Genomic DNA, 228,367 nt, shown 5'->3' with positions numbered 1-228,367 from the left:
GAGACCAGCACCGGTGCCGAGGGAGCCCGCTCGGGCCTCGCCATCCAGCGGCGTACGGCGCTGAAGACCGCGCCGACGAGCCCGAAGACCAGGGGGTCGACCGCGTCGGCCTCGTCCTCGGACATCTCGACGCCCAGCAGCTCGACGGCGGTCGAGATCAGCTCGACGACCTGGTGCGCGATCTTCTCGATGCCCTGCTGGAGCGGACCGGTGCCGTCGACGGAGGAGTCCTGCTCGGCCAGCCGGTGCAGCGCGGGGTGGGCCACGGCCCAGGAGACGTAGGTGGAGACGATCCGCTCGATGATCTGCGGGATCGTGCCCTCGAGGGTGACCGCCGGCAGCAGCTCGCCGGAGAGGTCGTCGACGATCGCCGTCTGCACGGCCCGGTCGAGGTCGGAGCGGTCGGCGAAGTGCCGGTAGACCACCGTGCGGCTCAGGCCGGCCTGCTCGGCGATCTGCTGGACGTGCACCTCGGCGCCCGGCTCACCGCTCTCGACGACGGCGATGGCGGCGTCGAGGATGCGCTGGCGACGCTCCTGGTTGTGCCGGTCCCAGCGGGCCTGACGTCCGTCCGGCCGTGGCGGGCTGGTCGGCATCGGGCTCCCCTCGGGACGGTGGCGCGTGGCGGGCGCCTCAGCGTGGGCTGCGCACCCTCGGTCCCGAAGAGTACCGGGCGCGCCCCCGCTCGGGCCTCGCCGGGCCGCGCCGGGCGGCCACCGCGACCCGGAGCATCTCCTCGCGGTCGACGATCTTGGCCCGGACCCGTCCGCTGGCCGCGCCGCGACGGCGCTCCTCGGCGTCGATGGCGCGCCAGTCGGCGAGGTCGAGGACCGTGACGCCGCGGCTGGCGAGCAGCGCGGGCAGGTCGTCGGCATCGCGCGTCGGCGGGCTGGTGGTGCCGGCGTCGAGGTCGTCGAGCAGACGGTCCACCGTCTCCTGCGCGCAGGACTTGTTGGTGCCGATGAAGCCCGACGGACCGCGCTTGACCCAGCCGGCGACGTAGGTGCCGGGCTCGACCCGACCGTGGTCGCTCGGGACGGTGCCGGTGGCCGGGTCGTAGGGCAGGTCGGTGACCTCGCGTCCGTGGTAGCCGACCGCGCGCAGCACCAGTCCGCACTCCAGCAGCTCGGTCTCCCCTGTCCCCTCGGCGCGCACCGCACCGTCGGCACCCGCGACCAGCCGGGTGCGCTCGACCTCGACCGCCTCGACCCGGGTCTCGCCCAGGACGGCGACGGGCTGGGCCAGGAAGCGCAGCACGACCCGGCGTCGCGCGGGGTCGACCGGCACCCCGGCGTCGTACCCCGGGAGCAGGGCGAGCATCCGACCGACCGGCGTGTCCGCGGGCAGCGGCTCGCCGCCGAGGTCGACGACGACGTCGAGCAGACCCTGCTCGACCAGGCCGACCAGGCCCACGAGCTCGGGGAGGGTGAAGGCCGCCTGGGCGGGTCCGCGGCGGCCGAGCACGACCACCTCGCGCACGGCGCTCTGGGCGAGGACCGTCCAGGGAAGCCCGGCGACGTCGGTGCCGCGCAGCAGCTGGGGGTCCAGGGTCATCACGCGGGCCACGTCGAGGGCGACGTTGCCGTTGCCGACGACCACGACCCGGCCGGTGGCCGAGGACAGGTCGACGGCGAGGTCCTGGTGGTCGGGGTGGCCGTTGTACCACCCCACGACCTCGGTGGCCGAGAGCGAGCCGGGCAGGTCCTCGCCGGGCACGCGCAGCGGCTTGTCGGCCGAGGCGCCCACGGTCCACACGACCGCGTCGTAGCGCTCGTCGAGCTCGGCGCGGGTGACGTCGCGGCCCACCTCGACACCGAGCAGGTAGCGGAAGCCGGGCAGCTCCTCGACCTGGGCGAAGAGCCGCTGGGTCTGCTTCGTGTGCTGGTGGTCGGGCGCGACCCCCGCACGGACCAGCCCGTGCGGCGTGGGCAGCCGGTCGAGCACGTCCACGGAGACCTCGGGGTGCTTGAGCAGCTCGTCCGCGGCGTACAGACCGGCGGGCCCGGCGCCCACGACCGCCACCCGGACCGGTCGGTCCGAGCGCAGGCGGCGCTGCGGCGGCACGACCGCGACCGGGGTGCGGTCGGCGTGCGGGAACACCTGGTAGTACTCCGCGTTCAGCCCGAGGAAGGGCTGCTCGGCGGCGGTCAGCAGCGTGTGCGGCTTGATCGCGTCGACCGGGCAGGCCGTGGCGCAGGCGCCGCAGTCCACGCAGCCGGCCGGGTCGATGTAGAGCATCTCCGCGGTCGCGAAGTCCGGCTCGCCGGGCGCGGGGTGGATGCAGTTGACCGGGCAGGCCACGACGCACGAGGCGTCGGAGCAGCAGGACTGGGTGACGACGTAGGGCACGGCGCTCCCCCGGGGGCTCTCGGGCCGGGCCCGGTCAGGCGGCCGCGGAGGCGGGCTCGCTGCGGAACCGCGAGGGACGGCCGTCGATGCCCATCGCACGCCACACGCGCTTGGAGGCGGGGTTCATCATCCCGGTGCTCTCGGCGAGCATCCGCACGTCACCGAAGAGGTCGCGCAGGAACTTCTGCGACTCCGGGGAGTCCCAGTAGACCTCCTTCATCACGTGCTTGGGGATGCCCATGTCCTTGCGCGCCTTCTTGCTCGGCACGAGGATCTCGTTGCACAGCCACTTCATGATGACCGGCACGAGCAGGCTCAGCACGAGCCGCTCGACGCGCTTGAGCCGCGGCGCCTTGTGCTCGAGGTACTGGTGGGCGAAGCCGATGTGGCGCGCCTCCTCCGCGACGTGGATCTGCATGATCCGCTGCAGCAGGGGGTGCATGTCATTGCCCGCCCGCAGGATCGACTTCTGCACGTGGTCGATCGGCTCCTCGCCGGCGAGCACGCCGTAGAAGAAGCCGAACGGGACCCACTTGGCCGCCAGGGGCAGGAACGGCGCGACGGCACGGAACAGCAGCGAGCCGCCGTGGACGGGCTGGCCGGAGCGGTTCACGAACTCCTGGAACATCTGGGTGTGGTGGCACTCCTCGGTCGCCTCGTGCGTGGAGTAGCGGAACTCCGCGGAGCCGTTGGGCAGCGAGAAGGCGTAGTTCATCAGCCCGGCGATGAGGATCTGCTCGAACTGCAGGCCGACCTTGGTGACGTTGGCCTGGCGGTAGAGCCCGATCCGGATCTGCTCGGTCTGCGGCAGCGACTGGTACCACTCGGTGCGACCCAGCACGTCGACCTTGGGCAGGATCCAGCGCGGGTCCTGGGGGTCGATGGCGTACGCCGGGTCGTCCCAAGCGATGTCCTTGAAGGCGTCGAAGTGCTGGTGCACGGAGGCCTCGGACAGGGTCTGCAGGCGCTGCTCGTAGGTCGGCGCGGCGGTGGGCAGCTGGGTCGGGATCTGCATCGCGGTCATCGTCACTCCGTGGCTCGGGACGTCGTCGTCGGGGCTGGGGGGTGGTGCGTGACGACCACGTTACTGCGACACGGCGTCCGTGTACATAGGTACGCGCGACATCGTGTCGCATTTATCGTTACCCGTCGGTAACCGCCGTCGCCGCGAAGTACCGCCCCAGGTCCCGAGAGACCCCCGGGCAGGTCAGGTTGAAGTCGCGGTCGTCCTCGAGCCACTGCCCCATCACCGGCTCGCCACCCTGGATCGACCACTCCGGACCGCAGCGCGCCAGCGCCTCCTCCCGACCGCTCTCCCCCGCGGCCCGCCACTCCGGGACCCCGAGCGCGAGGTCGCCCACGATCTGCTCCCAGAGGTACGGCGTGGAGTAGACCCCCACGCGGTAGCCGGCGTCCTCGTAGCCGCGCCGGCTCCCCTCGACCACTGCCGCGTTCGCCACCGGGTCCGCGGACCACTCGAAGAGCGCCACCGGCTCGACGTCGAGCCACACGAAGGGCGTCTCCAGTCCGGCCGCGCGCATCGAGCGGATGTTGTAGAGCGCCTGCTGGTAGCCGATGTTGCGCAGCGCCCCCAGCGCGGTGGCCCCGTCGAAGGGCCCGTCGTCGCCGAAGCGCTCCAGTGCCGCGCGGTCGGGGTAGCTCAGGACGGCGTACGCCGAGATCAGCAGGCCGCGCTCGCGCACCCACGCGACCTGGTCGGCCAGGCAGGGGTTGGGGTAGAACCCGGGCCCGTTGGTGAGCCCGACGACGACGTACTCGGCGGAGGGAAGGGGCATGGGCAGGCCCAGCGTGCGCCGCTGCGGGATGCCGAGGCCGGGCGGGCACTGCGGCCACGACACGTCCCCACCGAGCACGGGGCTGCCGTCGCGCGCGGGGACGGCAGGCCGCTTCCCCGCGAGACCTTCGGCCAACGCGGCGAGGTCGCGCATGGCCTCGACGTCGGCCAGCGCGAGCCCGTCAGCCCCGACCCGGCCCTCGTCGGCGTCCTCCCCGATCGCGGGGAAGGGTGCGGGCGCGCCGGAGGGCCGCTCGGTCGCCGTCACCTCCGGGAGCGTCGCGTCCTCGGCTCCGCCGCCGCACGCCGAGAGCGCCAGCAGCAGGACCAGCAGCAGACCCACCCGCACGCTGGTCGAGGTGCGAGCGGAGCGAGCCACGAGACCCGCCCCGCCTCAGACCTGCTCGCGCGACGCGACCGCCGCGACGACGCGCTCGATGGCCTCCTCGACGGGCACGCCGTTGTCCTGGCGACCGTCGCGGTAGCGGAACGACACGGCACCGGCCGCGACGTCCTCGCCGCCGGCGATCATCATGAACGGCACCTTCTGCAGCTGGGCGTTGCGGATCTTCTTCTGGAAGCGGTCGTCGGACTCGTCGACCTCGACCCGGATCCCGCGCGCCCGTAGCTGGGCGGCCACCTGGTGGAGGTGGTCCCCGAAGGTGTCGGCGACGGGGATCCCGACGACCTGGACCGGGGCCAGCCACGGGGGGAAGGCACCGGCGTAGTGCTCGACGAGCACGCCCATGAACCGCTCGATCGAGCCGAACTTGGCCGAGTGGATCATCACCGGCTGCTGCCGGCTGCCGTCGGCGGCGACGTACTCGAGGTTGAAGCGGTCGGGCGAGGGCTGGTTGAAGTCGTACTGCACCGTGCCCATCTGCCAGGTGCGGCCGATGGCGTCCTTGGCCTGCACGGAGATCTTGGGGCCGTAGTAGGCCGCGCCACCCGGGTCGGGAACGAGGTCGAGGCCCGTCGCGAGGGCGACGTCCTCGAGCACCTTGGTCGCGACGGCCCAGTCCTCGTCGCTGCCGATGAACTTGTCCTTGGACTCGTCGCGTGTGGAGAGCTCGAGGTAGAAGTCGTCGATGCCGAAGTCGCGCAGCAGGCTGAGCATGAAGTTGAGCAGGTGCTCCACCTCGGCCGGCGCCTGCTCCGGGGTGACGTAGGAGTGCGAGTCGTCCTGGGCGAACCCGCGGACACGGGTGAGCCCGTGGATGACGCCGGACTTCTCGTGGCGGTACACCGAGCCGAACTCGAAGAGCCGCAGCGGCAGCTCGCGGTAGGAGCGCTGGCGCGAGCGGAAGATCAGGTTGTGCATCGGGCAGTTCATCGCCTTGAGGCGGTAGTCCATGCCGTCGACGTCGAACGCGGGGTACATCCCCTCGCCGTAGTACGGCAGGTGGCCCGAGGTGTAGAAGAGCCCCTCCTTGGCGATGTGCGGGGTGCCGACGTACTCGAAGCCCTCCTCGATGTGGCGCTCGCGGACGTAGTCCTCCATGGCCCGCTTGATCACGCCGCCCTTGGGGTGGAAGACCGGCAGCCCCGAGCCGATCTCGTCGGGGAAGCTGAACAGGTCGAGCTCGCGCCCCAGCTTGCGGTGGTCGCGGCGCTCGGCCTCCTCGATCCGGTGCAGGTGCGCCTCGAGCGCTTCCTTGGACTCCCAGGCGGTGCCGTAGATGCGCTGGAGCTGCTTGTTCTTCTCGTTGCCGCGCCAGTACGCCGCCGCGGACCGCATCAGCTTGAAGGCGGGAATCCGCTTGGTGGTCGGCAGGTGCGGGCCGCGGCACAGGTCGGACCAGGCCACCTCGCCGTTGCGGCGCACGTTGTCGTAGATCGTCAGCTCGCCGGCGCCGACCTCGGCGCTCGCACCCTCTGCGATCTCCTGGGCGGCGTCCTCGGCGTTGCCGGCGCCCTTGAGCCCGATCAGCTCGATCTTGTAGGGCTCGTCCTGCAGCTCGTCGATCGCGTCGGCATCGGTGGTGACCCGGCGCTCGAAGCGCTGGCCCTCCTTGATGATCTTGCGCATCGCGGTCTCGATCTTGGCGAGGTCCTCCGGCACGAAGGGGGTCTCGACGTCGAAGTCGTAGTAGAAGCCGTCGGTGATCGGCGGTCCGATGCCGAGCTTGGCCTCGGGGTAGAGCTGCTGGACGGCCTGGGCCATCACGTGCGCGCAGGAGTGGCGCAGGATGTCGTGGCCGTCCTTGCTGTCGATCGGCACGGACTCGACCTCGTCGCCCTCGGCCAGGACGTAGGAGAGGTCCTTCAGGCTCTTCTCCTGACCGGGGGCGCCGACGCGGGCCGCCACCACCTCGGTGTCCTCCGCGAACAGTTCCCACGCCTTCGTGCCCGTGGTGACCGTCCGGTCCTGACGCTCCCCGGCGTGGACGCGGACGATGCTCATCTCGGACACGGTGGTGCTCCTCTGCTGCTCGGTTCCCCGGTCGGGGGCGTCCGAGCAGGGTATCGAGCGGCCGCAGCGCCACCCCACCCGATATCGGGTCGGTCGCGCCGGGCCGCAGGAGCGGTGCGGGTCAGCCGCGCTCGACAGCCTCGGTCACGGCGTACGCCGACTGCTCGGTCGGGTAGCGGTCCTTCGGACCCAGCCCGGTCGCCGACACCTCGGCCCGGTCGCCGTTGAGCCGCTCGCGCAGCGTGATCGTCACGGTGCCGGCCTCGAGGTCCCAGTCGGCGCCGGCGTCCTTGACCTTGCCGCTCATCTCGGCGCTGCCGTCGCTCCACACCCCGCGCACGACCGGCTCGTCCCCGACGAGGGTGGTCTCGATCGCCACGCGCACGTCGCGGGTCTGCCAGCGGTAGAGCACCAGCAGCCGGTCGCTGGCGACCAGCTCCGGCACCTGCAGCGTCATCGTGAGCGCGTCGGCGTCGAAGGCCAGGTCCAGCCCCTCGACCACCGCAGGGTCCGGGTCCACGGACGGCTCGGCGCTGGGCTCGGACGTGGTCTCCGGCTGCTCGGTGGGCTCCCCGGACGCCGTGGGCGAGGCGCCGGCCGAGTCGGTCGCCACCTCGGTGCTGGGGACCGCGCTCTCGGAGCCGCACGCGGAGAGCACTGCCAGGAGGCTCACGGTGGCGACGGCGTACGGCAGTCGGGTGCGGCGCATGCGTCCACCATGGCAGCAAATGCACGGAGCCGCACGCCTCTCGGTGTGCGGCTCTTCTGTGGGCGATACTGGGTTCGAACCAGTGACCTCTTCGGTGCGACCGGCAGAGCCGCGCTACCACTCAGGTGCCAAGCAACGGTGGGCGATACTGGGTTCGAACCAGTGACCTCTTCGGTGTGAACGAAGCGCGCTACCACTGCGCCAATCGCCCGTGCGGTGGCCGACTGTAGCGCATGGCGCACCCCTGCTCCGCATCGGCGTCGAGCACCTGGAAAAACTCTGCAGGAATCCGCGTCATGGGCCGATCGGAAGGACGTCTCCCCTCCAGAGACGACTTCCAGGAGGACCCATGCCGAACTACCCCGACCCCACCCACGGCCACCTGACCGGCCCGGTGTCGGTGCTGGTCTCCGAGGTGCGCATGGTCTCCCTGGAGGTCCCCGGCGAGCGCGGCCGCGAGGTGCCGGTCTCGCTGACCTACGACCCCCAGGACCCGTACGCCGTCGCGCTGGTGTTCCACACCGCCGAGGGCGACGTGACCTGGATGGTCGCCCGCGAGCTGCTGGTCGTGGGGGCCGGCAGCCCGATCGGCGACGGCGACGTCATGGTCTGGCCGGCCCTCACCACCGAGCTGGAGGACGCGGTGGTCATCCGCCTCCAGGCCCCGGGCGGGCGGCTGGTGCTGCGGCTCGGCATGGCCGAGCTCGACGACTTCCTGGCCCGCACGCTCGCGCTGGTGCCGCTCGGCACCGAGTCCGACCACCTGGACCTGGACGCGCTGGTCGCCGACCTGCTCCAGGGCGCCTGAGCCCCGGCAGCCCTCACCCTCAGAAGCCCTCGGGCTCCCTGAGCGCCCACGTGCGTGCGGCCTCGAGGGTGACCGGCCCGGGCTGGCCCCACGTCCGGCCGTCCCACCGCAGCACGGGCTGCACGTCACGGGTGGTCGAGACCAGGAAGACCTCCGAGGCGCCGGCGGCCACCTCGGCCAGCGGCGCGTCGACCTCGACTCCCCCGCACCACTCGAGCACCAGCGCGCGGGTCACCCCGGCCAGGCAGCCGCTGGCCAGCGTGGGGGTCCGCAGCTCGCCGTCCACCACGTAGAAGACGTTGGAGCCGGTGCCCTCGCACAGGTCGCCGACCGTGTTGGCCAGCAGCGCCTCGTCGGCACCCTGCCGCTGGGCGTGGGCCAGGGCGATGACGTTCTCGGCGTACGACGTCGTCTTGAGCCCCGCGGTCGCGCCGCGCTCGTTGCGGGGCCAGGGCACCGTGACGACCGCCGCGGACGGTGCCGCCGGCGCCATCGGCACCGCGACCACCATGACGGTCTGGCCCTCGTCCCCGCGGCCCGAGCCCAGGGGCGCGGGCCCTCCGGTGACGGTGATCCGCAGCCGACCGAGCGGCAGGTGCTCGACGGCCAGCACGGCCCGCACGCCCTCCTCGACCAGCGGCCGGTCCGGCGCCTCGAGACCGAGGCCGAGGGCGCTGCGCTCGAGCCGGTCCAGGTGCGGGCCGAGGGCGAACGGACGACCGTCGACGACCTTGACCGACTCGAACACGCCGTCGCCGACGGTGAGGCCGTGGTCGGTGACGCGGACCGCCGCGGCGGTCGGGTCGAGGAGCAGGGAACCGTCCACCCAGGCGTGCATGGCGGTCACTGTAAGCCGCTGGTCAGGGGCCTGTTCCCGGTCCCGTCAGGGGGCCGAAACGCCGTGGTGACCCGGATTTGGCGCGGTCTGGGCCATGGGCTACTGTTTCCGTCGTTCGCCGGGGGCAACTCCGGGGAAGCAAGCGGACGTAGCTCAGTTGGTAGAGCGCAACCTTGCCAAGGTTGAGGTCGCGAGTTCGAGCCTCGTCGTCCGCTCGGAGAGGTCTCTCCATTGTTTGGCCTCCGCGGTGGGTTGGCCGAGAGGCGAGGCAACGGACTGCAAATCCGTGTACACGGGTTCAAATCCCGTACCCACCTCCAGCCCCACCACAACTCAAGACCCGGGCGATTGGCGCAGCGGTAGCGCGCTTCCTTGACACGGAAGAGGTCACTGGTTCAAACCCAGTATCGCCCACCAGCAGCAGGGCCTCGGTCGTTCCGACCGGGGCCCTGGTTCGTTCGTCGACGGTGCGACCCACCTGGCGACGCGTCCTGGCTCATGGGTGCGAGGGCGACAAACCACCGCTGACGTCGCCGGCACGCTGCCATCGGACAGGCCCAGTGCCGCGCGCCGCCAAGGAGTCGTCGGTGTTGTAGAGCGCGCACGCGCTCAGGGAGAGGCACCCGCACCCGATGCAAGTGTCGAGGGAGTCGCGGAGGCGCTCGAGCTGCAGGATCCGCTCGTCGAGCTGCGCGCGCCAGCGTTGCGAGAGCCGCGCCCAGTCCGCCTTCGTCGGCGTCCTCGACGCCGGCAGGGAGTCCAGGGCTGCGCGGATCTCGGACAGGGAGATGCCCACGCCCTGCGACGCCCGGACGAACGCGACCCGGCGCAGGACGTCCCGGTGGTAGCGGCGCTGGTTACCCGGGGTGCGCGTGCTCTCGACCAGCCCCTCGCGCTCGTAGAAGTGGAGGGTCGAGACGCTGACCCCCGTCCGCGCGGCGGCCTCGCCGGGCGTCAGGGGGCGACGTCGTGCCTCGACGTGGGTGCGCTCGGGCGGCATGCTTGACCTTAACCTCACTTGAGGTTGTTGCATGCTCGCATGACCCTCGACGCGATCGACGACGCCTATGCCCGACTGGCCACCACGGGACCGGAGTTCGACGGCTGGCTGAGCAACCATGGCCCGATGGCCGCCGAGGCCCTGGCGCGTCATGACACCGACGTCGACCTCTCCTCCTGGCTCGACCGCTACACGAGGAGGCTGGAGCCTACGCCCGGGCCCTCGGCCCGGATCGACGACTGGGCCGCAGCCCTTGGCGACCCGCGTCGGCTCGGGGACTGGCTGGGGTGGTTCGAGGAGGAGGCGGCCACGCGTCCATGGACCGACGTGCTGGGCGCCTGGTGGCCCCGGCTCGTCCCCGGCATCGCAGCCGGGGCGACGCACGGGGTGATCCGGGTCGGCCACGCGGTCCGCGTCCTGCGCGAGCTGGGCGAGACCCCGGAGCGGGTCGCCGAGCTCGGACGCGGACTCGCCTACTGGTCGGCCCGCTGGCAACCCGTGCCGGGGGCCACCGGGCCGAGGGGCCGCCTCGACGCGGCCACGGCGATCTCGGCGCTGCCCGCCATCACGCCGCAGACCGGAGGTATCCAGAAGCGGCTGCGCCGACTGGCGGTCCTGGACGGCTGGGCGGCGGCGCAGAGCGCGATCGCGCCCTCCGCCGATGCCGAGCAGTTCCTGCGTGACCTGGTCATCGCCGCGGTCCGTCGCTACGCGACCCACGCCCACGGCAACCCGGTCATGCTCGTCCACGCCGCCACGGCCCCCAACGCGGTCCTGCGCACCCTGCCGTCATTGGCGCCGGGCCTGTGGGCCGGCAGCGTGGAGGCGGCGTGGTCGGCGTCAGCCGCCATCGTGGCGGCCTATGCGCCGAGCAGCGGCCGTCAGGTACCTCCGTGGAGGAGCGAGCCGGCAGTGCTGTTCGACCGGGCGGCGCACCACGGCGACGAGCACGTCATCAAGCTCGCCGACACCGCGCTGGACGCCTATGCCTGGAGCGGCGACGTCGACACGCTGAGGGCGGTGGAGACCGCCATCGCGCTGATCGATCCCCTGTGATGCTGGCGAGCCGTCGGCTTGTGTCGGTACGCCGTGGGACGCTGCGCCGGTGACCCGACATGCCCGCGGAGCCCGGCGGAGCCTGGTGTGCCTGGCGCTCGCCGTTGGGCTGTCCGGCTGTGCCGTCCCGGCCACCGACGGTACGCCGCCGGCGGACCCGATCCCCGTGCGCGAGCTCTCCCCCGCCGACGCGCGCGACGCCCTGGCGGCCCTGAGACGCACCGACCGTGACCCGAGCGGACCGGCGTACGACCGCGAGGCGTTCGGACCGGCGTGGTCCGACGTGGACGGCAACGGGTGCAACCAGCGCGACGACGTGCTGCTGCGCGACGCCGTGCCGGGCAGCACGACCACGACGCGGCAGGGCGGCTGCGCCCACGACGTGCTCGCGGGGACCTGGGTCGACCCCTACACCGGGGCGCGGCTGGTGATGACCGACATGAAGGATCCTGCGCAGGCTCAGGCCGTGCAGATCGACCACGTCGTGCCGCTGGCCGAGGCGTGGCGCTCGGGCGCGAGCGGCTGGAGCGCCGGGCGGCGCGAGGCGTTCGCCAACGACCTGGGAGTGCTGGCCGCCTCCGACGGCGCGGTCAACGCCGCGAAGGGCGACGACGACCCTGCTGCATGGCTCCCCCGCGCCCGCTTCCAGTGCGCCTACGTGCTGCGCTGGGTGGCGGTGAAGCAGGCCTGGGACCTCGCGGTCGACGACTCCGAGGACGCCGCGCTCAGGCGGGTGCTGGCGCAGTGCCCCTGACCGGCTCGGGGACCGGGGACGAGGTGGCCGGGGCAGCCGTCGGCTGACCCACGCGCAGGAACGACCCGGTGCGCTGCCGCCCGACGATGTCGGTCGGCTCGCCGTCGCGGACGACCACCTGCCCGCCGACCATCACCAGCGGCACCGCGGCGTCGTTGCGGTTGACCATCCGGCGCAGCCCGCCGTAGATCTCCACCGGGGCCTCGTGGTACTCCTCCAGCGAGTTGTCGAGGTGGGCCGGGTCGACGACGAGCACGTCGGCGCGGTCGCCGACCCGCAGGTGCCCGGCGTCGATGCCGTAGAAGTCCGCGAGCTCGCCGGTGAGCCGGTGCACGGCCTGGGCCACGGTGAGGAAGGGCCGACCGGCGACCTCGGCGTCGTGGACGTGCTTGAGCAGCCGCAGCCCGAAGTTGTAGAAGGCCATGTTGCGCAGGTGGGCGCCGGCGTCGGAGAAGCCCATCTGCACGTGCGGGCTCTGCGCCATCCGCTGAAGGACCTTCGGCCGGTGGTTGGAGATGGTGGTGCGCCAGCGCACGGCCGTGCCGTGCTCGAGCACGAGGTCGAGGAAGGCGTCGACCGGGTGCAGGCCGCCGCGCTCGAGCCCGACCTGGCCGAAGGACTTGCCCACCACCGAGGCGTCGGGGCAAGAGACGATCTCGGCGTCGAAGAAGTCGCGGTGCCACACCCGCGGGCCGTACTTCGACTCGTAGTCCTTGCGGAAGGCGCGGCGGTACTCCTCGGAGCGGAACAGCTCCTCGCGCGCGGCCTGCTCCTGCAGGTGCAGCGCGGTGGCCCCGGAACCGAACTCCTCGAAGATCACCAGGTCGATGCCGTCGGCGTACACCTCGAACGGCACGGGCAGGTGCTGCCAGCGGAAGTCGGCACCGAGCCGGTTGACCACGCCGCCGAGCAGGTTCATCAGGTGGATGACGAACGGGATGGCCTTGATGTCGGCGGCCGAGAGCAGGCTCGTGCGCAGGGCGGGCTGCTTGCCCCAGCCGATCGAGCCGAGCGCTTGGGTGACGATCGTGTGCGGGTGGCTGGCGTCAGGCCCGGCCTGGAGCACCCGGCCGCGGCGGCGCAGCAGCGAGCGGAGCGGGCGCATCTCGCGGCGCTTGGCGTAGGTCGAGGGCAGCGTCCGCGAGCGGCACAGGTCGCCGTCGAGCTTGTCGAAGAGCAGCTGCTGGGCCGACATGCCCACGAAACCGGCGTCGAGGGCGTCGGCGAGCATCCGCTCCATCCGCTTGACCTCCGAGCGGCTGGGCCGCACCTCCTTGCGGGTCGCGCGGTCCAGGCCCATGACCGCGGCCCGGATGTCGGAGTGGCCGACGAACGCCGCGAGGTTGGGGCCGAGCGCGCGGCGCTCCAGCGCGGCGACGTACTCCCCCGGGCCGTCCCAGCCCTCGCCGGCGTCGCGCAGCCGCTGCAGCGCGCCGATGACGTGCTCGCGGGGGATCGCCTCGACCCTGCCGAAGAGGTCACCGGCGTCGACCGGGTCGACGTGGACGGTGGAGAGCGAGCAGGAGCCGAGCAGCAGCGTCGTGATGCCGTGCCGCAGCGACTCCGAGAGCCCCGGGCCCTCGAGCACCTCCACGTCGTAGTGGGTGTGGATGTCGACCATGCCCGGCATCACCCACCGACCTGTCGCGTCGACGACCTCGGTGCCGGGACCCGCCTCCAGCGGCTCCACGGAGACCTCGACCACGCGGCCGTCGCGGATGCCGAGGTCGCGGATCGAGGGTGCGGCGCCGGTCCCGTCGAACCAGAGGCCGCGGCGGATGACGGTGTCGTAGCTCACAAGAGAATTCAAGAGGTGTCCTAGGGGTCGGTCAAGAGCTCCGGCACAGATTCTGACAGGAGGGCCTGCCTGTCCTCGGGCAGCGCGAAGTCGGCAGCGACCATCGCGTCGGTCGCCGCCTCGTACGCCGCGACGTACTCGGCCCGGCTCGGCCACCGCTGCGCGAGCAGCTCGGGAGGCACCGGGGTGGTCGACCCGAAGAGCTGGCAGATGAGCGAGGCACCCGCGGGCGCCGAGCCGCTCAGCCGCTGGACCGCAGCGTCCACGGCCGGAGTGCGGACGCCACCGAGGGTGTTGCCGAGGGTGTCGACGACGTACGCCTCCTCGCCCGCACCCCCGCTGACCTGCAAGAACTCCGCGGACGGTGGCACGACTCCCTCGCGGGCCCACCGCTCGAGCGCCCGCAGCCCCGCGCGCAGGACGTAGACCTGCTGGCCGCGGTTGACCGGGGTCGGGCAGCCGAGGAAGTCCTCGAAGGCGTCGATCTGGAACTTGTCGGCGTGGGCGGTGCCGGCGACCTCCCAGGTGCGCAGCAGCGGCCCGTCCGGCTGACGGGCGGGGAGCGAGCGCATCCGCCCGAGCACGTCGGTCTCGGTCTGGACCACCAGGGTCGGGACCAGGTCGTCGGGCAGCGGTGCGGGCGCCTGGGACAGCACCTCGGCCATCGTGTGCTGCACCCCGGACGGCTCGACCGGCGGCAGCGCGCCGGCCCGCGAGTGCACGAGGTAGCCCCCGAAGGGCGAGCGCGGGCCGTGCACGGAGACCAGGTGCCGCGAGAGCAGGCAGGCCGACTGCGACTCCCCCACCGCCAACACGAGGTCGGCACCGACGAGCCCGGCGACCGCGCGGGCGACCTGCTCGTAGACGTCGTGGCACCAGGCGTCACCGGGGTGCGCGAGCCCGCCGTACCGCTCGGGGTCCGCCCCGACCAGTCCCGGGCTGCCTGCACCGCTGCCGTCGCCGACGGCGACCGAGGCCTGACCGCCCATCACCCCGACGTACTGCGCGGAGATCCCGGCCCAGGCGTGGCCCGAGCGCAGCAGCTCCTCGGCGAGGTAGGTCCAGTCCGGCGCCGCCTCGGCGCCGGAGGAGACGTTGAGCCACTCCGCGCACAGGGTGCCGCTCGCCTGCCCTGCGGGCGGGCGCCGGACCAGCACCCGGACGGCGTACGCCGCCTCGCGACCGCCCGGCGAGGTCGCGACGCCGGACGCGACGTGCTCGGTCTCGGTCCAGCCGCGCGCGGCGAGGTCGACCGGCGGTCGGGCCCCGTGCAGCCGGTGGTCGCCCGGCGGCAGAGGTGCCAGGGAGGCGGCGCTCACCCCGGCTCGTGCCCAGCCGCTGCGGCCCGGGCGCGCTCGGCCTTGCCGATGGCGTCCTCGACGACGGCGTTGAGCTTCGCGCCGTCGGGCCAGCCGGCGTAGTGGCAGACCATGATCACGACCTCCCGCAGGGCCGCGTCGTCGAGCTCGCCGTTGGCCAGGGCGGCCGGCACCTGGATGCCGAGCACGTCGGCGTACCCCTTGCCGGCGAGCAGGCCGATGAGCAGCAGCCGGCGGTCGCGGTCGGAGAGGCCGGGGCGCTGCCAGACGTCACCGAAGAGGTGGTCGGCGGTGTAGCGGAAGAAGTCGCCCTCGCCGTCGGACATGTCGAAGCCGTAGACCTGCTCCATCTTCTCCAGGCCGCGGCGGCGGGTCTCGGGCAGGTGGTCGAACTTGCCGGGCTGGTCGGTCACGGGTGCTCCTTCTCGGTGTCGTCGGCGGGGTGCTCGGCCGGGTGGTCGGAGAGCAGGGCCGAGTGCGGCATGCCCAGCCCGGGGGCCAGCCGCTCGAGCGCGAGCCGGGCCAGCGGGACGTCGACGCCGAGCTCGTCGGCCAGCGACGTGGCGAAGGTGAGGTCCTTCTCCCCCAGCGCGACGACGTGCTCGAAGACCCCGAACCAGAAGTCGTCCGCGGCGATGGGCGCGGTGGTCTCGCGGTGCATGATCGCGCCCGGCCCGCCAGTGATCGCGTCGGTGTGGCGGACGACGTCGCCGAGCGCGCGCAGGTCCAGGCCGGCGGCCTCGGCCAGCCGCTGGGCCTCGGTCGCGGCGGTGAAGGCCACGAAGTGCATGAGGTTGCGGGCGAGCTTGAAGCGGGTCCCGGCACCGATCGGTCCGGCGTGCACCACCTTGCTGCTCATCGCCGCGAGCACCGGGTGGGCGGCCGCGAAGGCGTCGTCGGTGCCCCCGACGAGGATCGCCAGGGTGCCGGCGGCCGCGCCCATGCCGCCACCCGAGACGGGCGCGTCCAGCACGCGCACCCCGTGCCGGGCCGCGGTGACCTCGAGCGCCCGCGGGGTGTCCGGTGCCACGGTGGAGTGCACCACGACGGTCAGCCGGTCGCCCGCGACGCCCAGGACCTGCCCCATGACGTCGCGCACCTGCTCGTCGTCGCGCACCATCACGCAGAGCACGTCGCAGTCGGCAGCCAGCCCGGCCACCGACCCGGCCACCCGCGCGCCAGCGGCAGCCAGCTCCTCCAGGGGCTCGGGCGCGACGTCGTACACCCCGAGGTCGAGGCCGTCGGCCGCGGCGAGCCGCAGCGCCATCGGCTTGCCGATGTTGCCCAGGCCGACGAAGCCGACCCGCAGACCCGCGCTCACAGCCGGAAGGTCTGGCCGCCGTCGACGGCCAGGATCTGCCCGGTCACCCACGAGGCCTCGTCGGAGAGCAGGTAGAGGCAGGCGCCGACCATGTCCTCGACCCGGCCCATCCGCTTGAGCGCGAGGCTGTTGCGCACGATGTCCTTGGCGGCGTCGCCGGCCTGCACCCGCGTGGCCTCGGTGTCGGTGGGCCCGGGAGCGATGGCGTTGACCCGGATGCGCATGCCGCCGAGCTCGTGGGCCAGCTGCTGGGTCAAGCCGTTCACGCCGACCTTGGCCAGGCCGTAGAACCCGGAGTAGAGGTAGGCCGCGGTCGACGACTGGTTGACGATCGCCCCGCCACCACGCTGCTGCATGGAGGGGTAGACCGCGCGGGTCATCACCAGCGCGCCGTCCATGTTCACGCTCATGAACTTCCGGTAGTAATCCCAGTCGACGCTGATCAGCAGGTCGAAGGCCATCTCGCCGTAGATCGCGGCGTTGTTGACCAGCAGGTCGATCCCGCCGTACGCCGCGGTGACGGCCTCGACCATGGCGGCCGCGGACTCGTGGCTGCTCACGTCGGTGCGCACGAACATCGCCGTGCCGCCGTCGGCCTCGACCTGCTTGGCCACCTGCTCGCCGGCCTCGGCGTTGAGGTCGGCGACGACCACCCTCGCGCCCTCGGCGGCGAGCGCCTTGGCGTAGGCCTCGCCGATGCCCTGGGCCGCGCCGGTGACGACGGCGACCTTGTCCTGGAATCTCATGCTCGTCTTCTCTCTCATCTGCCTGTTGTCGCCGTTCCTAGGTACGTCACGCGGTCTCGACACGCCGTCGCGACCTCGTGCCTCGGTCGCGGGCTTGCTCGACCCGCTCGCCTGTTTCCCGCTTGAGCAAGCTCAAGCGGGAAACGCGAGCGTCTTCGTCTCGAGGTACTCCTCGAAGCCGGCCACGCCCATCTCGCGGCCCAGGCCGGACTGCTTGTAGCCGCCGAAGGGGGCATCCGGGCTGAACCAGACCCCGCCGTTGACGGAGACGGTGCCGGTGCGGATGCGGCGGGCCACGGCTGCGGCCCGCTCGGGGTCTCCGGCGGTGACGGACCCGGAGAGGCCGAAGTCGGACTCGTTGGCGATCCGCACGGCGTCGTCGTCCCCGTCGTGCGGGATGACGACCAGGACCGGCCCGAAGATCTCCTCCTGGGCCAGCCGGCTGGTGTTGTCCAGGCCCGCGACGACGGTCGGCTCGATCCACCAGCCGCCGGCGAGCTCGCCGTCCTTCTCCTGCACGTGGCCACCGGTGGCGAACGTCCCGCCCTCCTCCTCGGCGAGGCGGAGGTAGGCCTCGACCCGGTCGCGCTGCACCCGGGAGATCACCGGACCGCAGATCGCTCCCTCGTCGGCCGGGTCGGCGGTGCCGATCGCGGCCATCGTGTCCGCGGCCGCCTGCACGGCGACGTCGTACTGCTCGCGCGGCACCACGAGCCGGGTCGTGAGCGCGCAGCCCTGGCCGGCGTGGATGCAGACGGTGAAGGCGGTGCCCGCAGCGGCCGAGGCCACGTCGGCGTCGTCGAGCACGATCGCCGCCGACTTGCCCCCGAGCTCGAGGAAGACCTTCTTCAGCGTCGGCGCGGCGGCGGCCATGATCGCCCGTCCGGTCGCGGTGGACCCGGTGAAGGAGACCATGTCGACGCGGGGGTCGGACGTCAGCCGGGCGGCGACCTCGTTGGACCGTGGGGTGACGACGTTGAGCACCCCGGCGGGTATGTCGGTGCGCTCGGCGACGAGGCGCCCCAGCTCCGCGGCCACCCACGGGGTGTCCGGCGCGGGCTTCAGCACGACCGTGCAGCCGGCGGCCAGGGCCGGGCCGATCTTGGCCAGGTTGATCTGGGTCGGGACGTTCCACGGCGAGATGGCAGCGACCACCCCGACCGGCTCGCGGCGCACGGTGCGACGCGTCGGGATGCCCATGGGGGCGGCCTCGCCCAGGTCGGTCTCGAACTCGTAGCCCTCGAGCAGGTCCGTGACCCACTTCAGCCCCTCCACCGGCACGTCGAAGCCGGCCGCCATCATCATGAAGCCGGGCATGCCGACCTCGGCGGTGGTGAGGGTCTTGAACTCCTCGGCCTCCTCCAGCAGCGCCGCGTGCAGCTGCCGCAGGCACCGCACGCGCAGGTCGCGGTCGGTGGCCCAGTCGGACTCGTCGAAGGCCCGCCGTGCGGCCGCGATCGCCGCGTCGACGTCCTCGGCGGTGCTGTCGGGGGCCACGCCGATCTGCAGCCCGGTGGCCGGGTCCGCGATGGGGTACGTCGCTGCGTCGGACGCACCGCTGAGCTTGCCGTCCACCAGCTGCTGCGGCGCGGGCAGCGTGATGGCCAGGCGCTCCGCGCGGCTCACGCGCCGGCCCCGGTCGTGGCCTCGGGCCCGGTGGGGACCTGGGTGACGTACTCCCCCGCCTCGACCGGCGGCGGCCAGACGGTGGAAGGGAGGTCGGCGAGGTGGTAGTGCCCGGGCACCTCGTGCCCGAACACCGACATCCGCTTCAGCAGCGGCTCCGGCGCCTTGCCCGACTCCAGGATCTGCATGAACGTGTGGGTGGTCGACGGCATGTCGAACCAGTCGCGCTGCCAGGCGATCATCAGCTTGCCCTCGTCGGGGCCGGGGCCCTGCCGCTCCACGCCGAACCAGGACCCGCCGATGCCGAGGATCTCGAACTCCTGGCCGGAGTCGTCGAGGATGCCCGAGCGCTGCTTCCAGAAGCCGACGACCATGCCCTTGGCCTCGTCCATCACGGCACAGACGTAGTCGTAGTGCCAGCCGTCGAAGCCGTCCATCTCGATGCCGATGGCCCAGTCGCGGATCTGGTCGCGGCCCACGGCCATGAAGTGCTCGTCGTGGCTGTACATCCAGCCGTAGTTGGCGTCCTCGGCGTAGGACTCCGCGAGCACCCGCCAGTCGCCGGTGCGCTCGGCCTCGCGGTTCACCGCGAGCCACCCCTCCCAGAACTCCTCGAGCTCGGCGCGGGTGATGGTGCTCATCGGTCCTCCTCGGACATGGGGTCAGGGGTGGGGTCGGGTGCGGGGTCGACGATCGTGAGGGCGAAGGCCGGGCAGTACCGCACGGCTGCCTCGACCTGGGGCCGCAACGACTCGTCGGGGTGGGGCTCGAGGACCTCGACGACATCGGCGGCCTCGTCGAAGCCGAAGACGGTCGGCGCCTCGGCCTGGCACATCTGGTGGCCCTGGCAGATGTCCAGGTCGGCCACCACGCGCATGGTCATCGCGCGGAGCCCGTCGCACGGCGCCGGTAGCGGGCGCGGCAGGGTCGCTGGAGCTGGATGACCATCTTGGAGTAGTCGTCGCGGTAGGTCTCGCTGGGCTGGACGAGCTCGAACTCGAAGTCACGCAGCAGCACCGAGAAGATCGCCTTGATCTGCATCATCGCGAACGCGTTGCCCACGCAGCGGTGCTTGCCGGCGCCGAAGGGGATCCAGGTCCAGCGGTTCTGCAGGTCCTCCTGCCTCCCATCGAGGTAGCGGCTCGGGTCGAACCGCTCGGGGTCGGGGAAGTCCTCGGCGAGCCGGTTCGACACCCGCGGCGAGGAGGCGACGATCGTCCCGGGCGGGATGGTGCGCCCGGCCAGCTCGATCTCCTCCTGGACCAGGCGCATGAGGATGATCAGCGGCGGGTGCAGGCGCAGGGTCTCCTTGATCACCGACTCGAGCCGCGGGATCGAGCGCAGCGCCTGGAAGGAGATCTCGACCTTCGTGTCGTCGCCCGGGTCGGCGTACAGCTCGTCGAGCTCGGCGACGACCTCGGCCATCTGGTCCGGGTGCCGCATCAGCTCGATCAGGGTCCACGCCGAGGTGCCGGACGAGGTGTGGTGGCCGGCGAAGAGCATGGAGATGAAGACGCCGGTGATGTAGTCGGCGCTCATGTCCAGCGAGATCAGCACGTCGAGCAGGTCCCGCTCCTCCCGGGCGACGGTGCCTCGCGCTCGGCGCCGGTCGATGATCCCCTGCACGAGCTCGACGAGCACCGCTCGGGAGCGGTCGCGGACCTCGAAGGACTCCACGCCCTCCATGTAGGCGTCGACGTAGGCCAGCGCGTCGGTGCCTCGCTCCAGGCCGTGGTAGGCCTCGGCGAACCGGGCGTCGATCTCCTCGCGGAACGGCAGACCCACCAGGCAGGCGGCGGTGTTGTAGATCGTGAGCTCGGCGAAGAAGTCGAGCAGGTCGACCTCGCCCTCGTCACCCCACCCCGCGACCATCCGGATGATCTCGTTCTCGATGGTGCGGGCGTGCCCGCGCATCTGGTCACCGCGCAGCGCCTGGTTCTTCAGCGCCTGCTGGCGCTCCTCGGGAGAGGCGTCGAAGACCACGCCCTCCCCGAAGATCGGCGTCATGAAGGGGTACGCCGCCGCCTGGTCCAGCGTGGTGTCCGGCGCCTTGAAGAACTGCTCGTTGACCTCGGCGCCGGTGACCAGCACGACGTCCTTGTCCGCCAGCCGGAACCGGCCGATCTCCCCGCACTCGGCGTGCACGCGCTCCAGCAGCGCGACCGGGTCGGTGCGCAGCTCGGCCAGGTGCCCCCAGCCGTCCTCGTCGGGGATCGCGAAGGAGACCTCCGGGATCGCCTCGATGGCGGCCGGCCGCTGGTGCGGCGGACGCTCGTGGGTGGTCGTCACATGTCCTCCACTGGGGCTTCGGGCGAGACCTCGACGAGGTTGAGGTGGACCCCGCGAGGGGCGTCGAGGATGGCGCGGATGGCATCGGCGTGCGGCTGGGGCTGCAGGAAGTGCGGGTGCCGGGCGTGGCCGAAACGGCCCCAGGCGTCGAGGACCTTGGCGGCCTCGGCGGGGTCCCAGTCCATGCCCATCTCGCTCCAGGTGGGGCCGGGCCGCACGATCGAGACGCGGACGCCGGTGCCCTCCAGCTCCATCTGCATGGCGTGGGCCAGGCCCTCGAGGCCCCACTTGCCGGCAGTGTAGGCACCCATGAAGGGGCGGGCGCGCACGGCGACGTCGCTGGAGAGGACCACGAGGTCCCCGCGGCGGCGCTCGACCATGCCGGGCACGAAGGCCCGGACCAGCCGGTGGGTGCCGACGACGTTGACCTCGAGCTCACGGGAGATCCGGTCGCTGTCGACCTCGTGGATCGTGCCCGGGGCCAGCTGCGCAGCGCCGGAGACGACCGCCTCGACCTCGCCGAGGTCGGCCACGACCTTGGCCGCGAACTCCTCCACCGAGTCGGTGGAGGCGACGTCGAGCCGGTGCCCGACCGCCTCGCCGCCGGCGTCGCGGACCTGCTGGACGAGCTCGGTGAGCTTCTCCTCGCGCCGGGCGCCCAGCGCCACGGGGTAGCCCGCGGCCGCCAGGGTGAGCGCCGTGGCGGCACCGATGCCCGAGGAGGCACCGGTCACGACGACGGGCCGCCGCTCGGGCCGTGCGTACTTCTCGCGACCCACCTCAGCGCGCCCCGGCTCGGGGGGTGACGGTGATCGGCAGCCGCGCGAAGCCGCGCACGTTGGCGGAGTAGAAGCGCACCGACCGGTCGTGGTGGACCTCGAGGTCGGACACGCGGTCGACCAGGGCCCGCAGGACCAGGCGCGCCTCGAGCCGGGCGAGGTTGGCACCGAGGCAGAAGTGCCGGCCGCCGCCGAAGCTGACGTGCTCGGCGAGCTCGGCCGGGCTGCGGTGCACGTCGAAGCGGTCGGGGTCGGTGAAGACCCGGTCGTCGTGGTTGGCCGCGCCCAGGGCCAGCAGGAGCTTGCTGCCGGCCGGCGCGGTCACCCCGTGAAGGGACAGGTCGCGGGTCACCAGCCGGGCGACGTACTGGGTCGAGGCGTCGTAGCGCAGCGTCTCCTCCACCCACGGGTCCACGAGCGGACCGGTCGGGTCGCAGAGCACCTCGCGCAGCTGCTCGGGCTCTCCGGAGAGGTGGTGGAGGGCGTTGCCCAGCAGCTTGGTCGTGGTCTCGTTGCCGGCCACGACCATGAGGAAGAGGAAGGCCGTGATCTCGGCGTCGGTCATGCGGCCCGACTCGTCCTCGGCGTTGAGCAGCGCGCTGGTGAGGTCGTCGGAGGGACGGCGGCGCCGCTCGGCGAGCATGTCGGCGTAGTAGGCGAAGAGGGTCATGCTGGCCTCGATGCCGGCGGGGGGCACGTCGCGCAGCCCGTCCTCGCGGTGGACCAGCAGGTCCGAGAGCCGCCGCACCTCGGCGCGGTCGGACTCCGGGACGCCCATCATGTCGCTGATGACGTCCATGGGGATCCGCCCGGCCACGTCGGTGATCCAGTCCAGGGAGGGACCGCGCTCCAGCGCCGCGTCGAGGTACGCCGCGGTGAGCCTCTCCACGGTCGGCGCGAGCTCCCGCACCCGTCGGGGGGTGAAGGCGCGCGAGACGAGCCGGCGCAGCCGGGTCGCCTCGGGGGCGTCCATCGCCAGGAAGGACATCACCAGGTGGGCGTGCTCGTTCCAGGCGCTCGCGTCGAGGGTGACGCCCATCCGGTTCGAGAAGCCCTCGTCGTCCCGGGTGGCGCGGTGCACGTCGGCGTGCCTGCTCAGGACCCAGTAGTCGTGCTCGACGTTGTGGAACAGCGGCGCCTCGTCGCGCAGCAGGCGGTACCACGGCAGCGGGTCGTCCTGCACCGCGTGCTCGTAGATGTCGAAGCCGGCGACGTCGCGCGCGGTCGGCTCGTGGGTCAGCGTCACAGGTGGCCCTCCATGATGGCGGCGACGACGGGGTCGAGGCGGTCGGCGAGGTCGGTGTAGGCGATCAGTCCCATCCCGCTCTGGAGCAGGGCTCCCGAGAAGGCCATGACGAGCGCCTCGAGCACCGGTCCGACCCGGTCCTCGGGGACGTCGTCACCGATGGCGGCGGCGAAGCGGGCGAGGAACTCACCGCCGATGCGCAGGCGGAGTCGCTCGACGTCGGGGTCGGAGCTCAGCAGCGCCGGGGTGACGGCCGCGGCGAGCTCGGGCGCCGCCGCCAGGCGCTCGCACAGCGACCGGGTGGTCGAGCGCAGGCGGGCCAGCGCGTCCGTGCCGGTCGGCTCGGGCCGCTCGGCGTCGAGGTAGCGCCAGAAGAGCTCGGCGAAGAGGTGGTTCTTGCTCGCGACGTAGGTGTACGCCGTCGCAGGCGAGACCCCCGCCCGGGCCGCCACCGTGCGCACGGTGAGGGCCTCGTGGCCGACCGCCCTCAGCTCCTCCCCACCGGCCTCGAGCAGACGCTCCAGGGTCTCGGCGCGGCGGCCGTCGACGACCTGCCGCGCGACGATGGACACTTGACTGGACACGTGTCCAAGTTAGAACCTGTTCCAGCACGAACGCAAGCACCCCGGGTCCACGCCGAGGACGTGACCCAGGTCTCACCGTCTCGTTGACCCACCGAACCCGTCCCCCTCGGAGGCCCCATGCACCGCCGCTCCCGTCGGCCCCTGACGCCACGTCTGGTGCTGGCCTCCTCGGCCGCGCTGCTCCTCGCCCTCACCGCCTGCGGGTCCCGGGTCGACGCCGACACGATGGCCCGGATGAACGGCCAGGGCGTGCTCGTCGGGACCGACGGCCAGCCGATCGCTGCCGGGGACGGCGCCGTCCCCGGTGCCGTCGGCGGAGCCCCCGGGTCCGGCGCGGCCGGCCCCGGCACGGGTGGTGAGGGCACGACGACAGGCGGCGCCACCGGCGGCGGACCGGGCGCAGGCCCCGCATCCGGCGGCGAGGCGCCGGTCGGCGAGGGCGCCACGGCTGCGGACGGCGGCGTGCGGGCCGGGTCCTGCGCCGGTTTCCGCAACAGCACCGGCATCACCGACTCCGAGATCACGATCGCCAACATCGCCGACATCTCCGGCCCGGTGCCCGGCCTGTTCCAGTCCGCGCAGGACGCCACGAAGGCGTTCGTCGCCTACTACAACGCCACCACGCCGGACGGCATCTGCGGGCGCTCGCTCGCGCTCTCCGCGCTCGACACCCGCTCGGACTCCGCCGGCGACCAGCAGGCCTACACCCGGGCCTGCTCGGAGGCCTTCGCCGCGGTCGGTTCGGTCTCGAGCCAGGACCAGGGCGGTGCCGCCGCGGCCCAGGGCTGCGGGCTGCCGGACCTGCGCGCGTTCACCGTGACGCCGCAGCGCTCCGCGTGCGAGACCTGCTTCTCGGCGTACTCCATCAAGCCGAACCTGCTCGCGGAGTCCTTCTACTCCTACTGGACCGACCGCGAGCCCCAGGCCTCGCAGAAGGTGGCGGTCTACTACGTCGACGTGCCGGCCGCGAAGGTCAACGCCGAGAGCTTCGCCGCCGGCTGGGACGCCCAGGGCGGGGAGACCGTGCGCGTGCAGGGCATCGCGACCTCGGAGTTCAACTACGCGCCGTACGCCCAGCAGATGAAGGACGACGGCGCGGGGCTGGTGATGTACTTCGGGCCCTTCCAGTTCACGATCCGGCTGCAGGAGGCCATGGCCCAGCAGGGCGTGGACGCGATCTTCCTCACCGACCCGACGGTCTACGACTCCCGCTACGTCCAGCAGGGCGGCGAGGCCGTCGACGGCACCTTCGTCTACTCCGTCATCCAGCGCTTCGACGACGCGAGGATCCCCGAGATGGTGCTCTACCGGCAGTGGCTGGAGCGGACCGCGCCCGGGTCGGTGCCCAACTACTACGGTCTCTTCGCCTGGTCCGCGGCCCGGCTCTTCGTCCAGAAGGCCACCGAGCTCGGCGGGAAGCTGACGCGCCCGGCGCTCGTGCAGGCCCTCCGGGGCGTGCGGGAGTGGGACTCCAACGGCATCCACGCGCCCATGCAGGTCGGCGCCAAGACGACCCCCGGTTGCGTCAAGATGCTGCAGCTCGACGGCAGCACGTGGAAGCAGGTCTCCCCCCGCGACTTCCTGTGCGGACGGGTCTTCGACACCGGGGTGGGTGGCTGATGACCACCGCACGGTCGCGCTACGCCGACCTCGACCGCGACCAGCTGGCGCGACTGGTCCCGGAGCTGCTGTTGATCGGTCAGCTCATCGACCGCTCCGGGATGGCCTGGTGCATCCAGGCCTTCGGCCGCGAGGCGATGACCGAGATCGCGATCGAGGAGTGGTCCGGCGCCTCGCCGATCTACACCCGGCGCATGCAGCACGCGCTCGGCTACGCCCCCGCCGTGGAGGGCGAGGGCGACGTCGTGGCCATCTTCAAGGGCCTCCAGCTCGACATCGGGGCTCCCCCGCAGTTCATGGACTTCCGCTACACCGTCCACGACCCCTGGCACGGCGAGTTCCGGCTCGACCACTGCGGCGCGCTCATGGACGTCGAGCCGATGGGTCCGGACTACGTCCGGGCGATGTGCCACGACATCGAGGACCCCACCTTCGACGCCACGGCCGTCGCCACCAACCCCCGGGCCCAGGTGCGGCCGGTCCACCGCCCGCCCCGGGTGCCGGCCGACCGCAGCCCGCACTGCGCCTGGACCGTGACCATCGACGCAGCGCACCCGCCGGTCGAGCCGCTGCCGGCGTACTTCGACGTCGCGCGGACGCGGGCGGCCTCGCTGGAGCTGGACCCGATCGACGCCAGCACCTCCGCGGACGAAGGCGCTACCGACTACGCCGGGCCGCTGCTCTCCGACCTGGACTTCTCCGCCTTCTCCCACTCGGCGCTGGTGCGGATCGCCGACGAGGTCTGCCTGCAGATGCACCTGCTCAACCTGTCCTTCGTGCGCGCGGTCCGGGCCCGCGCCGCGACCGAGGAGCAGGCGCGTGAGATCTGCCGCAAGCAACTGGTCGGCCTGGCCGGCATCGCCGCCGAGCGGTTGCACCGGGTGCTCGCCCTCCCCCGCGACCGCGCGGGAGCGCTGCGGCTGCTGGCGCTGCACCCGCTGCTCAACCCGGCGGCGTACGTCGAGGCGACGATGGACGGCGGGGCCCTGCACGTCCGACCCTCACCCGCCCACGACGACGGCGCCTGGATCGACCTGGTCGGACCCGGGGAGACCTCGGCGCTCCAGGCGGTGGTGCGCGCGGTCGACGACCGGTACGACGTCGACCTGGTCGGGTCCGCACAGGACTGGACCGCGACGCTGGTCGAGAGCGAGCCGTCCAAGGAGGCCGACGAGGTCGCGGTGACCCGCTTCAGCACCGGGTCCTCGTTCGTCTTCGAGCCGCGCCGCTCGCTGCCGATCACCCCGGTCTGAGCGGTCTCCCGGCCGCCCTCCTGCTCCCCGTCTAGGCTCCCGACGTGCTCTCCGACGCCCCTGTCCTCGTCACCGGCGCTTGTGGCCTGGTCGGTCGCGCGACCGTCGCGGCGCTGCGCTCGCGCGGGTACCCCGTGGTCGCGACCGACCTCGGGACCCGCGCCAACCGTGACCACGCCGCCTCGCTCCCGCGCGAGCGCGACCTCTACTGGCGCTGGGCCGACCTGACCTCCCCGGAGCAGGCGCGGGGCCTGGTGAAGGCGAGTGCCCCGCGGGCCGTCGTGCACCTCGCCGCCGTCATCCCGCCGGCCTGCTACGACGCCCCCGACCTGGCCGAGCGGGTCAACGTCGGCGGCACCCGCAACATCGTCGAGGCCATCGCCGCGCACGCCCCGTCGGCCCGGATCCTGCACGCCTCCAGCGTGGCGGTGCACGGCTCGCGCAACCCGCACCGCGACCTCGGGCTGCTCGGTGCCGACACGCCCCTGGCCCCCAGCGACCTCTACGGCCGGCACAAGGCCGCGGCCGAGGAGATCGTGCGCGCGGCCGCCACGCCCTGGGTCGTCCTGCGCCTGGGCGGGGTGATGACCACCGAGGTGTCGGCCGCCGGCAACGACCCGGCGACGGCGTACCTCTCCGCGGCGCTGCCGGACGACGGGCGGATCCAGACCGTCGACGTGCGTGACGTCGCGCGGGCCTTCGCGGCCGCGGTCGAGGCCGACGTCGAGGGCGAGGTGCTGATGATCGGCGGCGACGAGAGCCACCGGTTGCTCCAGCGGGAGATCGCCGTGGGCTACACCACCGCGCTCGGCATGGAGGGGGCGGTGCCGCCCGGGCTGCCCGGCGACCCCGACGACGACGCGACCTGGTTCGCCACGGACTGGATGGACACCACCCGCGCCCAGGAGGCCCTGGACTTCCAGCGGGTCAGCTGGCCGCGGCTGCTCGAGGAGATCCGCCAACAGGTCGGCTGGAAGCGCTACCTGCTCCGGTTGGCGGGACCGCCGCTGGCCGCGCTGGCACAGCGGCGCTCGCCGTACGCCGGCACGGGGCAGCGGTACGCCGACCCGTGGGGCGCCGTGGAACGGCGCTGGCCCGCCGCCGCCTCCTGAGGGAGACGCCGACGGGCCAGCGTGCGGTCCTGGCTGCGACTCAGCGCAGGTCGAACCGGTCGTTGTCCATGACCTTGACCCACGCGGCGACGAAGTCCCGGACGAACTTCTCCTGGGCGTCGTCGCTGGCGTAGACCTCGGCCAGCGCGCGCAGGCGCGAGTTGGAGCCGAAGATCAGGTCGACCTCAGTGGCGGTGAACTTCACCTCGTCGGTGGAGGCGTCCCGGATCTCGTAGACGTGCTCCTGGTCCTGCGAGGCCTTCCACACCGTGCCAGGCGAGAGCAGGTTGGTGAAGAAGTCGGTGCTCAGCACGCCGGGACGGTCGGTGAGCACGCCGTGGGCGGTGCCGCCGACGTTGTTGCCCAGCGCCCGCAGGCCGCCGACCAGGACGGTCATCTCCGGCGCGGTCAGGCCGAGCATGTACGCGCGGTCGACCATGAGCACCTCGGGCTGCTGCTTCTCGCCGGACCGCAGGTAGTTGCGGAACGCGTCGGCGCGCGGCTCGAGCACCGCGAAGGAGTCGACGTCGGTCATCTCCTGCGTGGCGTCGGTGCGACCGGGGTGGAAGGGCACGGTGACCTCGACGCCGGCGTCCTTGGCGGCCTTCTCGACCGCGGCCGAGCCGGCCAGGACGATCAGGTCGGCCAGGGAGATGCGGGTGCCCGCGGACTCGAGCTCGGCCTTGATCTCCTCGAGCTTCTCGACGACGGGCACGACCGGGGCGTTGACCTCCCAGCTGCGCTGGGGCTCCAGGCGGATGCGGGCACCGTTGGCGCCACCGCGCTTGTCGGTGGAGCGGAAGCTCGCGGCCGAGGCCCAGGCGGCCTGGACGAGCTCGGAGGTGCTGAGGCCCGAGTCGAGGACCTTGGCCTTGATCGCGGCCACGTCAGCGTCGGAGACCAGCTCGTGGTCCACGTCCGGCACCGGGTCCTGCCACAGCTGGACCGGCGCGACGTCGGGGCCGAGGAAGCGGCTGACCGGACCCATGTCACGGTGCAGCAGCTTGTACCAGGCCTTCGCGAACTCGAGGCGGAACTCCTCGGGGTTGTCGCGGAAGCGGCGGCTGATCTTGTCGTACTCCGGGTCCATCCGCAGCGCGAGGTCGGTGGTGAGCATCGTGGGCTTGCGCTTCGGGGAGTCCGGCGTGGGACCGGGGATGACCGCCTCGGCGTCCTTGGCCACCCACTGCCAGGCGCCGGCGGGGCTCTTCTCGAGCTCCCACTCGTACTGGTACATCAGCTCGAAGTAGTCGTTGCTCCACTGCACCGGGGTGCGGGTCCAGGTGACCTCGAGGCCGGAGGTGATGGTGTCCTCGCCCTTGCCGGAGCCGTGGGCGCTGAACCAGCCCAGGCCCTGCGCCTCGAGCTCGGCGCCCTCCGGCTCGGGGCCGACCAGGTCGGCGTTGCCGGCACCGTGGGTCTTGCCCACCGTGTGGCCACCGGCGATGAGGGCGACGGTCTCGACGTCGTTCATCGCCATCCGGGCGAAGGTCTCGCGGATGTCGTGGGCGGCCTTGAGCGGGTCGGGCTCGCCGTTGGGGCCCTCGGGGTTGACGTAGATCAGGCCCATCTGGACCGCGCCGAGACCCTCGGCCAGCTCCCGCTCGCCGCTGTAGCGCTCGTCACCGAGCCAGGTGTCCTCGGGACCCCAGAAGATCTCCTCGGGCTCCCAGACGTCCTCCCGGCCGAAGCCGAACCCGAAGGTCTCCAGGCCCATCGACTCGTAGGCCACGGTGCCGGCGAGGACGAGCAGGTCGGCCCAGGAGATCTTCTGGCCGTACTTCTGCTTGACCGGCCACAGCAGGCGGCGGGCCTTGTCGAGGTTGGCGTTGTCGGGCCAGGAGTTGAGCGGGGCGAAGCGCTGGTCGCCGTCGCCGGCGCCGCCGCGGCCGTCGTGGATGCGGTAGGTGCCCGCGGCGTGCCAGCTCAGGCGCACCATGAGGCCGCCGTAGTGACCGAAGTCGGCGGGCCACCAGTCCTGCGAGGTGGTGAGCACCTGCTCGACGTCACGCTTCAGCGCGGCGACGTCGAGCTTCTTGAACTCCTCGCGGTAGTCGAACGACGGGCCGAGAGGGTCGATCTTGTTGTTGTGGACCGCCAGCGGGGCGAGGTCCAGGGAGTTGGGCCACCAGTCCTTCAGGGTGCGGGGGCGTCCGCCGGTCTTCGGCGTGGGCGAGTCGATGGCCGGGTTCTCGCTCTCCGAACCCTCGGCGGTCACACCGCCCGCGCCGTGGTCGACCGGGCACCGCAGCTCGTTGTCGCTCAATTCTCTGCCTTTCGAAGGGGTGTGCAGGACGGTTCTGTTCAGGAGCAGGTGGGGCAGGTGCCCCAGTAGACGACCTCGGCCTCGTCGATGGCGTAGCCGTGGTCGTCGGACGCAGTGAGGCACGGGGCCGCGCCGGTGGCGCAGTCGACATCGGCGATCGAGCCGCAGCCGCGGCACACCACGTGATGGTGGTTGTCGCCGACGCGCGCCTCGTAGCGCGCGACCGAGCCGCTGGGCTGGATCCGGCGCAGGAGACCGGCCTCGGTGAGCGCGCGGAGCACGTCGTACACCGCCTGGTGGCTGACCGAGCCCACCTCGGCGCGCACCGCCGCGATCACCGACTCGGTGTCGAGGTGCGGTGCGCGCGCGACCGCCTCCAGCACCGCCACACGCTGCCGGGTGACGCGCAGCTGCGCGTCCCGGAGCATGCTCTCGGCGTCGAGGGGGTGCATGGTGGAGACCTTGCCACCTTTTCTTGAATGAATCAAGACTGCGGACGGTGTGTCCCGCGGTCCACGCTCGCGCCTCGCACGGACCGGCGCACCACCCGGACGGCGGGGGCCGTGCGAGCCTCGGACAGGTCTGTCGGTGGCCACTGCCACCATGGCCCGGTGATGACGGACAGTGGTGCGGGCGGCACTCCCCCGCCCGACCCTGTCGCGGCGCGCGCTGCCCTGGCCGAGGAGCGGGAGCGGGTCCTGCGACGCCTGGAGGGGCTGGCCGCCGACTTCGAGGAGACGGTCGCTGCCTCCCGCGACAGCAACGCCGACGACGAGCACGACCCGGAGGGCCACACCATCGCGTTCGAGCGCTCTCAGGTCACCTCGTTGTCGCGCCGGCTCGAGCAGCACCTGGCCGAGGTCGACGCGGCCCTCGCGCGCCTGGCGGTCGGGACGTACGGCGTGTGCCAGGGCTGCGGCGAGCCGATCGACCCCGCCCGGTTGGAGGCCCGGCCTGCGGCCCGCGAGTGCATCGCGTGCGCCTCACGCAGGCGGTGACGGCCCTCGCTGTCGTACGCCGTCGGTCGGTCAGGCCGAGGCGGTCCACCACAGCAGCGCGTTGGACACCGTCGTCCAGACCTTGCCCAGGCAGACGAGGAGCCCGACCGCGGCGGCCGTCCATGCATAGGTGCCGCGCGGGCGGCTCAGCGTCAGGGACGCGATCGCGACGCAGACCAGCGACGACAGCGCGACCCAGCCGGTCACCCCGAAGACCCTCATGAGGGAGGCGGCCGCGACGTTGGCCTCCTCGAAGCGACCGGTCCCCATCATCAGCATCGTCGTGGCGGCGTCGCCCAGGATCCCCACCGCCCACAGCACGAGCAGCAACAGCACGCCCGCACTCGGTCGCCGCAGTGCCTCCCCCGACGCCCGCGCCTGGTCCGCCACCTGGCGCGCCGCCAGCACGAGCTCGTCGACGAGGCGGCCGCCGGCGTCGAGGAGCGCGCCCGGGACCCCGGCGGTCTGCGCCGGCCGCGCGTCGCTGCTCGGGACTGGCATGGCACCCCCTCGGTGGGCGACCGGCACGACGGGCTCGTGCTGCCTCGGTCAACCCAGTAAGGCACGTCCCCCCAACCCGGGGGCCCGAACCCACCCCCGAGGGCTGGCCTCGGACCACCCCGCAGGGACTCCCGCTCCGGCCCCCGGGACGGCAGGCTGATCCCACGGAGCCCGGACAGGTGGTGGAGACGCTCATCCCGACGGCGGCGGTGAGCTCGCCGCTCTTCCTCGGGGTGCGCCTGGCCCTGGACCTGGCGTACGGGATCTTCCTGGTCGCCGGGCTGCGGCGGCGCTCCGCCGTACGCGGGACGAGGCCGAGGTACGCCTGGGCGACGATCCAGCGCGCCGCGTGCTGGCCGGCGCTGGTGTTCATCGTGATGACGACGATGCGCTCGATCTCGCTCACCCAACCGCTGGCGCTGCTGCTGGTGCCGCTCGCGCTGGCCGGGTGGGCCTACACCTTCCGGCAGATGCGCGCCGACGGCGACGACGACTGGTTCACGCGGGCAGGACGACGCGTGCGCCGGTGGGCCTCCTCGCTCGGCCGCTCCCCCGCGCCGGCCCCCGTCCTCCTGCAGGCTGGCTAGGGTCTCGTCATGGGCGACAGCACCGGTGACGCGGCAGACCTCGCACGCACGGCCCGGCTCGACGTGCTGGTCGAGGGGTACGCGCGGCTCCCCCACGTCGCCGGCACCGTCTGCCTCGTGCGCGACGGGGACAGGGTCATCGTCGTGGACCCCGGCATGGTCGCGGCCCGCGCGCAGATCCTCGACCCGCTGCGCGAGCTCGGCGTGGCGCCCGAGGACGTCACCGACATCGTGGTCAGCCACCACCACCTCGACCACACCGTCAACATCGCGCTCTTCCCCGAGGTGCCGGTGCACGACTTCCGCTGGCTGGTGCAGCGCGACACCGTCGAGATCCGTGAGGCCGACGGCCTCGCACTGACTCCTGGCGTGCGGCTGCTCGAGACGCCCGGCCACACGCCGCAGGACCTCACCACCCTCGTCGGCACGCCCGACGGCGTCGTCGCCCTGACCCACCTGTGGTGGACCGGCGACGGTCCCGCGGACGACCCCTACGCCCCCGACCGCGACCTGCTGCGCGCGCAGCGTGAGCGCGTGCTCGCCGTCGCCGACCTCGTCGTGCCCGGGCACGGCGCCGCGTTCGTGCCGTCGGCATCGACGCCGCGCTGATCCCGCTCGGCACGGCCGGTCGGCGAGCCGGGCTCGGTCACAGCGCCCGGAGCCCGGCGGTCACCAGCACCGCCACCGAGACACAGAGGATGAGCGAGCAGCGCCGCCAGAGCATCACGCCGGCCACGGCGACGCCGACCGTGTGCGCCCCCACCGACCAGGACCGCCCCTCTGCCAGGACCGCCGTGACGACCAGCGCGCTGAGCAGCGCTGGCGCCATGAGGACGATGACGCGCGAGGACCACGGCGGCAGCGTCCGCCCACCGAGGAGCACAGGCCCGGCAGCCTTGATCAGCGCGGTCAAGGCAGCGAGACCGAGGATCAGCCACCACACCTCTGCGTAGCTCAGCGTCACCCCGACCTCCGCACGACACCGACGAGGGCAACCGCGCTCGCCGCGAGGATCGGCACGCCGGGCGGGGTGACGGGCACCAGCGCCAGCGCGACCAGTGCCCCGGCGAGGGCGACGCGTCGCGAGGTGGGGCCCCGCAGCTCCGCGAACAGCAGCGACAGGAAGAAGACGGGGTAGATCGCGTCGAGGCCGAGCCGTTCGGTGTCACCCAGTGCGTCGCCGAAGACGGCACCGACCACCGAGCCGAAGGTCCACGCGGCGTACTGCGGGACCGTCGTCCCGAAGAGCAGCCACCGGTCGAAGGTCCCGTCGCCGCGGTTGGCCAGCGCCCACGAGGAGTCGACGACCGTCTGTCCCTGGGCAGCGCGCTTGAGGGGGCCTCCGGGCAGCGATGGCGCCAGGGCGATGCCCATCGCCAGGAACCGTGCGTTCATCAGGCTGCCCGCCGTCAGCGCGGCCGGGATGCCACCGCCGACGCCCACGACCGACAGCGCTGCGAACTGCGCCGACCCGCGAAGACGATCATCGCGGTCAGGCTCGCCTGCGCCACGCTGAACCCCGCCTGCCGCGCCAGCACCCCGAAGGAGACGCTGAGGAAGAACCCCACCACCGCGAACGGCACGCCCAGCCGCAGACCGCGGCGGAAGGAGCCGCGCGCTCCCTCGTCCGCCTCCCCCGTCACCGGCGCAGGCTAGCGCCGAGGCTGCGGATCGGCAGAACGCTCGCGCCGCCGGGCACGCCACGGCGGCAGGACGGAGGCCCGGGGAGCGGCGGACGACGCGAGGTGACTGCGCTGCGCTCCGTGGAGTGCTTCCTCGGGGTCTGGTGGCGTCAAGACGCCCGGACCTACCCTCCATGGATGGAGGGCACCCCCATCCCGGTGGGCACGCGACGCGTCACCGACGCGGAACGGGACTCCGTGGTGCGCGTCCTGGGTGAGGCCGTCAGCGACGGTCGCTTGTCGCACGACACGTTCCTGACGCGGTTGGACGCGGCCCTGCTGTCGAAGGACGAGGCCGCGCTGGCCTCCGTCGTCGAGGACCTCGTCCACCGCTCGGTGCAACGACCTCGACAGGTCCGAGCGAGGCGGAGGTGGCCTCACCGCTCGGCACCGAGCGGACGGATGCCGCTGCCGTCCTTGGTGCTGCCCGGGCCTTCGACGCCGTTCGTCAGCCTAGGCCGTTCTGCTGACTCGGACCTGCGCGTGGACGACCCGACCGTCTCGGGGACCCACGCGGGACTCCTGTTGTTCGCCGGTTCTTGGTTCGTCGTGGACCGCAGCTCGACGAACGGCACCTTCGTGAACGAGAGCCGCGTACCCGAGGTGGCGACAGTCCACCCGGGGGACATGCTGGGCTTGGGTTCCGTGACCTACAGGCTGACCGCGCCACGCCCCGACGTGGCACGTCGCATTCGGGTCACCAGAGCCCTGGGGATGTCGCGGTAGGCGGCAGGGTGCTGCGCGGGAGCGCTGTGGTCGCCATCTGGAGTGCCGATGACGCGTCTGGCGCGTCGGAGGGACTCCAGTCGCACCGTTCCGGGCGGAGGGTGCCGGCCCCTCCAGCAGGAACCCCGGCACCACGTCGTCGCCGTCGACTCCTGCGACCCGCCCTCCCGGCGCGAGCACGACGCCGCCTGAGAGAGCCGGGGGAACCCGTGATGACCGGACTGCGTCCCAGCAGCATGCGCACCCAGTTCCGCCGCGGCGCCGTGGCGTTCGTGGCCGTGTCCCTCCTCGCCGCTGCGGCCGGGTGCGGCGACTCCGACCCCGGCCTCGGCACGGACCCGGGCGGGGGCGGCGGCAGCGACCTGGCCCTGCTCGACGAGCGCGGACCCTGCCCGCGGCAGCTGCCCGAGCCCACCGAGGACCGGGGCTACGGCTTTGGCACCGACGCGCCGGCCTCGGACTCCCCCGAACTCCCGGAGATCGACCGCGCCTGGGTGTGCCGGTACGACGCCGTCGACCAACCCGAGCGCAACGAGAACGGGGCGTACTTCCTCTGGGAGCGAGCCACGCGTCCGGCGCCGATCGCCACCAGCAGGCTGTCCCGGCTCGTCGAGGGCGTCGAGGCCCTGACGCCGCCCGAGGGCGACCAGGCCTGCACCGCCGACCTCGGTCCGCGCTACCTGCTGGTCCTGGCGACACCCGAGGACCGGGTCCTGGCTGCCTCCGTGGACGACTACGGCTGCCGCGAGGTCCGACTCACGGCAGACCCGTGGGACGGCGCTCCGGGCGAGACGCCGGCTGCCGGCGTGCCCGAGGGCGTGCTCGTCGGCGGCGAGAACCTGCTGTCGCTGCTGCCGCGCCGCTGAGCGGAGCGCACCTCAGAGGTCGAGGGTCCCCACCCAGCGCTTGCCCTCGTCGCCACCCCACGCGTCCCAGGCCACCCGGCCCGGCGACGGGAAGCCCACCCCGCCGGATGGGCCGCACGCCGTGCCGCACCCCCGCCCGGCCCGTCCCCTCCGGGCGACGCTCGCGCGCCTCAGGCGGCCAGCAGCCGGCGCAGGTGGTCGACGAGCTCGGCGACCACCGCGGCCACCGGCCGGTCCCGGCCCGAGCGCCACCAGTCCGAGAGCCACACCTGCAGCGCGGAGACCACGAGACCGGCGGCCACCGACGAGCGCAGCGGGGTCGCCTCGCCGGCGGCCACCGCCGCGGCGTGGCCGGCAGCGATGCTCTCGAGCCCGTCGCTCCAGACGGTGCGCTGCACGCCGACGCCGTCCGCCGAGGCCCAGGCGGTGCCCACCCGCAGGCTCATGGCGAGGTAGTAGGGCCGCTCGGCGAGGTACTCCGCCGTCGCACCCACACCCACGAGCAACCGCTCCAGCCCGGCCGTGCCCGCCGTCGCGGCCGCCACCGCCTCGAGCAGCCCGGCCATCCGCGAGCCCTGCAGGTCGTCCCAGATCTCGGCCTTCCCGGTGCAGGTCTTGTAGACCGTCGCCAGCGAGAGCCCGGCCTCCCGGGCGACGTCGGGCATCCGCGCGTCGGCGTACCCCACCCGCGCGAACTCGCGCTCGGCCGCGTCGAGGACACGCTCGCGGTAGAGCAGCTGGCGCTCCTCGGCTGCCGTCGTCACGTCGCCCCTTGACCTGCTGTGCAGAACAGTGGTTCTGTTCCGCAGAACGATCATTCTACGCGAAGAGGGCGCACGTGAAGCCGACGCTGCCGATGAACCCCACCGGCTGGTTCCAGGTCGCCTGGTCCGACGAGGTCCCCGTCGGCCGGGTGCACCGGATGCGCTACTTCGGTCGCGACCTCGTGGCCTGGCGCGGCGCCTCGGGCCGGGTCACCGTGATGGACGCCTACTGCGAGCACCTGGGCGCCCACCTCGGGTACGGCGGCACGGTGGTGGAGGACCGGATCCGCTGCCCCTTCCACGGCTGGGAGTGGAACGAGCAGGGGCGCAACACCTGCATCCCCTACGAGGACCACCCCAACCTCGGCCGCCGGATCAACACGATGCCGGTCGTGGAGCGCAACGAGTCGATCTACGTCTGGCACGACGTGGACCGCAGGCCGCCGCACTTCGACGTGCCCGACGTCTTCACGGGCTTCGCCAGCGACACCGAGGACGGGCAGGCCGAGCGCGGGGCGGAGGCCTACTACCCCGGCTGCGAGCACAACCGGCTGCTCGACACCGGGCTCGAGCTGCACCCGCAGTACGTCCTGGAGAACGGCGTGGACTTCGCCCACTTCAAGTACGTCCACCAGGTGCCGATCGTCCCGCGGTTCACGCGCCAGGAGTTCCAGGACCCGATCTCCTACGTCGACTTCACCATCACCTTCGACCAGCGCGACGCCGGCGGCTCGATCGAGGACATCGACTCCGGGGTCGAGGCGATCAACTGCGGCATCGGCATGTCGGTCACCAAGTCCTGGGGCATGGTCGACAACCGCACCGTCCTGGCCACCACGCCGGTCGACGACGCGACCTGCGACGTGCGGTTCAGCGTGTGGATCGGCCGCCGCGAGTCAGACACGAGCGAGCACTCCGAGCGCGCCGACAAGCACGCCCGCGGCGTCATCGAGCAGGTCGAGGCCGACCTGGTGATCTGGTCGCACCAGAAGTACGCCTCCCCCGCCGCCCTCTCGCGCGGGGAGCACGCCGGGTTCACGGCGCTCCGCACGTGGGCGCAGCAGTTCTACCCCGCCGCCACCCCCTCGACCCCGCAGGAGCAGGCATGAGCCGCACCACCCCGATCCGCCTCTTCCAGGTCGCCACGGGCAACCTCGGCTCGGAGATGATCGGCCGCATCCAGCGCCACCCGGACCTCGAGCTGGTCGGCCTGCACTGCTACACCGCCGACAAGATCGGCCGCGACGCCGGCGAGATCGTCGGCCTCGACCCGGTCGGTGTGCTCGCCACCGGCACCGTGGAGGAGATCCTCGCGGCGCGGCCGGACGTGCTCACCTTCCACGGCGTCTTCCCCGACGAGGACCTCTACGTGGCGGTCCTCGAGGCCGGGATCGACGTCGTCACCACCGCGGACTGGATCACCGGTTTCCACCGCGACGCCAACCACCCGCACCCCAGCGGCCGCAGGGTCAGCGAGGTCATCGAGGACGCCTGCCAGCGCGGCGGCTCGACGTTCTACGGCACGGGGATGAACCCCGGCGTGAACCAGGTCCTCGGCATCGTCTGCACCTCCGACGTCGCCGACATCACCAACGTCACGACCATCGAGTCCGTCGACGTCTCCTGCCACCACTCCGCCGACACCTGGCGCGAGGTCGGCTACGGCCGCCCGGTCGACGACCCGGCGCTGCCCGGGATGCTGCGCAAGTACACCGAGGTCTTCGCCGACTCCGTACAGCTCCAGGCCGACGCGTTCGGGCTGGAGCTCGACGAGGTCCGCTTCGAGGCCGAGCTCGGCGCCTGCACGAAGGACGTCGACCTCGGGTGGTACCACCTGCCCGAGGGCTCGCTGGGCGGCTCGTACGTCAAGTACGTCGGCGTCGTGGACGGCGTCGCGCGGGTGGAGACCCACCTGGAGTGGCAGATGACGCCCTTCACCGACCCCAGCTGGGACATCAAGGGCTGCTACGTCACCCAGGTCACCGGCGACCCGCAGGTCTACAACAAGCACATGATCTTCCCCGGCCCCGGCAACGACCTGTCCCGTCCGGAGGACTTCGCCAGCCTGGCCATGACGGTCACGGGCATGCCGGCGCTGCACGCGGTGCGCGCGGTCCACGAGGCCCGCCCCGGGATCGTCACCAGCGCCGACCTGCCGCTGCGCGCCTTCGCCGGCCGGTTCGCCCGCGAGGTCCGCCAGCGGGCCTGAGCCCCGCACGACCCTCAGACGAGGTCCAGCGTCCCCAGGTCGCGGATCGCCGCGGCCGAGCGCCGCACCATCGCGGCGAACATGCGGTCCCCGCGCTCGGTGCGGGCGCCGTACGCGCAGCCGAAGGTGGCCACGAGCGGGACCTGCAGCTGACCGAACCGGTAGTCCTCCCAGCAGGTCCCCAGGTCGTAGCCCTCGACCCCGAGCCCGACCAGCCGCCGGTGGTAGGCCGCGACGACGTCGCGCTCCACCTCCCGACGCACGTCGGGCTCCAGCGAGGTCGCGACGAGGTAGGCCAGGTCGCGCGCCGGCAGCGTCAGCGAGAGGGTCTGCCAGTCGAGCGCGGCCACCTCCCCGGGCCCTCCACCGGGCGTGAACATGAGGTTGTCGAGGCGGTAGTCGCCGTGCACGAGGCCGAAACGCTCTGGGCGTCCCAGCAACCACGACCGGGTGGGCGGCACGCAGTCGCGCAGCGTCGCCACCGTCTCGGCGTCGAGCAGGTCGCCGAGGCCCTCGACGAACAGGTCGAGCGTCGAGGGGTACATCTCCTCGAGCAGGGCGACGCTGTCCTCGTCGTTGAGGGTGAGCCCGGGCAGCTCCAGCAGCGAGCGGTCGCACCAGCGCGGGCCGTGCAGGCCGGCGAGGTTGACCGCGGCGTCGAGCACCTGGGCCGGGGTCGCACCCTCGACCTGGTCGCCCTGGACCAGCGGGGCGAGGTCCTCCAGCAGCAGCACGAACCAGCCGGTACCGGGCTCGATCCGCGCGCCGTGCACCTCCGGGACGCGGCACGACAGCGTGGGGGCGATGCGGTCGTAGAACATCAGCTCCATGGCGTACGCACCGGCCAGCAGCTCGCGGGACCCGGGGTCGGGCAGCTTGAGCAGCAGGCTCGCGGGCAGCTCCGGCGCGCCGGTCGGTCGCAGCCGGTAGCAGGTGCCGATCTGCCCGGTGCCGACCTGGGTCACCGCGACGTCGTCGACCGGCAGCCCGAGCAGGTCCGAGAGCCAGGCAGGCGTGACGTCCTCGCGGGCGGAGACCGCCCACGGCGGCACCTCGGGCGCGCTCACGCCGTCCACCCGGGGTTGGCGGGGAGCGCGTCGAGGCCGTCGGGGCGCACCTGCGCCCAGGCGTCCAGCACCGGAGCCAGCTCGGTCGGGGTCGCGCCGTGGAGGACGACCGAGTCCGCGCCGGCGTCGAGCTGGGCCTGGACCCGGGCGGCGCACTGGGCGGCCGAGCCGGTCGCCGAGGCGGCGAGCCACTCGGCGGGCAGCAGCCGGTCGGCCAGCTGCTGCAGGTCCTCGGTGGTGCCGATGGCGTCGAAGGCGCCGCCGTACCCGGTGACGAAGGGATCGGTGCGGAACCGCTCGAGCACCGCGGGGTCCCACCCGTTGGCCTGCACGAGCACCTGCCCGTAGCCCTGGAGGTACGTCGCCAGCCGCCCGACCAGCTTGCGCAGGCGGGCCTCCTCGGGGATCGAGTCCTCGACCGTCGCCAGCACCGACCAGACCCGCACCGAGGCGGGGTCGCGGCCCGCGCGCTCGGCGGACCCGCGCACGACCCGCACCATCCGGGCCAGCGACTCGTCGGTGAGGAAGGTGTGCAGGACTACGCCGTCGGCCACTCGGCCGGCGAGCTCCAGGGACCGGTCGCCGATGGCCATCATCAGCACCGGGATCCGCTCGTCGAAGGAGCTGTCCTGGTTGAGGTAGGGGTAGGTGCCCGCCGGACCCTCGTGGCCCACGACCGCCTCGCCGCGCCAGAGCCGGCGGTAGATGCCGATGGCGTCCTCCATCTGCGCGCCGGTGATCCGCGGCAGCCCCATCAGGTCGAAGAGCACGTCGAAGCCGCGGCCCAGGCCCAGGGCGTAGCGACCGCCGCTCATCCGGTGTGCGGTCGCGGCCATCGTGGCGGTGACCAGGGGGTGACGGGTGACGTGGTTGGTCGCCGCGGTGGCGATGCCGATCCGCTCGGTCACCCCCGCGACCGCGCCGGCCATCACCCCGGCGTCCTTGACGTTGAAGCGCTCGGAGAGGAACAGCGAGCCGAGGCCGATCTCCTCGGCCAGCCGGGCCTCCGCGACGACGTCGCGCGGGGAGTCGGTGTGGCCGGCCAGGCCGTAGCCGGCCAGCTCGGGGAACCAGCGGGTGGCGCCGGGGCCGCTCACGACATAGCCTCCATCTGCTGCCGGACGAAGCGGGCCGTCAGGCGCCGGGTCAGGCCGGGGGCGAACCGCCCGACGGCGTACGTGATCTTGGAGCGGGCGGGAGCGATGACGAGCGCGTCGTCGCGCTGCACGCCGCGCAGCACCGCGCGCGCGAGGTCGTCGGGGTCGAGCGGACGGCTCATCCCCTGGCCGGTGAGGTAGAACCGGCGACCGTCGAAGCCGCCCTGGCCCCCGGTGTCCAGCAGCCGGGTCTCGACCGCGGACGGGCAGACGGCCGTGACCCCGACGCCGTGGTGGACGGCCTCGCTGCGCAGGCTCAGGCTGAGCCCGACGACCGCGTGCTTGGTCATGCAGTAGCTCGTGATCAGCCCCGACGGCATCAGCCCGCCCATCGAGGCGGTGTTGACGATGTGGCCGCTGCGCTGCCGCACCATGACCGGGTACGCCGCTGCGACACCGTGCGCGACACCGCGGATGTTGATGTCGATGATCGTGTCCCACTGCGCGACGCTGAGGTCCTCGGTCCGCGAGCCCCAGCTGATGCCCGCGTTGTTCACCATCAGGTCGAGCCGGCCGTGCGCGGCGACCACGTCGTCGACCGCAGCCTGCACCGCGGCCGCGTCGATCACGTCGAGGTGCCGGGCCGTCGCCAGACCGTCCGGGCAGCTCGCGGCGACCGCCTCCGCGCCGGGGAGGTCGACGTCGCCGACGACGACCGTGGCCCCCGCGGCGGCGAGCGCCCGGCACAGCGCCGCCCCGATCCCCGAGGCACCCCCGGTGACGATCGCGTGCTGCCCCGCGAACCCCTCCACGCCACTTCCCGCCGGTGCGCTCATCCCTCGAGCCCCGCGAGCATCCGGTCCACGTGCCCGAGCAGGTCCGGGTAGCGCATCGTGTGCGCCCCGCCGTTGAGGTCCATGACCTCGCCGGTCATCCACGCGGACTCCTCCGAGACCAGCCACGACACCGCGGCCGCGACCTCCTCGGGCGTGCCCGGGCGACCGAGCGGAGTGTTGGCGACGTAGTCGTCGCGGACCCCCGGGATGTCCATCGCCGGGGCGGTCAGCGGGGTGACGACCAGCCCCGGGGAGACGGCGTTGACGCGGATGCCGGCAGGGCCGAGCTCGAGCGCGGCGACCTCGGTGAGCATCGCGAGCCCGGCCTTGGCGGCGCAGTAGGCGCCCATCCCGCCTCCCGGCTGGCGGGCGTTGAGCGAGGTCAGGCTGACCACCGCTCCCCCGCGCACGACGTGCCGCGCGGCCTGCTGGAGGACCAAGAACCCGCCGGTCAGGTTGACGTCGAGCACCGAGCGGAACTCCGCGACGGGCAGGTCCCGGACCGTCCCCAGGGTGCTCGTGCCGGCGCTGTTGACCACCGCCCACAGCCCGCCGTCACCGGCGGCGGGGTCCTCGAACAGCGCCGCGACCGAGGCCTCGTCGGTGACCTCCACGCCGCGCGCCTCGTGGGCGCCGCCGGCGCCGGGCACGGCCGGCAGCGCCGCGGCCACCGCACGGGCCGCCTCGGCGTCCCGGTCGGCCACCACGACGGCGTACCCGTCGGTGGCGAGGCGGTGCGCGACCGCCGCCCCGATGCCGGAGGCACCGCCGACGACGATCGCCCGCCGCGGACCGGCTGGGGTCTCCCCGGTGGCGCTCACGTGGCGATGAAGAGGATCTCGTCCCGGCCGTAGCTCATGCCGGGGTGCTCGGCGGCGAGGTGCGCCTGGGTCTGCTCCACCAGGGTGTCCTCGTCCTCGGCCTTGATGACGGTGCCGCACGGGCAGCTCACTCGGGTCTTCATGGCCTCCACCTCTGTTCGTTGACGCGTGTCAAAACAGGTTCTAGTGTGCGCTGCGTCACTCCGTCAAGGTGCGGGGTCGAGAGGAGCAGACGTGCGCACAGCGATCATCGGCGCGGGCATCAGCGGGCTGACCGCGGACAAGATGCTCGGCGACTACGGGGTGGACTACACCTGCTACGAGTCCTCGGACCGGATCGGCGGCAACTGGGCCTTCGGCAACCCCAACGGCCACTCCAGCGCCTACCGCTCGCTGCACATCGACACCTCCAAGCACCGGCTGTCCTTCAAGGACTTCCCGATGCCCGAGGAGTACCCCGACTTCCCGCACCACACCCAGATCAAGGCCTACCTCGACTCCTACGCCGAGGCCTTCGGGCTGCTCGAGCGGATCCGCTTCCAGAACGGGGTGGAGAAGGCGACCCCGCTACCTGGCGGTGGGTGGAGCCTGCGGCTGCAGGACGGCAGCACCGACGAGGTCGAGCTCCTCGTCGTGGCCAACGGGCACCACTGGGACCCCCGGACGGCCGAGTTCCCCGGCGAGTTCACCGGCGAGTCGATCCACTCCCACCACTACATCGACCCCGAGACCCCGCTGCACCTCAAGGGCAAGCGGATCCTGGTCGTCGGACTGGGCAACTCCGCAGCCGACATCTCCGTCGAGCTCTCCAGCCGCTCGCTGGAGAACACCGTCTACCTCTCGACCCGCTCCAGCGCCTGGATCGTGCCGAAGTACGCCTACGGCCTGCCCGCCGACAAGTACTACGTCACCAGCCCGCACCTGCCCCTGAAGTGGCAGCGCTGGATGGTGCAGAAGATGCAGTTCATGACCGGGTCCAACCCCGAGCTCTACGGCCTGCCCAAGCCCAACCACAAGTTCTTCGAGGCCCACCCGACCCAGTCGGTCGAGCTGCCGCTGCGCCTGGGCTCCGGCGACATCACGCCGAAGGGCAACGTCGCGCGCCTCGACGGCGAGACCGTCCACTTCGAGGACGGCACCAGCGCCGATTTCGACGTGATCATCTACGCCACGGGCTACAACATCACCTTCCCGTTCTTCGACCCCGAGGTCATTTCCGCCCCCGGCAACCACATCCGGCTCTTCAAGCGGATGTTCCTGCCCGACCGCCGCGACACGGTCTTCATCGGCTTCGCCCAGGCCACCCCGACCCTCTTCCCCTTCGTCGAGGCCCAGGCGCGCCTGCTGGCGGCGTACGCCGTCGGGGCCTACGCCCCACCGAGCGCGGCCGAGATGGAGCGCGTCATCGACGAGGACAACGCGAAGTACATGGGCCACGTCCTGGACCGCCCCCGGCACACCCAGCAGCTGGACTACTTCGTCTACGAGCACGACCTGCGGGCCAAGGAGATCCCGGCCGGCCTGGCCCGCGCCCGCTCGCTGGCCGGCGCGCGGTGACGGCGGGGTGAGGGGGCGGTGAAGGTCCGCGACCAGCGCCGCGCGGCCCTGCTCGAGTCGCTCGGCGAGCTGCTGCAGGAGTCGGACCTGGACTCCATCAACATCGCCGACATCTCCCGGCGCGCGGGCGTGACCCGCTCGGCGTTCTACTTCTACTTCGAGTCCAAGCACCTGGCCGTCGCCGCCCTTATGGAGCAGGTGTACGACGGGGCGATGCTCGCCACGGAGCGCTTCGCCGACCCGGACCTGTCGCCGGTGGAGCGGGTGCGCGGCATGGTCACCACGCTCTTCGACACCGTCGAGGAGCACACCCACCTATTCCGCGCCATGCTCGACGCCCGGGGCCAGAGCCCGGCCGTGCGGGAGATGTGGGACTCCGACCGCCAGTCCTTCGTGGGCCTGGTGGCCGACCTGGTGCGCACCGAGCGCGCCGCCGGCCGGGCCCCCGACGGACCTGACCCGGACGCCCTGGCCGCGATGCTCCTGGAGCTCAACGACCGCGCCCTGGAGCGCCTCACGCTCGGCACCCTGGACCGCGACGCCCTCACCGAGGCCGTCGTGTCGATCTGGGTGCGCTCGATCTTCGCCACCGACCCGGCCACTGACCCGGCCACTGACCTGGAGACCGCATGAGCACGACCCCGTCGACCAAGCACGACGAGCTGACCTTCGACTCGCACGGCACCACCTGCGCCGCGTGGCACTGGACCGGGGTCGGCTCCGCCCTGGAGACCGACGCCGGTCGCCCGGTGGTGGTGATGGCGCACGGCCTGGCCGGCACCGTCGACTCCGGCCTCGAGCCGTTCGCCGCCGCGCTGGCCGGCGCCGGGATGGACGTGCTGGCCTTCGACTACCGCGGCTTCGGCGTCTCCGGCGGCACCCACCGCCAGCGGGTCCGGGTCGCCGACCAGGTCGAGGACTACCGCGCCGCCGTGGCCGCGGCCCAGCGGCTGCCCGGCGTCGACGCCTCCCGGGTCGTGCTGTGGGGTGTCTCCCTCTCCGGCGGGCACGTCCTCCAGGTCGCCGTCGGCCGCGACGACGTCGCCGCGGTCGTGTCGCTGACGCCGCTCGTCGACGGCCTCGCGGCCGCCCGGCTCGCGATGGGTCAGCACAAGCCCTCGACCCTGCTGCGCTCGAGCATCTCGGGCGTGCGCAGCCGCGCCACCGGCGGCGGCCTCACCATGCCGGTCGTCGCACGGCCCGGCGAGGTCGGCGCCCTCACGCTCGAGGGCTGCCTGGAGGACTACCTCTCCATCGCCGGACCCACCTGGCGCAACGAGGTCGACGCCGACGTCGCCCTCGAGCTCGGCACGCGGGCCCCGATGAAGGCCGCCAAGCAGCTGCGCGTCCCGACGCTGGTGCAGATCGCCGACTTCGACCGCAGCGCTCCCCCGCAGGCCGCGGCCAAGGCCGCGTTCAAGGCGCGCGCCGAGGTCCGGCACTACCCCTGCGACCACTTCGACGTCTGGCCGGGCAAGGCGTGGTTCGACGCCGCCTCCGCCCACCAGGTGGCGTTCCTGACCCGCGTCCTGGGGTGAGGCGTCAGGCTCCCGGCAGCGCCTCGGCCTGCTCCTTGGCCCACCGGTAGTCCGCCTTGCCGCTGGGCGAGCGGACGACGTGGTCGACGCGCAGGATCGCCTTGGGCAGCTTGTAGCGGGCGACGTGCTCGGAGGCGGTGGCGAGCAGGTCCTCGTCGGACACCGGAGAGGACACCGAGACGATCGCCACCGGCTCGCTGCCCCACCGCTCGGAGGGTCGGCCCACGACGATGACGTCGCGCACGGCCGGGTGCGCACCGACGGCCCGCTCGACCTCTTCGGCGAAGATCTTCTCCCCGCCGGAGTTGATGGTGACGCCGTCCCGACCCAGGAGCCGGATCCGGCCGTCGGGCAGCATCTCGGCCCGGTCGCCCGGCACCGAGAAGCGCCCGCCGTCGATCGTCGGGAAGGTCCGCGCGGTCTTCTCCGCATCCCCGAGGTACCCCAGCGGCACGCGGCCACGCTGGGCGAGCCAGCCGCCGCCCGACCCCTGCTCCTCCCCCGGTACGACGACGCGTGACAGGTCCTCGGAGACGACCGTCGTGGTCGGGACCGGCGTGAAGGTCGCGGCCTCGGCCTCCATGCCCTTGAGGCTCATCGAGCTCATCTGCAGCCCGGTCTCCGACGACCCGGCCGCGTCCATGACGAGGATGTGCGGCAGCAGCTCCATCAGCCGGGCCCGCACCGCCGGCGACAACGGGGCGGCCCCGTTGTTGACCGCGGCGAGACCGGACAGGTCGTAGGAGCGGGCCTCCAGCTCGGTGATGAGCGGGCGGACCATCGCGTCCCCCACCACTGGCAGGCTCACGCACCCCTCGCGCACGACCGTCTCCAGCACCGAGCGGGCGTCGAAGGTGCGCGGGTCCGGCGGCAGCACGATCTTCCCGCCGCTGGTGATCATGTGGAAGGTCGACCACTGCGCCGCGCCGTGCATGAACGGCAGCGCCATGAGCAGCGTCATCCCGCCCGCGGCGTTGCGGGCGTTCTCGGCGATCGCCTCGTAGGAGGTGTACGGCTCGGTGGTCCCGAACGGGGTGCCGCCCATCGAGGTGACGTACATGTCGTCCTGGCGCCACAGCACGCCCTTGGGCATCCCCGTCGTGCCGCCGGTGTAGACGACGTACAGGTCGTCGCCGGTCGGCCGCGGCAGCTCGACGCCCGCGGCCTCGCCGTCGCGCCCCGAGGCAAGGGCGTCCGCCCACCACACCGCGCCGGGCAGGAGTGCCTCGCCGGAGTCGTCGGGCACCTGGACGAGGTGGTCGAGGGTCGGCACCAGGTCGCGCACCTGGGCGACCTGCGGGGCGAAGCAGGAGTGGTAGACCAGCGCCCGCGTGCCGGCGTCGACCAGGACGTAGACGAGCTCCTCGGCGACGTAGCGGTAGTTGACGTTCACCGGCACGGCGCGGGCGCGGTAGGAGGCGATCATCGCCTCGAGGTACTCCGGCCCGTTGTGGAGGTAGAGGCCGACGTGGTCCTGCCCCGACTCGTGGCCGGCCAGCGCCTGGCGCTCGGTGTGGCAGCCCAGGCCGCGCCCGGCCAGGAACCGGGCCAGCGCGTCGACGTCGGCGTCGACCGCGCCGTACGTCAGCCGCAGGTCACCGGCGACCAGGAGCTCCTGCTCCGGCACCGTCGTGGCCACCGTGCGGAAGACCGAGGAGAGGTCGAAGCCGTGGACCTGCTCGGGCAGGGCGGAGGAGGACGTCGAGGGGGCGGCACCGGGCATTGGAACACGTTATAGATCGTGTGCGGCGGGTCACAAGGAGGTGCTCAGGCCTCGAGCGCCCACTCGCCTGCGACCCACGCCCGCGGCGGACGCCCCGCTGCCTGGCGGGCGACCTCGGCGCAGAGCCAGGACCCCACGAGGTCGCCGGTCGGGCGCTCGGAGGCCAGCATCCGACCGGCCCCCGCCGCCTCCCGCGCGCTGCACAGGGCGCGGTCCAGCTCGTCCATGCTCTGCACCGACCGCGCTGAGAGCTGCAGCAGCACGTCGGCGACCGCATCCGGCTCGCCGGGGCGCGCCTCGGGCACGACCTCCCGCAGCTGGTCCAGCGCGTCGCTGGCCGCTGCGTGCCGCTCCATCGCCCCGGGGTCCTCCTCGAGCGTCAGGAGAAGGTGCTCGCGCAGCAACCCGGCGGCCTGCTCCTGCCACGCCCAGTGCGCGGCGAGGGGTACGCCGAGGAGCGCGACGTGCACGGTGCGCACCTCCTCGGGCGCGACGTCGGTGTCGTCGGTCGACGCGGCTCCGGCCGGGCGGCCCACCTCGAACCAGACCGTCTTGCCGTCCCGGTGGCGGGCGACGTCCCAGCGGTCGACGCTGGCGTCGACGAGCCGCAGCCCGCGGCCGGTCGCCGCCGTGACGGAGTGGCGGCGCGGCACGGGCGAGTGCGCGGAACCGTCGCGGACCTCCACCCGCACCCCGGTCGGGCAGGCGGTCACGCAGACCCGGATGTCGGTGCCGGCGTGGACCAAGGCGTTGGTCGCGAGCTCGGAGACGGCCAGGATCGCGGCGTCGCGGCACTCGGGCGCCAGGCCGTCGGCGTGGGCGTCGATCTCCTGCGCGACGAGGCGACGGGCCGCCGAGACGCTCGTGGGGTGGGCCGGCAGGACGGCGCGCAGCCCCTCCGCCGGGGAGCCGGGGCCGCTGACCGCCGGCTGCTCGCCGGCGACCAGCGGCCGCACGGCCACGAGCGCCACGTCGTCCTCGCGGCGCCCCGGGACCATGCGCTCCACGACCTCGTCGCAGAGCAGGGTCAGGTCGGTGCGCGGGCCACCACCGCGGCCGGGTCCGGCGACCAGCGAGCCGAGCTCCTCGCGCAGCCGCTCGAGCCCGACGTCGAGGTGCTCGCCGCGTCGCTCGACCAGGCCGTCGGTGTAGAGCAGCAGCGTGGCGCCCGGCGCCAGGTCGAGGACCCCCTCGGCCCGGGGGGAGTCGGCGTCCCACCCGAGCAGCAGGTCGGACTCGTGCGCGTCGAGCAGGGTCGTCGTGCCGTCATCGTCGACCAGGACGGGCGGCGGGTGGCCGGCCGTGGACCAGCGCGCTCGCACCGGCGTGCCCGGCTCGACCACCGGGTCGAGGCGGACCACCAGCACCGTCGCCGTGGTCTCCACGCCCAGCGAGCGCAGCACGCGGTCCGTCGCCCGCAGCACCTCGGCCGGGCCGCCGCCGTCGTGCACGGCCACGGCCCGCAGCAGGCTGCGGACCTGGCCCATCGCAGCAGCCGCCGCGGCGTCGTGACCCACGACGTCGCCGACCACCAGGACGGTGCCCCCGTCGTCCTGGACGAACGCGTCGTACCAGTCCCCGCCGACCTGGGCGGCCTGGGCCGCGGCGGCGTACCGCACCGCCACCTGCAGCCCGGGCGGCGAGGGCGGGTCGGTGAGCAGGCTGCGCTGCAGGCCCTCGGCCAGGTCGCGCTGCTCGGCGAAGAGGCGCGCGTTGTCGAGGGCGAGTCCGGCCCGGACAGCCAGGTCGCCCAGCGTCAGCAGGTCGTCCTCGTCGAAGGTCCCGGCGCGCCGCACCACGGTCACGAGCCCGACCAACCGGTCACGTCCGCGCAGCGCGAGCACGGCGACGGACGTGTCCGCAGGGAGCTCCTCCGGCAGCGGCACCGGCAGGGACTCCGCGTCCTCGGCAGCCAGCACCAGGGGGCGTTCGGTGGCGATCAGCGGCGTCATCGCCTCCCCGCCCACGAGACGGGGTCCCGAGAGGTCGGCGCGCGCCGCACCGGCTCCCCACTGGCCGACGTCGCGCAGCACCGCGTACCTCGTCTCCGAGATCCGCTCCTCGACCAGAGTCGTCGCCACCCAGTCGCCCAGGTCGGGCACGAGCGCGGTGCCCAGGCGCCGCAGCGCCTCCGGCCCGTCCAGGGTGCCGACGAGCTGCTGGGTCACGCGGTCCACCAGGGCCTCGCGCGCGGCCACGCGGGCGATCCGCTCCTGGGTCCGGTAGCGCTCGGTGACCTCGTTGAAGTAGACCGCCAGTCCGTCGGGGCTGGGCCAGGCCCGCACCTCGTACCAACCGTCGAGCGGGGCCGGGTAGTAGGCGTCGAAGCTGACCGGCTCGCCGCTCGCGATCGCTCCGCGGTAGCTGGTCTCGAAGAGCGAGCCCACGGTGGCGGGGAAGGCCTCCCACACGACCCGGCCGACGAGCTGGTCACCGTCGGCGCCGAGCAGCCGCTCGGCCTCGTTGTTGAGGTAGGCGAAGCGCCACTGGGGATCGAGCTGGTAGAAGGCGCTCGGCATCGCCTCGAGCACCCGCGCCACCCGGGCATCGGTGTCCCGCGCGTCGGTCGTGTCGAACGCCGCACCGACGACCCGAGCGGCCTTCCCGTCGGCACCCGCGAGCGCCCGTCCACGGGCGGCCACCCAGCGCAGCCCCTCCGGGCCGAGGACGCGGTACTCCGCGGCGTACTCCCCGCACGTCTCGACCGCGCGCTCCAGGGCGGCGGTCACCCGCGGGACGTCGTCGGGGTGCACGAGGGCGTTGAAGGCCTCGATCGTGCCGCCCCACGACTCGCGGGAGACACCGAAGACCCGCAGCAGCCGGCCGTCCCACCGCAGCTCGCGGGTGGCCAGGTCCCAGTCCCAGGCGCCGACCCCGGCGGCGTCGACGGCCAGCCTCCACGCCACCTGCTCGATGTCGAGGTCGGGCAGCCCGAGCGGCACGTCCACGGGGACGCGCGAGTCCGTCACGTCGTCCCCCTCACGTCCACGGTCGGGACATGATGCACCGCGCCAGGGCCGCCGCGACCCACCCTCCAGGACCGACCCGCCCCGGGGCCGGGTGGTCGAGACCGGTCGCGCGGGCGGGGCCGCTCAGACGGGGGCGAGCAGCTCGGCTGGCAGCCACTCCTGCACCAGCCCCCACGAGCCGGTGCGCACGCGGGCGGCGTAGACGACCAGCCCCTCCCACCGACGCTCGCGCTGGCGCCACTCCAGCAGCAGGCCGGGGCGCTTCTCGCCGTCGCCGTCCACGGCGTCGGCGACCCAGCAGTGCCGCGCGGGACAGACCGGACCGGGCAGGGACCCGGGCCTCACCCCGGGACGGACGCCGGGGCGTAGCTCGAGGCCGGACGGGTCCCCGGTCGGGGGCCGGCCCGGCGTGCCGCCGACGCGCACGCGGTCGCGCAGGGGGATGCCGCTCCCCTGCCTCGCCATGCCGCCCGCCACCGGGTCATGGTGCCACAGGTTCGAACACCCGTTCGATGCCGGCCGGAGGTGGACCGGACCGGATCCGACCGGGAGCAGGGCCCTCAGTCGTCGTCGGCGATCTCCTCACCGTGCGTGCCGGGCCGCGGAGCCCAGGGCAGCTCGCGCGAGGGCCGCACCACGATCAGCCGGTCCCCACGAGCCAGCTGGGTCACGACCGGGTCGAAGTAGCGGTAGACCTTCTCGTCGCGCACGACCGCGATCACCTGGTCGGGCAGGCGCTGCGGCTGCTGGCCCACCTCGGAGAGCAGCAGGTCGCGCTCGGCGACCTCGAGGCCGTCGCCGTAGGTCAGCAGGTCCTCCATCACCGACCCCAGGGACGGCGAGACGGTGGACAGGCCCAGCAGGCGACCGACCGCGTCGGAGGACGTGATGACCGAGTCCGCGCCGGACTGGCGCATGAGCGGGGCGTTCTCCTGCTCGCGGACCGCGGCCACGATCCAGGCGTCCGGGTTGAGCTGGCGCACGGTGAGGGTCGCGAGCACGTTGGAGTCGTCGCGGTCCGTGGTGATGATGACCTGCTCGGCGTCCGCGACCCCTGCGCGCCGCAGCACCTCGCGGCGGGTGGCGTCGCCGGTGATCACGGCCAGCCCGTCGGCGTGGGCGTCCTCGAGCGCCACCGGGCTGGGGTCGACGATGACGACGTCCTCGCGGCGGGTCCCGTTGTTGACCAGGGTGTCCACCGCGCTGCGGCCCTTGGTGCCGTAGCCGATGACGACGACGTGCTTGCCCATGCGCTTCCTCCAGCGTGCGACCCGGAACATCTCCCGGCCCTGGGAGGCCAGCACCTCCAGGGTGGTGCCGATCAGCAGCACCAGGAAGGCGATGCGGGCCGGGGTGACGACGAAGGCGTTGATCATCCGTGCGTGCGGCTCGACCGGAGCGATGTCGCCGTAGCCGGTCGTGCTCAGCGTGACGGTCGTGTAGTAGATCGCGTCCCCGAGGCTGACGTAGCCGGTCGGGTCGTTGTTGTCGCGGTAGGCCGCCCGGTCGAACCAGACCAGCAGCACCGTGCCGACGAGGATCGACAGCGCCAGCAGGACCCGGCGTCCCAGCTCCCACCACGGCGATCGGACCCGCTCGGGCAGGGAGACCAGGCCGGGACCCCGCAGCGGGGCCGGCTCGGATCCGCTCACGTGCTCACCACGGGGCAGAACCTACTCCTGACCGGCCGCGGTCCCCGGCTCCGGCACGGCCTCGGTCGTGGTCGCGGGCGCGGGGGCGGGTCCGCCGGCCCGCTCCCGCCCGCCCAGCAGCGGCAGCCCCAGGGCCCGACGGGCCCGGGCCCGGGTGGTCGCGGCCTGGGGGTAGACGTGGTCGAAGGCGGCGTTGACCGCGGCCCCGATCAGCACCGCGATCGCGACCAGGTAGAGCCACAGCAGCACCGCGATCGGTGCGGCCAGCGGACCGTAGATCGAGCGCGAGTCGGCGGCGGTCACGGTCAGCACCCAGCGCAGGGCGTAGGAGCCCAGCACCCAGGCCACGAGGGAGAAGGTGGCTCCTGGGAGGTTGAAGGACCAGTTCGTCCGCACCGGCACCGACACGTGGTAGAGCGTGGCCAGGAAGCAGATGCACAGCACCACCACGACCGGCCAGTAGAAGGTCATGAGGAAGTCGGCGCGGTTGGGCAGCAGCTGGCGGACCATCGTGGGCCCGGCCACGACCAGGGGCAGCGTGACGACGCCGGTGACGATCGCCATGACGTAGAGCACGAAGGACAGCGCTCGGGTGCGGACGATCGAGCGCTCCCCGCCCAGGCCGTGCATCACGGTGATGGTGTCGACGAAGACGTTGAGCGCCCGGGAGCCCGACCACAGCGCCAGCACGAAGCCGAGGGAGACCACGTCGAAGCGCCCGGCCTCCAGCACGTCGGTGACGGTCGGCTCGATGACGTTGTCGACCGCGCGGTCGGTGAGGGCCTGTCGCGAGAGGTCGATGATCGCGGCCCGGACGTCCTCGACCTGCGCGGGGGTGAACTGGTCGGCGACGTACCCGATGCCGCCGGCGAGCGCGAAGAGCAACGGTGGCACGGAGACCACCGCGAAGAAGGCCGCCTCGGCCGCCAGGCCGGTGACGCGGTAGCGCAGGCACGAGGCCACGGTGGTCACCAGCAGCCGCCAGGCCTGGTGGCCCGCGTGCCGTGCAGTGGCCCGGAGACGGTCGGCCGGGACGGCACGACCCGGGACCGACGGCATGGACCTACGGTATCCACATGGAGCTCCCCGTCCCCGGTCGCGCCGACCTGCGCGTCGTCACCAACCAGGCCCCGCCGCTGGTCGGCCACAACGTCGTCACCTCCGACGCCGCGCTGGTCGAGGCGGTCCTGCGCCACGGGTCCCAGGAGGTCCTCGACTCCCTGGTCGACCTCGGCGCCGAGGCCGGCTCCGAGGAGGCCCGCGAGCACGGGGTGCTCGCCAACGAGCACCACCCCGAGCTGACGCCGTACGACCGCTACGGCCACCGCGTCGACGAGGTCCGCTTCCACCCCTCCTGGCACTGGCTGATGGAGCGCTCGATCGGCCACGGCCTGGCCGCGGCGCCCTGGGAGGAGCAGGCCGACGGGGCACCGCACGCGCACCTGCGCCGGGCCGCGGGCTTCATGGCCTGGGGCCACACCGAGCCCGGGCACGGCTGCCCCGTCTCCATGACGTACGCCGCGGTGCCGGCGCTGCGGGCCGACGACGCGATCGCCAAGGAGTGGACCCCCCTGCTGGCCTCGCGCCGCTACGACCCGGGGGTGCGGCCGGTGACCGAGAAGGTCGGTGCGCTCGCCGGCATGGGGATGACCGAGAAGCAGGGTGGCTCCGACGTCCGGGCCAACACCACCCGGGCCGTGCCGGTCGGGACCGCAGGCGGCGACGGCACCTACACGCTGCACGGCCACAAGTGGTTCACCAGTGCCCCCATGAACGACGTCTTCCTCGTGCTGGCCCAGGCCGAGGCGGGCGTGACCTGCTTCGTGGTGCCCCGCGTGCTGCCCGACGGCAGCCGCAACCAGCTCGACGTCGTCCGCCTCAAGGACAAGCTGGGCAACCGCTCCAACGCCTCCTCGGAGCTGGAGATGGACGGCACCGTCGGGTTCCGCCTCGGCGACGAGGGCCGCGGGGTCCGCACCATCATCGAGATGGTCGCCGCGACCCGGCTCGACTGCGTCCTGGGCTCCACCGCCCTGATGCGCCGCGCGGTCTCCGAGGCCAGCTGGCACGTCACCCACCGCTCGGCCTTCGGCGGCCGGCTGGTCGACAAGCCGCTCATGCAGAACGTCGTGGCCGACCTGCACGTCGAGACGGAGGCCGCGACCGCGCTGGCGATGCGGCTGGCCGCGGCGGTCGACGCGCCGCACGACCCGCACGAGGTGGCGCTGCGCCGGATCGCGCTGCCGCTGGCGAAGTTCTGGGTCTGCAAGCGGACGCCGATGATGGTCGCCGAGGCCCTGGAGTGCCTGGGCGGCAACGGCTACGTCGAGGAGTCGGGCATGCCGCTGCTCTACCGCGAGGCCCCGCTCAACTCGGTGTGGGAGGGCTCGGGCAACGTCAACGCCCTCGACGTCCTGCGCGCGCTCGGCCGCGAGCCCGAGGTGCTGGACGCCTGGATCACCGAGGTCGGCCGGGCCCGTGGGGGCGACGACCGCCTGGACCGCGCGGTCGACGACACCCTGGCGATGATCGGCGCCCTGCTGGGCGAGCCGGACCGGCTCGAGCAGCAGGCGCGCCGCCTGGCCAGCCGGATGGCCGCGGTGCTGCAGGGCTCCCTGCTGGTGCGTTTCGCCCCGGCCGAGGTGGCCGACGTGTTCTGCGCCTCCCGCCTCGGTGCGGTCCACGAGGGCGTCTTCGGGGCCCTGGACAGCGGCGACCTGGCCGCGGTCGTGGAGCGCACGACGCCGACGACGGCCTGAGACGAGCACGACGGGCACGACGGGCACGACGGGCGCGACCGGCTCGGCGGGCGTCGGCGCTCGCCGCGCAGAGGGACGCTGAGCGCTCCGGCGGACACAGAGACCTTGGTCCCGTAACATCGGGCCACCACCTGCCGAACGGGTGGACGGACAGGAGACGAGCGGGGACGAGAGCGTCCCAGCAGTTCGGAGGACACGTGGACAGCCTTGTTGCCCCCGAGGAGCCGCTCCGCTCGGCGGGTCTGGACCAGCCCACCATGCGCCGGTTGCTCCGCGCCGTTCGCGACCTCGCCGCGTGCCGTGACGTAGCCGGCGTCGTCGAGGTCGTCCGCGTGGCGGCGCGCAACCTGGTCGACGCCGACGGAGCGACCTTCGTGCTGCGCGACGGGGGCAAGTGCCACTACGTCGACGAGGACGCGATCGAGCCCCTCTGGCGGGGACAGAGGTTCCCGCTCGAGGCCTGCGTGAGTGGCTGGGCGATGATCAACCAGGAGCAGGTGGTCATCCCAGACATCTACGACGACCCGCGCGTGCCGTACGAGGCGTACCGGCCCACGTTCGTCAAGAGCGTGTGCATGACCCCGGTCCGCTCGGGCGACCGCGGGGTCGCTGCGATCGGCACCTACTGGGCCGAGCCCCGGGAGGCGAGCGTCGAGGAGCAGGAGGTGCTCCAGGCCCTGGCCGACTCCACCGCCGTCGCGCTCGAGAACGCGCGCACCCTGGAGCGCCTCGAAGCGCTGGTCGCGGAGCGGACCGCCGACCTGAGCGCCAGCAACCGCGACCTGGCCGCGTTCGCACACGTCGCCGCCCACGACCTCAAGGCGCCGCTCACCACCATCCTCGGTCGCACCGAGATCATCGGCCTCGACCCGGCGGTCCGGGCCAACCCCGAGACCGCCGACAGCCTGGCCGCCGTAGAGCGGCAGACCCTGCGAATGTCGGAGATGATCGACGGGGTGCTGGCGTACAGCACCGCCGCGACGAGCGAGCTGCACGTCGAGCCGCTGGACCTCTCATCGCTGGTCGAGGAGGTGCTGCAGGACGTGTCGGGCATCGTCGAGCGTGCGGGCGCCGAGGTCGTCGTGGGCGACCTGCCCCGCGCGGACGGCTCCCGCGCCCTCCTGGAGCGGGTCGTGCAGAACCTCGTCGGCAACGCCATCGCCTATGGCGACCGCACCTCGCCGCGGGTCACGATCGCCGGTGGGCTCGTCGACGGGCGCTCGGTGCTGACGATCAGCGACAACGGCCGCGGCGTGCCAGAAGCGGAGCGCGACACCATCTTCGAGATGTTCCGCCGCGGTACGGCGAGCACGGGGCTGGCGGGATCCGGGATCGGTTTGGCCTTCTCGCGGCGCGTGGTCGAGCGGCACGGCGGCACCCTCGAGGTCGACGACGCCCCCGGTGGAGGGGCGCGATTCACCGTCCGATTGCCGCTGCACTGCTCCGAGGACTAGGAACACCGCGGGGGCGCCGACCGGATCACCGGTCGGCGTCCCCGTGCCGTCGTGCCGAGGCTCAGGACAGCTCGAGGCCCGGGTAGAGCGGGTGCTTGTCGAGCATCTCGGCCGAGGCGGCGCGGACCTTGTCGGCCACCCCGTCACCGAGGACGTAGGAGGCCTTGGACGGGCCGCCCGCCTTGGTGGTGCCGGGCTGGGTGTTCTCCAGGACGTGGACGATGAGGTCGGCGACGGTGTCGAACTCGTCGTGGCCGAAGCCCCGGGTCGTCAGCGCCGAGGTGCCGAGCCGGACGCCGGAGGTGTACCAGGCGCCGTTGGGGTCCGCGGGCACCGAGTTGCGGTTGGTGACCACACCGGCGTCGAGCAGCGCGGACTCCGCCTGGCGGCCCGTGAGGCCGTAGCCGGAGACGTCGAGCAGGACCAGGTGGTTGTCGGTGCCGCCCGTGACCAGCGTGGCACCGCGGGACAGGAAGCCCTGGGCCAGCGACTGGGCGTTGTCGGCGACCTGCTGGGCGTAGGTGCGGAAGGAGTCCTGGCGCGCCTCGGCGAAGGCCACGGCCTTGGCGGCCATGACGTGCGAGAGCGGACCGCCGAGCACCATCGGGCAGCCGCGGTCGACCGAGGGGGCGTACTCCTCGGTGGCCAGCACCATGCCGCCGCGCGGCCCGCGCAGCGACTTGTGAGTGGTGGTGGTGACGAGGTGCGCGTGCGGCACCGGGTCCTCGTCGCCGGTGAAGACCTTGCCGGCCACCAGCCCGGCGAAGTGGGCCATGTCGACCATGAGGGTCGCGCCGACCTCGTCGGCGATCTCGCGCATCTTGGCGAAGTTCACGCGCCGGGGGTACGCCGAGTAGCCGGCGACCAGCACCAGCGGCTTGAACTCGCGTGCCTTCGCGGCCACGGCGTCGTAGTCGAGCAGCCCGGTCTCCGGGTCGGTGCCGTACTGCTGCTGGTGGAACATCTTGCCGGAGATGTTCGGACGGAAGCCGTGGGTGAGGTGGCCCCCGGCGTCCAGGCTCATGCCGAGCAGCCGCTGGTTGCCGAGCTCCTTGCGCAGGGCTTCCCAGTCCTCCTCGGTCAGCTCGTTGACGTTCTTCTTCTCCGCCTTCTCCAGCCACGGACCCTCGATGCGGTGGGCCAGGATCGACCAGAAGGCGACCAGGTTGGCGTCGATGCCCGAGTGCGGCTGCACGTAGGCGTACTCGGCGCCGAAGAGCTCGCGGGCGTGCTCGGCGGCCAGCGACTCGACGGTGTCGACGTTCTGGCAGCCGGCGTAGAAGCGGTGACCGACGGTGCCCTCGGCGTACTTGTCGCTGAACCAGGTGCCCATGGTCATGAGCACGGCGGGCGAGGCGTAGTTCTCGCTGGCGATGAGCTTCAGCGACGAGCGCTGGTCGGCCAGCTCGGCGCGGGTCGCCTCGGCGATCCGGGGCTCCACCGAGGCGATGACCTCGAGGGCCTGGCTGTAGACGCTGCTGGTGAGGCGGGAGACGTCGGTCATGGGCCACAGCCTACGGCCGGGAGGCACGCCGCAGCGGGCTGGACCATCACGCGTCAGCGGTGTGACGTGCGCCGCACGGTGCACGGGTGTACGCGGGGCCTGGCGACCCTTGTCCCACATATCGGGATTGCTGTCTCACATCACGAGATTCGGTGTTGGTCGGCGCCCGTCCGCAGGCTGAGACTCCTTGACATGTCCCTCGCCGACACGCACGCCTGGCTCGTGGTACGCCGCCACGTGGACCTCGGGCGCACGCGCAGCGCGATCTGTCGTCCTCGCTGAGAACCCCGCCCATCCCCTCCAGGCCCCGGCCGCCCCCAGCGAAGGACACCCCCGACACCATGCCCGACCTGCGCTTCCACGGCACCCGCCCCCAGCACACCGAGATCCCCCGCCCCAAGCGTGGCGAGGGCCAGTGGGCCCTGGGCTTCAACGAGCCGCTGAACAAGAACGAGCAGGCCAAGAAGGACGACGACGCGCTCAACGTGCGCGAGCGGATCCTGCACATCTACTCCAAGCGCGGCTTCGACTCCATCGACCCCGCCGACCTGCGCGGCCGCTTCCGCTGGATGGGTCTCTACACCCAGCGCAAGCCCGGCATCGACGGCGGCCGCACCGGTGCGATGGAGGAGGAGGAGCTGGACGACCGCTACTTCATGCTGCGGGTCCGCTCCGACGGCGCGCTGCTGGACGCGGCCGCCGTGCGTGCCCTCGGCGAGATCGGCCGGGACTTCGCGCAGGACACCGCCGACGTCACCGACCGGCAGAACATCCAGTACCACTGGATCCGCATCGAGGACGTCCCGGCGATCTGGGACCGGCTCGACGCCGCCGGGCTCTCCTCCATCGAGGCCTGCGGCGACTCCCCGCGCCCCTTCCTCGGCTCGCCGGTGGCCGGCGTGGCCGCCGACGAGATCATCGACGGCTCCAGCGCGCTGGAGGAGATCAAGCGCCGCTACATCGGCGCCAAAGAGTTCTCGAACCTGCCCCGCAAGTTCAAGACCGCGCTGACCGGTCACCCCACCCAGGACGTCTCGCCGGAGACCAACGACGTCTCCTTCGTCGGCACCGTCCACCCCGAGCACGGCCCCGGCTTCGACCTCTGGGTCGGCGGTGGGCTGTCCACCAACCCGATGCTCGCGGCCAAGATGGGGGTCTGGATCCCGCTGGAGCAGGTGCCCGACGTGTGGGCCGGCGTCGCCTCGATCTTCCGCGACTACGGCTACCGCCGGCTGCGCTCGCGGGCCCGGCTGAAGTTCCTCGTCGCCGACTGGGGCGTGGAGAAGTTCCGCGAGGTGCTGGAGAAGGAGTACCTCGGCGCTCCCCTGGCCTCCAACCCCTCCCCCGAGCCCCCGACCGACTTCCGCGACCACGTCGGCGTGCACGACCAGAAGGACGGCAAGAAGTACGTCGGGGTCGCCCCGGTCGTGGGCCGGGTCTCCGGCTCGCTGCTCATCGACCTCGCCGACGTCATCGAGGAGTTCGACCTCGCCGGCGCCCGGCTGACGGCGTACCAGAAGATCGTGCTGCTCGGCGCCGACCCCGCGCGCGTCGACGCCCTGCTCGACCGCCTCGACGGCATCGGGCTCACCGCACGTCCCTCGCAGTGGCGCCGCAACACCATGGCCTGCACCGGCATCGAGTACTGCAAGCTCGCGATCGTCGACACCAAGAACCGCGCCCGCGACCTGGTCGCCGAACTCGAGCGCCGCTTCCCCGACCTCGACGTCCCGATCTCGGTCAACGTCAACGGCTGCCCCAACGCCTGCGCCCGCACCCAGGTCGCCGACATCGGCCTCAAGGGCCAGCTCGTCATGCACGAGGGCCAGCAGGTGGGCGGGTTCCAGGTGCATCTCGGTGGCGCCACCGGGCTCCAGGCCAACTTCGGCCGCAAGCTGCGCGCCCACAAGGTGACCAGCGAGGGCCTGGACGACTACGTCACCGCCGTCGTGACCAACTTCCTGGCCGACCGCGCCGAGGGCGAGAGCTTCGTCGACTGGGTGCACCGGGCCGAGGAGGAGCTGCTGCGCGGCGACAAGGTCCTCTCCGGCGCCGGGGGGTCCTGATGTCCGAGCGCGCCGTCCCCTTCCACTGCCCCTACTGCGGCGACGAGGACCTGCGTCCGCACGCCGCGGAGCACGGCACGTGGGAATGCCACTCGTGCCGGCGCGCCTTCTCCCTCCGGCTGATCGGGCACCTCGCCCCTCCGCCGTCCGCACCGGGAGGAACCTCATGACATCTGCCACCACCCGCGCCGCACGTGCCCAGCGCGGCATCGAGACCGAGGGACGCTCCCCCGAGGAGCTGCGCGAGCTGGTGTCCCACTGGGGCGCCGAGCTCGAGCTGGCGCCCGCCGAGGACATCATCGAGTGGGCCGCGGCCACCTTCGGCGAGCGCTTCTGCATCACCTCCTCCATGGGGGACGCCGTGCTGGCCCACCTGGCCGCCAAGGTCGTGCCGGGCATCGACGTGGTCTTCCTCGACACCGGCTACCACTTCGTGGAGACCCTCGGCACCCGCGACGCGGTCGAGGCCACGATGGACGTCAACCTGATCACGATCACCCCGCGGCAGAGCGTGGCCGAGCAGGACGCGACCGAGGGCAAGGACCTCTTCCGCACCGACCCCGACCGATGCTGCTTCCTGCGCAAGGTGCAGCCGCTCCAGGAGTCGCTGGCCGGGTACGACGCCTGGGCCACCGGCCTGCGGCGGGCCGAGACCCACCACCGGATCATCGCCCCGGTGATCGGGTGGGACGCCAAGAAGCAGAAGGTCAAGGTCTCCCCCATCGCCCGCTGGTCCGACGAGCAGGTCGACCGGTACGTCGCCGAGAACGGCGTGCTGGTGAACCCGCTGGTCTACGACGGCTACCCCTCCATCGGCTGCTTCCCGTGCACCCGTCGGGTCGCGCCGGGCGAGGACGCCCGCAGCGGCCGCTGGGCCGGCACCGGCAAGACCGAGTGCGGGATCCACGCCTGACCCGACCCCGGACCACCTCTCCCCACCGACCACCAGCAACCACGAGCACCATCCGCCGACAGCGCCGTCGCACCGCAGGACACCGATCACAGCAGATCCACACAGAAGGAGGAACCCGATGGCAGCACCCGCCCTCGTGGCCCTCGCCCACGGCAGCCGTGACCCCCGCGCGGCCGCCACGATCAAGGCCCTCGTCGACGAGGTCCGCGCCGTGCGACCCGACCTCAAGGTGGAGGCGGCCTTCCTGGAGAAGTCGCGCCCCGGCCTGCAGACGGTCGTGGACCGGCTCGTGCGGTCCGGTCACGACGAGATCGTCGTGGTCCCGCTGCTGCTGACCCACGCCTCGCACGCCGCGGTCGACGTGCCGGCCGCCCTGGCCGAGGCCTCCGAGCGCCACCCCGGCCTGCAGATCCACGCCACCGACATCCTCGGGCTGGAGGCCTGCTTCCTCCAGGTCCTCGACGTCCGCATGCGCGAGGCCCTCGCCCGGGCCCGGGTCCGCGAGCTCGACGCCCTCGTCCTGGCCGCCTCCGGCTCCAGCGACCCGCTGGCCAACCAGGCCGTCGCTCGGCTCGCGCGGCTGTGGGGCTCGCACCACAAGCTCCCCGTGACCGCGGCCTTCGCCGCGGCCACCCCGCCGGCCACCGGCGAGGCCGTGCGCGCCTTCCGCGCCGAGGGACGCCGCCACATCGCGGTCGCCTCGCTCTTCCTCGCGCCCGGTGCCACGCCGGACCGGGCCGCCGAGCTGGCCCTCGAGGCCGGTGCCATCGCGGTGTCCGAGCCCCTGGGCGCGCACCCCGAGGTCGCGCGGGTCGTGCTGGCGCGCTACGCCGTCGGCGCCGTCGAGCTCGTCCCGGTCTGACTCAGCGCACGAGGCGGTCGAGCAGCCGCTGCAGCTCCGCCCCCGGGTCGGTGGTCATCCCGCCGTGCACGGGGCCGGGCTGCAGCACGGTGCTGCGTGGCGCCTTGAGGAAGCCGAAGCGGGTGCCGAGCGGCTGCGCGGCCGCCGCTCCCCCGCGCTCGTCGCCGGCACACACGCCGTCGACGAACGCCAGCCCCTCGCAGAGCCGGCTCACGTCGAGGTCGGGGAAGAGGGCCAGCACGCGTCCGGTGTCGACGTGCCACGCCGTCTCGAGCAGGTCCCGGGCCTGGCAGTAGAGGACCACGCCGACGTTGAGGAACTCCTCGCGCTCCACGCGCGGCACGCAGCGCAGCACGACGTACTGGTAGGGCAGCAGCTCGCTCACCGCCGGCCTCCCGGAGCACCCGGCTGCGGCAGCCAGGCACGCGAGCCGAGACGCGCGGCCAGGAAGGCGACGTAGGCCGCCCGCACCTGCTCCGGGGACTCCGCACCGGGCACCGGTTCGAGCCAGGCGTCGGGCACGAGCGCGAGCACCTCGGCGAGCACCGCCGGGTCGAGCAGGTCGCGCAGCTCCGCGTCGACGGCGCCCAGGTCGTCCACCGCCTCCCGCAGCACGTGGTCGGAGTCGTCCCAGGGCTGCTCGGCGAAGCGCTGCGCCGCGCCCTCGCGGGCCAGCGAGCCACCGGGCCAGCCGTGGTGGAAGTAGAGCGACGCCCCGTGGTCGATCACCCACAGCTCGCCGTGCCAGACCAGCAGGTTGGGGTTGCGCCAGGACCGGTCGACGTTGGCGCAGAACGCGTCGAGCCACAGCACCCGGGCGGCCTCGGCAGGGACCGCGGCGCGCTGCTCGTCGGTCCACCCGAAGGCACCCGGGAGGAAGTCGATGCCGAGGTTGTCGCCGGCGCTGGCGTTGAGGAGGTCCTGGACCTCCTCGTCGGCTTCGTACCGGGCGATCGCGGGGTCGAGGTCGAGGACGACCAGCCGCGGGGTGCGCAGGCCGATGCGGCGGGCGATCTCACCGACGACGACCTCGGCGACCAGCACCCGCAGGCCCTGCCCGGCGCCGCGGAACTTGCACACGTAGGTGCCGAGGTCCTCGCCCTCCACCACGCCCGGCAGGGAGCCGCCCTCGCGCAGCGGCGTGACGTAGCGGGTGACGCGGACTCGCTCCAGCCCGCTCACGCGATCGGGTCCTCGGTCTCGAGCCGGCGCCGTTGCTCGGCCACGTCGAAGTCCGCGACCGGCCACCGGGGGTCGAGGTCGAGCAGCGCCTCGTGCAGCAGCCGCGCGACGGCGAGGTTGCGGTACCACTTGCGGTCGGCCGGCACCACGTGCCAGGGAGCGACCTCGGTGCTGGTGCGCTCGAGGGCGATCTCGTAGGCGCGGCGGTACTCGCTCCAGCGCTGCCGCTCGTCGATGTCGCCGGGGTTGAACTTCCAGTGCTTGTCGGGACGGTCGAGGCGCTCGAGCAGGCGCTCCTTCTGGGTCTGCGGGCCGACGTGCAGCATCACCTTCACCAGGCGGGTCCCGGCCGCGGCGACCTCGGCCTCGAAGGCGTTGATCTGGTCGTAGCGCGCCTCGACCACCTCGGGCTCGGCCAGCCCACGCACGCGGGCGATGAGGACGTCCTCGTAGTGCGAGCGGTCGAAGACGCCGATCCTCCCCGGCGCCGGCAGCGCCCGGCGGATGCGCCAGAGGAAGTCGTGGGCCCGCTCCTCCTCGGTCGGGGCCTTGAAGGCGGTGATGTGCACGCCCTGGGGGTCCACCAGGCCGATGGTCTGGCGGATGACGCCACCCTTGCCGGAGGTGTCCATGCCCTGGAGCACGAGCAGCACCGCGCGGGTGCCGCCGCTGCGGGACTCGGCGAAGAGCCGCTCCTGCAGGTCGGCCAGGTCCACGCCGAGGCGCGCGAGCTCGGCTTGGGCCTGCTCCTTGTCCCCGTCGTGACCCGGGGTGGCATCGGTGGGGACCGCGGTCAGGTCGACCGGGCCGGGAGCGAGTCGCAGCTGGGGTCCGAGGGCGTCGGTCACGACCCCGAGTCTGGCAGGTCCTCGCGGCCGGCCCGCGCCAGCTCGTCGCGGACCACGGCGAAGGCCATGGCGGAGCCGTAGCCCTTGCGCGCCAGCATCCCGACCAGGCGCCGCGTCGCGGTGACGTCGTCGACCCGGCTCAGCGTGCGCAGCTTCTTGCGCACGAGCGCCCGCGCGGCCTCCTCCTCGGTCTCGGGGTCCAGCTCGTCGAGGGCCCCGCGGGCGACCTCGTCGTCGACGCCCTTGCGCCGCAGCTCCTGCGCCAGGGCCCGACGGGCCAAGCCCTTGGCCGACTGGCGCCCCGAGACCCAGGCGCGGGCGAAGGCCTCGTCGTCGACCAGCCCGACCTCCTCGAACCGGTCCAGCAGCCGCTGGGCGAGGTCCTCTGGGACCTCCTTGGAGCGCAGCTTGTCGCTGAGCTCCTTGCGGCTGCGGGCCCGGCCCGTGAGCTGGTCGAGCAGGATCGTGCGCGCGACCGACTCGGGGTCGGCGTCCGGGCCGGCCGCCACCGGGTCCTCCGGTGGCGGCGCGGCGCGGTCGTCGGTCCGAGGTCCTGCCCGCCGGGTCCAGACGTCGACGCCCAGGCTGACGTCGCCGGCCCAGTCAGGGGCGGCACGGGTCTCGGGGTCCATCCTCAGAAGTCGTCCACACCGATCGGGTCGGCGGGCGCCTCGGCGTCGACCGTCGGGCCGACACCGAGCTTCTCGAGGATCTTCTTCTCCAGCTCGTTGGCCAGGTCGGGGTTGTCGCGCAGGAAGGTCCGCGCGTTCTCCTTGCCCTGGCCCAGCTGGTCGCCCTCGTAGGTGTACCAGGCACCGGCCTTGCGCACGAGGCCCGCCTCGACGCCGACGTCGATGAGGCCGCCCTCGCGGGAGATGCCCTTGCCGTACATGATGTCGAACTCGGCCTGCTTGAACGGCGGGGCCACCTTGTTCTTCACGACCTTGACGCGGGTCCGGTTGCCGACCATCTCCTGGCCGTCCTTGAGCGTCTCGATGCGGCGCACGTCGAGGCGGACCGAGGAGTAGAACTTCAGCGCCCGACCACCGGTCGTGGTCTCGGGAGAGCCGAACATGACGCCGATCTTCTCGCGCAGCTGGTTGATGAAGATCGCGGTGGTCTGGGAGTTGTTGAGCGCACCGGTCATCTTCCGCAGCGCCTGGCTCATGAGCCGCGCCTGGAGACCGACGTGGCTGTCGCCCATCTCGCCCTCGATCTCGGCCCGCGGCACGAGCGCGGCCACGGAGTCGATGACGATGAGGGAGAGCGCACCGGAGCGGATCAGCATGTCGGCGATCTCCAGGGCCTGCTCACCGGAGTCGGGCTGGGAGACCAGCAGGGCGTCGGTGTCGACGCCGAGGTTCTTGGCGTACTCCGGGTCCAGCGCGTGCTCGGCGTCGATGAAGGCCACGATGCCGCCCTGGCGCTGGGCGTTGGCCACCGCGTGCAGCGCGACCGTGGTCTTTCCGGAGGACTCCGGGCCGTAGATCTCCACGACGCGCCCGCGGGGCAGGCCGCCGAGGCCGAGGGCCACGTCGAGGGCGATGGCCCCGGTGGGGATCACCTCCAGGGGCGCGCGGGTCTCGTCGCCCAGGCGCATGACCGAGCCCTTGCCGAACTGCCGCTCGATGTTGGCGAGCGCTGCATCCAGCGCCTTGTCGCGATCTCCACCAGCCATGGTGTTCTTCCTCGTCTCTCGTCGTGGGCCAGGCACATCGACGACGCTAGGGCGAGCCACCGACAACGCCTGATCAGCGTGTCGTGGGGTGTGGACGACCTCGTCCCGCGCCGTGCCTGTGGACAGCACGCTAGCCGAACACCTGTTCGACACGGGCGTGCGACACGCCGCGCGCCGGCCTCCCTCAGCCCTGCCCGCGCGACCGCTCCCGCAGCACGGTGACGACCAGGACGGGCAGGACCACGCCGAGGAGCACGAACGCCACCAGCACGAGGTACCCGGCCGTGTAGTCGCGGTCCAGCAGCGTGGCGTTGTCGGGGGCGTTGTCGCGACCGAAGCCGCCGAGGAAGGGCACGGCGAGCAGCGTGAGGCTCCCGAGCACCACGAGCCCCGCGGCCGCGGCGGGCCGGGCCAGCGGCGGCAGCAGCCGCGCGCCGACCCAGCACAGGGCCAGCACGGCCGGGGCGAGCAGCAGGTCGTGCACCACGACCCCTCCCGCCAGCCACAGCACCGCGTCGAGGTTCCCGGCGGAGTCCTGCCGGGACAGCAGCAGCCACCCGCCGTACGCCGCGAGCAGGACGCCGAGGGCGCCGAGGCCTGCGCGCCCGCGGCTCACGCGAGGACCTCCAGCCGCGACAGCCACTTGGTCTGCAGCACGCCCGGCCGGTTGGGGGCGATCAGCCGGGCGGGGTAGCCGTGGTCGAGGTCGAGGGGCTCCCCGGCCAGCGCGAGGGCCACGAGCGTGCGGTCGTCGTCGGCGAAGTTCCCCTGCAGCAGCGTGCGGGCGAAGGCACCCCGCTGCTGCAGCGAGGTGACCTCGACCTCGGACCCGGCGGGCGCGTCCACGAGGTCGAGCAGGTCGCGCAGGCGCACCCCGGTCCACGCGGCCGAGGCGCTCCAGCCCTCGACGCAGGCGATCGGCAGCTCCTCGGTGTGCTGCGTCATCGCCAGCAGGTCCTCACGGCCCAGCGAGACGCGGCGGGTGCCCCACACCACCTCCAGCCGGTACGCCGGGTCGACGGCGGTCTCCGTGACCCCGGCCGCGCGCGCGGTGCGGTTCACGGGCACCCCGCCGGGACCCTCGCCCGAGCGGACCCCGAGCACCGAGACCTGGCGCAGCCACGGGACGGTCGAGCCGGCCGTGGCCAGCACCGCCAGCGCGCTGGCGGTCCAAGTGGCCCGCAGCAGGCCGCGTCGTCCCAGGGCCCCCTGCTCGGTCGCCGTCGGCCGGTCCAGCGCGGGGTCGTCGACGTCACGGCGCAACGCCTCGCGGATGGTCGGTGCCTTGATCGCCAGGTGGAGCAGCAGCGCCCCGATGGCCACCCACGCCAGGGCGTAGTGCGTGCGGCGGAAGGAGAACTCCCAGGGGTACCACTGGGTGGAGTTGAGCAGCCCCGTGGTGAGCAGGAAGACCGAGGAGGCGACGAGCACCGCGTTGGAGGCGCGCTCGCCAGCAGCCCGCAGCCGGGCGCCGGTCCCGGCCGGGAGGGACTGCAGCAGCAGCGGGAAGACGGTCCAGAGCTTCACCAGCAGCAGCGGGACCGAGGCGATGCCGGTGGTGACGTGCAGCCCCTGGGTGACCCGGTAGCCCCACGCCGGGCTGGTCGGGAAGGGCACCGGCTGGGAGGGGTCCTGCGCGTAGTGGCTGACCAGGCCGGTCAGGAAGCAGATGCCGAAGCTGATGCCCAGCCACCGCCCGACCCGCGCCGACACGGCAGGTGAGCGCAGTCGCGACGTGAAGCCGTGCTCGCCGGGCAACCTCGGCCGGGGGCTCACGTCGGCGACTGTAGTACCGCCACCCAGCGGCCGTGCCCGAACGGCGCACGGACCGCGACCCGGAGCCCCGCCGAGGCGGCGAGGTCCGCGACGCCGTCGAGCCCGACCACGGACCACCGGAACGGCCGGCTGAGGGAGCCCGCGGCCTCCAGCCGTGCCCACCGGGTAGAGGTCGGGACGCCCGGTCCGGCCAACTCGACGACGATCCTGCCGCCGGGGGCGACCACGTCGCGGAGGCGGCGCACCAGCGCCGCGGGGTCACCACCGATGCCGATGTTGCCGTCGGCCAGCAGCGCGGTGGTCCACAGCCCTTCCTCGGGCACCGGGTCGAAGACGCTGGCGTGCACGGCCGGCACACCGCGGGCCCGGGTCTGCTCGACGGCCTCGTGGACCACGTCGAGCCCCAGCACCCGCTCCCCGCGCTCGGCCAGCCGGGCCGCGAGCCGCCCGGGGCCGCAGCCGACGTCGAGGGTCGGCCCGTGGCAGTGGGACAGCAGGGCGTCGTCGGCGGGGTCGGCGCGCCGCGTCCACTCGTGGACCGGCAGGTCGGTCGGTCCGCCGTCGAGCCCCAGGACCCGGCACGGGGCCCCGCGCAGGGCATGGGCGAACAGGCTGCTGAAGGAGCGGTCCGCACCACCACGTCGCAGGTCCGGGGCTGTCTCCTCGGCCAGGCTCATGCGCCCACCCCCCACAAGGCGTGCCAGCGTCGGGCGAAACGTGTGCCCGGCACCGCGCGGGCGACCGCGTCGGCGTCGGAGACTTCGTCGACGTCGCGCAGCACCGTCGTCGTGCCGACCGACAGCCCGCGCGCGGCCAGGGCGGCAGCGGTGTCGCGGTGCGTGTGCGCGGTCGACATGGGGACTCCCGCCAGGGCCGCGGCGTCGCGCGGGTCGCGCAGCCCCAGGACCCACCAGCCGCCGTCCTCGGCAGGCCCGAGGACGGCGTCGTGCTCCTGCAGCACCTCGGCGGTCGCCTCGAGCAGCGCCGGGGTCAGCTGGGGGGTGTCCATGCCGACCTGGACGACCGGGCCGGGACCGCTCGCGGCGACGTCGGCGTGCGCGGCCACCAGCCGGTCGGCGAAGTCCTCGCCGCGCTGCTCGTGCACCGTCCAGCCGGCCACGGCCGCGAGCAGGTCGGTGGACGCGACGGCACCGGCCAGGTCGCCGGCCAGCGCCAGGTGGCAGTGCTCGGCGCCGTACGCCGTCGTGCAGGCCTCGAGGGTGTCCAGCAGTGCGGCCGCGGCGAGACCCGCGGCCTGCTCGAGGCCGACGTCAGCGCCGAGGCGGGTCTTGACCTGGCCGGCCACGGGGGCCTTGGCCACGACCAGGGCGCGCACCGCCGCGCCGGAGCGGCCGCTCACCGCAGCACCCGGGCGAAGTCGCGTGCGGTGCGCAGCGTGCCCCGCACCGAGCCCGACACCTTGGAACGGGTGCCCTCGGCACGCGGGTGGTAGTCGACGTCGCGCTCGCTGACCCGCCACCCGGCCACGGTGAGCTTCTGCAACAGCTCCACGGGGTAGCCGAAGCGGCGGTCGCGCACGTCGAGGTCCAGCAGCGCCTGGCGCCCCATGACGCGCATCGGCGCGATGTCGTGGGCGGCCATCTGCAGCCGCCGCCGCAGCCACCACACGATGAGGGCGTTGCCGAGCCGGGCGTGCCAGGGCCACACCCGCCTGTCGACCGGCCGTCGTCGGCCGAGCGCGGCGTCCGCGCGCCCGGACCGCACGTCGTCGAGCAGCGGCAGCAGCTGGTCGGGGTCGAAGCTGCCGTCACCGTCCATGAAGGCCACGTGCTCGCGGGTCGCGGCGAGCAGGCCGGCGTGGACGGCCGCGCCGTAGCCCGGCACCGACTCGTGGACCACCGTCGCCCCGAGCCGCTCGGCCACCGTTGCCGTGCCGTCGCGCGAGCCGTTGTCGACCACGATCACCGAGAACTCCGCCGGGATCCGCGGGAGCAGCGCCTCCAGCGCGGGCGCCTCGTCCTTGCAGGGCAGCACCAGGTCGGCCACCGGGCCGTCCGGGTGGCGGTGCGCGGGCGGGACCTCGGGCATGCGCACGACCGTAGACCGCGGTGCCTGGCCGGAAGGGTGGGCCGGGACCCTCCGGACGGGTGTCGGCCGTGGATACAGTCGCCGCCATGACGACCTCGCGGGCCGCCTGGACCGGGGTCGTGGTGACCGCCCTGCTGGTCGTCGCGGCGTTCACGCTCCCGCACCTGCTCGACTGGGAGGTCAACACCCGGGCGCCGCGCTCGCAGGTCGACGAGGTGCTCTCGCCGCCGTTCCACGGCTGGTGGGCGCCGCAGTGGTTCGGCCCCGGGACGCTGCCGGCGCTGGTGCTGGGCCTCGGGGGCTGGTGGTGGGTCGCCCGGTGGGCGCCGGGCGCCGGCTGGCGACCGCTGCTGCTGGCGACGTACCTCCTCGCGCTGGGCTGGTGCCTCTCCCTGGCGCTGGTCGACGGCCCCGAGGGCCTGTCGCGGGTGCTGGGCAACCCGGTGGAGTACCTCCCGACCGCGCGCGAGGTCGACGACGTCGGCCTGCTGCTGCGGGAGTACGTCGAGCGGATCTCCTACGACGCGGCGCCGCGCAACTGGCCCACGCACGTGGCCGGGCACCCGCCGCTGATGCTGCTGTTCTTCGTCGGGCTCGTGCAGGTCGGGCTCGGCGGCGACCTCGCCGCCGGGGTGGTGGTGACGGTCGTGGGTGCCTCGATGCCGGTCGCCGTCCTGGTCGCACTGCGGGCCCTGGGGGTGGAGGGCGTGGCCCGCCGGGTCGCGGTGCCGCTCGCCCTCTCCCCCGCCGCCGTCTTCGTGGCGGTCTCAGCCGACGCCGTGATCGGCGCGGTGGTCGCGTGGGGCCTGGCCTGCCTCGCGCTCGCCACCCGCAGCACCCCCCGGGCCCGGCTGTGGGCGGTCCCGGCCGGGCTCGTCCTCGGCTGCGCGGTGCTCATGTCCTACGGCATGCCGCTCGTCTGGCTGGTCGCGCTGGCGGTCATCACGGTCGGCGGGGCCTGGCGCACCTCGGTGCTGCCGGTCGCGGTGGCCGCCGCGTGGGTGCCGGTCCTCGGCTTCGCCGCGGCCGGCTTCGCGTGGTGGGAGGCCTACCCGGTGCTGCACGACCGCTACTGGGAGGGCATCGCGGCCGACCGCCCGGCCTGGTACTGGCTGTGGGGCAACCTCGCCGCCCTCGCCGTGGTGCTCGGACCCATGGCGTGGGCGGGCCTGGCGGTGCTCCTCACGCGGGTGCGGGCCCTCGCTCGGCGGACGCTGGATCCCGAGCAGCGCGCCGTGGTCCTGCTGGCCGGGGCCATGCTGCTGGTGGTCCTGGCCGCCGACGCCTCGCGGATGAGCAAGTCGGAGGTGGAGCGGATCTGGCTCCCCTTCGTGCCGTGGCTGACGCTGTCCGTGGCGCTGCTGCCGGCCCGCTGGCGCTCGCCGGCGCTGCTGGCCCAGGTCGTCACGGCGCTGCTGGTGCAGCACCTGCTCTACACGACCTGGTGAGCGGCGACCCGCGCGCCGCTCAGGCGCGCAGGGGCGCCGTGGCGAAGGCCGGCAGCCCGTCCTCGGGCAGCACCTGCGCACGGAAGCCGAGCTCGTCGGCGGCCCGCTGCGGCGAGGCCACGACGTGCCGCACGTCGCCGAGACGGTAGCCACCGGTGACCTCCGGGGCGATGTCGCGACCGGTGCCGCGGGCCACCAGCTCGGCGACCTGCCGGATGCCGACCGGGTGCCCCGAGGCCACGTTGTAGGCGCGGTGGCTGCCGGGCTCCGCGGCAGTGACCGCGTCGAGGGCGGCCAGGTTGGCGCGCGCGACGTCGTCGACGTGCACGAAGTCCCTCATCTGCGCCCCGTCCTCGTAGACCTGCGGCGCCTCGCCGCGCTCGAGGGAGGAGCGGAACATCGCCGCGACCCCGGAGTACGGCGTGTCCCGCGGCATCCCCGGCCCGTAGACGTTGTGGTAGCGCAGCGAGATGCCCGCGGCGTCGGCCTGGCGCGCCCACGCGATCGCGTAGTGCTCCTGGGCGACCTTGGAGGCGGCGTAGCTCGAGCGCGGCTCGAGCCGGGCGTCCTCGTCGACCAGCGCCCAGCCCAACGCTCGCCCGCAGACCGGGCAGGGGTTCTCGAACCGGCCCGCCTCGAGGTCGGCCCGCGAGCGCACGCCCGGCGGCTGCTCACCGTGCTCGGTGCACTCGTAGCGACCCTCGCCGTAGACCACCATGCTCGAGGCCTGCACGAGCCGGTCCACGCCCGCCTCGTGCATGGCAGCCAGCAGCGCGGCGGTGCCGAGGTCGTTGTGGGCGGCGTACGCCGGCAGGTCCGCGACCCGCACGCCCGCGCCGACCACGGCGGCCTGGTGGCACACCACGTCGACCCCCGCCAGCAGCCGGGCCCACTCCAAGCCGTCCGCCGCGTCGCGCACGTCGAGGTGGTGGGTGCCCTCGGGCGGGGCGGCGGCGCCGTGCGCCATCTCGAGCATCAGGTCGACGCGGACGACCTCGTCGCCGCGGTCCTCGAGCGCGCGGGCCACGGCGGCCCCGATGAAGCCGGCCGAGCCGGTGAGCAGGACCCGCATCAGCCGGCGCCGTCGGTGCGGGCCTCGGTGGCCAGCTCGGGCGTGGGGATGTCGTACGTCGGCTCGACGCCGTCCAGCCAGGACGCGCACGTGCAGCCGGTCGGGTCGGGCAACGCCGCGATGGTGGCCGCCAGCAGCCCGGTGAGCCGCTCGAGGTTGGCCCGGAACAGGGCGAAGACCTCCTCCTGGCCCACGCCCGACCCCTCCTCGGCCCCGGCGTCCATGTCGGTGACCAGGGCGATCGAGGCGTAGCACTGGCCCAGCTCGCGGGCCAGCGCTGCCTCGGGCAGCGCGGTCATGTTGATGAGCGTCCAGCCCTGCGCGGCGTAGGAGCGCGACTCCGCGCGGGTGGAGAAGCGCGGACCCTCGATGACGACCATCGTGCCGCCGTCGACCAGGTCGGGTCCGGCGGACAGTGCCGCGCGGCGCAGCCCCGGGCAGTAGGGGTCGCCGAAGGGCAGGTGCACCGCGCCGGACTCGACGTAGGACGGGACCCGGCGGTAGGTGCGGTCGACCAGCTGGTCGGGCACCACCACGTCGCCGGGGGCGACCTCCTCGCGCAGCCCGCCGACCGCGCAGGGGGCGAGCACCTGGCGCACTCCCAGGGAGCGCAGCGCCCACAGGTTGGCGCGGGCGGGGATCGCGTGCGGCGGGAAGTCGTGGTGGACGCCGTGCCGCGGCAGGAACGCGACCCGACGTCCCGCGACGGTGCCGAGCGAGATCGGCGCCGACGTCTCGCCGTAGGGCGTGCTGACCATGACCTCCTCCGGGTCCTGGAGGAAGGAGTAGAAGCCGGTGCCGCCGATGACGGCGATGTCGGCGCGGTGCTGCGGGGTGGTGGTCGGGCCGTTGCTCTCGGGCATGGCGGTCACTGTGCCAGCCGCTCGCGACCCGTCCGGGCGAGCACCGCCGCGACGACCACGAGCAGGGCGAGGGCCAGCGAGCCGTGCGAGAGCGTGCCGTACCCGAACGCGCCCACGACGACGCCGGCCAGGCCGCCGGCGACCGCGGCACCGAGGTTCATCACGAGGTCCGCGGCGCCCTGGACGTCGGCGCGGGCGTCCAGCGGGGCGTGGTCGGCGATGAGCGTGGAGGCGGCGACGGTGCCGAAGGACCAGCCCAGGCCGAGCAGGAAGAGGCCCCCGAAGATCTGCCACGAGCTGCCCTCCGGCGCGGCGCCGGACAGCAGCAGCGAGAGGCCCAGCAGCCCGCCACCGATCCCGAGCACCGGGGCCCGGCCGATCCGGTCTGCCAGCCAGCCGACCACCGGGGAGAAGGCGAACATGCCCAGCACGTGCACGCTGATGACCACGCCGATGATCCGCAGCTCCGCACCCCCGTGCTCCATGTGCAGCGGGGTCATCACCATCACCGCGACCATCGCCGCGTGGCTGCCGACCAGGCCGAGGACGGCCGCGACGAGGACGGGCCGCTCGACCAGCGCGGCGCGCACGCGACCCCAGGAGGTGCCCGCGGGCTCGCCGGCGTCGGCGCCGGCGAGCGTCCTGGCGGTGAGGAGCGGGTCGGGGCGCAGCAGCGACCCAACGACGAGTGCCGCCAGCAGCATCGCGATCGCACCGAGCGCGAAGGGACCGGTCAGCTCGGGCAGGTCCAGCGCCCGCGCGAGCGCCGCGGCGGGGCCGGTCAGGTTGGGGCCGGCGACGGCGCCGATCGTCGTGGCCCAGACCACGACCGACAGGGCCCGGCCACGGTGGTGGGCCTCGGCGAGGTCGGTGGCAGCGTACCTCGCCCCGCTGTTGGCGGCCGTCGTGGAGCCGAGCAGCAGTGCGCCGAGGAGCAGCAGCGGCATCGAGCCGACGGCGCCCGCGAGGACCGCCAGCACCGCCCCGGCGGCGCCGAGGAGGTAGCCGGTCGCGAGACCCACCCGGCGACCGCGCCGGGCCATGACCCGGGCCAGGAGGTACGCCGCGACGGCCGCCCCCAGCACCTGGGCGGTCTGGGCGAGACCGGCCTGGCTCTCGCTGCCGGAGATGTCGCGCGCCAGCAGGGAGGCGGTGGCGATGCCGATCGTGATGCCGACCGCGCCGACGGCCTGCGTCAGCACCAGCACCCGCACCGTGCGGCGTTGCAGGGCCGCCTGGTCGATGGTCGCTGCGACGCCCGGGTCGGTGCCGGTGCTCACGCGAGGGTCGCCGGGAGGCCGAGGAAGCGGTGGACCTCGGCCCAGACCTCCTTGGGGGCGATGCCGGCGTCGAGCGCCTCCTGCGGGGTCCGCCCACCCAGCCCGGAGAGCACGGTCAGGGTCGCCCAGGACCGCGCCGAGGCGCCCCCGAGCGCGATGTCCATCCGCTCCCAGAACTCCGTGTGCCGCACCGGCACATCATGCACCGGGGCCCCAGCCGCACCACGAGGACCTCAGGTGAGCAGCAGCGAGTCCAGGCGCCGGCGGCACAGCAGCAGGCCGACCACCACCATGACGAGGAGGTAGACCACCGAGACGGCGGAGGCCCAGGTGACGGCACCGGTCGTGAGCTCGCGGCACAGCACCACGCCGCGGTAGAGGGGGGTGGCCTCGACGACCCAGCGCACGGCCCCGGGGTAGGCCGAGACCGGGAAGAAGGTCGCGGAGAAGAGGAACATCGGCAACGTGGCGAGGGTGACCAGCTCGAAGTCCTGCCACGAGCGCATCCAGGTGGTCAGCGCCATGCACACCGCGCCGAAGGCGGCCCCGATCAGCAGGGCGGCCGGCACGACCAGCACCGCCCACCACGAGGAGACGAGCCCCATCGCGAGCATCACCAGCAGGAAGCCCGCGGAGTAGGTCCCCCCGCGCAGCAGCGACCACGACAGCTCGCCGCGGGCGATGTCGAGGGTGGTCAGCGGCGTGGCCAGCATCTGGTCGAAGAGCTTGTTGTACTTCAGCTTGAAGAAGAAGTTGAACGTCGAGTCCAGCACCGAGCCGTTCATCGCCGAGGCCGCCAGCATGCCGGGCGCGACGAACTCGGCGTACGGCACCGTCTGGCCGTTGAACGTGAAGTCCCCGACCAGGGCACCCACCCCGACGCCGATGCTGAAGAGGTAGAGCAGCGGCTCGAGGAAGCCGGTGGCGAAGATGTACCAGGCGCGCCGGTAGGCCAGGAAGTTGCGGTAGAGCAGCATCCCGGTCGCCTCGCCGGCCGAGAGGCTGCGGGCGGTGGAGCGCTGGACTCCTGTCAGCGTGAGGGCCATCAGACGACCATCCGTCGCTCGAGGCGGCGCAGCGCCCACCACCAGCCGAGCACGACCAGCCCGCCGAGGTAGGCCACGTGCACCAGTGCCGGACCGGCCTCCAGCGTGCCGAGCGTGAGCATCCGGGTCAGGTCGACCCCGTGCCACAGCGGAGTCAGCACCGCGAGGGTCTCCAGCGGCTGGTCGAGGTTGGCGACCGGGAAGAAGGCGCCGGAGAAGAGGAAAAGCGGGATCATCCCGAGCCGGAAGACGAGCGCGAAGGCGCTCTCGTCCTTCAGCCCGGCGGAGAAGGCGTAGATCGGCGCGGCGAAGGCCAGGCCGATGAGCACCTGCGCGGGGAACGCCAGCAGCACGCCCCACCACGACTCGTGCACCCCGAAGGGCGTCACCACCGCCAGGAAGACCGCGGCCGTCACCGCCACCCGGAAGGCGACGAACCCCAGGTGCGCCAGCACCACGTGCGGCACGGCCAGCGGCCCGGCGGTCATCGCGTAGTAGGTCTTGTGCCACTTCACCATGCCCATGACGGGGTAGGTCACCTCGCCGAAGACCGTGGTCATCGACTGCGCGGCGACCATGCCCGGCACCACGAAGGCGAGGTAGCTGGTCGCGCCCTCCAGGGTCGCGGGGTCGGCCTCCACGAAGCCGCCCAGCAGCACGCCCATCGCCAGGACGTAGAGCAGCGGCACGACGAAGGAGGAGACCGCGCTCCCCTTCCACGTACGCCGGTAGGCGGTCGTCCAGTAGTCCAGCAGTCGCAGCGCACCGTCGAGGGTGCTGCGCGGCGCGGTGCCCGGGCTGGGCCTCCCGATCGGCTCGGTCGCCATCAGTCGACCAGGGTCCGGCCGGTAAGCCGCAGGAAGACGTCCTCGAGCGTGGAGCGCCGCACCAGCGTGGCGATCGGCTCGAGCCCGCGCTCGTGCACCTTGGCCATCGTCTCCTCGCCGTCGTGGGTGTAGAGCAGCAGCCGGTCGGGCAGTACCTCGACCCGCTCGGCGAGGTCGGCGACGCTCTCGGCGAGCGGCTCGTGCGTGCCTCCCTCGGCCGCGACCGGGAAGCGGAGCTCGGCGACCTCGCGGGTGGAGTGCTCGGCGATCAGCGCCAGCGGCGAGCCCTCGGCGACGATCAGCCCCTTGTCCATCACCACGAGCCGGTCGGTCAGCTGCTCGGCCTCGTCCATGTAGTGCGTGGTCAGCACCAGCGTGACGCCCTGCTGCTTGAGCCGGAAGAGCCGGTCCCACACCACGTGCCGGGCCTGCGGGTCCAGGCCCGTGGTGGGCTCGTCGAGCAGCAGCAGCTCGGGCGAGTTCACCAGCGAGCGGGCGATGGTCAGGCGCCGCTTCATGCCGCCCGACAGGTCGTCGACCATCGCCTTCGCCTTGTCGGTGAGCTGGACGAACTCCAGCAGCTCCTCGACCTTCTCGCGCACCTCGGCCTTGGGCAGCCCGAAGTAGCGGCCGTAGACGAACAGGTTCTCCCAGACCGTCAGCTCGGTGTCGAGGGTGTCCTCCTGCGGGCAGACCCCGATCCGGGCCCGGATCGCCGGCCCGTCGGTGGCGGGGTCCATCCCGAGGATGCGCAGCGTGCCGCCGCTGACCGGCGAGACCGCCGCGACCATCCGCATCGTCGAGGACTTGCCGGCGCCGTTGGGCCCGAGGAACCCGAAGGCCTCCCCCGGGCGCACGTCGACGTCGATGCCGCGCACCGCCTCGAAGCCGCCGAAGGACTTGCGCAGGTCGGCCGCGTGGATCATCGACCCGGGTTCCGAGAGCGTCACGGCGTCACCCTAGGTCCTCGTGCGGACAGCCTCCCGCAGGCGGGGTCGCGCGGCTAGGTTGACCGCCGTGACCGCGCTGACCCCCACCGACGACGACGCCGCCGTCCCCTCGTCCCGTGCCCCTCGGCCTGGGCTGTGGCCGCTGCTCGCCGTCCACGCCGGCCTGTTCGCCGGCGGTGCCGTGGCGCTCTCGCTCGACCCGCCGGCGCAGGGCTGGGGCGTGCTGGCCGTCGTGGCGGCGTACGTCGTCGCGCTGCTGCTCACCACCCGCGCGACCGGCCAGGCGGACCTGCACGCGCTCGCCGGCTTCCTCGTGCTCGTCTCGCTCTTCCAGGTGCTGCCGGACTGGGTGCTGGCCGACGTGGTCGGGACGCTGGCCTTCCCGGACCGCGGAGGTCCCCGCTTCGACGACGTGATCCCTCTGGCGATGATGCTCATGTGGGTGGCGCCGCTCTTCATCGCGCTGGCCCTCAGCGGTGGCAGCGCGGCCCGTGCGGCGCTGCTGGCCGGGCTGGTCTTCGCCGGCGCCGAGGTGCTTGCCCCGACGCTCGGGCTCTGGGAGCCGGTGGGCGACACGACCCGGGTCGTCGGCGTGGCGGTGTACGTCGTGCCGGCGGAGGTCGCCCTGGGCTGGGCCGCGGCGACCGCCTTCGCGCTGGTGCGGCACCGGCCGCTCGCCGTGCGCGCCGGGGCGGCCCTGGCGGTGTCGACGTTCTACCTCGGCGCGCTGGTCCTGGCGCACTTCGTGATCGACGTGGCGGACTGGACCATCACCACCTGAGGACACGTCCTACGCTCGCGCCCATGCCCCCGCTGCCGCCGTCCGTGAAGCGCGCCACCGCCACCGTCAGGACCCTCGCCCCCGTCCTCGGCCAGACCGCGAAGGTGGTCGCCGGGGACCTCGTCGGGAAGGTCCTCCCCGGCGCTGGCGGCAGCGCCCCGACCTCCGACGTCGTGGTCCCCGAGCCCGCCGGCGTGGCCGACTACTCCCGCCGCGTGCAGGGCCAGCGGCACCTGGCCGCCGCGCCCGCCGACGTGGTGGAGCTGCTCGGCGACCTCGACCGGCTGCACGAGTGGCTGGTGCTGCACCTGTCCTGGCGCGGCGAGCGGCCGGCCCGGATGGAGGTCGGCGCGACGCTGGTCCAGCAGATCTCGCTCATGGACATCCCCGCCCAGGCGCGGTGGACCGTCGAGCGTGCCGACGGGTCCGGCTTCGCACTGCGCGGCACCGGTCCGATGGGGATCACCGTGGGCCTGTGGGCCACCGTCGTGCCCGACGGCGCCGGGACGGTCGTGCGGATGGACGCCGCACTCGACGGCCCGCCGGTCAAGGGGCCCGTCGGGCTCACCGCCGTGCGCAGCGTCGAGGTCGCCCTGCGCGACTCGCTCGCCCTGCTGGCCGGGCTGCTCGAGGGCGGCGCGTCAGGGCGGCTGCGGGTCGCCGAGGAGCCGGTCGTGCACGAGCGCACGGGCACCCTGCTCGACCCGAGCACCCCGGTGGTCGTCGGCGTGGGCCAGGTCGTCCAGCGCACCCCCGACCTCGAGCACCCCGTCGAGCCGGTCGAGGCGATGGTGCGGGCGCTGCGCGCCGCGGAGCAGGACGCCGGGGTGGAGGTGCTGTCGCGAGCCGACCTGGTCACCGCGGTGCCGAGCGCCTCGTGGACCTACGGCGACCCGGCCGGCCTGGTCGCCTCCCTGGTGGGGGCCGAGGGCGCGGGGACCGTGCAGACCTCGCCGTACGGCGGGGACGGCGCGCAGCTGGCGATCAACGACGCCGCCGCCCAGGTGGCGGCCGGGGCCGCGCACGTGGTGCTGGTCTGCGGCGCGGAGGCCGGCGCCACCGTGGCCGCCCTGCAGTCGCAGGGCCGCGAGCCCGACTGGACCCAGCAGCCCGAGGACGCCGCCCCGGACCGGGTGATCGGGGTGGACCGCCCGGCCAACAACGAGGCCGAGACCGGCGTGGGCCTCGGTGCCCCGATCTACGTCTACGCCCTGCTGGAGTCCGCGCTGCGCGGCGCCTCCGGCGAGCAGGCCGAGGAGCACCGGCACCGGATCGCCGACCTCTGGGCCCGCCACAGCGCGATCGCCGCCGACAACCCCTATGCGTGGGACCCCACCGTCCGCACCGCCGAGGAGGTCGCGACCCCGACCCCGGCCAACCGCGCGGTCTCCGGGGACTACACCAAGCTGATGTGCGCCAACCTCCAGGTCGACCTGGCGGCCGGCGTGGTCGTCACCAGCGTGGCCGCGGCCCGGGCGCTCGGGGTGCCGCAGGACCAGTGGGTCTTCCTGCACGCCGGGGCCTCCGCCACCGACGAGTGGTTCGTCTCCGAGCGTGCCGACCTGGCCTCCTCCCCCGCCATCGCGGCTGCCGGCGCGGCGGTGCTCGAGCACGCCGGGATCACCGTCGACGAGCTCGGCCCGATCGACCTCTACTCCTGCTTCCCCGCCGCCGTGCAGCTCGGCGCGGCCGCCATCGGCTTGCCGTGGGACGACCCGGCCCGACCGCTGTCGGTGACCGGCGGGCTCACCTCTGCCGGTGGGCCCGGCAACGGCTACGGCCTGCACGCCGTCGCCACGATGGTGCCGGCCCTGCGCGAGCGGCCCGAGGAGTACGGCCTGTCGAGCTCGCTGGGGTGGTACGCCACCAAGCACGCCCTGGGCGTCTACTCCGCCACGCCGCCGCAGCGGCGCTTCGCCCACCTCAAGCCCGCCTTCGACCGGCCGGCGCCGCGCCCGGTGCGCACCGAGCTGGACGGCGAGGCGGTCGTCGAGGCCGTCACGGTCTCCCACGACCGGGAGGGTCGCAGCGAGGGCGCGATCGTCTCGGCGATCGCACCCGACGGTGCCCGCGTGCTGCTGCGCCTCGACTCCGACGAGGACCTCGCGCTGCTCACGGGCACGGACGCGCTGCGTCGTACGGTCCGGGAGGAGGGGGGTCGCCTCGTCCTCGGCGACGAGCGGGTCGACCTGCCCGAGGCGCCGCCCGCGCCGCTGCGCACCCACCGCGAGGGCGACGGCGTCCTGGTGATCACCCTCGACCGGCCGGAGGTGCGCAACGCGATCGACCTGCGCACCGCTCGCCTGCTCGAGCGTGCCGTCGACGACGCCGAGGCCGACGACTCCGTGCGGGTGCTGGTGCTGACCGGCGCCGGCCGCTCGTTCTGTGCCGGCATGGACCTGGCCAGCGCGGCGAAGGGGCAGTTCCCGGTCACCGAGCGCCGTGGCCCGCTCGGCCTCACGGCCGAGCCCCCGACCAAGCCGACGATCGCCGCGGTCGAGGGCGCGGCCCTGGCCGGCGGGTTCGAGCTGGCGCTGTGCGCCGACCTGGTCGTGGCCGCCGAGGACAGCACCTTCGGCCTCCCCGAGGTCAAGCGCGGCCTGCTCGCCGCCGCCGGCGGCCTGCTGCGCATCTCGACCCGGCTGCCCCGCGCCGTCGCGCTGGAGATCGCCCTGGTCGGCGACGCGCTCCCGGCCGCCCGGATGCACGAGCTGGGCCTGGTCAACCGGGTCGTCGCGCCCGGCGACGCGCTCACCGTCGCGCTCGAGCTGGCCGCCACGATCGCCGGCAACGCGCCGTTGTCGGTGCGCGTGGGCAAGCGGGTCGTCGAGGAGGCCCCGACCTGGCCGGCCGAAGACGCCTTCACGCGCCAGAGCGAGCTGGCCTCACCGGTGATCCTCAGCGATGACGCCAAGGAGGGTGTCGCCGCCTTCGCCGAGAAGCGCGAGCCGCGCTGGACGGGCCGCTAGGCCCGTCGGCGACGGCGTGTCCTGCGGATCTGGAGGTCCTGCACGGCACCAGCTTCGGGCCAGGACCTCCACATGCCTCGGCCAGCTCCGCGCGACGGCGGACGACGTGGGTTGGCTCGCAGCACCACCCCGGACCTGCCCACGCCCGCAGGGCAGGCGGACGGGTCGACGACTCCCGCCGTCCTCGGGCGACGGCGACGGGTGGCAGCCCGCCGGCGACGGGGGGGTCGCAGCCCTACAGGTGGTCGGGGACGATCAGCGCGTCGGGGTCCTGACGCGGCGGCATGTGGGAGAGCACCTCCTGCACCAGCCCGACCCGGTGGTCGAGGTAGGCCTCGCGGTCCTCCTCGGACTGGGAGTCCCACGAGCCGTCGCCCTGGGAGCGGTCCCACTCGGCGGCCAGCAGCGGGGCGGCGACCTGGGCGACGGTCTCGTCGTCGTACTCCGCGCGCGTGCCGGTCTCGACCACCACGTCGGGCAGGGCGACGAGCACCGGCAGGACCTGGTCGCCGACGAGGGTGAGGGTCTGGAAGCGCGCGAACTTCTCCATGCCGTCCCACAGCGCCTGCGCCTGCTCGGGGTCCTCGGCCAGGGCGGCGCGGACGGCGCCCTGCAGCGCCGCGGTCATCTCGTGCTCGGTGAACCTCACGCGGTCATCCTCCCCGGCCGCGTGCCCACGGCGAGCACCGCCTCGGTGCGGAACCGGAGCCGGTCGTCCTCGGCGAGCGCGCCCACCTCCACGTCGTACGCCGCCCGCAACCGCTCCCGGACCTCGACCGGCTGTCCGGCGACCGTCGCCCCGATCCCGCCGATCCCGGCGGCGGCGCCCTCCCACAGCTCGGCCAGCGGGCCGTCGTGGGTCCAGCCGACCTCGCGCGCCTCGACCTCCAGGCCGGCGCCGCGCAGCAGCCCGGAGAGGCCGTCGACCGTGCGCGGGAAGTCCAGGTGCTCCGACAACCGCACCCCGGGCGCGGCCACGACCCCCTCCGCGTCGAGGACGCGCTGCCACATCCGCGACTGCGCGGTGGCGCCGGAGGGCCAGATCGTCGCGACGACGCGGCCGCCGGGCGCTGTGACGCGCGCCAGCTCGGCAGCGGCGGCCCGGGGGTCGTCGACGTGGTTGAGCACGAAGCAGGCGACGACCACGTCGAACGCACCGTCCTCGAAGGGCAGGTCCGGGAGGCCGGCGGTGAAACCGGCCATGTCCGGGTCGGGGTCGACGGCCACGACGTGCGCGCCGGCGCCGCGCAGCGCCCGCGCCAACCGGCCGTCGCCCGCGCCGACGTCGAGCACCCGCCGCCCGGTCAGCGGCCGCACCGCCTCGAGCACCGCCGGGTGCGCTCCCGCGCACAGCCGCGCGCACGTGGCGGCGTACGCCGCTGCCTGACCCGGTCCGCCCCAGCCCCTCGCCGTCCCTGCTCCCATGCCTCCACCCTGTCAGGCGAGAGGACTGTCGGTGGGATCGGACAGGATGAGCCGGTGCCCGACACGCCCGACACCCTCGCCGCCCTGGAGCGGTTCAGCGAGCCCACGCGGACCTGGTTCCGCGCCGCGTTCGCCGAGCCGACCCCGGCCCAGGCCGGGGCGTGGGAGGCGATCGGGGCGGGCAAGCACGCGCTGGTCGTCGCACCGACCGGCTCGGGCAAGACCCTCAGCGCGTTCCTGTGGTCGCTCGACCGGCTGCTGACCGAGCCGCCCCCGGAGGACCGGCAGGAGCGCTGCCGGGTGCTCTACGTCAGCCCTCTCAAGGCGCTGGCCGTCGACGTCGAGCGCAACCTGCGCGCCCCGCTCACCGGCATCCGGGTGACCGCCGACCGGCTCGGCACCGAGGTGCCGGAGGTCGAGGTCGGCGTGCGGTCCGGCGACACCAGCGCCGCCGACCGCCGCCGGCTCTCGACCAAGCCGCCCGACATCCTCATCACGACCCCTGAGTCGCTGTTCCTCATGCTCACCAGCCAGGCGCGGGAGTCCCTGCGCGGCGTGCGCACGGTGATCATCGACGAGGTCCACGCCGTGGCGGGCACCAAGCGCGGGGCGCACCTCGCGCTGAGCCTGGAGCGGCTCGACGCGCTGCTCGACTCCCCCGCGCAGCGCGTCGGACTGTCGGCGACCGTGCGTCCGCTGGAGGAGGTGGCGCGCTTCCTCGGCGGGTCGGCCCCGGTGGAGATCGTGGCGCCGCCCTCCGAGAAGCAGTGGGAGCTCTCGGTCGTGGTCCCGGTCGAGGACATGACCAACCCCGGCGGTGTGGAGGGCTTCGACCCCGACGGGGGCCCCGACAGCAGCGAGCGCGGCTCCAGCCTCTGGCCGCACGTGGAGGAGCGGGTCGCCGACCTCATCGAGCAGCACCGCTCCACCATCGTCTTCGCCAACTCCCGCCGGCTCTCCGAGCGCCTCACCGCCCGGCTCAACGAGATCGCCGCCGAGCGCGCGGGAGTCGAGCCGGAGCCGGGCGACCTGGTCGCCCGCCGGCCCGGCGACCTGGAGGGCATGCCCGCCGAGGTGATGGCGCAGTCCGGGCGGTCCGAGGGCGCCGCCCCCGTGCTGGCCCGCGCCCACCACGGGTCGGTCTCCAAGGAGCAGCGCGCCCTCATCGAGGACGACCTCAAGCGCGGGCGGCTGCCCGCGGTCGTGGCGACGAGCAGCCTCGAGCTCGGCATCGACATGGGCGCGGTCGACCTGGTCGTGCAGATCGAGTCCCCGCCCAGCGTGGCCAGCGCGCTGCAGCGCGTCGGGCGCGCCGGGCACCAGGTCGGCGAGGTCTCACGCGGCGTGCTGTTCCCCAAGCACCGCGGCGACCTCGCCCAGACCGCCGTCTCCGTGCAGCGCATGCGCGGCGGGCTGATCGAGTCGATGAAGGTGCCGACCAACCCCCTCGACGTGCTCGCCCAGCAGCTGGTCGCCACGACCGCGATGGAGGCGTGGGACGTCGACGCCCTCTACGACCTCGTGCGCCGCGCAGCACCGTTCACGGGGCTGCCGCGCTCGGCGTACGACGCGGTGCTGGACCTGCTCACCGGGCGCTACCCCTCCGACGAGTTCGCCGAGCTGCGTCCCCGGCTGGTGTGGGACCGGGTGACGGGGCAGGTCACCGCGCGACCGGGTGCGCAGCGGCTGGCCGTCACCAGCGGCGGCACCATCCCCGACCGCGGCCTGTTCGGCGTCTTCCTGGTGGGCGGCGACACCGGCAAGGGCGGGGCCCGGGTCGGCGAGCTCGACGAGGAGATGGTCTACGAGTCGCGGGTCGGCGACGTCTTCGCCCTCGGGGCGACGTCGTGGCGGATCGAGGACATCACCCACGACCGGGTCCTGGTGACGCCGGCGCCCGGCATCCCCGGGCGGCTGCCGTTCTGGAAGGGCGACGGCCTGGGTCGCCCCGCCGAGCTCGGCCAGGCGGTCGGGCAGCTGATCCGCGAGCTCGGGTCGCAACCACGCAAGCAGGCCGAGCAGCAGGTCCGCGACCAAGGGCTCGACGCCTGGGCGGCCACCAACCTGGTCGACTACCTCCACGAGCAGCTCGAGGCCACCTCGGTCCTGCCCAGCGACACCACGCTGCTGGTGGAGCGGTTCCGCGACGAGCTCGGCGACTGGCGGCTGGTGCTGCACTCGCCGTACGGCACCCAGGTGCACGCGCCGTGGGCGCTGGCGATCAACGCACGGCTGCGCGAGCGCTACGGCGTCGACGGACAGGCCGTGGCCAGCGACGACGGCATCGTCATCCGCATCCCCGACACCGACGCCGAGCCCCCGGGCGCCGACGTCGTCGCCTTCGAGCCCGACGAGGTCGAGGACGTCGTGACCCAGGAGGTCGGTGGCTCCGCGCTCTTCGCCTCCCGCTTCCGCGAGTGCGCGGCCCGGGCCCTGCTGCTGCCGCGCCGCGACCCCGGTCGCCGCTCCCCGCTGTGGCAGCAGCGCCAGCGTGCCGCGGCCCTGCTCGACGTCGCGGTGAAGTACCCCTCCTTCCCCATCGTGCTCGAGGCCGTGCGCGAGTGCCTCCAGGACGTCTACGACCTGCCGAGCCTGGTCTCGCTGATGCGCAGGGTGGAGCGGCGCGAGGTGCAGGTCGTCGACGTGCCGACCCACGCCCCGTCGCCCTTCGCGCGCTCCCTGCTCTTCGGGTACGTCGCCCAGTTCGTCTACGAGGGTGACTCCCCCATCGCGGAGCGCCGCGCGGCCGCGCTCTCCCTCGACCAGGGACTGCTCGCCGAGCTGCTCGGGCGCGCGGAGCTGCGCGAGCTGCTCGACCCCGACGTGCTGGCGGAGGTCGAGGCCGAGCTGCAACGCACCGCCGAGGACCGCCGGGTGCGCGACGCCGAGGGGGTCGCCGACCTGCTGCGGCTCCTGGGCCCGCTCAGCACCGAGGAGCTCGCCGCGCGCGCGGTCGAGGGTGCCGACGTCATCGGCTGGGCCGAGCAGCTGGCCGACGCCCGCCGCGCCGTCGAGGTGCGGATGGGCGGGGAGGCCCGGTGGGCCGCGATCGAGGACGTCGGCCGACTCCGCGACGGCCTCGGCGTGCCGGTCCCGCCCGGCACCCCCGACGTCTTCACCGACCCCGTCGACGACCCGCTGGCCGACCTGGTCGCCCGGCACGCCCGCACCCACGGTCCGTTCACGGCCGAGGAGGTCGCCACCCGGCTCGGGCTCGGGGTCTCGGTGGTGCGGCTCACCCTGCAGCGGCTCGCGGCCCAGGGGCGGGTGCTCGACGGCGAGTTCCGTCCCGCCGGAAGCGGCAGCGAGTGGTGCGACGCCGAGGTGCTGCGGAAGCTGCGCCGCCGCTCGCTGGCCCGGCTGCGCAAGGAGATCGAGCCGGTCGAGCCCGAGGCGCTGGGCCGGTTCGGCACCGCCTGGCAGCACGTCACCGGGCGCCGAGGCCTGCGCGGCATCGACGGGCTCGTCGTGGCCATCGACCAGCTCGCCGGCTGCGCGGTGCCCGCGAGCGCGCTGGAGCCGCTGGTGCTGGCAGCCCGGGTCCGCGACTACGAGCCGGCCCTGCTCGACGAGCTGACCGCCTCCGGCGAGGTGCTGTGGGCCGGCCACGGGGCGCTCGGCGCCAACGACGGCTGGGTCTCGCTCCACCTGGCCGACCAGGCCCCGCTCACGCTCCCCGAACCGGTCCCCTTCGACCACACCGAGGCCGCCGAGGCCGTGCTGGCCGCACTCGCAGGCGGCGGTGCCTGGTTCTTCCGCCAGCTCGCCACCCAGGTCGAGGCCGCCGGGGTCTCGGTGACCGACGACGTCCTCGCCACGACGCTCTGGCAGCTGGTGTGGTCCGGCCGGGTCTCTGGCGACACGCTGGCGCCCCTGCGCGCGCTGGTCCGCTCCGGCGGCACCGCCCACCGCACCAAGCGTGCCCCCGCCCGCCCGCGGATGGCCTCCACCACCGGCACCGCCGGGCGGCTGCGTGCCGCGGGCGCGCGCACCGGGCCACCGCAGACCGCCGGCCGGTGGGCGCTGCTCCCCGAGCTCGACACCGACCCGACCCGGCGCGCCCATGCCGCGGCCGAGCACCTGCTCGACCGGCACGGCGTGGTCACCCGCGGCGCGGTCGCCAGCGAGCGGGTGCCGGGCGGCTTCGCCGCGGTCTACAAGGTGCTCGCCGCCTTCGAGGACTCCGGCCGCTGCCGGAGGGGGTACTTCGTCTCCGGCCTCGGTGCTGCGCAGTTCGGCACCGTCGGCGCGATCGACCGGCTGCGCACCTTCACCGACCCCGCGACCGGTCCGGATGCCGCCTCCGACGCCGAGGTGGTCGCCGTCGCGCTGGCCGCCACCGACCCGGCCAACCCGTACGGCGCGGCGCTGCCGTGGCCCGAGCGCCCGACCGCCGAGGACGGTTCCGGGAGCGGCAGTGGTCACCGGCCCGGCCGCAAGGCCGGCGCCCTGGTCGTGCTGGTCGACGGCTCGCTGGTGCTCTACGTCGAGCGGGGCGGCAAGACCTTGCTGACCTTCACCGACGACGCCGAGCTGCTCGGCCTGGGCGCCCGCTCCCTGGCCGAGGCCGCAGGCCGGGGCGCCCTGGGCCGGATGACGGTCGAGAAGGCCGACGGGGAGCCGCTCCTCGGCTCGGGCACCACCCCGCTGCGCACCGCCCTCACCGAGGCCGGCTTCGTCTCGACCCCGCGCGGGCTGCGCCTGAGCCCGGCGAGGCGCTGATGCCCGAGGGCGACACCGTCTACCGCGCGGCGCGGCTGCTGGACCGCGAGCTGTCCGGGCGCACGCTGACCGCGACCGACTTCCGCGTCCCCCAGCACGCGACGGTCGACCTCAGCGGCGGTCTCGTGCTCACCACCGCCTCGCGCGGCAAGCACCTGCTGACCCGGGTCGAGCACGAGGGCTCCGCCTGGACGCTGCACACCCACCTGAAGATGGAGGGCGCCTGGCGGGTCCTGGAGCACGGGCGCCGCTGGCCCCGGCCGACACACCAGGCCCGCGTCGTGCTGGAGACCGAGGCCCGGGTCGCCGTGGGCTTCAGCCTCGGGATCGTCGAGCTGCTGCCGACCGACGCCGAGCTCGGGGTGGTCGGCCACCTCGGCCCGGACCTGCTCGGCGCGGACTGGGACGAGACCGAGGCACTGCGCCGGCTGGGCGAGCAGCCCGACCGGGAGGTCGGCGACGCCCTGCGCGACCAGCGCAACCTCGCTGGGCTCGGCAACATGTACGTCGCCGAGCTCTGCTTCGTCTCCGGGGTCCACCCCCGGGTCCCGGTGGGCGACCTGCCGGCGCTGCCGCGGATGCTCCGCCGCGGCAAGCAGATGCTGGAGCTCAACAAGGAGCGCGCGGTCCAGTCGACCACCGGAGACCTGCGCGAGCGGGAGCGGATGTGGGTCTACCGCCGCGACCGCTCGCCCTGCCGACGCTGCGGCACGCCGGTGCGCGTGGACATGCAGGGGCCCGTGGGCCTGGAGCGAGCCATCTACTGGTGCCCGCGCTGCCAGCCGGAGCCGGGCTGACCTGAGCGGCTAGGCCGCGGAGGCCACCACGGGGGGCTTGATCGGGACGACCGGGATGGGCGTGGGAGCCATCGCGGCCTCCTCGAGGGCCACGGCGTCGGAGACCGAGCGCAGCACCGAGGAGAGCGGGACGTCGAGGGCGCTGCACAGCGAGGCGAGCAGCTCGGAGGAGGCTTCCTTCTGGCCGCGCTCGATCTCGGAGATGTAGCCGAGGCTGACGCGGGCCTCGGCGGAGACCTCGCGCAGGGTCATGCCGCGGTCCACGCGGTGGGCGCGGAGCACCTCACCCAGGAGACGACGGAACAGCACCATGGGTCAACGCTAGCGGACGCCGTGACCTTCCCGGGTGACTATCCCCGCTCAAGGACCCGCGTTCGCGCTCAGCAGAACCTCGCGGAGCAGGGCCAGCGCCTCGCGCACGGTGCCGGCCCGCACGGCGGCCCGGTCCCCCGGGAGGTCCAGACGCCGCCCCGCCACGGTCCCCTCCGGCCCCGCCAGGCCCACGTGGACGGTGCCGGCGGGATGTCCCTCCTGCCGGTCCGGGCCCGCCACCCCGGTGGTGGCCAGCGCCCAGTCGGCGCCGGTGCGCTCCCGCGCACCCACCGCCATCGCCCGCGCGCACTCCGCGGACACCACGCCGTGCTCGGCCACCAGCGACTCCGGCACGCCCAGCAGGGCCACCTTCAGCGGCGTCGCGTAGGTGACCAGCCCACCGGCGTACGCCGCGGAGGAGCCGGGGACCGAGGTGACCGCACCCGACAGCAGTCCACCGGTCAGCGACTCGGCGGTGCCGAGCACCTGACCGCGCTCGCGCAGCAGGCCCACCACCTCGCGGGCGAGGTCGAGCACCTCCGGAGCCAGGTCACCGTCCCTGCCATCGTCCACCACGGGGGTGAGACTGGCACACGTACGTTCGACGCATGGCGCTGCGCATCGAGGACTACGCCCTCATCGGCGACCGGCGCGGTGCCGCCCTGGTGGGCAACAACGGCTCGATCGACTGGCTGTGCCTGCCCCGCTTCGACTCCCCCGCCTGCCTGGCGGCGCTGCTCGGCACCGAGGAGCACGGCTGCTGGCAGCTCGAGCCGGTCGACGACTACACGGTCGAGCGGAGGTACGTCGGCGACACCGCGGTGCTGGAGACGACCTTCCGCACCGAGGACGGCGAGGCCACCCTCACCGACCTGATGCCCCGCCTGGACGGACGCGCCGACGTCGTGCGCGTGCTGTGGGGGGTGCGGGGGCGGGTGCGGTTCCGGCACGTGTGGCGCGTGCGGATGGACTACGGAAGCGTCCGTCCGTGGGTGCGTCGCGACGAGGTCGACGGTGAGCGGGTCATCACCGCCACCGCGGGACCCGACCTGCTGGTCCTGCGCGGCCCGGAGCTCCCGGTCGCCGTCGACCACGTGCACGAGGGCGAGATCGAGGTGGGCGAGGGCGAGGAGAAGCGCTTCTCCATGACCTGGCTGCCCTCGCACCGGACCCTGGACGACCTCGCCGCGCACGACGACGTCATCAACCGCACCGTGGAGGACGACGAGGACTGGGCTCGGATCTGCCGCGACGACCTGCCGCACCTCGAGGTCGTGCGGCGCTCCCTCATCACCCTGCGGCTGATGACCCACGAGGAGACCGGCGGCATCGTCGCGGCGCCGACCACCTCGCTGCCCGAGTGCTTCGGCGGGGCCCGCAACTGGGACTACCGCTACTGCTGGCTGCGCGACGCCGCACTCACCCTCGGCTCGCTCCTGGAGGCCGGGTTCACCGAGGAGGCGATGCTCTGGCGCGACTGGCTCCTGCGAGCCGTCGCCGGGGACCCCGAGGACCTGCAGATCATGTACGCCGTCGACGGCGCACGCCGCCTGCCCGAGGAGGAGCTCGACCACCTCCCGGGCTACGAGGGGTCGCTGCCCGTGCGGATCGGCAACGGGGCGGTCGAGCAGCTCCAGCACGACGTGCTCGGCACCGTCATGGAGGCACTCACCCGGGTCCGCGAGCAGGGCGACGACCCGGACGGCAACGCGTGGGCCCTCCAGCGCGCGCTCGTGGACAACCTGACCGAGCACTGGGACGAGCCCGACAACGGCATCTGGGAGATCCGGGGCGAGCCGCAGCACTTCACCCACTCCCAGGTCATGGTCTGGGTCGCCTTCGACCGCGCGATCCGTGCCGTGGAGGACTACGGCCTAGAGGGCGACGTCGAGCGGTGGCGGGAGATCCGCGACCAGGTGCGCGAGCAGGTGCTCGAGCGCGGGTACGACGAGGAGCGCTGCACCTTCGTGCAGGCCTACGGCAGCAAGGAGCTCGACGCCGCCCTGCTGCAGATACCCGCCGTCGGCTTCCTGCCCGGCGACGACCCTCGAGTGCTCGGCACCATCGCCGCCGTCGAGGAGGACCTCGTGCGCGACGGGCTGGTCCTGCGCTACCGCACCGACTCCGGTGTCGACGGCCTGGACTGCGACGAGAACCCGTTCCTGGCCTGTGCGTTCTGGCTGGTCTCGGCGTACACCGGCGCCGGCCGCCTCGACGACGCCCACGCCCTCTTCGACCGACTGGTCGGGCTGGTCAACGACGTCGGCCTGCTCTCCGAGGAGTACGACCCGGACGCCGGCCGGATGGCCGGCAACTTCCCCCAGGCCTTCAGCCACCTGGCGCTGGTCCAGGCGGCGTTCGACCTGGCCGACGCGGCGAGGTAGCGGCTCGGCCCGTCCTCCGCACAGCACGACGCCGGCCGCACCCCTGGGAGGCCGCGACCGGCGTCGTGCTGCTGGTGCAGGGATCAGCGGCGGACCCGGACCTCCACGGTCTCCTCCGAGGCAGCCGTCGCCTCGTCACCGGAGTAGCGGACCGTCACCGGGTAGGTGCCGGCCTGCTCGAACGGGTTGCGCATCGTCACCACGACCTTGCCCGAGCGCTTCAGCTCCGCGGTGACCTCCTCGCCGCCGGCGGTGACGGTGACGGTGCCGGACGGGGTGCCGGCCGCACTGTCCACCTCGACCTTGAGGACCAGGCGACCCTTGCCGGCCTTCGGCTGCTTCGGCCGTACCTCGACCTCGACCGACGAGGCAGCGAGCTCCGGGGCGTCCTCGACCAGGTCGAGCCCGATCTTCACCGGGTCGTGGTCGCTGGAGCGGAACGGGCCGGACTGGTGGAAGTCGGTCGCGTGGACGTTGAACCGGCTGTACTCCAGGGCCACCGACTCATCGGAGTTGATGTTCCAGGTGTCGACGCCGGTCAGCGCCTCCATCGCAGCGCCGTTGGCGAGGACGTGGTCCAGGGAGCCGGAGAGACCGCTGAAGGAGTAGGACCACTCCGGGGTCTCCGCGGCGTCCGTGGTGTTCTCGTAGCCCCCCTCGTAGAGGACCTGCATCGGGTCCTCCTGCGCGTAGCTGTTGAAGTCACCGAGGAGCACGATCGCCTCGGTGCCGGTGTCGGCGGCGATGCCGGGCACCCAGTCGCGCAGGGCCGTGGCCTGGGCGACGCGATCGGGGTTGGCGTTGCCCTGGCCGGTGCCGTCGTCCTCGCCGGAGCCCTTGGACTTGAAGTGGTTGACCACGACGAGGAGCTCCTCGCCGCCGCCGACGGGGGCGAAGACCTGGCCCAGCGGCTCGCGGGCGTTGTCGAAGGCCTCGCCGGCCCCCGACTGCTCACCCAGGGCGCGCGACTCCCCGACCCGCTCGACCGCGGCGGGCTGGAAGATGATCGCGTTGGTGATGACGTCCTGCTCCGAGGTCGCGGGCAGCTCGCTCGAGGACGGGTTGGCGGCCCACTTCTCGAAGCCGGCCGCGGCGTTCAGCGCCGCGACGAGCGAGCGGGTGGCCTCGTCGGCCTCCTCGCCCAGGCGCGCGGAGTTCTCGATCTCCATCAGGCCGACCACGTCGGCGTCGAGGGCGTTGATCGCCGCGACGATCTTCTCCTGCTGGCGGGAGAAGTCCTGCGGGTCCCACGCGCCGCGCTGGTCGCAGCCGCCGCGCACGTTGTTGCCGTCGCCGGCACGGTCGGTGAAGGCGGTGCAGCCGCCGTCGCCGACGTTGTCGTCATCGGCGTCACCGAGGGTGGTGAAGTAGTTGAGCACGTTGAACGAGGCCACCGAGACGTCCCCGCCGACCTCCTCGGGCGCGGCGGTGCGGGTGTCCTCGAAGACCGCCGGCGAGGTCGCGGTGTAGTCGGGCCCGCTGACGCTCACCGTGGGCTGGAAGCGGTACGTCGGGTTGCTGGGCGAACCGCCCTCGGTCAGCACCACGGGCTCGGTGAAGGTGGCCGACGCCCCGACGCGCACGGGCGCGGCGTTGGAGACGTACGGCGGGGTGAGGCTGCCGTTGCGGGTGTAGTCGGTGCTCGAGCCGTCGTCGAGCACGATCGCCCGCGCGGCGTTGTCGGCCACGACCGCGGCGATCGCGGCGGTGTCCTGGGCGTCCGCGACCTCGGTCGGCTGCAGCAGCGGGGTGTCCCCCAGGGCCAGGCCGACCTCGCCGAACTGGTTGGTGGAGTAGGTGTTGGTGACCGTGAACTCCTGCGCGGAGACGTCGACCAGCATCCCCTCCAGGGACTCCTTGGCCGCGTCGGTGGCGGGCCACTCCCCGGCGTACGCCGTCACCGGCTCGGACGGGGTGCCGAGCTGCTCGACCTCCGCCTCGCTGCTGACGACCTGCGTGGCACCGGCGAACTCGGCGACCTCGCCGGTGACCTTCACGTGCTGCCCCGGCTGCACGGTGACGTCGCCGGCGCCCCGCGGGAAGTAGACGAACACACCGTCGGAGGCCGCGCCCTGGGCGCGCTGGACGCCACCGGTGCCCGGGGTCTGGAGGTAGAAGCCGAAGAGGAACTCGGGGACGGCGGTGACCACACCGGTGGTCACGACCTCGGTGCCCACGAGCGGGCTCTCCTCGCCGGTCCCCTGGATCTCGGGGATCGTCGCCACGGTCGGGTCCGGGTCGGGCTCGGGCTCGGGCTGACCGCCGGTGGCCTGCGGGGCGGGCGCGCCGGTCACGAACTCGGCACCGTTGTGGTCGGCGTCGGGCGCGGTGCGTGCGGAGGACGTGGTGTTGGAGGTGCCGGCGGCCTTGGTCGGACCCTCCCACGTGTTGCTGTTGACGCCGAGCAGGTCGACGACGCCCGGGACCGTGGTGAGCGACCCCGCGGGCGGGTTCAGCGCCGTGGTGCCCTCGGCGAGCCAGACGGTGAAGGCGGTGCCGGACATGGCGATCGAGCCGGTGGCGTCGGGCGTCGGCAGCGCCTGGGTCCCTCCGCTGCCCTGTGCCTGCTGGACGAGGTAGTAGCCGCCCGCCGGGACGGTGCCGCTGAGCTCGGTGACGCCCGAGGCGGCCGAGGTGCTGCCGCTGGAGCGGTACTGGACCGACATGCCGTCGACGCTGATCGGCTGCGAGGTGGGGTTGTGGATCTCGACGAAGTCGTGGGTGAACGTGGCGCCGGAGTTGCCCCCGCCGCCGTAGGCCTCGCTGATGACCAGGCCGGTGCTGGCTGCCTGGGCGGGGGCGAGGGTCAGGCCGGTGACGAGGGTCGCGAGGCCGAGCGAGCCGGCGCCGAGCAGCGCGAGGCAGCGGCGGGCGTCCCGAGAGGTGGTGGGCACGGGTGATGCCTTTCCGAGAGGGGGCCGAGAGGGGCCGGGGGGATGTCGCTCCGAGGCTGCCAGCCGGGGGGCGGGCTCGTAGGAACGACGTGGGAACGCCTCCCGGACGTGGTGTGAACGTCCGGGAGGCGTTCTGGGGATCAGCTGTGGTTCAGCGGACCTTGAAGCGGAGCGTGTCCGAGGCGTCGCCGTAGGAGACGGTGACGACCTGGGTGCCCTTGTCCTCGAAGGGACCGATGCGGGTCACGGCCCGGCCCTTGTCGTTGAGCTCGACGGTCTTGTCGACCCCCGCGCCGACCAGTGTGACCTCGCCGGAAGCGGGCTCACCGTCGAGGCGGACCTTGACGGTCACCTTGAGCTTCTTCTTCCCGGCCTTGAGCGGACCCTTCGGGTTGCGCTTGGCCGTGACCGCGGCCTCGCCGGCACCTTCCTCGAGGGCGACAGGCACCAAGATCTCGGTGCCGGTCTCGGTGCCGGTGACCAGGATGCCCTCGGGGGTGCCGGAGTACGCCGGCAGGGTGGTCGACACTGCGAGGGTGCCGCTCTCGTCGGAGACGACGCCGCTCTCGGGGTTCGCCGCGATCACGGTGGGGTCGACCGGGAAGGTCCCGAGGCTCTTGCCCCCCACGCTGAGCTCGACCTCGTCGTCCTGGACCATCGAGATGTTGTTGGTCGGTGCGAGCACGAGCGAGGACAGTGTCATCTCGAGGGTGTCACCGGGGCCGTACGAGGCGGGGGCCGCCTCAGGGAACGTGGCGCCGACGGAGTCCTGCGCGTAGTCCACGGCCAGTGGGGCGTCGTCCGCGAACTCGGCCATGTAGTCGACGATCGCCTGCAGGTCGGCGTAGCCCGTGTCCTGGGGGTTCGTCCCCTCCTTGAAGGTGGAGAAGTTGTCACCGCCGGAGGCGAGGAAGCTGTTGGCCACGACGGAGTACGAGGCCGCCGGGTCGATAGCCTCGCCGTCCAGGTACATGCCGGTGACGCGCTCGCCGCGCGCTGCGGTCGGGTCGTAGCTCCACTCGAAGCCCTCGGAGAGCCCCAGCGGGTAGAAGGGACGCGAGGAGCCGTCGGGCTGCCACTGCTCCTCCAGCAGCGCCTTGATCTGGGCGCCGGTGAGCTGCATCTTCACCAGGGTGTTGGCGAAGCTCTGCGCGTCGGCCGCCTGCTTGAAGGTCACCGTGGCGGGGTAGCCGCCCTCCGCCAGCCCGAGGATGTCGGCGCGCAGACCGCCAGGGTTGATGAAGCCGATCTGGGTGTCGGAGGCCCAGCGCTGCGCCTCCGCGACCAGGTGGCCCATGGTCGACTCGCCACCGCGGTTCTCGGTCGTCCCGTCAGCGAGACGAGAACGGGTGAAGGGACCCGCGATCTGTCCGAGCGGCTCGGCGCCGAGCTCGGTGGAGACGGCGACCGCGTCGTCGACGATCGCCTTGACCTCGGGGTCCTCGGCGAACGGGTCGGTGGTGCGCGCGACGTTGATGATCTCGGAACTCTCCACCACCGGAGGGACCAGGCCGCCAGCATCCACCGTGAAGGTCAACCGGTTGAGGTTGAAGCCGTACTGACCGGCCGAGACGACCGGGCGCATCGTGGCCGGAGCCTCGTCGGAGCCCAGGCGGCAGTCGTAGGCGAGGTGGGTGTGACCGGAGACGATCGCGTCGACGCTGGAGTCGACGCTCTTGACGATCTCGCCGAAGTCGGTGTCGGCACCGAGCGCGCCGATGGCGGCGCAGTCGGTCGTGGGGGCCCCCTCGTGCACCAGGAGGACGACCAGGTCCACGCCCTCGGCCTCGAGCGCGTCGGCCTCGGTGTTGACCGCCTCGACGACGTCGGTGACCTCGATCTCGGCGATTCCGTCGGGCGAGACCAGCTCGGGCAGGTTCTCGGTCACGGCACCGACGAAGCCGACCTGGACAGCCGCGTCGCCCTCACCGATCGTCTGCACGTAGGTCGGGTCGAGGGCGTCCTCGCCGCTGTCGCGCATCTTCACGTTGGCGCCGATGTAGGTCCACTCGGCCCCGCCGAAGGGGTTGGTCTCGGCGTCGAAGGGGGCCATGACCCGATCGGTGAGATCGGCGTAACCCTTGTCGAACTCGTGGTTGCCGACCGCGGAGACGTCCAGCCCCGAGGCGTTCAGGGCGTCGATGGTCGGCTTGTCCTGCTGGATGAAGGACTCGAAGGTGGAGGCACCGATCAGGTCACCGGCGGCGGCGAAGATGGTGTTCTCGGCGCCGTACTGGGCGCGGACGGAGTCGACGGCGGTGGCGAGCTTGGCAGCGCCGCCGGCGTCACGAGCGGGCAGCAGTCGCCCGTGGAAGTCGTTCGTGGCGACGATGGTGACGTCGACCAGAGGAACGGCGTTGGCGACAGGAGCGGTGGCGACGACGGACGCCGAGGTGGCGGCGACCGCGAGCCCGACTCCGATGGCCGCAACGCGACGGCGCTGCGACGGGGAGCGTGAGTGCACTGTGGGGGACCCTTCGGGTGTGGGAGGGGTGGTATGGACCGGCGCACCATAACCGCGCCAGGGGACGGTTCGGTCGCCTGGGACGTGAACGTCGCACGACCCCCGCGGGGCGGTCCGGGATCCCGTGAAGGGTTGCCAACGCACGCGCGCCCACCTCGACACGTTTCGCCACTGGCGGCCCCGCGGGGCCCGTGGTGAGGTGGCAGGTCAGCCCCGGAGCTGGTGCCGCTGGCGCCAGACGTCGCGGTAGAACTCCCAGCCCGACCACAGCGTCAGGGCCACCGCCACGACGAGGAATGCCTGGGAGACGTAGAACAGCACCTCGCCGGGCGTCTGGAGTGCCTGCGGGAGGTCAGGGTCGCGCAGCGGCAGCACGAGACCGGCGAGCGCCACGCCCTGCACGGTCGTCTTCAGCTTGCCGAGGTCCTTGGCGGCGATGACCACCTTGGAGAGGATCGAGAGCCGCAGCAGGGTGACGCTCCACTCGCGCACGAGCACCACGATCGTGACCCACCACCAGATGTCGCCGACGATCGAGAGCCCGATGAAGGCCATGCCGGTGATCGCCTTGTCGGCGATCGGGTCGGCGATCTTGCCGAAGTCGGTGACCAGGTTCCGTGCCCGGGCGATATCGCCGTCGATCTTGTCCGTGACCATCGCGACCGCGAAGAGCGCCCACGCCACGGTCCGCCAGGTGCCGGAATCGCCGCCGTCGACCAGCAGGGCCGCGCCGAAGAAGGGCACCAGGACGATGCGCAGCGTGGTCAAGGCGTTGGGGAGGTTCCAGTTGCTGGGCGTCTCCCCCGCCGGGACGGGTGTCGGGTCGCTCATGCGCGCTCCTCCAGGGCTCGGGCCACCAGGTCGATGCCCTCGGAGGCGACGACCTCGGCGCGCACCAGGTCGCCCGGGCGGGGGCTCTCGCCCCGACCCTCCAGCCCCGTCAGCAGCGTCGTGCCGTCGACCTCGGGGCCCTGGAACGCCGTCCGGCCGACGACCTCCGTCCCGTCGGGCCCGTCCTCGACCTGCTCGACGAGCACCTCGACGACCTCACCGATCCGCTCCTCGGCACGCTCGGCCGTCAGCTGCTCGACCAGCGAGGTGACGTGCTCGGCGCGAGCGCGCACCTCGTCCTCGTCCAGCTTGTCCTCGAAGCCAGCGGCCTCGGTGCCGTCCTCGTCGGAGTAGCCGAAGACGCCGGTGACGTCCATCCGGGCGGCGACGAGGAAGTCGCAGAGGATCTGCAGGTCCTCCTCGGTCTCGCCGGGGAAGCCGACGATGACGTTGGAGCGGACCCCCGCCTCGGGGGCCAGCCCGCGGACCTGCTCCAGCAGGCCGAGGAAGGACTCGGGGTCGCCGAAGCGGCGCATCCGCCGCAGCACGGTGGCGCTGGCGTGCTGGAAGGACAGGTCGAAGTACGGCGTCACGCCCGGCGTGGTCGCGATCGCCTCGACCAGTCCGGGCCGCGTCTCGGCCGGCTGGAGGTAGGAGACGCGGACCCGCTCAACGCCCTCGACGGCCGCCAGCTCGGGCAGCAGCGTCTCGAGCAGCCGCAGGTCGCCCAGGTCCTTGCCGTACGACGTGGAGTTCTCGCTGACGAGGAAGACCTCCTTCACGCCCTGGCCGGCGAGCCAGCGCGCCTCCTCCAGCACGTCGGTGGGTCGCCGGCTGACGAAGGAGCCGCGGAAGGACGGGATCGCGCAGAAGGAGCAGCGCCGGTCGCACCCGCTGGCCAGCTTGAGCGAGGCCGTCGGCCCGGAGTCCAGGCGCCGGCGTACCGACGCGGGGCCGGAGGCGTGGCCCGGGACGGCCGCGGTGGAGAGCGTCCGCTCGACCGGGCTGATCGGCAGCAGCAGCCGCCGGTCGCTGGGCACGTGGGCCTGGTGGGTCTCCCCCGCCAGGATCGAGCGCAGCCGGTCGGCGATGTCGGGGTAGTCGTCGAAGCCCAGCACCGCATCGGCCTCCGGCAGCGACTCGGCCAGGTCCTTGCCGTAGCGCTCGGCCAGGCAGCCCACGGCGACGACGGCCTGAGCCTTCCCGCCGTGCTCGGTCTTGAGGTCGGCGGCCTCCAGCAGCGCGTCGACGGAGTCCTTCTTGGCTGCCTCGACGAAGCCGCAGGTGTTGACCACGACCGTGTCGGCCTGCTCGGCGTCCTCGACGAGCGTGAAGCCGCCCGCCTCCAGGCGACCGGCCAGCTCCTCGGAGTCGACGTCGTTGCGCGCGCAGCCGAGGGTCACCATCGCCACCGACAGCCGAGGGAGCCGGGAGGTCGTGTCGGTCGACGCGTCAGTCACAACGCACGAGTATGGCTGCCGGGGCGGCCGGGGTGCGAACCCACGACCGCCCCGTGGCCGGGGTCACGTGCTCACTCGGCGACGAAGGTGTCCTGGGCCGCCCGGCCGGTCGCGCCGAGCGCACCGTGCTCGGTGTCGCCGACCTGCACCTCGAGCGAGCCGTCGGACGACTGCACCCGCACCGGCTGGGAGACCTTGTCCAGGACCTTGACCTCGCCGAAGGCGAGCGTGCCCTTGTAGACCAGCTCGTTGGCGCCGTCGCGGACCCACACCTCGGCCCCGCCCCCGGCGGCGGTGAGCACCACGGGGACCTTCGCGCCGCCGGTGGAGCCGCTGGTGGTGGTCAGGCTGGGCACCGGGTCGCGGAGCTGGACGGGGCTGTCGGTGATCAGGCGGGCCACCGACCAGGCCAGCACCAGCGCCATGACGGCGGCCACCAGCACCGACCAGTTCGGGCCGCCGCGGGTGCCACGCAGGGCACCGCCCTGGCCGAGCTCGGCCTCGAAGACCCGACGTGGGCTGACCGGTGCGTCGGCGTACCGCTCGTCGTAGGCGGCGACCAACGGAGCGGCGTCGATGCCGAGGACCCGCGCCAGGGTGCGCAGGTGGCCGCGGGCGTAGAAGTCGCCGCCGCAGGGAGCGAAGTCGTCGACCTCGACGGCCTCGATGACGTGCGGGCGGATGCGCGTGCGGTCGGCGAGCTGGTCCACGCTCAGGCCGAGCCGAGTGCGGGCGGCGGCCAGCTCGGGCCCGATGACCGGGTCCGGGGCGGGCTCCTCGGCCTCCTCGAAGACGATCGGGTCGACCACCTGGCCCTCGCGCGCGATCGGGCGCACCCGCTCGCCCCAGACCTCGGTGTCCTCGACCAGGTCGACGCTGCCCGGGCGGCGCAGCTCGCGGGCCTCGGGCAACCGGACGGCGGTCGCGTCGGTCTCCTGCTCCCCCACGTCCAGGCGCAGGGCGGTGGCGCCGATGACGACGTCGCTGCGGATCTCTGCGCGCACCGCGGTCACCGGTTCGCGCAGGGCCGACGGGGTCGCGCTGGCGACGACCGCGGAGGCGGTGGGCACGGGCCCGGCAACCGACGCGGTCGCGCCGGAAGCGCCGGAGGTGCCGGCACCGCGCTCGGGCAGGAACCGCGCCACGCTGTCGATGGCGTGCGCCAGCATCGGACGCAGCCCGGCGACCAGGCGCTCGGCGGCGCGGGTGCTCGGCTCGTCCTGCGGCACGGGCTCGGCCGAGCGGCCGGACCCGCCGGGCCCCCGGTCGTCCCGGTCCCGGTCCCGGTCCTGGTCGTGCCAGTCCTCGTCCCGGTCCTGGTCGTCGTGTTCCTCCACGACGTCGACGTGGCCGTCGTGGGGTGCAGCGTCCTCGAGCCACTCCTCGTCGGCGACGTAGGTGTAGCCGTCGATCTCGGCGACCTCGCAGCGCCCGGCGGCGAGCCGGTCCAGCGCGTCGACCAGGTCACCGTCCTCGAGCCCGGTCACCCGGGTCGAGAGCGACAGCGGCACGCGCAGCGGCTCCTCGCCGCTCAGCACGTCCACGGAGCCGTCGCGCAGCACGCGGCGTCGCGGCAGCACCTCGACGGCGTCGATCTCGGTCCACGGCAGCCCGCGCCACTCCTTGCCGCGGCGCAGCCGCACACCGAGCTCGTCGGCGACGAAGAGAGGTGCCCGCGCATCGAGCACCCCGACCGCGTGCACGGCCGCGATGCCGAGCAGCACCACCGCGAGGACGCCGTCCACCGCGGTGCCGCCGCCGAGCAGGCGCACGACGTACGCCGCTCCCACGATGCCCGCGAGCACGCCGGTGCTCGCGGTGAGCAGCGTGTTGCGGTGCACCTCGACGGGCACCGTTCCTGCAGTCGCGTCCGTCCCGTCGATCCCGTCCGTCCCGGGCACGACCTGCTCCTGAGCGTTCACATCTCCCCCTGCAGCACAGCGATGAGTCCATCGACCTCGTCGGGCTTGATCAGCACGTCGCGTGCCTTGGAGCCCTCACTGGGACCGACGACGCCTCGGGACTCCAGGATGTCCATGAGGCGTCCGGCCTTGGCGAAGCCCACGCGCAGCTTGCGCTGGAGCATCGAGGTGGAGCCGAACTGGGTCGACACGACCAGCTCCACGGCCTGGACGACCAGGTCGAGGTCGTCGCCGATGTCGTCGTCGAGCACCTTGTTCGAGGCTGCGGGTGCCGTGACGTCCTCGCGGTACGACGGCTCCAGCTGCCCCTTGCAGTGCTTGACGACCTGCGCGATCTCGGCCTCGGTGACCCAGGCGCCCTGCACGCGGATCGGCTTGGAGGCACCCATCGGCAGGAAGAGTCCGTCGCCCTGGCCGACCAGCTTCTCGGCACCCGGCTGGTCGAGGATGACGCGGCTGTCGGTGACCGAGGAGGTCGCGAACGCCAGCCTCGAGGGCACGTTGGCCTTGATCAACCCGGTGACCACGTCGACCGAGGGCCGCTGGGTGGCCAGCACCAGGTGGATGCCGGCCGCACGGGCCAGCTGGGTGATGCGCACGACCGCGTCCTCGACGTCGCGCGGGGCGACCATCATCAGGTCGGCGAGCTCGTCGACGATGACCAGGAGGTAGGGGTAGGGCTGCAGCTCGCGCTCGGAGCCCAGCGGCACCTCGACCTTGCCCGCCCGGACGGCCTTGTTGAAGTCGTCGATGTGGCGGAACCCGAAGTTGGCCAGGTCGTCGTAGCGCAGGTCCATCTCGCGCACGACCCAGGCCAGCGCCTCGGCGGCCTTCTTGGGGTTGGTGATGATCGGGGTGATCAGGTGCGGCACGCCCTCGTAGGCGTTCAGCTCCACCCGCTTGGGGTCGACCATGATCATCCGGACCTCGTCGGGCGTGGCCCGCATGAGCACCGAGGTGATCATCGAGTTGATGAACGAGGACTTGCCCGAGCCGGTGGCGCCGGCCACCAGCAGGTGCGGCATCTTCGCCAGGTTCGCGACGACGAAGCCGCCCTCCACGTCCTTGCCCAGCCCCGCCACCATCGGGTGGTGGTCGGCGCGGGCGCGGCCCGAGCGGAGGACGTCGCCGAGGGAGACGATCTCCTTGTCGACGTTGGGGATCTCCACGCCGACGGCGGACTTGCCGGGGATCGGGCTGAGGATGCGCACGTCGGCGCTGGCCACCGCGTAGGCGATGTTGCGCTGGATGTTGGTGATCTTCTCGACCTTCACGCCGGGGCCGAGCTCGACCTCGTAGCGCGTGACCGTCGGGCCCCGGGTGTAGCCGGTGACCGCGGCGTCGATGGAGAACTCCTCCAGCACCTGGGTCAGCCGCTCGACCACGTCGTCGCTGGCCTTGGAGCGCGGCTTGTGCGGCGAGCCCTCCTTGAGGACGTCGTTGCCGGGAAGGGAGTAGGTGATGTCGCCCGACAGGGCGAGCTGCTCGACGCGCGGGGGCAACGGCGTGTGCGGGGGCGGCTCGAGGTCGACCTTCTCGTCCTTGCCTGCACCGGCCGCGACGCCGACGACGGCGGCCATCGCCTCGGTGGGCACGTCCTCGAAGATCGCCAGTCCGGCGTTGCTCTCGTCCGAGACCTCGCTCGACTGCTCCAGCGCCACGTCGAGGGCGTCCTTGACCCGGCGCTTGCGGGTGCGGGAGGCGGTCTCCTCGACCAGGGGGGTGTCGTAGGCCGGGTAGCCCTCGGGGTCCACGTCGAGGTCCTTGCGGCTGCCGCGCCCGGCGGGCTCCTGGTCCTCGTGGTGGCGGCCCAGCGCCCGGTCCCGCAGCGCCGCGAGCCGGTCGGGGACCTGGTAGACGGGCGTCGCGGTGATGACCAGCACCCCGAAGACCCCCAGGAGCAGCAGCAGCGGCACGACGAGGTACGACGTGCGCAGCAGGTCCAGCAGCAGCGAGCTGACGACGTACCCCACCGCTCCCCCGCCCTCCTGCAGCGGGGTGGCGTCCCCGGCGACCGGCTGGGGGCTGCCGTTGGCGACGTGCACGATGCCGAGCAGGCCGAAGGACAGGGCGGTCCAGCCGATGACCTGGCGCCCCGCGGGGCCGTGGCCGACCGGGTCGCGCATCGTGCGCCACCCCGCCCAGACCAGGGCCATCGGGACGAACCAGCCGATCTTGCCGACCGTGCCGGCGACCGCGACCCGCACGGGGTCGGTGACCGGGCTCTGCACCTGGAACCACACGGCGGCGGCCGAGACCAGCGCCAGCGCCACCAGCGCCAGGCCGGCCCCGTCGCGGCGGTGCTCGGGGTCCAGGTCGCGGGCGCCGCGACCGATCCCGCGGGCCACCGCGCCGATGCCGTGGGCGATCGCGAGCCAGAAGGCGACGACCCCGCGCAGCAGCGCGCCGAGCGCCAGCGCGACCGGGTTCGGCCCGCTGCGCACCGAGCGCGGCGCTGGACGCGAGCTCGAGCCCTTGCGCGGCGCGGGCTTGCGCGCCGGGGGTCGCTTCGCTGCGGTCTTGGTGGTCGACGTCCTGGTGGACGTACTCCGAGGTCGGGTGCCCGTGCTGGATCCGGAACCGCTGCGGTTGCTGCTGCCGCGGGTGGACGTGCTCGTGCTCCGCGACCCCGGCGGGGAAGACGTACGGGTCGCCATGGTCACGACCCTAGGTGACCGCCACACACGTCACAGGGATTGACTCGTGTCCCACCCTCATCTTTTTGTTGAGGGTTGCTCAGGGCGCCTCGACCGGGACCACGAGGGTGAAGGTGCTCCCGCGGCCCAGCTCGGACTCCACGCGGACGTCGCCGCCGTGCAGCCGGGCGATCCGGCGCGCGATCGCCAGCCCCAGGCCGGTGCCCGGGATGCTCAGTGCGTCGAGGTTGCTCGAACGGTGGAAGGCATCGAAGAGGTGGGCCTGGTCCGTGGCGGAGATGCCGATGCCGGTGTCGGTGACCGCGACGGTGGCCACGTCCCCGTGGCTGTCCACGACGACCTCGACCCGACCACCGGGGCGGGTGTACTTCACGGCGTTGCCACAGATGTTGTCGACCACCCGGCCCAGCTCCTCGCGGTCCCCCTCGACCACGACCGGGCCCTCGGCGCGTAGCCGGACCTCGAGGCCGCCCGCGCGGGCCTGCATCGACAGCAGGTCGATGCTGGCCCTGGCCAGCTCCACGAGGTCGACCGGACCCCGGACGATCTCGGGGCGTTCCTGCACGCGGGAGTAGCTCAGCAGCTCCGTGATGAGCCGGTCGAGCCTCCGGGCGCTGCGCATGATGGCGTCGGTCGACGCGCCGCCGGTGCCGTCGTCCTGGAGCATCTCGGCGTGCCCGATGATCGTGGTCAGCGGAGTCTTGAGCTCGTGGCTGATCGTGGCGATCAGCTCGCCCTTGTAGCGGTCGAGCTGCTGCAGCTCGGCCAGCAGCCGGCGCTCCCGCTCGCGCACGCGTGCGTCCTGCAGGAGTCGGCCGAGCTCACGGCCGACCGTCTGCACGGCGGCCACCTCGGCCTCGGAGAAGGCGGGGTCGCCGGCGTTGCGGGAGAGCCCGAGGTAGCCCAGGACCGCCCGTCCCATGACCAGCGGCGAGACCAGCCCCTCCTCCCAGCCGCGGCCGTCGAACATGGCGCGCAGCCGCTCGGCGGTGCGCCCCAGCAGCTGCCAGTCGTCGTGGTCGCGGCGCAGGCGCACCGGCCGCTCCCCCTCGCGGTCGACCAGGTCCGCGAGGTCGGCGAGCAGGTCGACCACCCAGTCGCCCCCGCGCGCGTCCCCGGGGTGGCCGACCGCCAGCTCGGAGCGGTCGCCGGACTCGTCGAAGCAGCGCAGCGTCACCTGGGTGACGCCCAACCCGTCGTGCAAGGTGGCGGCGGCCGCGGCGAGGACCTCCTGCAGGTCGCGCTCGCCACCCAGCGCCGAGACCGCCTGCACGACCCCGCCGAGCCGCACCCGGTCGGCGAGCTCCTCGCGCTGCTGGGCGTTGGCGATGGCCAGCCCGGCCTGCACGACGAACATCTCCAGCAGCTCGCGCTGCGGGGCCGACGGCACCCGGCCCTCCGGCGGCAGGTCGACCGACATGTTGCCCAGCACCCGCCCACTGGCGCTGAGCAGCGGGGCGTAGAGGGTGTCCATCGGGTGCCAGGCGTCCGGGTCGTCGACCGGCTCGTAGTCGGGCCGCCAGGCGTAGGTGGTGGTCTCGGGGTCCAGCCGGTGGTGCGGGACGTATCGGAGGATCCCCCACTCGTCGGCGTGGGCGTACTCGTCGAAGACCTCCGCCATCGGCGTCCGGTAGCCCAGGATCGCCTCGCGCACGTCCTCGGGCCCGGCCACGGCCGTCATCACCAGCGTGTCGCCCTCGAGCACCGAGATCGCCGCCACGCCGTAGCCCAGTCCTTCGACGACGCCGTTGACGGCCTCGTGCAGGACCTCGGAGAGCTCGTGCTGGGAGTTGACCCGACGCATGAGGTCGTAGAGACGGCGGATGCCGTCCGGGGACGCGGCGGTCGGGGCGGTCATGGAGCGGTCATGCCCGCTCAGCACGGATCCAGGCTCACGCCTCGATCACGACCGGGATGATCATCGGACGGCGGCGGTGGGTGTTGGAGACCCAGCGACCGATGACGCGGCGCACGGTCTGCTGCAGCTGGTGGGCGTCGGTGGTCCCGTCGGCCATGGCACGGTCCAGCGCGTCGATGATCGCCGGCTTGATCTCCTCGAAGACCGAGTCGTCCTCGGCGAAGCCGCGGGCGTGGATCTCCGGACCGCCGGCGACCTTGCCGCTGACGGAGTCCATCACCACGATCACCGAGATGAAGCCCTCCTCGCCGAGGATGCGCCGGTCCTTGAGGTCGGACTCGGTGATGTCGCCGACCGAGGAGCCGTCGACGAAGACGTAGCCGCACTCGACCTTGCCGGCGATGGAGGCCACGCCGTCGACGAGGTCGACCACGACACCGTCCTCGGCGATGACGACGTTCTCGACGCCGGTGGCGCGGGCCAGTGCGGCGTTGGCCTGCATGTGGCGGATCTCGCCGTGCACCGGCAGCACGTTGCGCGGCTTGACGATGTTGTAGCAGTAGAGGAGCTCACCTGCGCTGGCGTGGCCCGAGACGTGCACCATGGCGTTGCCCTTGTGCACCACGCGTGCGCCCCAGCGGGCCAGGCCGTTGATGACGCGGTAGACGGCGTTCTCGTTGCCGGGGATGAGCGAGGAGGCGAGCAGGACGGTGTCGCCCTCCTCGATGTGGACGATGTTGTGGTTGCGCTGGGCGATCCGCGAGAGCGCCGACATCGGCTCGCCCTGGGAACCGGTGGAGACCAGCACCTGGTGCTGGGGCGGCAGGTGGGCCAGCTCCTTGGCGTCGACGATGGTGCCCGGCGGGATCGTGAGGTAGCCGAGGTCCTTGGCGATGCCCATGTTGCGCACCATCGAGCGGCCGACGAAGGCCACCTGGCGCTCGTGGGCGTACGCCGCGTCGAGTACCTGCTGGACGCGGTGCACGTGCGAGGCGAAGCAGGCCACGATGATCCGCTGGCTGGACTCGCGGAAGACCTGGTCGATCACGGGGGTGATCGCCTTCTCGGTCGGGGTGAAGCCCGGCGTCTCGGCGTTGGTGGAGTCGGTGAGGAAGAGGTCCACGCCCTCCTCCCCCAACCGGGCGAAGGCCCGCAGGTCGGTGATCCGACCGTCGAGCGGCAGCTGGTCCATCTTGAAGTCGCCGGTGTGCAGCACCATGCCGGCGGGCGTGCGGATCGCCACGGCGAGCGCGTCCGGGATGGAGTGGTTGACCGCCACGAACTCGAGCTCGAAGGGGCCGAACGAGATCCGGTCGCCCTCCTTGACCACGTGGTGCACGGTCTCGCGCAGGCGGTGCTCGCGCAGCTTGGAGCCCAGCAGCGCCAGGGTCAGCTCGGAGCCGACGAGCGGGATGTCCCCCCGCTCGCGCAGGAGGTACGGCGTCGCGCCGATGTGGTCCTCGTGGCCGTGGGTCAGCACGAGCGCCTCGACGGTGTCGAGCCGGTCGCGGATGGAGGACCAGTCCGGGAGGATCAGGTCGACCCCGGGCTGGTGGTCCTCGGGGAAGAGCACGCCGCAGTCGACGATGAGCAGCCGACCGTCGTACTCGAAGGCGGTCATGTTGCGACCCACCTCGCCGAGTCCGCCGAACGGGGTGACCCGCAGGCCTCCCTGGGCCAGCGGTGCGGGTGCGGTGAGCTCGGGGTGCGGGTGCGACATGGGTTCCTTGCTGTCAGGTGGCGGTGCGGGCCCAGGGGGCTCAGAGGAGGCCGGCGGCCTCAAGGCCGGCGCGCAGGGCGGCCAGCTCCTCGTCGTCGAGCTGCACCAGGGGGGAGCGCACCCGACGGTTGTCGAGCACGCCGAGCAGCTCCAGGGCTGCCTTCGCGGTGGTGGCGCCGTAGTTGGCCGGGCCCATGACGGCCTCGAAGGCAGGCAGCAGCCGCTGGTAGGTCGCCAGGGCGACCGCGTGGTCGCCGCCCAGGAAGTCGCCGATCATCGAGGCGATCTCGGAACCGGCCGCGTGCCCGACGACCGAGACCAGCCCGCAGGCGCCGTGGGCCAGGAAGCCGAGGGTGTTGACGTCGTCACCGGAGTAGACCGCGTAGCCCATCTGGGCGAGCTTCGCGGCCCGCGGCATGTCGCCGACGGCGTCCTTGACCGCGACGACCGGCTCCCAGGCCAGCGCCTGCTCGTAGGTCTCCAGGCCGATCGTCGACCCGGTGCGGCCGGGCACGTCGTAGAGCATGACCGGGAGCTCGGCGGCCTCCACCACCTGGCGGAAGTGCTCGAGCATCCCGCGCTGGCCGGGCTTGTTGTAGTACGGCGAGACGAGCAGGACCGCGGTCGCGCCCTTCTCCCGCGCCTGGCGGGCCAGCACCAGCGAGGTGCGGGTGTCGTTGGTGCCGACCCCGGCGATGATCGGGACGTCGGGCCCGACCGCGTCGCGCACCGCGGCGAGGGTCTCCCCGTCCTCCTCGGTGGTCGTGGTCGGGGACTCCCCCGTGGTGCCGGAGACGACCAGGCCGTCGTGGCCGTGGGCGAGCAGGTGCTTGGCCACGCGCTGGACCCCGTCGAGGTCGACCGCGCCGTCCTCGAGGAACGGCGTGGCCATCGCGGTCAGCATCCGACCGAAGGGCGCGGCGGGGGCGGTCATGCGGCCAAGGTTATGGGATCTGTGGGACGACCTGCTCGGCGACCAGCCGCAGGTGGTCCAGGTCGCCCAGGTCGAGGGTCTGGAGGTAGAGCCGCTCCTGCCCCGACTCGGCGTAGCGGCCGATCTTCTCCACGACCTCCGGCACCAGACCGGCCAGGCCGTTCTCGCGCAGCTCCTCGACCTCGCGGCCGATCGCGGCGGCCCGTCGGGCCAGCTCCTCCTCGGTCTCCCCGACGCACAGCACCAGCGCGGACGACATCCGGATCGAGCCGGGGTCGCGGTCGATCGCCTCGCAGGCGCGGCGCACCCGGTCCAGCTGCTCGAGCCCCTCCTCGAAGGGCGCGAAGGGGAGGTTGAACTCGTCGGCGTACGCCGCGGCGAGGGCGGGCGTGCGGCGCTTGCCCATGCCTCCGACGAGGATCGGCGGGCCGCCGCGGAGGCCGTCGCCCTGCACGGGCTTGGGCAGCCCGGGCGAGTCGGTGACCGAGTGGTGGGTGCCCTCGAACGTGAACCCCGCCTCGGGGTCGGCGGTCCAGAGCCCGGTGATGACCGCGAGCTGCTCCTCGAGCCGGTCGAAGCGCTCCTTGGTGTCGGGGAACGGGATGGCGTACTTCTGGTGCTCCTGGAGGAACCAACCCGCGCCGATGCCGAGCTCGACCCGGCCGCCGGACATGTCGTCGACGTTCGCCACCGAGATCGCCAGCGGGCCCGGGTGCCTGAAGGTCGCGCTGGTCATCATCGTGCCGAGGCGCACGGTGCTGGTCTCGCGCGCCAGCCCGGCCAGCGTGATCCAGGCGTCGCTCGGCCCGGGCAGGCCGGGAGTCCCCATGCCGAGGTAGTGGTCGGAGCGGAAGAACGCCCCGAACCCCAGCCGCTCGGTCTCCCGGGCGACCCGGAGGAGGTCGGCGTACCTCGCGCCCTGCTGGGGTTCGGTGAAGATGCGCAGCTCCATGCGCCGACCCTACGAACTACCTGCGCCGCAGCCACACCCGGTCGAAGCCGTCGAGCTCGTCGCGCCGGGTCTCGGTCCACTGGTGCCGGTCGAAGGCGGGGTAGTGCACGTCGCCCTCGGGCTCGAGCGGGATCTCGCTGATCACCTGCTCGGTGGCCAGCGGCAGGGCAGCGGCGTAGACGCTCGCCCCGCCCGCGACGACCACCTCACCAGGGAGCCGGGTCGCCTGGAGGAGGGCGTCGTCGAGGGAGTGCGCCACGTGCACGCCCCCCACGTCACCGGCGGACCAGTGGGGGTCCCGGGTCAGGACCACGGTCTCGCGGCCGGGCAGCGGGCGGCCGATGGACTCGTACGTCGTGCGACCCATGACCAGCGTGTGGCCCATCGTGAGGTGCTTGAACGCCGCCTGCTCCCCCGGCACCTTCCAGGGGATGTCGGGGCCGTTGCCGATGACGCCGTTGCGGGCGACCGCGGCGACCAGGACGATCCGCCGGCTGCTCACGCTGCCGTCCTCATACCGAGATCGGCGCCTTGATCGCGGGGTGCGGGTCGTAGCCGGCGACCTCGATGTGCTCGAGCTCGAAGGCGTCGACCTCGGTCACCGTCGGGTCCAGCACGAGCGTCGGCAGGGGACGTGGCTCGCGCGTCAGCTGCAGCCGCGCCTGCTCGAGGTGGTTGAGGTAGAGGTGGGCGTCGCCCAGGGTGTGCACGAAGTCGCCGACCCGCAGGCCGGTCACCTGGGCGACCATGTGGGTCAGCAGGGCGTAGGAGGCGATGTTGAACGGCACGCCCAGGAAGACGTCGGCCGAGCGCTGGTAGAGCTGGCAGGAGAGCCGGTCGGGACCGCCGTCGGTGTCGGGCGCGACGTAGAACTGGAAGAGCGCGTGGCACGGCGCGAGTGCCATGTCCGGGATGTCGGCGACGTTCCACGCCGAGACGACGTGGCGGCGCGAGGACGGGTCGCGGCGCAGGGCCTCGACGACCTGCGCCAGCTGGTCGACGTGCCGACCGTCCGGGGTCGGCCACGAGCGCCACTGGGCGCCGTAGACCGGTCCGAGCTCGCCGTCCTCGTCGGCCCACTCGTCCCAGATCGAGATGCCGCGCTCCTGGAGCCACCGCACGTTGGTGTCGCCCCGCAGGAACCACAGCAGCTCGCCGAAGACCGAGCGGGTGTGGACCTTCTTGGTCGTCACCAGCGGGAAGCCGCCGCCGAGCGCCGGGTCCAGGACGTAGCGGGTCTGGTGGCCGAAGACCGAGAGCGTGCCGGTGCCGGTGCGGTCGGTGCGCTCGACGCCCTCGTCGAGGATCCGGCGGAGGAGGTCGAGGTAGGCCTGCACGGGGCAGACGCTACCCCGCGGCGCGGGACGCCGGGCACAGTCCCGTCGGGCGGGTCAGGCGGCCTTCATCGTGGCGCGGATCCAGCTGAGGATCGTGGGGCTGTTGAGCTCGGCGTACACGCCCGGGAAGAGCGGGAGGGCGCAGCCCAGCCCGTAGGAGACGGCGCCGAGCTGGACCACCCGGCCGTCGGCGCGGGTGCCGAAGATCGGGCCGCCGGAGTCGCCCTGGCAGGAGTCTCCGCCCAGCTCCGCGGCGCAGAACTCCGTGGCCTCGGTGAAGCCGAGGACCAGGGTGTTGGTCACGCACTCCAGGTCGCTGGTGACCCGCACGTCGAGGGTCTTGAGCCGGTCCTGGACCGAGCCGGCCTGGTAGACCTCGTGGCCCCACCCGGCGACGGTCAGCGTGCTGCCCGGCGCCTCGAGCGTGTCGTCGGCGGCCGTCGGCAGGGCGATGCGGGGGGCCTTGATCTTCTTCGTGGTGCGCCACAGCGCGACGTCGCTGGAGCCGGTGTCGGCGTAGTCGGGGTGGACCTCCGTCCGAGCGATCCGCAGGACCTGCCCGCCGCCGGCGGTCAGGTCGGTGCGGCCCACGACAGCCTGGACGTCGCCGGGCTCGAAGATCGTGCAGTGGGCCGCGGTGAGGATCCACCGCTTGCCGACGACCGAGCCACCGCAGAAGTGGCCGTCGCTGCCCCGCGAGCCCGCGGTCTGCAGGGAGACCATGAAGGGGTGCTGGCCGTCACGGGCCTGGCTGCCGCCGACGATCGCGGTCGCGGGCGAGGTGGTGCCCACCAGGGCGAGCGGGAGAGCCAGGCCGAGTGCGGCCAGGGCGGCGAGGATCAGGCGTCGGGTCCGCTGACGGGTGTCCATGGTGTGTCCAACGGTCCCACCCCGTCCAAGTCACGGTCCCAGCCGCAGCGATCCCACGGTGGTCGTCACGGTGGCGCCACCGACGAGGAGGGCGCCGGCGCGCTCCTCGACGTGCACGCGGCCGCGGCGGCGCAGCGCGGCGCCCTGCGCGGCGACGTACGGCGTCGTCAACCGTCCCGTGGCGGTGAGCCACTGCGCGAGGCCGGCCTGGAGGCTCCCGGTGACCGGGTCCTCGGTGACACCGAGGCCGGGGCAGAACGCGCGCACCTCGAGCTGGACGTCGCTCCCGGTCGGGTGCAGACCGGCGACCCCGATGTCGAGGCCGTCGAAGGCGGCCCAGTCCGGGTGCAGCGCGGTCACCGCGGCGGCGTCGGGGAGCAGCACCCCGACCCACCCGGGTCCGTTGTCGACCCAGGCTGCGTCGACGATGTCGCCGACGTGCAGGCGCAGCGCCGTCGCGATCCGCACGAGGTCGTCAGGGTCGACGGGTCCCGAGCGGCGCAGCGGCGGCGCCTCGAAGGCGAGCCGCTCGCCGGTGTGCACGCGGACCAGGCCGGCCGCGCACTCCTGCACCACCACGCCGTCCTCCCGCGGCGTGCCGCCGGCCTCGAGCCAGGCGTGCGCCGAGCCGAGGGTGGGGTGCCCGGCGAAGGGCAGCTCCTCGCCGGGGGTGAAGATCCGCACCCGGTAGTCGGCGTCCGGGTCGGTCGCCGGGAGGAGGAAGGTGGTCTCCGAGAGGTTGGTCCACCGGGCGAAGGCGGCCATCTGCTCCTCGTCGAGCCCGTCGGCGTCGTGCACCACCGCGACCGGGTTGCCGCTCAGGGGGCCGGAGCCGAAGACGTCCACGCAGCGGTAGGGGTGCTCCACGGTCCCCACCTTGCCACCACGCCCCGGCCCCCGGCCTGCGGCGGCCGCTCAGCGGGCCAGCAGCGCGGCGGTCTCGCCGAACCCGGGCCCTGAGGCGTGCACGACGCAGAAGTCCAGGCGCACCTGGCAGGTCCGCACCTCCACCGGGCCGGTGCCCGATGCCCGACCGACCCCGGACCCGTCGGGCAGGGAGGCCCGGTCGCCGAGGAGGTAGGTGATCTCGTCGGCCCCGGTGAACCGGACGTCGAGGACGAGGTCCTCGCGCGTGGTGCCGGAGGCGCGCTCCTCGCCGGTGCCGGCCTCGAAGACCCGCACCCCGAGCCCGCCCTCGCCGGTGCGGGTGAGCACGAACTCCTCGCTCGGGGAGATCTCTCCCCCGTCGCCGGGCACCACGACCCGCCCACCGAAGGGCCCGTCGACGGCGACCCTGCCACCGTCGAGCTGGCGCAGCTCGGTGCTGCCGACGACGTCGACGAGCTCGCCCTGCCCCTGGCCGGACTCGACCTCGCCGATCATGTTCTCGTCGAGGTCCCACGCGGTCTCGCTGCCGCCCTCGGTGAGACGCAGCACCGGGCCGACCATCCGCAGCAGCCCCACCTGCTCGGCGTCCCCCACGTCCAGCCGGTCCACCACCCGCCCGGTCCCGACGTCGGCGACCTCGACCTCGTCGTCCTCGGTGACCCACGCGACCCGGCCGCGCACCGCGCTGCCCACCAGGCCCGGCCCGAGCACGGCCTGCCCCAGGAGCGTCCGCCCGCCGTCGCCGGAGAGCGCGACCACCCGCCCGTCGACGTCGAGGTACACCGCGCCGGCCCCCATCTCGACCAGGGCCACCACGTCCGGCACCGCGGCCGACCCCTCGTCGAGGTGGACCCGGCCGGCGGCGTACCACGCGACGGGGGCGGGGTTGGGGCGCCCACCGACGTCGACGGGGCCGAGCGGTGGGTCGGCGGCGGGGCGCTCGTCCGGCCGGAGCGCGGGCACGAGCAGCCCGACCGCGACCGCGGCGGCCGCGGCGCCGAGGACCAGCCGGCGCGAGGAGCGGGACCGCAGGGGGATCCGCACCACCTCCGGCGGCACGGGTACGCCGGCAGCGACCCGCGCCACCAGGCCCGGCAGCCCCGGGTCCACCGGGACGTGGTCGCCCACGCCGGCCGGGTCGCGGCCCAGCGCACCCCACACGACCGCGGCCCGGGTGCGCGGGTCCAGCCGGTCGAGGGGCGCCAGCTCGGGCGGCAGCACCTCGTCGGGGCGGACGCGGTCCCACCACGCGGTGCGGTCGAGCGCGCGCTGCTCGAGCAGCAGGTCGACCAGCTGGTCGTCGGGGTCGCCGGCGATCAGCTCGGACCACCCCGCCCGGACACCGGCGAGGGTGCGGTCGGCCAGCACGGCGGCGTGGTCCGGCGGGGAGCCGAGCAGCACGGCGAGCCGCACCAGGTCGGGGCGGCGGGCCGCGGCGTACTCCTCGGCCTCGGCGGCGGCCTGCGCCCGGGCGCGGCGCGCAGGCCCCTGGACCACTGCCTGGACCGGCCGGCTCAGGCGTGGAGCGACATCGGGCCGTAGACCCGTCGGTCGAGCTCGAAGAGGGTGACGGCGTCGACGCCCTCGCGGGCCAGGTCGGCCCAGGTCTCGCCCACCCACGACTCGGCGTCGCCCTGGCTGGGGAAGCGCTGCCCGTCGAGGTCGGCGGCGGCCTCCCCGGTCAGGCGCACCTCGGCGCCGGTCGCGTCCTCCAGGCGCCACCACCAGGGCAGCTCGGCAGGGGTGGGTGCGCGGAACGTGGCGGGCTGCTCGGGCAGCGACATCTCAGACCTCCCGGACCGAGGGCTCGACGAAGGGGGGCTTGGTGAGCTGGAAGACCTCGCGGCGCCCGCGCACGTCCACCGACACCTCGGCGTCCGCGGCGACGGTGGCAGCGACGAGCGCGAGCCCGACGCCCTTGCGCAGGGTCGGGGAGAAGGTGCCGGAGGTGACCTCGCCGACCGGCACGTCGGCGCTGAGCAGCACCCGCATGTGCGGGCGCGGGATGCCGCGGCCGGTCGCGACGATGCCGCGCAGCACCCGCTGCGGGCCCTCCTCGCGCTGGCGCAGCAGCGGCTCGCGGCCCCAGAACTCCGGCTTCGACCACCCGACGGCCCAGCCGAGGCGGGCCTCGACGGGCGTCACGTCGAGGGAGATGTCCTGGCCGTGGAGCGGGTAGCCCATCTCGGTGCGCAGGGTGTCGCGCGCGCCCAGGCCGCACGGCAGGATGCCGTGCTCGGCACCGGCCTCGAGCAGGGCGTCCCACAGCGACTCGGCGGCGGCGTTGGGGGCGAGCAGCTCGTAGCCGCGCTCGCCGGTGTAGCCCGTGCGGCACACGACGACCTCGTGGCCGGCGTGCTCCCCGAGCCCGAAGGCCATGTAGTCCTGGTCGACCGGCAGCCCCAGCGCAGTGAGCACCTCGTCGGACCGCGGGCCCTGGACGGCCAGGACGACCAGCTCGCGGTGGCGGTCGGTGACGGTGACGCCCGCGGGGGCCGCGGCGGCCAGTCGCCGCACGACCTCGGCCGTGTTGGCGGCGTTGGGCACGAGCAGCACGTCGTCGTCGGCGTGGTGGTAGGCGATCAGGTCGTCGACCACGCCACCGGTCCGCTCGTCGCAGCACAGGGTGTACTGCGCGCGGCCGGGGCCGATCCGGCCCAGGTCGTTGGTGAGGCAGGCGTTGACGAAGTCGGCCGCGCCCGGCCCGGAGACCGTCGCCTTGCCGAGGTGGCTGACGTCGAAGAGGCCCACGGCCTCGCGCACGGCGGTGTGCTCCTTGACGACCCCGGACCCGGCGTACTCCAGCGGCATCGACCAGCCGCCGAACTCCGCCATCTTGGCCCCGAGCGCCTCGTGCCGGGCGTGGAGCGGCGAGGTCAGCAACGGCGTCGACATGGCGTGGAACCTACCCCAGCGGGCACCGTGGGCCCCCTCTCGTCGTGCCCCGTCTCCTAGGCTGCCCGGGTGACCTCCTTCATCGTGCGCAGCGCCAGCCCCGCCAAGACCAAGGTCGACGCCGTGGTGGTGGGCGTCCTCGCCGGGGAGGACGGCGTCTCCCTGGCCGACGGCGCCCAGGACGTCGCCTCGGCGTACGGCCGCAAGCTGCGCCCGCTGCTGGCCTCGCTCTCGATCAAGGGCAGCCTCGGCGAGACCACCCGCATCCCCACCGCCGGCGCGATCAACGCGTCCGTGCTCGTGCTGGTCGGGCTGGGCCGCACGCCGTCGACCGCCGACCTGCGCCGGGCCGCCGGCGCTGCGGCCCGCGCGGTGCCGAACGCGGCGACGGTGGCCCTGGCGCTGCCGACCCCCGGCGCCGCCGAGGTCCGGGCCGTCACCGAGGGGTGGCTGCTCGGCGGCTACCGCTTCACCGCGTACCAGCGCGACACCGCGACGCCGACCGACGGCCCCGGCGAGGTCGTCGTGCTCACCCCGGCCGCCCGCAAGCAGGAGGTCGTCGACGCGCTGGCCCGCGCCCAGGTGGTCGCGCGGTCCGTCGCCGACTGCCGCACCTGGGTCAACACTCCTCCGGGCGACCTCACCCCGCCGCTCTTCGCCGAGGCCGTCCAGGCCGCGACCGCCCCGCTGACCAAGGGGCGCGGCAAGGTGCTGACGGTGACCGTCCACGACGAGGTCGCCCTGGCCGAGATGGGCTGCGGCGGCATCCTCGGCGTCGGCCAGGGCTCCGACGCCCCGCCGCGCCTGGTCGAGATCACCTACTCCCCCAAGGGCCTGGCCAAGGACGCCCCCCACCTCGCACTGGTCGGCAAGGGCATCACCTTCGACTCCGGCGGGCTGACCATCAAGCCCGCCACCTCCATGCACGAGATGAAGAGCGACATGGCCGGGGCCGCCGCGGTCGTGCAGGCCACCCTCGCGATCGCCCGTCTCGGCCTGCCGCTGAAGGTCTCCACGTTCGTGCCGATGGCCGAGAACATGGTCTCCGGCAACGCCACCCGCCCCGGCGACGTCCTGCGCCTGTACGGCGGCACGACCGTCGAGGTCCTCAACACCGACGCCGAGGGGCGGCTCGTGCTCGGTGACGCGCTCGGCCGCGCGGTCGAGGTCTCCCCCGACCTCGTCGTCGACGTCGCCACGCTGACCGGCCACATGGTGCTGGCGCTCGGCACCCAGGTGGCCGGCGTCCTCGGCACCGAGGAGACCGTCGGCCAGGTGCTGGCCGCCGCCGAGACCGCCGGCGAGGCGATGTGGCCGATGCCGATCCCCGAGGAGATGAAGCAGCGCATCACCTCCTCCAAGGTCGCCGACCTCGCCCAGCACGACTGGGTGCGATGGGGCGGCGGGCTCTTCGCGGCCGCCTTCCTGCGCGAGTTCACCGGCGGCCTGCCGTGGGCGCACCTCGACATCGCCGGACCGGCGTTCGCCAGCGGCGGCCCCTCGGGCCACGTCACCAGCGGCGGCACCGGCTTCGCGGTCGCGACGCTGGTCGACCTCGCCGACGCGCTGGTCGCCTCCTAGTCGCTTCCTAGGAGTCCAGCTCGTCGCGCAGCGCCTGCTTCTGCGCCTGGCGCTGCCGGGAGTTGTACTCCCGCATCCGCTGCGGCACCCCGACCACGGCGGCGTCGTAGGACGGCACCTGGTGACGGTTGCAGAAGTCGTGGGCCCACTTCACCGAGGGCACCCGGCGTCGGGTCCACTCCCCGTCGTGGGCGACCAGCAGCAGCGTCACGTCGCTCACCGCGGTGCGCGGCTCGACGAAGCCCTCGACCCCGCGACGCTCACCCACCCAGGAGTTGAGGTGGTCGACGTCGGCGCCGTCGGCGGCGCGCACGCGCGTCGAGCCGGTGCGGTAGGCGTCCCGGGCGGGCTTGCGCATCCTCGCCCCGGAGCCGCGGCGGAAGCGGTCCAGCAGTCCCATGGCACCAGTCTGCCCGACCCACCCTCGGGTCGGTGTCGGGAGCGGTCGCAGTAGTGCAAGGATGGGCGGCGCTCGCGCCGGACCCGTCGCCGCGAGCAGCAGCCCAGCCCGACACGAGCCGAAGGACCACGGTGGCCGACCCCGGACACGCACCCGCACACGGCACGGAGTTCGACGTGCTCATCCTCGGGGCGGGGTCGGGCGGCTACGCCTGTGCCCTGCGCGCCGCGCAGCTCGGTCTCTCGGTCGGGCTGGTCGAGGCGGACAAGGTCGGCGGCACCTGCCTGCACGTCGGCTGCATCCCCACCAAGGCGCTGCTCCACGCCGCGGAGGTCGCCGACTCCGCGCGCGACTCCGAGCGCTTCGGCGTCCGGGCCACGCTCGAGGGCATCGACATGGCGGGGGTCAACTCCTACAAGGACGGCGTCGTCGCCCGGCTGCACAAGGGCCTCACCGGCCTCGTGAAGGGCCGGGGCATCACCGTCATCGAGGGCCGCGGCACCATGACCGGCCCACGCGAGGTCACCGTCGGCGGCACGGCCTACTCCGGGCGCCACCTCGTCCTCGCCTCCGGCTCCTACGCCCGCACCCTGCCCGGCCTCGAGGTCGACGGCGAGCGGGTCCTGACCTCCGAGCACGCCCTGCGCCTGGAGCACGTCCCGGCCTCGGTCGTGGTGCTCGGCGGCGGCGTCATCGGCTGCGAGTTCGCCAGCGTGTGGCGCTCCTTCGGCGCCGAGGTCACCATCGTGGAGGCCCTGCCGCGCCTGGTCGCGGCCGAGGACCCTGCCTCGTCCAAGGCCCTGGAGCGCGCTTTCCGCAAGCGCGGCATCGCCTTCCGCACCGCCACCCGCTCCACCGGCGTCGAGCGCACCGAGACCGGTGTCCGGGTCGACGTCGAGGACGACAAGGGTGGCACCGGCTCGATCGAGGCCGAGCTGCTGCTCGTCGCGGTCGGTCGCGGCCCGGCCACCGACGGCCTCGGGTACGCCGAGCAGGGCGTGTCCATGGAGCGCGGCTTCGTCCTCGCCGACGAGCACGGCCGCACCAACCTCGAGGGCGTGTACGCCGTCGGCGACATCGTCCCGGGCCTCCAGCTGGCCCACCGCGGGTTCCAGCAGGGCGTGCACGTCGCCGAGTACATCGCCGGGCTCGACCCCGTCCCGGTGCCGGAGTCGAGCATCCCGCGCGTCACCTACTCCCACCCCGAGATCGCCTCGGTCGGGCTGGACGAGCAGACCGCCCGTGCGACGTACGGCGACGACGCCGTCGAGACCCTCACCTACGACCTGGGCGGCAACGGCAAGAGCCAGATCCTGCAGACCCAGGGCTTCGTGAAGCTGGTGCGCCAGGTCGACGGCCCGGTCCTGGGCGTCCACATGGTCGGTGACCGCGTGGGCGAGCTGATCGGTGAGGCCCAGCTCATCTGCGCCTGGGAGGCCCACCCCGAGGACGTCACCCCGCTCCTGCACGCCCACCCCACCCAGAACGAAGCGCTCGGCGAGGCCCACCTGGCCCTCGCGGGCAAGGCCCTCCACGCGCACGGCTGACCGCCGACCGCACGCAGGACCCGCAGCAGACCGCAGACCCACGCAACCCGCTACCGAAGGAATCGCATGGCCACCGAAGTCACCCTCCCGGCGCTCGGGGAGTCCGTCACCGAGGGCACCGTCACCCGCTGGCTCAAGCAGGTCGGCGACACCGTCGCGGTCGACGAGCCGCTGCTGGAGGTCTCCACCGACAAGGTCGACACCGAGATCCCCTCCCCCGTGGCCGGCACCCTGCTGGAGATCAAGGCCGCCGAGGACGACACGGTCGAGGTCGGCGCGGTCCTGGCGATGATCGGCGAGGAGGGCGAGTCGACCGATGGGTCCACCGACACCGCCACCCCCGAGGCCGAGCCCGCCGACGAGCAGGAGGCGGAGAAGAAGGCCGAGCAGGAGGAGCAGGTCGAGGCCGAGACCGGCGACCTGCCCCCCGGCGACGAGACCCCCGAGCGCGAGAAGCAGGACGAGGCGCCCGCGGCGTCCGGTTCCGGTTCCTCCGGAGGTTCCGGCGGCGGTGGCGGCACCTCGGTGACGCTCCCGGCGCTGGGCGAGTCGGTCACCGAGGGCACCGTGACCCGGTGGCTGAAGCAGGTCGGCGACGACGTCGCCGTCGACGAGCCGCTGCTGGAGGTCTCCACCGACAAGGTCGACACCGAGATCCCCTCCCCCGTGGCCGGCACCCTGCTGGAGATCAAGGTCGAGGAGGACGAGACCGTCGAGGTCGGCGCCGAGCTCGCCGTGATCGGCGACGGCTCCGCGTCGCCCGCCGAGGCCCCCCAGGAGGAGGCCCCGCAGGAGGAGAAGCAGCCGGAGCCGGAGCCTGCGAAGGCCGAGGAGCCCGCGAAGGCCGAGGAGCCCGCCCCCGCGGTCCAGGAGACCCCCTCCGAGCCGGCCGCGCGTGCCTCGGAGCCCCCGAAGGAGGAGGCCCCGAAGCAGGAGGCCCCGGAGCAGGAGGCACCCCAGCAGTCCGCGCCCGGAGGCGACGGTCCGGGCTACGTCACGCCGCTCGTGCGCAAGCTCGCCGGGCAGCACGGTGTGGACCTGTCCACCGTCGAGGGCACCGGTGTGGGTGGCCGCATCCGCAAGCAGGACGTGCTCGCCGCGGCCGAGGCCGCCAAGAAGCCGGCCGCTGCGCCTGCCGCACCGGCCCCGGCCGCCTCCGGCGGGTCCGCGCAGCGCGGCTCCTCGGGCACGCCGGTCCCGGTGAACCCCTCGCCGCTGCGCGGCACCACTGAGCCGCTGTCGCGGCTGCGCAAGATCATCGCGGCGCGGATGAACGAGTCGCTCGCGACCTCCGCGCAGCTGACCCAGGTCGTCGAGGTCGACGTCACCAACATCGCGCGGCTGCGCGAGGCGACCAAGGCCGAGTTCGCGGCCCGCGAGGGCGTGAAGCTGTCGTACCTGCCGTTCTTCGCCAAGGCGGCCGTCGACGCGCTCAAGCAGCACCCCAAGCTCAACGCCACGATCGACGACTAGGCCGGCGAGGTCACCTTCCACGACCACGAGCACGTGGCGTTCGCCGTCGACACCGACAAGGGCCTGCTGACCCCGGTGGTCAAGGACGCCGGTGACCTGTCGATCTCGGGCCTGGCCAAGAAGATCGCGGACGTCGCCGAGCGCACCCGCACCAACAAGATCGGTCCCGACGACCTGTCGGGCGGCACCTTCACCATCACCAACCTGGGCAGCGTCGGGGCCCTCTTCGACACCCCGATCATCAACCAGCCCCAGGTCGCCATCCTCGGTCCCGGTGCCGTGGTGAAGCGTCCGGTGGTGATCGACGACCCGAACCTCGGCGAGACGATCGCGGTGCGCCACATGGTCTACCTCGCGCTGACCTACGACCACCGCCTGGTCGACGGCGCCGACGCCGGTCGGTTCCTCCAGGAGGTCAAGCAGCGCCTCGAGTCCGGTTCGTTCGAGGTCTGAGCCTGTCCCGAGCTCGCTCGGGACAACGCGAAGAGGTCGAGCAAGCGCCACGACCGAGTCCGAGCCTGGCCCGAGCTTGCTCGGGCCAACGCGAGGAGGTCGAGCAAGCGCCACGCCTGAGCCTGCGAAGGCGTGACGCGCGTGTCGAGACACCAGTCGGGTGCAGACACAGCACCACGCACGGCCCGCCCGGGACCCCCCGGGCGGGCCGTCGTGCGCCGTGACCCCAGCGTTATTGACGAGCGCGACGTCGGTGCCCGGACGTACGGTGCAGGCACCGTGACCAGCACCGTCTCGCCGCCCACGAAGCGGCCACCCCAGCCCCGTCCGCCCGCCACCGCCCACCGCCAGCCCGTCGACTGGCGCCGGCTCCGCGGGCCGGTCGCCCTCGCCTGCATCCTCGGCGCGTTCGTGGCTGCGGTCGGCACCAGCCTCGGCACCGTCGTCGCCGGCCGCCTGGCCGAGGACCCCACCACGGGCCTGGTCGGCCTGCTTGCGCTCTGCGTCGTCGGCGGAGCCCTGGTCGACACCGTCGCTCGCACCGTCTGGGCCGGGGTCGTGGACCGGGCCGCCGGCCGGCTGCGGGGCGACCTGCTCGACGCCGCCATGGCCCAGCCGCTGGCCGAGCTATCCGAGCAGGCCGTCGGCGAGGTCCTCGACCGGGTCGACGACGACACCCACGAGGTCGGCACCCTGCTGCGCCAGAGCGTGTGGATGGCGATGCGCACGCTGCTGGCGTCGGGGCCGCTGTGGATCGTGGCCGGCCTGACCTGGTGGCCGGCGTTCATCCTCTTCCCGGTCTCGGCGGTGGCGACGTTCTGGTTCGTGAAGTCCCGGCTGCCCGAGATCTCGCGCCGCAAGGTCATCGAGGAGATGGCCTGGACCGACCACGCGGCCGCCATGGAGGAGGGCATCGCCGCCCGCGACGACCTGCGCACCAGCCTGGGCCAGGCCTACGTCGTACGCCGGTGCACCGAGCTGGCCGCGACCCTGCACCGCCGCTTCGACGAGGTCCTGGCGATGGAGGCCAGCGTGGGTCGCCGCACCGGCACCCTGCTGCACGCCATGCTCGCCGCCACCGGTGTCGCGGGCGTCGCGCTGGTGGTGGACGGTCGGCTCTCGACCGGGGCGCTGGTGACGCTCTTCCTGGTGACGACGCAGTTCGTCGGCCAGGTCGACCAGCTGGCCCGGCACCTGCCCGACCTCCAGGCCGGCTTCGGTGCCGTGCTCCGGCTGCGCCAGCTGCTCGCGGCCGCGCCCGAGCCGACCGGTGGCCTGCCGATGGCCGACCGCGTGCCCGAGGTGCGCTTCCGCGACCTGCACTTCAGCTACGGCAACGGCACCTTCGCCCTCGAGGGCGTCGACCTCACCGTGCGTGCCGGCACCACCTGTGCCCTCGTCGGCCGCACCGGGTCCGGCAAGTCCACGCTGGCCTCGCTGGTCTCGCGCGCGGTGGAGCCGCGCCCCGGCACCGTGCTGCTCGACGGCGTCGACGTGCTCGACGTCGACCTGCAGCAGCTCCGCGCGCGGGTCGGCGTGGTCACCCAGCGCACTGAGATCCTCGCCGGCACCCTCGCCGAGAACATCGCCCTCTTCGCCGACCTGCCGCGCGAGCGGATCGAGTCGGCCGTGGCCGAGCTCGCCCTCACCGACTGGGTGGCCGGCCTCCCCCAGGGCCTGGACACCGCCCTCGGTCCCGGCGGCCTGACCCTGTCGGCCGGCGAGGAGCAGCTGGTCGCCTTCGCCCGGCTGCTGGTCCGCGACGTGCACGTGGTGGTGCTCGACGAGGCCACCGCCCGGATGGACCCGGTCACCGAGGCCCGCGTGGTGCGCGCCGCCGACCGGCTGCTGACCGGCCGCACCGGCCTGCTCGTGGCCCACCGCCTCACCACCACCGCCCGCGCCGAGCAGGTCGTGGTCATGGACCACGGCCGCGTGGTGCAGGAGGGCTCCCGGGCCGAGCTGGTCAGCCGACCCGGCCCGTTCCGGACCCTGCTGGAGGCCTCGAGCACCGGGGCGGGACCCGACGTCCTCGACGAGCCCGACGGCCGCGGTGACCAGGCACCCGGGGCCGACGAGCCGGTCGAGCACTCCTCGCTCGACGTCGGCATCGGCACCGCGCGTCGCACCGGCACCCCGCCCGAGCCGCCTGCGCTGAAGCCCGTCCCGAGCCTGACCCGGGGCACGTGGAACGCGATGATGATCGAGCCCCGGTGGGGCTTCGTGGCGATCTGGCTCTTCCTGCTCTCCGCCCTCACCGGCGCCTTCGGCGCGGTCACGGGCTGGCTGTGGGGCCTCGTGGTCGCCGACCTGCAGGCCGGCGGCGCCCCGTGGGCACTGACGGGGGCGCTGGTCGTCTCGATCCTGGTGGCCCCGCAGCTGCTGGCCTCGGCGATCCGCCGCTACCCCCGCTGGTGGGTCGCGGTGATGCTGCGGGTGCGTGCGGCGGTCCTGCAGGGCCAGACCGACCAGCGACGCCTGCACCGGACCCCGCCCGGCGAGGCAGTGGCGCGTGCGATGGACGCCGACCGCTTCGCGCGGTACGCCGACCGCTGGGTCGACTTCAGCAACGGTCTGCTCATCGCCCTGGTGACCTCGCTCATCGCCCAGAGCCTGCTGGCCGGCGGCATCCTGCTGCTGGTCATGGTCGTCTCGGCCCTGGCCTCCTCGCTGGGGCGCCGGGTGGCCGGCCGCTCGGCCGCCGCGTCCTCCGCGGCGCGGGCCCGCTTCGGCCGGTCGCTGGTCTCGGCGCTGGAGTCGGTGCGCACGGTGAAGCTGGCCGCAGCGACGCCGGCGGTCCACCGGCACCTGCGCGAGGTCGACGACGGCCGCGTCGAGGCGCAGGTGCGGGAGCACCGCGTGCAGGCGATGCTCGACGGCGTACCCATCGTGATGGTGCAGTGCGGCGTCGTGGCGGCCTGGGCGGTCTTCGTGGGCGGCGGCTGGGGCCTGGCCCCCGCGCTGCTGGTGGCCAACGCGGTCAGCGGCTTCGACTGGTTCGGTCGGGTCGCCGGCGCCGTGGTCACCGAGGCCCCGGGCACGAAGGCCTGGATGCGCGCCACGAGTGAGCTGGCCGGGGGCGGCGACCTGATGGACCTGCCCGAGGGCCTGGACCTGGTCCACGGCACCTCCCCCGCTCCCGCCCCGGTCGAGCGCGAGCCGCTGCGCGCGCTGCGGCTGCGCGGCTTCACCGCGGTCCACGACGACGGCACCCTGGGCGTCGAGGACGTCGACCTCGACGTCGAGGCCGGCCAGCTGGTGCTCCTGCTCGGGCAGGTCGGGTCGGGGAAGTCCTCGCTGCTGGCCGCCATGGCGGGGCTGATCGGCAGCACCGGCGACCTGCACTGGAACGGCCGCGCGCTCGACGACCCACAGGTCCAGCTGCGCCCGGGCCGGGTCGCGCACGTGGCCCAGGTGCCGCGGGTGCTGTCGGGCACCTTCCGCGGCAACGTCGCCCTCGACCACCCTGACCGCTCGGTCGAGCCGGCCGTCGCGGCCGCGCGGCTGGGCTCGGACGTCGCCGAGGCCGGCGGGGTCGACGCGCTGGTCGGGCACCGTGGCGTGCGGCTGTCCGGCGGGCAGGTGCAGCGCCTGGCGCTGGCCCGGGCCCTGGCCTGCGACGCCGAGCTGCTGCTGGCCGACGACGTCTCCTCCGCCCTCGACGCCGCCACCGAGATCGAGCTGTGGGAGTCGCTGCGGGAGCGCGGCGCCACGGTGATCGGTGCGACCTCGAAGGCTGCGGCGCTCGCGCGGGCCGACCAGGTCGTCGTCCTGGCCGAGGGCCGGGCCGTCGACGCCGGCCCGTGGCGCGAGCTGTCGGCACGCTGGTCGCACCTGGCCGGGTGAGCCGGGCCCCTGGCACGCTGGCGGCATGGCTCTCCACGTCGTCGTCGCCGGTGCCTCCGGGTTCCTGGGCACCCACCTGACCGCAGCCCTGGACCGGGCCGGGCACCGCACCACCCGGCTCGTGCGGCGACCGGCGAGCGGTCCGGGCGAGTCGACCTGGGACCCGTACGCCGACGTCTACGACCGCGACGTGGTCGCCTCGGCCGACGTCGTCGTCAACCTGGCCGGTGCACCGCTGGTCGGCAACGTCCACTCCAAGAAGTGGGCGCGCGACGTCATGGAGAGCCGCGTCACCACGACCCGGCTGCTGGCCCGCGCGATCGCTGAGGTCGACAAGCCGCCGGTCTTCCTGGCCGGCAACGGCATCGCCTACTACGGCGACCGCGGCGAGGAGGTGCTCACCGAGACCTCCGACAGCCGCGGCGACGCCCTGCTGACCCGGGTGACCCGCGAGTGGCAGGACGCCACCACCGTCGCCCGCGACGCCGGCGCGCGGGTCGTCGTCCTGCGCACCTCCCCGGTCATGGACCGGCGCAGCGCCCCGCTCGGCCCGCTGTCGACGCTGTTCCGGACCGGGCTGGGCGGCAAGCTGGGCTCCGGCAAGCAGCGGATGCCGATGATCTCCCTGCGCGACTGGGTCTCCGCCGTCCTGCACCTCGCCGAGGACGACGACGCCCACGGCCCGGTCAACCTGTGCTGCGTGGAGACCCCCACCAACGCGGAGTTCACCAAGACCCTCGCCACAGCGCTGCGTCGACCCTCCTTCGCCACCGTGCCGAGCAAGGTGCTCGAGGTGGCCGCCGGCGAGATGGCACCCGAGCTCCTGGGCTCGGTCAACGCCCGTCCGGCCGCGTTGCTGGACCAGGGCTTCGTCTTTCGCGACCCCGACGTCGCGAGCGTGGTGCGCGCGGGGCTGGACCGCCTCGACCCGTGAGCGGACGGGGACGGGCGTAGGGTCGCCGGCATGACCGCCTTCGAGGTCGTCGGGCTCGGCGACTCCCCCGCTCGCGCCGTGGACTACCTCGAGGCCTGGGACCTCCAGCGTGCCGTGCACGCCGAGGTCGTCGAGGGCACGCGGTGCGACACGGTCCTGCTGCTGGAGCACCCCCCGACGTACACCGCCGGCAAGCGCACCGACCCGCACGAGCGGCCCGCCGACCCCGGCGGCGCCCCGGTGATCGACGTGGACCGCGGCGGCAAGATCACCTACCACGGTCCCGGCCAGCTCGTGGCCTACCCGATCGTCCGGCTGCCCGACCACGTCAAGGTCGTCGACTTCGTGCGCCGGATGGAGGAGGCGATGATCGCCACCTGCGCGGCCTTCGGGGTCGAGACCGCCCGGGTGCCGGGTCGCAGTGGGGTCTGGCTGCGGGCCGACGCCACGCGTCCCGAGCGCAAGATCGGCGCCATCGGCATCCGGGTCTCGCGCGGGGTGACGATGCACGGCATCTCGCTCAACTGCGACGTCGACATGTCGTGGTACGACCGGTTCGTCCCCTGCGGCATCAGCGACGCCGGCGTCACGTCGCTGAGCCTCGAGACCGGTCGCGAGGTGACCGTCACCGAGGTGCTGCCCGTCCTGCAGCGCGAGCTGGAGCGCCTCCTGCGCTGGGAGGAGTACGCCGCCACGCCCGACTACGAGCCGCGGCCCGAGCCCGGGCGCGCCGCCGTGGGTGGGCCGCGCATCGAGGTCCTCTCGCCCTCCACGGCCCTCTGACCTCGCTCCGACACGCAGGGAGCCCTGCTGGTCCCGCGCGCCGCCGCCCGCGTGGGAGGCTGCGACGGTGAGCAGCCACTCGGGACCGGTCATCGAGACCACAGGCCTGCGCAAGGAGTTCCGGACCCGCCGCGGGACGCGGCTGGCCGTCGCCGGTCTCGACCTCCACGTCGAGGCGGGCGGGGTGCACGGCTTCCTGGGCCCCAACGGCTCGGGCAAGACCACGACGATCCGGATGCTGCTCGGGCTGGCCCGGGCCACCGCCGGCACCATGCGGCTGCTCGGCGAGCCGGTGCCCGACCGGCTCCCGCACGTGGTCGACCGCGTCGGTGCCGTGGTGGAGTCCCCGAAGTTCTCCCCGAACCTCTCCGGCCGGCGCAACCTGCTGCTGCTCGCCCGCTCCATCGGGGCGCCGGACTCCAGCGTGGACGCCGCCGTCGAGACCGTGGGCCTCGCCGGTCGCGAGGGCGACCGCTACAAGGCCTACTCCCTGGGCATGAAGCAGCGGCTCGCGATCGCCGCGACCCTGCTCAAGGAGCCGACGCTGCTCATCCTCGACGAGCCGACCAACGGTCTGGACCCGGCCGGCATCCGCGAGGTGCGCGAGACCATCCGCACCCTCGGGGAGTCCGGCACGACGGTGCTGCTGAGCTCCCACATCCTCGCCGAGGTCCAGCAGGTCTGCTCCTCGGTCACGATCATCGGCCAGGGCCGGGTGCTGGCCTCCGGCGCGGTCGAGGGGCTGCTGGGTGCCGCCGACCGCTTCCGGCTGCGCAGCACCGACACCGCGGCCGCCGCGGGCATCCTGCGCACGGCGGGACTCGCGGTCACCGGAGGCGAGCCCGACCAGCCTTCCGACGCGCTGCTGGTGCGGACCGACGACCCCGCGGCCGTGACCCGGCTCCTGGCCCGCGAGGACGTGTGGGTCACCGAGCTCGCCCCGGCGCGCCAGGACCTGGAGTCCTACTTCCTCTCCCTCACCGCCGGCGAGGGCCTGGCCGGACCGGGCACCGTGGGCCAGGAGCAGGCCTCGTGAGCGCCTCGACGCCGGGCCAGCTCCGGGTCGAGGTGACCCGGTTGCGCTGGCGCCGCGCGGTCCTGCTGCTCCTCGTCGCCGCCGTCGTCCTGCCCGCCCTGCTGCTCGCCGGCACCGCATGGGGCAGCCGCCCGATGAGCGAGGCCGAGGTCGACTCCCTGCTGTCCGACCGCTACGCCCAGCGCGAGGTGACCCGCTGCGAGCGACGTCCCGAGGCCTACCTCGAGATCGGGACCGACGACGCCGGCGCCTGCCGCGAGGTGATCGCCGGCTGGTACGGCGGGCGCCAGCCCCTCTCCCTGCAGAACGAGCTCGACGACGGCCTGCTGGCCGCGAGCACCCTCGTGCTGCTCCTGCTGGTCCTGGCCGGCACGACCTTCGTGGGCCACGACTGGAACACCGGGTCGATGAGCAACCAGCTGCTGTTCGAACCGCGACGCGGTCGCGTCTGGGCGACCAAGGCCGCCGCCCTGGTGCTGGTCGCCGGCCTGCTCGGCACGGCCGTGCTGGCGGCGTACTGGGCGGGGCTGCAGGGCCTGGCCGCCAGCCGGGACCTGCCGGTGCCCGACGGCGTGGTGCGCGACGGGTTCGAGCAGGTGCTGCGCACCGGCGCGCTCAGCGCGGCCGCGGCGCTGGCCGGCTACGCCCTCACGATGCTCTTCCGCAGCACCGTGGCGACGGTCGGCGTGCTCTTCGCCCTCGCCGTCGCCAGCGGTGCGGTCCTCGGCATCGTCGGCCAGAGCAGCGCGCGCTGGACCCCGCCGCTCAACGTCCTGGCCGTCGTCCAGGACGGGGCCTCGTACTACGACGAGTCGTCGGTGCCCCCCGAGTGCTTCACGGGCCGCGGAGGCGGTCCCGAGTGCGACGGCGAGCGCACCATCAGCGCCGCCGACGGCGGGCTCTACCTCGGCACCGGGCTGCTGGTCGTCGTGGCCGCGTCGGTCGTCTCGTTCCGCCGCCGCGACGTCCCCTGAGCCTCCGTGGGCGCCGCCCCGGACACGCTGGCAGGCACCCCCTCACCGATGTCCGGTGACCTGGCCCACCGGCGTACAGTCGAGGCCGTGGCACAGGCACCGGCACCCGACGGCAGGAAGCTCCTCCGACTGGAGGTCCGCAACGCGGAGACCCCGATCGAGCGCAAGCCGGAGTGGATCAAGACCCGCGCGAAGATGGGCCCGGCCTACAAGGAGCTCCAGGGCCTGGTGAAGTCCGAGGGCCTGCACACGGTGTGCCAGGAAGCCGGCTGCCCCAACATCTTCGAGTGCTGGGAGGACCGCGAGGCGACCTTCCTCATCGGCGGCGACCAGTGCACGCGACGCTGCGACTTCTGCCAGATCGACACCGGCAAGCCCGAGCCGCTGGACCGCGACGAGCCGCGCCGGGTCGCGGAGTCGGTGCGCACCATGGGCCTGCGCTACGCCACCATCACCGGCGTCGCCCGCGACGACCTCGAGGACGGCGGAGCCTGGCTGTACGCCGAGACGGTGCGCGCCATCCACGAGCTCAACCCCGAGACCGGCGTCGAGAACCTCATCCCCGACTTCAACGGCAAGCCCGACCTGTTGGCCGAGGTCTTCGAGTCCCGTCCCGAGGTGCTGGCGCACAACGTCGAGACCGTGCCGCGGATCTTCAAGCGGATCCGCCCGGCCTTCCGCTACGAGCGCTCCCTCGACGTGCTCACGCAGGCCCGCGACTTCGGGCTGGTCACCAAGTCCAACCTCATCCTCGGGATGGGCGAGACCCGCGAGGAGGTCTCGCAGGCGCTGGTCGACCTGCACGCGGCCGGCTGCGAGCTCATCACCATCACGCAGTACCTCCGCCCGTCGCTGCGCCACCACCCCGTCGAGCGCTGGGTCAAGCCCGAGGAGTTCGTCGAGCTCGCGGCCGAGGCCGAGGAGATCGGCTTCTCCGGCGTCATGTCCGGGCCCCTGGTGCGTTCGTCCTACCGCGCCGGTCGGTTGTACCGTCAGGCGATGGACGCCCGCCAGGGCGCCACCGTCTGACCCGTCCGCCCACCGGGCGTCCGCCCCCGGACCGCCAGAGAAGAACGAGGCACGCACCGCCGATGGCACGCAGCGAGAAGTCCGCCCGCACCCCGAAGGCCACGAAGGCGGAGCAGTCCGCTCCCCCGGCCCCCGGTTCGATGAACCGCCGCCAGCAGCTGGTCGAGACCTACCGGATCACCAAGCGCAGCGACAAGCACATCGGGCTGGTCCTCCTGGCGGCCTTCCTGGTCGCGGGCCTGGCCGGCTTCGGGCTCTTCTGGATCCTGCCCGGCAGCGGCGTCCTGGAGTGGATCCTCGCGGTCGTCGGCGGCACGCTCTTCGGCACCCTCGCGGTGCTCATCGTCTTCAGCCGGCGCGCCCAGAAGGCGGCGTACTCCCAGATGGAGGGGCAGCCGGGCGCCGCCGCCGCGGCGCTCAACATGCTGCGCCGCGGCTGGAAGGTCGACCCCGCCGTCGGCTTCACCAAGCAGCAGGACGTCGTGCACCGCGTGGTGGGTCCTCCGGGCATCGTGCTCGTCGGCGAGGGCCAGCCCAGCCGGGTCCGCTCGCTGCTGGCCGCCGAGCGCCGCAAGCACGAGCGGGTCGCCTCGGAGATCACCATCCACGAGGTCGTCTGCGGCCGCGGCGAGGGCGAGGTCCCGCTGCCCAAGCTGATGCGGCACATCCAGAAGAAGAAGCGCACACTTCGCCCCGCGGACATGACCGACGTGCTCAACCGGATCAAGGCGCTCGACGCCACCCGCTCGGCCGTCCCGCTGCCCAAGGGCCCGGTGCCGACGAGCATGAAGGGCCTGCGCTCGCAGATGCGCGGGCGCTGACCCTCCCCCGGCCCTCCTCTGGCAAGGCCTCAGCTCGCGCCGGTCATCGCCCCCATGTCGGTGACCTGGCCGGCCGGCGGGGCCTCGATGTCGACCTCGGTGCCCCAGTTCTCGAAGCGCATGACGACCTCGCCGGCAGTGGCGCCCATGTCGACGACCATCTGGGCGAAACGGCCCTCGTCGTCGAACCACAGGTCGTAGGTGACCTCCTCGGGCAGCGCGCCCGCGGCGGCCGGGTCGAGCTCCATCTGCTCGAACATCGCCTCGGAGTCCACGACCGCGGTGTAGCGGTCCAGCTCCTCGCCCCCGACCTCCTCCTCGCCGACGTACGTCGCGGAGACCAGGCCGGCCTCGATGATCTCGGCCTGCGCGCGCGGGTCGAGCTGGTTGGTGAAGGTGTCGCCCATCGGGTTGGCGGGGTCGTCGAGGTCGAGCTTGATGAACTTGTCGTCCATCTGGGCGATCCGCATGTAGATCACGTTGTCGACCATGACCATCGTCATCTCGCCCATGCCGCCCATGCCGCTCATCTCCATCCGCGTCGACGGCGGCTGGGTGCGGTAGTCGGCCTGGCCGACGGCCTCGATCTCCTGGCCGCCGGCGGTCATCTCCATGGTGATGTCGGCGGTGGTGGCCTCGTCGAACGCGGCGACCATCAGGTCGGTGAACTCCTCGGCGCTGATCTCCTTGCCCTCGGCCACCGAGACCTCGTCGGCGTCGCCCTCCGCTTCCGCGTCCGCCTCCTCCTCGGCACCCGCGCTCGAGCCGGCGGGAGCAGCGTCCTCGGTGGCGTCGTCACCTCCGCATGCGGTGAGGGCGGCGAGGCCGAGCGGGACGGTGAGGGCGATCGTGGCGAGACGGGTGCGCATGGCCTCGAGCGTAGGCCCTCCGCGGCGGGAGCGGCAGAAGCGGCAGGAGCCTCAGCGGACCGGGGCAGTCCGCCCCAGCGCGGTCTGCAGGGTCACGCAGACGGTGCCGGTGGCCATGTCGTGCAGGCCTCGACCGTCGGGGCGGAAGACCAACGGTGGGATGACCAGGCCCACGAGCAGCTGGCGACCGAAGGCCGGCAGGAGGTCGACGGGGCGGGGGTCGCCGTTGGCGCGGACGACGCGCAACCGGGTCGCGACCTGGCCGAAGGAGCCGCCGACGGTCGCGGTCAGCAGGGCGGACTCCACGACGAAGATCCCCAGCACGACGAAGTTGGTCCAGTCGCCGTCCAGCCACACGTCGCTGCCGACGAAGAAGATGAGGATCAGCGTGCACGCGAACCAGTCGACGGCCAGGGCGAGCATGCGGCGCGGCCAGCTGGCGGCCTCGAAGGCGACGGGTGCGGTCACGGGCCCAGCCTAGGTGGGGACCGGGAGGGCACCGGCGCACGGGTGGCGGCGACCCGGACAGGCTGTTACATCCCGGAAACACTTCCGATACGGTCGAGAAACCCCCGCCCTTCTAGGGTGAGGGCACACGTCTGCGGCAACGGTGCCGAGGGCTGTCCACTCTTCACAGATCGGCCGGCTGCCCCGCTGGGAGCGCGCCACAGGAGGACGAATGTTCCAGAGCTTCGACGAGCTCCTCAAGTACGTGAAGGACGAGGGTGTCGAGATGATCGACATCCGCTTCTGCGACCTTCCCGGCATCATGCAGCACTTCACGGTCCCGGCCTCCTCGTTCGACGAGTCGGTGGCCACGGACGGGCTGGCCTTCGACGGTTCCTCGATCCGCGGGTTCCAGGCGATCAACGAGTCCGACATGTCGCTGTTCCCGGACCCGACGACCGCCTTCATCGACACCTTCCGCACCGCCAAGACCCTCGCGGTGAACTTCTTCATCCACGACCCGATCTCGGGCGAGGCCTACTCGCGCGACCCGCGCAACATCGCCCGCAAGGCGCTGGCCTACCTCTCCACCACCGGCATCGCCGACACCGCGTTCTTCGCCCCGGAGGCGGAGTTCTACATCTTCGACTCGGTGCGCTACTCCACCGGCCCCAACGAGGGCTACTTCCACATCGACTCCGAGGAGGGGTGGTGGAACTCCGGCAAGGAGGGTGACAACCGCGGCTACAAGACCCGCTTCAAGGGTGGTTACTTCCCCGTCGCCCCCTACGACCACTACGGCGACCTGCGCGACGACATGGTCAAGAACCTCGAGGGCGCCGGCCTGCTCGTCGAGCGCGCCCACCACGAGGTCGGCACGGCCGGTCAGGCGGAGATCAACTACCGCTTCGACACGCTGCTCAAGGCCGCCGACGACGTGATGAAGTTCAAGTACATCATCAAGAACACCGCCTGGCACGCCGGCAAGTCGGTCACCTTCATGCCGAAGCCGATCTTCGGCGACAACGGTTCGGGCATGCACGTGCACTCGTCGCTGTGGAAGGACGGGGAGCCCCTGTTCTACTCCGAGACCGGCTACGGCGGCCTCTCCGACGTCGCCCGGTGGTACATCGGCGGCATCCTGGCGCACGCCCCCTCGCTGCTGGCCTTCACCAACCCCTCGGTGAACTCCTTCCACCGCCTGGTGCCCGGCTACGAGGCCCCGATCTCGCTGGTGTACTCCTCGCGCAACCGCTCGGCCTCGGTCCGCATCCCGATCACGGGTGCCAACCCCAAGGCCAAGCGCGTCGAGGCCCGGTTCCCCGACCCGTCGGCGAACCCCTACCTCGCGTTCTCCGCACTGATGCTCGCCGGTGTCGACGGCATCAAGAACAAGATCGAGCCGCCCGCGCCGATCGACAAGGACATCTACGAGCTCCCGCCGGACGAGATGGCCGAGATCGCCCAGGTCCCCACCAGCCTGGGGGCCGTCCTCGACGCGCTCGAGGCCGACCACGACTACCTGACCGTGGGCAACGTCTTCACCCCGGACCTCATCGAGACCTGGATCGACTACAAGCGCACCCACGAGATCGCGCCCGTGCAGCTGCGGCCGCACCCGCACGAGTTCGAGCTCTACTACGACATTTAGGGACAAGAGCTCAAACTCGAGCAGCGTCTGTGACCCGAAGGCCCCGGTTATCAAACCGGGGCCTTCGCCGTTGGCGATGCAACACGTGTTACTCGCGGGCCTTCCGATCGGCGACCCAACTACGAGAACGGTCGATTTCGGTCTGATAGGCGAGCCGCGGGTAGTCGCTCCACTTCGGGTTGCCGGGCCACAGGAGCTCGACCTCGACCTCGTTGTCGCGGACGGTGATGGAGTAGAGTTCCCTGGTGTCACGGCGCGAGCCGACGACCATACCGCTCAGGACGTGGTTACAGGTGAATCCGTCAATGCCCTCAGCCGTGGCCCCACGGACGAGGAAGGTGGCCATCAGGAACTTGAGCCACGGCGCCATGTGGTTCGCCTTGTCGCCGCCGTCATAGCTCAGGCAGCACCCCTGAGGGCACGAGGTCCAGTTGGACCATCCCCGAGGCGCACTTCTCGTGAGCTCGCGTAGGACCTCCTCATCCTCATCCGCCACACGGAGTGCACCGCCCGGCTCCTGCAGGAACGGCGAACCCGAGATCCGGTTGATGAACGACCGTTCGAGGGGCCCCAGCGGAGGCTCGAGCTGCAGGTAGCCGATGAAGTCTGTCTGATATCCCATGGACCACAGCCTCCGCGTCCTCGCGTGCTCGATCAACGCCCGGCAGCTCGGCTGTGGATAAGCCGGGGGCGGTCACAAGCTGGTGGGGTACGACTGATCGCGACCAAGGAGGGGCGATGTCCAACACCGAGCCATGGATGGGACCGTTGCCGGCCGCGCCGGGCTGCGACTGCCATGTCTGCCGACCGGATGAGTCGTACGACGAGCAGGACCGTCGTGTCATCGACACCGTGCTCAAGCACGGCTGGCAGGTGATCATGGTGGCCGCGGGCGCCGGCTGCGACGTCCCCGAACACCAGAACCACTCGGAGGCCGATCACAACGAAGGACCAGCCTTCGCCTACACGATCGGGCTCGGCCATCGTGTCGGCCACCCGGAACTTCTCATGTCGGGCTTGGACCACCGACTCATGCACCGGTGCCTCAACGGCGTCGCTGAACGAATCATGAATGGGTTGCGGCTGGTCCCAGGAGACGCGATCGAAGACGTCCTGGCAGGAGTGCCGGTGGCCGTTGAACGAGCGACCGACCTCGCTCTCGCGGAGACGGTCACCTGGTCGGGATGGTTCCATCGCCGCAAGCCCCAGGCACTGGCGCTCGTGTGGCCCGACCGCAATGGCGTCTTCGGGTGGCAACCCGGCGCTCCGTCGATCCTCGACGACCGCCAACCAACCGAATGGCGAGCCCCGATCAACCACACCGGGGGGCTAGCGCCCGATCCGCCCTGGGAGTTCCCCGTCCCGCCGGACCATCGAGCCTTCTCGTGCTCGCACGTGGTCGATGACGGGGACGCGGTTCTCTGGATTGCTCGCCAGAGAGACGGTCAACGCGGAGAGGACTGGAGCATCCACTGCGGCGCTAACGGTCACGAGACAGACGACATGCGAGTCGTCCACCTCGCACATCTGGTGCGTTCCGCCCCGTCTCTCAGGCGCATCGCCGACCTGGCTCTCGACGAAGAGGCCTGGCGGGACGACCCCGACAGCCCGTGGAAGCGGGCGGAACTCGTCGCGCCATGACGCCGTTCGAGCAGCCCAAGCCCTCGGGCTGGAGTCGACATCAACTGTCAACTATAGTCGACATATGATCGAGGTTCTCACAACGGAGGACTTCGACAAGTGGCTCAGGAAACTGAAGGACCGGACCGGCCGCCTGCGCATCGTGGAGCGCATCGACCGCCTGGCCAACGGCAACCCGGGTGACGTAAGACCAGTTGGCCAAGGCATCTCGGAGCTCCGACTGACGTACGGCCCGGGATATCGGGTCTACTACCTACAAGACGGCGACCTTCTGATCCTGCTCCTGATCGGCGGCGACAAGTCGAGCCAGCAGAATGACATCGAGAAGGCTCAGGAACTCGCATATGAATGGCGTGCAGATCGGCAAAGGAAGGAGGATCCCCATGAGCACCACTGAGAAGTACAAGCGGTTCGATCCCGCCGACTATCTGGACGACCTCGAAGACGTCGCGGGCTACCTCGCGATCGCTCTCGAGGAGTCCGGCGAGGACCCCACCGCGGTCCCCCGAGCCCTTGGCGTGATCGCTCGTTCGCAGAACATGAGCGAACTGGCCCGTCGCGTCGATATGAGCCGCGACGGGCTCTACAAGGCGCTCTCCGCCGAGGGAAACCCGACGTGGTCGACGATCCTCAAGGTGACGAACGCGCTCGGCCTACGCTTCGAACTCCACACTGCCGTTTCATGAGGCGGCCATGTGCCCCACGTTTCCCGGGTCATCAAACTCGACATGTCGTCGCCCGTCCCGGCCGGTCGAGGAGTTGTTGATGCGTGGCCCCGCCGTGACCCAAGGACTCTCACATCCCGAGTTTGCGCAGGTCAGCGCGTTGCGCGGTCAGACCTACGACATCTAGTCACGCGTGGGTGATGCCCACCGGCCAGGTGCCTGAAAACGGCCCCTGACCTGCGAAGACACCTTCCAACTTCTTCCAGCGTCAAGGGTCGCTTTTCGTTCGTCTGCGGCCCCAGTGCGCCCACGGCCCGTGATGGCTGGTCGGGAGCCAGGACCACGCGACCCCGGGCGAATGACGCCCAGCCGACTCCATAGTTGGACGTCTGGCACGAAGCGCAGCGCCATCGAGCTTTGGCGGTGAGAACGAGCCGTCCCGCAGGCGGAGTTACCCACTGCCCCGCACACCCTCGAACCGATCGACCCACCTGGCATGCCAACAACAGACAGGTCCGTCACAGCAACCGCACAGATAACTGGGCAAGAATTGCGCCATGAGACTCGCCCGTCCCGACGGTTCTCCGGTCCGCGTGCTGGTGGTGGACGACGAGGTCAACATCGCCGAGCTCCTCGCCATGGCACTCCGCTATGAGGGGTGGGAGGTGCAGATGGCCCACACCGGCACCGATGCGGTGGCAGTCGCACGGACGACCCGACCCGACGCCATCGTCCTCGACATCATGCTGCCGGACCTCGACGGGCTCGAGGTGCTGCGCCGCGTCCGGGCCGACACCCCGGAGGTACCGGTCCTGTTCCTCACTGCTCGCGACGCGGTCGAGGACCGCGTCGCCGGACTGACAGCCGGAGGCGACGACTACGTCACGAAGCCCTTCTCCCTCGAGGAGGTGGTCGCGCGGCTGCGAGCCCTGATGCGGCGCGCCGGTACGGCGGCGCAGCCCGAGGACCGCAACATGATCGTCGTCGGCGACCTCACCCTCGACGAGGACAGTCGGGAGGTGCACCGAGGCGGTCAGGAGATCACGCTCACCGCCACCGAGTTCGAGCTGCTGCGCTTCCTCATGCGCAACCCGCGACGCGTGCTCAGCAAAGCCCAGATCCTCGACCGGGTCTGGCAGTACGACTTCGGCGGGCAGGCGAACGTGGTCGAGCTCTACATCTCCTACCTCCGCAAGAAGGTCGACGCTGGTCGGGAGCCGATGATCCACACGATGCGCGGCGCGGGGTACGTGCTGAAGCCGGCGCCATGATCCGCGAAGCCCGAGCAGCCTCTCGAACTCTCACCTGGCGGCTGGTCGGCGTTGTCGTCCTTCTGGTCGCCCTGACCGCCGCCGTCATCGGTACCGCGACCACCGTGGCGATGCATGACCACCTGGAGGGCCGGCTCGACGCCGACGTGACTCGCGAGCTCGACCGTGCGCTGAACCGCCCAGGAGGCGGACCGCCTGTCGCGCTACCGCTGCCGGACGAGCCGGGCGACCGGTCCGAGGACTTCCGTGCCGGCTACGGCACGCTCGTGGCGGTGCTGCCTGCGACCGGGGAGGGTCGCGGCCTGGTGCTCTCCGAGCCCGACGGGAACCGCGCGTTCGACGCCGCTGAGCTCACGACCGCACAGCTCCGGTCACTCACGGAGCTCCCGGAGGCCGACGAGCCGCAGACCGTCGAGCTGGAAGGTCTTGGCTCCTACCGCGTCGCTGTCGCCGACCTCCCTGACGGGCAGGTCGTCGCGGGCCTGCCGCGGTCCGACGTCGACGAGACGATCACGAACCTGATCCGCCTCGAGCTCCTGGCCACGCTGGCCGGCCTGGTGGTCGCAGCGGCGGCGGCGGCGTTCGTCGTACGGCGTCAGCTGGCGCCGTTGCGCGAGGTCGCCGGCACGGCTCACCGCGTCGCCGAGCTTCAGCTCGCCACCGGCGACATCACGCTGGAGGAGCGGGTACCGACCAGGCTCACCGACGAGCGCAACGAGGTCGGTCAGGTGGGCAGCGCGCTCAACCGGCTCCTCGACCACGTCGAGGACTCGCTCGACGCCCGTCATCGCAGCGAGCAGCAGGTGCGACAGTTCGTCGCGGATGCATCCCACGAGCTGCGCACGCCCCTGGCGACGATCGCCGGCTACTCCGAGCTGGCCCGCCTGCGTCCCGATGATGACATCGCCTTGCGGACCGCACTGGCCAAGGTCGACGAGGAGTCGAAGCGGATGACCTCGCTGGTCGAGGACCTGCTCCTCCTGGCCCGGCTCGACGCCGGCCGCCCCCTCATCGCGGAGACCGTCGACCTCACCAGCCTGCTGCTCGAGGCCGTCAGCGACGCGCGGGTCCTCGCCTCGGACCACATCTGGCGACTCGACCTCCCCGACGACGTCATCGAGGTCCGGGCCGACGAGCAACGGCTCCACCAGGTGATCACGAACCTGCTCACCAACGCGCGCAAGCACACGCCGCCCGGGACCACGGTGACCGTTGCCGCCGATGCCGGCGGGTTCAGCGTCCACGACGACGGCCCCGGTTTCCCGCCTGACCTGGTCGACCGCGCCTTCGAGCGTTTCACCCGCGGAGATGCCGCTCGCCACCGTGAGGGCGGCGTCGGCCTGGGACTCGCCCTGGTGGCTGCGATCGTGGACGCCCTCGGCGGCCGCGTCAACCTGCGCAGCCGTCCCGGGGACACCACCGTCCAGATCCAGCTCGCTCCGGGAAGCCCGGCAGCGGGTGCCGCCTGACCCGCGAGCGGTGCGCTCCGGCTGAGTCGGACGCAGCTGCTCGCTACAAGCCGCGGACCTCGTCACGGAGCCTTTCCATCCTCGTGTCCAGGTCGGCTGCTGTGGCGGCGGCGTGGCTCAGCTCAGCCAGCAGCGAGGACGGCACCGTCGCTTCGTACTTGTAGTAGATGTCGTGCTCGACGGTGGCCCAGAAGTCCATGGCGATGGTGCGGATCTGCAGCTCCACGGGAACATGTTCGGTCCGGTCGGACAGGTAGACCGGGATCTTGATGTTCAGGTGCAGGCTTCGGTAGCCGTTCGACTTGGGCGTCGCCACGTAGTCCTCGACCTCGAGGACGGTGACGTCGGACTGACGCGTCAGCATGTCCCTGATCCAGTAGATGTCGGACACGAAGGGGCACACGACGCGCACCCCGGCGATGTCGAGCACCTCCTCCGCGATGGACTCGAGCGACGTGCCGCAGCCACGCCGGTCAGCCTTGGCGAACAGGCTCTCGGGCGACTTCAGGCGGCTCCGGACGTGCTCGATGGGGCTGCGGTCGTAGGTCTGCTCGAACTCCTCACGGAGGATTGCGATCTTCGTTGCCACCTGGTCGATCGCGAACTTGTACCTCAGCCGGAAACGGCTCACCTCTCGATGCACTCGGCGGAGATCATCCTCGCCGATGGGCAGGACGACGGCTGCGTCGCTGTCGTCGACGGTGCTCAACATGCTTTCTCCTTGTCGCGGTACGGATCGTTCGTGACATCGAACTGTCGGCACCTGTCGGGACCGCTGCCACCGGATGTGGGCGCGCTCGGAACATTCGGACACAGCAGGCTCACCCCGGCCGCGCCTCGGGGGTTGGCAGCGACCGGGGTGCGGATCGTGGGCGGCGGATCAGCCCTGCTGGGTCGAGTCCTGGGCTGCGTCGGACGAGTCGTCGTCCTGCGTCGTGCCCTCGTCGGGATCGGTGGGGTCGGGTTGGCCGTCCCCGTCGAAGTCGGGCGCCTGACCGGTGCCACCCGAGCCCGGGCCGGTTCCGCCATCGGTCTGTCCGTCCATCGGTCCTCCCGGAAGGTCGCGCATCCCGTCCGGAGGACCACCGAAGCCGTCACGGCCACGGTCGAAGTCAGGGACCTGCTGCGTCGCCGGGGCTCCGTCGCCGCCGACGGCGTACCCGACGCCGAAGCCGGCTCCGCCGATGGCGAGGGCGGCCACGGTGACGCCGGTCGCGAGCGCCCTGCGGCCGCGGAGGACTCCCCGGCTCCACCTGCGCGGGGCGGTCGGCGTGGCGGCGGGTGGAGTGCTGACCGCCTCCGCATCCTCGTGACGGATGGGCTGGGCGGTGTTGCTCGTGCCGGTGGTGGGCTCGGACGCGTGCGGGTCCGGGCTCGTGGGGTGGGCTCCTGAGATCATGTCGTTTCTCCTGGTGTGTGTCGTAGGTACGCGCGGGGGGAGCGCGGCTCAGCCGCCCATGGGGCCGTGGCCCCCTGCGGGCGCGTCGCCGGCGGTGACGGTGGTGTCGCTCCCGTCGACGGAGACGGTGTAGGTCGTGCCTTGCTCGACGTCGGCGGACGAGAAGACGACCGAGGCGAAGTCCTTCTCGACCGTGTATGTCGCGAGCTCCGTGCCGTCGTCGTCGGTGATGACGACCTCGGACCCGGCCACGGCGGTGGCGGGCAGGGCGGTGGCGATCCACCCCTGGACGGAGTCGGCCGAGGGAGCGACCATCATCCCGGAGCTACCGGTCGCGACCAGGGTCCCGCCCGTGACCTCGAAGGTGCCGTTGACGTCCAGGGCGCCGTTGCCATCAGCGGTCGGACCGTAGACGGTGATGTCACCTCCGGTGATCGTGGCGTGACCGTTGGAGTCGAGCCCGTCGCCGCTGGACCAGACCTCGACGGTGCCGCCGTTGATGACCAGGTTGAGCGAGTCGTCGACTTCCATGCCGGCCCCGCCCGGACCTCCGGCGGGGGGTCCACCGACGCCGTCGGTGGCGGCCCTGTCGTCGGCGGACGCGACGTTGATGCCGTCGTCCGCGGCGTGCAGCTGGACGTCACCGTCATCGATGATGACCACAGAGGCCTCCAGGGCCTCGTTGGATCCCACCACCTCGACCGTCCCGCCCGCGATGAGGATCTGGACGGCCTTGACGGCGTCGTCCTGGGAGTTGACGGTCACGGTGCCGTCCTCGATGAGCACGAAGCCGGAGCCGGCGTCAGCGCTGTTGTCGGACTTCAGACCGTCGTCGACCGCGTCGACCGTGACGTCGCCGCCCGTGATCGCCAGGTAGTCCTTGCCGATGATCCCGTCGTCCGGCGAGGTGACCTCGACAGTGCCCCCCGCGATGACCAGGCCGTCCTTGCCGACGATGCCGTTGTTCGCGTTGCCCGTCACGGTGAGGGAGCCCGTGCCACCGATCGTGAGGTCGGCGGTCGAGTAGAGCGCGCCGGTCGGCGCCTCCTCCGAGGTGTCGTCGTAGGTCGTCGCGTCAGCCAGGGTGTTGCTGGTCCCGTCGGCGAGCACCACCACCACCGATTGTGCGTCCACGACGTCGATGGCGGCGGTCGTGTCCGAGGTGATGGTCGCGTCGTCGAGCACGAGCCGGACGACCCCGTCGAGCGCACTGTCGACGACCACCTGCCCGGTGAGGTCACCGCTGAGCCGGTACGTCCCGGCGGTGGTGATCGTCACGGTCCCGGCGTCGGTCGACACGGCGTCGCTCTCAGCGGTTGCCGTGGAGCCCTGGAGGCTCACGTCCACGACGTCGGACTCGTCGTACGCCGTGTCGCCCGCCTCGACTTCGACGTTGTCGGCGCCTGCGTCGGCCACCGTGGTGGCGTCCGTGACCGCGGCCGTGCTGGCCGATGATCCGCCCGAGGACGTGCTGGAGCTCGTGGGTGACGTGGAGCTGACGGCGGTCGACGAGCTGCAGCCGGCAAGGAGGGCGGTGGCAGCGGTGGCAGCCAGAGCCTGTCGGAACGTGGAGAGTCGCACGGTAGTACCTTTCGAGAGCGTCAGGCCGGGATGCCTGGTGATGACGACTCTGCTCGGGCGACCTGTCCGCGAGATGGCCTGTCCTTGTGAGGCTCCTGTGAGCTCGCGAAGACGAACCGCCGCTGCGCCGAGAAGCTCACCGCCAGGAGCGAGCTCGGTGACGAGCTGTGCAGGAAGGAGCGCGAGCCCCACGCCGACGAGGGACGCGAGCAGCAGGTAGTTGGCGGTGAGCAGCGCCGCGGCCAGGGCGGGGTGGTGAGCGTCGTGTGGCGCGACTTCCCGGCGGCCGTGCGGAACATGGTCGTCGTCACTCCTGCTCGGCGACGAAGTCGCGGATGGCCTGGGCCTCGTCGGCCACGGTCGCAGGGTCCACGAGGTCGCTCGCGTGGTCGGTGAGCACGCCGGCCCAGCGGTCGACGACCTCCTCCGCCACGCCGCTGCTGTAGAGACTGGCGACTAGGTCGGTCTTCGCCTGGGTGACGAGGTCGTCCCACTTCTCCACGGCGGTGAACCGCTCGACGAGCACGTTCGACCTTCCCCCCATGCCACCGAATCCCATCCCGCCGGGGCGAGCACCCCCGTCAGGCATCTCCATGCCCTCAGGAGGTTCGAAGCCCTCCGGCGGCTCGAAGCCGTCGGACGGGTCGAACCCCTCCGGTGGTTCGAAGCCCTCGGGCCGCTCGCCATCCCCACCGAAGGAGCGACCGCCGCCGCCCGGTAAACCGCCGAAGGCGAGGTTGTGGTCCCACGCGACGACGGTGAATCCGCCGGACTCTGCGTCGTAGCGCAGGTACGAGTTGTTGCCGGGTCCGTCGATGTCGTCGAAGTTGCCGATGAGGTCCTGGAAGGCGAGGTAGCGCGCGAACGCCTCGACGTCGAGACGCTCCGCTAGCCCCTCCTCGAACTCCGCGTCCGTGCTGTTGTTGACGAAGTCCAGCAGCTCGATCAACGGGGTGAGGTCCTCCTCACCGGTCTCCTGGTCGAAGATCTCGTCGTACGCGTCCGGGTCGGTGCCCCGCCAAGACCAGTCGCCGCCGGCCTCGGCCTTGTAGAGGATGCCCTCGGTGGTGAAGTTCTCCTCCTCCCACTGCTCGTCCAACGCCTGCACGACCAGTCGCAGCTGCGCGTCGCCGCCGTTGACCGAGAACGACGCTGGTACGGCGTGCTCGCTGGCCAGTCCCGCCTCGGCGAGCAGCTCGAGCGCCACCGCCTCGTTCAGCGCGGTCTCGCTGCTGTTGGACCGGATGACGAAGTCGGTCCAGCCGTCCAGCGACTGGTCCTCGACGAACTCGTCGAGACGGACCAGCCACGGGAGCTCCGCAGGGTCAGCGCCGTCCTCCAACCCGCGCAGGGACGAGTTTCCCTTCAGGCGCATCCCCACCCGCTCGAACGTCTTGCCGTCGATGGTGACGGTGGCCTCGACCCACTCCTTCTCCGAGGTCTCCTGGTAGACGTCGATCATGTCGGCGACGGCGTCGGCGTCCACGTCCACCGTGATGTCGTGCACCGTGCCGGCGTCCCAGATGCCCTCCCCTTCTCCCACGGAGGCGGCCGAGGTCGCCACCGACCCGGCGGCCGCGCTGGACTCGTCGCGGAGCACGGCGACGGCGGTACCACCTCCGATGGTCAAGACGGCGAGCACGGCCAGCGCCGCCGTCAGCCGCTTGGGTGTGCCGAAGAGCGACCGTCCCGACGCGTCGGGCAGGTTGTCGTGGGAATTGTCAGACGTCATGAGGGAGCTCCTGTCGGATCGAGAGTGCGGGGGCAAGGTCGCGGGTCACGACGCGGTGCCAGCGGTTGCGGGGCAGCTCGGGCGTCAGGAGGGCGAGCCCGGTGCCGTACTTGGAGATGCGAACGGGGCGGTGCCCCAGCGCCCAGAGTCGGCGGTCGAGAGGGCCGGCCGATCCCGGGGGGCTCTTGGTCTCCACGACCAGCGCGCCGTCGAGCCCGACGCTGCCGGACGCGGAGGACCAGAGCAGGTCGCCGTCGACCGTCGCCCGTCCGCCGCCGTCCGGGAGCAGCAGGGTGGTGCGCCGGTACGCCGTGCGCAGTGTCGCGACGAGGCCGACTGCGTCCACCCCGCGAACCCCCGCTCCGGCGAGCCGTTCACCGACCCAGGCCGTCGCCTCGGCGCTGAGCTCTTCGCTGGACGAGCTGTGGCACGGCATCCGTTCCTTGACGGTCTCCCCCCGGCCGCTGCGGGTCTTGACCTCGAGCCACTGCTCGCCCGTGTCCGCGTACAGCCGGGTGCGGACCTTCCATCGGCGGCGACGGGGGTGCGCCGACCCTGCCCAGCTGGTCAGGTCCGTGGTGTCGAAGTACGTCGACTCATAGCGGAACGCGCGCCGGTCGTCGATCTCGAGGACTCGCAGACCGCGCACGCCGGAGACCAGGGCACCGAGGTCGCGGAGCGGCACGACGTACTTGCGGTCGGTGCGGGTGAGCAGCTGGGAGGTGGAGTTGACGCTCTCGAGGTCGACGGACGGCAGCTCAGCGAGGGCGTCCATGTCAGCGGGCCGCGAGGGTGTTCGACGCGGCGCCGGTGGTGCGCTCCGACTCGGGCATGGTCGCTCGTGACGCCTGCTGCGCATAACGCACGTCGACGGTCGTCGAGTCGTTGACAAGGTCGACGCGCAGCGGGACAGCACGGTGGATGCGGGCGTCCAGGACCAGCTCGAGACGCTCAACGAGGTCCGCTTCATTCGTGATCGCCGAGTCGAGCACCACGATCTGCTGACGGGCGCCTCGGCGAAGTGCGGCGGTGTCGGCGACCGCCATCACGCCGACGACCAGGCCCATGAGGGCCACGGCGAGCGTCGGGTCGTCGAAGCCCAGGCCGCCGATGAGGCCGAGCGCGAGGGAGGAGAAGTAGTAGGCGATCTCGTGCTGTCCCAGCTCGGCGGAGCGCAGACGGATGATGGACAGCACGCCGAACAAGCCCAGTCCCAGGCCGATGGTGGCGGCGCTGCTCGACAGCGCGATCGTGACGGCCAGGACACCGACGTTCACGGCGAGGAATGCGACGACGAGGTCCGCACGCCGGTGTCGCGGGAAGTAGATGGCCAGGGCCAGGACGAGGACGGCGGCGACGTCGGCGCCGGCGAGGAGGTACGTCATCATGCGAGAAGTCCTTGGGTTCGAGGAGGGTGCCCCCACGATGGGCGGCACACCTGGTGAGGGGCTGGCGTAGGGCTGTGAGGCACCTGTGGGTGACGGCGCGCCAGCGGGGCGCGGCCGTCGGGCTCAGGCGACGGGGGCGCGCCCGAGGGTGAGGTCGGCGCTGTGGGCCTCACCCAGCGAATCGGTCCAGGCGACCCGGACCTCGTCGCCGGCGTCGTGCGAGGCGACAGCCCGGCGTAGCGCCGCGATGGTCGGTGTGGCCGTCCCGGCGACGGCGGTGACGATGTCGCCCGCCCGGAGGCCGGCCTCGTCGGCCGCGCCGCCCTCGAGGACGGCTGCGATCGTGGCCGCTCCAGTCCCCGAGACGAGCTGCACGCCGAGGAAGGCGTCGTACCCGACCGAGACGGTCGAGGACTCCTCCCCCGACAGGATGTCGTCGGCGATGCGGAGCACCCGCCGGATCGGGATGACGTAGCCCACGATGTCGCTGCGCCCGCTCGACGCTGCGACGTTCATGCCGACGACATCCCCGTCCCCGTCGAGCAGGGCGCCCCCGGAGTCGCCCGAGATGATGTCGGCGTCGACCTCGATGAGGTTGCGGATCGTCGTCTCGGTGCCGTCGTCGTTGCTCACCGTGACCGGCTCGTGCGGGTCGGTCACGGTGCCCGGGGCCGCGGTCAGCGTGCCGCCGTCCCCGCCGGCGTCACCGACCGCAGTGACGGCGTCCCCGACGTCGAGCGTGGCGGTGTTCGTCGTGACCTCTGGCATCGAGGGCGCGTCGACGAGCAGCAGGACGGCGACGTCATGGGTTGCGTCGGTGCCCAGGACCTCAGCGTCGTAGGTCTCACCCGTCGTGGCCACCGTGACGGTGACCTCGGTGCTTCCTTCGACCACGTGGTGGTTGGTCACGACGACGCCGTCGTCGCCGTCGATCACCATGCCGGTGCCCGCTCCCTCGCCTGACCCGAACTCGACCACCGTCGAGACCATGACCACTCCCCGTGACTGCGCGGTCGTCGCGTCGGTCGCGTCGAGACCCGCGGTCACCGGGACCTGGTCGTACGGCGAGGCGTAGCCGCCGTACGGGCCGAGACCCGCATTCCGGCCATAGCCGCCGTACCCCAGGCCGAACGCTGGGTCGGCGGGGCTGCCCGGCCAGTCGACCTCAAGCGCGCTAGCCGGTGGAGGAACCGTGGCCGCGTGGGCCGGCACCACCGTCAGAACGGTGGACGCCGCGAGCGCGGTCGCGGCGACCGTCGCGCCGGCGCGGCGAAGGGCGGGTCGCAGGAAGAACGGCTGGCTCATGGGTGCTCCTCGATGTGCTGCGGGTTGGTGAGACCAACCTGTGGCGCGAGCTTGTGAGGAGCCTGTGCGCACCGTGGCAAGAGCTTCTGAGATCGTCGGGAGTGACACGCCGGGAGGTGTCAGAGCACGCGGGTTCTTGGTCCATGACCATGGGCAGAGCCGTGAAAGGGTCAAACTGGTGTCCAACCGCCGTCGCGGCGCGCGTTGCGACTCGGTGACGTGCGGCCCCGGCGCGGCCCACGAGCCCCCTGAAATCGAGCGTTTGCGCAGGTCAGCAGCCATCCCGCGTCAGAACTACGACATCTGAGTCGCTGACCTGCTGCACCCGAGGGCCCCGTCGCGCAAGCGGCGGGGCCCTCGGGCCTGTGGAGAGAGCCCGACGCCCGGACGCGGATCCTGCTTGCATCGCTCGCATGAGCGAATCCACCCACGTACACCCTCTGAGCGCGCAGGACACCCGGTGGCTGCTGCGCGAGGTCGAGGCCGTGCTCCGCACGCGCGGTCATACCTGGACCCTGGTCGACGGGCGCGCCTTCCAGCTGACGGACGGGCCGATCATGGGGCTCGACAACCTGGCGCGACGACTGCACCTGGCGCCACGGCGGGCATGGCGTCGTCTGGTGCAGGAACAGGTCACGACACTCCTCTCGGGCTTCGACCCGACGGCGGCGATCCGGGCTGAAGACCTGCGGGTGCGGCTCGTGAATCCGGCAACGATGCCCGACCTCGAGTACGAACCACTCCGCCCGCTGCCGCGTCTGCACGGAGTGCTGTCGGCCCAGGGTCCTGGCCTGACCGCACTGCTCGGCAAGCTCCACACCGTGGAGGTCGAGCGCGACGACGCCTACGCCCGTGCGCTCGAGAACCTCGCGGCACTCCCGCTGCCACAACACGTACGTCGTCGCCTCGACCCCGACCTCCCAGGCTCGTGGGTCGACGTGCTCCGCGCCGACGACTCCTTCGGAGCCAGCCGCGTCATGGTCCTGCCTGAGGTGCTGCGCCGGACCCTGCGCCGAGAGATCCCACCCTCCGGCGTCCTGGTCGCGGTCCCCCACAAGTTCGAGATGTGGCTGCACTTCCCGGTCGATGACTCCGTGCTGGACGTGTCCGTGGGGATGGCCTTCGACGCGCTCTGCGCCTGGGCCCAGGAGCCGTTCCCGCTGTCCCCGCACGTCTACCTGGTCTCACCCGACATGCACGCCGAGGTCCTGGTGGCCGCCGACGCCGAAGGGGCGTCGCTGGATCACCGTCGCCTGCGGCAGCTCATCCGCAGCCTGCCGCCCTCAGCGGCTGCCTGACCCGACCGCTCGTCCGGGTTGCCCGGGTCGCCGGCGGACGACCGGCTACCGCTCCGCGCACACCGCGTGGAGCGCGATCCGGGCGGCCTCGGCGACCAGCGCGTCGCGCGGCTCGGCGTCCGCGGTCTCCCCGCGCGTCAGCACGGCGAGCACGATCGGCTCCCGGCCCGGCGGCTCGAGGAAGGCGATGTCGTTGCGCGTGCCCCAGTCCGCGGTGCCGGTCTTGTCGCCGACCACCCAACCCTCGGGGGCCGCCGCGCGCACCAGGTCGTCGCCCGTCGTGTTGCGCCGCAGCAGGTCGACCAGCACCTGCCGGTCGCCCTCGCCCAGCGCGTCGCCGACCGCGAAGGCGGCCAGGCTCTCCGCGAGGGCACGCGGCGTCGAGGTGTCGCGCGGGTCGCCCGGCGTGAAGTCGTTGAGCGTGGGCTCGGTGCGCACGGCCTCGGTGGTCTCGTCCCCCACCTCCGCGAGCGCGCGGTCCAGGCCGGCCGGGCCTCCCACGAGCTCGAGGAGCAGGTTGGCGGCGGTGTTGTCACTGACCGTGACGGCGGCCTCGAGCACCTCGGCGACGGTGAGCCCTCCGTCGACGTGCTGCTCGGTCACCGGCGAGTAGTCCACGAGGTCGGCCTCGGTCCACCGCAGCCGCCGCTCCAGGCCGGCCTCCGGCAGCCGGTCGAGCACCACCGCGGCCAGGAGCGCCTTCACCGTGGAGGCGAACGCGAACCGTTCGTCCTGGCGGTGCCCCACCGACTCCCCCGTGCCGGTGTCGAGCAGGTGTACCCCGACGCGTCCGCCCTCCCGACGCTCGAGCCGGTCGAGCCCGTCGCCCAGCGCGGCCTGACCCCCGGTCGCGCACGTCGGGGTCGCCGGGCTCGACGCGGCCGGTTCGCCGGACGTCGTACGGCGGTCCGGTGCCGTGCCGGTGGACCCAGCGTCCTGCTCGCCCGTCGTGGCGCAGCCCAGCGACAGCGTCGCCGTCGCGGCCAGGACCACCAGCATCCCCGGCCTGCCTGCCGGTCGCCGCCCCCTCATGCGCTCCCCCAGGTCCGCAGGACGGCGTCCAGCTGCTCGAGCGCCCGCACCCACGACTCCTCGGCAGGCGGGCTGCTGCCGGCGAAGGCACCGCCGCCCTCCAGCTCGATGAAGCCGCGCAGCAGGCTGCCGACCAAGCGGGCGGCATGCACCTGCTCCCCGGCCGGGACCGCGTAGCCCCGCAGGACCGCGAGCAGGTGGTCCGCGTGGCGCCGCCCCGCACCGAGGAGCTCCGCGTCGACGAGGCCGGCGCCCGCTGCTCCCGCCGCGGCGAAGCGGCCCGGGTGCTCCGCGGCGTACGCGCGGTGGGCGTCGGCCAGCGCGACCAGGGCATCGGCGCCGGCCAGCCCAGCGAGGGCGCGGTCCACGCGGTCGGCGAGCTCGGTCAGGGCTAGTGCGGCGACGGCCGCGCGCAGCTCCTGGGCGCCCGCGACATGGGAGTACAGGCTGGGCGGGCGCACCCCCAGCTCGCGCGCGACGGCGCTCACCGTGAGCGCAGCGGCCCCGTCCCGGTCGGCGAGGCCGGCGGCCGTCGCCACCACCCGCGCCCGGTCCAGGCCGGCCCGGGTCACCGGAGCACCCGCCGCAGGAAGGCGCCCAGGTTGTCCTGCAGCCGCTCGGTGCGCCGCTCGGCCGGGATGGTCTCGGCCACCGTCGAGACCGAGGGCGCGGGCAGCGTGCCTCGGGCGTACGCCGAGCACCGCAGGTCCGCGCAGACCTCGGCACCCGTCGTGTTGCCGTCGCGGCCCGCGCGCCCGGCCCGGTTGGCGACCATGAGCGCGACGCCGCTGCCCGGGTGGACCGTGCAGCACCACGAGCACATGCGTGCCCGCCCGGACCCGCCCTGGTTGCGACGCAGCCGGACGCCCACGGGCTCGCCCTCGTGGGGCACGACGACGGCGGCCTGCAGGGGTGCGCGCGGGTCGACCCAGCCGAGGTAGTCCAGCTCGGGCCACGCGACGAGGTCGAGGTCGGGGACGGTCATCCGGGCCACCTCGCCCCGGCTGCAGTTGACGAAGGAGCCGCGGATCTCGCGTTCGGTGAGGGCCAGCATGGCGACGACGCTACGTTGCCTATGCCCTATAGGCAAAACCCTACGATTCGTCGGTGGCAGGACCAGTCAGGGCGCCCCCCGCGGCTCCTCGTGGTCCAGGACTTCGCTCAGCTCGTCGACGACCAGCAGGTCGTGGCGCACCTGCCCGGCCCGGAACGAGGCGCGCCCGATCAGGTGGCTCGACACCACGCTTGTGGTCATCTGCAGCACCACGACCAGGGCGAGCAACGCCACGGTCGAGGGGTCGCGCAGCCCCAGGCCCACCCCGAGGACGACCAGCACCGTCCCGAGCACCTGCGGCTTGGTCGCGGCGTGCATCCGGCTCAGCAGGTCGGGCATCCGCAGCACCCCGATGGCGGCGATCAGGGCGAGCAGTGCGCCGGTGAGCAGGCAGGCCGCCGCGGCGACGTCGAGCGCCACCGTCCACGTCATCGTCGGTCCCCCCGCATCTCCTCGGCGCCGTCGCGTCCGGCCTCCAGGTCGTCGCTGCGACTGGCGTAGCGCGCGACGCTGGCCGCGCCGACGAAGCCGAAGCCCGCGAGCACCAGCACGATCGGCAGCGCGACCGTCTTCCCCGTCGACGCCACGTGCAGGCCGATGCCGCACACAGTGACGGCGACGAGGACGTCCAGCGCGACGCTGCGGTCCAGGATCGTCGGGCCGATGGTGGCTCGGATCGTCAGGAGGATCGCCGCGGCCACGAGCATCGCGGTCGCCAGGAGGAGCACGACGCTCACGCGACCACCTCCTCGCTCGCGCGGGGCGGCAGCGCGGCCAGGACCCGCTGCTCCAGCTCCAGGGCGCTGCGACGGAACGCCTCGGCCGCCTCGGCGTCGGGCACGTCCAGGACGTGCAGGTAGAGGGTGTGGGTGGAGCGCCGCGCCTCGACCACCACCGAGCCCGGGACCAGCGAGAGCATTGCTGCCACCAGGGTCAGCACGAAGTCCGAGGAGCTCTCCAGGTCCACGGCCACCACGGCGTTGCGGACGTGGCCCCGGGTCAGCACGACCCGCGAGACCTGCACGCTGGCGCGGACGACGTCGACGAGGAAGCGGCCCAGCAGCGCCAGCAGCAGGAGCGGACGCACCCGGGCGGCGAGGTCGACGGGCGGCAGCGGGAAGACCAGGCAGGTGCCCACCGCGACCAGCACCCCGCCCAGGACGTAGAGCGGCGCGACCGAGCCCCAGAGGGCGAGCCAGACCAGGGTCAGCACCACCACCGCCGGGAGCTGGACCGCGCGGTGCCGCGCCGGTCGCGAGGTCCCGTCGCGCCGGGTCCGGGTCACCGGGCTCATCGCAGGTCCTCCCCGAGGACCGAGGTGAGGTAGGGCCGCCGGTCGTGGAGGTCGACTGCCGCTCGGTCGCCGTAGGCGTAGAGCGGACCGGCCACCAGGGTCAGCACCACGCTCAGCGCCACCAGGAGCCCGGCGGGCAGCAGCATGCCCAGCGGAGAGTCCTTCGTGTCCTCGCCGGCCTCGATCAGTGTGTGGAAGTCGCGGTCGGGGGTGTCGTCGTCGCCCAGGCGCCGCGCCTCCTCGATGTCCTGCTTGGACACCACCCCGCGGGGCGTGTGCACGTGGCCGCGGTGCTCGTGCACGAGCCCGGTGTCGTGGCCCGGGATCGGCTCGCCGTCCCCGCCGATGGCCGCGAGCGCCTCGTGCGCCTCGCGGGGCGTGCGCCAGAACGCCACCGCCCAGGTCTTGGCCACGGCGTACAAGGTCAGGAGGCTGGTCAGCGCACCCGCACCGACCAGGGTCCAGGCCAACCAGCCATCGTCCGCCTGCGCGGCCTGGAAGAGCCCGACCTTGCCGATGAAGCCGGAGAAGGGAGGGATCCCCGCGAGGTTCATCGCCGGGACGAAGAAGAGCACCGCGAGCAGCGGGGCGATCCGCGCCAGCCCGCCGATCCGCATCAGCGCCGTGCTGCCGGCCCGGCGCTCCACCAGCCCCAGGACGAGGAAGAGCGCGGTCTGGATGGTGATGTGGTGGACGACGTAGAAGGTCGTGCCCGCCGTGCCGAGCCGGCTGGCGAGCGCGATCCCCATCACGAGGTAGCCGATGTGGCTGACCAGCGTGAAGGAGAGCATGCGCTTGATGTCCGACTGCGCCACCGCGCCCAGGATGCCGACCAGGAGCGTCAGCAGGGCCGCCCACAGCAGCAGGTCGGTGAGCGGGCTGTCGGGGAAGAGGAGGGTCTGCACCCGCAGGATCGCGTAGACGCCGACCTTGGTCAGCAGCCCCGCGAAGACGGCCGTCACCGGCGCCGGTGCCGTCGGGTAGCTGTCGGGCAGCCAGAAGGAGAGCGGGAAGACCGCCGCCTTGATGCCGAAGGTGGTCAGCAGCAGCAGCTGCACCAGCAGCGACACGTGGTCCGGGAGCTCCTCGAGCCGCACCGCGAGGTGGGCCAGCGTGAGGGTGCCGGTGGCGGCGTACACGACCGCCAGGCTGATGAGGAAGAGCGTCGAGGACAGCAGGTTGACCAGGACGTAGATGGTGCCGGCACGCAGGCGGGTCGCGGTGCCGCCGAGCGTCAGCAGCACGTAGCTGGCGAAGAGCAGCATCTCGAAGCTGACGAAGAGGTTGAACAGGTCGCCGGCCAGGAAGGCGTTGGCGACGCCGGCGACCAGCACCAGGAACGTGGGGTGGTAGACCGAGATCGGCGCACCCTCCTCGTCCTCGGTCATGCCCTGGGCGACGGAGTACGCCAGGACCGCGAGGGTCACGACGGCACTGACCAGCAGCATCAGCGCGGCCAGCCGGTCGGCGACCAGGACGATCCCGAGCGTCTCGGGCCAGCCTCCGATCCACACGGTCTGCGGGCCCTCCCGGTCGGCCTGCACGAGCAGCACCGCGGCGACCGCGACGACCGCGACGAGCACCAGCAGGCTGAGCCACCGCTGGACCCGCGGGTAGCTGGAGAGGGCGAGGGAGGCCCCCGCCCCCAGGATGGGCAGCAGCACGGGCAGCGGGACCAGCGCGCTCACGTCGTGCCCCGCTCGTCGTGCAGCGCGACCACCGGGTCGTCCTCGGGCGCCTGACCGGCGTCGCCGCTGGAGTCGTCACCGGGGTAGTCCGACGTGGTGGCCTGGTAGGCGTCGGAGGTCGCGTCGCGCAGGGCGAGGCGACGCACGGTGGCGTCCTCGACGTCGTCCTGCACGTCGTCGTGACCGTTGAGCTGCCAGCTGCGGTAGGCCATGGCCAGCACGAAGGCGGTGGTCGCCAGGGTGATGACGATCGCGGTGAGGACCATCGCCTGCGGCAGCGGGTCGGAGATCCCCGTGGTCACCCCGTCCTCCACGATCGGGGCCCGGCCCGCAGGACCCCCGGCGACGAGGAAGGCCAGGCTCACGGCGTTGCCGATCATCACCAGGCCGACCAGGACCCGCGACAGGCTGCGCTCCAGCAGGAGGTAGACCCCGCAGCCCATCAGCCCGGCCGTGATGACGACCAGCGTCAGGTTCACCTCCATGGCGGTGCCTCCCACGTCGTGGACCTCATGCCGGACTGCCCTCCGCCTCGCGCAGCGCGCGCTGAATGTCGCGGTCGATCTGGGCTCCGAGGGCCCGCAGCAGGTCGAGCACCAGGCCGACCACCACGAGGTAGACGCCGATGTCGAAGAGCACCGACGTCACCAGCTTCACCTCGCCCACGACCGGCAGCACCGCCTCGAGGATCGCCGACTGCAGCACCACCCCGCCGAAGGCCATCGGCAGCACCGCCGCGAGCGCAGCGATCGCCAGGCCCAGGCCGATCAGCCGCCCGGCGTCCACCGGTGCGGCCTCGTTGAGCTCGTAGCGGCCGCCGGCGAGGTAGCGCACGACGAGCGCCAGGCCGGTCGTCATCCCCGCGGCGAACCCTCCACCCGGGGCGTTGTGGCCGGCCAGCAGCAGGTAGATCGAGACCACGATCAGGGTGTGGAAGAGCATCCGCACGACCACCTCGAGGATGATCGAGCGCTTCTCGGGCGGCAGGGTGCGCGAGCCCGGGAGCCAGGCGCGCCGTCCGGTGGCCGTGGGGATCTTGCGCACGCCCTTCGGGTACGGGATGTCGTGGACACGCCGGATGTCGGTGCCGCGCGCGTTGACGAAGACCAGGCTCGCGACGCCGGTCGCCGCGGCCACGAGCACCGCGATCTCCCCCAGCGTGTCCCACGCGCGGGTGTCGACTAGCACCACGTTGACGATGTTGTAGCCACCGCCGTACTCCACCGCCTGCTCGGGCAGGGCGGCCGAGACGGGCTCGGCGGTGCGCGCCGAGCCGGCGACGAGCAGGAACCCGGCCGTCACCACGCCCACCGCGAGGCCGAGCGCGGCGCGGACGTAGCGCTGGCGGCTCAGCGGCCGGTCGGTGAAGTACTCCGGCAGCCGGCGCAGCGCCAGCACGAAGACGACGAGGGTCAACGTCTCGACCAGCACCTGGGTCAGCGCCAGGTCGGGCGCGCCGTGCAGCACGAAGAGGTACGCCGTGCCGTAGCCCGTCACTCCCACCAGCAGGATCGCGCGGATCCGCCGACGGCTGCGGGTGGTCATCACCGCCGCGACGAGCACGACCGCCCCCACGGCCGCCTGCGCGGGGGTGTCCCAGAGCTCGATGCGCACGTCGCCGACCCCGGCGAGCAGCGTCGACCCGGGCAGCAGCACGACGACGAGCAGGATGATGCCGAGGTACGCCGCGGCCGAGCCGCGCTGCACGACACCGGTCACCTCGACCGCGGTGCGGTCCAGGGACCGCATGACCGCGCGGTAGCCCCGCTCGCCGCTCCAGTCGTGCGCGAGCGCGGTCTGGAACCTGGCCACCGGCTCGCGGGCGAGGAAGAGCAGCGCACCGCCGAGGATCGAGGCGGCCGTCAGCAGGAGCGGCAGGCCCACCCCGTGCCAGAGCACCAGCTCGGGCTCGTGGGCACCCGGCGGCAGGGACGCGGTCTGGGGGGCGAGGAGCGTGGTGAGCGGAGCGCCCAGGAGGCCGAGGACCAGCGAGGCACCGGCGAGCAGGACGGGCGCGGCCAGGAACGCGGGACCGGGCACGTGGACCGTCGCGCACTCCTCGACCGGGCGGCGCCCGAAGGCACCCCACACGAAGCGGGCGGAGTACGCCGCGGTGAGGACCGAGCCCAGCACGACGCCGACCAGCAGCAGCCAGCCCTCGAGGCCGGCCAGCCCGGTGCCGTCGCCCTCGCGGGCCACGTCGACCAGCGCGACCAGGACGCTCTCCTTGGCGACGTACCCCAGCAGGGGCGGGAGCCCGGCCATCGAGGCCGCCGCGAGCGTGGCCGCCACGGCGAGGACGGGCATCCGGCGCGAGAGCCCCGTCAGCCGGCGCAGGTCCCGCGTCCCGGTGCTGTGGTCGATCACGCCGACAGTGAGGAACAGGCAGGCCTTGAAGAGCGCGTGCGCCAGCAGCAGGCCCAGGCCGGCCAGCATCGCGCTGCGGGTGCCGGTGCCGAGGACGAGCACCAGGAAGCCGAGCTGGCTGACGGTGCCGTAGGCCAGCAGGAGCTTCAGGTCGTGCTGGCGCAGGGCCCGGACGCCCCCGAGCAGCATGGTCGCCAGGCCGAGCACCAGCAGCACCGCACGCCAGCCGGCCACCTCGGCGAAGGCCGGGGCGAGCAGCGCGACGAGGTAGACGCCGGCCTTCACCATCGAGGCGGCGTGGAGGTAGGCGCTCACCGGGGTCGGCGCGGCCATCGCGGCCGGCAGCCAGAAGTGGAAGGGCACGAGCGCGGACTTGCTCACCGCACCGACCAGCAGCAGGTGCACGCCGACGGTGACCGCCGTCCCGCCGGGCGGGTCGGCCAGGATCTCGGTGATCCGGTAGGTCCCGGCGGCCCCGCCGACGAGCAGCACGCCCACCAGCAGGACCAGCCCGCCGAAGGTGGTCACCACCAGGGCCTGGATCGCTGCCCGCCTGCTGGCACGCCGCTCCGGGGAGTGGCCGATGAGCAGGAAGGAGAAGACGGTGGTCAGCTCCCAGAAGACGTAGAGCAGCAGCAGGTCGTCGGCCAGGACCAGCCCGAGCATCGCGGCGACGAAGGCGACCAGGACACCGCCGAAGCGCGGCACCCCGGGCTCGTCGTCGTCGAAGTACCAGGCGCAGTAGGCCAGGACGAGCGCCCCGATGCCCAGGACGACCAGGGCGAGCACCCACTGCAACGTGCCCATCGCCAGCGCGAGCTCCAGCCCGATCCCCGCGACCCAGGGGTGCACCTCGACGAGGGTCTCCCCCCGCGCCACCGCCGGCCCCTGCGCGGCGACCCAGACCGTCCCGGCCAGCGGGACGAGCGCGACGGCGACGAAGGCGCGGCGGCCCCGCTGGAGCAGCAGCACGGGTGCCAGGACCGCCGTCGCCAGGAGGGCGAGGATCAGCACCAGCACGGGAGATCCTTCCGGGTCCGGCCACGAGTCACGACAGGATGGAACCTACCGGGCCCGGCACCACTCGACCGGAGGGGACGGGCCGGGAGGCGGCCTCAGTCCGAGGATCCCGAGACCAGGCTGACCGCCAGCAGCAGGTCGATGAGCTCCTCGACCCGGCGCACGTCGCAACCGGTGCGCTCGGCGATCCGCTCCAGGCGGTAGTAGACCGTGTTGGCGTGCACGTGCAGCGCCATGGCGGCCAGCTTGGCGTTGAGGTCGCAGGCGACGTACTGCCGCAGGGTCTCCACGAAGGTGCCGCCCGAGGCGAGGTCCTCCTGCACGAAGGCGCGCACCTCGGGCCGGACCAGCCGACGCGCCGTGCGGTCGTGGGTCTGCACGAGGTAGTCCAGGGTCGACATCGTGGACAGCGACTGGACCCCGGCCCGGCCGCGCAGGGAGCGGCGGGCCAGGCGCGCCTCCTCGTAGGCCTCGGGGACGTCGAGGAAGCCCCGGCGCACCGAGCTCACGCCCACGCTGGGGAAGACCCCGCGACCCGAGAGCGAGGCCACGCCGGCCCGGATGCGGGCCAGGGTCCGCTCCTCCCCCGTCGGGTCGACCGGCATGACGGCCACGACCTCGTCGTGGCGCACCACGACCAGTCCGCGCCCGGGGTTGTTGAGGGCGCTGCGCAGCATCGCCTGGCTGGCGCGGTCGGCTGACTGGTCGGCGTTGACGGTGAAGGAACCGGCCACCACGACCAGCGGGCTGTCCTCGGAGACGCCGACGTCGGCCAGCATCTGCACACGCGGCTGGACGGTGGGCGGTCGGCCATCGAGCAGGTCGTCGAGCAGGTCGCGCGCCAGCCGGGCCGAGTCGGCCAGCTGGAACTGCTGGGCCTCGAGGTAGGCCTCGGCGGCCCGCGATCTCCGGTGACCCCGAGGGTCGCACCATCGGCTTCGGCATCGAGGAGATGTGGATCTGGCTGCCCGCCTCGGGCCTGGTCGCGGCCGCCTTCGGCGTCGCGGTGGCTCCCCTGGCGACCCGGCTGCGGGGCCTCTACCTCGCCATCGTGACCCTGGGCCTGGTCTTCATCGGCGAGCACGTCTTCCGCGAGTGGAGCGACCTCACCGGTGGCGCCGGCGTCGGTCGCTCGGCGGCGACGCCACAGCTGTTCGGCTTCGACTTCTCCGAGAGCACCGAGATGTTCAGCCGCGAGCAGCAGCTCTACCTGCTGATGTTCGTGCTGATGCTCGTCTTCGCCCTCGGCGCCCGCAACCTCGCCCGCTCGCGCGTCGGCCGCGCTTTCTCGGCGGTTCGCGACCGGGACATGGCCGCGGAGATGATGTCGATCGACCTGCCGCGCACGAAGGCGCTGGCCTTCGGCATCTCCTCCTTCTACGCGGGCTGCGCCGGGGGCCTGCTCTACACCGTCTCCGGGTTCTTCGACCCGGCGTCGTTCAACCTCCTGCTCTCGGTGCAGTTCATCGCGATGGTCCTCATCGGCGGCGCCGGCACCGTGGGGGGCACCATCGCGGGCGCACTGTTCGTGTCGCTCCTGCCGACACTGACCCGCGAGCTGCCCGCCTTCATCCCCCTGATCAGCCAACAGGTGACAGAGACACCCAATGTTTTCCAGGTCGAGCAGATCCTCTACGGACTCTTGATCGTGGTGTTCCTCTTGTTCGAACCTCGGGGCCTGTTCGGCATCTGGATGCGGATCCGCATCTACTGGAAGAGCTGGCCGTTCAGCTACTGAACGTCCGGATCAACGCAAAAGGAGAACTGCAATGAAGCTGCGCAAGATGGGGGTGCTCCTCGCAGCCCTCGCGATGGCCGCCACCGGCTGCCGTGGTGGGGACACCGAGGAGGGCGACGGCGCCATCTCGGCTCCGGGGGTCAGCGACGAGCCATGCCCGGACGCCGTCAACGCGGACAACGGGTGCATCTACCTGGGCACCATCTCGGACCTCACCCAGGGGCCCTTCGCCCCCCCTCGGTGTGCCGATCACCGACGCCCAGGCGGCGTTCTGGGAGCGGGTCAACGAGGACGGTGGCGTCGGTGGCTACGACATCAACGTGACCGAGTACGTCCGTGACAACCTGTACAACCCCGAGACCCACGCCCAGCTCTACTCGGAGATGGAGGGCGAGGTGCTCGCCCTGGCACAGACCCTGGGATCCCCGACCACACTCGCGATCCTCGAGCAGATGAAGGCCGCCGACATGATCGGCGCGCCGGCTTCGTGGACGTCACTGTGGGGCTTCGAGGACAACATCCTGGAGTCGGGCTCGTCGTACTGCGTGGACGCCATGAACGTCGTGGACTACTACGTCGAGAACGAGGACATCCAGTCGGTGATGACTGTCGGCTTCCCGGGCGACTACGGCGGCGACTCCGCCGCTGGAGCAGAGGTCGCAGCGGAGGCCAACGGCATCGAGTTCATCGACGTCGAGACCGCCTCGGGTCAGGAGGCGCAGTCCGGCGCCGTGTCGGCCATCGTCCGGCAGGACCCGGACCTGGTGATCGTCAGCACCGGCCCGACCGAGACCGCGGTCATCGTCGGGCAGGCAGCCGCGCAGGGCTACCAGGGCCAGATCGTCGGCGCCTCGCCGACCTGGAACCCCGCACTGCTGCAGAGCCCGGCCGGTCCGGCGCTGGAGCAGCTCTTCGTCCACGTGGGTCCCTGGGGCTCGTACGGCACCGACACGCCCGGCCACGAGGCCATGCGTGAGGCGCTGGGCGAGGTCGACCAGCCCAACGACGGCTACACCTCCGGGTGGGCGTGGAGCTACCCGATGAAGGCCGCGCTCGAGGAGTGGCTCGGTGGCGACTACGAGGGCACCCGTGCTGGTCTCCTCGAGGCCGTCCAGGCCCTGGAGACCGTCGACTTCGAGGGCATGCTGCCCGAGGAGGCCGGCAACCGCGCCGGTGACAACGACCTCTTCCGCCAGAGCGTGCTCTCGAGCGTCGACCCCGACGCCGACGCGGGCCTGTCCCTGCTGGAGGACTTCTTCACCGGTCCCACCGCCGAGGCCGCCGAGATCGACGGCGCCTGCTTCGAGGGCTGAGCCACCCCCGCTCCCCCGCAGCGCACGGCACTGCAGCACCACCACGACGGCGTCGCACCCCACCCGGGTGCGGCGCCGTCGCGCGTGCCCAGCCCGTCCGGTGCAGCCGTCGTACGCCGAGTTCTGCGCACCCCTGCAGACCCACTGGGAGGGTGACCCCGAGGGTCCTAGGTTGGGAGGCATGGAGTTTCGATACCTCGGCAACAGCGGGCTCAAGATCTCGGAGATCACCTACGGCAACTGGCTGACCCACGGGTCGCAGGTCGAGAACGACGCGGCGACCGCCTGCGTGCGGGCCGCGCTGGACGCGGGCATCAGCACCTTCGACACCGCCGACGTCTACGCCAACACCAAGGCCGAGACCGTGCTCGGCGAGGCACTGGCCGGCGAGCGGCGCGAGTCGCTGGAGATCTTCACGAAGGTCTACTGGCCGACCGGTCCCGGCGGCAAGAACGACACCGGTCTGTCCCGCAAGCACATCATGGAGTCGATCAACGGGTCGCTGACCCGGCTGAGGACCGACTACGTGGACCTCTACCAGGCGCACCGCTACGACACGGAGACGCCGCTGGAGGAGACCATGCAGGCCTTCGCCGACGTGGTGCGGCAGGGCAAGGCGCTCTACATCGGTGTCTCGGAGTGGACGGCCGACCAGATCCGCGCCGGCCACGCGCTCGCGAAGGACCTCGGCATCCAGCTGATCAGCAGCCAGCCGCAGTACTCCATGCTCTGGCGCGTCATCGAGGGCGAGGTCGTCCCGGCGTGCGAGGAGCTCGGCATCTCCCAGATCGTCTGGAGCCCGATCGCCCAGGGTGTGCTGACCGGCAAGTACCAGCCCGGCCAGGCCCCGCCCGCCGGCTCGCGCGCCACCGACGACAAGGGCGGCGCCGACATGATCAAGCGCTGGATGGACGACGACCTGCTCACCCGCGTCCAGCAGCTGAGGCCGCTCGCCGACGAGGCCGGCCTCACCATGGCGCAGCTGGCCGTGGCCTGGGTGCTGCAGAACCCCAACGTCGCCTCGGCCCTGGTCGGCGCATCGCGCCCCGAGCAGGTCCACGACAACGTGGCCGCCGCGGGCAAGAAGCTCGACACCGACCTGCTCACGAAGATCGACGAGGTGCTCGGGGACGCCGTCGTCTCCGACCCGGCAATGACCGAGCGCACGGCCCCCCAGGGTCGGGTCGCCTGACCCGTCCCCGATCCCCCGTCAGGGGACGATCACGTCGTCCAAGGGCCGGCGCGGCGAGGGGGCGAGCCGGGCCGAGGCGGTGTGCGGCCACCCCACCTGCAGCAGCAGCTGCGGGTGGGCGAGCAGCCCCAGCACGTCCTCGCGGAGCCGGTCACGCACCTCCGCCACCTCGACGGGCAGCGAGACCGGCACCATGCCGAGACCCTCGGACACCGCCTCGAGCCAGACCGCGCTCATGGCCTCCCCCGTGGCCAGCCACCCGTCGGGGCCGTCGTCGGGGTGGCACAGCGCCAGGACCGCCGTGTGCTGCGAGGCGCAGTCGTCGGCAACGCCCACGTCGAGGGCCCCGCCCTCGCACCGCCCGATGCCCAGCGGGTCGAGCAGCCGGTCGGGCACCAGCGCGCCCGGCACGCCCGCGTCCTCACGGTCCCCGCCCCACCACTGGGCCAGCTCGCCCGCGGTCAGCGGCGAGGCCTCGTGGTGACCCGCGGCCGCGGCCACCAGCCGCTCCACCGCCACGCGCTGCCGGGCGTCGAGCCGCACCGTCGTGACGCCGTACGACGCCGCCAGCTCGCCCAGGTGGCGCAGCCGGTCCTCGGGCAGCTCCCAGGAGCTGAACGGCCTGCGGTCGGTGCGGCGCGCGACCAGCGAGGAGAGCGCGATCCGCTCGGCGGGACCTGCGTGCACGACCTCGCCGAGGTGCAGCCGGGCGACCAGGTCCGGCGGTCCGCCCACGGGGAACCGCTCGACCGTCACGGCCCGGTCCACGGCGCGGGCCGCGACCATCGCGTGGTGCAGGGCCGCTCCGAGGCTGAGGGTCATCAGCCGCCCGCGCGGGTCCAGGACGCGCAGCTGCCGGTCGTGGGCGGCGAAGAGCTCCAGGACGTCGTCCGAGACGATCCGCCAGCGCCAGGGCTGCGTGTTGTGCAGGCTGGGCGCCCGGGTGGCCAGGGCGACGACGTCGCGTGCGACCGAGGGCGCGGGCCGGCCGGTCGCGGCCGGGGTGGCGGCACGGCACATCGCGAGGGCGGTCTCGCACGGGGCGTGGGTCGTCATGGTCCCAGCGTGGGGCCGGCGCCGGACGGCTGCACGAGCCGGAGGGCACGGCTGCGTGGGACCGAAGTCCCGCCCGGTTCAGACGGGGTTCACGGGCCGGTCAGGACAGCCGGTCCAGCAGGTCCTCGGAGAACGCCACCTCGTCGACGGAGCGGCTGGTGCACCCCCGCACCGCGACCTCGCTGGACATCCGCAACGAGGCCCGCACGGCCGTGGGCGCGGCGCCCTCGATCCGCTCGCAGAGCTCGCGCGCCACGGTGACACCGCCTCCCCGCGGCACGACCCGGCTCACCAGCCCCGCGGCCAGCGCCTCGTGCGCGTCGAGCACCCGGCCGGTGAGCACCAGGTCGTCGGCGAGCCGGCGGCCCACCAGCGCGGCGAGCCGTTCGTGCGCGCCGTGCTCGGCGACCAGCCCTTTCCAGGGCTGGGTGAGGGCGAAGGTCGCGCCCTCCTCGGCCACGACCAGGTGGCAGGCGAGCAGCACCTCGAGCCCGGCGTCGTGCGCCGCACCCGCGACGGCGGCCACGACCGGCTTGTCCAGGTCGGCGCGCCCGGTGAGGCCGGCGGCCCCGTGGGGCGGGGTGACCAGGGTGCCGCCCCAGCCGATCTCGGTGAGGTCGAGACCCTCGCAGAAGACCTCGTCGCCGCCGTGCAGCAGCAGGGTGCGCGCGGCCGGGTCGGCCAGGTAGGCGGAGACGACCTCGTCGAGCTCGGTGTGCGCCAGCCGGTCGAGGACGGGGCGCAGCAGGCCGACCTCCACCCGGGCTCCGACGCGCTCGACGGCGATCCGGTCGAAGGCGCGCTCCAGCCGCGGCCTGCGGACCGGGTGCAGCCGGTCGAGGGTGGCGCGGCTGAGGGCCACCCGGTTGACGTGCTGGACGTGGCGGGCGTCGACCCGCACCCCGATCGGCTCGGCGTCCTCGTCGGCGAGCAGACCCAGCAGCTCCTCGTCGGCCGCGGCCGTGGCCAGGAAACGTCGGCCGGCCAGGTCGCGGCAGACCAGCATGGCGGTGCGGCTGCCGTCGCGGCGCGGCTCGACGCTGAAGGTCTCCACCACGGCCGGGCCGTCGGCCACCTCGGTCCACGGCACCCGCGGGCCGGCGTCGAGCGCGGCCTGCACGGCCGCGGAGTCGTCGGGGACCCAGGGCCGCGGGCGGGCGGCGTACACGCCGACGGCGTACTTGGACAGCTGACCGCCGTTGGCGCCGACCAGCACCGTGCTCGCCGGGTCGCGGCGGGTGCGGCGCACCGCCTCGGCGACGGCGTGCAGGGAGTAGTTGCTGCCGGCGCCGCCGAAGAAGGGCAGCCCGCCGGTGAGCGTCAGCCGGCGTGGGTCGGAGGTGTCGATGCCCAGGGCGTCCGTGACGGTGGTGACGGCGACCGGGAAACAGCTGTAGAGGTCCATCGCGTCGACGTCCTCGATGCCGATGCCGGCACCGTCCAGGGCGTGCTGCACCGCGGCCACGGTCGCGGGGGCTCGGGAGAGGTCGGGGCGCTCGAGCATGGTCTGCTCGGCCAGGCTCGCGTGGCCGTGCAGGAAGACCCAGCGCTCCGACGGCACCCCCAGCGCTCGCGCCGCCTCGACCGAGGCGAGCAGCACGGCCGCCCCCTGGTTGACCTGGTCGCGGGCCACCATGAGACGGCGGTAGGGATCGGCCACGACGCGGTTGTCGGCGGTCGTGGTGGCGACCTCCTCGACCGAACGGACGGTGGGTGCCGCGGCGTGCGGGTGGGCCGCCGCGACCTCGCTCATGGGCGCCAGCAGCTCGCCCATCTGCCGGGCGTAGCTGCGGCGGTCCAGGCCCAGCCGGTGTCGTCGGGCGTGCTCGAGCAGGGCGTACTGCACCGGCGCGTTGGTCATCCCGTGCAGCACCTGGTGGCGGGTGTTGACCAGGTGGGTGCCGCGACCACGGTCGACCTCCGGGCCGGTGACGTCCTCGCGGAAGTCCGGCCGCTCGCCGCCGGCCCCCGCACCCCGGGTGAAGTGCCGGGTCGTCGAGGTGACGTCGGCACCCATGACCAGCGCGACCCGGTGCTCGCCGTCGGCGACCGCCTGGGCGAGCTCGTTGACCAGGCTCTGGGGCGTCTGGCCGCCGAGCGCGTCGTGCACGACGTACGACGGCGACGCACCGACCCGGCGCAGGACCGCCCAGGGGTAGGACGTGGGCGTGCCCAGCGGGGAGCCGAAGCCCATGGCCTCGAAGGAGCGGGTCATCGCCGCCGCGTCCAGCGCCGCCAGGACCTCGGCCGGGTCGGTGCCGGAACCGGCGACCGCGTCGGCGGCCGCGGCGCGGACCGCGTCGGCGGCCAGGGCGGCCTCCGAGCGCGCGGCGTAGTCGGGAGAGCCGAGGGTCTCGGAGACCTCCCCGACGCCGATCAGGACCGGAGTCGAGGCAGGCAGCTGGTCGTAGCAGTCGGCGTCCGCGTGCACCGCCGAACTAGAACACGTTCCTGTTCGCGGCGGCAACGCGGGGTGTCGGGCCTCAGCCCTGATTGACCAGGCGGCCGTCGGCAGTGACCGGGTGGTCCTCGTTGATGGCCACGACCGCGAGGGTCGGCCCGCGCTCGGCCTCGGGGCGGCGGTCGAGGTGGATGCCGGCGATCATGCAGCGCACCGAGCCACCCGCCAGCTCGATGGTGGGGATGTCGACGGCGACGATCTCGCAGGACTCCTCGATCGCGGCCACCTGGTCGGGTCGCAGGCTGGCCCGGGCCCGGGCCGACATCGCCATCACGTAGCGCCGGCGGCCGTCGGGGTGCCACCCGCACAGCTCCACGGCGTTCCCGGCGAACTCGCGCACCTGCTCCTCGGTGAGCTCGACGAGGCGGCGGCCATTGACGGTCAGCCGCTCCCGCACCTGCTCGCGACGGACCGGGTCGGGGATGAGGTCGAGGGCCATCAGCGCGACGTCGGTGCCCACGCAGGCCATGACGTTGGTGTGGTAGACCGGAACCCCCGCGGAGTCGACGGCGTCGAAGACCATCGGCTCGTAGAGGAAGTCGGTGCAGAACCGCTCCAGCACGTGGGAGTCCGCGCGGTGGCTGCGCGCGACGTAGGCGACCCGCGAGACGTGGTCGAGCACCATCGCGCCGGTGCCCTCGAGGAAGATGCCGTCGGGCTCGAGGCCGGAGTAGTCGACGATCGTCTGGACGCGGTACTCCGACTTCAGCATCTCCAGCACGTCGGCGCGCCGCTCGTGGCGCCGGTTGGAGGCGTACATCGGGAAGACGCCGACCAGGCCGCCGGCGTGGGTGGAGACCCAGTTGTTGGGGAAGACGCTGTCGGGGCGCGTGTGGTCGTGGTCCTCGAAGACGTGGACACGGACGCCGACGTCCCGCAGTGCGTCGGCCACGGCGTCCATCTCGGCCAGCGCCCGCGCGGAGATCGCCTCCGGGGACTCCCCCGCCGGAGCGTCGGCCTGGAACGCGTTGTCCGCGGCGGTCGCGGGGTTCGGCAGGAACCGGGTCGCGCGGACGAGGACGACGGCGGAGGGGGCTTGGGCGCTCACGGCGAGAGGCTAGGTCACCCCAAGGTGCGTGCGCACAACGGCGCGGACTGGGAACCTGTTCCACATGACACGCTCCACCGGCCCCTCCGGCCTGCCCGACGACGCCTGGCTCGGCAGCGACCCCGCCTGGCGCGGCGTGCGGCAGGAGATGCTTGACGTGCTCGGCCGGCCCGTGCGCGTGCTGCGCGCGGACGCGGCGGCCTCCGCCGGGCCCGACGGGGGCACCCCCCAGCTGCTGGTGCACGGGCTGGGCGGCAGCGCGGCCAACTGGATCGAGGTGATCGCCCCGCTCGCCGCGCACGGCCCGGTGGTGGCGATCGACCTGCCCGGCTTCGGGCACACCCGCGCCGTGCCCCACGACCCGCTGACGGTCGGCGGCCACGTGCGCTTCGTACGCCGCGTGCTGGACGCGCTCGGGTGGCAGTCGGCCACCGTGCACGGCAACTCCATGGGCGGCCTGGTCGCCACGCACTTCGCGGCCCGCCACCCCGAGCGGGTCGACCGGCTGGTGCTGGTCTCCCCCGCGTTCCCGCCCGCGTGCGCGCTGCGCCTCGTGCCGCCCTCGGTGCCGACCGTCCAGGGCATCGTGACCATGGGCCTGCCCAGCATCGGCGGCGGCCTGCTCGCCGCGGCGACCCGCCGGGACGCCAACCCGGGCGCCCGCGCGCTGCTGGGCCTGATCTTCACCGACCCCGCGGCCGTGCGCCCCTCCCTCATCGCCGCGATGGCTGCCGACGCGCTCTCGGCCGACGCCGCGCAGGTCGCCGACCGCAGCCGGGCGCTGCGCACCAGCACCCTCTCGATCGCCCGCAGCTGGGTCGACCCGCGCTGGACCTGGCGTGCCATCCGCTCCGTGGACGTGCCGACGCTCGTGCTGGGCGGCACCGCCGACGCGCTCGTGCCGGCCCGGGTGCTGCGCGAGGTGCTGGCCGCGCGCCCGGACTGGCACGGCGAGGTCATCACCGACCGCCGGCACGCGCTCATGCTCTCCGAGCCGCAGGAGTACCTCCACCACGTCGGTGCCTGGTTCAGCCGGCACCTGCAGGCGGCCTGAGCAGCCACGCGGTCCAGACCGGCCGACGGATCGCTCAGGTCGCTGCGACGCGCGCCGATCGGTGCGGCACTGAGGGTCGACGGACCGCACTCCACACGGGGTCCGCCGCTCGTGAGCGGGACCCTGGCGCGCGTCGCGGGAGTGCGAAAGGCGCCAGGGGACCGCTCCCCCTCGGATTCCGCCGGTGGCTCAGCCGCGCGTGAGCGAGCGGGCGATGACCGCGTTGGCGGCCCGCTGGAAGCCCGTCACGACCGCCTCGAGGGTCAGCTGCCGCAGCCGGGAGACCGTGTGCTCCATCTGGGCCGCCTGCTCCGGCGACTGCCCGGAGGCGCGGGCGGCGCGACGGTAGGGCTGCAGCACCTGGGTGCGCAGGATCGTGGTGAGCTCCTCGGCCAAGGCCTCCATGTGGCGCCCGATCGCCTCGGACGCCGCCCCCAGGCTCTCGGCACTCACGTCGAGGTCGAGCAGCTCCAGGCCGGTCTCCAGGTTGGGCGCGGCGAGGTAGGTGCCCTCGTCGGTCTCCTCGAGTGCGCCCATCGCCACCAGGAGCGCGAGCTCGTCGTCGGCCAACGGGCGCCCGGCGCGGCGCTCGAGCGCGCCGCGGTCGACCGGCACGGGGGCCGAGGTGGTCCAGGAGGTCATCATCGCCCGCTGCAGGGCCAGGTCCTCGGTGGTGGCGTCCTCGGGCAGCCGGCTCACGACCCGCTCGATCGCCTGCAGGGTGAACCCGTGCTCCTGCAGCGCCCGCACCAGCTCCAGGTGCGCCAGGTGCATCCGGTCGTAGTAGGCCATCCGCCCGCGGCGTACCGGCGGGGGCAGCAGGCCCAGACCGGAGTAGTAGCGGGTGTTGCGGACCGTCAGGCCGGCGGCGGTGGCCAGCTCGTCGACGGTCATCAGGTCGCCGAGCGGCTCGAGGGCGGAGCCCGGGGCGGCGGTCATGGGCGGCACCCTAGCGCGCGAGATGACACTTGAACTGTGACAGTCGTGCTGTCAGAGTTCTTCCGGCGTCGTCCGTGACGCGCGGCACAGCCCAGCACGACCGCCAGAACGACCACCGGCACTACCCAGCGAACCCCGAGGAGCCCATCTGATGGCCACGCCGACCTCCATCTACACCCAGGAGCACGAGGACTTCCGCGCCATGGTGCGGACCTTCATGGAGAAGGAGGTCGCCCCCCACATGGAGCAGTGGGAGAAGGACGGCCAGGTCAGCCGCGAGCTGTGGACCAAGGCCGGCGAGCAGGGGATCCTCTGCTTCGACGTGCCCGAGGAGTACGGCGGGATGGGCATGGACGACTTCCGCTACAACGCGGTCGTCTCCGAGGAGCTCTCCCGGATCGGCGCGAGCGGCCCGGGCTTCCCGGTCCACACCGACATCATCGTCCCCTACATCACCTCGCTCGGCACCGAGGAGCAGAAGCAGCGCTGGCTGCCGGGCTGCGTCAGCGGCGAGCTGATCTCGGCAATCGGCATGACCGAGCCGGGCGCCGGCTCGGACCTCCAGGGGATCAAGACCAGCGCCGTGGACAAGGGCGACCACTACGTCCTCAACGGCGCGAAGACCTTCATCTCCAACGGCATCATGAGCGACATCGTCATCGTGGTCTGCCGCACCGACCCCGACGCCGGCCACATGGGCTTCAGCCTGCTGGTCGTCGAGCGCGGCATGCCCGGCTTCGAGCGCGGGCGCAACCTCGACAAGATGGGCCTGAAGGCCCAGGACACCGCCGAGCTGTTCTTCGACAACGTCGAGGTGCCGAAGTCCAACCTGCTGGGCAAGGAGGGCGAGGGCTTCATCTACCTCATGCAGAACCTCCCCCAGGAGCGGATCTCCATCGGCGTCCAGGCCGTGGCCGCCGTCGAGTACGTCCTCGAGCTGTGCCTGGCCTACGCCAAGGAGCGCGAGGCCTTCGGCAAGCCGATCGGCAAGTTCCAGCACAACCGCTTCGTGCTCGCCGAGATGGCCACCGAGGCCTACGTCGCCCGCACCTTCATCAACGAGTGCATCCTCAAGCTCAACGCCGGCGAGGCCGACCCGTCGCTGGCCTCGATGGCCAAGTGGTGGACGACCGAGCTCCAGGCCAAGGCCGTCGACGCCGGCGTGCAGTTGCACGGCGGCTACGGCTACATGAGCGAGTACCCCATCTCGCGCGCCTACACCGACTCCCGCATCTCGCGGATCTACGGCGGCACCACCGAGATCATGAAGGAGATCATCGGGCGCAGCATGGGTCTCTGACTCACCGCTGTTCTCCCGGCACCCCGCAGCAGCCCTCGCCCGGCCGGCCCTCAGACCGGCCGGGCGAGCCTGCGTCCGGTGACCGTCGTGGGCCGGATCCGCACCGTCGCCGACTTCGTGCCGGTCGGCCAGGCCGTCGGCGCGTCGGCCGGAGCCGGCTCGAGCAACACCCTGGCCACCCCCCGCACCAGGACGCTCCACCCCGTGCGCGCCTGGTCGTCGAAGAGGTCGACCTCCACGGCCACCCGGCTGTCGTCGACCTCCCGCGCGATCGTGGAGTACGCCGCGGTGCGCACCACCACGGAGCCTGCGGAGACCGCGAGGTTGACCGGCACCACCACCGGGCCCTGCGCGTCCACCCAGGCGAGCCGGCCCACCGAGACGGTCTCGAGCAGCTGCCAGCAGGTGTCCTCGTCGAGGTCGATGAGGACGGGCTTGGAGTTGGCCTCGGTCGTTCCCATGCCCCCAGCATGCTCCGCACGCCGCGCGGTCTCGCAGGGTCGAAGGTCCCCGCCCTTCCCGACCTGCGCCCGGTCTCGGTCCCGGTCCCGGTCTCGGTCCCGGTCCCGCGCGGTCCAGACCAGTGCAGCACCCCACCGACCGGTGGTTTGCCGCTCTCGGTCCGGGGGCAGGAGGCCCGCGGCACGACCCGGTCTCGGCCGCGCGCAGTGCACGTCCCGGGGGTGGACTGCGGCGGAAGGGTCGGCCCCGGACCTCCGCGCGCGACCGTCTCCCGCCGAGCCGGCACACGTTTCGGTGAAGACGCGCCGGCTCGACCGACGACGGCTCGCCCTGCTCAGGTCCAGTGGCGGCGCATCACGGTCGCGACGTCGAACGGGTCGCTGCCGCGCTGGGCCGCGAGCACCCCGGCACCCTCGGGCGAGCCGGTGTAGACCGCTTCCCCTCCCCCGACCCAGTGGTCGAAGGCGCGCGCGTACGCGGCCGCGCGCTCGGCCCGCACGCCGAGCACGGTGGGGACCGGGTGCCACACGGTGCCGTCCGGCTCGAGCAGCCGTCCACGGGCCGCGGCGACCAGCTCGCTCGTGGGCCGGGGGCGGTCGAGCAGCAGGTGCCGGGGCACGACGTAGCGCGGCGACAGCACCGGCCCGAGCGCCTCGTCGAGCGCCCGGGCGAAGACCTCGGACTCCGGCTCGGGCACACCGGCGAGGCGGCAGCGGTACTCTCCCGAGGCGTCGACCTCCACCGCGAGCGCAGCCGCACCCGCGCCGACCAGGCCGCAGTCGTGGAGGGCGTCGGCCACGGCGCCGGCCACCTGCTCGACCGAGGGCGGCACCGCCCCGGCCGCGACCAGCGCGCGACCGCGGCCGGCCAGCGTCGTACGTCGCAGCAGCAGGGCGGCCACGAGCGCGACGGTGAGCACGACGAGCGCGACGACCGGCAGGTCCAGACCCGGCCCGAGCACGCCCGCGAGCAACGCGCCGCCACCGAGGACCGGCCCGCCCGGGGTGGCCTGCGGGACCGGCGTGCGCGGCTCGAGCCCGGCGAGGCGCACGGCGACCGGCACCGGGGTCGCGAGGGTGCCCACCGTGCCCGCGCGCCGGGGGCGGACGCGGACCGTGCGGCCGGGCCGGTCGGCGTACGGCTCCCCCACGCGCCAGCGCTCGCGGATGCCGGCGCGGTCCTCGGCGCACAGCACCATCCGGGCGTTGACCGCGTCGACCTCGCTGTCGGGCGGGGCGGCGTAGGGCGAGAAGGCGGGGTCGATGTGGCCCACCCCGTCGACGACCTCGCCGTCGGCGTCGACCCCGAAGAAGCCGGCGTGCTTGCGCACCAGCCGCAGCCAGTCGCGGTCGCCTCGCGGGTGCCGGTCGCTGACGCACACCACCGACCAGTTCACCGCGACCTTGTCGGGGTGGGTGGGGTCGGTGCGCAGCGCGCGGCCGCGGGTCTGGACGACAGCGGTCGTGGTCGTCACCGAGGTCAGGTCGACCAGGCCGCTGACCGAGCGGGCGTCCCAGCCCTCGCCGAGCAGCCCGCGGGTGCCGACGAGCACCGTCGTGCCGCCCTGCTCGAGGAACCGGGTCACGTGCGGGACCCAGCGCCGGCTGGTCCACGGCCCCTCGAGCCGGTGCACCGCCCCGCCGGGCACGGTGGGCTCCGGGCTGACCCGCAGCGAGGCCGCGAGCCCGGCGTCGGTGGTGGCGACGTGCGCGACCAGCCTCTCCAGGGTGGGTACGCCGCCGGCGACCGTGCTCCCCGTCACGAGCAGCGCGTCGGAGCCCGCGGGGTCGCTGACCAGTGCCGCCAGCACGGCGTGCGCGGAGCCGGCCTGCTCCGAGAGCACCCCGCGCAGGTCGACCGGGAGCGTGGCGGTCGCGCTCTCGTGGTCGCAGAGCACCAGGAGTCGGCGTCGCTCCCCCAGCGCCTGCTGCTCCACCCGCGCGATCTCCACAGCCGCGTGCGTCTTGGCCTCCGAGCGGGCCAGCGCCCGGTCGATCGGCGAGCGGCCGCGCCGCACGCCGTTGCGGGTCAGGACGTGGCCCACGGCGGGCAGCGCCCGGCGCACCCCCTCCAGGGCCGCGGCGTCGGCGGGGTCCTCGCTGCGCAGCAGGTGGCCGGTGGCCCAGTCCCCCACGAGCAGGACCCAGTCGTCGGCGCTCGGGTCGCGACGGTGCTCCTCGGTCGGCCGCGCACCCGGCGGCAGGGTCAGCATGCCGGCGTGGTGCAGGCGCAGCGCGGCGTCGGCCAGCGCGGGCTCGGCCGCGGCCAGCCGGGCCCACGAGGCGTCGGCCCGGGTGGCGGCGCCCGACGCGCTGCGCTCGACCAGCCGCCGGTTCAGCCACTCCAGGAAGGGCACGGAGCCGAAGCTCGGGTCGGCGAGGGCGGCGACGAGTTCGGCGAACCGCTCGGCGCTGGAGTCGACCCACGCCGCCTCGTGCGGGGTGGGTTGCACGAGCCACACCACCTCGGCGAAGGGCGCCAGGTCGCCCTCGCGCACGACCGCGGGGATGGAGGCCTCGAAGACCGTGCCGCCGAAGAGGGTGTCCACCAGCTCGGCCTGCTCGCGGGTGAGCGCGGCGGGCGGGGTGGCGGTGAGGCCGAGCACCCGCGCGTCGGGCAGGTCGGCGAGCAGCTCGGCCAGCAGCCGGCCCCACACCTCGAGCAGGTGGTGACACTCGTCGAGGACGAGCAGCAGCGGGCCGGCGGCGCGCAGCTCCTCGACCCGGGCCCGGCCGTTCTCGTGCAGCCGCGCCACCTGGGACTGCTCCTCGCCCTGCTCGTCGACCTCCGCATCGGGGTCGAAGAGCGCGACCGCCTGGTAGGTCCAGGCGGTGAGGGCCAGGTCCAGCGAGGCCGCCTGCGCCTCCCACTGCCCGACGATCGCGGTGTTGGGCCCGAGCACGACCACGCGCTCGATCTCGCCGGAGGCCAGCAGCGCCTCCGCGGTCTCCAGCCCGACCCGGGTCTTGCCCGCGCCCGGCGGGAGCACGGTCCAGGCGCGTCGCCGGCCCGCTGCCCAGGCCTGCTCCAGCGCGGTGAGCGCCAACCGCTGGTGGGTGCGCAGCGGCGGCCGCCCGGCCTGCTGCCCCACAGCCATCAGGTCTCCCAGAAGATCCGGTCCACGACCGCGTGGGCGGTGCGCGTGTGCCGCAGGTGGTCGTCGACCATCGCCTCGGAGGAGCCCTCGGGGTAGCCGAGGATGCTCGCCACCGCCGCCCGCTCCCTCGGGTCGGAGGGCAGCTGGTCGCTGGGCTTGCCGCGCACCAGGGTGACGGCGTTGCGGGTGCGACTGACCCGGCGCCAGGTCTGCTGCAGCAGCGCGGCGTCGTCCTCGTCGACGAGCCCGGCGTCGCGCGCGGCCGCGAGCGCCTCCAGCGTGCGAGGGGTGCGCAGCGCCGGCACCTGCCCGGCGTGCCGCATCTGGAGCAGCTGCACGGTCCACTCGATGTCGGCCAGCCCGCCGCGACCGAGCTTGAGGTGGGTCTGCGGGTCGGCCCCGCGCGGCAGCCGCTCGCGGTCCACGCGCGCCTTGATCCGCCGCACCTCCAGCACCTGGTCGTCGGTGATGCCGCCCTCGGGGAAGCGCAGCGGGTCGACCATCTCGGTGAAGCGGCGCCGCACGTCCTGGTCGCCGACCACGGCGTCGGCGCGCAGCAGCGCCTGGGCCTCCCAGACCTGGGACCAGCCGGCGTAGTAGGCGGCGTACGCGTCCAGGGTGCGCACCAGCGGGCCCTGGCGTCCCTCGGGGCGCAGGTCGGCGTCCAGCTCCAGCGGCGGGTCCCCGCCCGGGAGCGACAGCAGCCGGCGCAGCTCGTTGGCCACGGCCTGGGCGTAGCCCGCCGCGACCTGGGGCTCGGCTCCCGGCACCGGGTCGTGCACGAAGAGCACGTCGGCGTCCGAGCCGTAGGACAGCTCGAAGCCGCCGTAGCGGCCCATCGCGACGATGGCGAAGCGCGTCGGCGCCTCGTCCAGCCCCCGGGCCCGGCGCACGGAGTCCTCCACGACCTCCAGCGCAGCAGTCAGGGTCGCGTCGGTGAGCCGCGACAGGCCCGCACCGACCGCGTCGACGTCGGTGAGCCCGAGCAGGTCGCCCGCGGCGATCCGGAACAGCTCGCGACGGCGTACGCCGCGGATCGAGCGGACGGCGGTCTCCACGTCGTCACGGCGGGCCGCACCGGCGCGCATCTCCTCGGTGACCACCTCGGCGCCCAGCGGGGAGAGGTCCTCGCCGAGCATCCGCACCCCGGCGGGCTCGCGCTCGAGCAGCATCGTGGCGTAGCGGGAGGTGGACAGGACCGCGGCCATCCGCTGGGCCACCTCGCCCTCGTCGCGCAGGGTGGCGAGGTACCACGGCGTGCTGCCCATGGCCTCGCTGATCCGGCGGAACCCGAAGAGCCCGGCGTCGGGGTCGGGACCCTCGGCGAACCACTCGAGCATCGCCGGCAGCAGGGCGCGCTGGATGTGGGCGGCCCGGGAGACACCGGCGGTCAGCGCCTCGAGGTGACGCAGCGCCGCGGACGGGTCGGCGTAGCCCAGCGCGGCGAGCCGGTCGCGGGCGGCCTCCGGGGACAGCCGCGCCTCCTCGCCGGGGATCCGCGCGACCGCGGAGAGCAGCGGGCGGTAGAAGAGCTTCTGGTGCAGCCGCCGCACCTCGACCCGGTGGCGCTGCCACTGGTCCTGCAGCCCCGCGGCCGAGCTCTTGAGGAAGCCCATCGAGCGGCCGAGCCGACGCAGGGCGTCCTCGTCGTCGGGCACGACGTGGGTGCGCTGGAGCCGGTGCAGCTGCAGCCGGTGTTCCAGGGTGCGCAGGAAGGCGTAGGAGTCGTGCATCGCGACGCCGTCCTCGCGCCCGATGTAGCCGCGCTCGGTGAGCGCCGCGAGGGCGGAGAGGGTCGTGGGGAGCCGGATGTGCTCGTCGGCCTTGCCGTGGACCATCTGCAGCAGCTGCACCGCGAACTCCACGTCGCGCAGCCCGCCGGAGCCCAGCTTGAGCTGGCGCTCGGCCTCCTTGGCCGGGATGTGCTCCAGCACCCGTCGGCGCATCGCCTGGGTGTCCTCGACGAAGCGCTCGCGCCCCGCGGCGGTCCACACCAGCGGCTGCACCATCTCGACGTACTGCCGGCCGAGCTCGAGGTCGCCGGCGACCGCCCGCGCCTTGAGCAGGGCCTGGAACTCCCAGGTGCTGGCCCAGCGCTCGTAGTAGCCGCGGTGGCTCTCCAGGGTGCGCACGAGCGGGCCGTTGCGGCCCTCGGGACGCAGGTTGGCGTCGACCGGCCAGATCTCACCCTCGCCGGTCGGGTCCGAGCAGGCCCGCATCAGCTGGGCGGCGAGCTGGGTGGCCGCCCGGTTGGCCTGGTCGGGCGGGGCGCCCTCGACCGGCTCGTAGACGAAGATGACGTCGACGTCGGAGACGTAGTTGAGCTCGTGGCCGCCGCACTTGCCCATCGCGACCACCGCCAGCCGGGCCAGCGCGGCGCTCTCTCCCACCCGCTGGCGCGCGACGGCCAGCGCCGCCTCGAGCGTGGCCGCGGCCAGGTCGCTCAGCTCGGCCGCGGCGTCGTCCACGCCGAGGTGGTGGGCCAGGTCGCGGGCGGCCAGGCGCAGCAGCACCCGGCGGTACTCCACGCGCATGGCGTCCAGCGCCTCGTGGTCGGCCAGGGTGGCCGTCGGCGTCGGGTCGGCCGGGTCGGCGCCGACGGCCCTCAGCAGCCCCTCGCGGACGGCGTACGCCGCGGGGCGGGTGCTCCCGAGCGTCGGGTCGACCAGCTCGCGCCACTGGTCGGGGTGGCGGCACAGGTGGTCGCCGAGCGCCTCGCTGGCGCCCAGCACGCACAGCAGCCGCATGGCGGTGCCCTCGTCCTCGACCAGCTCCGCGAGCAGGCCGTCGGGGTCGGCGTCCTGCTCCCCCGCGGCCTGGCGCAGCCGCACCAGCTGCTGCAGGGCCAGGTCGGGGTCGGCGGTGCGTCCCAGCGTCCACAGCAGCTCCTCGGCTCCGGCACCGAGCTGGGCCACGTGCTCGGCGGCCCGCTCGGGGTCGGTGAACCCCAGGCGCAGCAGCGCGCCCTTGGACGTGGCGTCGCGGCTCACGCGTGCCCGCTCCCGTCGGCGCCGTCCTCGCGCCGGCGCACCAGCCGCAAGAACGCAGCGGCGAGCGGGCGCCAGGCCGTGGCCAGCTCCTCGCCGGCGGCCCGGACCTCGTCGTGGGCCCGCACCGTGCCGGGCCAGCCGGCCACCACGTCGACGTCGGCCTCGGGGTGCCACTGCACGCCCCAGACCGACGGGGCGTGGCGGGCGGACTGCACCTCGCCGCCGGGGGCGGTCGCGAGCCGGGTGCCGCCGGGTGGCAGCACGAGCACCACGTCGTCGTTCCAGTGCACGCCCCGGCGCGGCTCGGCGAGCGCGGCCGTCAGGTCGTCGGCGGCGGCCGCCTCCTCCCAGCCCACCCGCAGCAACCCCTGCTGCGGCCCGGCGGGGTTGCGACGCACCTGTCCGCCCAGCGCGCTGGCCATCAGCTGGTGGCCCAGGCACACCCCCAGGGCGGGTACGCCGCCGGCCGCGGCCACCCGCACGAGCTGCTTGGTGGGGGTCAGCCAGGCGTGGTCCGCGTCGTCGTCGGCGCCCATGTGGCCGCCCAGGACGACCAGGCCGTCGTGGCCCGCCAGGTCCGGGGGCAGCGGCTCACCGGCGTACGGACGGCGGACGTCGAGGGTGACGCCCTCCTCGGCCCACCAGCGCCCCAGCATCCCGGGCGGGCACTCGTCCTCGTGCTGGACGACCAGCAGCGTGGTCACTCCGCGGCCCGGCTAGATGACCGGGAGCATCCGGTCGCGCTCGAACGCCGAGACCTGCCCGCGGTACTCGTCCCACTCCGCGCGCTTGTTGCGCAGCAGGAAGTCGAAGACCTGCTCGCCCAGGGTCTCGGCGAGCAGCTCGGAGTCCTCGGCGATGGTGATCGCGTCGTTGAGGTTGCGCGGCAGCGGCTTGATGCCCAGGCTGCTGCGCTCGCGCTCGGTCAGCGACCACACGTCGTCCTCGGCCTCGCGCGGCAGCTCGTAGCCCTCGTTGATGCCCTTGAGCCCGGCGGCCAGCACGACGGCGTACGCGAGGTAGGGGTTGCACGCGGCGTCGAGGGTGCGCAGCTCGACGCGGGTCGACTGGCCCTTCAGCGGCTTGTACATCGGCACCCGGATCATCGCCGAGCGGTTGTTGTGGCCCCAGCAGATGTAGGAGGGGGCCTCGCCGCCGAACATCATCCGCTTGTAGGAGTTGACCCACTGGTTGGTCACCACGGAGATCTCGTTGGCGTGGGTGAGGATGCCGGCGATGAACGCGCGCGCGGTCTGGGACAGGGAGTACTCCGCACCGGCCTCGTAGAAGGCGTTCTCGTCGCCCTCGAAGAGCGACAGGTGGGTGTGCATGCCCGAGCCCGGGTGGGTCGTGAACGGCTTGGGCATGAAGCTGCCCCAGATGCCCTGGGAGAGCGCCACCTCACGGATGACGGTGCGGAAGGTCATGATGTTGTCGGCCGTCGACAGCGCGTCGGCGTAGCGCAGGTCGATCTCCTGCTGTCCCGGGCCGCCCTCGTGGTGGCTGAACTCGACCGAGATGCCCATCGACTCCAGCATCGTGATCGCCTCGCGGCGGAAGTCGGCGCCCTCGGACTGCGCGGTGTGGTCGAAGAACCCCGAGCGGTCCACCGGGACCGGCTCCTCGCCGTGCGCCGGGAGGTTCTTGAAGAGGTAGAACTCGATCTCGGGGTGGGTGTAGAAGGTGAACCCCTGGTCGGCGGCCTTGGAGAGGGTCCGCTTCAGCACGTGCCGCGGGTCGGCGTACGACGGCTCACCGCCGGGCATCTCGATGTCGCAGAACATCCGTGCCGTCGACGGTCCCTCGCCGCTGCGCCAGGGCAGGATCTGGAAGGTCGAGGGGTCGGGCTTGAGGAGCATGTCGGACTCGAAGACGCGCGCGAAGCCCTCGATGGCCGAGCCGTCGAAGCCGATGCCCTCGGAGAAGGCGTTCTCCAGCTCCGCCGGCGCCACCGCCACCGACTTCAGGGAGCCGAGGACGTCGGTGAACCACAGCCGGACGAACCGCACGTCGCGCTCCTCGAGCGCCCGGAGCACGAAGTCCTCTTGCTTGCCCATGGCGGCAGCCTAGTGGTGCGGTCGCGGTGGACCGGCTGCCGCCACGGGCTGGGAGTCAGCGGCAGACGCGGACGTCCCGGTCCCTCTCGCACCGATGAGTCGAGGGGCAACTCCTGGTCTGCACCACCGACCGCGACACACCGATCACGAGGAGCCCACCATGGCCCGCATGCTGTTCCCGAACCTGCCCGTCTCCGACGTCGCCCGCGCCCGCACCTTCTGGACCGCGCTGGGCTTCTCCTTCGACGAGGACTTCTCCAACGAGCAGGCACTGGCGATGGTCGTCAACGACACGGCCAGCGTGATGCTGCTGGAGGAGAAGTTCTTCCACTCCTTCCACGACACCCAGCCGGCGCTCGGCACCGAGACGCTGACCTGCCTGGGTCTGGAGAGCCGCGAGGAGGTCGACGTGCTGTGCCGCGCGGCCGGCGAGCAGGGCGCGGAGGTCACGGCCCCCACCGAGAACGGGCCGATGTACGGCGGCGCCTTCCGCGACCTAGACGGGCACCTGTGGGAGCTCATGTTCATGGACCTCGCCTGAGGCCGTGGGTCCTCGCGGCGCCGGTCCTCAGGCGCCGGGGACGTCCCGCCCCAGCTCGCGCAGCCAGGCCGCGGCCGAGGCGTCCGAGGGCATCCGCCAGTCCCCGCGGGGCGACATCGTGCCCCCGGGGCTGACCTTGGGTCCGTTCGGGAGCGCGGACCGCTTGAACTGGCTGGCGAAGAAGCGGCGCACGAAGACCTCGAGCCAGCGGTGGATCGTGGGGAGGTCGAACTCGCCGCGCTTGTCCTCCGGGAGGCCCGGGGGCCACTCCCCCTCGGTGCGGTCGCGCCACGCGTGCCAGGCCAGGAAGGCGACCTTGCGGGGGCGGTAGCCGCGACGCAGCACGTGGAAGAGCGTGAAGTCCTGCAGGGCGTAAGGCCCCACGGAGTCCTCGGTGCGCTGGGGGACGGCGTCGCCGACGGTGGGCACCAGCTCGGGGGTGATCTCGAGCGCGAGGATCTCGCGGAGCACCGCGGTCGTGTCCTCGGGGAACTGGCCGGAGTCGGCCACCCAGCGGATCAGGTGCTGCACGAGGGTCTTCGGCACGCCCGCGTTGACGTTGTAGTGCGACATCTGGTCGCCCACGCCGTACGTGCACCAGCCGAGCGCGAGCTCGGAGAGGTCGCCGGTGCCGACGACCAGGCCGCCGTGGTGGTTGGCCAGGCGGAAGAGGTAGTCGTAGCGCAGGCCCGCCTGGACGTTCTCGAAGGTCACGTCGTAGACGTGCTCGCCCGCGGAGTAGGGGTGGCCGAGGTCGGTGAGCATCTGCTCGGCGGCGGGGCGGATGTCGATCTCCGCGAAGGTGACGCCGAGCGACGCGCACAGGCGCGTGGCGTAGTCCTTGGTCTCCGAGGTCGTCGCGAAGCCCGGCATCGTGTAGGCCAGCACGTCGCTGCGCGGCCGGCCGAGCCGGTCCATCGCCCGGGCAGCGACGATGAGGGCGTGGGTGGAGTCCAGACCGCCGCTGACGCCGATGACCGCCTTCGGCTGCCAGGTGTCGCTGCTCATGGTGCTCATGCGCTGCTCGAGACCGAAGACCTGGATCGAGTAGGCCTCGTAGCAGTCCTGCGCGAGCCGCGCCGGGTCGTCGGGCACGAACGGGTAGCGGTCGACCTTGCGACGCAGCCCGAGGTCGCCGGTGGGTGGGTCGAGCCTCAGCCGCACCGTGCGGAAGTCGTCGGTGCGCGCGGCGTGGGTGCGGCGGTTGTCGTCGAAGGACCCCTGGCGCAGGCGGTCCTGGCGCACCCGGTCGAGGTCGACGTCGACCACCGTGCGGCGCGGACCGTCCGGGAAGCGCTCGCTCTCACCCAGCAGGTCGCCGGCCTCGTAGACCATCGTCTGCCCGTCCCAGGACAGGTCGGTCGAGGACTCCCCCGGACCCCCGGCGGCATAGACGTACGCCGCGTTGCAGCGGTGGCTGGCGCTGCGGGCCAGCAGGTGCCGGTCGTCGGCGCGCGCGACGGTGATCGGGCTGCCGGAGAGGTTGGCCAGCACCGTGGCCCCGGCCAGGGCGGCCTCGGCGCTCGGCGGCACGGGCACCCACATGTCCTCGCAGACCTCGACGTGCAGCACCAGGCCGGGCACGTCGGTGACGTCGAACAGCAGGTCCGGGCCCAGCGGCGCCTCGCGGCCGGCGACCGTCACGGTCGAGCCGCGCCGGTCGTCGCCGGGGGCGAAGTGCCGCTTATCGAAGAACTCGCGGTAGTTCGGCAGGTAGGACTTCGGCGCCACGCCGAGCACCTCGCCGCGGTGGACCACTACCGCGCAGTTGAGCAGCCGGTTGCCGTGCGCCAGGGGTGCACCCACGACGAGCACCGGCAGCAGCTCGCGGCTCGCCTCGACGATGCTCGCCACCGCGGCGTCGACCTCGGCCAGCAGGGTGTCCTGCAGGTGCAGGTCCTCGATGGAGTAGCCGGACAGGCACAGCTCCGGGAAGACCGCCACCGCCACACCGTCGTCGTGGCACAGCCGCGCCTGCTCGAGGACGGCCGCGGCGTTGGCCGCCGGGTCGGCCAGGCGCACCGGCACCGTGCACGCCGCCACACGGGCGAAGCCCTGGGCGTAGGCGTTGTAGAAGTCCACGCGTGCAGTCTGGCAGGCGCCGGTCGGAGCTGCTTCGCTCAGTCGGGGTAGCCGTCGGGGTTCTGGGACTGCCAGCGCCAGGTGTCGGCGCACATCTCCTCGACCGTCTTCTGCGTGGACCAGCCGAGCTCGGCGTTGGCCTTCGAGGGGTCGGCGTACGACGTGGCCACGTCGCCGGCGCGGCGGCCGACGACCTCGTAGGGCAGCTCGCGGCCCACGGCCTTCTCGAAGGCGCGCAGCAGCTCCAGCACGCTGGTGCCGCGACCGGAGCCGAGGTTCCAGGTGCTGATCGGCTCGTCGGTGACAGCGAGCTTCTCCAGCGCGGCGACGTGGCCCGCGGCGAGGTCCTCGACGTGGATGTAGTCGCGCACGCCCGTGCCGTCGGGGGTGTCGTAGTCGTCGCCGAAGACCTGGAGCTTCTCGCGCCGGCCGACCGCGACCTGGGCGATGTAGGGCATCAGGTTGTTGGGGACGTCGGAGGGGTCCTCGCCGATGGTGCCCGAGGGGTGCGCCCCGACGGGGTTGAAGTAGCGCAGCAGCGCGATCCGCATGTCCGGGTCGGCGACGGCGATGTCGCGCAGGATCTGCTCCTGCATGACCTTGGTCCAGCCGTAGGGGTTGGTCGCGAAGGTCGGGCGGTCCTCGGTGGCGCCGGCCTGGTCGGTGCCGTAGACGGTCGCGGAGGAGGAGAAGACCAGCTTGTCCACGTCGTGCCTCTGCATGGCGCGGACCAGGGAGAAGGTGGAGCCCAGGTTGTTCTGGTAGTAGTCCAGCGGCTTCTGCACGCTCTCCCCCACCGCCTTGTAGCCCGCGAAGTGGATGACGGCGTCGATCGTGTCGGTCGCGAACAGGTGCTCGGTCTTGTCGATGTCGGTCAGGTCGAAGGCGTGCACCGGGATGTGACGTCCCGTGAGCGCCTCCAGCCGGCCCACCACCGTCGGCTTGGCGTTGGAGAAGTCGTCGACCACCACCACGTCGTGACCCGCGGCCACGAGGGCGAGGACGGTGTGGGATCCGATGTAGCCGGCACCGCCGGAGACCAGGACGCGCATGGGCGCGAACCTAACCCGTGCGGGTGTCCGGCACCGAAAACGATGAGTCCGGGCGGCGGGTCGGGTCTGTGCTGGTGACCTGCCTGTCTGCTTCGTCCGCCCTCTCCCGCCAAGGAGCCACCGTGCCGCTCACCACCCCCTCCATCACCCCGTGCCTGTGGTTCGACGACCGGCTCGAGGAGGCCGCCGCGTTCTACACCGCGCTCTTCCCGCGCTCCTCGGTCGGCACGATGACGCGGTACGGCGACGCCGGGCCGGGCGAGCCCGGCTCGGTCATGGCCGGCGAGTTCACCCTCGACGGCCTGACCTTCCGCGCCATCAACGGCGGGCCGATGTTCTCCTTCACCGAGGCGGTCTCCTTCGCGATCTCCTGCGCCGACCAGGCCGAGGTCGACCACTACTGGGACGGGCTGCTGGCCGGCGGGGGCGAGGAGTCGATGTGCGGCTGGCTCAAGGACCGCTTCGGCCTGTCCTGGCAGGTGGTGCCGGTGCGCCTCTTCGAGCTGCTCTCCGACCCCGACCCCGCCCGCGCCTCCGCCGCCCAGGCCGCGATGCTGCGGATGCGCCGGATCGTCGTCGCCGACCTCGAGGCCGCCGCCGACGCCGCGGGGGCGCGCCCGTAGCTCAGGCGGCCTCGTACTCGAGCAGAAACGTCGGCTCGTAGAGGTCGACGGTGATCACGGTGTGTCGGGGCCCCCCCCCCCCCGACGTCGGACGCTGCGGCCTCCTGGTTGGTGACCTGCCGGGTGCCGCTGGTGTCGCGGAGGTAGACCTGGCCGTGGGGGTCGCGCCAGAGCTGGACGCCCGGCCAGGGCATGGCGCTCTGCCAGCGGCCGTGGGTCTTGAGCCGGTGGTGCAGCGTCGAGAGGGGTGCCAGGTTGTGCACCCCGGTCTGGGGACGTGGATCGGAGTGGGGTGGTCCGTGGGGGTCCCAGGGGACGACGTGGTCGAGCTGGATCGTGGGTCCGCTGCTGGTGGTGGTGCCCCAGGGGAAGGTCTCGCTGGGCGCGAGGAGCTGGACGGCGCGGCGGTGGCGGGCGGGGACCTCGTAGGCCTCCACCGGCGCCAGGCCCTCGGGGTCCAGGACCGGTCGGACGTCGAAGCGGGCGTAGCGGCCGAGGACCTCGCGCAGCCAGGTCTCGCTCACGGGGCCGTGGCCCTCGACCCGGGCGATCCGGTCGAGCTCCTCGCCCTCGGCGGTGACCTCACGGGGACCGCCGTAGACGTGGACGACCAGCGACACCGCGGGCAGCAGGTCCCGCAGGTCGAGCGTCCCGAGGTCCGGGACTGGCACCTGCGGCCCGTCCGCTCGGGCCTCGGCGCTGTCGCCGCTCGCGCTCGCGGTGGCACCACCAACGTCAGCGCCCGTGCCGCTCTCGGCGATGTGCGGTGCGGCGAGGTGCGGTGCGGCGAGGAGCGCGACGGCTTGGACGCGGAGCTGGTCCATCGTCGGGGCGGTGTCGTCGGGGCCGGTGGGCTCGGGCTGGTGGTCGTGGAGACGGTGGGCCAGCGTGGTCACGGCGTGGTCGAGAGCGTCGATGACGGGGACTGGCCCGCGGATCATGAAGGTGGCGATCCCGGAGGTCTCCTCCCCGGCGCGACGCTTCAGCGCGCGGGCGAAGATCGCCCCGGCGGCGCGGCGTTCTTTCTCCTTGGCGACCTCTGGTGCGGCGGCGGCGATCTTGCCGGCCACGAGCTCCTCGAAGTGGGTCCAGGGGATGCGCCCGTCGGCTGCCTCGGCGACCTCGGCATCGACCCAGCCGGCCTCCGCGGCGGTGAGGTTGCGGGTGCGCTCGGCGACGTGGATGGCGTAGGAGTCACGCACCTGCAGGGCCTGGACCCGTGCCCACAGCAGCGGCAGCCGCAGCTTCAGGTCCAGTGCCGCTGCCATCACCTTGCGCCCGGCGTGGGTGGTGCGACCGATCCGGGCCCCGAACTCGGCTGCGGCGAACTCGGTCACCATCGGCGTCCCGGGCCCACCGATGAGCGTGGCCCGCTCGCGCCCGGGCAGCCCCGCCTGCTGCGGGTCCAGGCGCTCGGCCGGGTGCGCCACCGCCCACTCGTAGGCCAGCACCAACAGCTGCGCCCCCGCCCGCTGCGCCAGCCGCGCCCACGCCCCAGCCCGTCCGAGGACCTCCTCCTCGCACAGCTCACTCGCGGGTGGACCCGGAGCGACAACGGAGGTGATGGACATGACTCCATCCAAGCCGCGACCACCGACAGTCCCGGCCGCCCAGCCTCGCTTCTGGGGCATGCGATCTTTGTCGTGATCGAACCGTGACCGCGGTCTCTGGACCTGACCGCTTCCGCCCAGGATGACGCGACTGGAGTGCCCATGGCGCACCGGGCGCGTCACCAGCACTCCAGTCGGCGACCGCTTTCCACCGCCGGGCGGCGCGAGCTGAACGCACTGTCATGCCGGGGACAGGTCACTCCAGCGCCCGACGTTCCGCAGGGAATCGGGCCCGTTGACCTGCCGATCGTCGGGCGCGGTTGTGGTGGGGCCGGCGTCCGCTACTGACGCGATGACGCTCGATCACCCGCCGCGTCCTTAAGCCGCATGTCGATCCCTCAAGTCACCCATGTCGCCCGCCCATCGCAACTACCCTGCCGACGTGCCTGACGAGGTGACCGAGAAACGCATGCGGCTGCGGTACGCCGGGACCTGCCGAGTCTGCGGCACGGTCCTCGAGGCACGCACTGACGCCGTCTACGAACGAGTCACCAAGACCGTCCGCTGCCTGTCGTGCGACACGCCAACAATGGATCGGCCAGCCGAGAGCGACAGCGAGCCCTCAGATCTCGAGAAGCGTCTGCCCACGACCGCGCCCGACACCAAGGCGGCTCCCGTCCCCGGTACAGCCGGCGCATCAGCCCGACGCGAGTTCGAACGTCGACAGGCCCGGCGCGAGCAACGCATCCGCACGAAACACCCCAGACTGGGAGGACTGATCCTCGCTCTCAGTGACGACCCGCAATCGACGACCGCATGGAACAGCGGGGCACTCGGCGAGGAGCGCCTCGGCCAAGGACTCGATGCTCGAGCGAGCGACACCATCCGATTGCTCCACGACCGTCGCATCCCCGGCACCCGAGCCAACATCGACCACCTCGCCGTGACCCCTTCAGGCGTCCTCGTCATCGACGCCAAGCGCTACGTGAGCAAGCGCCCGGCCCTGGTAGTGGAGGGCGGCCTCCTCCGCCCCCGGGTCGAGAAGCTCACCGTCGGCTCCCGCGACCAGACGAAACTTGTGGACGGAGTCATCAGACAGGTCGAGCTGGTCTCCGGCATCCTCGGTGATGCAACCCCGGCGCGCGGCTACCTCTGCTTCCTCGACGCGGACTGGCCACTCATCGGCGGGACCTTCACAGTGCGCGGAGTCGACGTCCTCTGGCCAAAGAAGCTCTACGCACAGCTCGCGGCAGAAGGCCCATTCAGCGCCACCGTTGCGGAGACTCACGCTCTCCTGGCCGCCGCTCTTCCTCCGGCCTAGGCGCGCCATACTGCCGCGTCTCGCTCAGGAGCGGAGTCCGCGATCTGGCCGGACCCGCCGCGGTGTCGGCAGCGCGCTCGAGGCGGCGTCAGGGAAGCTGCAACGTCGGAGGTGACGGACCGGGTTCACCGGGGCGAGTACGTTGAGAGAGCACCACGCGCACCAGGGGGCAGTCAGCTCCGACCGGCGCGACAGCACGTGAGGCGGCGGTCCCGTGACCACCCTCGACCAGACCCGACTGGCAGTGCGTCTGTCGTACGCGCGCCACACCTTCGACGGGGCCTGGTGGCCCCGCAGCCGATCGCTGAGCACCGAGCTGGTGCACCTGTTCGCGGGATGGCCGGTCGGCGCCGGACACATCTCCCGCGTCTTCGTCGCGCGCGCCGACTGGGACGACCAGCCCACGACGGTGGCCATCCCCGGGCGCCGCGGAGCGGTGAAGATCGGGCTGCTGCCGGCGGACACCCGCGACCAGTTGGTGCTGATCATGCTCGACGGGCAACGGCGGTCGATCGCGGTGCTGCCGCCGACCACCACTGACCAGGTGGCCGCGCAGCTCATGCGCGGCTTCGGGGGGACCCCCACGGTCGTCTGAGCGCCCCCGGACCGCACGCCGTGCTCGTGATCCCCGCGCGACGCCCGCCCCGGCTACGTGCCGAGTCCTCGCCTGGACCCGTGGAACCACAGGTGGGCACGACGTACCGCTCCATCCGCGAACGGCTCACGGCTCTGCTCGACGAGGAGACGACCCGCCGCCCCGACGCCTGGGAGCTGCCGGTGCCCGCGTGCCCCGGGTGGACGGTGCGCGACGTGCTGGCGCACCTGGTCGGCAACCTCGAGGACGGTCGCGCCGGGCGCCTGAGCGGACCCCCCGGTCCGCCCCCGCCGTGACCACGACCACAGGTGCCGACGGGCTCACCCGGCCCTAGCCTGGTCAGCAGTCCGGGGACTCCAGCAGGGAGCCACGAGATGTCACGAGGGAGCTCGACGATGAGCAGCAGCACTCCGGAGGAGACCGCGCCCTACGGCAGCGGTACGTCGGCGACGGCACCCGGGGCCGCGCCGGCCGCACCGGTGAAGCGGATCCGCACCCACCACCTGCGCGAGATGAAGCAGCGCGGCGAGAAGATCACGATGCTGACGGCGTACGACATGTTCACCGCCGCCACCTTCGACGAGGCCGGCATCGACCTGCTGCTGGTCGGGGACTCCGCCTCCAACAACGTGCTGGGCAACGAGACCTCGCTGCCGATCACCGTCGACGAGCTGCTGCCGCTGACGCGTGCGGTCGCCCGCGCCAGCAAGCGCGCCATGGTCGTGGGCGACCTGCCGTTCGGCTCCTACCAGGCCTCGCCGGAGCAGGCCTACCTCACCGCGGTGCGGTTCATGAAGGAGGCGCACGCGCACTGCGTGAAGCTCGAGGGCGGCGTCGAGATGGCGCCGGTGATCGAGAAGCTCACCCAGGGCGGCATCCCCGTGATGGCGCACATCGGCTTCACCCCGCAGTCCGAGCACGCCCTCGGTGGCTACCGCGTCCAGGGCCGCGGCGAGACCGCCGACCGGGTGCGTCGGGACGCCGAGGCGGTCGAGGCGGCCGGTGCCTTCGCGGTCGTGATGGAGATGGTGCCCGGCGACGTCGCCGGCGAGATCAGCCGCGAGCTGGCCATCCCCACGATCGGCATCGGTGCCGGCAACGGCTGCGACGGCCAGGTGCTGGTCTGGCAGGACGCCTTCGGCCTCCGCACCGGCCGGATGGCGCGCTTCGTCAAGCAGTACGCCGACGTGCACCAGGTCCTGCTCGACGGTGCCCGCGCGTACGCCGAGGACGTCAGGGCCGGCACCTTCCCCGGGCCCGAGCACACCTTCTGAGGACGCCTGCCCCGAGACGCACGGAGGGCCGTCCGCCTGCGCCCCCCTGCGCGGCGGACGGCCACTCGTGTCCCCCCGGTCCTCGAGCCGGTCCCCCCGGTCCGGCTCGACGTCCGTGTCGCTGTCCAGGACACCGACGCTACGAGCCCCGCACCCACGGCCGAGCCAGCCCTGGTCCACGGCTTGGTAACAGTCGTAGCGTCGGGGCATGCGGTCGACCCGGCACCCCGTCCTGCGTCCCCTGCGTCGTCCCCTGGGCCGTCCCCTGCGTCGTCCCCTGGGAGCCCTGCTCGCTGCGGGCCTGCTGCTCGCCTCCACGGCGTGCTCGGCGGCCCCCGACCCGTCCGAAGCAGCCGACGCCGGCACCCAGGGCACCCGCCCGGCCGAGGCCGGCCGGGCCGTCCCGGGCCTGCGCGTCGAGGTGCTCGCCGACGGCCTGGACCACCCGTGGGACGTCAAGCCGATCGGCGGCGGCCGGCTGCTGCTGACCCAGCGCGACCGGGCGACGGTCTCGCTGTGGGAGGACGGCGAAGTGCGCACCCTGGACTTCCCGAGCGAGGACGTCTGGGTCTCGGGCGAGACCGGGCTGCTCGGGCTCGAGGTCGACCCCGAGGTCCGCAGCAACGGCCGATTCTGGACCTGCCAGGGCGCCACGACCCAGGGCGGCGGCCACGACGTCCGGGTCATGGCCTGGCAGCTGTCCGACGACCTCCGCTCGGTCGAGCCTCGCGGGGTGCTCCTCAAGGGGCTGCCGGCGACGTCCGGGCGCCACGGCGGCTGCCGGCTGCTCGTGGCCCGCGACGGGTCCCTGCTCGTCGGGACCGGCGACGCCGCGGTCGGCGCCAACCCCCGCGACCTCACCTCGCTCGGCGGCAAGGTGCTGCGCCTGGACCGCACCACCGGCAAGCCCTGGCCGGGCAACCCGTTCATCGACGCGGGCAACAAGCGGCAGCGCTACGTCTTCACCTACGGTCACCGCAACGTCCAGGGCCTGGCCCAGCGCGCCGACGGGTCGCTGTGGTCGGTCGAGCACGGCAGCTTCCGCGACGACGAGGTCAACCGGCTGGTCAAGGGTGGTGACCACGGCTGGCACCCGGTGCCCGGCTACGACGAGTCGGTGCCGATGACCGACCAGTCCCTGCCCGGTCGCCAGCGCGAGGCCGCGTGGCGCTCGGGCGACCCGACCATCGCCCCCGGTGGCGCCACCTTCGTGGCCGGCAAGAAGTGGGGCGGCCTGCGCGGCACGCTCGCGATGGCGGTGCTGAAGGACCAGCGCGTGCAGTTCCTGAAGTTCGACGCCAGCGGCCGGCTCAAGAACGTCCGGATCCCCGACGAGCTGCGCGAGCACGGCCGGATCCGCCAGGTCGTGCGGGCTCCGGGCAACGACCTGCTGGTCCTCACCGACAACGGCGACGGCCGCGACGTCATGCTGCGGGTCAGCCCGCGCTGACCGCCGAGCCGTCCTCGGGCGACCCGGGGAGCACCAGCACGAAGGTGGCACCGCCTCCCGGCGTTCGCTCGTACGTCGCCTCGCCCCCGTTCGCGCGGGCCAGCTGCCGCACGATCGCGAGCCCCAAACCGGTCCCGCGGGCGCGACCGCTGTCGGCCTCGGAGCGGGTGAACCGCTCGAAGAGGGAGTCCTCGAACTCGGGTGGCACCCCGGCGCCCCGGTCGACGACCGCGACTCGCACCCGGCCGCCCGGCAGCGGCTCGACCTCCACACGAGGCTCCGCGCCGTACTTCCGGGCGTTGCTCACCAGGTTCAGCAGCATCTGGTCCAGGTGCTCGGGCTGGACCCACGCGGTGACCGGGTCGGCCCAGGCCGCGGGTGCCGGCAGCCCGGCGACGACCACGGCCTCGGCGACGCGGCCGTGCACCTCGACGGCGCGCGGCGTGGCGACCAGGCGCCCGGAGTCCGCCGTCACCTGCACCAGCACGTCGCCGACCGTGCGACCGATCCGCGCCGCGCTGCGCTCCATGAGCGCGAGGTAGGCGCGCTGCTCGGGCCGGTCCTCGCCGCCCCACTCCTGCTGGGCCATCTCGGTGGCGGCCACCAGCACGCTGAGCGGCGTCCCGATCTCGTGGCCGATCATGCCGACCAGCTCGGTGCGGAACGCTGCCACCCGGGCCAGCTCCTCGTTGGCCGTCTCGGAGGCGGTCAGGGCCTCGGCGACCGCAGCCCTGTCGCGCACGTGCTGCAGGGCCGCGGAGAGGCTGTGCGCCAGGAGGGTCAGGGCGGCGACGTCGGCGTCGTCGAAGGCGCGGGCTGACCCGGAGGCGACCTTGACGACGCCGAGGGTCTCGGTGCCGACCAGCAGTGGGGCGACCAGCATCGAACGGATGCCGGTGCGCCGACAGGCCGCGGCGTCGACCCGGGGATCGTCCTCGGTGTCGGTCGAGTGCAGCAGCACGCGGCTGGTGAAGGCGCGTCCCGACAGGGAGCGGTGGCGGTCGACGACCTGGTCGAACTGGTCGGAGAGCCGACCGGTGACCGCGCGGTACCGCAGCACGTCCAGCGTCCTCCCGTCCTCGACCAGCTGCTCGGGCAGCTCGATGACCGCCCCATCGGCGTGCGGCACCACGAGCATCGCTGCGCGGATCACGGCCTCGAGCGCCGACTCCTCGTCGGTCAGCGTCGTGATGTCGGCGTGCAGGTCGACCAGGTGGCGCAGTGCGGCCCGCTCGCGCTCCAGTGCCAGCTCCAGGCGGTGCTGGGCGTCGACGTCGACGATCTGCACCAGGAAGTAGTCGGCCTGCCCCGTGTGCGCGTCGCGGACCAGCTGGACGCTGATGAGCGCCCACACCACGCGACCGTCACCGCGGACGTAGCGCTTGGTCAGCTGGTAGTGCTCCATCCGGCCCGCCAGCACCTGCTCGACGAGCGCCAGGTCGGAGGCGAGGTCGTCGGGGTAGGTGATCGACTGGAAGTCCCGCGCGGTCAGCGCGGCCCGGGTGAAGCCCAGGAAGGCGACGAGCGCGTCGTTGACCTCCAGCCAGCGTCCATCCAGCCCCACGGTCGCCATGCCGACCGGCGAGCGGTCGAAGAGAGTGCGGAAGTGGTGCTCCCCCTCCCGACGCGGGGGCGCCGGCGTGGGCCTCATGTCCGTATCGTCGTCGTCCGACGGCGTGGCCTGAGCGAAAGGGCCACGTTCGGGACTTTGGTCCCACGCCCTGACCCGAGCCCACCGGTGTGACTGGCCTTGCCGGTCTCCGGCATCCTGGGAGCTCGCACCCCCGACCCCGGAAGAGGCCTGAGCGCCCGCGTGGACACCCAGACCCTGACCAACCTCGGACTCGTCCTGCTCTTCGTGCTCGTCGGCGGGGTCTTCGCCGGCACCGAGATCGCCCTGGTCTCGCTGCGCGAGGGCCAGCTCGACCAGCTCGAGCGCCGGGGCGGCCGTGGCGCCCGCGTGGCCGCCGTGGCCCGCGACCCCAACCGCTTCCTGGCCGCGGTCCAGATCGGCGTCACCGTTGCGGGCTTCTTCTCCGCGGCGTACGGCGCCTCGACGCTCGCCCCCGACGTGGCACCGGCCCTGGAGGGGCTCGGCCTGCCCGAGGACGCTGCCGACACGGTCGCCCTGGTGCTGCTCACGCTGCTCATCGCCTACCTGTCCCTGGTGCTCGGCGAGCTGGTGCCCAAGCGGATCGCCCTGCAGCGCTCGGCCGGCGTGGCCGTGCTGGTGGGCCCGCCGCTGGACCGCTTCGCGACCCTGATGCGCCCGGTCGTGTGGTTCCTCTCCGTCTCCACCAACGCGGTCGTGCGGCTCTTCGGCGGCGACCCGCACGCGGTCTCGGAGGACATGAGCGAGGAGGAGCTGCGCTACCTCGTCGACCAGCACCAGGGCCTCGGGGACTCCGAGCGGGCGATCCTCGTCGACGTCTTCGACGCCGCCGACCGCAGCCTGCGCGAGGTGATGCGCCCCCGCGCCGACGTCACGACGCTGCCGGGCGCCTCGAGCGTCACCGAGGTGCTCGAGGTCGTGCGGGTCAGCCCCTACTCCCGCTACCCCGTGGTCGGCGACAACGCCGACGACGTGCGCGGCTTCCTGCACGTGCGCGACCTGCTCGACGCCGATCCCGACGCGCTGGTCTCCGACCTGGCCCGGGAGATCTCCTTCCTGCCCGCCACCAACCGCGTGCTGCCGACCCTCACCGCCATGCGGCGCGACCGCAACCACATCGCCGTCGTGGTCGACGAGTACGGCGGCACCGACGGCATCGTGACGCTCGAGGACCTCGTGGAGGAGCTCATCGGCGAGATCGACGACGAGTACGACCCCCCGCGCGCCGACGTCGCCACCACCGGCATCGATGCCGGGCTGACGATCGAGGAGTTCGAGGAGCGCACGGGCGTCCCGATGACCGACGGGCCCTACGAGACGGCCGCGGGCTTCGTGCTCGAGCGGCTCGGGCGGATCGCCGAGGTCGGCGACCGGGTCCCGGTCGACGAGGAGCACGTCGTGGTGGTCACCGAGGTCGACGGCAACCGGATCACCCGGGTGCGGCTGGTGAGCACCCCCCGCGAGGAGCAGGACCCCGAGGGCGGCGGCGGGGCCTGAGGCTCACCACCCGAGCAGCGCAGCCCCGGCCCAGATGACCACGAACCACACCGCCACGCAGACCACGGGCACCCACGCCACCCGCACCGGGTGCGGGGTCCACCACCGCACGGCGCGCACCGTGGCCGCGAGCCAGAACACCAGCAGCAGGGTCTGGGCCCACCACGGCGTGAACGGCGCGCTGGCGGCGTACAGGAAGAAGCACGCGGCCATGCCGACCAGCCCGACGAAGGGCCAGGGCGAGACGTCGGTGCGGCGGTAGCGCCGGCCGCGCCCGAAGAAGCTGTTCGAGGAGGCCATGTCCGGTCCCGGGGCTCAGTCCTCGTCGACGGCGTCCCAGTCGTCGTCGGCGGCGTCCCACTGCTCGTTGCGCTCCTGGACCTTCTCCAGGGCCCGCTCGGCCTCCTCGCGGGTGGCGTAGGGACCGAGCCGGTCCTTGGCCGGGGACATGTCCTCGACGGTCTCCACGCGGTGCAGCCTCACGTTGAACCAGTACTGGTCCGGCTTGCCTCCATCAGCCATGCGCCGACCGTACCCGCCCGGCACCTAGGATCGTCGGACGTGACCGCTCCCGCCCCGACCGTCCTCCCCGGCCGCCTCTCCCCCCGCCGGCCCGTGCCCGCGCACATCCCCCGCCCGGAGTACGTCGACAAGCCGGCCCCCGAGCGGTTCACCGGCTCCGAGGTCAAGGACGCCGAGACCATCGAGCGGATGCGCGCCGCCTGTCGGCTGGCCGCGCAGGCGCGCGAGGAGGTCGGCCGCCACGTCCAGCCCGGCGTCACCACCGACGAGCTGGACCGGGTCGGCCACGACTTCCTCTGCGACCACGGCGCCTATCCCTCGACCCTCGGCTACCGCGGCTTCCCGAAGTCGCTGTGCGCCAGCGTCAACGAGGTCGTGTGCCACGGCATCCCCGACAGCCGGGTCGTGCAGGACGGCGACATCGTCAACATCGACATCACGGCGTACCTCGACGGCGTGCACGGCGACACCAACGCCACCTTCCTCGCCGGCGACGTCGCCCCCGACGTGCGCGCGCTGGTCGACCACACCCGCGAGGCGCTGGACCGCGCGATCCGGGCGGTGAAGCCCGGGCGCCGGATCAACGTCGTGGGCCGGGTCATCGAGGCCTTCGCCGCCCGGCACGGGTACGGCGTGGTGCGCGAGTTCACCGGCCACGGCATCGGCACCCACTTCCACTCCGGGCTGGTCGTGCCGCACTACGACGACCCCGACTACGACGACGTCATCCAGACCGGCATGACGTTCACCATCGAGCCGATGCTCAACCTCGGCACCCACGAGTGGGACATGTGGGAGGACGGCTGGACCGCGGTCACCCGCGACCTGCGGCCCTCGGCGCAGTTCGAGCACACGCTGCTGGTCACCGCCGACGGCGCCGAGGTCCTCACGCACCCCTGAGGCCCGGCCCGCAGGGGCGCGGTCACCCCTCCGGCGTGATGCTCCCGGCGTCGCGCTCGCCCAGCTCGACGAGGCGGCGCTCCACGCGCAGCACGGCGACCTCGTGGTCGACCTCGCCGCTCATGACAGCGGCCAGCTTCAGGTGCGGCAGCGCCTCGGCGAGGCGGTGCTGACGCTCCAGGCTGCGACCCAGCGCGTGCCGCGCCCACACGTCGTCGGGCACCTGCTCGACCACCGCGCGGAGGTCCTCCTCGGCGCGGCCCAGCTGGGCGCGCTGGAGGTAGGCCCAGGCCCGCAGCGACCGCAGCCCGGTGTTGCCCGGGTCCTCGTCGAGGGCCGGGCTCAGCACGTCGAGGGCCTCGCGGGGGGACTGGTCGCTGAGCAGCTCGTGCGCGGTGCGGTACGCCGTCGCGGCCTCGCGCGGCGCGGAGACCGTGAGCGGGGGGACCCGCTGGGGGAACTGGTCGCTCATGTCCTGCCAACGCCCACGACCGGTCCCGGATTCCCCCGCCCGCCCCGCGCCGCTACCCTGCTCCTGCGGATGGGCCGACCGGGCGACCGCGTCGCACCTCCGGGTGCGCCGAGGAAGGTCCGGGCTCCACAGGGCGAGGTGGTGGGTAACACCCACCCGGGGCAACCTGCGGGACAGTGCCACAGAGAACAGACAGCCTCCCGCCGAGCGATCGGCGGGCGGTGATGGTGAAACGGTGGTGCAAGAGACCACCAGCGACCGGGGTGACCCGGTCGGCTCGGCAAACCCCACCTGGAGCAAGGTCAAGAAGTCACTTCGGTGGCGCGCGTGCGTTCGAGGGCTGCCCGCCCGAGCACGCGGGTAGACCGCTGGAGGTCGTCGGCAACGGCGACCGTAGATGGATGGTCGCCCCCGATCCCGCGAGGGAGAGGGACAGAACCCGGCCTACAGGTCGGCCCATCCGCACCCCGCGCGGGCCTGACATGTTCGTGCCAGGCCTCCGGGACCTGCCCTGACCGGATCCGGCGGCCCCCTGCACAGATGCCGCTCCCGGGTGGATCATCGGAGGTGCACGACGCGACCGGCTCCTGAGGTGCCGGGTCGCACGGGAGGTGTCGGGTCCCACCCTCAGGCGGAGCCGATGCCCTCGGAAGCCCCGCCGCTCCCAGCACACGGCGGGGCTTCCCCCCGCTCTGGCGCTGCGCGACCCGCCCGCGCCGGCCGCCCGGGGCCGCGTGCCAGGATGACGAGGTGTCGTGGGCGACGTGCGAGCGGGGGCACCTGCACTGGGGACCCCGCGGGGCCGCGGGCCTGCTCGTAGCCCACGAGGGGGCCGTGCTGCTGCAGCTGCGCGCCCGGTGGACCCACCGCGGCGGCACCTGGGCGGTGCCCGGCGGCGCCCGCGAGCGCGGCGAGTCTGCGACCGAGGCGGCGTTGCGGGAGGCGCACGAGGAGCTCGGCGTCCAGGCCGCGGCGCTGGCCGTGCACGGCTCCCACGTCGCGCTGTGCGGCGGCTGGAGCTACGAGACCGTCCTCGCCCGGCCGACCGGAGCCCCGGCGGATCTGGGCCTGCGCGACCGCTCGGAGTCCGACGGGCACCGGTGGGTGGCCGCCGACGAGGTGGCGGCGCTCCCGCTGCACCCTGGGTTCCGGCGGGCGTGGGAGGACGACGCCAGCGGCCTGGCGGCCTTCGTCCGCCAGGGCTGACCGCACCCGGCGCAGGCTCAGGCCGGGGCGAACAGCACCCGCCGCTGCGCCACGTCCGCCTCGACCAGCCGGACCCGCAGGTCCTGGCCGAGCGGCAGCGGCTGCTCCCCCTCGACCCGGGCCTCGACGGCCGGACCGGGCACCACGACCCGCCCCCGCTCGGGCCGCCGCTCCTCGACGTCGACGACGACGGCGTCCATCACCTCGCCCACCCGGTCACGCAGCACGCCCGCCTCGACCAGGTCCAGGACCCCGCGCTCGTACGCCGACGCGGTCCGCCCCGAGCGCTGCATCGTCGCCGGCAGCCCGGGCAGTGCCTCCCGTGCCCAGGCCGGCACCTCCGTGCCGGCGCACAGCGCCACACAGACCTCCCCCGTGTGCCGGTCCGGGAGCCTCCGCAACGGCGCCGTCACGTGCGCGTACGCCGACGCGAGGGCGCTGTGCAGCGGCTGCTCGGGCCGGGTGCCGTCGAAGGCGGTGTACCCGCTGCCGCGCAGCAGCCGGGTGCACGCCACGACCATCGCCGCGTGGTCGGCCCGGGTGGGATCCAGGCCCCGCACGAGGTCGGCCCACGACTGCTCCGCGGGCCACCCGACGCCCAGCGCCCGGGCCGTGCGGCGCAGCCGCGCCACGTCGCGCGGGTCCGGCGGCGGCAGGGTCCGCAGCAGCCCCACGCCGCCCTCGAGCATCATCGCCGCGGCGCTGAACCCGGTCAGCAGCGAGACCTGCGCGTTCCACTCCTCGACGGGCAGCCGCGCTCGGTGCTCCAGGTGCCAGCGGCCGCCGTCGACCACGACGTCCTGCTCGGGGATCGGCAGCGACACCCCACCGCGCTCGACCTCGCGCGCGATCCGCAGCGGGCCGATCTCGGCGAGCAGCGCCAGGGTCCCGTCCGGCCCGTCCTCACCGGCATCGACCCGGCGCTGGGCCTCCTCGTAGGTCAGCTGCTCGCGGCTGCGCACCAGCGCGCGACGCACGTCGGCGGCGACCCGCTCGCCGTCCGGGCCGAGCCGGACCGTCCACAGCAGCGCCGGGCGCACCTGGTCGGGCAGCAGCGAGGCCGCCTCCTCGCTGATCACCGGCGGGTGGAGCGGCACCTTGCCGCCGGCACCGTAGACCGTCTCCCCGCGCCGGTGAGCCTCCAGGTCGACCGGGTCGCCGGGGCGCACGAAGGCCGCCACGTCGGCGATGGCGTAGTGGACGGTCCAGCCGTCCTCCGACCGCTCGACGTGGAGCGCCTGGTCCAGGTCCCGGGCGCCGTCGGGGTCGATCGTCACGAACGGCAGGTCGGTGCGGTCCAGCTCCGGCAGCACGGGGCGCGCGGCCGCGTCGCGCGCGGCCCGCTCGACCTCCGCGGGGAAGGCCGGGGTGACCTCGAGCTCGTCCTGCAGCCGACGTACCTCCTCGACCAGGAGGGTGGCCGGGACCCGCAGCACGGGGTGGGAGGTCATGCAGGCACCATAGCCAGCACCATGCTGATCCTCCTGCCGCCCAGCGAGGGCAAGACCGCACCCCGCCGAGGCAAGCCGCTGGACCTCGACGCACTCACCGCGCCCGAGCTGACCCCGGCCCGCCAGGCCGTGGTCGACGCGCTCGGCGAGCTCTGCCGGGGCGACGTGGCGGCGGCCGCGGCGGTGCTCGAGATCGGCGCGACCCAGCACGACCTGGTGGCGTCGAACGCCGACCTCGCCTCCGCGCCGACGGCGCGCGCGGACGCGGTCTACAGCGGGGTCGTCTACGACGCGCTCGACGCCGCCTCCCTCTCCTCCGCGGCCCGGCGCCGCGCCTCGACCCGGCTGGCGGTCACCTCCAGCGTCTTCGGCGTGGTCCGCCCCGCCGACCGGATCCCCGCCTACCGCCTCTCGGGGGGTACGACGCTGCCCGGGCTCGGTCCGGTGGCGGCCCACTGGCGCGCGCACCTGGACCCCGCGATGACCGGGCTGCTCGGCGGTGGACTGTTGGTCGACCTCCGCTCCGCGGCGTACGCCGCCTTCTGGCGCCCCTCGGCCGACCTGGCGCCGCAGGTCGCCACGGTGCGGGTGCTCCACGAGGTCGACGGCGTGCGCAAGGTCGTGAGCCACTTCAACAAGGCGACCAAGGGGCGCATCACCCGCGCCCTCCTGGAGGACGGGGCCAACCCCTCGACGCCCGCGCGGCTCGCGGAGGCGCTGCGCGACCTCGGGTGGCTGGTGGAGGTCGGCGAACCGAGCGCCAAGGGCACCCAGCTCGACGTGGTGGTCGAGGCGCTCTAGCGACGACCCCGGCGGCCGAGGGCACCGTGGTCGCGGGTGCCACGCCCGAGCTCGTGAAGAAGTCGTGAAGGTCGAGCCCGAAGGGTGCTCCGGCACCTCGTCGCTGTCGAGGTTGCAGAGGAAGTCGCCGCCCCTCGAGGAGTCCCGTGCCCGTCCCCACCGTGCCGCCTGCCGCCACCAGCCCCGCCGTCCTCGACGCGAGCGAGGCGACGGCGTTGTTCCACCGGCTCTACCACGCCTCGGTCGACCACTGCCTCCACGTCGCCCTGCAGACCGTGCGCAACCATGCCCATGCCGAGGAGGTGGTGCAGGAGGCCTACGCCGACGTGTGGCAGTCACTGGGGAGGTTCGACCCGGCGCGCGGATCGGGCCTGGCCTGGGTGCTCACGATCGTCCACCGCCGCGCCGTCGACCGGGTGCGCGCCACCGTGGCGCAGGAGCGCCGGGACTCGGGACACGAGCAGCGCGAGCACGGCACGGCCCACGACAGCACAGCCGAGGACGCCGTCCGCGCCGTGGAGGGGCTGCGCGACGGCGCTCGCATGAGGACGGCGCTCGCCGCCCTGGCACCCGACCAGCGACGCGCCGTCGAGCTGGCCTACCTCGGCGGCTTGAGCCACCGCGAGGTGGCGGTGCGGACCGGCGTGCCGCTCGGCACCGCCAAGACCCGGATCCGACAGGGGCTCAGGGCTCTGCGGGTCCGCATGGGCGAGCCCGCGGACCCGGCACCGGCCTGAGCCTCGGCACGGCCGCGCCGAGGGAGGGTTGCGGCTAGAGCCGCTCCATCTTCGCGAACGGGCTGGGGATGCGCACCGAGGAGCTCCCGAAGTCGACGGTCACGCCGTGGGCGTCGACGGAGACGACCCGGCCCAGGCCGTGGACGTCGTGGCAGACCCGGTCGTCCACCGAGTAGCTCTCCACCGCCTGCTCGGGCTCCGGCTGGAAGGGGCTGTTGGCGAGCGGACGACGGTTCGGGCGGGCAGGCATTCCTCGATTATGCGCCTCCCCCACCCGGCTGGCACCACCGGCCGCCACCTGCGCTCCCGCGCGAGGACGCGGAGCACCCGATGGGCGGCTACCAGCGACCGGGGTCGAGCGTGGCGTCGCCCGGCGGGAGCGTGTTGTAGAGACGGAGCGACCCGCGCGGGGGCTGACCGGGCTCGGGGTAGAACGACACGACGCTGATCGAGGCCGGCGAGAGCTCCATCCGGAAGACCGCGTCCAGCGGGGCCCCCATCGCGTGGGCCACCAGGGTCTTGATCGGCGTCACGTGCGAGACGACGACGACCGTGCGCCCGGCGTGCTCGGCCAGCACCCGGTCCAGGCCCGCGAGCACCCGCTCCTCGACCTGCCGGAAGGACTCCCCACCCGGCGGCGGCACCTCGAGGGAGCCCAGCCAGGCGTCGAGCCCGGTCTGGTCCCGCTCGGCGACCTCGAGGAAGGTCAGCCCGTCCCAGGCCCCGAACTCCATCTCCGCGAAGCCCGGCTCCTCCGAGACCGGCAGGTCCAGCGCCGCGGCCACCTCCTCGGCGGTCTCGCGGGTCCGGCGGACCGGGGAGGCCAGCACGGCGTCGACCGTGTCGCCGAGGGCGGCCAGCCACTGCGCCGCGGCGCGCGCCTGTGCGCGGCCGTCCTCGCTCAGTGGCGGGTTGTCCCCGCCCAGCCCGCCGGAGAAGCGCTTGGCCGCGGTGTGCTCGGTGACGCCGTGGCGCACCAGCACCAGCGTCGTGGGGGTTCCGGTGGGAGCCGCCCAGCCGCGGTGGCCCGCCTGGTCGCGCTCCTCCTCGCCGCGCACCGCCCCCGGGGACTCGATCTCCTCGATCAGCGAGTCCTCGTCGGGGCGTTCGCCGCGGGAGCCGTGGGCGGGTGCCACCGGGCCCGGAGCCACCTCGTCGCCGTCCAGGGCCCGGTTGGCCAGGGCGTCGGCCGCGGCGTTCTGCGCGCGCGGCACCCAGGTGTAGGTCGTGCCCGGCGGCGCCACCTCGCGCGCCTCGGCGTGCAGCGGCTGGAGACCGGCGTGCTTGACCCGCCAGGTGCCCTTCATCTGCTCCACGACCAGCTGGGAGTCCATCCGCGCCTCGACCTGGGCCCCTGGCGCGTGCTCGGCCGCCAGTCGTAGCCCGGCGATCAGTCCGGAGTACTCCGCGACGTTGTTCGTCGCCCGGCCGATCGCCGCCGCGACCTGCGCGAGCACCTCGCCGGTCTCGGCGTCGCGCACGAGTGCGCCATACGCCGCCGGGCCGGGGTTGCCGCGGGAGCCGCCGTCGGCCTCCACGACGACCCGGGAGACCGCGCGGGGGGACGGGGTGCTGCTCACAGACCGGACTCGGCGGTGCGGACGAGGATCCGCGAGCACTCCTCGCAGCGCACGACCTCGTCGGCCGCCTTCGCCTTGATCGAGGCCAGCTCGGCGGGGTCGATGCCCAGCTGGCAGCCGCTGCAGCGGCGCTGGGCCAGGCGGGCCGCACCGATGCCGCCCTTGCTCTCGCGCAGCTTGTCGTAGAGCGCCAGCAGGTCCGCGGGGAGCCCCTCGAGGGCCGGTCCGCGCTGCGATGCCACCTCGGCGAGCTCGGCGTCGATCTCGGCGAACCGCTCGTCGCGGACGGCGGCCAGCTCGGCCAGCCGCCCCTCGGCGGCAGCGATCCGGTCGTTGACCGCCGAGAGCATGCCCTGGGCCGCCTCGAGCCGTTCCATGACCTCGAGCTCCTCGTCCTCCAGCGTGGCGATGCGGCGCTCGAGGGACTCCAGCTCCCCGCTCATCCGCTCGAGGTCCTTGGGGTTGCTGATCAGCCCGGCGTCCATCCGCTCGCGGTCGCGCGTGCGGCGCGCCTTGACCGCCTCGACGTCGGCGTCGACCTTCGCCTGCTCCGCGGTGAGGTCGTCGACGACGATCTTGGCGTCGCGGGCCTCGTCGACCAGGGTCGAGCGGGTGCGCTCGAGCTCGGCGATCTCGGCCAGCTCGGGCAGGGTGCGGCGGCGGTGCCGCAGCTGGTCGCCCCGGGAGTCGAGCTCCTGGAGGTCGAGCAGGCGCAGCTGGGCGGTGGGGTCGGCTTTCAGCGGGACTCCTGGGTCGGGGCCGGTCGGGCCGGGAGACGTCAGATGCGGTCGGTCCACGGGTCGGTGCACAGCGTGCTGACCCGGACCTCCACCGTATCGCCAGCGAGGTCCTGGAGCGCAGCCGCGAGGCGATCGCGCAGCACCGGGAGCCAGGTCCACTCCGCGGCCCAGTGGGAGACGTCGAGGAGCGCGGGACCGTCGTGCTCGAGGAACTCCGAGGCGGGGTGGTGGCGCAGGTCGCTCGTGACGTAGACGTCGGCGTCGCTCCCCCGCAGCCGGTCGAGGAGGAAGTCCCCCGCACCCCCGCAGAGCGCCACCCGTCGTACGGGCCGGTCGGGATCGCCGGCGATCCGCACCCCGTGCGCGGTCGGCGGCAGCGCTGCGGCCACCTGCTCGGCGAACGCCCGCAGCGTCGTCGGCTCGACCTCGCCGACCCGGCCGGTGCCGGTGGGCTGCTGGCCGGGGTCGGCGAGCTCCACGACGTCGTACGCCGGCTCCTCGTAGGGGTGCACGGCCAGCAGCGCCGCCACGACGCCCGACCGCAGCCGCCGCGGCAGCACCACCTCGATCCGCTCCTCCTCGACCAGCTCGACCTCGCCCACCGAGCCGATGGTGGGCTCGGCCCCGGGCAACGGCCGGAAACGCCCCTGGCCCGTGACCGTGAAGGAGGCCTGGTCGTAATCCCCGATCGAGCCGGCACCGGCCGCGGCCAGCGCATCGCGCACCCGGTCGGCGTCGGCGACGGGGACCATCACGCCGAGCTTGTCGAGCGCGGGGGCCGAGGCGGGCAGGAGTGGGCGGACCTCGCGCAGGCCCAGCGCCAGGGCCATCGCCTCCGAGACCCCGCCCAGCGCCTGGTCGGCATTCGTGTGGGCGGCGAGCAGGGCGCAGCCGGCGCCGGCCAGCACCAGCGAGGTGCGGCCCTTGGGCGTCTGGCTGGTGAAGCCGTGGACGCCCTTGAGGTAGAGCGGGTGGTGGGTCACCAGGAGGTCGGCGCCCCACGCGGCGGCCTCGCGCGCCACGGCCGGCGCCGGGTCGACGGCCAGCAGGATCCTGCGCACGGGCTGGTCGAGGTCGCCGTGGACGAGCCCGACCCGGTCCCAGGAGTCGGCGCTCGAGGGCGGGTACCACCCGTGGACCAGGTCGACCAGGGAGCCCAGGGACGGAGGTGCGGTCGCGGACATGGCGGTGAGGCTAGCCGCCTACGCTCGGGGCATGGCCTCCGAGAACCCCGCCGTCACCGACATCTCTGCCGACACCGACGCCCCCGCGGGCGGCGTCGTGAAGATCAACGCCATCTCCGTGCCCCCGCCGGCGCGCGCGGAGCTGGAGCGCCGCTTCGCCGCCCGGGCCCACACCGTCGACGGTGCCGACGGCTTCCTCGGCTTCCAGCTGCTGCGCCCGGTCGCCGGGGACGACCGCTACTTCGTGGTCACCCGGTGGCGCGACGACGCTGCGTTCGAGGCCTGGCGCGACGGCGACGCCCGGGCCGCCCACGCCGGGGAGGGCAGCCGACCGGTCGCCAGCGGCGCGGACCTGCTGGAGTTCGAGGTCGTGCTGGACGTGCGCCCCTCCTGAGCGGGCTCAGGCCCCGGCGCTGGGCAGCGTGAACCGGAAGAGCGCGCCCCCGCCGGGGGCCGCTTCGACCCGGATCACGCCACCGTGCTCCTGCACGACCCGGCGGCACATCGCCAGGCCGAGACCGTGCTCGCCCTCCTCCTCGGTGCTCATCCCGCGCTCGAAGATGGCCTCGCGCAGCTCCTCGGGGATGCCCGGACCGTCGTCGGCGACGGTGACCTCGCAGCGCTCCTCCAGAAGTCGGGCCGCGACCGTGACGTGGGCCGGCCCGGCGCGACCGCGGTGCTTGGCGGCGTTGGACACCAGGTTGAGCAGCAGCTGGCGCACCGACTGGAGCGAGACGTGCACCGCCGGCAGCGGCCGCTCCACGTGCACCCGCACCGCACTCTCGTCGACTAGGGAGCCCACCCACCCGACGACGTCCTCGAGCCCGACATCGACCCGGATGGCCTCGCTGCGCTGCACCGCCTCGTGCAACAGGCCCTCCACGATGTCCTCCATGCCCTGCGCGGCGTGCAGGACCCGCTCGAGCTGGCTTCGGGTGCCCTCAGCGAGATCGGGGTCGGCCAGCACGAGGCCGACGTAGCCGGAGATGGTCGTGATCGGGTTGCGCAGGTCGTGCGCGAAGGTCTCCCCCAGCACCAGCAGGTCGGCGTTGGAGCGCTCGAGCTGCGCGACCGTCTGGCCCCAGACCCGCCGCAGCTGCTCCTCCACGGCGATCCGCCGGGCGATCTCGGTGTTGGTGCGCTGCAGGGCGGTGGTGAGCTCGGAGAACCGGTCGCCCACGAGCCGCACCACCAGGACCACGTCCCGTTCCCGCGCGGAGCGGCGCCGGCCGGTGATCGACATCTCCTGCGACCCCTCGGCCGTGCGCAGGCGCAGCCGTCCCGGCACCGGGCTGGTCGAGCGCCGAAAGCCGGCCATGAGCGCGTCGAGCACGTCCTCGGGGGTCTGCACGACCTCGGCGAGGGACCGACCCCGGCAGTCGCCGAGCAGCCGCACGGCGGCCTCGTCCGCCTCCACGACGAGCCCGTCCGGTGCGACCACCAGCTCGGCCTCCTGGGGCACCGCGAACGGCGTCATTCCCCGAAGTACTCCCGCCCCGCGGCGTGCTGCCCCGACCTCGGCTCGAGGTGGACGACCACCCGGCAACGTCCATCGCCCCGCGCGATCGTCTCGGCGAGCTCGACCTTGGCGTACCCCAGGTTCTCCGCGGCGATCAGCCCGAAGACGTTGGAGGTCATCATGCACATCGACTCCCGGCCCAGGACCTTCTCCTCGAATGGGCAGCGGCTGTTGGTGTACTCCAGCCGCTCCTGGCCGGAGTCCTGCAGCACGAAGTCGCCCTGGATGCGGGCCTTGAGGTCCACGTGGACCGCCGCGACCTGGTCGCGGTCGAGCCGGTCGACGCCCAGCGCCTCGCGGTAGGACTCGTCCAGCCAGGCACCCATCCGCCGCCCGACGATCGAGATGTAGCCGGCGGCGTCCTCGAGCCCGACGGTCTCCTCCAGGGTGCCGGCGAGCTCACGCACGAGCGTGCGCAGGAAGAGGTCGCGCTCCAGCCCGGGGTCGGGCACGAACTGAACAGGGGCCACGCCCGGTGTGCCCGTTGTCGTGCCGTCCTGCGTGCCCTGCGTCGTGCTGTCCACCACGGTGCCCTTCCCCCCGGACGCCTCAGCGTCCACCCGCTGTCCACTGTAGGGCGGGGCGAGCACCCCCGGGCGGGATCGGTCCAGTCCACCCGTGGTCGACCCTCAGTTGACCTGGCGCTCGCGGCCCTCCCAGTAGGGAGCACGCAGCTTGAACTTCTGCAGCTTGCCGGTCGCGGTGCGGGCCAGCTCGTCGCGGAACTCCACCGAGGTCGGTGCCTTGTAGCCCGCGGCCTTCTCCTTGCACCAGGCGATCAGCTCGGCCTCGGTGACCTGCTCGCCGGGCGCCAGCACGACCAGGGCCTTGATCGTCTCGCCCCACTTCTCGCTGGGGACGCCGATGACCGCGACCTCGGCTACCGCGGGGTGGGAGAAGATGACGTCCTCGACCTCGATCGAGGAGACGTTCTCCCCGCCCGTGATGATCACGTCCTTCTTGCGGTCCTTGATCGTCAGGTAGCCGTCCTCGCCGATCTCGCCGCCGTCACCGGTGTGGAACCAGCCGCCGGCCAGCGCCCGCGCCGACTCCTCCGGCTGCTCCCAGTAGCCCTCGAGCACCACGTTGGAACGCGCCAGCACCTCCCCGCCCTCCGAGCCGCCGCCCTCGGCGTGCTCGTCGGGCTCGCTGATCGCGAGGCGTACGCCGAGCGCCGGCGCTCCCGCCCGGGTCAGCAGCCCGGCCCGCTCCTCGGCGGGCAGGCCGTCCCACTCCGCCCGGGTGCGGTTGAAGGTCAGCAGCGGGGAGGTCTCGGTGAGGCCGTAGATCTGGATGAACTCCCAGCCCAGCTCCTCCTCCACCCGCACCACGGTCCTCGTCGGCGGCGGCGCGCCGGCCATGATGATCCGCACCCGGTCGCGACCGGGGATCGGGCCGTCCCAGTCCTGCGCGGCCTCCAGCACCGCGGCGGCCACCGCCGGCGCCGCGCACATGACCGTCACGCCGTGGTCGCGCACCCGGCGCAGGATCTCCGCGCCGTCGATCTTGCGGAGCACGACGTGCTGGGCGCCCAGACCGGTCATCGCGTAGGGCATGCCCCAGCCGTTGGCGTGGAACATCGGCAGCGTGTGGAGGTAGACGTCGCGATCGCTGACCTGCGCGTGCATCGCGAACGTGACGGCGTTGACCCAGATGTTGCGGTGGGTGATCTGCACGCCCTTGGGCCGGGCCGTCGTGCCGGAGGTGTAGTTGATGCAAGCGGTCGCGGACTCGTCCGGCTCCCAGGGCTGCGGCACCGCGCCCTCGGAGGCGTAGAGGTGCTCGTCGTCGCCGAGGACGAAGCGGTGCTCGGCCGTGACGTCGGCCAGCGCCTCGTCGAGCTCGGGGTCGACCAGCAGCACGCGGGCACCGGAGTGCTCCACGATGTAGCGCACCTCGTCGGGGCGCAGCCGGAAGTTCACCGGCACCAGCACCCGGCCCCAGCCCGAGACCCCGAAGAAGGAGGTGAGCAGCCGCGCGGAGTTGTGGCTCACCACCGCGACCCGCTCGCCCACCCCGATCCCGAGCTCGTCCAGGCGCGCTGCCTGGCGCGCGGCCAGACCGGCCAGCTCGGCGTACGTCAGGGTGCCGGGGGCGCCCGCACCGCCCAGCGGGGTGGCCGGCTGGTCGGGCTCGTCCAGCACCCCGGTCCGCTGCCCGTAGACCGTCGTGGCCCGGTCCAGGAAGTCGGAGACGCTGAAGGGCACGAACATGGGGTTCCTCCTGGTTCGCCGGGTGGCTGACGTGGCGTGACGCACGCCACCCTAGGGTCCCCGGGGTTGGTGCGCGGCTGCTGCACGCACGGTCCGGCGCCGAGCGGCCCGGCGGCTGCGACGAGCGGTCCCGGACCGGTTGCCCGCCCGCACGCCCCGTTCGATGAGAGTCTTCTCATCCACGCCTCACCTCGCTCCCACGGTGGTGCAGGATCGTGGCGTCATGACCGGGTTCTCGAAGGTGCTGCTGGGGCTGGCGCTCGGCCTGCCCATGGGGGCGTACGCCGTCGGCAGCATGGTCTCCTCAGCGGCCGACGACCCCGGGCGGCGGGCGCCGATCATCCTCGAGGACGCCCCGACACCGGCCCAGGACACCGTGCCCGGCCCCACCCTGCGCCCCTCTCCCGAGCCCACCCGCGGCGGGGACGACGACGGGGACGACGGCCCGGGTGACGACGGCCCGGGTGACGACGGCCCGGGTGACGACGAGGTCCGCAACCGTCCCGAGGTGGTCGTGCCCTCCTACGCCGACCGCGACGACGATGACGACGACGACCGGGGCGAGCGGGACGACACCACCGACGACCGGGACGACGACTGAGCACCCCGCCAGCGCCGCCGAGGTCGGGGCTCCCGCGCACCGGCATCTCGGTCCGCACCCGGATCACCGCCGCCGTCGCCGCGCTCACCGCCGCCACCCTGGCCCTGGCCGGGCTGCTGGTCTACGCCATCGAGCGGGACCGGCTCGAGGAGCAGACCCGCGCGGCGGTGGACCAGGAGCTCCAGGAGTTCGGGCGGATCCAGGCCGAGGGCATCGACCCCACGACGTCCGAGCCCTTCCAGGACGTCGCGACGATGCTGGAGCTGTTCTTCCTGCGCAACATCCCCGACGACGACGAGCTGCTCGTGGGGTGGATCGAGGGGCGTGCCGACCCGGTCCGGTTCCTCTCCCCCGCCGAGGACCCGATCGTCGACGACGCCGCCTTCCGCGCGGCGGCCTCCGACGTCGCCCGGACCGGCGGCAGCGCCCGCTTCGAGGTACCCGGCGAGGGCGAGGTCCTCCTCGTCGGCCAGCCGGTGCGGTTCCGCAGCGAAGCCGAGGCCGGCGCCCTGCTGGTCGTCACCCGCCTCGACGTCGGCCGCGCCGCCCTGCGCGACACGATGCGCACCTACGCCATCGTCTCGGCCCTCGCGCTGCTGCTGGTGGCGGGCGCGGCCTTCCTGCTGACCGGTCGCCTGCTGGCACCGCTGCGCCGGCTGCGCCGCACCGCCGAGGAGATCACCGAGACCGACCTCTCCCGCCGCATCCCCGTCAGCGGCAACGACGACATCACCGCGCTCACCGGCACCGTCAACACGATGCTGGAGCGGCTCGAGGCCGCCTTCACCGAGCAGCGCCGCTTCCTCGACGACGCCGGCCACGAGCTCAAGACCCCGCTGACGGTGCTGCGCGGACACCTCGAGGTCCTGGACCTCGGCAGCCCCGAGGAGATCACGGAGACCCGGGACCTCCTGCTCGACGAGGTCGACCGGATGTCGCGACTCGTGGGCGACCTGATCCTGCTCGCCAAGTCCGACCGGCCCGACTTCGTCCGGGTCGAGCCGGTCGAGCTGCGCGACCTCACCGAGGACCTGCTGGCCAAGTGCTCGGGGCTCGGGGAACGCACCTGGTCCATCGACGCCGCGGCCACCGCCCGGGTCGAGGTCGACGCGCAGCGCCTGACCCAAGCGGTGCTGCAGCTGGCCGACAACGCCGTGCGGCACACCCGCCCCGGCGACCGGGTCGCCGTCGGGACGGCGTACGACGGCAGCCGGCTGCGCCTGTGGGTCCGCGACACCGGGCCCGGCCTGGCCCCGGAGGACCGCACGCGGGTCTTCGAGCGGTTCGCGCGCGCCGACGACCGTGACCACGAGGGCTTCGGCCTGGGCCTGTCGATCGTCGGTGCGATCGCCGAGGCGCACGGCGGCCGCACCGCCTGGGAGGACCCGACCCTCGAGGGCCACCCCCGCGGCTCGCGGTTCGTCGTCGACGTGCCCGCGGCCCGGATCGCCGAGGACCACCGCGGCACCGACGACCCGACCCGCGTCCTGCCGTTGCCCGGCACGCCCCGGACGCCCGGGCACCCCGACCGACCGATCCGCCAGCAGGAGGACAGCACGTGGCCCGCATCCTGATCGTCGAGGACGAGGAGCGGATCAGCTCCTTCATCGCCAAGGGCCTGCGGGCCGACGGCCACGTCCCGACCGTGGTCGCCGACGGACCGACCGGGCTGGACCTGGCGCTCTCCGGCGACCACGACCTCATGGTCCTCGACATCGGCCTGCCCGGCATGGACGGCTTCGAGGTCCTCGACCAGCTGCGCGCGTAGGGCTCCCGGATGCCGGTGGTGGTGCTCACCGCCCGCGACTCCGTGGGCGACACCGTCTCAGCGCTCGAGGGCGGCGCCGACGACTACATGAGCAAGCCGTTCCGCTTCGCCGAGCTGCAGGCGCGTATCCGGCTGCGGCTGCGCCAGACCGGCGGTGCCGCACCGGGCGCCGAGGACGTGCTCGAGGCCGGCGGCGTCCGCCTCGACCTGCGCACCCGCCGCGCGAGCGTCGACGGCGCCGACGTGGAGCTCTCGGCCCGCGAGTTCACCCTGGCCGAGATCTTCATGCGCAACGCCGGGCAGGTGCTCTCCCGCGAACAGCTGCTCGACCACGTCTGGGGCTTCGACTTCGACCCCGGCTCCAACGTCGTCGACGTCTACGTCGGGTACCTGCGCCGCAAGCTCGGCAGCGACACGATCCTCACCGTCCGGGGCATGGGCTACCGCTTCGCCACCTGACCCGTCGCCAGGTTGCCCGCGTCCCGTCGCCGGGTTCCGCCGGAGACGCGACGACCCCCGACGGCCGGACGGCGGTCGGGGGTCGTGTCGGTGGGCGAATGCGGACCCAGGAGATCAGGAGCGCCAGCCCGCCAGCCGGGGCGCGGGCAGCCCGTGCAGCACCGGCTCCAGCACCTCGGAGACCTCGTGCGGCAGCGGCCGGTCCGCCGGCTCCGGCGAGAGCCCGGCCAGGACGACCTCCCGCACCGGAGCGGGTACGTCGCCGGGCAGCGTGGCCGGACCCTCGACGAGCTGGGGGTGCCGCTCGTGCGGGACCTCGGCCGACGGGTCGCCGTCCCGGAACGGCCGCGTGCCGCTGACCGCCTCGAAGAGCACCGCGGCCAGGCCCCACACGTCGCTGGCCGGGCCGGGCACCCCTGCTCGGCCGCCGGGGTCGGCCTGCTCGGGAGCGAGGTAGCGGTCGGTGCCGATGACGTGCTTCAGCCTCGAGGCGTCCTCGACGGTCCGGGCGACCGACAGGTCGATCAGCCGGGCCGGGGCCCCCATGATGATGTTGGAGGGCTTCACGTCGAGGTGGACCCAGCCCAGGCGTCGCAGGTAGTGCAGGGCCGAGGCCAGCTCGATGCCCAGCACGAGGTACTGCTGGGGCTGCAGCCGGCCGTGCCGGCGCACCAGCGTGGAGAGCCGCGGCCCGTCGAGGTTCTCCAGCACCAGGTGCGGGCGCGGGCCGGAGTCGGTCCAGCGCAGCGCCCGCACCACGACGGGGTGGTTCACCGTCGTCAGGGCCTCCGCCTCGCGGCGCAGGCCGCGCAGGGAGGAGGCGTCCTCGACCAGGTCGGGGCGCACCAGCTTGGCGACGACCGGTCCCCAGGTCACCTCGTCGAAGGCGAGGTATGCCTCGTAGGTCGCCCCACCCCCGAGCCGGCGTACGGCGACGAGGTCCTCGGTGATCGCGTCACCCTCGCGGAGTCCCCAGCCGGTCATCAGCCGCGGGTGTCGTTGCGCGACTTGTCGTTGGTCGCGTTGGCGGTGGTGTCGCGGGTCTTGTCGCCGCCGTCACGGGTGAAGTCCCGAGTCAGGTCACCCTGGCTGATGTCGCGGTCGCGGGAGATGTTGGAGACCCGCGAGTTGGTGTTGTCGTTGCTGGCCACGCCCGAGGTGTCGCCGGCGGTGTTGTTGGTGTTGTTGCTGTCGCCGTTGACGGTGTTGGTCGCGTCGTCGTTGGTCCGGTTGGTGTCGTCGTCATCGTCGTCGTCGACGGTCGAGACGACGTCGGCGCGGTCGTCGTCGCGCTTCCAGAACACGTCGGAGTCGGCGGCCTGGGCGGCCGGGAAGGCCAGCAGGCCGGCGCCGACGGCTCCGGCGATGGTCCCGAGCCCGAGCTTCACGGTGGTGCGCATGGTGTGTCCTCTCGTCCGTGCGGTCGGTCCTTCCGACCGCGACAGGAGCAAGGGAACCCGTCGGTGGTGAGGCCAGCGTGAGCCCTTGATGAGACGGTTCTCATCGCCGGCTCCTCCTCCGTCGCCGGGACGACCGAGCTGCACGAGATGGCGATGGTCGACGGCGCGACGAGCATGCAGGCCGTCGACGGCGGCATCGTGCTGGAGGCCGGCCGCGGCAAGGTCCTGGAGCCGGGCGGCTTCCACGTCATGCTGATGGGCCTGCGCGACACCCTGGCCCCCGGCGAGGAGGTCGACCTGTCGCTGGTCTTCTCCGACGGCAGCACCCAGGACCTCGTGGTCCCGGTCAAGGCCTTCACGGAGGAGGAAGGGCACTACCACGCCCCCGGCACCGGGGACCACGACCACTGATGGCCGCGCCCCGGGTCTCGCGTCGCGGGCTCCTGGGGTACGCCGGCACGACCGGTCTCGGTGCCCTCACCGGCGCCGGGCTGGTCGTGGCGGCGGATCCCGACGAGCCCGCCGTCCCGTCCGCGCCCACTCCGGCCGCACCGGTCGGGGCCACCCTCTCCCCCTGGGGTCCCCACCAGTCGGGCGTCGCCCAGGCCGCGCCTGCCGTGCTCGAGGCGGTCGCCCTCGACCTGCGTCCCGGCGTGGATCGCGAGGCACTGGGACGGCTGATGCGGCTGTGGACCGGCGACGTCGAGGCGCTCGCGGCCGGCCGCCCGGCACCGGGCGACCCGGCGCCGTGGCTCTCGGTGCCGGGCGCCGACCTGACCATCACCGTCGGTGTCGGCCCCGGCGCGCTGGGCGCCGACCGCTTCGGCGCCGGGCCGGACGGTTTCACCGACGTGCCGCCGATGGTCCACGACCGGCTCGAGGAGCGGTGGAGCGGCGGGGACCTCTTCGTCCTCGTCGCCGGCCGCGACGCCACCACCGTCGCCCACGCCGTACGCCGCGTGGTGGCCGACGCGCGCCCCTTCGCCCGCCTGCGCTGGACCCAGCAGGGGGCGTGGAACGGCACCGCCCCCGACGGGTCGCCGCAGACGGGGCGGAACCTCTTCGGCCAGGTCGACGGCTCGGCCAACCCCCGGCCGGGCACGGAGCTCTTCGACCGCACGGTGTGGGTCCCCGGGGGCCGCTGGGCCGGGGGCACGACCCTGGTGCTGCGCCGGATCCGGATGGACCTGGACACCTGGGACGGGCTGACCCGCGAGGAGCAGGAGCGCTCGGTCGGTCGCCGGCTCGCCGACGGATCACCGCTGACCGGCGGCGGCGAGAGCGACGACGTCGACCTCGCCGCCCGCGACGAGCAGGGCCGACCGGTCGTCGCGCTCGACGCGCACGTGCGGCGCTCGCACCCGGCCCTGCACGGCGGGCGGCGGATCTTCCGCAAGGGCGCCAGCTGGACCCGGGAGGTGCCGGGCCCCGGGGGGCCGCGGATCGAGAGCGGGCTGCTCTTCTCCTCCTACCAGGCCGACCTGGCCGACCAGTTCGTCCCGCTCCAGCGCTCGCTGGACGAGCTCGACTCGCTCAACGAGTGGACGACCGCGATCGGGTCGGCGGCCTTCGCCGTGCTGCCCGGCTTCGAGCAGGGTGACTGGCTGGGCAGGTCGCTGCTGGGGTGACGCGACCTGGGCGCGCGCCGGGGTGGGTTCAGAGCACCCCGGCGCCGTCCAGCACCAGGAGCAGCCCGAACAGCGCGAACAGCGAGGCGGCGCCGTACTTGATGACGTCCTCGGGGAGCCGGCGGCCGAGCAGCGCGCCGACGCCGATCGCCAGGGCGTCGGCGGCGACCATGCCCACGGTGCTGCCGATCCAGGTGCCCAGCCAGCCCTCCTGGGTGGCCAGGGTGATGGTGGCCAGCATGGTCTTGTCGCCGAGCTCGGCGAGGAAGAAGGCGACACCGACGGCGATGATCGCCGCGCCCGTGCTGCGTCGGGCCTTCTCGGCCTCGTCCTCGGTGAGCTCGTCGCCACGCAGGGTCCAGGCCGCGAAGGCGAAGAAGGCCACGCCGGCCACGACCGAGATCGCCCCCTGGTGCTCGGCGAAGGCGTCACCGATCCAGTAGCCGATGCCGACCGAGGCCAGGTGGACCACGGCGGTGGCGACGGTGATGCCGATGAGCACGTCGCGGGCGCGGTAGCGCGCGGCGAAGGTCATCGCCATCAGCTGGGACTTGTCCCCGAGCTCGGCCACGAAGATCACGGCCGTGCTGAGCAGGAAGGCGTACATGGGTGGGTCCTCTCCGGCCCGGCCGGGGAGCGACCGCAGGGGACGCGCCTTCGACCGGGCGCGTCTGTGTGCACTCGGTCGAAAGTCTCGTCCGCCACCGCGGTGGCCCGCCGTACCGGGTGGTGCTCGGCCGGGGCCGGGCGCCGCCAGTGTGTCGACACGGCTGTTGGGGACTACTCCCTCTCGTGGCGCACACGCTACCGCCCCGACCCCGTGAGCACGGGATCGGGGCGGCAGGTGCTGCGTGGAGCTGCGTGCAGCCGGGGCCCTCAGGCGGGCCAGGTCGTCTCGAGCACCCGTCCGTCGGGCACCTCGACGACCATCGCCACCTCGGGACTGCCCTTCTCGTGCAGGGTGTAGCGCCCCGCCGGCAGCGAGCCGAAGACCAGGCACGCGACCTGGCCCCCGCCCGGGAGCGGACGAGGTACGACGGCGACGTGCGGCCGTGCGTGCCCGTGCCCGTGGTCGTGCCCGTGGTCGTGGTCGTGCCCGTGCTCGTGGGCGTAGAGGCGAACGAGCTCCTCGGTGACCCGGGGGTCCTCGGACTCGATCTCCACCTCCTGGCCGAGCATCTGCTCGGGCATCGTGACGACCAGCGCACCGACACCGTCACCGATGTCGAGCAGGACCGAGCCCTGGCCCGCGTGCGGGTTGTGATCCCGCACGTGGGCCAACGCGTCGACGGCCTGCTGCTCCGAGACGGTCACGACGCGTCGTACGTACCCGGCTGGAACTGGTAGCCCCCGCCGGGGTGTCCGAGGAACGGGAAGCCGTCGAGCAGCGGGGCGTTGGTGTTGGTCGTCCCGTCCTCGATGGCCGCCGCCGCCCCGTCCGGGGTGAAGGACGGGTCCACGAGCGGGAGGGTCAGACCCGCCACCGCGCGCAGCTCGATCGTCACCACGTCGTCGCTGATCCGGCGCCCGTTGGGGAAGCCGGCGGCGTCGCCCGCGACCAGGCCGAGGCTGTTCTCCTCGGCGCTCGGCGGGATCGCCACGTTCAGCCGCAGCATGTCCGCCGGCACCGGGCCGGTGAAGTTGGCGAAGCCGGGGACGACGCCCTCCGGGATGCCGGTGAGCAGGATCGCGTGCAGGTCCGCGCGGTCCTTGTCGTAGGCCGCCAGGTTGGGGAACACACCCGGGTAGAGCACCGGCAGCAGGCCGGCGAGCTCGGGACGGTAGACCAGCTTCTGGAAGGCCTTGTCGCCCTCGGGCTTGCGGGAGTTCCACTTGTCCTTGCGCGCCATCGGGACGATGACCTCGTTGAACAGCGGGTTGCCCAGGCGCGAGACCTGCTTCCAGGGACCCATTCCCTGGAAGGTGCCGGTCTTGCGGTCGAAGATCCGCGACTTCTGCCGGCTGGCCGTGGCCCACACGCCGATGGTCGAGGACGGGTCCAGCACGTCGGTCGGCTTGGAGCCGTCCGCGGTCAGCTGGTCGATCGGCACCTCGAGGGCGATGCTGTGCACGTTGTAGCCCTGGACCGCGTTGCGCCCGTCCATGGCCGGCATCGAGATCAGGTGCGCCTCGTTGAAGGGACGCAGCGCACCGAGGTCGAAGATGCTGCCCAGGTCCACGTGGAAGGCATCGGCCCGCTGGCCGGCGAAGACCCGACCCCCGCGCGGGAGGTCGCGGATCGCGGCGTTGGCCAGCGCCGGGTAGTCCGGGGTGCTGCGCACGCCGACGTTGACGGGCGGGCACGGGACCTTCTCGGCGAGGATCCGCGAGCGGCCGTTCTGCACCCGGGTGACGGAGTAGAACTGCGGGCGGTTCCAGTTCGTGTCACCGAGCGAGCTGATCGGGCCGACGTTGTAGAGGAAGGTGTTCTGGTTCCGGATCTCGGTGGTGAAGCGGAACTGGTAGGTGATGTCCGCCTCCGAGGTCCCCCGGTTGGAGACGTGGATCTCGTAGAGGACGTCGTCGCCGAACTCGTGGAAGTTCGGGCCCGCGTCGGCCTTCTGCAGCGGGATGAAGTTGGCGATGAGCACGACCGAGTCGGGGTTCTCGGGGCTCACGAAGGCGTAGGTGTCGGTGCCGTCGGCGACCGGGTCCTTGGAGATCTCGGGTGCTTCGCGGTGGGAGCTCATGTCAGTTGCCCCCCGCCGCGTCGAGCAAGCGGACGACCAGGTCGCGGTCGTGGACCACGACCTCGCGCTCGCCGACCATCAGGGTCACGGTGTCGGAGGTGTGGTCCTCCACGTGGGCCACGACGGGCTCCTGCGCGCTGCGGGCGCTGCGCTTGCGTGTGGCCGCCTGTGCGACCTGGGTGGTGCCTGCGACCCCCACCACTGCGGCGGCGCCGGTGGCCCCCGCGATGATGACGTTCCTGCGAGTGGTCTCGCCCATCTGCTCCATCTCCTCGAGCACGTCGCCCGTCTCGATGTGAGGCGGGCCACAGGTGCTTCGTGGCGGAGGGCGCCCCGGATTGCCGGACGGCGGACGCCCCGGGCAAAACCTCACAGGATGCTCCGGCGCAGGGCCGGGACGGCCTGGTGGGCGCAGAGGGGATCGAACCCCCGACCACCTCGTTGTAAGCGAGGGGCTCTACCGCTGAGCTATACGCCCGTGTGCAGGCGGACCCTACCGACGCCACGCGGGAGCCGGGAAACCGGGCGGTGGCCGCGGCGGGCGCGGGCCGCGGACGGGCACGAAAAGGCCGAACCGCTGGCGTCTCGGGTCACCAGCGGTTCGGCGGTGCCCACTCTAGGTCGTCGTCGTCCCATCCGTGAGGGTGAGCGACGAAAACCCTGTGCACACGGGGAGAACTGCCCTGCGTGGTCTGGACCAGGACCAGGCGGCGAGCGGGGTCAGAGGGCTGCGGCGGTGAGCTGGCGCAGGTGCTCGTCGAGGTCGCGGCCCTCGGGCATCGCGTTGTGGACCGCCCAGCGGATCGCCCCCTGGCGGTCGACGACGTAGGACGAGCGGCGCGGCGCCCCCGTGGTCTCGTCGAAGACCTCGAAGGAGCGCGAGACCTCGCCGTGCGGCCAGAAGTCCGACAGCAGCGGGAAGTTCAGCCCGTCGGCGTCGGCGAAGGCGCGCAGGGAGAACATCGGGTCGCAGGAGATGGCGAGGACCTCGGTGTCGAAGGTCATGAACTCCGCCAACCGGTCGCGCACCTGGGCCATCTCGCCGGTGCAGACCCCGGAGAAGGCGTACGGGTAGAACAGCAGGGCCACGGCCTTGCTGCCGCGGTAGGACGACAGCGTGACGTCCTGGCCGAACTGGTCGCGCAGCGTGAAGTCGGGCGCCGGATCGCCGATCCGGAGGCCACTCGGCTCAGGACTCACGCGTCGTCCAGGTCGGCGAGCTCGCGCTTGAGCACCTTGCCGGTGGCGTTGCGCGGCAGCTCGTCGAGGAAGACCACGTCGCGCGGCACCTTGTAGCGCGCGAGGTTGTCCTTCACCCACGCCTTGACCGCGGCCTCGTCCAGGCCGGAGCCGGACGTGCGCACGACGAAGGCGCGCAGCCGCTTGCCGAACTCGTCGTCCTCGACGCCGACGGCCGCCACCTCGGCGACCTCCTCGTGCGTGGCGATGCAGTCCTCGACCTCCTTGGGGAAGACGTTCTCGCCGCCGGAGACGATCATCTCGTCGTCGCGACCCTCGACGTAGAGCCGCCCGTCGTCCTTGAACCGGCCCACGTCACCGGTCGACATCAGCCCGTCGACGACCTCCTTGCTGCCGCCCCCGGTGTAGCCCTCGAAGAGCAGCCCGTTGCCGACGAAGATCCGCCCGGACTCCCCGCGCGGCACCTCCTTGCCCTGCTCGTCGAGGATCTTCACGACGGTGGCGTACGGCGGGTGGCCGGCGGTCGAGGGCGACTCGCGCAGGTCGCGCGGCCCGGCGATCGCGGCGTAGGCGACCTCGGTCGAGCCGTAGGTGGAGTAGAGGTTGTCCCCGAAGCGGTCCATCCAGTGCAGGGCCAGCTCGCCTGGCAGCGCGGAGCCGGAGGAGGCCACGACCTCCACCCGGGACAGGTCGTAGCGGTCCAGGGTCTCGGCGGGCAGCGCGAGGATCCGCTGCAGCATCACGGGGATGACCACGATCGACTCGCACTTCTCGTCCACGACCGCCTTCAGGCAGCCCTCCGGGTCGAACCTGCGCCGCAGCACCAGGGTGGAGCCCAGCAGCATGCCGAGCGCCATGTGCCCGAAGCCCCAGGTGTGGAAGAGCGGCGCGGCGATGTGCGTGCGCCAGCCATGCCGCAGCGGCATGCCCGAGAGCAGCGAGACGGCCGCGTCGATGCCGGCCTCCGAGCGGGGCGCACCCTTCGGCGTACCCGTGGTGCCCGAGGTCAGGATGATGATCCGCCCGTGCCGCTCGGGCGCGGAGAGGTCGCTGCCGTCGTGCTGCTCGACCAGCGCGTCGATCGTCGGGTGGCCGAGGTCCGCGGGGTCCTCCGCGTCGCACCAGCCGATGACGGTCGCCGGGACGTCGGCGCTGCCGACCAGACCGGTGAACTCCTCGTCCAGCACCAGCGCCTGGGGCCGGTCGCGCTCGAGCAACTCGACCAGCTGCGGGCCGGAGAAGGCGGTGTTGAGGTAGAGCACGTCGGCGCCGAGCTTGGCGACCGCCACGCTGGCCTCGACGAAGCCGCGGTGGTTGCGGCACATGATCGCCACCGCGTCGCCCTCGCCGACGCCCTGGGCGGCCAGGCCGCGGGCCAGCGCGTTCGTACGCCGGTGCAGCTCGCCCCAGGTCAGCTGGCCGCGCTCGTCGATGATGCCGACGGCGTCCGGGGTGCGGATCGCCAGCGAGGCGTAGCCGCCCGCGGGACCGGTCCCCCACTCCTTCAGGGTGCGCAGCAGCCGGGCCAGGACCACCGGCGAGTACGGCCGGATGACCCCGGCCCGGCCGAGGACCTTCAGGCTGGTGCCGGCCGCGCCGACACCCTGGCCGATCTTGGACTGACCGATCTTGGTGAGCACGCCCGGAGACTAGCGTCAGGCGGGGGTCTTGGGGGCCACCAGCCGGGTGGCCGCCCACTCCTTGGAGACCGAGGCCGTCGTGGTCTGCGAGAGCCCCGCGATGGGGGCCGCCTCGGCGATCTCGGAGGCGTCGACGCTGTTGGGTCGTCCGACCTTGGGCGTGAGCAGCCAGATGGAGCCGCCGCCGACCAGGTCGGTCAGCGCATCGACCAGGCCGTCGACCAGGTCGCCGTCCTCGTCGCGCCACCACAGCAGGACGGCGTCGACGACGTTGCCGTAGTCGCCGTCCACGAGGTCGCCGTCGATGACGTCCTCGACAGCGACGCGGAGCTCGTCATCGGCGTCGGAGTCCCAGCCCAGCTCCTGCACGACCATGCCGGCGCTCAGCCCGAGCCGGCCTCCGACGTCGTTCGCAGGGCCTGTCTGGGTGGACCCGCCACCCGCGGTCGAGCTCACCAGCGCCTCCTCGTCGCGCGACCGTCGGTGGTCGCGCTGGGTCGTGTACGGCCCGTAGTCCATCGGACTCGCGGACCGAGCGCAACCCGTTCTACCCAACGGGTGGGCGCGCCGAGCCGCGCCCGAGCCCCGCGCGAGCGCCGTCCGAGCGCCGCTCCGGGGCCTCCCGCACCGCTCAGCGGACGCCCACGCACGCCCTCCGGGGCCTACTCGCGGGTAGATACCCTCACCCTTCCCTGCGTGCCACGATGGCGGGGTGACAGACGACTCATCCACCGTTCCTGGCACCCGCACCGGCACCACCCCGTCGGTCATCCACGAGGGCCTGCCCACCCAGCTCCCGGACATCGACCCCGAGGAGACCGCCGACTGGATCGCGTCCTTCGACGCGATGCTCGACGAGCGCGGACGCGACCGCGCCCGCTACGTGATGCTGCGCCTGCTCGAGCGGGCCCGCGAGACCCAGGTCGGGGTGCCTGCGCTGCGCAGCACCGACTACATCAACACCATCCCGCCCGAGCGCGAGCCGTGGTTCCCCGGCGACTACGAGGTCGAGCAGCGGATCCGCGCCTTCCTGCGGTGGAACGCCGCGGTGATGGTCTCCAGCGCCAACCGCAAGGGCCTGGAGGTGGGCGGCCACATCGCGACGTACCAGTCCTCGGCCAGCCTCTACGAGGTCGGGTTCAACCACTTCTTCCGCGGCAAGGACCACGAGGGCGGCGGCGACCAGGTCTTCATCCAGGGCCACGCCTCCCCCGGCATCTACGCCCGGGCCTTCCTCGAGGGGCGGCTCACCGAGGAGCAGCTGTACCGCTTCCGCCAGGAGGTCCAGCACGGCAAGGGCGCGGGTCTGTCGTCCTACCCCCACCCCCGGCTGATGCCGGAGTTCTGGGAGTTCCCGACGGTCTCGATGGGCCTGACCGCGATCAACTCGATCTACCAGGCGCGGTTCAACCGCTACCTGCACAACCGCGGCATCAAGGACACCTCGCAGCAGAACGTCTACGCCTTCCTCGGCGACGGCGAGATGGCCGAGCCGGAGTCGCTGGGTGCGATCCGCGTCGCCGCCCGCGAGGAGCTCGACAACCTGACCTGGGTCGTCAACTGCAACCTCCAGCAGCTCGACGGACCGGTCACCGGCAACGGCAAGATCATCCAGGAGCTGGAGTCGAACTTCCGCGGCGCCGGCTGGAACGTCATCAAGGTGATCTGGGGCCAGGGCTGGGACGACCTGCTGGCCCGCGACGTCGACGGCGTGCTGGTCAACAAGATGAACTCCACCCCCGACGGCGCGTTCCAGACCTACTCCGTCGAGGACGGCGCCTACGTCCGGGAGAACTTCTTCGGCCCCGACCCGAGGCTGCGCAAGATGGTCGAGCACATGAGCGACACCCAGATCCAGAAGCTGCCGCGCGGCGGCCACGACTACCGCAAGGTGTACGCCGCCTTCGACGCCGCCGCCAAGCACACCGGGCAGCCGACGGTGATCCTGGCCAAGACCGTCAAGGGCTGGACGATCGACGCCCTCGAGGGCCGCAACGCCACCCACCAGATGAAGAAGCTGACCCCCGACGACCTGAAGAAGTTCCGGGACCGGCTCTACCTGCCCATCTCCGACCGCGACCTCGAGCGCTCCTACGAGGAGACCGGCGCCGCGCCGTTCTTCCACCCGGGCGAGAACAGCCCCGAGATGGAGTACATGCGCCACCGCCGCGAGGTGCTCGGCGGCTCGCTCCCGAAGCGGGTCGTCCGCTCGAAGCCGCTCACCCTGCCCGAGGACAAGGTCTACGACGAGCTGAAGAAGGGCTCGGGCAAGAACTCCGTGGCCACGACCATGGCCGTGGTCCGGCTGCTCAAGGACTGGATGCGCGACCCGGGCATCGGCCAGCGGATCGTGCCCATCGCCCCCGACGAGTACCGCACGTTCGGCATGGACTCGATGTTCCCCAGTGCGAAGGTCTACAACCCGCAGGGCCAGCGCTACGAGTCCGTGGACCGCAAGCTGCTGTTGAAGTACACCGAGTCCGAGCAGGGTCAGCTGCTGCACGAGGGCATCTCCGAGGCCGGCGCGATGGCCTCGGCCACGGCTGCCGGGTCGGCGTACTCCACCCACGGCGAACCGATGATCCCCTTCTACATCTTCTACTCGATGTTCGGCTTCCAGCGCACCGGTGACTCGGTGTGGGCGATGGCCGACCAGCTCGCGCGCGGCTTCCTCGTCGGCGCCACCGCGGGTCGCACCACGCTGACCGGCGAAGGCCTCCAGCACGCCGACGGCCACAGCCCGCTGCTGGCCGCCAGCAACCCCGCGGTCGTGCACTACGACCCGGCGTTCGCCTACGAGGTCGGCCACATCATGAAGAGCGGCCTCGAGCGGATGTACGGCACGTCCGAGGAGCACCCGCAGGGCGAGGACGTCATCTTCTACCTCACCGTCTACAACGAGCCGGTCCCCCAGCCGGCCGAGCCCGAGGGCGTCGACGTCGAGGGCATCCTCAAGGGCATCCACAAGGTCGCCACCGCCGATGGCGACGGCCCCCGCGTCCAGCTGATGGCCTCCGGCGTCGGTTTCCCCTGGATCGACAAGGCCGCCCGGCTGCTCGAGGAGGACTGGGGCGTCAAGGCCGACACCTGGTCGGTCACCTCGTGGAACGAGCTGGCCCGCGACGCCGTCGCCGCCGAGGACTGGAACCTCCTGCACCCCAGCGAGACCCCGCGCACGGCGTACGTCGCGGACAAGCTGGCCGGCGCCGGTGGCCCGTTCGTGGCGGTCTCGGACTACATGACCGCGGTGCCGATGCAGATCGCGCGCTGGGTCCCCGGGGACTACTGCGTGCTCGGGGCCGACGGCTTCGGGTTCGCCGACACCCGCCCCGCCGCGCGCCGGTTCTTCAACATCGACGCCGAGTCCGTGGTCGTGCGGAGCCTCCAGGCCCTCGCCGACGCCGGCGAGATCGACCCGGCACTGGTGCAGAAGGCCTTCGACACCTACCGCATCGACGACCCCACCGCCACGCGCGGGGTCAAGCAGGAAGGTGGAGATGCGTGAGCCGGAGGCCCCTCGCATGCCGACCGGGTCTCGACACGCCGGTTCAGGCGCTTCGCAGGCTCAGCGCCTGACGGCTCGCTCGACCACCGATCGACGAGTCCGCTGACGCGTCCTCGTCAGGCCCCCGGCGTCGCCTCCGCCAGTGCGGGGACCGCGGCGACGTCGGGGACGTACCCGGTCCTCAGCAGCTGGCGCCACCTGGCCCGCGAGTACGTCGCGGGCTGGGTGCTGCGCACGAAGTCGGTGACGATCTTGGCGAAGCGCTGCGGGTGGTCCTTGTGCGGGAAGTGCCCGCTGTTGGGGATGATCTCGACCCGCGCGTCGGGGGCCAGCGCCGCGGCGTTGCCCGCGTGGCTGACCGGGATCACCCGGTCCTCGCGGCCCCACACCACGCACATCGGCATGGCCTGGGTGAGGTAGGCGCGGTCGGCCATCGTGACGATCTGCCCCTTCCAGTCCACGACGGCCCGCACGACGTGACGGATGGCGTGGCGGGCGGCGGGGTCCTTGAACGAGTCGTAGATCTCCGCGACCTCGGCCAGGTCCCGGGTGTCGCGCAGCGGCAGCCCGGAGAGCGCCCGCATCCCGGCGACGGTGGCGTGCCGGATGCCGGGCAGCGTCGCGACGCCCATCGCCTGGTGGAAGCCAGGGGTCGTGATCGCACGGATGGCGGGGGTGACCTCGGGGCCGAGGCCACCGGAGGCGACCAGCACGAGCCGCTCGGTGCGCTCGGGGAACTGGTAGGCGAACTGCATCGCCACGCCCCCGCCGAAGCTGTGGCCCACGACGGTGACCTTGTCGATCCCGAGCACGGTGAGCAGGTCGCGCACACCGTTGGCGTAGCCGCCGACGCTGTAGTCGGCGCGCGGCTTGTCCGAGAGCCCGTGGCCCAGCAGGTCCGGCGCGATGACCGTGAACCGCTTGGCGAGGTCGTCGATGACCGGCTCCCACGTCGTGTGGTTGCAGCCCAGCCCGTGCAGGAGCAGCAGGGCCGGGCCCGTGCCCACCTTCACGAAGGCTCGCCGGTGGCTGTGGATGGTGAGGTACTGGACCTCGTGGCGGGTGCTCTGCACCGCATCCTCCTCGCGTCGCACGGTCCGCCACCACCCGGCAGCTGCCGGTCGGCCACGGTTGCGTGGGGCAACTGTTGCCTAGATTTCCCTTGCACGTAAGGGCATTCACCCAATCTTGACCATCTCTCACCCCTCGGTCCCGGTCGCAGGAGCGCCCCTGACGCACCGCAACGAGCCCCGGCGGCCGCTCGGGCCCGGTCTGCCGGTCGGCGCCGATGTCCTACCGTGGCGGCGTGCCGCGCACCCCGCAGTCCCCCCGTGCCTCGGCGGCCCGCCGGCTGCGCCGCTCCGCGGGGGCGCTGAGCACGCTGGCGACCGCCGGCATGGACGAGCAGCTCCCGTGGTTCCGCGAGCTGAGCGCCGAGGACCGGTCGTGGGTGGGCCTCATCGTCCAGGCGGGCGTCCAGGGCTTCGTCGAGTGGTACGCCGCGGGCGCGGACGCCGCCAGTGCCTCCGGGCGCTCCGAGGGCGGCACCGAGCTGGCGGCCTCGGTGTTCGGGGCGGCGCCGCGGGCGCTGACCGGGGTCATCACGCTGCAGCAGACCGTGGACCTGGTCCGGCTCACGATCGACGTGGTCGAGGCCTCGGTCGACGAGGTGCTCGAGGGTGAGGACGCCGACGCAGTCCACGCCGCGATCCTGCGCTACGCCCGCGAGGTCGCCTTCGCCACCGCCGAGGTCTACGCGCGGGCCGCGGAGTCCCGCGGCGCCTGGGACGCCCGCCTGGAGGCCCTCGTCGTCGACGCCGTGCTGCGCTCGGAGACCGACGAGACCCTGCTCTCCCGCGCGAGCGCGCTCGGCTGGCAGGCCCGGGGCGACGTCGTCGTGGTGATCGGGCACCTGCCGGCCCGGCGCTCCGAGGCCGACGTCTTCGAGCAGGCCCGCCACCTGGCCCGCGCCGAGGGGCTGGACGCCCTGTGCGCCGCCCAGGGCGACCGCCTCGTGCTGCTGCTCGGCGGGGTCACCGACTCCCGCGCCGCCGCCACGGCCCTGCTGGCCTCCTTCGACGAGCGCGGACCGGTCGTGGTCGGACCGGTCGTCTCCGACCTCGCGGAGGCTCAGCACTCCGCCCGGGCCGCCCAGACCGCGCTGCGCACCTCCCCCGGCTGGCTGGACGCCCCGCGGCCGGTCCTCGCCGACGAGCTGCTGCCCGAGCGGGTTCTCGGCGGCGACGGCCACGCCCGACGACACCTCGTCGAGGAGGTCTACCTCCCGCTGCTCGGCTCCAGCGGCGCGATCGAGACCCTGCACGCCTACCTCGAGGGCACCCGCTCGATCGAGGCGGCCGCCCGCGCGCTGTTCGTGCACGCCAACACCGTGCGCTACCGGCTGCGTCGGATCACGGAGCTCACCGGGCACGACCCGACCACCCCGCGCGGCGGCCTGGTGCTGCAGCTGGCGCTGGTGCTGGGTCGCCAGTCCGGACGCGCGCGCCCCGACGTACCCCCACGCCCCCAGGAAGCCACCGAGGCCACCGAGACCGCGGACGACGCGGCGCGGCCGTCTGACGGCGCCGGCGCCTGACCGACTCCAGTTGTAGGGTTCCCACAACTACACGGCCCGGAACTTCGTGCAGGTCCCGCGCGATTCGTGGACCTCCCACCAGGCAGAGTGGAGCTCGTGCTCGTCATCGTCGCCCCCGGCCAGGGGGCCCAGACCCCCGGCATGCTCGTGCCCTGGCTGGAGGATCCCGCCTTCGAGGCCCGGTTCCGCTGGCTCTCCACCGTCGCCGGCCTCGACCTCGTCGAGCACGGCACGACCTCCGACGCCGAGACCATCCGCGCCACCGAGGTGGCCCAGCCGCTGCTGGTCGCCACCGGCCTGGTCGCCGCGCTCCAGCTCTTCCCCCACCCCGCCGACGCCTTCGAGCGGATCGGCGCCGTCGCCGGCCACAGCGTGGGTGAGATCGCCGCCGCGGCCGGCGCCCGGGCGATCACGGCCGAGCAGGCGATGGTCCTGGTCCGCGAGCGCGGCCTGGCGATGGCTCGGGCCGCCGCCGCCACCCCCACCGGCATGACCGCCCTCCTGGGCGGGGACCGCGACGAGGTGCTCGGCAGCCTGGACAAGCACGGGCTCACCCCCGCCAACGACAACGGCCCCGGGCAGGTCGTGGCAGCCGGCACCCTGGAGCAGCTCGCGGCACTCAAGGCCGACCCGCCCGCCAAGGCGCGGCTCATGCCGCTCGCGGTCGCCGGCGCCTTCCACACCCACCACATGGCACCGGCCGTCGACCACCTCGGCGCGCTCGCCCGCTCGGTCTCGGTCCACGACCCCCGCACCCGGGTCATCTCCAACCGCGACGGCCGCGTCGTCCACGACGGCCGCGAGGTCCTGCGCCGCATCGTCGGCCAGATCGCCTCCCCCGTCCGCTGGGACCTGTGCATGGAGACCATGGCCGACCTCGGCGTCACCGGCGTGCTCGAGATGCCGCCCGCCGGGACGCTGACCGGCATCCTCAAGCGCCAGCTCCCGGGGGTGGAGACCTTCGCCCTCAAGCACCCCGACCAGCTCGACGAGGCCCGCGCCTTCTGCGAGCGCCACGGCGAGTCGGCCGGCATGGAGACCTCCCCGACCTGGCGGATGGTGGTCTCGCCCGCCAAGGGCACCTTCCACCTCGACTCCGAGGCCGCCGACAGCGACGTGCTGCCCGCCGGCGCCGCGATCGGCGGTGTGGCCAGCCTGCGCGACACCGTCTCGGTGACCGCCGCCCACGGCGGCCAGGTCGTGGAGTGGCTGGTGGAGGACGGCGACCTGGTCTCCCCCGGGCAGCCGCTGCTGCGCCTGCACCCCGAGGGCGCCGCCTGATGCCCGTCCCCGCCACCGGCCTGCGCGACCAGCGCGGCGCCGCCCACGCGCGCCTGCTCGGCATCGGCGCCCACCGCCCCGCCCGGGTCGTGCCCAACAGCGAGGTCGTCGCCGGCATCGACTCCTCCGACGAGTGGATCCGCCAGCGCTCCGGCATCGAGAGCCGGCGCTGGGCCACGCCCGAGGAGACCGTCCAGGTCATGGCCGTCTCGGCTGCCCGCCAGGCGCTCGAGCGCGCCGGCCTCGACGCCCGCCAGGTCGACTGCGTCATCGTCGCCACGGTCAGCCACCTGCTGCAGACCCCGGCGCTGGCCACCGCGGTCGCGCACGAGCTCGGCACCGACGGCGCAGCGGCGTACGACGTCTCGGCCGCGTGCGCCGGCTTCTGTCACGGCATCGCCCTGGCCTCGGACCTGGTCCGGGGCGGGAGCGCCGGCCACGTCCTGGTCATCGGGGTCGAGCGGCTCTCGGAGATGACCGACCCGACCGACCGAGGTACCGCCTTCATCTTCGCCGACGGTGCGGGCGCAGCCGTGGTCGGACCGTCCGAGACCCCGGGCATCGGCCCGGTCGTCTGGGGCTCCGACGGTGAGCAGTTCGACCTCATCCGCAGCCGCGAGGACTGGCGCGACGTGCTCGCCTCCGACAGCCCGCGGATGCCGCACCTGGTGATGCAGGGCAGCGCCGTCTTCCGGTGGGCGTCCTTCACGATGGCCAAGGTCGGCCTGCAGGCCCTGGACCGCGCCGGCCTCGGCGTGGAGGACCTCGACTGCTTCGTGCCCCACCAGGCCAACATGCGCATCACCGACGCCATGGCCCGCTCGATGCGCCTGCCCGACACCGTGCGGATCGCCCGCGACATCGTCGACCAGGGCAACACCTCCGCAGCCTCGATCCCGCTCGCGCTGGACCGGATGATCGCCGAGGGCGACGCCCGCCCCGGTGACAGCGCGCTGCTCATCGCCTTCGGCGCCGGCCTGGCGTACGCCGCCCAGGTCGTCGTCGTGCCCTGACCACCCGGTCCGGGACGCTCCACCCCCAGAAGAACCGCTCCACACCCACCCCAGAAGAGGACCCACGCATGGCCACCACCGAAGAGATCCGCTCCAACCTCGCCGAGATCGTCAACGAGGTCGCCGGTGTCGACACCGACGACGTCCAGCTCGACAAGTCCTTCGTCGACGACCTCGACGTCGACTCGCTGTCCATGGTCGAGGTCGTCGTCGCGGCCGAGGAGAAGTTCGGCGTCTCCATCCCCGACGACGAGGTCAAGAACCTCAAGACCGTCGGCGACGCCGTGGCCTACATCGAGCGCGCCGCCTCCTGATGTCCTCCACGCGCGTCGTCGTCACCGGCCTCGGGGCCACCTCGCCCGTCGGGGGTGACGTGCCCTCCACCTGGGAGGCCCTGCTCGCGGGGCGCTCGGGCATCCGGGCGCTCACCGAGGAGTGGGCCGCAGACCTGCCCGTCCGGATCGCCGGACGGGCAGCCGTCGAGCCCAGCGAGGTGCTCGAGCGGGTCAAGGCCCGCCGGCTGGACCGCTCCTCCCAGCTCGCGATGGTCGCGGCCATGCAGGCCTGGGCCGACGCCGGCCTGGACGGCGCGGTCGGCGAGGGCGGTCTGGACGGCGACCGCGTCGGGGTGGCCTTCGCCTCCGGCATCGGCGGCGTGACCACCCTGCTCGACAACTACGACGCGCTGCTGGAGAAGGGTCCGCGCCGGGTCTCCCCGCTGGCGGTGCCCATGCTCATGCCCAACGCCCCCGCCGCGCAGATCAGCCTGTACGTCGGAGCCCGGGCCTTCGCCTCCACCCCGGTCAGCGCCTGCGCCTCCGGCAACGAGGCCATCGCCCTCGGCCTGGACCAGCTGCGGCTGGGCCGCGCGGACGTGGTCGTGCTCGGCGGCACCGAGGCGGCGATCCACCCGCTCAACATCGCCGCCTTCGCCAACATGATGGCGCTGTCCAAGAACGACGGGGATCCGACGACGGTCTCCCGCCCCTGGGACACCGCCCGCGACGGCTTCGTCCTCGGCGAGGGCTCGGGTGCCCTGGTCCTGGAGACCGAGGACCACGCCCGCGCCCGCGGGGCCCGCATCTACGCGACGGTCCTGGGAGCCGCGGTCACCGCGGACTCCCACGACATCGCGCAGCCCGACCCCGAGGGTCGCGGCGGCACCCGCGCCATCGCCCGCGCGCTGCGCGAGGGTGGCATCGACCCCGCCGACGTGGCGCACGTCAACGCCCACGCGACCTCGACACCGCAGGGCGACGTCGCCGAGGGCCTGATGCTCCACGCCACCCTCGGGTCGCACGCCACCGACGTGGTGGTCACCTCGACCAAGTCGATGACCGGCCACCTGCTCGGCGGCGCCGGCGCGCTCGAGGCCGTCGCCACCGTGCTCGCGGTCCACCACCGCACCAGCCCGCCCACGATCAACCTCGACGACCAGGACCCCCGCGTCGAGCTGGACATCGCCACCAAGCAGCGCGACCTGCCGCTGGGCGACATCGTGGCCCTCAACAACAGCTTCGGCTTCGGCGGCGCCAACGTCGCCGTGGCCTTCGGGAGCATCTGATGACCCTCGACACCCAGGTGGTGCCGCGGCCCCGCCCGGCCGGCACCGCACCCTCTGCGCGCGAGGAGGACCCCCGGCACCCGCTGCAGCGCCTCGGCGCGCTGCTGGACCCCGGCTCCCTCGAGCTGATCTCCCCCGTCGACGACTCCGGCATGCTCGCCGCCGTCGGCACCGTCTCCGGCACGCCGGTCGTCGCGTTCTGCTCCGACCCGACCGTGATGGGCGGGGCGATGGGCGACCTGGGCTGCCGGGTCGTGGTCGACGCCTACCACCGCGCGCTGACCGACCGGGTCCCGATCATCGGGCTGTGGCACTCCGGCGGGGCCCGGCTCGCCGAGGGCGTGCTCAGCCTCCACGCGGTGGGCCGGATCTTCCAGGTCATGACGCAGGCCTCCGGCCGGGTCCCGCAGGTCTCGGTCGTGCTCGGCCCCGCGGCCGGCGGCGCGGCGTACGGCCCCGCCCTCACCGACGTCGTCATCCTCGGCCCGGAGGGCCGGATCTTCGTCACCGGGCCCGACGTGGTCCGCTCGGTCACCGGCGAGGACGTCGACATGCGCCGGCTCGGTGGACCCGAGCCGCACGGACGCCGCTCCGGGGTCGTGCACGTCCTCACCGAGTCCGAGGAGGAGGCGCTGGAACGGGCCCGCTCGCTCGCCACCCTGCTCGCCGCGCAGGGCAGCCTCCAGGTCGCCGACGTCGAGGACCGCGACCTCGGTGCCCTGCTGCCGGAGTCGCGCAAGCGCGCCTACGACGTGCACCCCCTCGTCGAGCAGCTGCTGGACGAGGGCACCGTCGAGGAGCTGCACGCCCGGTGGGCCCCCAACATCGTCACGGCGCTGGGCCGTCTGGGCGGGCGCACCGTCGGGGTCGTCGCCAACAACCCGCTGCGCCTGGGCGGCTGCCTGGACTCGATGTCGGCGGAGAAGGCCAGCCGCTTCGTCCGCATGTGCGACGCCTTCGGCATCCCGCTCGTCGTGCTCGTCGACGTCCCGGGCTACCTGCCCGGCGTCGGCCAGGAGTGGGACGGGGTGGTCCGCCGCGGCGCCAAGCTGCTCCACGCCTTCGGTGAGTGCGTGGTCCCCCGCGTCACCCTCGTGACCCGCAAGACGTACGGCGGCGCCTACATCGCCATGAACGCCCGCTCGCTCGGGGCCACCCGCGTGTTGGCCTGGCCCGGCGCGGAGGTCGCGGTCATGGGCGCGGTGGCCGCGATCCGGATCCTGCACCGGCGCCGCCTGGCGGAGGTCTCCCCCGAGATCCGGCCCCAGGTGGAGGCCGAGCTGGCCGCCGAGCACGAGCGGATCGCCGGCGGCGTCGAGCGGGCGGTCGAGATCGGCGTCGTCGACGAGGTCGTGGACCCGGCGCTGACCCGCAGCGCCATCGCCAGGGCCATCGACCGGGCGGTCCAGTCCCAGGGCGTGCGCCGGGGGCACCACGGCAACATCCCGCTGTAGCCCACCGACCTGGACGCCCGCCCGTCCGTCCCCCCTGACCGGGGAGCGGACGGCCATGTGCGTAACCCGGAACCCGTGTGCGACGTTGTCATGACGTCCATCACAGGGAGGTCCTCCATGACGACGCGCCAGCCGGTCACCCGGCGGATGCTCGCCCCCGTCGCCATCGCCACGGCGCTGCTCGGGCTGCTGCTCGCCCTCGCACTGGTGCCGGTGAGCCCCGCCGGGGCCGCCAAGGACCGTCCGTTCGCGGAGTTCGCGAAGACCTTCCGCGGTGACGGCACCCTCAAGGAGGGCTGCGCCAACTACCGCTACCGCTACAAGATCACCCCGCCCGAGGACGCCGACACGTGGGCGCTGGAGACCTTCCTGGTCGACCGTCGCGGCGTGACCATCGCCTCAGGCGGCATCCTGGACGGCGCGGACCCCAAGCGGGGCAAGGAGCGGTTCCGCTTCTGCCGGGAGAACACCGTGCCGGGGAAGTTCCGCCTGCGCGGCAAGTTCACCTACAAGGTCGGCTTCGACACCTTCGACGGGCGGATCAACCCCACCCGGTTCAGCCTGCGCTGAGCACCTCCCGGGTCCTTCGCCAGCGCGAGGACTCAGACGACGTGGTGCAGCCAGCGCACCGGCGCCCCGTCGCCGGCGTGCCGGAACGTCTCGAGCTCGTCGTCCCACGGCTTGCCGAGCAGCTTGTCGATCTCCTGCAGCAGCGTGACGTCGCCGAGGGCCGCCTTGACGACGGCGGCCTTGAGCCGGTCCTCGGGGATCATGATGTCGCCGTGCAGGCCGGTGACGGCGTGGAAGACACCGAGCTCGGGGGTGTAGGAGTACCTGCTGCCCTCCGAACCGGACGTGGGCTCCTCGGTGATCTCGAACCGGAGGTGGTTCCAGCCGCGCAGCGCCGAGGCGACGTCGGCCGCGGTGCCGACGGCACCGGTCCACGACAGCTCGGCACGGTAGGCGCCGGTCTGCGCGGGCTGCGGGGTCCACTCCAGGTGCACGGGCACACCGAGGACACCGCCGACGGCCCACTCCACGTGCGGGCACAACGCCGACGGCGCTGAGTGCACGTAGAGGACGCCCCTCGTGGCAGCACGGGTGGCAGTAGTCGTCGTGGTCACCTGGACCTCCTTCATCTCCGGCGCGAGCTACGCCTTCCCCAGCGGGCTCGCCGTCGAGATGACCCGGATGTCAGGTCAGCACGGTGTGGGTGTGCAGTTGTGGTGGTTCCGGTGCCCATTGTGACGGATGAGGCTGCTGAGCACCAGTGCCGGGCCCGGCGCGGCGTTCAGGGTCGGCGCTCAGGACCGGGCGAGACCCTGCAACGACATCACCGTCGAGAGCACCTCCTCGGCGATGCCCAGACCGCCGAGGTGGCTCTCGCCGTCGATGACGTGCATGGTCGCATCGGGCAACCGGTCCACGACGTGGGCGCCGTGGTGGAAGGGCACGATGTGGTCGTCGTCGCCGTGCCACCACCGCACCGGCACCCGCACGTCGGCCAGGGTGAAGCCCCAGTCGCGGGTGAAGAGGATCAGGTCGTGGATGGGCGCCGTGGTCTGGAAGCGGCTGCCGTTGAGCAGGTCGTCGAGGAACATCGCCTTGAACTCCGGACGGGCCAGGAGGTTCTTGTCCCCCGGGGGCTGCACCGCGGCGTAGAGGTCCAGGCCGGGGCCGGCCACCGGACGGGCCAGCCGGATCAGCTGGGTCAGGGCCACGCCGATCGGCACCCGGCCGGCACGCAGCAGCGGAGAGAGCCAGCGGGCGAGCTGGATGATCCCGCCGGCGGCGGCGTCGGGACCCAGCACCGGCGCCACACCGCCGAGGACGGCCACGCCCTCGACCCGCTCCGGCAGCGCAGCGCCTGCGGCCAGGACGTAGGGGCCTCCCCCGGACAGCCCGACGAGCCGGACCGTGTCGACCGCCAGGGCGTCGAGCAGCAGCACGAGGTCCGCGGTCCAGTCCACGAGGGTCGGGTAGAGGTGCGGCGTGGAGGAACCGATCCCCGGCCGGTCGATGCCGATGATGCGGAGTCCGTGCTCCACGGCGTACGCCCTCGCCTCGAGCGGGATCTGCCGGCGAGCACCGGGGGTGCCGTGCATCCACACGATCGCGGGTCCACGCGGGCTGCCGTACTCGGCGAAGCTGAGCCGTCGACCGTCGCGCACCGCGACGTTGCCCTCGAGCGCGGGCCTCTTCACGTCCTTCACGCTGCGTAGTCTGGCAGGGCTCGCGGGCCACCACCTACAGGTGCACGCTGGCCGGATCCACGATGTTGGCAAGGTCGGTCAGCGACCCCAGCGCCGTGCCGGTGCCGACCACCCGCGGTCCGTCCTCGACGTCGAGGACCACGGCCGTGGCGTTGTCACGACCCCCCGCCTCCAGCGCGTGCTGCACCAGGACCGCCGCAGCGGCGCCAGGCATCCCCAGCCGCAGGACCTCGGCGATCCGACGCTGCGGCACCAGGTCGCTGACGCCGTCGCTGCACAGCAGCAGCCGGTCGCCGGGGGCCAGGTCGAGGAGCACCACGTCGGCAGCCACCGACTCCGGCGGGACCTCGGCGCTGGAGTGGAGCGAGCGCATCACGACGTGCCGCCACGGGTGGGCCAGCGCGTCCTCGGCGGTGATCGTGCCGTCCTCCACCAGCTGCTGGACGTAGGTGTGGTCGCGGGTGATCCGCGCGAGGGTCTGGTCGCGCCAGAGGTAGGCCCGCGAGTCCCCGACGTGGGCCAGGGCGACCGTGGTGCCGTCCGTGGTGACGCACGTCAGCGTCGTGGCCATCCCCTGGCGGTCCTCGTCCTGCGCCACCCCTGCGCGCAGGGACGTCAGTGCCGCGGCGACGGCCTCCCGCACGACGATGTCCGGCGGGGCGCCGAAGCGCGCGAGGGCCGTGGCCGCGACGACGTACGCCGCGGTCGCGGACGCGACCTCGCCGGCCGCCGCGCCGCCCACCCCGTCCGCGACGACGGCGACGTAGGGAGCGAGGTAGGCCGCGTCCTCGTTGTGGCTGCGGCGACGACCGACGTCGCTGACCCCGGCACCAGAGAACCTCAGCACGGCTCCTCCGTCCCCGCTGCGCCAGCCGTGACCCCGATGCCACGGGTGGGTGCGGTCCCGGCATTCAAGACGCCCGACCCCCGAGCGGTCAAGACTCCCCGGGGTGGGGTGGCTCTACGCTGCCTGCATGGCCGAGCCCGACGACTCCCGCGCTGACCGGGAGCGATCTGCGGGTCCGGCCCCCTCGCTGGGCGTCGCCCGGAGCCGCTGGCGCGGAGTCGCCGTCGGCCTGGCAGCCACGGCGGTGCTCCTGGTCACCGTGTCCTGGTGGGCCACCCACCCCGGCGCGCTGCCCGTGCGCGAGGGACACGTGACCGCGGTGACCACCCCGGGACGCGCGGTGTACGTCGGGATGGTCTCCGGCAGCGAGGTCGACCGCACCCTCCGCCTTGGAGGCGTCCACGTGCGCACCGAGGCCACCGTCCCGGTCGAGGTGGTGCCGCTCCTGTGCCGGGGTGGCTCGGTGAGCGTCACCTCGGACGCCGCCCCCTTCTGCTCCGACCTGCTCGACCCGACCGGACAGCAGCTGCGCCCTGGGGACTCGCTGGTGGTCCGCGTGACCGGGCAGGAGGCAGGAGCCGCCTACGTGGGCCGGGTGTCCCTGGCGTTCCGCAGCGGGCTCCAGGTCGGCACGCAACCGGCAGGCACGCGCGCCGTCGTGGCGATCGTGCCCCCGACCGAGTCCTGACCGCAGCCCACGACCCGCTGGGCCGGGCTCACCCGCCGGACTGGTCCTGCGCCTTCTCCAGCAGCACCGCGCGTGCAGCAGCATCGGTCAGCTCGTCGGCGTCGATCGCGTCCGTGCGGTGGAACCACATGAGCGCCTCGGTCGGACGACCCGCGGCCTCGAGGGTGTCCGCGTAGGCGTAGCGCAGCCGCACCACCCACGACTCACGGCTCTTGGACATGAGCGGGGCTTGCTCGAGGACGCGCAGGGCCGCGTCGAGCTGACCCATGTCACGCCGAGCACCAGCTTCGACGATCGTCATCTCCGCCTTCGCCGGGGAGGCGAAGTTGGCGACCGACGGGCTGTGGGCCAGCTTCACGGCCTGCTCGGGCTGGCCGAGCGCCCGGTGGCAGTCGGCCATGATCGGGAGGTAGTCGGTGGCGCCGTTCATCCGCTTCGCCGCACGCAGGTCCGCGAGCGCCTCGGCGTAGTGCCCGGCGGCGTACGCCGCCTCGCCGGCGGCCTCGCGCACCACCGCCAACCGCGGGGCTCGGGCCCGTGCGGCGAGCGTGTGCTGGTAGGCGGTCTCCGGGTCGTCGTCGACCAGCTGGCCGGCGGCCACGAGGTGACGGGCGACGCGGGCGGCCAGCTTCTCCGGCAGGCCCTTGAGCTGGTTGGCCACCGCGCGGTCGAGCTCCTTGCCGGTGATGTCCTCCGGCAGCTCCGGACCGTCGTAGACGGCCTGGTCGGCGGTCCGGGGGCCGCGCTCGTCACGACCGCCCCGGTCGCGGGGGCCGCTTCGCGCGGGACCGCGGCCGTCGCCGCGCCGCTCCCCGCCACGCTGGTCCGCACCGCGACGCCCCTGGCCGTCCCGGGCCTGGCCCTCACGGGCCTGGCCGTCGCGAGCGCGACCTCGCTCGCCGCTCGGCCTCGAGCCGCCGGCACCGCCGCGTCCTCGGGGCGCTCCCGAGGAGCTGCCTCCTGCCGACGGACGGCCGCCTCGACCGGGCTTCTGGTTGCCGGAGCGCTCTTGAGCCACGTCTGGTCGTTCCTCTCTGAAAATGCACGTAGGGGCCACCTTGCGGTGGCCCCTACGGAGTGTATGTCCGGCGGCGTCCTACTCTCCCACGACCTCGCGATCGCAGTACCATCGGCGCTGAGAGGCTTAACTTCCGGGTTCGGGATGGGACCGGGTGTTTCCCTCTCGCTATGGCCGCCGTAACTCTAGCGACTCACCCACA

Annotated in this window: 208 protein-coding genes, 5 tRNA genes, 1 rRNA gene, 1 other RNA gene and 2 pseudogenes (1 of these 217 cut by a window edge); 80 read left to right on the top strand and 137 right to left on the bottom strand. The window is 73.2% G+C overall.

The genetic code is table 11. From position 1 onward, the window contains the following. The 7 genes from Q1V71_RS09570 to Q1V71_RS09540 form a co-directional block, all read right to left on the bottom strand. On the bottom strand, positions 1-596 hold the 5' portion of the coding sequence (locus Q1V71_RS09570; protein ID WP_300643233.1) for a TetR/AcrR family transcriptional regulator. 151 nt of this gene lie to the left of the window's left edge; only the first 596 of its 747 coding nucleotides appear in the window; its start codon is at positions 594-596; its stop codon lies off the left edge, out of view. A 37-nt stretch (positions 597-633) separates the two neighbouring features. Further along, a complete protein-coding gene (locus Q1V71_RS09565; RefSeq protein WP_300643231.1) occupies positions 634-2,349 on the bottom strand; it encodes an FAD-dependent oxidoreductase in 1,716 nt (571 codons plus the stop codon). A gap of 34 nt (positions 2,350-2,383) precedes the next feature. Continuing rightward, the gene (locus tag Q1V71_RS09560; protein WP_300643230.1) at positions 2,384-3,364 is read right to left on the bottom strand and encodes a diiron oxygenase; all 981 of its coding nucleotides are present in this window, start codon (positions 3,362-3,364) and stop codon (positions 2,384-2,386) included. Positions 3,365-3,491: 127 nt separating this feature from the next. Then, entirely contained in the window at positions 3,492-4,523 is a 1,032-nt protein-coding gene (locus Q1V71_RS09555) for a hypothetical protein (protein WP_300643228.1), read from the bottom strand. A 15-nt stretch (positions 4,524-4,538) separates the two neighbouring features. Continuing rightward, positions 4,539-6,548 (bottom strand): threonine--tRNA ligase, encoded by a 2,010-nt coding sequence (gene thrS / locus Q1V71_RS09550; protein WP_300643226.1) that lies wholly within the window; start codon positions 6,546-6,548, stop codon positions 4,539-4,541. A 130-nt stretch (positions 6,549-6,678) separates the two neighbouring features. Beyond that, positions 6,679-7,266 (bottom strand): hypothetical protein, encoded by a 588-nt coding sequence (locus Q1V71_RS09545; RefSeq protein WP_300643224.1) that lies wholly within the window; start codon positions 7,264-7,266, stop codon positions 6,679-6,681. 139 nt (positions 7,267-7,405) lie between these two features. After that, a tRNA-Val gene (locus tag Q1V71_RS09540) sits at positions 7,406-7,477 on the bottom strand. Between the two features lie 138 nt (positions 7,478-7,615). On the opposite strand from Q1V71_RS09540, the gene Q1V71_RS09535 reads away from it, so the two are divergent. Further along, entirely contained in the window at positions 7,616-8,074 is a 459-nt protein-coding gene (locus Q1V71_RS09535) for an SsgA family sporulation/cell division regulator (RefSeq protein ID WP_300643223.1), read from the top strand. Positions 8,075-8,093: 19 nt separating this feature from the next. On the opposite strand, the gene Q1V71_RS09530 is transcribed toward Q1V71_RS09535, so the two are convergent. Next, positions 8,094-8,912 carry an aminotransferase class IV gene (locus Q1V71_RS09530; protein WP_300643221.1) on the bottom strand — a complete coding sequence of 273 codons (819 nt, stop codon included), beginning with the start codon at positions 8,910-8,912 and terminating at the stop codon, positions 8,094-8,096. Between the two features lie 142 nt (positions 8,913-9,054). Between Q1V71_RS09530 and Q1V71_RS09525 the strand changes: the two genes are divergently transcribed. From Q1V71_RS09525 to Q1V71_RS09515, 3 genes are all read left to right on the top strand, one after another. Then, positions 9,055-9,127: transfer RNA gene (locus tag Q1V71_RS09525), tRNA-Gly, on the top strand. A 31-nt stretch (positions 9,128-9,158) separates the two neighbouring features. Then, positions 9,159-9,232 (top strand) — tRNA-Cys (locus tag Q1V71_RS09520). A gap of 22 nt (positions 9,233-9,254) precedes the next feature. Beyond that, a tRNA-Val gene (locus Q1V71_RS09515) sits at positions 9,255-9,329 on the top strand. 79 nt (positions 9,330-9,408) lie between these two features. Here Q1V71_RS09515 and soxR read toward each other — a convergent pair. Then, positions 9,409-9,912 (bottom strand): redox-sensitive transcriptional activator SoxR, encoded by a 504-nt coding sequence (soxR, locus tag Q1V71_RS09510; protein ID WP_300643220.1) that lies wholly within the window; start codon positions 9,910-9,912, stop codon positions 9,409-9,411. A gap of 39 nt (positions 9,913-9,951) precedes the next feature. On the opposite strand from soxR, the gene Q1V71_RS09505 reads away from it, so the two are divergent. Next, complete coding sequence (locus Q1V71_RS09505) at positions 9,952-10,968, top strand: hypothetical protein (RefSeq protein WP_300643218.1); 1,017 nt, start codon at positions 9,952-9,954, stop codon at positions 10,966-10,968. 49 nt (positions 10,969-11,017) lie between these two features. Beyond that, complete coding sequence (locus Q1V71_RS09500) at positions 11,018-11,722, top strand: HNH endonuclease family protein (protein ID WP_300643216.1); 705 nt, start codon at positions 11,018-11,020, stop codon at positions 11,720-11,722. Here the strand turns inward: Q1V71_RS09500 and Q1V71_RS09495 are convergent. The 12 genes from Q1V71_RS09495 to Q1V71_RS09440 all read right to left on the bottom strand — a co-directional run bounded on the left by Q1V71_RS09495 (position 11,694) and on the right by Q1V71_RS09440 (position 23,430). Next, on the bottom strand, positions 11,694-13,520 hold the full coding sequence (locus tag Q1V71_RS09495; protein ID WP_300643215.1) for an amidohydrolase family protein: 1,827 nt from the start codon (positions 13,518-13,520) through the stop codon (positions 11,694-11,696). The two genes, Q1V71_RS09500 and Q1V71_RS09495, sit on opposite strands and share 29 nt — an antisense overlap. Positions 13,521-13,540: 20 nt before the next feature. Then, a complete protein-coding gene (locus Q1V71_RS09490; protein ID WP_300643213.1) occupies positions 13,541-14,839 on the bottom strand; it encodes an alpha/beta hydrolase domain-containing protein in 1,299 nt (432 codons plus the stop codon). Continuing rightward, the gene (locus Q1V71_RS09485) at positions 14,836-15,252 is read right to left on the bottom strand and encodes a carboxymuconolactone decarboxylase family protein (RefSeq protein ID WP_300643211.1); all 417 of its coding nucleotides are present in this window, start codon (positions 15,250-15,252) and stop codon (positions 14,836-14,838) included. The genes Q1V71_RS09490 and Q1V71_RS09485 overlap by 4 nt, the downstream gene beginning before the upstream one ends. Further along, on the bottom strand, positions 15,249-16,160 hold the full coding sequence (locus Q1V71_RS09480; RefSeq protein WP_300643209.1) for an NAD(P)-dependent oxidoreductase: 912 nt from the start codon (positions 16,158-16,160) through the stop codon (positions 15,249-15,251). Before Q1V71_RS09480 ends, Q1V71_RS09485 begins: the two co-directional genes overlap by 4 nt. Further along, on the bottom strand, positions 16,157-16,906 hold the full coding sequence (locus Q1V71_RS09475; protein WP_300643207.1) for an SDR family oxidoreductase: 750 nt from the start codon (positions 16,904-16,906) through the stop codon (positions 16,157-16,159). The genes Q1V71_RS09480 and Q1V71_RS09475 overlap by 4 nt, the downstream gene beginning before the upstream one ends. A 132-nt stretch (positions 16,907-17,038) precedes the next feature. Then, positions 17,039-18,532, bottom strand: a complete 1,494-nt coding sequence (locus tag Q1V71_RS09470; RefSeq protein ID WP_300643206.1) for an aldehyde dehydrogenase — start codon at positions 18,530-18,532, stop codon at positions 17,039-17,041. Continuing rightward, positions 18,529-19,173, bottom strand: coding sequence for a hypothetical protein (locus Q1V71_RS09465; RefSeq protein ID WP_300643204.1), 645 nt, complete (start codon positions 19,171-19,173; stop codon positions 18,529-18,531). Before Q1V71_RS09465 ends, Q1V71_RS09470 begins: the two co-directional genes overlap by 4 nt. Beyond that, positions 19,170-19,415 carry a ferredoxin gene (locus Q1V71_RS09460; RefSeq protein ID WP_300643202.1) on the bottom strand — a complete coding sequence of 82 codons (246 nt, stop codon included), beginning with the start codon at positions 19,413-19,415 and terminating at the stop codon, positions 19,170-19,172. Before Q1V71_RS09460 ends, Q1V71_RS09465 begins: the two co-directional genes overlap by 4 nt. Then, positions 19,412-20,821 (bottom strand): cytochrome P450, encoded by a 1,410-nt coding sequence (locus tag Q1V71_RS09455; RefSeq protein WP_300643200.1) that lies wholly within the window; start codon positions 20,819-20,821, stop codon positions 19,412-19,414. The genes Q1V71_RS09460 and Q1V71_RS09455 overlap by 4 nt, the downstream gene beginning before the upstream one ends. Next, positions 20,818-21,600 (bottom strand): SDR family oxidoreductase, encoded by a 783-nt coding sequence (locus tag Q1V71_RS09450; protein WP_300643198.1) that lies wholly within the window; start codon positions 21,598-21,600, stop codon positions 20,818-20,820. Before Q1V71_RS09450 ends, Q1V71_RS09455 begins: the two co-directional genes overlap by 4 nt. Before the next feature lies 1 nt (position 21,601). Continuing rightward, positions 21,602-22,846, bottom strand: a complete 1,245-nt coding sequence (locus tag Q1V71_RS09445; RefSeq protein ID WP_300643196.1) for a cytochrome P450 — start codon at positions 22,844-22,846, stop codon at positions 21,602-21,604. After that, positions 22,843-23,430, bottom strand: a complete 588-nt coding sequence (locus tag Q1V71_RS09440; RefSeq protein WP_300643195.1) for a TetR/AcrR family transcriptional regulator — start codon at positions 23,428-23,430, stop codon at positions 22,843-22,845. The genes Q1V71_RS09445 and Q1V71_RS09440 overlap by 4 nt, the downstream gene beginning before the upstream one ends. Before the next feature lie 117 nt (positions 23,431-23,547). Here Q1V71_RS09440 and Q1V71_RS09435 point away from each other — a divergent pair, with 117 nt between their 5' ends. The 3 genes from Q1V71_RS09435 to Q1V71_RS09425 are packed head-to-tail and all read left to right on the top strand — an operon-like array spanning position 23,548 to position 27,415. Next, a complete protein-coding gene (locus Q1V71_RS09435) occupies positions 23,548-25,050 on the top strand; it encodes an ABC transporter substrate-binding protein (RefSeq protein WP_300643193.1) in 1,503 nt (500 codons plus the stop codon). Continuing rightward, on the top strand, positions 25,050-26,303 hold the full coding sequence (locus Q1V71_RS09430) for a hypothetical protein (protein ID WP_300643192.1): 1,254 nt from the start codon (positions 25,050-25,052) through the stop codon (positions 26,301-26,303). The genes Q1V71_RS09435 and Q1V71_RS09430 overlap by 1 nt, the downstream gene beginning before the upstream one ends. A gap of 44 nt (positions 26,304-26,347) precedes the next feature. After that, positions 26,348-27,415, top strand: a complete 1,068-nt coding sequence (locus Q1V71_RS09425) for an NAD(P)-dependent oxidoreductase (protein WP_300643190.1) — start codon at positions 26,348-26,350, stop codon at positions 27,413-27,415. A gap of 40 nt (positions 27,416-27,455) precedes the next feature. On the opposite strand, the gene katG is transcribed toward Q1V71_RS09425, so the two are convergent. Then, the gene (gene katG / locus Q1V71_RS09420; protein ID WP_300643188.1) at positions 27,456-29,681 is read right to left on the bottom strand and encodes a catalase/peroxidase HPI; all 2,226 of its coding nucleotides are present in this window, start codon (positions 29,679-29,681) and stop codon (positions 27,456-27,458) included. A 38-nt stretch (positions 29,682-29,719) separates the two neighbouring features. Continuing rightward, entirely contained in the window at positions 29,720-30,133 is a 414-nt protein-coding gene (locus Q1V71_RS09415; RefSeq protein ID WP_300643186.1) for a Fur family transcriptional regulator, read from the bottom strand. 162 nt (positions 30,134-30,295) lie between these two features. Here Q1V71_RS09415 and Q1V71_RS09410 point away from each other — a divergent pair, with 162 nt between their 5' ends. After that, positions 30,296-30,679, top strand: a complete 384-nt coding sequence (locus tag Q1V71_RS09410; RefSeq protein WP_300643470.1) for a TraR/DksA C4-type zinc finger protein — start codon at positions 30,296-30,298, stop codon at positions 30,677-30,679. Between the two features lie 30 nt (positions 30,680-30,709). Here Q1V71_RS09410 and Q1V71_RS09405 read toward each other — a convergent pair whose 3' ends face one another. Continuing rightward, a complete protein-coding gene (locus Q1V71_RS09405; RefSeq protein ID WP_300643184.1) occupies positions 30,710-31,180 on the bottom strand; it encodes a hypothetical protein in 471 nt (156 codons plus the stop codon). A 179-nt stretch (positions 31,181-31,359) separates the two neighbouring features. Between Q1V71_RS09405 and Q1V71_RS09400 the strand changes: the two genes are divergently transcribed. Further along, complete coding sequence (locus tag Q1V71_RS09400) at positions 31,360-31,767, top strand: hypothetical protein (protein ID WP_300643182.1); 408 nt, start codon at positions 31,360-31,362, stop codon at positions 31,765-31,767. Between the two features lie 9 nt (positions 31,768-31,776). After that, positions 31,777-32,376, top strand: a complete 600-nt coding sequence (locus tag Q1V71_RS09395) for an MBL fold metallo-hydrolase (protein WP_300643181.1) — start codon at positions 31,777-31,779, stop codon at positions 32,374-32,376. A gap of 37 nt (positions 32,377-32,413) precedes the next feature. Here the strand turns inward: Q1V71_RS09395 and Q1V71_RS09390 are convergent, their stop codons facing one another. The 3 genes from Q1V71_RS09390 to Q1V71_RS09380 are packed head-to-tail and all read right to left on the bottom strand — an operon-like array spanning position 32,414 to position 33,410. Then, complete coding sequence (locus Q1V71_RS09390) at positions 32,414-32,731, bottom strand: AzlD domain-containing protein (RefSeq protein WP_300643179.1); 318 nt, start codon at positions 32,729-32,731, stop codon at positions 32,414-32,416. Continuing rightward, positions 32,728-33,210 (bottom strand): AzlC family ABC transporter permease, encoded by a 483-nt coding sequence (locus tag Q1V71_RS09385; RefSeq protein WP_300643177.1) that lies wholly within the window; start codon positions 33,208-33,210, stop codon positions 32,728-32,730. The genes Q1V71_RS09390 and Q1V71_RS09385 overlap by 4 nt, the downstream gene beginning before the upstream one ends. Further along, complete coding sequence (locus Q1V71_RS09380) at positions 33,177-33,410, bottom strand: hypothetical protein (protein ID WP_300643175.1); 234 nt, start codon at positions 33,408-33,410, stop codon at positions 33,177-33,179. The genes Q1V71_RS09385 and Q1V71_RS09380 overlap by 34 nt, the downstream gene beginning before the upstream one ends. 177 nt (positions 33,411-33,587) lie before the next feature. On the opposite strand from Q1V71_RS09380, the gene Q1V71_RS09375 reads away from it, so the two are divergent. Continuing rightward, positions 33,588-34,175, top strand: coding sequence for a DUF1707 and FHA domain-containing protein (locus Q1V71_RS09375; RefSeq protein ID WP_300643173.1), 588 nt, complete (start codon positions 33,588-33,590; stop codon positions 34,173-34,175). A gap of 212 nt (positions 34,176-34,387) precedes the next feature. Continuing rightward, complete coding sequence (locus Q1V71_RS09370; protein WP_300643171.1) at positions 34,388-35,041, top strand: hypothetical protein; 654 nt, start codon at positions 34,388-34,390, stop codon at positions 35,039-35,041. Between the two features lie 170 nt (positions 35,042-35,211). Here Q1V71_RS09370 and Q1V71_RS09365 read toward each other — a convergent pair whose 3' ends face one another. Then, positions 35,212-35,805, bottom strand: coding sequence for a TetR/AcrR family transcriptional regulator (locus tag Q1V71_RS09365; protein ID WP_300643169.1), 594 nt, complete (start codon positions 35,803-35,805; stop codon positions 35,212-35,214). Between the two features lie 74 nt (positions 35,806-35,879). On the opposite strand from Q1V71_RS09365, the gene Q1V71_RS09360 reads away from it, so the two are divergent. Together Q1V71_RS09360 and Q1V71_RS09355 are read left to right on the top strand one after the other, a co-directional pair. Continuing rightward, positions 35,880-36,914, top strand: coding sequence for a Rieske 2Fe-2S domain-containing protein (locus Q1V71_RS09360; protein ID WP_300643167.1), 1,035 nt, complete (start codon positions 35,880-35,882; stop codon positions 36,912-36,914). Continuing rightward, complete coding sequence (locus Q1V71_RS09355) at positions 36,911-38,014, top strand: hypothetical protein (RefSeq protein ID WP_300643165.1); 1,104 nt, start codon at positions 36,911-36,913, stop codon at positions 38,012-38,014. Before Q1V71_RS09360 ends, Q1V71_RS09355 begins: the two co-directional genes overlap by 4 nt. A 14-nt stretch (positions 38,015-38,028) precedes the next feature. Here Q1V71_RS09355 and Q1V71_RS09350 read toward each other — a convergent pair whose 3' ends face one another. The 5 genes from Q1V71_RS09350 to Q1V71_RS09330 are packed head-to-tail and all read right to left on the bottom strand — an operon-like array spanning position 38,029 to position 41,978. Next, on the bottom strand, positions 38,029-39,081 hold the full coding sequence (locus Q1V71_RS09350; RefSeq protein ID WP_300643163.1) for a phosphotransferase: 1,053 nt from the start codon (positions 39,079-39,081) through the stop codon (positions 38,029-38,031). Continuing rightward, positions 39,078-40,178, bottom strand: a complete 1,101-nt coding sequence (locus Q1V71_RS09345; protein ID WP_300643161.1) for a TIGR03857 family LLM class F420-dependent oxidoreductase — start codon at positions 40,176-40,178, stop codon at positions 39,078-39,080. Before Q1V71_RS09345 ends, Q1V71_RS09350 begins: the two co-directional genes overlap by 4 nt. Next, a complete protein-coding gene (locus Q1V71_RS09340; RefSeq protein WP_300643159.1) occupies positions 40,175-40,990 on the bottom strand; it encodes an SDR family oxidoreductase in 816 nt (271 codons plus the stop codon). The genes Q1V71_RS09345 and Q1V71_RS09340 overlap by 4 nt, the downstream gene beginning before the upstream one ends. A gap of 20 nt (positions 40,991-41,010) precedes the next feature. After that, the gene (locus Q1V71_RS09335; RefSeq protein WP_300643158.1) at positions 41,011-41,835 is read right to left on the bottom strand and encodes an SDR family NAD(P)-dependent oxidoreductase; all 825 of its coding nucleotides are present in this window, start codon (positions 41,833-41,835) and stop codon (positions 41,011-41,013) included. Continuing rightward, a complete protein-coding gene (locus tag Q1V71_RS09330) occupies positions 41,832-41,978 on the bottom strand; it encodes a hypothetical protein (RefSeq protein WP_300643156.1) in 147 nt (48 codons plus the stop codon). Before Q1V71_RS09330 ends, Q1V71_RS09335 begins: the two co-directional genes overlap by 4 nt. A 91-nt stretch (positions 41,979-42,069) precedes the next feature. Between Q1V71_RS09330 and Q1V71_RS09325 the strand changes: the two genes are divergently transcribed. From Q1V71_RS09325 to Q1V71_RS09315, 3 genes are read left to right on the top strand one after another with little or no spacing between them, the layout of a single operon-like run. Further along, on the top strand, positions 42,070-43,392 hold the full coding sequence (locus Q1V71_RS09325) for an NAD(P)-binding domain-containing protein (RefSeq protein ID WP_300643154.1): 1,323 nt from the start codon (positions 42,070-42,072) through the stop codon (positions 43,390-43,392). Between the two features lie 18 nt (positions 43,393-43,410). Beyond that, the gene (locus Q1V71_RS09320) at positions 43,411-44,025 is read left to right on the top strand and encodes a TetR/AcrR family transcriptional regulator (protein WP_300643152.1); all 615 of its coding nucleotides are present in this window, start codon (positions 43,411-43,413) and stop codon (positions 44,023-44,025) included. Further along, positions 44,022-44,930 carry an alpha/beta fold hydrolase gene (locus Q1V71_RS09315; protein ID WP_300643150.1) on the top strand — a complete coding sequence of 303 codons (909 nt, stop codon included), beginning with the start codon at positions 44,022-44,024 and terminating at the stop codon, positions 44,928-44,930. Before Q1V71_RS09320 ends, Q1V71_RS09315 begins: the two co-directional genes overlap by 4 nt. Positions 44,931-44,934: 4 nt before the next feature. Here the strand turns inward: Q1V71_RS09315 and Q1V71_RS09310 are convergent, their stop codons facing one another. From Q1V71_RS09310 to Q1V71_RS09290, 5 genes are all read right to left on the bottom strand, one after another. Next, positions 44,935-46,653, bottom strand: a complete 1,719-nt coding sequence (locus Q1V71_RS09310) for an acyl-CoA synthetase (protein ID WP_300643148.1) — start codon at positions 46,651-46,653, stop codon at positions 44,935-44,937. A gap of 44 nt (positions 46,654-46,697) precedes the next feature. Continuing rightward, positions 46,698-49,622, bottom strand: a complete 2,925-nt coding sequence (locus Q1V71_RS09305) for a SpoIIE family protein phosphatase (RefSeq protein ID WP_300643146.1) — start codon at positions 49,620-49,622, stop codon at positions 46,698-46,700. A gap of 123 nt (positions 49,623-49,745) precedes the next feature. Further along, positions 49,746-50,099, bottom strand: coding sequence for a hypothetical protein (locus Q1V71_RS09300; RefSeq protein WP_300643144.1), 354 nt, complete (start codon positions 50,097-50,099; stop codon positions 49,746-49,748). Positions 50,100-50,182: 83 nt separating this feature from the next. Then, on the bottom strand, positions 50,183-51,274 hold the full coding sequence (locus tag Q1V71_RS09295; protein ID WP_300643143.1) for a TrkA family potassium uptake protein: 1,092 nt from the start codon (positions 51,272-51,274) through the stop codon (positions 50,183-50,185). Between the two features lie 21 nt (positions 51,275-51,295). After that, a complete protein-coding gene (locus Q1V71_RS09290) occupies positions 51,296-52,333 on the bottom strand; it encodes a YihY/virulence factor BrkB family protein (RefSeq protein WP_300643141.1) in 1,038 nt (345 codons plus the stop codon). A gap of 17 nt (positions 52,334-52,350) precedes the next feature. Between Q1V71_RS09290 and Q1V71_RS09285 the strand changes: the two genes are divergently transcribed. Beyond that, positions 52,351-54,033, top strand: a complete 1,683-nt coding sequence (locus tag Q1V71_RS09285) for an acyl-CoA dehydrogenase family protein (protein ID WP_300643139.1) — start codon at positions 52,351-52,353, stop codon at positions 54,031-54,033. A 197-nt stretch (positions 54,034-54,230) separates the two neighbouring features. Then, complete coding sequence (locus Q1V71_RS09280; protein WP_300643137.1) at positions 54,231-55,487, top strand: GAF domain-containing sensor histidine kinase; 1,257 nt, start codon at positions 54,231-54,233, stop codon at positions 55,485-55,487. A gap of 61 nt (positions 55,488-55,548) precedes the next feature. Here the strand turns inward: Q1V71_RS09280 and Q1V71_RS09275 are convergent, their stop codons facing one another. Further along, positions 55,549-56,991 (bottom strand): glycine hydroxymethyltransferase, encoded by a 1,443-nt coding sequence (locus Q1V71_RS09275; protein WP_300643135.1) that lies wholly within the window; start codon positions 56,989-56,991, stop codon positions 55,549-55,551. 341 nt (positions 56,992-57,332) lie between these two features. Between Q1V71_RS09275 and Q1V71_RS09270 the strand changes: the two genes are divergently transcribed. The 3 genes from Q1V71_RS09270 to Q1V71_RS09260 all read left to right on the top strand — a co-directional run bounded on the left by Q1V71_RS09270 (position 57,333) and on the right by Q1V71_RS09260 (position 60,832). Further along, the gene (locus Q1V71_RS09270; RefSeq protein WP_300643133.1) at positions 57,333-59,057 is read left to right on the top strand and encodes a nitrite/sulfite reductase; all 1,725 of its coding nucleotides are present in this window, start codon (positions 57,333-57,335) and stop codon (positions 59,055-59,057) included. Between the two features lie 166 nt (positions 59,058-59,223). Then, positions 59,224-59,970: a phosphoadenylyl-sulfate reductase gene (locus Q1V71_RS09265; RefSeq protein ID WP_300643131.1), complete on the top strand. Its 747-nt coding sequence runs from the start codon at positions 59,224-59,226 to the stop codon at positions 59,968-59,970. Between the two features lie 118 nt (positions 59,971-60,088). Beyond that, on the top strand, positions 60,089-60,832 hold the full coding sequence (locus Q1V71_RS09260; RefSeq protein ID WP_300643129.1) for a sirohydrochlorin chelatase: 744 nt from the start codon (positions 60,089-60,091) through the stop codon (positions 60,830-60,832). A 1-nt stretch (position 60,833) separates the two neighbouring features. On the opposite strand, the gene Q1V71_RS09255 is transcribed toward Q1V71_RS09260, so the two are convergent. The 10 genes from Q1V71_RS09255 to Q1V71_RS09210 all read right to left on the bottom strand — a co-directional run bounded on the left by Q1V71_RS09255 (position 60,834) and on the right by Q1V71_RS09210 (position 68,365). Next, positions 60,834-61,217, bottom strand: coding sequence for a DUF3037 domain-containing protein (locus Q1V71_RS09255; RefSeq protein WP_300643128.1), 384 nt, complete (start codon positions 61,215-61,217; stop codon positions 60,834-60,836). Next, the gene (locus Q1V71_RS09250; protein ID WP_300643126.1) at positions 61,214-62,014 is read right to left on the bottom strand and encodes a HipA family kinase; all 801 of its coding nucleotides are present in this window, start codon (positions 62,012-62,014) and stop codon (positions 61,214-61,216) included. The genes Q1V71_RS09255 and Q1V71_RS09250 overlap by 4 nt, the downstream gene beginning before the upstream one ends. Then, complete coding sequence (locus tag Q1V71_RS09245) at positions 62,011-62,862, bottom strand: PPK2 family polyphosphate kinase (RefSeq protein WP_300643124.1); 852 nt, start codon at positions 62,860-62,862, stop codon at positions 62,011-62,013. Before Q1V71_RS09245 ends, Q1V71_RS09250 begins: the two co-directional genes overlap by 4 nt. After that, entirely contained in the window at positions 62,859-63,494 is a 636-nt protein-coding gene (locus Q1V71_RS09240) for a regulatory protein RecX (protein ID WP_300643122.1), read from the bottom strand. Before Q1V71_RS09240 ends, Q1V71_RS09245 begins: the two co-directional genes overlap by 4 nt. A 2-nt stretch (positions 63,495-63,496) precedes the next feature. Then, entirely contained in the window at positions 63,497-64,540 is a 1,044-nt protein-coding gene (gene recA / locus Q1V71_RS09235; RefSeq protein WP_300643120.1) for a recombinase RecA, read from the bottom strand. 184 nt (positions 64,541-64,724) lie between these two features. Beyond that, positions 64,725-65,156 carry a hypothetical protein gene (locus tag Q1V71_RS09230; RefSeq protein ID WP_300643118.1) on the bottom strand — a complete coding sequence of 144 codons (432 nt, stop codon included), beginning with the start codon at positions 65,154-65,156 and terminating at the stop codon, positions 64,725-64,727. Further along, positions 65,153-66,316 carry a molybdopterin-dependent oxidoreductase gene (locus tag Q1V71_RS09225; RefSeq protein ID WP_300643116.1) on the bottom strand — a complete coding sequence of 388 codons (1,164 nt, stop codon included), beginning with the start codon at positions 66,314-66,316 and terminating at the stop codon, positions 65,153-65,155. The genes Q1V71_RS09230 and Q1V71_RS09225 overlap by 4 nt, the downstream gene beginning before the upstream one ends. Next, positions 66,313-66,993, bottom strand: coding sequence for a methyltransferase domain-containing protein (locus Q1V71_RS09220; RefSeq protein WP_300643114.1), 681 nt, complete (start codon positions 66,991-66,993; stop codon positions 66,313-66,315). Before Q1V71_RS09220 ends, Q1V71_RS09225 begins: the two co-directional genes overlap by 4 nt. Beyond that, positions 66,990-67,676 carry a TIGR04282 family arsenosugar biosynthesis glycosyltransferase gene (locus tag Q1V71_RS09215; RefSeq protein WP_300643112.1) on the bottom strand — a complete coding sequence of 229 codons (687 nt, stop codon included), beginning with the start codon at positions 67,674-67,676 and terminating at the stop codon, positions 66,990-66,992. Before Q1V71_RS09215 ends, Q1V71_RS09220 begins: the two co-directional genes overlap by 4 nt. Then, complete coding sequence (locus Q1V71_RS09210) at positions 67,673-68,365, bottom strand: glycosyltransferase family 2 protein (RefSeq protein ID WP_300643110.1); 693 nt, start codon at positions 68,363-68,365, stop codon at positions 67,673-67,675. The genes Q1V71_RS09215 and Q1V71_RS09210 overlap by 4 nt, the downstream gene beginning before the upstream one ends. Before the next feature lie 86 nt (positions 68,366-68,451). Between Q1V71_RS09210 and Q1V71_RS09205 the strand changes: the two genes are divergently transcribed. Beyond that, the gene (locus tag Q1V71_RS09205; RefSeq protein WP_300643109.1) at positions 68,452-69,813 is read left to right on the top strand and encodes a hypothetical protein; all 1,362 of its coding nucleotides are present in this window, start codon (positions 68,452-68,454) and stop codon (positions 69,811-69,813) included. A 19-nt stretch (positions 69,814-69,832) separates the two neighbouring features. On the opposite strand, the gene Q1V71_RS09200 is transcribed toward Q1V71_RS09205, so the two are convergent. From Q1V71_RS09200 to Q1V71_RS09170, 7 genes are read right to left on the bottom strand one after another with little or no spacing between them, the layout of a single operon-like run. After that, positions 69,833-70,885, bottom strand: a complete 1,053-nt coding sequence (locus Q1V71_RS09200; protein ID WP_300643107.1) for an NAD(P)-dependent oxidoreductase — start codon at positions 70,883-70,885, stop codon at positions 69,833-69,835. Next, positions 70,885-71,748 carry an S-methyl-5'-thioadenosine phosphorylase gene (locus Q1V71_RS09195; protein WP_300643105.1) on the bottom strand — a complete coding sequence of 288 codons (864 nt, stop codon included), beginning with the start codon at positions 71,746-71,748 and terminating at the stop codon, positions 70,885-70,887. The genes Q1V71_RS09200 and Q1V71_RS09195 overlap by 1 nt, the downstream gene beginning before the upstream one ends. Before the next feature lie 5 nt (positions 71,749-71,753). Then, positions 71,754-73,028, bottom strand: a complete 1,275-nt coding sequence (locus tag Q1V71_RS09190; protein ID WP_300643103.1) for an MFS transporter — start codon at positions 73,026-73,028, stop codon at positions 71,754-71,756. Continuing rightward, positions 73,025-73,219: a DUF3046 domain-containing protein gene (locus Q1V71_RS09185; RefSeq protein ID WP_300643101.1), complete on the bottom strand. Its 195-nt coding sequence runs from the start codon at positions 73,217-73,219 to the stop codon at positions 73,025-73,027. Before Q1V71_RS09185 ends, Q1V71_RS09190 begins: the two co-directional genes overlap by 4 nt. A 42-nt stretch (positions 73,220-73,261) precedes the next feature. Continuing rightward, positions 73,262-74,074 carry an ABC transporter permease gene (locus Q1V71_RS09180; RefSeq protein ID WP_300643099.1) on the bottom strand — a complete coding sequence of 271 codons (813 nt, stop codon included), beginning with the start codon at positions 74,072-74,074 and terminating at the stop codon, positions 73,262-73,264. Next, positions 74,074-74,901, bottom strand: a complete 828-nt coding sequence (locus tag Q1V71_RS09175; protein WP_300643098.1) for an ABC transporter permease — start codon at positions 74,899-74,901, stop codon at positions 74,074-74,076. The genes Q1V71_RS09180 and Q1V71_RS09175 overlap by 1 nt, the downstream gene beginning before the upstream one ends. Next, positions 74,901-75,827, bottom strand: a complete 927-nt coding sequence (locus Q1V71_RS09170) for an ABC transporter ATP-binding protein (protein ID WP_300643468.1) — start codon at positions 75,825-75,827, stop codon at positions 74,901-74,903. Before Q1V71_RS09170 ends, Q1V71_RS09175 begins: the two co-directional genes overlap by 1 nt. A gap of 91 nt (positions 75,828-75,918) precedes the next feature. Between Q1V71_RS09170 and Q1V71_RS09165 the strand changes: the two genes are divergently transcribed. After that, complete coding sequence (locus tag Q1V71_RS09165; RefSeq protein WP_300643096.1) at positions 75,919-76,632, top strand: hypothetical protein; 714 nt, start codon at positions 75,919-75,921, stop codon at positions 76,630-76,632. Positions 76,633-76,655: 23 nt separating this feature from the next. Further along, positions 76,656-79,601, top strand: a complete 2,946-nt coding sequence (locus tag Q1V71_RS09160) for a crotonase/enoyl-CoA hydratase family protein (protein ID WP_300643094.1) — start codon at positions 76,656-76,658, stop codon at positions 79,599-79,601. 235 nt (positions 79,602-79,836) lie between these two features. On the opposite strand, the gene Q1V71_RS09155 is transcribed toward Q1V71_RS09160, so the two are convergent. Then, entirely contained in the window at positions 79,837-80,250 is a 414-nt protein-coding gene (locus tag Q1V71_RS09155; RefSeq protein WP_300643092.1) for a hypothetical protein, read from the bottom strand. After that, a complete protein-coding gene (locus Q1V71_RS09150; protein ID WP_300643090.1) occupies positions 80,247-81,026 on the bottom strand; it encodes a class I SAM-dependent methyltransferase in 780 nt (259 codons plus the stop codon). Before Q1V71_RS09150 ends, Q1V71_RS09155 begins: the two co-directional genes overlap by 4 nt. 54 nt (positions 81,027-81,080) lie before the next feature. Between Q1V71_RS09150 and Q1V71_RS09145 the strand changes: the two genes are divergently transcribed. Both Q1V71_RS09145 and Q1V71_RS09140 read left to right on the top strand, forming a co-directional pair. After that, positions 81,081-85,748, top strand: coding sequence for an ATP-dependent helicase (locus Q1V71_RS09145; RefSeq protein ID WP_300643088.1), 4,668 nt, complete (start codon positions 81,081-81,083; stop codon positions 85,746-85,748). Then, the gene (locus Q1V71_RS09140; protein ID WP_300643086.1) at positions 85,748-86,545 is read left to right on the top strand and encodes a DNA-formamidopyrimidine glycosylase family protein; all 798 of its coding nucleotides are present in this window, start codon (positions 85,748-85,750) and stop codon (positions 86,543-86,545) included. The genes Q1V71_RS09145 and Q1V71_RS09140 overlap by 1 nt, the downstream gene beginning before the upstream one ends. A 9-nt stretch (positions 86,546-86,554) precedes the next feature. Here Q1V71_RS09140 and Q1V71_RS09135 read toward each other — a convergent pair whose 3' ends face one another. Both Q1V71_RS09135 and Q1V71_RS09130 read right to left on the bottom strand, forming a co-directional pair. Next, a complete protein-coding gene (locus tag Q1V71_RS09135; protein WP_300643084.1) occupies positions 86,555-86,857 on the bottom strand; it encodes a helix-turn-helix transcriptional regulator in 303 nt (100 codons plus the stop codon). 48 nt (positions 86,858-86,905) lie between these two features. Next, positions 86,906-87,433: a CinA family protein gene (locus Q1V71_RS09130; protein ID WP_300643082.1), complete on the bottom strand. Its 528-nt coding sequence runs from the start codon at positions 87,431-87,433 to the stop codon at positions 86,906-86,908. Positions 87,434-87,465: 32 nt separating this feature from the next. On the opposite strand from Q1V71_RS09130, the gene Q1V71_RS09125 reads away from it, so the two are divergent. Next, the gene (locus tag Q1V71_RS09125) at positions 87,466-89,241 is read left to right on the top strand and encodes a glycoside hydrolase family 15 protein (protein ID WP_300643080.1); all 1,776 of its coding nucleotides are present in this window, start codon (positions 87,466-87,468) and stop codon (positions 89,239-89,241) included. Between the two features lie 83 nt (positions 89,242-89,324). Here the strand turns inward: Q1V71_RS09125 and Q1V71_RS09120 are convergent, their stop codons facing one another. The 17 genes from Q1V71_RS09120 to gcvT form a co-directional block, all read right to left on the bottom strand. Next, positions 89,325-92,135 carry an ExeM/NucH family extracellular endonuclease gene (locus Q1V71_RS09120; RefSeq protein WP_300643078.1) on the bottom strand — a complete coding sequence of 937 codons (2,811 nt, stop codon included), beginning with the start codon at positions 92,133-92,135 and terminating at the stop codon, positions 89,325-89,327. 151 nt (positions 92,136-92,286) lie between these two features. Beyond that, positions 92,287-94,599, bottom strand: coding sequence for a bifunctional UDP-sugar hydrolase/5'-nucleotidase (locus Q1V71_RS09115; RefSeq protein ID WP_300643076.1), 2,313 nt, complete (start codon positions 94,597-94,599; stop codon positions 92,287-92,289). 207 nt (positions 94,600-94,806) lie between these two features. Continuing rightward, positions 94,807-95,430, bottom strand: coding sequence for a CDP-diacylglycerol--glycerol-3-phosphate 3-phosphatidyltransferase (gene pgsA, locus Q1V71_RS09110; RefSeq protein ID WP_300643074.1), 624 nt, complete (start codon positions 95,428-95,430; stop codon positions 94,807-94,809). Next, on the bottom strand, positions 95,427-96,836 hold the full coding sequence (gene rimO / locus Q1V71_RS09105) for a 30S ribosomal protein S12 methylthiotransferase RimO (RefSeq protein ID WP_300643466.1): 1,410 nt from the start codon (positions 96,834-96,836) through the stop codon (positions 95,427-95,429). The genes pgsA and rimO overlap by 4 nt, the downstream gene beginning before the upstream one ends. A gap of 125 nt (positions 96,837-96,961) precedes the next feature. Next, on the bottom strand, positions 96,962-98,791 hold the full coding sequence (locus Q1V71_RS09100; protein ID WP_300643072.1) for a helix-turn-helix domain-containing protein: 1,830 nt from the start codon (positions 98,789-98,791) through the stop codon (positions 96,962-96,964). Between the two features lie 17 nt (positions 98,792-98,808). After that, positions 98,809-101,469: a DNA translocase FtsK gene (locus Q1V71_RS09095; protein ID WP_300643070.1), complete on the bottom strand. Its 2,661-nt coding sequence runs from the start codon at positions 101,467-101,469 to the stop codon at positions 98,809-98,811. A gap of 79 nt (positions 101,470-101,548) precedes the next feature. Beyond that, a complete protein-coding gene (locus Q1V71_RS09090; RefSeq protein WP_300643068.1) occupies positions 101,549-103,327 on the bottom strand; it encodes a GAF domain-containing sensor histidine kinase in 1,779 nt (592 codons plus the stop codon). A 34-nt stretch (positions 103,328-103,361) separates the two neighbouring features. Further along, positions 103,362-105,047, bottom strand: coding sequence for a ribonuclease J (locus Q1V71_RS09085; RefSeq protein ID WP_300643066.1), 1,686 nt, complete (start codon positions 105,045-105,047; stop codon positions 103,362-103,364). 40 nt (positions 105,048-105,087) lie between these two features. Beyond that, complete coding sequence (gene dapA, locus Q1V71_RS09080) at positions 105,088-105,981, bottom strand: 4-hydroxy-tetrahydrodipicolinate synthase (protein ID WP_300643064.1); 894 nt, start codon at positions 105,979-105,981, stop codon at positions 105,088-105,090. A 10-nt stretch (positions 105,982-105,991) separates the two neighbouring features. Further along, positions 105,992-106,933, bottom strand: coding sequence for an LLM class F420-dependent oxidoreductase (locus Q1V71_RS09075; protein WP_300643062.1), 942 nt, complete (start codon positions 106,931-106,933; stop codon positions 105,992-105,994). A gap of 16 nt (positions 106,934-106,949) precedes the next feature. Beyond that, complete coding sequence (locus Q1V71_RS09070) at positions 106,950-107,435, bottom strand: dihydrofolate reductase (RefSeq protein WP_300643060.1); 486 nt, start codon at positions 107,433-107,435, stop codon at positions 106,950-106,952. A gap of 10 nt (positions 107,436-107,445) precedes the next feature. Then, the gene (locus Q1V71_RS09065) at positions 107,446-108,270 is read right to left on the bottom strand and encodes a thymidylate synthase (protein WP_300643058.1); all 825 of its coding nucleotides are present in this window, start codon (positions 108,268-108,270) and stop codon (positions 107,446-107,448) included. Positions 108,271-108,324: 54 nt separating this feature from the next. Next, a complete protein-coding gene (locus tag Q1V71_RS09060) occupies positions 108,325-109,140 on the bottom strand; it encodes a trypsin-like serine protease (protein ID WP_300643056.1) in 816 nt (271 codons plus the stop codon). A gap of 30 nt (positions 109,141-109,170) precedes the next feature. Then, a complete protein-coding gene (locus Q1V71_RS09055; protein WP_300643054.1) occupies positions 109,171-110,007 on the bottom strand; it encodes a PhzF family phenazine biosynthesis protein in 837 nt (278 codons plus the stop codon). A gap of 48 nt (positions 110,008-110,055) precedes the next feature. Then, positions 110,056-111,525: a hypothetical protein gene (locus tag Q1V71_RS09050; protein ID WP_300643052.1), complete on the bottom strand. Its 1,470-nt coding sequence runs from the start codon at positions 111,523-111,525 to the stop codon at positions 110,056-110,058. 17 nt (positions 111,526-111,542) lie between these two features. Continuing rightward, the gene (locus tag Q1V71_RS09045; RefSeq protein WP_300643050.1) at positions 111,543-111,812 is read right to left on the bottom strand and encodes a hypothetical protein; all 270 of its coding nucleotides are present in this window, start codon (positions 111,810-111,812) and stop codon (positions 111,543-111,545) included. Position 111,813: 1 nt separating this feature from the next. Beyond that, positions 111,814-112,923 (bottom strand): glycine cleavage system aminomethyltransferase GcvT, encoded by a 1,110-nt coding sequence (gene gcvT, locus Q1V71_RS09040; RefSeq protein ID WP_300643049.1) that lies wholly within the window; start codon positions 112,921-112,923, stop codon positions 111,814-111,816. Positions 112,924-112,992: 69 nt separating this feature from the next. Between gcvT and Q1V71_RS09035 the strand changes: the two genes are divergently transcribed. After that, positions 112,993-114,504, top strand: a complete 1,512-nt coding sequence (locus Q1V71_RS09035) for a leucyl aminopeptidase (protein WP_300643047.1) — start codon at positions 112,993-112,995, stop codon at positions 114,502-114,504. A gap of 7 nt (positions 114,505-114,511) precedes the next feature. Here the strand turns inward: Q1V71_RS09035 and Q1V71_RS09030 are convergent, their stop codons facing one another. Next, positions 114,512-114,904 (bottom strand): hypothetical protein, encoded by a 393-nt coding sequence (locus tag Q1V71_RS09030; RefSeq protein ID WP_300643045.1) that lies wholly within the window; start codon positions 114,902-114,904, stop codon positions 114,512-114,514. Positions 114,905-115,035: 131 nt separating this feature from the next. On the opposite strand from Q1V71_RS09030, the gene lpdA reads away from it, so the two are divergent. From lpdA to Q1V71_RS08985, 9 genes and pseudogenes are all read left to right on the top strand, one after another. After that, complete coding sequence (gene lpdA, locus Q1V71_RS09025) at positions 115,036-116,451, top strand: dihydrolipoyl dehydrogenase (RefSeq protein WP_300643043.1); 1,416 nt, start codon at positions 115,036-115,038, stop codon at positions 116,449-116,451. 66 nt (positions 116,452-116,517) lie between these two features. Further along, positions 116,518-118,377 (top strand): annotated as a pseudogene (gene sucB / locus Q1V71_RS09020) (2-oxoglutarate dehydrogenase, E2 component, dihydrolipoamide succinyltransferase). A 279-nt stretch (positions 118,378-118,656) separates the two neighbouring features. After that, entirely contained in the window at positions 118,657-122,223 is a 3,567-nt protein-coding gene (locus Q1V71_RS09015; protein ID WP_300643042.1) for an ABC transporter ATP-binding protein, read from the top strand. A gap of 25 nt (positions 122,224-122,248) precedes the next feature. Next, positions 122,249-123,157, top strand: a complete 909-nt coding sequence (locus Q1V71_RS09010) for a TIGR01777 family oxidoreductase (protein WP_300643040.1) — start codon at positions 122,249-122,251, stop codon at positions 123,155-123,157. Positions 123,158-123,187: 30 nt separating this feature from the next. After that, positions 123,188-123,940 carry a lipoyl(octanoyl) transferase LipB gene (gene lipB / locus Q1V71_RS09005; protein ID WP_300643038.1) on the top strand — a complete coding sequence of 251 codons (753 nt, stop codon included), beginning with the start codon at positions 123,188-123,190 and terminating at the stop codon, positions 123,938-123,940. Between the two features lie 67 nt (positions 123,941-124,007). Then, positions 124,008-124,976, top strand: a complete 969-nt coding sequence (locus Q1V71_RS09000; RefSeq protein WP_300643036.1) for an ATP-binding cassette domain-containing protein — start codon at positions 124,008-124,010, stop codon at positions 124,974-124,976. Further along, on the top strand, positions 124,973-125,950 hold the full coding sequence (locus Q1V71_RS08995) for a hypothetical protein (protein WP_300643034.1): 978 nt from the start codon (positions 124,973-124,975) through the stop codon (positions 125,948-125,950). Before Q1V71_RS09000 ends, Q1V71_RS08995 begins: the two co-directional genes overlap by 4 nt. Positions 125,951-126,037: 87 nt before the next feature. Then, positions 126,038-126,979: a lipoyl synthase gene (lipA, locus tag Q1V71_RS08990; RefSeq protein WP_300643033.1), complete on the top strand. Its 942-nt coding sequence runs from the start codon at positions 126,038-126,040 to the stop codon at positions 126,977-126,979. A gap of 62 nt (positions 126,980-127,041) precedes the next feature. After that, entirely contained in the window at positions 127,042-127,800 is a 759-nt protein-coding gene (locus tag Q1V71_RS08985; RefSeq protein ID WP_367280135.1) for a DUF4191 domain-containing protein, read from the top strand. 29 nt (positions 127,801-127,829) lie between these two features. Here the strand turns inward: Q1V71_RS08985 and Q1V71_RS08980 are convergent, their stop codons facing one another. Beyond that, complete coding sequence (locus Q1V71_RS08980) at positions 127,830-128,669, bottom strand: hypothetical protein (protein WP_300643032.1); 840 nt, start codon at positions 128,667-128,669, stop codon at positions 127,830-127,832. 51 nt (positions 128,670-128,720) lie between these two features. Continuing rightward, entirely contained in the window at positions 128,721-129,137 is a 417-nt protein-coding gene (locus tag Q1V71_RS08975) for an RDD family protein (protein WP_300643030.1), read from the bottom strand. 211 nt (positions 129,138-129,348) lie between these two features. Between Q1V71_RS08975 and glnA the strand changes: the two genes are divergently transcribed. Further along, positions 129,349-130,767, top strand: a complete 1,419-nt coding sequence (gene glnA, locus Q1V71_RS08970; protein WP_300643029.1) for a type I glutamate--ammonia ligase — start codon at positions 129,349-129,351, stop codon at positions 130,765-130,767. Between the two features lie 88 nt (positions 130,768-130,855). On the opposite strand, the gene Q1V71_RS08965 is transcribed toward glnA, so the two are convergent. Beyond that, a complete protein-coding gene (locus tag Q1V71_RS08965; RefSeq protein WP_300643027.1) occupies positions 130,856-131,389 on the bottom strand; it encodes a hypothetical protein in 534 nt (177 codons plus the stop codon). 116 nt (positions 131,390-131,505) lie between these two features. Here Q1V71_RS08965 and Q1V71_RS08960 point away from each other — a divergent pair, with 116 nt between their 5' ends. From Q1V71_RS08960 to Q1V71_RS08940, 5 genes are all read left to right on the top strand, one after another. Then, complete coding sequence (locus Q1V71_RS08960; RefSeq protein ID WP_300643025.1) at positions 131,506-132,408, top strand: DUF4262 domain-containing protein; 903 nt, start codon at positions 131,506-131,508, stop codon at positions 132,406-132,408. Between the two features lie 64 nt (positions 132,409-132,472). Next, positions 132,473-132,805 (top strand): type II toxin-antitoxin system RelE/ParE family toxin, encoded by a 333-nt coding sequence (locus Q1V71_RS08955; RefSeq protein WP_300643023.1) that lies wholly within the window; start codon positions 132,473-132,475, stop codon positions 132,803-132,805. Continuing rightward, a complete protein-coding gene (locus Q1V71_RS08950; protein WP_300643021.1) occupies positions 132,792-133,094 on the top strand; it encodes an addiction module antidote protein in 303 nt (100 codons plus the stop codon). The genes Q1V71_RS08955 and Q1V71_RS08950 overlap by 14 nt, the downstream gene beginning before the upstream one ends. A 536-nt stretch (positions 133,095-133,630) precedes the next feature. Then, positions 133,631-134,344, top strand: coding sequence for a response regulator transcription factor (locus Q1V71_RS08945; protein WP_300643020.1), 714 nt, complete (start codon positions 133,631-133,633; stop codon positions 134,342-134,344). Continuing rightward, on the top strand, positions 134,341-135,813 hold the full coding sequence (locus Q1V71_RS08940; protein WP_300643018.1) for a cell wall metabolism sensor histidine kinase WalK: 1,473 nt from the start codon (positions 134,341-134,343) through the stop codon (positions 135,811-135,813). Before Q1V71_RS08945 ends, Q1V71_RS08940 begins: the two co-directional genes overlap by 4 nt. Positions 135,814-135,856: 43 nt before the next feature. Here the strand turns inward: Q1V71_RS08940 and Q1V71_RS08935 are convergent, their stop codons facing one another. The 7 genes from Q1V71_RS08935 to Q1V71_RS08905 form a co-directional block, all read right to left on the bottom strand. Continuing rightward, positions 135,857-136,525, bottom strand: a complete 669-nt coding sequence (locus Q1V71_RS08935) for a GTP pyrophosphokinase family protein (protein ID WP_300643016.1) — start codon at positions 136,523-136,525, stop codon at positions 135,857-135,859. Positions 136,526-136,693: 168 nt separating this feature from the next. After that, a complete protein-coding gene (locus Q1V71_RS08930) occupies positions 136,694-137,212 on the bottom strand; it encodes a hypothetical protein (RefSeq protein ID WP_300643015.1) in 519 nt (172 codons plus the stop codon). Positions 137,213-137,260: 48 nt separating this feature from the next. Beyond that, a complete protein-coding gene (locus tag Q1V71_RS08925; RefSeq protein WP_300643013.1) occupies positions 137,261-138,628 on the bottom strand; it encodes a carbohydrate-binding domain-containing protein in 1,368 nt (455 codons plus the stop codon). A 472-nt stretch (positions 138,629-139,100) separates the two neighbouring features. After that, entirely contained in the window at positions 139,101-140,525 is a 1,425-nt protein-coding gene (locus tag Q1V71_RS08920) for a CotH kinase family protein (protein WP_300643011.1), read from the bottom strand. Beyond that, a complete protein-coding gene (locus tag Q1V71_RS08915; protein WP_300643009.1) occupies positions 140,515-141,300 on the bottom strand; it encodes a polyphosphate polymerase domain-containing protein in 786 nt (261 codons plus the stop codon). The genes Q1V71_RS08920 and Q1V71_RS08915 overlap by 11 nt, the downstream gene beginning before the upstream one ends. Before the next feature lies 1 nt (position 141,301). Continuing rightward, complete coding sequence (locus tag Q1V71_RS08910) at positions 141,302-141,913, bottom strand: DUF4956 domain-containing protein (RefSeq protein WP_300643007.1); 612 nt, start codon at positions 141,911-141,913, stop codon at positions 141,302-141,304. Between the two features lie 123 nt (positions 141,914-142,036). After that, complete coding sequence (locus Q1V71_RS08905) at positions 142,037-143,218, bottom strand: trypsin-like peptidase domain-containing protein (RefSeq protein WP_300643005.1); 1,182 nt, start codon at positions 143,216-143,218, stop codon at positions 142,037-142,039. Positions 143,219-143,631: 413 nt separating this feature from the next. On the opposite strand from Q1V71_RS08905, the gene Q1V71_RS08900 reads away from it, so the two are divergent. Then, positions 143,632-144,516: a hypothetical protein gene (locus Q1V71_RS08900; RefSeq protein ID WP_300643003.1), complete on the top strand. Its 885-nt coding sequence runs from the start codon at positions 143,632-143,634 to the stop codon at positions 144,514-144,516. Positions 144,517-144,561: 45 nt separating this feature from the next. On the opposite strand, the gene bla is transcribed toward Q1V71_RS08900, so the two are convergent. The 10 genes from bla to Q1V71_RS08850 all read right to left on the bottom strand — a co-directional run bounded on the left by bla (position 144,562) and on the right by Q1V71_RS08850 (position 153,750). Next, positions 144,562-145,515, bottom strand: a complete 954-nt coding sequence (bla, locus tag Q1V71_RS08895) for a class A beta-lactamase (protein WP_300643002.1) — start codon at positions 145,513-145,515, stop codon at positions 144,562-144,564. A 29-nt stretch (positions 145,516-145,544) separates the two neighbouring features. Continuing rightward, positions 145,545-146,120, bottom strand: a complete 576-nt coding sequence (locus Q1V71_RS08890; protein ID WP_300643000.1) for a TetR/AcrR family transcriptional regulator — start codon at positions 146,118-146,120, stop codon at positions 145,545-145,547. After that, positions 146,117-146,602 (bottom strand): FBP domain-containing protein, encoded by a 486-nt coding sequence (locus Q1V71_RS08885; RefSeq protein WP_300642998.1) that lies wholly within the window; start codon positions 146,600-146,602, stop codon positions 146,117-146,119. The genes Q1V71_RS08890 and Q1V71_RS08885 overlap by 4 nt, the downstream gene beginning before the upstream one ends. A 66-nt stretch (positions 146,603-146,668) precedes the next feature. Beyond that, positions 146,669-147,034, bottom strand: coding sequence for a monovalent cation/H(+) antiporter subunit G (gene mnhG, locus Q1V71_RS08880; RefSeq protein WP_300642996.1), 366 nt, complete (start codon positions 147,032-147,034; stop codon positions 146,669-146,671). Then, positions 147,031-147,339 (bottom strand): monovalent cation/H+ antiporter complex subunit F, encoded by a 309-nt coding sequence (locus Q1V71_RS08875; RefSeq protein ID WP_300642994.1) that lies wholly within the window; start codon positions 147,337-147,339, stop codon positions 147,031-147,033. Before Q1V71_RS08875 ends, mnhG begins: the two co-directional genes overlap by 4 nt. Then, positions 147,336-147,896: a Na+/H+ antiporter subunit E gene (locus Q1V71_RS08870; RefSeq protein ID WP_300642992.1), complete on the bottom strand. Its 561-nt coding sequence runs from the start codon at positions 147,894-147,896 to the stop codon at positions 147,336-147,338. The genes Q1V71_RS08875 and Q1V71_RS08870 overlap by 4 nt, the downstream gene beginning before the upstream one ends. Then, on the bottom strand, positions 147,893-149,584 hold the full coding sequence (locus Q1V71_RS08865; RefSeq protein WP_300642991.1) for a Na+/H+ antiporter subunit D: 1,692 nt from the start codon (positions 149,582-149,584) through the stop codon (positions 147,893-147,895). Before Q1V71_RS08865 ends, Q1V71_RS08870 begins: the two co-directional genes overlap by 4 nt. After that, entirely contained in the window at positions 149,581-150,084 is a 504-nt protein-coding gene (locus Q1V71_RS08860; RefSeq protein ID WP_300642989.1) for a Na(+)/H(+) antiporter subunit C, read from the bottom strand. The genes Q1V71_RS08865 and Q1V71_RS08860 overlap by 4 nt, the downstream gene beginning before the upstream one ends. 10 nt (positions 150,085-150,094) lie before the next feature. Then, positions 150,095-152,971 (bottom strand): Na+/H+ antiporter subunit A, encoded by a 2,877-nt coding sequence (locus tag Q1V71_RS08855; protein WP_300642987.1) that lies wholly within the window; start codon positions 152,969-152,971, stop codon positions 150,095-150,097. A 95-nt stretch (positions 152,972-153,066) separates the two neighbouring features. Next, positions 153,067-153,750 carry a CdaR family transcriptional regulator gene (locus tag Q1V71_RS08850; protein ID WP_300642986.1) on the bottom strand — a complete coding sequence of 228 codons (684 nt, stop codon included), beginning with the start codon at positions 153,748-153,750 and terminating at the stop codon, positions 153,067-153,069. A gap of 173 nt (positions 153,751-153,923) precedes the next feature. Here Q1V71_RS08850 and Q1V71_RS08845 point away from each other — a divergent pair, with 173 nt between their 5' ends. The 3 genes from Q1V71_RS08845 (at position 153,924) to Q1V71_RS08835 (ending at position 157,214) form a co-directional block, all read left to right on the top strand. Continuing rightward, a complete protein-coding gene (locus Q1V71_RS08845) occupies positions 153,924-154,709 on the top strand; it encodes a branched-chain amino acid ABC transporter permease (protein ID WP_300642985.1) in 786 nt (261 codons plus the stop codon). A 242-nt stretch (positions 154,710-154,951) separates the two neighbouring features. Further along, a complete protein-coding gene (locus Q1V71_RS08840; protein ID WP_300642984.1) occupies positions 154,952-156,022 on the top strand; it encodes an ABC transporter substrate-binding protein in 1,071 nt (356 codons plus the stop codon). A gap of 181 nt (positions 156,023-156,203) precedes the next feature. After that, on the top strand, positions 156,204-157,214 hold the full coding sequence (locus tag Q1V71_RS08835; RefSeq protein ID WP_300642983.1) for an aldo/keto reductase family protein: 1,011 nt from the start codon (positions 156,204-156,206) through the stop codon (positions 157,212-157,214). 18 nt (positions 157,215-157,232) lie between these two features. Here Q1V71_RS08835 and Q1V71_RS08830 read toward each other — a convergent pair whose 3' ends face one another. From Q1V71_RS08830 to ctlX, 3 genes are all read right to left on the bottom strand, one after another. Next, on the bottom strand, positions 157,233-158,270 hold the full coding sequence (locus tag Q1V71_RS08830; RefSeq protein WP_300642982.1) for a hypothetical protein: 1,038 nt from the start codon (positions 158,268-158,270) through the stop codon (positions 157,233-157,235). Positions 158,271-158,370: 100 nt separating this feature from the next. Beyond that, positions 158,371-160,701, bottom strand: coding sequence for an enoyl-CoA hydratase-related protein (locus Q1V71_RS08825; protein WP_300642981.1), 2,331 nt, complete (start codon positions 160,699-160,701; stop codon positions 158,371-158,373). A gap of 52 nt (positions 160,702-160,753) precedes the next feature. After that, the gene (ctlX, locus tag Q1V71_RS08820; RefSeq protein ID WP_300642979.1) at positions 160,754-161,779 is read right to left on the bottom strand and encodes a citrulline utilization hydrolase CtlX; all 1,026 of its coding nucleotides are present in this window, start codon (positions 161,777-161,779) and stop codon (positions 160,754-160,756) included. A 64-nt stretch (positions 161,780-161,843) separates the two neighbouring features. Here ctlX and Q1V71_RS08815 point away from each other — a divergent pair, with 64 nt between their 5' ends. Beyond that, a complete protein-coding gene (locus tag Q1V71_RS08815; RefSeq protein WP_300642978.1) occupies positions 161,844-162,833 on the top strand; it encodes an alpha/beta fold hydrolase in 990 nt (329 codons plus the stop codon). Between the two features lie 189 nt (positions 162,834-163,022). Here Q1V71_RS08815 and Q1V71_RS08810 read toward each other — a convergent pair whose 3' ends face one another. Next, positions 163,023-163,772 (bottom strand): MerR family transcriptional regulator, encoded by a 750-nt coding sequence (locus tag Q1V71_RS08810; protein ID WP_300642976.1) that lies wholly within the window; start codon positions 163,770-163,772, stop codon positions 163,023-163,025. A gap of 151 nt (positions 163,773-163,923) precedes the next feature. Between Q1V71_RS08810 and Q1V71_RS08805 the strand changes: the two genes are divergently transcribed. Beyond that, positions 163,924-165,072 (top strand): acyl-CoA dehydrogenase family protein, encoded by a 1,149-nt coding sequence (locus tag Q1V71_RS08805; protein ID WP_300642974.1) that lies wholly within the window; start codon positions 163,924-163,926, stop codon positions 165,070-165,072. Positions 165,073-165,122: 50 nt separating this feature from the next. Here the strand turns inward: Q1V71_RS08805 and Q1V71_RS08800 are convergent, their stop codons facing one another. The 5 genes from Q1V71_RS08800 to Q1V71_RS08780 all read right to left on the bottom strand — a co-directional run bounded on the left by Q1V71_RS08800 (position 165,123) and on the right by Q1V71_RS08780 (position 173,678). After that, positions 165,123-165,533 (bottom strand): pyridoxamine 5'-phosphate oxidase family protein, encoded by a 411-nt coding sequence (locus Q1V71_RS08800; RefSeq protein ID WP_300642973.1) that lies wholly within the window; start codon positions 165,531-165,533, stop codon positions 165,123-165,125. A gap of 335 nt (positions 165,534-165,868) precedes the next feature. Next, positions 165,869-168,631, bottom strand: a complete 2,763-nt coding sequence (locus Q1V71_RS08795; protein ID WP_300642971.1) for a DEAD/DEAH box helicase family protein — start codon at positions 168,629-168,631, stop codon at positions 165,869-165,871. After that, positions 168,631-171,621, bottom strand: coding sequence for a bifunctional [glutamine synthetase] adenylyltransferase/[glutamine synthetase]-adenylyl-L-tyrosine phosphorylase (locus Q1V71_RS08790; protein WP_300642969.1), 2,991 nt, complete (start codon positions 171,619-171,621; stop codon positions 168,631-168,633). The genes Q1V71_RS08795 and Q1V71_RS08790 overlap by 1 nt, the downstream gene beginning before the upstream one ends. Further along, positions 171,618-172,325, bottom strand: a complete 708-nt coding sequence (locus Q1V71_RS08785) for a type 1 glutamine amidotransferase (RefSeq protein WP_300642968.1) — start codon at positions 172,323-172,325, stop codon at positions 171,618-171,620. The genes Q1V71_RS08790 and Q1V71_RS08785 overlap by 4 nt, the downstream gene beginning before the upstream one ends. A 12-nt stretch (positions 172,326-172,337) precedes the next feature. After that, positions 172,338-173,678: a glutamine synthetase family protein gene (locus Q1V71_RS08780; protein ID WP_300642966.1), complete on the bottom strand. Its 1,341-nt coding sequence runs from the start codon at positions 173,676-173,678 to the stop codon at positions 172,338-172,340. 160 nt (positions 173,679-173,838) lie between these two features. Here Q1V71_RS08780 and Q1V71_RS08775 point away from each other — a divergent pair, with 160 nt between their 5' ends. Then, positions 173,839-174,219 (top strand): VOC family protein, encoded by a 381-nt coding sequence (locus Q1V71_RS08775; protein WP_300642964.1) that lies wholly within the window; start codon positions 173,839-173,841, stop codon positions 174,217-174,219. A gap of 27 nt (positions 174,220-174,246) precedes the next feature. Here the strand turns inward: Q1V71_RS08775 and Q1V71_RS08770 are convergent, their stop codons facing one another. Together Q1V71_RS08770 and galE are read right to left on the bottom strand one after the other, a co-directional pair. Then, positions 174,247-176,301, bottom strand: coding sequence for an NAD(+) synthase (locus tag Q1V71_RS08770; protein ID WP_300642962.1), 2,055 nt, complete (start codon positions 176,299-176,301; stop codon positions 174,247-174,249). Positions 176,302-176,339: 38 nt separating this feature from the next. Next, positions 176,340-177,353, bottom strand: a complete 1,014-nt coding sequence (galE, locus tag Q1V71_RS08765; RefSeq protein WP_300642960.1) for a UDP-glucose 4-epimerase GalE — start codon at positions 177,351-177,353, stop codon at positions 176,340-176,342. Positions 177,354-177,376: 23 nt separating this feature from the next. On the opposite strand from galE, the gene Q1V71_RS08760 reads away from it, so the two are divergent. From Q1V71_RS08760 to Q1V71_RS08735, 6 genes are all read left to right on the top strand, one after another. Continuing rightward, positions 177,377-177,976 (top strand): VOC family protein, encoded by a 600-nt coding sequence (locus Q1V71_RS08760; protein ID WP_300642958.1) that lies wholly within the window; start codon positions 177,377-177,379, stop codon positions 177,974-177,976. Positions 177,977-179,968: 1,992 nt separating this feature from the next. After that, positions 179,969-180,847 carry a nuclease-related domain-containing protein gene (locus tag Q1V71_RS08755; RefSeq protein ID WP_300642956.1) on the top strand — a complete coding sequence of 293 codons (879 nt, stop codon included), beginning with the start codon at positions 179,969-179,971 and terminating at the stop codon, positions 180,845-180,847. A 214-nt stretch (positions 180,848-181,061) separates the two neighbouring features. Next, on the top strand, positions 181,062-181,442 hold the full coding sequence (locus Q1V71_RS08750; RefSeq protein ID WP_300642954.1) for a DUF5994 family protein: 381 nt from the start codon (positions 181,062-181,064) through the stop codon (positions 181,440-181,442). A gap of 80 nt (positions 181,443-181,522) precedes the next feature. After that, a complete protein-coding gene (locus tag Q1V71_RS08745) occupies positions 181,523-181,738 on the top strand; it encodes a maleylpyruvate isomerase N-terminal domain-containing protein (protein WP_300642952.1) in 216 nt (71 codons plus the stop codon). Between the two features lie 99 nt (positions 181,739-181,837). Next, on the top strand, positions 181,838-182,716 hold the full coding sequence (panB, locus tag Q1V71_RS08740) for a 3-methyl-2-oxobutanoate hydroxymethyltransferase (protein ID WP_300642950.1): 879 nt from the start codon (positions 181,838-181,840) through the stop codon (positions 182,714-182,716). Positions 182,717-182,924: 208 nt separating this feature from the next. Further along, positions 182,925-184,166, top strand: coding sequence for a PQQ-dependent sugar dehydrogenase (locus Q1V71_RS08735; RefSeq protein WP_300642948.1), 1,242 nt, complete (start codon positions 182,925-182,927; stop codon positions 184,164-184,166). Here Q1V71_RS08735 and Q1V71_RS08730 read toward each other — a convergent pair. Beyond that, positions 184,153-185,817, bottom strand: a complete 1,665-nt coding sequence (locus Q1V71_RS08730; RefSeq protein ID WP_300642946.1) for an ATP-binding protein — start codon at positions 185,815-185,817, stop codon at positions 184,153-184,155. The two genes, Q1V71_RS08735 and Q1V71_RS08730, sit on opposite strands and share 14 nt — an antisense overlap. A 162-nt stretch (positions 185,818-185,979) precedes the next feature. Between Q1V71_RS08730 and Q1V71_RS08725 the strand changes: the two genes are divergently transcribed. Further along, a complete protein-coding gene (locus Q1V71_RS08725; RefSeq protein ID WP_300642945.1) occupies positions 185,980-187,275 on the top strand; it encodes a hemolysin family protein in 1,296 nt (431 codons plus the stop codon). Positions 187,276-187,278: 3 nt separating this feature from the next. On the opposite strand, the gene Q1V71_RS08720 is transcribed toward Q1V71_RS08725, so the two are convergent. Together Q1V71_RS08720 and Q1V71_RS08715 are read right to left on the bottom strand one after the other, a co-directional pair. After that, positions 187,279-187,575 (bottom strand): hypothetical protein, encoded by a 297-nt coding sequence (locus Q1V71_RS08720; RefSeq protein WP_300642943.1) that lies wholly within the window; start codon positions 187,573-187,575, stop codon positions 187,279-187,281. A gap of 15 nt (positions 187,576-187,590) precedes the next feature. Beyond that, positions 187,591-187,797: an SPOR domain-containing protein gene (locus tag Q1V71_RS08715; RefSeq protein ID WP_300642941.1), complete on the bottom strand. Its 207-nt coding sequence runs from the start codon at positions 187,795-187,797 to the stop codon at positions 187,591-187,593. Positions 187,798-187,836: 39 nt separating this feature from the next. On the opposite strand from Q1V71_RS08715, the gene map reads away from it, so the two are divergent. Further along, positions 187,837-188,697, top strand: a complete 861-nt coding sequence (map, locus tag Q1V71_RS08710; protein WP_300642939.1) for a type I methionyl aminopeptidase — start codon at positions 187,837-187,839, stop codon at positions 188,695-188,697. A gap of 22 nt (positions 188,698-188,719) precedes the next feature. Here map and Q1V71_RS08705 read toward each other — a convergent pair whose 3' ends face one another. Continuing rightward, positions 188,720-189,169, bottom strand: coding sequence for a tetratricopeptide repeat protein (locus Q1V71_RS08705; protein WP_300642937.1), 450 nt, complete (start codon positions 189,167-189,169; stop codon positions 188,720-188,722). Positions 189,170-189,239: 70 nt separating this feature from the next. Here Q1V71_RS08705 and rnpB point away from each other — a divergent pair. Then, an RNA gene (gene rnpB, locus Q1V71_RS08700) (RNase P RNA component class A) lies at positions 189,240-189,632 on the top strand. Positions 189,633-189,919: 287 nt separating this feature from the next. Then, complete coding sequence (locus Q1V71_RS08695; protein ID WP_300642935.1) at positions 189,920-190,375, top strand: NUDIX domain-containing protein; 456 nt, start codon at positions 189,920-189,922, stop codon at positions 190,373-190,375. Between the two features lie 17 nt (positions 190,376-190,392). Here the strand turns inward: Q1V71_RS08695 and Q1V71_RS08690 are convergent, their stop codons facing one another. Next, on the bottom strand, positions 190,393-191,826 hold the full coding sequence (locus Q1V71_RS08690) for an RNB domain-containing ribonuclease (RefSeq protein WP_300642933.1): 1,434 nt from the start codon (positions 191,824-191,826) through the stop codon (positions 190,393-190,395). Positions 191,827-191,847: 21 nt separating this feature from the next. On the opposite strand from Q1V71_RS08690, the gene yaaA reads away from it, so the two are divergent. Continuing rightward, entirely contained in the window at positions 191,848-192,627 is a 780-nt protein-coding gene (yaaA, locus tag Q1V71_RS08685) for a peroxide stress protein YaaA (protein ID WP_300642931.1), read from the top strand. A 146-nt stretch (positions 192,628-192,773) separates the two neighbouring features. Beyond that, positions 192,774-193,364 (top strand): sigma-70 family RNA polymerase sigma factor, encoded by a 591-nt coding sequence (locus tag Q1V71_RS08680; protein WP_300642929.1) that lies wholly within the window; start codon positions 192,774-192,776, stop codon positions 193,362-193,364. A 34-nt stretch (positions 193,365-193,398) separates the two neighbouring features. Here the strand turns inward: Q1V71_RS08680 and Q1V71_RS08675 are convergent, their stop codons facing one another. The 4 genes from Q1V71_RS08675 to Q1V71_RS08660 all read right to left on the bottom strand — a co-directional run bounded on the left by Q1V71_RS08675 (position 193,399) and on the right by Q1V71_RS08660 (position 196,868). Continuing rightward, the gene (locus tag Q1V71_RS08675) at positions 193,399-193,614 is read right to left on the bottom strand and encodes a hypothetical protein (RefSeq protein WP_300642928.1); all 216 of its coding nucleotides are present in this window, start codon (positions 193,612-193,614) and stop codon (positions 193,399-193,401) included. 88 nt (positions 193,615-193,702) lie between these two features. After that, positions 193,703-194,944: a bifunctional RNase H/acid phosphatase gene (locus tag Q1V71_RS08670; protein ID WP_300642926.1), complete on the bottom strand. Its 1,242-nt coding sequence runs from the start codon at positions 194,942-194,944 to the stop codon at positions 193,703-193,705. After that, on the bottom strand, positions 194,941-195,741 hold the full coding sequence (locus tag Q1V71_RS08665) for a C4-type zinc ribbon domain-containing protein (protein ID WP_300642924.1): 801 nt from the start codon (positions 195,739-195,741) through the stop codon (positions 194,941-194,943). The genes Q1V71_RS08670 and Q1V71_RS08665 overlap by 4 nt, the downstream gene beginning before the upstream one ends. After that, on the bottom strand, positions 195,723-196,868 hold the full coding sequence (locus Q1V71_RS08660; RefSeq protein WP_300642922.1) for a YqfO family protein: 1,146 nt from the start codon (positions 196,866-196,868) through the stop codon (positions 195,723-195,725). The genes Q1V71_RS08665 and Q1V71_RS08660 overlap by 19 nt, the downstream gene beginning before the upstream one ends. 31 nt (positions 196,869-196,899) lie before the next feature. Here Q1V71_RS08660 and Q1V71_RS08655 point away from each other — a divergent pair, with 31 nt between their 5' ends. Beyond that, positions 196,900-197,262, top strand: a complete 363-nt coding sequence (locus Q1V71_RS08655; protein WP_300642920.1) for an antibiotic biosynthesis monooxygenase — start codon at positions 196,900-196,902, stop codon at positions 197,260-197,262. A 6-nt stretch (positions 197,263-197,268) separates the two neighbouring features. On the opposite strand, the gene Q1V71_RS08650 is transcribed toward Q1V71_RS08655, so the two are convergent. The 3 genes from Q1V71_RS08650 to Q1V71_RS08640 form a co-directional block, all read right to left on the bottom strand. Continuing rightward, complete coding sequence (locus Q1V71_RS08650; RefSeq protein ID WP_300642918.1) at positions 197,269-198,345, bottom strand: ATP-binding protein; 1,077 nt, start codon at positions 198,343-198,345, stop codon at positions 197,269-197,271. Further along, positions 198,342-198,911 (bottom strand): methanogen output domain 1-containing protein, encoded by a 570-nt coding sequence (locus Q1V71_RS08645; RefSeq protein WP_300642916.1) that lies wholly within the window; start codon positions 198,909-198,911, stop codon positions 198,342-198,344. Before Q1V71_RS08645 ends, Q1V71_RS08650 begins: the two co-directional genes overlap by 4 nt. Positions 198,912-199,016: 105 nt before the next feature. Continuing rightward, on the bottom strand, positions 199,017-200,600 hold the full coding sequence (locus tag Q1V71_RS08640; protein ID WP_300642914.1) for an AMP-binding protein: 1,584 nt from the start codon (positions 200,598-200,600) through the stop codon (positions 199,017-199,019). A gap of 223 nt (positions 200,601-200,823) precedes the next feature. On the opposite strand from Q1V71_RS08640, the gene Q1V71_RS08635 reads away from it, so the two are divergent. From Q1V71_RS08635 to Q1V71_RS08625, 3 genes and pseudogenes are all read left to right on the top strand, one after another. Beyond that, on the top strand, positions 200,824-201,201 hold the full coding sequence (locus tag Q1V71_RS08635) for a hypothetical protein (RefSeq protein ID WP_300642912.1): 378 nt from the start codon (positions 200,824-200,826) through the stop codon (positions 201,199-201,201). Between the two features lie 167 nt (positions 201,202-201,368). Next, on the top strand, positions 201,369-202,775 hold the full coding sequence (locus tag Q1V71_RS08630) for a cell wall metabolism sensor histidine kinase WalK (protein WP_300642910.1): 1,407 nt from the start codon (positions 201,369-201,371) through the stop codon (positions 202,773-202,775). Then, positions 202,760-203,428, top strand: a pseudogene (locus Q1V71_RS08625) (response regulator transcription factor). Before Q1V71_RS08630 ends, Q1V71_RS08625 begins: the two are co-directional and overlap by 16 nt. Before the next feature lie 114 nt (positions 203,429-203,542). On the opposite strand, the gene Q1V71_RS08620 reads toward Q1V71_RS08625, so the two are convergent. Beyond that, the gene (locus tag Q1V71_RS08620) at positions 203,543-204,412 is read right to left on the bottom strand and encodes a serine/threonine-protein kinase (RefSeq protein WP_300642908.1); all 870 of its coding nucleotides are present in this window, start codon (positions 204,410-204,412) and stop codon (positions 203,543-203,545) included. Then, the gene (locus Q1V71_RS08615; protein ID WP_300642906.1) at positions 204,412-204,828 is read right to left on the bottom strand and encodes a hypothetical protein; all 417 of its coding nucleotides are present in this window, start codon (positions 204,826-204,828) and stop codon (positions 204,412-204,414) included. Before Q1V71_RS08615 ends, Q1V71_RS08620 begins: the two co-directional genes overlap by 1 nt. 102 nt (positions 204,829-204,930) lie before the next feature. Here Q1V71_RS08615 and Q1V71_RS08610 point away from each other — a divergent pair, with 102 nt between their 5' ends. Both Q1V71_RS08610 and Q1V71_RS08605 read left to right on the top strand, forming a co-directional pair. After that, positions 204,931-205,239 (top strand): copper chaperone PCu(A)C, encoded by a 309-nt coding sequence (locus Q1V71_RS08610; protein ID WP_300643463.1) that lies wholly within the window; start codon positions 204,931-204,933, stop codon positions 205,237-205,239. After that, positions 205,239-206,456 (top strand): Dyp-type peroxidase, encoded by a 1,218-nt coding sequence (locus Q1V71_RS08605; RefSeq protein ID WP_300642904.1) that lies wholly within the window; start codon positions 205,239-205,241, stop codon positions 206,454-206,456. The genes Q1V71_RS08610 and Q1V71_RS08605 overlap by 1 nt, the downstream gene beginning before the upstream one ends. A gap of 28 nt (positions 206,457-206,484) precedes the next feature. Here Q1V71_RS08605 and Q1V71_RS08600 read toward each other — a convergent pair whose 3' ends face one another. The 8 genes from Q1V71_RS08600 to Q1V71_RS08565 all read right to left on the bottom strand — a co-directional run bounded on the left by Q1V71_RS08600 (position 206,485) and on the right by Q1V71_RS08565 (position 212,442). Continuing rightward, entirely contained in the window at positions 206,485-207,063 is a 579-nt protein-coding gene (locus Q1V71_RS08600) for a TMEM165/GDT1 family protein (RefSeq protein ID WP_300642903.1), read from the bottom strand. 269 nt (positions 207,064-207,332) lie between these two features. Beyond that, positions 207,333-207,770: a hypothetical protein gene (locus Q1V71_RS08595; protein ID WP_300642901.1), complete on the bottom strand. Its 438-nt coding sequence runs from the start codon at positions 207,768-207,770 to the stop codon at positions 207,333-207,335. Continuing rightward, positions 207,767-209,146, bottom strand: coding sequence for a DUF4331 domain-containing protein (locus Q1V71_RS08590; RefSeq protein ID WP_300642899.1), 1,380 nt, complete (start codon positions 209,144-209,146; stop codon positions 207,767-207,769). The genes Q1V71_RS08595 and Q1V71_RS08590 overlap by 4 nt, the downstream gene beginning before the upstream one ends. Position 209,147: 1 nt before the next feature. After that, positions 209,148-209,426 (bottom strand): hypothetical protein, encoded by a 279-nt coding sequence (locus Q1V71_RS08585; protein ID WP_300642897.1) that lies wholly within the window; start codon positions 209,424-209,426, stop codon positions 209,148-209,150. Positions 209,427-209,549: 123 nt separating this feature from the next. Then, a tRNA-Val gene (locus Q1V71_RS08580) sits at positions 209,550-209,624 on the bottom strand. Positions 209,625-209,866: 242 nt separating this feature from the next. Then, a complete protein-coding gene (locus tag Q1V71_RS08575) occupies positions 209,867-210,346 on the bottom strand; it encodes a peroxiredoxin (protein WP_300642895.1) in 480 nt (159 codons plus the stop codon). Continuing rightward, positions 210,343-211,986, bottom strand: a complete 1,644-nt coding sequence (locus Q1V71_RS08570) for an AMP-binding protein (RefSeq protein ID WP_300642894.1) — start codon at positions 211,984-211,986, stop codon at positions 210,343-210,345. Before Q1V71_RS08570 ends, Q1V71_RS08575 begins: the two co-directional genes overlap by 4 nt. Positions 211,987-212,001: 15 nt before the next feature. Then, the gene (locus Q1V71_RS08565; protein ID WP_300642892.1) at positions 212,002-212,442 is read right to left on the bottom strand and encodes a DUF3052 domain-containing protein; all 441 of its coding nucleotides are present in this window, start codon (positions 212,440-212,442) and stop codon (positions 212,002-212,004) included. 256 nt (positions 212,443-212,698) lie between these two features. On the opposite strand from Q1V71_RS08565, the gene aceE reads away from it, so the two are divergent. Next, complete coding sequence (aceE, locus tag Q1V71_RS08560) at positions 212,699-215,491, top strand: pyruvate dehydrogenase (acetyl-transferring), homodimeric type (RefSeq protein WP_300642890.1); 2,793 nt, start codon at positions 212,699-212,701, stop codon at positions 215,489-215,491. Positions 215,492-215,607: 116 nt separating this feature from the next. Here aceE and Q1V71_RS08555 read toward each other — a convergent pair whose 3' ends face one another. Next, positions 215,608-216,564, bottom strand: a complete 957-nt coding sequence (locus tag Q1V71_RS08555) for an alpha/beta fold hydrolase (RefSeq protein ID WP_300642888.1) — start codon at positions 216,562-216,564, stop codon at positions 215,608-215,610. A 233-nt stretch (positions 216,565-216,797) separates the two neighbouring features. On the opposite strand from Q1V71_RS08555, the gene Q1V71_RS08550 reads away from it, so the two are divergent. The 7 genes from Q1V71_RS08550 (at position 216,798) to Q1V71_RS08520 (ending at position 223,969) form a co-directional block, all read left to right on the top strand. After that, complete coding sequence (locus tag Q1V71_RS08550; protein ID WP_300642886.1) at positions 216,798-218,087, top strand: CdaR family transcriptional regulator; 1,290 nt, start codon at positions 216,798-216,800, stop codon at positions 218,085-218,087. Between the two features lie 96 nt (positions 218,088-218,183). Continuing rightward, entirely contained in the window at positions 218,184-219,368 is a 1,185-nt protein-coding gene (locus Q1V71_RS08545; RefSeq protein ID WP_300642883.1) for an acyltransferase domain-containing protein, read from the top strand. Beyond that, positions 219,368-220,381, top strand: coding sequence for a beta-ketoacyl-ACP synthase III (locus Q1V71_RS08540; protein WP_300642881.1), 1,014 nt, complete (start codon positions 219,368-219,370; stop codon positions 220,379-220,381). Before Q1V71_RS08545 ends, Q1V71_RS08540 begins: the two co-directional genes overlap by 1 nt. Positions 220,382-220,449: 68 nt before the next feature. Then, complete coding sequence (locus Q1V71_RS08535) at positions 220,450-220,695, top strand: acyl carrier protein (RefSeq protein ID WP_300642880.1); 246 nt, start codon at positions 220,450-220,452, stop codon at positions 220,693-220,695. Continuing rightward, complete coding sequence (locus Q1V71_RS08530) at positions 220,695-221,945, top strand: beta-ketoacyl-ACP synthase II (RefSeq protein ID WP_300642878.1); 1,251 nt, start codon at positions 220,695-220,697, stop codon at positions 221,943-221,945. Before Q1V71_RS08535 ends, Q1V71_RS08530 begins: the two co-directional genes overlap by 1 nt. Further along, the gene (locus tag Q1V71_RS08525) at positions 221,945-223,399 is read left to right on the top strand and encodes an acyl-CoA carboxylase subunit beta (protein ID WP_300642876.1); all 1,455 of its coding nucleotides are present in this window, start codon (positions 221,945-221,947) and stop codon (positions 223,397-223,399) included. The genes Q1V71_RS08530 and Q1V71_RS08525 overlap by 1 nt, the downstream gene beginning before the upstream one ends. A 117-nt stretch (positions 223,400-223,516) precedes the next feature. Then, positions 223,517-223,969, top strand: coding sequence for a hypothetical protein (locus tag Q1V71_RS08520; protein ID WP_300642874.1), 453 nt, complete (start codon positions 223,517-223,519; stop codon positions 223,967-223,969). Between the two features lie 32 nt (positions 223,970-224,001). On the opposite strand, the gene Q1V71_RS08515 is transcribed toward Q1V71_RS08520, so the two are convergent. From Q1V71_RS08515 to Q1V71_RS08505, 3 genes are all read right to left on the bottom strand, one after another. Then, positions 224,002-224,523: a DUF3145 domain-containing protein gene (locus tag Q1V71_RS08515; protein ID WP_300642872.1), complete on the bottom strand. Its 522-nt coding sequence runs from the start codon at positions 224,521-224,523 to the stop codon at positions 224,002-224,004. 180 nt (positions 224,524-224,703) lie between these two features. After that, positions 224,704-225,612, bottom strand: coding sequence for an alpha/beta hydrolase (locus Q1V71_RS08510; RefSeq protein ID WP_300642870.1), 909 nt, complete (start codon positions 225,610-225,612; stop codon positions 224,704-224,706). 34 nt (positions 225,613-225,646) lie between these two features. Then, entirely contained in the window at positions 225,647-226,459 is an 813-nt protein-coding gene (locus Q1V71_RS08505; protein ID WP_300642868.1) for a protein phosphatase 2C domain-containing protein, read from the bottom strand. Positions 226,460-226,586: 127 nt separating this feature from the next. On the opposite strand from Q1V71_RS08505, the gene Q1V71_RS08500 reads away from it, so the two are divergent. Next, complete coding sequence (locus Q1V71_RS08500; protein WP_300642867.1) at positions 226,587-227,147, top strand: hypothetical protein; 561 nt, start codon at positions 226,587-226,589, stop codon at positions 227,145-227,147. 28 nt (positions 227,148-227,175) lie between these two features. Here the strand turns inward: Q1V71_RS08500 and Q1V71_RS08495 are convergent, their stop codons facing one another. Then, positions 227,176-228,165 (bottom strand): tetratricopeptide repeat protein, encoded by a 990-nt coding sequence (locus Q1V71_RS08495; RefSeq protein WP_300642865.1) that lies wholly within the window; start codon positions 228,163-228,165, stop codon positions 227,176-227,178. Between the two features lie 65 nt (positions 228,166-228,230). Next, positions 228,231-228,347 (bottom strand): 5S ribosomal RNA (gene rrf, locus Q1V71_RS08490). Between the last annotated feature and the right edge of the window lie 20 nt (positions 228,348-228,367).

Origin of the sequence: Nocardioides sp., assembly GCF_030149505.1 — a bacterium.
In the GTDB taxonomy this organism is placed as follows: domain Bacteria; phylum Actinomycetota; class Actinomycetes; order Propionibacteriales; family Nocardioidaceae; genus Nocardioides.
Note: the sequence above shows the minus strand (reverse complement) of the source record. Positions and strands in the feature narration are given on the sequence as shown.

Excerpts from the sequence above, each read along its gene's own strand:
- Q1V71_RS09560 (WP_300643230.1), bottom strand. The coding sequence starts at position 3,364 with ATGCAGATCCCGACCCAGCTGCCCACCGCCGCGCCGACCTACGAGCAG.
- thrS (WP_300643226.1), bottom strand. The coding sequence starts at position 6,548 with ATGAGCATCGTCCGCGTCCACGCCGGGGAGCGTCAGGACCGGACGGTC.
- Q1V71_RS09545 (WP_300643224.1), bottom strand. The coding sequence starts at position 7,266 with ATGCGCCGCACCCGACTGCCGTACGCCGTCGCCACCGTGAGCCTCCTG.
- Q1V71_RS09535 (WP_300643223.1), top strand. The coding sequence starts at position 7,616 with ATGCCGAACTACCCCGACCCCACCCACGGCCACCTGACCGGCCCGGTG.
- Q1V71_RS09530 (WP_300643221.1), bottom strand. The coding sequence starts at position 8,912 with ATGCACGCCTGGGTGGACGGTTCCCTGCTCCTCGACCCGACCGCCGCG.
- soxR (WP_300643220.1), bottom strand. The coding sequence starts at position 9,912 with ATGCCGCCCGAGCGCACCCACGTCGAGGCACGACGTCGCCCCCTGACG.
- Q1V71_RS09505 (WP_300643218.1), top strand. The coding sequence starts at position 9,952 with ATGACCCTCGACGCGATCGACGACGCCTATGCCCGACTGGCCACCACG.
- Q1V71_RS09475 (WP_300643207.1), bottom strand. The coding sequence starts at position 16,906 with ATGAGATTCCAGGACAAGGTCGCCGTCGTCACCGGCGCGGCCCAGGGC.
- Q1V71_RS09465 (WP_300643204.1), bottom strand. The coding sequence starts at position 19,173 with ATGAGCACCATCACCCGCGCCGAGCTCGAGGAGTTCTGGGAGGGGTGG.
- Q1V71_RS09460 (WP_300643202.1), bottom strand. The coding sequence starts at position 19,415 with ATGACCATGCGCGTGGTGGCCGACCTGGACATCTGCCAGGGCCACCAG.
- Q1V71_RS09435 (WP_300643193.1), top strand. The coding sequence starts at position 23,548 with ATGCACCGCCGCTCCCGTCGGCCCCTGACGCCACGTCTGGTGCTGGCC.
- Q1V71_RS09430 (WP_300643192.1), top strand. The coding sequence starts at position 25,050 with ATGACCACCGCACGGTCGCGCTACGCCGACCTCGACCGCGACCAGCTG.
- Q1V71_RS09415 (WP_300643186.1), bottom strand. The coding sequence starts at position 30,133 with ATGCACCCCCTCGACGCCGAGAGCATGCTCCGGGACGCGCAGCTGCGC.
- Q1V71_RS09410 (WP_300643470.1), top strand. The coding sequence starts at position 30,296 with ATGACGGACAGTGGTGCGGGCGGCACTCCCCCGCCCGACCCTGTCGCG.
- Q1V71_RS09405 (WP_300643184.1), bottom strand. The coding sequence starts at position 31,180 with ATGCCAGTCCCGAGCAGCGACGCGCGGCCGGCGCAGACCGCCGGGGTC.
- Q1V71_RS09395 (WP_300643181.1), top strand. The coding sequence starts at position 31,777 with ATGGGCGACAGCACCGGTGACGCGGCAGACCTCGCACGCACGGCCCGG.
- Q1V71_RS09375 (WP_300643173.1), top strand. The coding sequence starts at position 33,588 with ATGGAGGGCACCCCCATCCCGGTGGGCACGCGACGCGTCACCGACGCG.
- Q1V71_RS09370 (WP_300643171.1), top strand. The coding sequence starts at position 34,388 with ATGACCGGACTGCGTCCCAGCAGCATGCGCACCCAGTTCCGCCGCGGC.
- Q1V71_RS09355 (WP_300643165.1), top strand. The coding sequence starts at position 36,911 with ATGAGCCGCACCACCCCGATCCGCCTCTTCCAGGTCGCCACGGGCAAC.
- Q1V71_RS09330 (WP_300643156.1), bottom strand. The coding sequence starts at position 41,978 with ATGAAGACCCGAGTGAGCTGCCCGTGCGGCACCGTCATCAAGGCCGAG.
- Q1V71_RS09315 (WP_300643150.1), top strand. The coding sequence starts at position 44,022 with ATGAGCACGACCCCGTCGACCAAGCACGACGAGCTGACCTTCGACTCG.
- Q1V71_RS09310 (WP_300643148.1), bottom strand. The coding sequence starts at position 46,653 with ATGCCCGGTGCCGCCCCCTCGACGTCCTCCTCCGCCCTGCCCGAGCAG.
- Q1V71_RS09290 (WP_300643141.1), bottom strand. The coding sequence starts at position 52,333 with ATGCCGTCGGTCCCGGGTCGTGCCGTCCCGGCCGACCGTCTCCGGGCC.
- Q1V71_RS09285 (WP_300643139.1), top strand. The coding sequence starts at position 52,351 with ATGGAGCTCCCCGTCCCCGGTCGCGCCGACCTGCGCGTCGTCACCAAC.
- Q1V71_RS09275 (WP_300643135.1), bottom strand. The coding sequence starts at position 56,991 with ATGACCGACGTCTCCCGCCTCACCAGCAGCGTCTACAGCCAGGCCCTC.
- Q1V71_RS09270 (WP_300643133.1), top strand. The coding sequence starts at position 57,333 with ATGCCCGACCTGCGCTTCCACGGCACCCGCCCCCAGCACACCGAGATC.
- Q1V71_RS09265 (WP_300643131.1), top strand. The coding sequence starts at position 59,224 with ATGACATCTGCCACCACCCGCGCCGCACGTGCCCAGCGCGGCATCGAG.
- Q1V71_RS09260 (WP_300643129.1), top strand. The coding sequence starts at position 60,089 with ATGGCAGCACCCGCCCTCGTGGCCCTCGCCCACGGCAGCCGTGACCCC.
- Q1V71_RS09240 (WP_300643122.1), bottom strand. The coding sequence starts at position 63,494 with ATGGACCCCGAGACCCGTGCCGCCCCTGACTGGGCCGGCGACGTCAGC.
- recA (WP_300643120.1), bottom strand. The coding sequence starts at position 64,540 with ATGGCTGGTGGAGATCGCGACAAGGCGCTGGATGCAGCGCTCGCCAAC.
- Q1V71_RS09220 (WP_300643114.1), bottom strand. The coding sequence starts at position 66,993 with ATGAGCCTGGCCGAGGAGACAGCCCCGGACCTGCGACGTGGTGGTGCG.
- Q1V71_RS09210 (WP_300643110.1), bottom strand. The coding sequence starts at position 68,365 with ATGCCCGAGGTCCCGCCCGCGCACCGCCACCCGGACGGCCCGGTGGCC.
- Q1V71_RS09205 (WP_300643109.1), top strand. The coding sequence starts at position 68,452 with ATGACGACCTCGCGGGCCGCCTGGACCGGGGTCGTGGTGACCGCCCTG.
- Q1V71_RS09200 (WP_300643107.1), bottom strand. The coding sequence starts at position 70,885 with ATGCGGGTCCTGCTCACCGGCTCGGCCGGCTTCATCGGGGCCGCCGTG.
- Q1V71_RS09195 (WP_300643105.1), bottom strand. The coding sequence starts at position 71,748 with ATGCCCGAGAGCAACGGCCCGACCACCACCCCGCAGCACCGCGCCGAC.
- Q1V71_RS09180 (WP_300643099.1), bottom strand. The coding sequence starts at position 74,074 with ATGGCCCTCACGCTGACAGGAGTCCAGCGCTCCACCGCCCGCAGCCTC.
- Q1V71_RS09175 (WP_300643098.1), bottom strand. The coding sequence starts at position 74,901 with ATGGCGACCGAGCCGATCGGGAGGCCCAGCCCGGGCACCGCGCCGCGC.
- Q1V71_RS09170 (WP_300643468.1), bottom strand. The coding sequence starts at position 75,827 with ATGATCCACGCGGCCGACCTGCGCAAGTCCTTCGGCGGCTTCGAGGCG.
- Q1V71_RS09160 (WP_300643094.1), top strand. The coding sequence starts at position 76,656 with ATGCCCCCGCTGCCGCCGTCCGTGAAGCGCGCCACCGCCACCGTCAGG.
- Q1V71_RS09150 (WP_300643090.1), bottom strand. The coding sequence starts at position 81,026 with ATGGGAGCAGGGACGGCGAGGGGCTGGGGCGGACCGGGTCAGGCAGCG.
- Q1V71_RS09140 (WP_300643086.1), top strand. The coding sequence starts at position 85,748 with ATGCCCGAGGGCGACACCGTCTACCGCGCGGCGCGGCTGCTGGACCGC.
- Q1V71_RS09135 (WP_300643084.1), bottom strand. The coding sequence starts at position 86,857 with ATGGTGCTGTTCCGTCGTCTCCTGGGTGAGGTGCTCCGCGCCCACCGC.
- Q1V71_RS09125 (WP_300643080.1), top strand. The coding sequence starts at position 87,466 with ATGGCGCTGCGCATCGAGGACTACGCCCTCATCGGCGACCGGCGCGGT.
- pgsA (WP_300643074.1), bottom strand. The coding sequence starts at position 95,430 with ATGAGCGACCCGACACCCGTCCCGGCGGGGGAGACGCCCAGCAACTGG.
- rimO (WP_300643466.1), bottom strand. The coding sequence starts at position 96,836 with ATGGTGACCCTCGGCTGCGCGCGCAACGACGTCGACTCCGAGGAGCTG.
- Q1V71_RS09095 (WP_300643070.1), bottom strand. The coding sequence starts at position 101,469 with ATGGCGACCCGTACGTCTTCCCCGCCGGGGTCGCGGAGCACGAGCACG.
- Q1V71_RS09090 (WP_300643068.1), bottom strand. The coding sequence starts at position 103,327 with ATGACCGCCCCGACCGCCGCGTCCCCGGACGGCATCCGCCGTCTCTAC.
- Q1V71_RS09085 (WP_300643066.1), bottom strand. The coding sequence starts at position 105,047 with ATGTCGCACCCGCACCCCGAGCTCACCGCACCCGCACCGCTGGCCCAG.
- dapA (WP_300643064.1), bottom strand. The coding sequence starts at position 105,981 with ATGACCGCCCCCGCCGCGCCCTTCGGTCGGATGCTGACCGCGATGGCC.
- Q1V71_RS09075 (WP_300643062.1), bottom strand. The coding sequence starts at position 106,933 with ATGGAGCTGCGCATCTTCACCGAACCCCAGCAGGGCGCGAGGTACGCC.
- Q1V71_RS09060 (WP_300643056.1), bottom strand. The coding sequence starts at position 109,140 with ATGGACACCCGTCAGCGGACCCGACGCCTGATCCTCGCCGCCCTGGCC.
- Q1V71_RS09045 (WP_300643050.1), bottom strand. The coding sequence starts at position 111,812 with ATGTCGCTGCCCGAGCAGCCCGCCACGTTCCGCGCACCCACCCCTGCC.
- gcvT (WP_300643049.1), bottom strand. The coding sequence starts at position 112,923 with ATGTCGACGCCGTTGCTGACCTCGCCGCTCCACGCCCGGCACGAGGCG.
- Q1V71_RS09030 (WP_300643045.1), bottom strand. The coding sequence starts at position 114,904 with ATGGGACTGCTGGACCGCTTCCGCCGCGGCTCCGGGGCGAGGATGCGC.
- Q1V71_RS09010 (WP_300643040.1), top strand. The coding sequence starts at position 122,249 with ATGGCTCTCCACGTCGTCGTCGCCGGTGCCTCCGGGTTCCTGGGCACC.
- lipB (WP_300643038.1), top strand. The coding sequence starts at position 123,188 with ATGACCGCCTTCGAGGTCGTCGGGCTCGGCGACTCCCCCGCTCGCGCC.
- Q1V71_RS08985 (WP_367280135.1), top strand. The coding sequence starts at position 127,042 with ATGGCACGCAGCGAGAAGTCCGCCCGCACCCCGAAGGCCACGAAGGCG.
- Q1V71_RS08980 (WP_300643032.1), bottom strand. The coding sequence starts at position 128,669 with ATGCGCACCCGTCTCGCCACGATCGCCCTCACCGTCCCGCTCGGCCTC.
- glnA (WP_300643029.1), top strand. The coding sequence starts at position 129,349 with ATGTTCCAGAGCTTCGACGAGCTCCTCAAGTACGTGAAGGACGAGGGT.
- Q1V71_RS08965 (WP_300643027.1), bottom strand. The coding sequence starts at position 131,389 with ATGGGATATCAGACAGACTTCATCGGCTACCTGCAGCTCGAGCCTCCG.
- Q1V71_RS08960 (WP_300643025.1), top strand. The coding sequence starts at position 131,506 with ATGTCCAACACCGAGCCATGGATGGGACCGTTGCCGGCCGCGCCGGGC.
- Q1V71_RS08955 (WP_300643023.1), top strand. The coding sequence starts at position 132,473 with ATGATCGAGGTTCTCACAACGGAGGACTTCGACAAGTGGCTCAGGAAA.
- Q1V71_RS08950 (WP_300643021.1), top strand. The coding sequence starts at position 132,792 with ATGAGCACCACTGAGAAGTACAAGCGGTTCGATCCCGCCGACTATCTG.
- Q1V71_RS08945 (WP_300643020.1), top strand. The coding sequence starts at position 133,631 with ATGAGACTCGCCCGTCCCGACGGTTCTCCGGTCCGCGTGCTGGTGGTG.
- Q1V71_RS08940 (WP_300643018.1), top strand. The coding sequence starts at position 134,341 with ATGATCCGCGAAGCCCGAGCAGCCTCTCGAACTCTCACCTGGCGGCTG.
- Q1V71_RS08935 (WP_300643016.1), bottom strand. The coding sequence starts at position 136,525 with ATGTTGAGCACCGTCGACGACAGCGACGCAGCCGTCGTCCTGCCCATC.
- Q1V71_RS08930 (WP_300643015.1), bottom strand. The coding sequence starts at position 137,212 with ATGATCTCAGGAGCCCACCCCACGAGCCCGGACCCGCACGCGTCCGAG.
- Q1V71_RS08920 (WP_300643011.1), bottom strand. The coding sequence starts at position 140,525 with ATGACGTCTGACAATTCCCACGACAACCTGCCCGACGCGTCGGGACGG.
- Q1V71_RS08915 (WP_300643009.1), bottom strand. The coding sequence starts at position 141,300 with ATGGACGCCCTCGCTGAGCTGCCGTCCGTCGACCTCGAGAGCGTCAAC.
- Q1V71_RS08910 (WP_300643007.1), bottom strand. The coding sequence starts at position 141,913 with ATGATGACGTACCTCCTCGCCGGCGCCGACGTCGCCGCCGTCCTCGTC.
- Q1V71_RS08905 (WP_300643005.1), bottom strand. The coding sequence starts at position 143,218 with ATGAGCCAGCCGTTCTTCCTGCGACCCGCCCTTCGCCGCGCCGGCGCG.
- Q1V71_RS08900 (WP_300643003.1), top strand. The coding sequence starts at position 143,632 with ATGAGCGAATCCACCCACGTACACCCTCTGAGCGCGCAGGACACCCGG.
- bla (WP_300643002.1), bottom strand. The coding sequence starts at position 145,515 with ATGCTGGTGGTCCTGGCCGCGACGGCGACGCTGTCGCTGGGCTGCGCC.
- Q1V71_RS08885 (WP_300642998.1), bottom strand. The coding sequence starts at position 146,602 with ATGCTGGCCCTCACCGAACGCGAGATCCGCGGCTCCTTCGTCAACTGC.
- mnhG (WP_300642996.1), bottom strand. The coding sequence starts at position 147,034 with ATGACGTGGACGGTGGCGCTCGACGTCGCCGCGGCGGCCTGCCTGCTC.
- Q1V71_RS08870 (WP_300642992.1), bottom strand. The coding sequence starts at position 147,896 with ATGAGCCCGGTGACCCGGACCCGGCGCGACGGGACCTCGCGACCGGCG.
- Q1V71_RS08850 (WP_300642986.1), bottom strand. The coding sequence starts at position 153,750 with ATGCTGGCCGACGTCGGCGTCTCCGAGGACAGCCCGCTGGTCGTGGTG.
- Q1V71_RS08845 (WP_300642985.1), top strand. The coding sequence starts at position 153,924 with ATGTGGATCTGGCTGCCCGCCTCGGGCCTGGTCGCGGCCGCCTTCGGC.
- Q1V71_RS08835 (WP_300642983.1), top strand. The coding sequence starts at position 156,204 with ATGGAGTTTCGATACCTCGGCAACAGCGGGCTCAAGATCTCGGAGATC.
- Q1V71_RS08830 (WP_300642982.1), bottom strand. The coding sequence starts at position 158,270 with ATGACGACCCACGCCCCGTGCGAGACCGCCCTCGCGATGTGCCGTGCC.
- Q1V71_RS08815 (WP_300642978.1), top strand. The coding sequence starts at position 161,844 with ATGACACGCTCCACCGGCCCCTCCGGCCTGCCCGACGACGCCTGGCTC.
- Q1V71_RS08810 (WP_300642976.1), bottom strand. The coding sequence starts at position 163,772 with ATGACCGCCGCCCCGGGCTCCGCCCTCGAGCCGCTCGGCGACCTGATG.
- Q1V71_RS08805 (WP_300642974.1), top strand. The coding sequence starts at position 163,924 with ATGGCCACGCCGACCTCCATCTACACCCAGGAGCACGAGGACTTCCGC.
- Q1V71_RS08800 (WP_300642973.1), bottom strand. The coding sequence starts at position 165,533 with ATGGGAACGACCGAGGCCAACTCCAAGCCCGTCCTCATCGACCTCGAC.
- Q1V71_RS08795 (WP_300642971.1), bottom strand. The coding sequence starts at position 168,631 with ATGGCTGTGGGGCAGCAGGCCGGGCGGCCGCCGCTGCGCACCCACCAG.
- Q1V71_RS08780 (WP_300642966.1), bottom strand. The coding sequence starts at position 173,678 with ATGGGCAAGCAAGAGGACTTCGTGCTCCGGGCGCTCGAGGAGCGCGAC.
- Q1V71_RS08775 (WP_300642964.1), top strand. The coding sequence starts at position 173,839 with ATGGCCCGCATGCTGTTCCCGAACCTGCCCGTCTCCGACGTCGCCCGC.
- galE (WP_300642960.1), bottom strand. The coding sequence starts at position 177,353 with ATGCGCGTCCTGGTCTCCGGCGGTGCCGGCTACATCGGATCCCACACC.
- panB (WP_300642950.1), top strand. The coding sequence starts at position 181,838 with ATGAGCAGCAGCACTCCGGAGGAGACCGCGCCCTACGGCAGCGGTACG.
- Q1V71_RS08735 (WP_300642948.1), top strand. The coding sequence starts at position 182,925 with ATGCGGTCGACCCGGCACCCCGTCCTGCGTCCCCTGCGTCGTCCCCTG.
- Q1V71_RS08730 (WP_300642946.1), bottom strand. The coding sequence starts at position 185,817 with ATGAGGCCCACGCCGGCGCCCCCGCGTCGGGAGGGGGAGCACCACTTC.
- Q1V71_RS08720 (WP_300642943.1), bottom strand. The coding sequence starts at position 187,575 with ATGGCCTCCTCGAACAGCTTCTTCGGGCGCGGCCGGCGCTACCGCCGC.
- Q1V71_RS08715 (WP_300642941.1), bottom strand. The coding sequence starts at position 187,797 with ATGGCTGATGGAGGCAAGCCGGACCAGTACTGGTTCAACGTGAGGCTG.
- Q1V71_RS08705 (WP_300642937.1), bottom strand. The coding sequence starts at position 189,169 with ATGAGCGACCAGTTCCCCCAGCGGGTCCCCCCGCTCACGGTCTCCGCG.
- Q1V71_RS08690 (WP_300642933.1), bottom strand. The coding sequence starts at position 191,826 with ATGACCTCCCACCCCGTGCTGCGGGTCCCGGCCACCCTCCTGGTCGAG.
- yaaA (WP_300642931.1), top strand. The coding sequence starts at position 191,848 with ATGCTGATCCTCCTGCCGCCCAGCGAGGGCAAGACCGCACCCCGCCGA.
- Q1V71_RS08675 (WP_300642928.1), bottom strand. The coding sequence starts at position 193,614 with ATGCCTGCCCGCCCGAACCGTCGTCCGCTCGCCAACAGCCCCTTCCAG.
- Q1V71_RS08660 (WP_300642922.1), bottom strand. The coding sequence starts at position 196,868 with ATGTCCGCGACCGCACCTCCGTCCCTGGGCTCCCTGGTCGACCTGGTC.
- Q1V71_RS08655 (WP_300642920.1), top strand. The coding sequence starts at position 196,900 with ATGGCCTCCGAGAACCCCGCCGTCACCGACATCTCTGCCGACACCGAC.
- Q1V71_RS08650 (WP_300642918.1), bottom strand. The coding sequence starts at position 198,345 with ATGACGCCGTTCGCGGTGCCCCAGGAGGCCGAGCTGGTGGTCGCACCG.
- Q1V71_RS08640 (WP_300642914.1), bottom strand. The coding sequence starts at position 200,600 with ATGTTCGTGCCCTTCAGCGTCTCCGACTTCCTGGACCGGGCCACGACG.
- Q1V71_RS08635 (WP_300642912.1), top strand. The coding sequence starts at position 200,824 with ATGACCGGGTTCTCGAAGGTGCTGCTGGGGCTGGCGCTCGGCCTGCCC.
- Q1V71_RS08620 (WP_300642908.1), bottom strand. The coding sequence starts at position 204,412 with ATGACCGGCTGGGGACTCCGCGAGGGTGACGCGATCACCGAGGACCTC.
- Q1V71_RS08615 (WP_300642906.1), bottom strand. The coding sequence starts at position 204,828 with ATGCGCACCACCGTGAAGCTCGGGCTCGGGACCATCGCCGGAGCCGTC.
- Q1V71_RS08605 (WP_300642904.1), top strand. The coding sequence starts at position 205,239 with ATGGCCGCGCCCCGGGTCTCGCGTCGCGGGCTCCTGGGGTACGCCGGC.
- Q1V71_RS08600 (WP_300642903.1), bottom strand. The coding sequence starts at position 207,063 with ATGTACGCCTTCCTGCTCAGCACGGCCGTGATCTTCGTGGCCGAGCTC.
- Q1V71_RS08590 (WP_300642899.1), bottom strand. The coding sequence starts at position 209,146 with ATGAGCTCCCACCGCGAAGCACCCGAGATCTCCAAGGACCCGGTCGCC.
- Q1V71_RS08540 (WP_300642881.1), top strand. The coding sequence starts at position 219,368 with ATGCCCGTCCCCGCCACCGGCCTGCGCGACCAGCGCGGCGCCGCCCAC.
- Q1V71_RS08535 (WP_300642880.1), top strand. The coding sequence starts at position 220,450 with ATGGCCACCACCGAAGAGATCCGCTCCAACCTCGCCGAGATCGTCAAC.
- Q1V71_RS08530 (WP_300642878.1), top strand. The coding sequence starts at position 220,695 with ATGTCCTCCACGCGCGTCGTCGTCACCGGCCTCGGGGCCACCTCGCCC.
- Q1V71_RS08525 (WP_300642876.1), top strand. The coding sequence starts at position 221,945 with ATGACCCTCGACACCCAGGTGGTGCCGCGGCCCCGCCCGGCCGGCACC.
- Q1V71_RS08520 (WP_300642874.1), top strand. The coding sequence starts at position 223,517 with ATGACGACGCGCCAGCCGGTCACCCGGCGGATGCTCGCCCCCGTCGCC.
- Q1V71_RS08500 (WP_300642867.1), top strand. The coding sequence starts at position 226,587 with ATGGCCGAGCCCGACGACTCCCGCGCTGACCGGGAGCGATCTGCGGGT.